This is a genomic window from Bradyrhizobium sp. USDA 4538 (assembly GCF_024171045.1).
Classification (GTDB): domain Bacteria; phylum Pseudomonadota; class Alphaproteobacteria; order Rhizobiales; family Xanthobacteraceae; genus Bradyrhizobium; species Bradyrhizobium australafricanum.
Genome location: NZ_JALJZE010000001.1, coordinates 571,137 through 801,822, shown reverse-complemented (window position 1 = coordinate 801,822; position 230,686 = coordinate 571,137). Strand labels below are relative to the sequence as shown.

The following is a 230,686-nucleotide window of genomic DNA, read 5'->3' as shown; positions in this document are numbered from 1 at the left end:
GTTCTTTGATAATGGCGGCATCGACAAGGGCCTGTTCTGGCATCTCTCCGCCAGCCTGCAGCGCGTCGCCTACGGCTATTCGCTCGCGGCCATCGCGGGCATCGCGCTCGGCACGCTGGTCGGACAGTCGGTCTGGGCGATGCGCGGGCTCGATCCGCTGTTCCAGGTGCTGCGCACCATCCCGCCGCTCGCCTGGCTGCCGCTGTCGCTGGCCGCATTCCGCGACGGCCAGCCCTCGGCGATCTTCGTGATCTTCATCACCTCGGTGTGGCCGATCATCATCAACACCGCGGTCGGCATCCGCAACATCCCGCAGGACTACCGCAACGTCGCGGCCGTCGTGCAGCTCAATCCGCTGGAGTTCTTCACCAAGATCATGATCCCGGCGGCCGCGCCCTACATGTTCACCGGCCTGCGCATCGGCATCGGCCTGTCCTGGCTCGCGATCGTCGCCGCGGAAATGCTGATCGGCGGCGTCGGCATCGGCTTCTTCATCTGGGATGCGTGGAATTCCTCGCACATCAGCGAAATCATCCTGGCGCTGTTCTATGTCGGCATCATCGGCTTCGTGCTCGACCGGCTCATTGCGGGCCTCGGCAAAGTGGTGACCCGCGGCACGGCGGCGAACTGAGGAGGAAGTCATGAAGGCCTATCTGAAGCTCGATCACATCGACAAGACCTTCACCCGCGGCAATGCCACCACGGAGGTGCTGAAGGATATCAACCTGACGATCGAGAAGGGTGAATACGTCTCGATCATCGGCCATTCCGGTTGCGGCAAGTCGACCCTGCTCAACATCGTCGCCGGCCTCACCGGCGCCACCAATGGCGGCGTGCTGCTGGAGAACCGCGAGGTCAATTCGCCGGGACCGGATCGGGCCGTGGTGTTCCAGAACCACAGCCTGCTGCCGTGGCTCACCGTCTACGAGAACGTCAAGCTCGGCGTCGACAAGGTGTTTGCAAGGACCAAGAGCAAGGCCGAGCGCGACGCCTGGGTGATGCACAATCTCAGCCTCGTGCAAATGGCGCATGCCAAGGACAAGCGGCCGAGCGAGATCTCGGGCGGCATGAAGCAGCGCGTCGGCATCGCGCGTGCGCTCGCGATGGAGCCGAAAGTGCTGCTGCTGGACGAGCCGTTCGGCGCGCTCGACGCGCTGACCCGCGCGCATCTGCAGGATTCGGTGATGGCGCTGCACCAGAAGCTCGGCAACACCATCCTGATGATCACCCACGACGTCGACGAGGCCGTGCTGCTGTCGGACCGCATCGTGATGATGACCAACGGCCCGAGCGCGCGGATCGGCGAGGTGCTCGAGGTGCCGTTGGCGCGGCCGCGCAAGCGGCTCGAGCTCGCGACCAACCAGGGCTATCTGAAGTGCCGGCAGCACGTGCTCGAATTCCTCTATGAGCGCCACAGCTTCGTCGAGGCGGCGTGATGATCACGTCGACGGCAAGCGTTTCCGCTTTGAACCGGAACGCCGGCTTCGGTTACCAATGCTCGCGTTTTGAAAAATCGTTTCAGAACTCATTTCATGACCGAGGAGAATTGAGATGAATCCGGCCCAAATCAAGCTGGTTCAGGACAGCTTTGGCAAGGTCGCGCCGATCTCGGAGCAGGCCGCGGTCATTTTCTACGACCGCTTGTTCGAAGTCGCGCCCGCCGTGAAGGCGATGTTTCCGGTCGACATGAAGGAGCAGCGCAAGAAATTGATGACGACGCTTGCCGTCGTCGTGAATGGGCTGAGCAATCTCGACACGATCCTGCCGGCCGCGAGTGCGCTGGCCAAGCGGCATGTCAGCTACGGCGCCAAGCCCGAGCATTATCCGGTGGTCGGCGGCGCGTTGTTGTGGACGCTGGAGAAGGGGCTCGGCGAAGCCTGGACACCTGACGTCGCCGCCGCGTGGACCGCGGCGTACGGCACGCTGTCCGGCTACATGATCTCGGAAGCCTATGGCCCGGCGCAGCCGGCTGAATAGGAAAACGTCGTAAGCACAGGACGGCTGTCCAACCGTCATTGCGAGGAACGAAGTGACGAAGCAATCCATCTTGCCACGCATGGAGGATGGATTGCTTCGCTTCGCTCGCAATGACGTGGTGGGCTTTGGGGTATTCGACGGCGCCAGCAATCTTCTCTATGGTTCGCCCCGTTCCGCCAACGGGTGAACCAACAATGATGTTCCTGGAAACGCCGCCGAAACTGATCGCGACTGAAATCTTCTCCGCCGTGCCGGCGGAATTCCGCCGCGGGATGGCGAGCGAATGGGCTGACGCCAACCGCCCGGGCGCGGTGACCGACTGCTTCATCGAGGGACCGTCGTTCGATGCCGACGGCAATCTCTACATCGTCGACATTCCGTTCGGCCGCATCTTCAGGATCGCGCCGGACAAGTCGTGGTCGCAGGTTGCCGAGTATGACGGCTGGCCGAACGGGCTGAAGATCGATGCGATGGGCCGCATCCTGATCGCCGACTATCGGCACGGGTTGATGGAACTCGACGCCAGGTCGGGCGAGGTCACGCCCCTGCTGCGCTCGCGCAATTCGGAATCGTTCCGCGGCTGCAACGACCTGCACATCGCATCGAACGGTGACATCTATTTTACCGATCAGGGCCAGACCGGGCTGCACGATCCGACCGGCCGCGTCTATCGGCTGCGGGTGAACGGAGCGCTCGACTGTCTGATCGACACCGGCATCAGCCCGAACGGCCTGGTGCTCGATCCGCACGAGGCGGTGCTGTTCGTCGCCATGACGCGCGACAATGCGGTCTGGCGCGCGCCGTTCATGAAGGACGGCAGCGTCTCCAAGGTCGGCCGCTTCTGCTCGCTGTTCGGCCCGAGCGGGCCCGACGGCATGACGATGGACGCCGCCGGTCGGCTGTTCGTCGCGCACGCCTCGCTCGGCCATGTCTTCGTGTTTGCGCCGAACGGCGAGTGTATCGCGCGGATCAAGTCCTGCGCCGGGCCGAGCTGCACCAATGTCGCCATCGGCGGCGCCGACCGCGACCGCCTCTACATCACGGAATCGGTGACTGGCTCGGTGCTGGTCGCCGACATCAGCGGGCTCGGCTAGATATCTTCCTGACTGTCGACCATCGTCATCGCACCTGGCGCAGGCCCGAAGGATCGACGGCCATCAGGTCGGCCGTTGCCGGGGTCTGCCTGATCAGCGGTCGGAATGCAGCTTCTCGAGAAACTCCTTCACCCCGCTGACGGCGCCGGTGTTGGAGGCGACATAACCGGGAAGGGCGCCCACCGCCTTGTGGAACTCGCTGCTCTTCATGATGTCGAGCACGCGCTGCATCGGCTCGGTCTCGAGGAAGGCGCGCTTGCAGACGAAGAAATAATCTTCCGTGAGCAGGCGGATGAAATCGAGCCCGAACTGCCGCGCCGCGGCCTCGACGCCGAAGCTCGCATCCGCCATGCCGCTCGCGACATAGGCGGCGACCGCCGCATGGGTGAATTCCATGTGCTGGGCGCCGTTGATCCGCCCTTCCGGGATCTTGTGCAGCGCCAGCAATTGATCGAACAGCAGCCGCGTGCCGGAATCGTGGTCGCGGTTGACGAAACGGGCCTTGCGCTCGACCAGGTCCTTCAGCGTCGTGATCTTCAGCGGGTTGCCGCGCTTGACCATCAGGCCCATCTCGCGCGTCACGAAATTGATGACGCGGTCCTCGCGCGGGTCGAGCCATTCGCGGCAGGCCTTGATGCCCTGCGCCCGCAATTCGCCGCGCGGCAGGTGCACGCCGGAGAGATCGCAGGCGCCCTGCGCCAGCGAGACCAGCGAGTTCTGGTTGCTGACATAGCGCAGATCGACGCCGACGCCGCCCGCGCGGTCAAGGAATTCGCGCAGCTTGGACACCGCAAAGCCGTGGCTGGCATGGACCCGGATCACCGACGGTCGCTGCTCGAGAAACGGCTTGATCTCGGTGACCAGTTCCTGCGCGAGGTTCTCGAGCTGCAGCCCGAGCCGCGCCTGCATGCGCTCGCCGGCCCACACCAGCTTCTCGCCGAATGGCGTCAGCTTCGAGCCCTTGCCGCGATGGGTCTCAACCAGCGGAACGCCGAAGAACTCGGTCCATTGCTCGATCAGGTTCCAGACATGACGATACGACAGCTGCGCGTCACTGGCGGCGCTGGTGATCTTTCCGGTCTTCCTGATCTCGTTGAGGATGCCGAGCATCACGACCGCGGTCTGCGGGCTGTCCTCTTTCCGAAAGCGCCAGACGGTCTCGATCTCGATCTGCAGCATCGTGGTTACCACTTATGAAATAGACTTCATATCTTGGCATGCCAATAGGCACAAGATATCATATTTACTGCTGATCAAAGCCTCCTAGGTTGAGTGACAACACCAGGAGGAAATATGATGTCCGTTGCATATGACTATGAGCGTGACGCCCGCCGCGCCCCGACCATCAGGGACGAATTGCTGCTGATCGACGGCGCCCGCGTCCGTTCGTTGTCCGGAAATACCTTCAAGTCGCTCAATCCCGCCACCGAGCAGGTGATCGCTGCCGTCGCCGAAGGCAATGAGGCCGATGTCGACCGTGCCGTGGCGGCTGCCCGCCGCGCCTTCGAGGGGCCGTGGCGCACCATGCGCGCGGCCGAACGTGGTCACATTCTGCTCCGATGGGCTGAACTGCTGAAGCAGCATGCCGACGAGATTGTCGCGCTCGAAAGCCTCGATGCCGGCAAGCCGATTGCGGGTGTGCTGCGCCAGGATTTTCCGGCCGCCATCGACACGCTGACCTATTACGCCGGCTGGGCCGACAAGATCAGCGGCGATGTGGTCTCGGCGCGCGACGACGCGTTGACCTATACGGTGCGCGAGCCGGTCGGCGTGGTCGCCGCGATCGTGCCGTGGAATTTCCCGCTGATGATCGGCATGTGGAAGCTCGCGCCGGCGCTCGCCTGCGGCTGCACGGTGGTGATGAAGCCGGCCGAGCTGACCTCGTTGTCGGCGCTGCGCATCGGCGAGCTCGCGCTCGAGGCCGGTTTGCCGAAGGGCGTGCTCAACATCGTGACCGGGCCCGGTCGCGTCGTCGGCGACGCGCTGGTCAATCATCCCGATGTCGACAAGGTGACGTTCACCGGCTCGCCCGGCGTCGGCCGCGGCATCATGAAGGGCGCCGCCGGCAACTTCAAACGGGTCTCGCTCGAGCTCGGCGGCAAGTCCGCCAATGTGATCTTCGACGATGCCAATCTCGAAGCCGCTGCCAAGGCCGCGGCTGCCGGCATCTTCTTCAATGCCGGGCAGGTCTGCTCGGCCGGCTCGCGCGTGCTGGTGCAGGAGAATGCCTATGACGAGGTGGTCGAGCGTCTGGTCGCCCGCGCCGAGGCGTTGCGGATCGGCGATCCGGCCGATCGCGCCACCGCGCTCGGGCCCGTCATCTCCGAGAAGCAGATGCGCTCGATCCTCGATTATGTCGAGATCGGCAAACATGAGGGCGCGCTGCTGGCCACCGGCGGCGCGCGGGTCGGTGACCGCGGCTATTTCATCAGTCCCGCGGTGTTCGCCAACGTCGCGCACGAGATGCGTATCTCGCAGGAGGAGATCTTTGGCCCCGTCGTCAGCGTGATCAAGTTCAAGGACGAGGCCGATGCGCTGCGCATCGCCAACGGCACCGCCTACAGCCTCGCTGCCGGCGTCTGGAGCGCGGATATGGGCCGCGTGCAGCGCTTCGCCAAAAAGGCCCGCGCCGGCACGGTGTGGATCAACACCTATGGCTACACCGATGTGCGGTTGCCGTGGGGCGGCGAGCGCGACTCCGGCCTTGGCCGCGAGCACGGCACCGCCGCGCTCGACAATTTTACCGAGCCTAAGGCGGTGTGGATGAACCTCAACGTTTGATGCGCGTCGAGAGACGCGAGAGCGCGCGTCACAATACAGCTGTCGTCCCGGCGAAGGCCGGGACCCATAACCACGAATATCTGTTGTTGCACAACGGGTGGAATGGCGAGTCCCGCCAACGACGACTGCTGCGGAGTATGGGTCCCGGCCTTCGCCGGGACGACGATGTGGAGATATCGCCGGGATGACGATGTGGAGACATGGTCGTCGGTATGCTTTATCGTCCTGCGCGGAGCCACAAGGGAACTACGCAGAACGAGGCGATCGTGCAGACAAAAAAATTCGGCGACAACGGCCCGCAGGTCTCGGTGATCGGGCAGGGCACCTGGTATCTCGATCGCGGTGATCGCAAGGCGGCCGTCGCTGCGCTGAAGCGCGGCATCGATGCCGGCATGACGCATATCGACACCGCCGAGATGTACGGCGACGCCGAGCTTGTGATCGCGGATGCGATGTCAGGCCGGCGCGACGAGCTGTTCCTGGTCTCGAAGGTCTTGCCGAGCAACGCCTCGCGGCGCGGCACCATCACCGCCTGCGAGCGCTCGCTGAAGCGGCTGAAGACCGATCGCCTCGATTGCTATCTGCTGCACTGGCGCGGAACCACTCCGCTTGCCGAGACGGTCGCGGCGTTCGACGAATTGATCGCCGCGGGCAAGATCCGGTCCTGGGGCGTCAGCAATTTCGACACCGAGGATCTCGACGAACTGCTCGATGTCGCGGGTGAAGGCAAGATCGCGTGCAACCAGGTGCTCTACCATCTGCAGGAGCGCGCCATCGAGCACGCCGTGATTACCTGGTGCGAGCAGCACGGCGTCGCCGTCGTCGCCTACTCGCCGTTCGGTCACAATGATTTTCCCTCGCCGTCGAGCAGGGCCGGCGCGGCGCTGCAATCGATCGCGCAGGCGCACAAGGCAACGCCGCGCCAGGTGGCGCTCAGCTTCCTCACGCGGCTGCCGTCGGTGCTCGCGATTCCGAAGGCATCGAACGCGGAACACGCGGCGGAGAATGCGGTGGCGGGAACTCTGAAGCTGAGCGGCGATGAACTCGCCGCGCTCGATGCCGCGTTCCCGCGCGGGCCGAAGCCACGCTCGCTGCCGATGCTCTGAACTGGAAAGTTTCGTGGCTTGGCCTCGCAATTCGCGGGATTTACGCTGCTCCGCTCCACACAGTTCTTAACAAACTGTTGCAGTCGCGGCCGCACACAGGCTGCGGCGGGCGGTCGCGCGCGCTGGTGCATATCGGAGTCCCGTTTTCGGGCATTGTTCTCGCCGCGGAATTGGCGTTTTGTACGAGCAGCAGATTCCCCTTATTTTGCCTTCGAGATTGCCGTGACACCGCCCCCCGCAGCCGTGGCCGCCAGGCTGGACAGCGTTCCCCTTTCATTGCCCGCAAAGACCGCGCCCGCAGCGACAAGCAAGGCGCCCGCCCGCACCGACCGGCCGTTCAAGGGCATCGCGCTGATCCTGCTGTCGACCGTGTTCCTGGGCACCTCCGACGTCACGGCAAAATATCTCTCCTCCACGCTGCCCTCGATCGAGATCGCCTGGATCCGCTTCCTGGTGTTTGCGATGATCATGACGCCGGCGATGCTGCCAGGCTCGCCGCTGTTCGCGCTGCGCAGCAGCCGTCCCGGCCTGCACGTGCTGCGCGGCGCCGCGCTGCTCGGCTCCTCGCTGATCTTCATCACGGGGCTCGGCTTCCTGCCGATCGCCGAAGCCTCCGCCACCAGCTTCGTCTCGCCGCTGTTCGTCACCGCGCTGTCGATCGCTTTCCTCGGTGAGAGGGTCGGCATGCGACGCTGGATCGCGACCGCGGTCGGCCTCGCCGGCGTGTTCATCATCCTGCGGCCGGGCACCAGTGCCTTCCATCCCGCCGCGATCTTTCCGATCGTCTCGGCGCTGGCGTGGGCGGCCACGTTGATCCTGACGCGCATGATGAGCGGCAGCGAGCGCCCGATCACCGTGATGACCTATTCGTCGATCGTCGGCGTCGCCATCGTCAGCGCGCTGGTGCCGTTCGTCTGGGTCACGCCGAGCTGGCACGACATCATGTTCGGCATCCTGATCGGCGTTGCGTCCACCGTCGGACAGTGGATCGTGGTGCTGGCGTTCCGCTATGGCGATGCCTCGGTGCTCGCGCCGTTCTCCTACACGCAGCTGCTGTGGGTCAGCATCCTCGGCTTCATGATCTTCGGCGAAGTGCCCGACCGTTGGACCATTCTCGGCGCCGGCTTCATCGTCGCCTCAGGCCTCTACACCGCGCATCGCGAGCGCGTCCGACGGTCGCAGCTGCTGACCGTGGCCAGCGAGCCGTCGCCGAACGCCTGAGCGTCCGGACGAAATCGTGCGTCGGTTGCGAAGCCGGCTTCAACTAGCGTTGCGCGGGTACAACAGTCGGGCCGAAATCTTTGATCTCGGATCGCTGAATCACCGGATTTCGGAAACGATCGGCAACCTCACGGTTCGCCGCGTGCTAACCCTAGCCCCAAGAGCGCCGCAGAGCGTTTGGGGGTCGGGTACGTGCATTTTGGTTCGTTCTTTTTCCTGTCAGGCGGTCGGTCGTCTCGCGCTGCGATGGCCTTGGCACTCTGCGCCCTGACCAGCGCAATCGCGTTGCCGACCGGCTCGGCACAAGCGCAAAGCTACACCTGGGGCGGCACGGGCAGCTCGACGAGCACCGATGTCTACGAACTCCCGACCAACTGGTCGACCACGTCGGCCGGCGCGCCACCGATCCTCCCGAACCAGTCAGCCATTTTCGATTCATCGGGATCGGCGACGGTCACCATCGGGCCCGGCTTGATGCTGCCGGGGTCCTGGACCTTCACCGCCAATTCGCAATCCTACACGATCAATGGCAACCCGGTTGGCTTCAGCCTGTCCGGGCCGACCGGCGGCCTGATCAACCAGGCCAACAACGGCCGGACCATCACGATCAACGCCAACCTCACCGACGGCATTGGCGGTCCGGCGATGGTGCAGCAGCTCGGCAACAGCACGCTGGTGCTCGCGGGCACCAATGCCTATTCCGGCGGCACGCTGATCTCCGCCGGAACCGTGCAGGTGACGAATGCGGATTCGGTCGGCACCGGCGCCATCACGCTCAATGGCGGCACGTTCCAGATGCAGTCGCCGACGGTCTCGAGCGTCGCCTTCGCCAACAACATCGCGGTCAATGCGGCCGGCGGCACGGTCGATGCGAACGGCGCCCAGGTCAATCTCCAGGGCGTGATCGCCGACGGCGTCGGCGCCGGGGTTCTGCGCCTGATCGACTCGTCCGCGTCCGGATTCTCCAATGTGCAGCTCTCCGGCGCCAACACCTATTCCGGCGGCACGCTGGTGGTCGATACGACCGTTGTCGTCAGCAACAACAGTTCGGTCGGGTCAGGCACCGTCACGCTCGACAATGCCTCGTTTCAGGCCGACGGCCTCAGCAACCTGACCTTCGCCAACAACTTCAAGATCAATACGTCGGCCATCGGCAGCGCGATCGATGCCAATGGCGTCACGCTCACGATCGCCGGCAACATCGCCGACGGCAACGGCCCCGGCAAGCTGACCGTGCTGGATAATTCAGGCGGCCTCGGCCGCGTGGTGCTGCTCGGCACCAACACCTACACCGGCGGCACCACGATCTGCGATTGCGCGACATTGCAACTCGGCGACGCCAGCCACACCGCTTCAATCGTCGGCGAGGTCGCCGTCGACGGCAAGTTCGACATCGTGAATGCCAACACCGCGGGCATCACCAAGATCGTCAACGACGGCTTCAACGGGATCGCCACCACGACGTTCTACAATTCCACCACGGCGTCGACGGCGACGATCGTCAACCAGAATTTCGGCATCACGGAGTTTCGCGACAGCAGCACCGCTGGCAATGCCACCGTGAGCAACACCAATGGTGCGCTCACAGTGTTCCGCGACACCAGTTCTGCCAGCAACGCCAGGTTCACCAACACCAACGGCGGCACTGTGGTGTTCGGCGACGCGTTTGGTCCTCCCGGCGGCTCCGACACCAGCACGGCCGCCAAGGCCGTGATCGACAACTCCAACGGCGGCGCCGCGGTGTTTCTGGGCCACACCAATGCAGGGCAGGCCACCATCACCAACGGCACCAATGGCGGCTCGACGCAGTTTTTCGAGTCCTCATCTGCGGCTTCGGCAACCATCGTTACGCTCGCGGGCGGTCAGGTCGCCTTTTTTCAGAACAGCACGGCGGCGAACGCCAGTTTCGACAACAGCGGCGTGCTCTATTTCGGATCTGTCGGTATCAACCCGGTGGAGGCGCCGACCGCGGCCAACGCGACGATCGTCAATCGGGCTGGCGGCGTTCTCCAGTTCGATGCCTATGCCACCGCGGGCAATGCGATTATCGACAACCAGGCCGGCAGCCAACACATCTTCACGGCGTTCGCTACCGCGGGCGACGCCACCATTACCACTGAAGCCGGCAGTACCATTAAGTTCTTCAACAACGCGACCGGCGGCAACGCACAGTTCATCACCAACGGCACCGGACTGGTCGATTTCTCGCTCAGCACGGGGCTGAACGGCGACGGGCGCATCACCGCGGGTTCGATCGCAGGCTCCGGCTTCTATTATATCGGCTCAGGCAACACCCTCGCCGTTGGCAGCAATAATCTCTCGACGACGCTCAGCGGCGTGCTTGCCGACTTCGATCCGTTGAACCCATTCCATATCTGTGGCTGTTTCGGCGGCGGTCGCACCGGTCCGGCGAATTTTGAAAAGACCGGCAGCGGCAGGCTGACCCTGTCGGGCACCAATACCTACACCGGCACCACCGTCGTCAATGGCGGCATTCTGCAGGTCGACGGCTCGATCGCCTCGTCGAGCCTCACCACGGTGAATGCCGGCGGCGCGCTCTCCGGCATCGGCACCGTCGGCAACACGACGATTGCAAGCGGCGGCATCCTGATGCCCGGCAACGCGACACCAGGCACATCCCTGAACGTGGCGGGCAACCTCGCCTTCCAGTCGGGGGCACTGTACCTCGTCGGGCTCAATTCGACGGCGTCCACCTTGGCCAAGGTGAGCGGCAGTGCGAAGCTGGCCGGATCGGTCGGCGTCAGCGTCGCCGCCGGCAGTACGATTGCCAAGCAATACACCATCCTGTCGGCGGCCGGCGGCCGCAACGGCACGTTCGCCGGTGTCGATTCAACCGGGCTGCCGTCGAACCTCGTCGCGACGCTCGGCTATGACGCGAGCAACACCTATCTGAACTTCACGCTCGATTACGGCGCGAAGTCGAAGCTGAACGTCAATCAGCAGAACGTCGCCGCCACACTGCAGAACTTCTTCAACGCCAATGGCGGTATCAACGCGGTGTTCGCCGGGCTGTCGCCGGCCGGCTTGACGCAGGCCTCGGGCGAGGGCGCGACCGGTTCGCAGCAGGCGACGTTCAACGCGATGGGCCTGTTCCTCGGTCTGCTGACCGATCCGTTCGTCGCCGGGCGCGATGGTGGGTTTGGCGGCGGCGCGGGGGCGACGCCGTTCGCCGAGAAGAGCATGCCGCTCGCCTATGCGGCGCGCCAGAGCGAGCCGCGCGATGCGCTGGCCGCGATCTACACCAAGGCGCCGCCGCGGCTGGTCGATTTCGAGCAGCGCTGGAGCGTATGGGCGGCGGGCTATGGCGGCTCGCAGACCACCAGCGGCAATGCGGTGCTGGGCTCGAACAACACCAGCAGCAGCCTCTATGGCACCGCGGTTGGCGCCGACTACCGCTTCTCGCCGAACACCATTGCCGGCTTTGCGCTCGCCGGCGGCGCCACCAGCTTCAGCGTCAACGGTCTCGGCTGGGGTCGCTCCGATCTGTTCCAGGCCGGCGCATTCGTTCGCCACAGCGTCGGCGCCGCGTACTTAAGCGCGGCGCTCGCCTATGGCTGGCAGGATGTCACCACCGATCGCATCGTCACCGCGGCCGGCGCCGATCACCTGCGCGCCAACTTCAATGCCAATGCCTGGTCTGGCCGGCTCGAGGGCGGCTATCGCACTGCCACGCCGTGGATCGGGCTGACGCCTTACGCCGCGGCGCAGTTCACGAGCTTCGAGCTGCCGGCCTATGCGGAAAGCGTGGCCTCCGGCGGCGGCGCCTTCGCGCTGAATTATGCAGCGAAGAGCGTCACCGACGTCAGGAGCGAACTCGGCCTGCGCGCCGACAAGTCGTTCGCGGTCGACGGCGGCATCGTGACGCTGCGCGGCCGCGTCGCCTGGGCGCATGACTTCAATCCGGACCGCACCGTTGGTGCGGTGTTCCAGACGCTGCCCGGCGCGGCCTTCGTGGTCAACGGCGCGGCGCAGGCCAGCGACTCGGCGCTGACCACGGCCTCCGCCGAGCTGAAGTGGCGCAACGGCTGGTCGGCGGCTGCGACCTTCGAGGGCGAATTCTCCAACGTGACACAGTCTTACGCCGGCAAGGGCGTTATGCGCTATACGTGGTGACCCTCCGTGCTATAGCCTCCTGCGGCGAAAGCTTGTCCCGGACTTGATCCGCGACAGCATTTCGCGAGACGAAATACGCATCAAAATGAGTGGGACAAAACCCACGCGGGAGGGAATATGCGCGCAGCGATCTTCAGGAACGGCGAGATGGTCGTCGACCGGGTGCCCGAGCCGAAGCCCGGCGCCGGCCAGGTGCTGGTCAAATCGCTCGCCTGCGGCATCTGCGGTTCCGATCTGCACGCACGCAAGCATGCCCACCGCATGGTGGAGCTGAGCAAGTTCCTGCCCGGTCGCACGCCGATGGATCTGTCGCGCGACGTCGTGTTCGGCCATGAGTTCTGCTGCGAGGTCCTCGACTACGGCCCGAACACGACGCGCAAGCTGAAGCCCGGGACGAAAGTGTGCTCGCTGCCGGCGCTGCTGACGCCGGAGGGCCCGAAGGGCATCGGCTATTCCAACGATTATCTCGGCGGCTATGCCGAGCAGATGCTGCTCAGCGAGCCGCTGCTGCTCGAAGTGCCGAACGGGCTTGCGGCCGAGCACGCCGCGCTCACCGAGCCGCTTGCGGTCGGCGTGCATGCGGTGGCGATGGCCAACATCCAGGGCGGCGAGGTGCCGCTGGTGATCGGCTGCGGACCGGTCGGGCTGGCGGTGATTGCGGCGCTGAAGATCAGGGGGCTTGGACCGATCGTTGCTGCCGATTATTCGCCGGCGCGGCGCCTGCTCGCCGAGAAGATGGGCGCCGATGTGGTGGTCGATCCCGCCAAGACGCAGCCCTATGCGAGCTGGGCCGAGCACGCCCAGATGACCGACGCGGAGAAGGCGGCGCGGCCGCCGATGCAGGCGCTGCTGCCGCCGCTGAAGCCCGCGCTGATTTTCGAATGCGTCGGCGTGCCCGGCGTGCTGCAGCAGGTGTTCGAGGGCGCCCCGCGCAGCGCCCGTGTCGTCGTGGTCGGCGTCTGCATGGAGACCGACAAGTCCGAGCCGATGCTCGGCATCATCAAGGAGCTCAACGTCCAATATGTGCTCGGCTACACGCCCGAGGAATTTGCCTATTCGCTGCGCCTGATCGCGGAAGGCAAGGTGGATGCCGCCTCGCTGGTCACTGGCCGCGTCGGCATCGACGGCGTCGCGCAGGCGTTTGCCGATCTCGCCAATCCCGAGGCGCACACCAAGATCCTGGTCGAACCGTGGCGCTGATTTGGCGTTGAACGCGGCGGTAAACTGACGGCGAGGGGCGCGGTTTGCATTTCGTGACGCCGAACCTATAGTTCGCTGTCTCGTATCGCACTGACAGCACGCACCTCATGCGAATTTCGATCATCACCGGAGGCGGCTCCGGCATCGGCGCCGCAGTCGCGCGCCGGCTCGCCGGCCCCGCTCAATCCCTGATGCTGCACGGACAGGGCACCACCGCCGTCGGCCTCGCGCGGCTGAATTCGGTTGCGGAGGAATGCCGCGGCAAGGGCGCAAGGGTCGAGGTCAGCACCGGCGATCTCGCCAAGGCCGGCGCCGGCACCGCGCTGGTCGCGGCAACGCGGGCCGCGTTCGGGCCGATCGACAGCATCGTGCACGCCGCGGGCTTTGCCGACCGGCGCGAGTTCGCCGGCCTGCCGCGCGAGGCGCTGGAGCGCGCCTTCGCGGTGATGGCGGCGGCCTTCCATGAAATCGCGGCGGCGGCGCTGTCCGACCTCACGCGCAGCGCGCAAGGCCGCGTCGTCGCGGTGTCGAGCTTCGGGCCGCATCGCTTCGTGCCCGGCGCCACCTATCCGGCATCGGCCGCCGCGAAGGCCGCGCTCGAGGTGCTGGTGAAGTCGCTCGCGATCGAGCTCGCCGCGTCAGGCGCCACCGCCAACGCCGTGATGCCGGGCTACACCCGCAAGGATCCCGGCCTGTTCGGCGCGCTTGATACCGCGACCTGGGAGAGCGTCGCAAAGGCCAATCCGATGCAGCGGCTGGCCGAGGCCGACGAGGTCGCGGCCGTCGTCGCCTTCCTGCTGTCGCCGGAAGCAAGCCACGTCACTGGCGCGACGCTGCCGGTCGATGGCGGCCTGACCTTGATGTGACGCCATGAGCGAGGGCGAACCAACAGAGCAGGTCGATGTTGCGGTGCTCGGTGCCGGCATGGTCGGCGTCTCGGCGGGCCTCGCCGCGCAACAGCGCGGGCTCTCCGTCGTCGTCGTCGATCGCCGCGAGCCCGGCAGCGAAACCTCCTACGGCAATGCCGGCATCATCTCCTCGGGCTCGATCCTGCCGCTCAATACGCCGTCGCTGCTGAAGAACCTGCCGAAATATCTGACCAACGCGCATCCGGCGCTGCGCTGGAACATTGCGTGGGCGCTCGCCAATACCGGCTGGGTGATCCGCTTCCTCGCGGCGGCAACGCCGTCGCAGACCAAACCGCGCGCCGCCGCGCTGCACGGCCTGATCAGGACCTCGCTGAAGCTGCATCGCGACTGGATCGTGCAGGCCGGCGCCGGCCATCGCATCCGCGAAACCGGCTGGCTCAAGGCCTGGCGCAGCGACGGGCTCGCCGCCGCCCAGGCTGAGCAGGCAGCGCTCGCCGAGTTCGGCATCCGGAGCGAGGTGCTTGATCGGCAGGCGATCTCCGCGCTCGAGCCCAACATCATTCCTGCCTATAGCGTCGGCCTGCTGCACACGCAGACGGCATCGGTCGATTCACCCGGCGCAGTGGTCAAGGCCTACGCGCAGATGTTCGCCGCTGGCGGGGGCACGATCAGGCAATCCGGAATCCGGCGGATCGAGCCGCACGGCGACGGCTGGCGCGTGCAGCTCGCCGACGGCGAGATCGCCGCGCGCCATGTCGTGGTCGCGCTCGGGCCGTGGTCGGCCGAGCTGCTGCAGCCGCTCGGCTATCGCGTGCCGCTGGCGTTCGAGCGCGGCTATCATCAGCATTTCGTGCCGAACCCGGCACGCAAATTGCTGCGGCCGATCCATGATGCGGAGGGCGGCTTTCTGATGACGCCGATGGAGCAGGGCGTTCGCGTCACCAGCGGCGTCGAGCTCACCGCGCGCGACGCGCCGTCGAATTTTTCGCAGCTCGAGGCGGTGGTGCCGATGGCGCGCAGCGTGGTCGAATTCGGCGATGCGGTCGGCGAGCGCTGGCGCGGCGCGCGGCCGACGCTGCCCGACAGCCTGCCGATGATCGGTAAGGCGCCGCGGCATCGCGGACTCTGGCTCGCCTTCGGCAACCAGCATATCGGCTTCACCACCGGCCCCGGAACGGGCGCCGCAATTGCGGCGATGATCGCGGGCGATGCGCCGCCGTTTGAGGTCAAGGCATTTTCGCCCGGCCGGTATATCGCGTGACTTGCGCGAGGCCGCCTGCAATGTTTGGCGATCAAGCGCGCGGCAACCGAGGGGCAGGATGAACTACGTCTGGGATTTCGGCATCCTTGCCAAGTACAGCCATCTGTTCTGGCTCGGGCTCGGCTGGACCATCGCCTACACCATCGGCACCATCATCCTCGGGACCTTGATCGGCCTGATCGTCGGCATGCTGCGGCTGCGGCGCATTCCGGTGATCGACTGGCTCCTGATCGCCTATATCGAGACATTCCGCTGCACGCCGCTGCTGGTGCAGATCATCTGGTTCTACTATGCGTTTCCGGTGGTGATCGGCGTCAACATCCCGGCGCATGTCGCCGCCGTCAGCGTGCTGTCGCTCTATGGCGGCGCGTTCTATGCCGAGATCGTGCGCGGCTCGATCGAGAGCGTGCCGGTCGGGCAGTGGGACGCGGCGAAGGCGCTCGGCTTCCGCGGCTGGCGCCTGATGCGGCTCGTGATCCTGCCGCAGGCGCTGAAGCCGATGATGGCGCCCTATGTCAACCAGTCGGTCACGCAGCTCAAGAACACCTCGCTGGTCTCGATCATCGCGGTACCCGATCTCGTCTACAACGCGACCTTGATCAACGCCGACACCTACCGGCCGCTCGAGGTCTACACCATCGTGGCGCTGATCTATTTCGCGATCCTGTTCCCGTCGACGCTGGTGGCCAGGCGGCTGGAGCGCGGGCTGACCTACGACAAGGTGTGAGTTGCTTGACCTCTCCCGCTTGCGGGGGAGGTCGGATCGCATCGTTAGATGCGATCCGGGTGGGGGCTCTCTCCATACATAGGGTGTCGCTTGTGGCGACACCCCCACCCCGGCCCTCCCCGCAAGCGGGAGAGGGAGATCACTGCCGTCTCGGCAATCGCCTCAGATACTCAACTCCACCGGTACATCCTCGGGCTTGACGCCGGCAAGGCCGAGGCCCTTGACGAACCATTCGCGCATCTGGCCGATGCCGCGGTTGTAGTCGATCCAAACCGAGAGAAAATCGCGCCAGCGCTTGTCGGCTTCGCGCCGTACCGCCGTGCCGCTCGCGATCGTCACCGACGGCGAGGCCAGGATCTTGTAGGTGCCGAGGTTCGGATTCTTGGCGATCGCGGTCAGCCCGAGCACCAGCGCGTTGACCACGCAGTCGACGCGACCCGACGACATTTCCAGCATCACCTCGTCGCGCGACTTCAGCGACTTGATGGTGGCGTTCGGCGCAAAGCGGCGCGCCACCGCCTCGTTGGCCGAGCCGACGTCGACAGCGATCTTGACCTCGGGCTTGTTGATGTCGGCCCAGGTCTTGGCTTCCAGCCCCTTCTTCAGCATCGCGCCGAACGGATGCGGGAACACCAGATTGGTGAAATCGACCACCAGCGCGCGCTGCGGCGTCGGGTTGAGCGCGAAGCCGAGGTCGATCTTGTTGGCCTGCAGATCGAGGATTGAATTGCCGTAGGTCGACTCGACATATTCCAGCTTGACGTCGAGCAGTTTGGCCAGATCGTTGGCCATCTCGATCGAGAAGCCGGACCAGGTGCCCGAGGCAAGGTCCTTGTTGAAATAGGGCAGCTCGCCCGGCAGCACCGCGATCCGCAGCACCTTGTTGGCCCGGATGCGATCCAGCGTGTTGTCGGCCGGCGTCTGCGCCGAGGCCGGCGTTGCCATCGCGGCCGCGAGCGCCGCGCCGCCGCCGATCCCGAGCGCATAGCGCAGCGCGTCGCGGCGATCTTCGGAGATTTTGATGTCGTCGGATTGAGTCAAGCGGGCCTCCCTGCACCAGATCGGGGGAAGCCTAGCGTCGGTACCCGGTGCCAGCAAGTGCGCGCGTCTGCACCATTGGTAGGCAAGGCGAGGGCGCGGTCGCCTACGTGCCGGACTTCACCTCTCCCGCTTGTGGGGGAGGTCGAATAAGCCGCGAACCGCGCCCTTAGGGGTTAGCAACGATAGGTCATGTTCGCCCCTGTGACCGAAGAAAAGAAAACGGCGGGGAAGCTCAGTTCGGCTACCCAATCGAGCACTTGGTTGTCTGTCTGGGTTTCTGGGCTTGAAAGGTGTGGAAATTGAAAAAGCACCGTCCCGTGAATGTCCAAAAGAACGAGACGATCGATAACCCAAACATCACCGTCGTCGGTCGAGAAAAATTTTGCCAGCAATTCTGCTGTTCCGTCAGAACGAAGCCTGAGAGTGGGGCCGTTGTTCAGGGTGCCGTTCAAGAAGCCGGACAGCTTGCAATCGCCGTAACGAATAGGCGCGCTCCAACTAAGGTCAAGGGTTTGGATAGCATGTGTCGCAACACCCTTATAGCTTTCTGGCTGGTCGGTCGCCGAGCTTTTGCTTTCAAGATGTTCTTTCAACATAGCGTACGCCTCCTTCTAGCCCGCGAATTGCGAGCAACCTCTGGTTTAAAGGGAGGGCGCAAAAGGACCAGTGAGCTGCCTCACAATCTGCAATCGCGATTTAGTGATCCTCCCCCGTAAGCGGGGGAGGACAGAGCGTGCTCGTGCCCAGAATCAATATCGTCCCGGCACGTACATCTCCTGCGGGATCGGGCCGCGGTGATAGTCCGGGTTGCGCACCCGCGGCGGCAGCACCACCGGCTGGTGGGTGACCGCCTGATAGGGGATCTGGCTCAAGAGATGCGAGATGCAGTTGAGCCGGGCGCGCTTCTTGTCGACTGCATCGACGATCCACCACGGCGAGTCCTGCAGGTGCGTGCGTTCCAGCATCGTTTCCTTGGCCTTGGTGTAGAGCTCCCAGCGGGTCCGCGCCTCGACGTCCATCGGGCTCAGCTTCCACTGCTTCAGCGGATCCTGGATCCGCATCGAGAAGCGGAACGCCTGTTCCTCGTCGGTGATCGAGAACCAGTATTTCAGGAGGACGGTGCCGGAGCGGATCAGCATGCGCTCGAATTCCGGCACCGAGTTGAAGAATTCCTCATACTGCTCGTCGCTGCAGAACCCCATCACCTTCTCGACGCCGGCGCGGTTGTACCAGCTGCGGTCGAACAGCACGATCTCGCCGCCGGCCGGCAGATGCGAGACATAGCGCTGGAAGTACCATTGCGTGCGCTCGCGCTCGTTCGGCGCCGGCAGCGCCGCGATCCGGCAGACCCGCGGGTTGAGCCGCTGGGTGATGCGCTTGATCACGCCGCCCTTGCCGGCGGAATCGCGGCCCTCGAACAGCACGACGACCTTCTTCTTCTCGTGCTGCACCCAATCCTGCAGCTTGACCAGTTCGCCCTGCAGCCGCAGCAATTCGCGGAAATAGAACTTGCGGTCGATCGACGGCCTGCCGGCGGCGCCGTCATGGTCGAGCTCGTCGAGCCTCATGTCGTCGAGCTCGAGCTCGAGTTCCTCGTCGAGGCTGTCGGCCATCTCCTGATGGATGCGGGCGCGCAAGGCTTCATCCCGCAAGGCTTCGTCCCGCAAGGCTTCATCCCGGGAGGCTTCGTCGGTGAGGGCTGAGGTCGTCATGAAGGTCCGTCTTTCAGTGTGTTAGATGGATCGGACGGCAGCATTGACGGGCGATGTTACCCCTCTATGACAATGCCGTGACCGCTGTTTCACGCCGCCGGGCGGACTGTGCTAACAAGCCGACAAAACCAAAAAGGGAGATGTGCCGATGATTTCGCTCACGCCAAAAGACGTCCTGCCGGAGGACGGCACCGCCGGCACGCTGGTCGGGCGGGTCTGGTTGCCGCAGGCCGGCGGGCCGGCCGTCGTCGCGGTGCGGGCAGACGGTGTGTTCGATGTCACGGCGCGGTTCCCGACGGTGAGCGCGCTCTGCGAGGAAAGCGATCCCGCGGCCGCGCTGCGCGCCACGGGCGGCGAGCGGATCGGCGATTTCGAGGCGATCCTCGCCAACACCCCGCCCGACGGCCGCGACAAGGCCAGGCCGCATCTGCTGGCGCCGGTCGATCTCCAGGTGCTGAAGGCCGCCGGCGTCACCTTCGCGATCTCGATGCTGGAGCGCGTGATCGAGGAGCGGGCGCGCGGCAATCCGTCCTCGGCGGACGCGATCCGCAAGGAAGTGGTGCGCCTGGTCGGCGACGATCTCTCCAAGCTGAAGCCCGGCTCCGAGCAGGCGATGAAACTGAAGCAGGTGCTGATCGATCAGAATGCCTGGAGCCAGTATCTCGAGGTCGGCATCGGTCCCGACGCCGAAGTGTTCACCAAGGCGCCGACGCTGTCCTCGGTCGGATCAGGCATGGATGCCGGGCTGCATCCGAAGTCGACCTGGAATAATCCGGAGCCGGAGGTCGTGCTTGTTGTCTCCGCCGCCGGCAAGATCGTCGGCGCCGCGCTGGGCAACGACGTCAATCTGCGCGACTTCGAGGGGCGCTCGGCGCTGTTGCTGTCGAAGGCCAAGGACAACAACGCTTCCTGCGCGATCGGCCCGCTGCTCCGGCTATTCGACCAGACCTTCTCGCTCGACGATGTCAGGAAGATGGATGTCGGCCTGACCGTGACTGGCGCAGACGGCTTCGTGCTCGAGGGCCATTCCTCGATCAGCAAGATCAGCCGCGACCCGACCGATCTGGTCGCCCAGACCATCGGCCCCGTGCATCAATATCCTGATGGATTTGCGCTGTTCCTCGGCACGATGTTCGCGCCGGTCAAGGATCGCGATGCCAAGGGCGAGGGCTTTACCCACAAGCGCGACGACATCGTGACCATCGCCGCACCGCAGCTCGGCAAGCTGGTCAACCGGATGCGCAATAGCGACGAATGCGAGCCCTGGACCTTCGGCGTCGGTGCGCTGATGAAGAACCTCGCACAGCGCAAGGTGCTGTGAGGATCAGGACGGGGCGGCGAGTCCACACCTCGGCCGCTTCGTCGGCCGTGTGCGGCCTGTCGCGTGGCGGCAGGTCGGCGCCGGGTTGCGCCGACAATCCGGTGACGTTCAGCCGCCTCTCGCAGCGCGTTGAACGACGACGATGGTGACTGTGCCGAAGCGGCGGCGTTGCCGAACATGTTCAGAAACCTGCGCGGCAGATCGACCGTGTGGCGCAACTTGCGCGCGCTAAAACACGCGGAATTTGCCGCTTTTTCCTAGCTTTATGTGAACCAGTTCATCCTCGTTCGCGCCGGTCCGCTCCAGCATATTGGCTCGACGCGAACAGAAGGAATCGCGGACATGAGCGAGCAGCCATCAAACGGAATGCCCGATTGGCTCACCACCGATATGCTGGTCATTGCCGTCTCACTGGCCATCATCGTGATTGGGATATGGATCGCGCCGTAGCCTGGTTGTCGCGGCGAGGCCGTCCAGCCGGGCAGGGCGCCAGCGGCAATCACTGAGTTGCCCGACGGCGCAAGCCTCTTTTGCAAAACGGAACGAGATGCAAAGCTCGGACGATTCACACACTCAGTGTCGTCCCTGCGAAAGCAGGGACCCATAACCCCAAATACAAATTGTTAAGCGATGCTGCAACGGCGAGTCCCTCTCACAACAACTGCTGCGGCGTATGGGTCCCGGCCTTCGCCGGGACGACACTGTGGGGTTGGCGTCATTCGAGTGACCAACCAACGCCCTCACACCGGCAACGCCGTCGAATACTTCACCTGGCTCAGCGCAAAGCTCGACTCGATGGAGGCGATGCCGTCGAGCCGGGTCAGCTTGTTCTTCAGGAATGCCTCGTAGGAGGAAAGGTCGGCGGCGACGACGCGCAGCAGATAGTCGCGGTTGCCGGTCATCAGGTAGCATTCGAGCACCTCGTCCCATTTCGAGATCGCGCGCGCGAAGCGGTTGAGGTCTTCCTCCTTCTGCCGCGCCAGCTTGATCGAGATGAAGACGGAGACGTGCAGCCCGATCGACTTCTGGTCGACGGTTGCGATGTAGCGAGAGATCACGCCGCGCTCCTCGAGCAGCTTGACCCGGCGGTGGCAAGGCGACACCGACAACCCGACCTTGTCGGCGAGTTCCTGCATGGTCATGCGGCTGTCGGTCTGGAGCAGACTCAGGATCTTGCGGTCGATGGCATCGAGGGCAGGCATTGGGATGAACTCGTCAGTTGAAGTTGGATCGTGGGAATTTATCCCAATTTTTCCTGTGCTGTCGCGTGGAATTGAGATTTTCGCCGACGCCTGCGGCAGTAACATTCCGGCGTATCGCCCGGAGCATTGCCATGGGAATCGCGCCTGAACGCCTCGACATGCTGTCCGCCCTGGCCCGCAAGGTGCTGTGGCTGTCCTCGTGGACCATCCATCACGCCAATCACGTGCGGCCCTCTACCGACGGGTTGAAGGTCGGCGGCCACCAGGCCTCGTCGGCCTCGCTCGCCAACATCATGTCGGCGCTTTATTTCTCGGTGTTGCGCCCGCAGGACCGCGTCGCGGTGAAGCCGCATGCGAGCCCGGTGTTCCACGCCATCCAGTATCTGTTCGGCCACCAGACCCGCGACAAGCTGGAGAATTTTCGCGGCTACAAGGGCGCGCAGTCCTACCCCTCGCGCACCAAGGACAGCGACGACGTCGACTTCTCGACCGGCTCGGTCGGCCTCGGCGTCGCGCAGACGCTGTTCGCCTCGCTGGTGCAGGATTACGTCAAGGCGCACGGCTGGCTGCAGGACCGGCCTGAGGGCCGCATGATCGCGCTGGTCGGCGACGCCGAGATGGACGAGGGCAACATCTTCGAGGCGTTGCTCGAAGGCTGGAAGCACGGCCTGCGCAACACCTGGTGGGTGGTCGACTACAACAGGCAGTCGCTCGACGCCGTGGTGCGCGAGGGGCTGTGGGCCAAGTTCGAGACCATGTTCCGCAACTTCGGCTGGGACGTGGTGATCGTGAAGTACGGCAAGCTGATGCTCGAGGCGTTCGCCGAGCCCGGCGGCGAGGCGCTGCGGCGCTGGATCGACAACTGCCCGAACCAGATGTACGCCGCGCTCTGCTTTCAGGGCGGCGCCGCGTTCCGCAAGCATCTGCGCGACGACATTGGCGACCAGGGTGAGGTGTCGGCGCTGATCGAGCGCCGCAGCGATGACGAGTTGCTGGCGCTGATGTCGAACCTCGGCGGCCACGATATGGCGAGCATGATCGAGGCCTTCGAGGCGATCGACCATGATCGGCCGGTCTGCTTCATCGCCTATACCATCAAGGGTGTCGGCCTGCCGATGCAGGGCCACAAGGACAACCACGCCGGCCTGATGACGGTCGCCCAGATGGAGAAGTGGCGCGCCGCGCAGAATATCCGCCCCGGCCACGAGTGGGACAAGTTCGAGGGCCTTTCGCAGGAGCCTGCGAAGCTCGAGGCCTTCCTGGCCGAGGCGCCGTTCAACCGCGAGGGGCGCCGCCGCCTGTCGGCGCCAGAAATCGACGTGCCGGAACGGCTGGCCTTCAAGGCCTCGGCGCAGATGTCGACGCAACAGGGTTTTGGTCTCGTGCTGCACGAACTGGCGCGCGGCGATAGCGAACTCGCCTCGCGCATCGTCACCGCATCGCCCGATGTCACCGTGTCGACCAATCTCGGCGCCTGGGTCAACCGCCGCGGCCTGTTCGCGAAGGCGGAGAACCACGACTTGTTCCGGCAGGAGAAGATCCCGTCCGCCTACACCTGGGAATATTCGCCGAAGGGACAGCACCTCGAGCTCGGCATCGCCGAGATGAATCTGTTCATCATGCTGTCGGCGCTCGGCCTGTCGCACCAGATCAACGGCGCGCGGCTGTTGCCGGTCGGCACGCTGTACGATCCCTTCATCGAACGCGGCCTCGATGCGCTGAACTATGCCTGCTACCAGGATGCCCGCTTCATGGTGGCGGCGACGCCGTCGGGCATCTCGCTGGCGCCGGAAGGCGGCGCGCATCAGTCGATCAAGACGCCCTTGATCGGGATCGGGCAGGACGGGCTCGCCTCGTTCGATCCGGCCTTCGTCGATGAACTTGCCGTGATCATGGGCTGGGGCTTTGGCCACATGCAGCGCGAGGGTGCCGAGGGTGGTTCGGTTTACTTGCGACTCTCGACCCGTACGCTGGAGCAGCCGCAACGGATCATGACCCCGGACCTGCAGCGCGACATCACCGACGGCGCCTATTGGATGCGCAAGCCGGGCCCGAACTGCGACATCGTCATTGCGTATACCGGCACCGTCGCGCCGGAGGCGATCGAGGCGGTCGGCCTGATCGGCGAGAGCCACCGCGACGTCGGTCTGCTGGCGGTCACCTCCGCCGACCGGCTCTACGCGGGTTGGTCCGCCGCGCGGAATTTGCGCCGCGACCGCCGCGGCGCGCAGCATTTGAGTCATATCGAGCGCATGCTGGCGCCGCTCGGCCGCGACTGCGGCATTGTGACCGTGATCGACGGCCATCCGGCAACGCTCGGCTGGCTCGGCAGCGTGCGCGGCCACCGTGTCGAGGCGCTCGGTGTCGAGCATTTCGGCCAGACCGGCACGATCAGCGACCTCTACCGCCACTACGGCATCGACGCCAACGCCATCATCGACGCGGCGGAAAGCGTCTCGGTCGGCGCCCCGGTGCGGCATCGCAAGATGGCGGTGTAGCATCACCGGAAGGGGAGTGCGAAGGAGCCTTGCCACACGTGCGGCTCGGCCCTTATATCTCGCGGACGCGCACGAGCCGCGTCCCGCATATGGCGGGTTCAATTCGCCGGGCTTTCGTGCAAGGATGCCTGCCGAACGCTTTCGTTCCCCATTCCATACGCCCCGTACAAGAGGTTTCCGATGGTCAATCGCATGCAATTCTACATCGACGGCGCCTGGGTCGATCCCGTCGTCAAAGGCAAGTCCACCCCGGTCGTCAATCCGGCAACCGAAGAAGCGATGTATGAGATTGCGCTCGGCTCCAAGGCCGATGTCGACAAGGCAGTCGCCGCCGCCAAGCGCGCCTTCGAGACCTTTTCCCGGACCAGCCGCGAGGAGCGCGTCGCGCTGCTCACCAAGATCGTCGAGGTCTACAAGGGCCGCATGAAGGAGATCGGCGCGGCCGTCTCCGACGAAATGGGCGCGCCGTTGCCGATGGCCGAGAAGCTGCAGGCCGGCGCCGGCCTTGGCCACCTCATGAACACCCTCGAAGTGCTGAAGAAGTACGAGTTCGAGGAGACCATGGGCACCGCCGTGATCGTGCGCGAGCCGGTCGGCGTCGTCGGCATGATCACCCCCTGGAACTGGCCGCTGAACCAGATCGCCTGCAAGGTCGCGCCCGCGCTCGCCGCCGGTTGCACCATGATCCTGAAGCCGTCGGAGTTCACCCCGACCTCGGCGCTGATCTTCGCGGAAATCCTCCATGAAGCCGGCGTGCCGAAGGGCGTGTTCAACCTGCTCAACGGCCTCGGCCCGGAGGTAGGTGCGGCGATGAGCGAGCACCCGGACATCGACATGATCTCGTTCACCGGTTCGACCCGCGCCGGCGTCGACGTCGCCAAGCGTGCGGCCCCGACCGTGAAGCGCGTCAGCCAGGAGCTCGGCGGCAAGTCGCCGAACGTGATCCTCGACGGTGCCGACCTGACCAAGGCGGTGACCGGCGGCGTGATGCACATGTTCAACAACTCGGGCCAGTCCTGCAACGCGCCGTCGCGCATGATCGTGCCGCTCTCCAAGATGAAGGAAGTGGCCGCCATCGCGAAGGGCGTCGCCGACAAGACCAAGGCGGGCGATCCGCGTGCCGACGGCACCACGATCGGTCCGGTGGTCAACCGCGGCCAGTGGGACAAGATCCAGGCGCTGATCCAGAAGGGCATCGACGAGGGCGCAACGCTCGTCGCCGGCGGCCCGGGCCTGCCCGAGGGCGTCAACAAGGGCTTCTATGTCCGTCCGACCATCTTCGCCGACGTCACCAACGACATGACGATCGCCCGCGAAGAGATCTTCGGACCGGTGCTGACCATCCTCGGCGCCAAGGACGAAGCCGACGCGGTGAAGATCGCCAACGACACGCCGTATGGTCTCGCCGGTTACGTCTCCGCCGACACCGTGGAAACCGCGCGCCGCGTCGGCCGCCAGATCCGCGCCGGCAACGTCAACCTGCAGGGCGTGCCGAACGAGCGCACCGCACCGTTCGGTGGCTACAAGCAGTCCGGCAACGGCCGCGAGTGGGGCCGCTACGGTCTGGAAGAATATCTCGAGGCCAAGGCGGTCGCCGGCTACAACGCCGCGTAAGCCGAGCCACGAGAGACAACATTCTGGCGCCGGGGCAGGCAACTGCTCCGGCGTCAGCCATTTTGGGGGCGCAAGGTCTTGCAGAGTGCGAATCTTGCGAAGATGAAGGTTGCAGTCTCGCCGTCATTGCGAGCGAAGCGAAGCAATCCATCTCTCCTCACGGGCGGACAGATGGATTGCTTCGTCGCTTCGCTCCTCGCAATGACGGCCGGGCTAGCCGCCGAGCGCGCCTTGGGTGTTGACGTAGAGCGCATAGATCGACTGGCTCGCCGCCATGAACAGGCGGTTGCGCTTGACGCCGCCGAAGCAGAGGTTGGCGCAGCGCTCCGGCAGCGCGATGCGGCCGATCATGACGCCGTCGGGCGCGAACACGACGACGCCGTCGAGTTCGGGATCACCCATGCCCCAGCCGCACCACAGATTGCCGTCGATGTCGCAGCGCATGCCGTCGGGCGTGCCCGGGCCGGCGTCGATGAAGACGCGCTTGTTGGAGATCGTCTTGCCGTCGGCTGCGACGTCATAGGCGAGGATCTTGCGGTTCGGTTCGCCGCGGGATTCCACGACGTAGAGGATCTTCTCGTCCGGCGAGAAGCACAGCCCGTTCGGTCCCAGCACGCCCTCGGCGACGATGGTGGCCTCGCGGGTTGCGGGATCGAGCCGGTAGACGTTGGGCTCGATCTCGGGATCGGCCTTGTAGCCTTCGTAGTTGCCGAGCAGGCCGAAGATCGGATCGGTGAACCAGATCGAGCCGTCGGATTTCACCACGACGTCGTTCGGCGAGTTCAGCCGCTTGCCGCCGTAGGAATCGATCAGCACCGTAATCGACCCGTCATATTCGGTGCGCACCACGCGGCGGCCGCCATGCTCGCAGGTGATCAGCCGGCCCTGGCGGTCGCGGGTGTTGCCGTTGGCGAAGTTCGACGGCTTGCGGAAGATGCTGACCGCGCCGGTCTCTTCCTCCCATTTGAGGATGCGCTGGTTCGGGATGTCGCTGCACAACAGATAGCGGCCGTCGCCGAACCACACCGGACCTTCGGCCCAGCGCAGGCCGGTCGCGATGCGCTCGACGGCGGAGAGTTTCAGCCAGTATTTCTCGAAGCGCGGATCGAGCGCGCGGATCGCGGGATCGGGATAGCAGGTCGCGGGACGCCAGCCGGCGGAATGAACATCGGACATTTGCTGTTCTCGTTGTTGTGTTTCGATGGTGTTTCCTTGAGCGCCTGGTTTGCTATCATTGTCGGCCTGCGACCGCAATTCGATCGCAGCAATCAGGAAAGAAGAGGGACGGCATGCCACGCATATTGATGACGGGCGCATCGGGGGGAATCGGAACGAGCCTGCGCAAGCTGCTGCCGCCGATCTATCCGGATCTCCTGCTGAGCGATATCAAGCAGCCCTCCGATCTCGGCAGCAACGAAAAGTTCAAGGCGGCCGATCTCGCCGACCTTGCGCAGGTCGAGGCGATCTGCGAGGGCGTCGACGGCATCCTGCATTTCGGCGGCTATTCGGTGGAAGGACCCTGGGACGCGATCCTGCAGTCCAACATCATCGGCTGCTACAATCTGTTCGAGGCGGCGCGCAAAAAGGGCGTCAAGCGCGTGATCTTCGCCTCGTCCAATCACGCGGTCGGGTTCTATCCGCGTCATCACCGCATCGGCACCGACGTCACCGCGCGGCCGGATAGTCGTTATGGTGTGAGCAAGGTGTTCGGCGAAGGCGTCGGCGCGCTCTATGCCGACAAGCACGGCATCAAGGTCACGTGCCTCCGGATCGGCAATTTCGGTGAGGCGCCGCTCGACCACCGCAGGCTCTCGATCTGGCTCAAGCCGGAAGACCTCGTCCAGCTCTGCCGCATCGGGCTCGAGCATCCCGACATCCATTTCGAGGTGCTGTACGGCGCGTCCTACAATGAGCGCTCGTGGTGGGACAATCACCGCGCCTACGATCTCGGCTATCGTCCGACCGGAAGGGCTGAAGATTTCCGCGAGCACGCGATGGCCGAGCAGGCCAAGCTGCCGCCGGATCCGGTCGGCGACTATTACCAGGGCGGCGCGTTCTGCAGCATGGAGTTCGACGGCGACAAGGAGAGGGTGATCGACTGGAAGAAGTGATCAATCCTCGCATTGCGGCAGTTGCTTCACGGATTCGGTGTGCTGCTGCGCCTCCTTCGAACCTTGCCCGGATGTCTTGGGCGGGCTGCCGGGCCCGTCAAAGGTCTCGGCGAAGTGCGTGAGGGGAAAGGCGAGGCTTATGGTCTGCCCGGTGAGGTTCTTGGCTTCGACAGCGATCGTCTGCGCGTGCTTCAGCCGCTCGATCATTTCGCCGTCGGCCTCGAGCGTGCCGCCGCAGCCGAGCGTGTAGCAATGCGGCCTCGCGATCTGGATCGGCTCGTCCTGATCGATGCGGAGGCTGATCGTGCCTTCCAGCATGGTCCGCGTTCCGACATTGGCGCTCACGATCGCGCGCTTGCTGCTCTGCGGCGAGACGCTGAGTGTGCCGCCCGATGGCGAGCACCGACCGCGCGCGGCTGCGCCGACGAAGCAGCTCGCCTCTGTCAGGCACGTCTTGGTCCAGGGCTCGTAGGTGAGCTGCGTCGCGCGCGGATCGGCCGCTTCGCCAACGCCGCCGAGCGCAAGCTGCACGGCCAGCGATCCAAGGAATATAGCCACATAGCGCATCGCGGTCTCCTTCACGAGGAGGCCGCGTATCGCGCTATTGCGGCTTTTTGTCGTTGGAGATGCGGACGAGATAATCCGCCTTGCTGTACTGCATGTGATCGACGCAAAGCTGCGCCAGCGCCCAGCTGTCGCGGCCCTTCAAGAGCTCGATCATCAATTCGTGCTGGCGGCGCGACAATGCGAGGCCCTCGCTGTCGGCGAGATTCTTGGCGCGCATCGGCAGTGTCAGGTTCATGTAGTCCTGCAATGAGCGGACGAGGTAAGGATTGCCACAGGCGGAGAACAGCGCGAGGTGGAATGCATCGTTGGTCTCGTGAATGCCGCGCATGTCCTGCGCCTCGGCCTTGATGCAGTAGTGCCGTTGCAGTTCGCTCAACTGGTCGATCAGGCTTTGCGGCGCGGGCAGGGCGATCATCAGCGCGGCCTGGCGCGTCAACATCTCGCGCACCTCATAGATCTGCCGCACTTCCTCGGCCGAATAGAACCGTACCGTAGCGCCGACATTCTTCTCGCGCAGCACGATGCCCTGGCGCTCGAGCTGGAACAGCGCCTGGCGGACGAAATGCCGGCTCGCGCCATAGCGCTGCATCAGGTTATCCTCGACCAGCCGCAAACCGGGTGCGAAGCGGCCGAAGATGATGTCCTCCTCCAGCCGGCGGATCACCTCCGCCTGTTCCTCCTCGCGCGAGGGGGCCTGGAGTTCGGGCAATGTGGGCTCGGCTGTCATGCGCTCTCGGCTTTGGATCGGTGCCTGAGGTCAGCATAGCGCCACGGTTATTGTCAATAATGGGGGCGATTTTGCCGCAGACCAGCCACCCGCCGCGACCGGATTATCTCATATTGACAATAATTCCTGCCGCTCCTTAAGTGCGGCCGAACAACCACGGGACGAGAAGAAAATGGCCGACGGACTTCGCAAGGGACTGACAAGCTATGGTGACGCCGGCTTCTCGCTGTTCCTGCGCAAGGCGTTCATCAAGGCGATGGGCTATTCTGACGATGCGCTCAATCGCCCGATCGTCGGCATCACCAACACCTACAGCGACTACAATCCCTGCCACGGCAACGTGCCGCAGATCATCGAGGCCGTGAAGCGCGGCGTGATGCTGTCGGGCGCGATGCCGTTCGTGTTCCCGACCATCTCGATCGCGGAGAGCTTTGCGCACCCGACCTCGATGTATCTGCGCAACCTGATGGCGATGGATACCGAGGAAATGATCCGCGCCCAGCCGATGGATGCGGTGATCGTGATCGGCGGTTGCGACAAGACCTTGCCGGCGCAGATCATGGCTGCGATCAGCGCCGATCTGCCGACGGTGGTGATTCCGGTCGGGCCCATGGTCGTCGGCCATCACAAGGGCGAGGTGCTCGGCGCCTGCACGGACTGCCGCCGGCTGTGGGGCAAGTATCGCGCCGGCGAGATCGACGACAACGAGATCGAGGCGGTGAACGGCCGCCTCGCGCCCTCGGTCGGCACCTGCATGGTGATGGGCACTGCCTCCACCATGGCCTGCATCACCGAGGCGCTCGGCCTGTCGCTGCCGATGAGCGCGACGATCCCGGCGCCCCATGCCGAACGCTTCCGTTCCGCCGAGGCCAGCGGCCGCGTCGCCGCCGAGATGGCGAAGACCAAGGGACCGAAGCCGAGCGAGATCCTGACGCCATCCTCGTTCCGCAACGCCCAGGTCGTCATGCAGGCGATCGGCGGTTCGACTAACGGGCTGATCCACCTCACGGCGATCGCCAACCGCTCGCCGCACAGGATCGACCTCGAGGCGTTCGACAAGCTCGGCCGCGAGGTCCCCGTGCTGGTCGACCTCAAGCCGTCGGGCGAACACTACATGGAGCATTTCCATCACGCCGGTGGCGTGCCGAAGCTGATGGCGCAGCTCGGCGACCTCATCGATCTCGATGCCAAAACCATCACCGGCCAGACCTTGCGCGAGGTCGTCGCCAATGCCGAGGATGTGCCGGGGCAGGACGCGATCCGCTCCAAGGCGAACCCGATCAAATCCGAAGGCGCGATGGCGATCCTGCACGGCAATCTCGCGCCGCGCGGCGCCGTTATCAAGCAGTCGGCGGCGAGCCCGAAACTATTGCAGCACACCGGCCGCGCCGTGGTGTTCGAATCGGTCGAGGACATGACGCTGCGGGTCGACGATCCCGCGCTCGATGTGACCGCCGACGACGTGTTGGTGCTGCGCAATGCCGGCCCGAAGGGCGCGCCGGGCATGCCGGAGGCAGGTTACCTGCCGATCCCGAAGAAACTGGCGCGCGCCGGCGTGAAGGACATGGTCCGCATCTCCGATGCGCGAATGAGCGGCACCGCGTTCGGCACCATCGTGCTGCACATCACGCCGGAATCCGCGGTCGGCGGTCCGCTCGGGCTGGTGCGGAACGGCGACATGATCCGGCTCGATGTCGCCAAGCGCAGCATCGATCTTTTGGTCGACGAGGCCGAATTGCAGAAGCGCCGCGACGCGCTCGCGCCGGCCGGTTCGCCCGATTGGGCCAAGCGCGGCTACGCGCATCTCTTCAACGACACCATCCTGCAGGCCGACGAAGGCTGCGATTTCGACTTCATGCGCGCCAAGGGCAAGTAGCAAGTCGCCGGTGTCGTTCGGCCCGGCGGTCGAATTGTCGATAATTTCTGCGTTGCGGCACTCAATGATACCCGCAGGCGGCTCGTTTCTCCTGTTTTATTGACAATCCCGCGCGACTGGTGGGATGATCCCCTCAATCAAGAACAGGGGGAACGTTGCGATGGGCTATTCAGCCAGGATCGTCGGGATTGCCATGGCCGCGGCAGCGCTGCTGCTGTCCGCGGGCGCCGGCGCGCAGGAGGTAAAGCACTTCCGCTTCGCGCACGATCAGCAGCTCAATACCGGTTATAGCGTCGCCTACGACATGTTCTCCGCCAAGCTCAAGGAATTGAGCAAGGGGACCATGATCGTCGACCAGTATCCCGGTGCGCAGCTCGGCCAGGAGCCGCAGCTGCTGCAGCTTGTGAAATCCGGAGACATTGAATTCGCCATCATCTCGTCGGCGAACACTGCAACCATCTCGCCGCAGGCCGGTGTGATGTCGCTGCACTTCCTGTTCCGCGACGCCAACCACGTGGTCAAGGCGCTTGCCGATCCGAAGGTGATCGATGCGATCAAGGCTATGATCGACGACACGTCGCAAGGCCTTCATGTCATCGCGACGGGCAGCCAAGGTGTGAGAAGCATCTATGCGAGGAAGGAAATCCACAACGTCGGCGACCTCAAGGGTGTAAAGATTCGCGTTCAGGCGACGGCTACGGAAGACACGATCTTCCCGGCTTACGCGGCGCAAACCGTCCATATGCCGTTCGGCAGCGTGTACACGTCATTGCAGACCGGCGTCGTCGATGCGGCGGAAAACAGCGTGAACGTTTACCTCGTCAATAAGCACTACGAAGTCGCGCCGGTGCTCTCGATGACCGAGCACGAGGCCAACAATGCGCTGCTGTTCGTCAGCGACAAGCTGTGGCAGAGCCTCTCAGCCGAGCAGAAGACCTGGGTGACGACGGCGGCCGCCGAGGTCAGCGCCAAGGAGCCGGCGAAGGCGTTCGAATTGGAGAAGAACGCGGCTGCGAAACTGAAATCGTTCGGCGTCAAGGTGGTCGAGGATGTGGACAAGAAGAGCTTTACCGCGATCGCCGATCCCTATCTCGACAAGCTCGCCAAGGATCTCGGGCCGCATGCGGAGAAGATCAAGAATTTGATCCGCGCGATCAACTAGCCCGGGTCGACGGGGAGCGCGAGCATGGCCATCGCCGACACACTGGTGCTGCAACGGCAGCGGCATCTGAAATGGCGGGCGCTCGACCGGCTCGAGCTGATCCTGATGATGCTGTGCGGCTTGCTGTGCTTCGGCTTCTCGCTGTCGGTGACCGCCGATATCGTCACCCGCACCATCGGTCATCCCTGGCTGTGGCTGCAGGAGGTGACCTCGACGCTGTTCATCTACGCGATCTTCATCGGGGCCGCGGTCGCGACACGGCGCAACGACCATCTCTATCTCACCGCGATCTCCGAAGCGCTGCATGGCAGGTCGCGGCTGTTCGTCGAGATCGTCATCCGTCTGGTGGTGCTGGGCGTCGCCTTCTGCCTGGTCTGGTACGGCTATCAAAATTACCTGCGAGGCTTCGGCAGCTTCCGCCTGCCGTCGGGTACGCCGATCGCCTCGCTCTATGCGGTGATTCCGCTGTCTGGCATCCTGATCGGCCTGTTCACGGTCGAGCAGCTCGTCAACGGGATCCGCAATGGCTTCGACCATCCGGAGCCGCCGGATGACGACCTTCCGATTCCTGCGATCGATACCCGCGCGACGACGGGAGTGCAGCCGTGAGCGCACCGGTCGTGCTTGCGCTGATGTCGTTCTGCTTCCTGTTCTTCGGCTATCTCGGCGTGCCGGTGCCGTTCTCACTGATGGCCGGCGTGTTCGTCGGCGCAGTGCTATCAGACGTCTCGCTGGCGGCGATCATCCAGAAGATCTTCGACGGCGTCGATTCCGAGGCGCTGCTTGCGATCCCGTTCTTCCTGCTGGTCGGCGAGCTCATGAGCTCGGCAAATGTCGTGGTCCGCATCGCCAATCTGTCGGTCTCTCTGGTCGGTCATATCAGGGGCGGGCTGTCGCAGGTCGTCGTCGTCTTCAGCATGTTCTTCTCGGAGATGTCGGGCTCGACCACCGCCGATGTCGCGGTCATGAGCCGGGCGCTCGGCGGGCCGATGCGGCGGGAAGGGTATGAGCCGGCCTTCATCGCCGCGATCATCGCCTCGGCGTCGACGATCGCAGCGCTGGTGCCGCCGAGCATCACGGCAGTGGTCTATGGCGCGGTCGGCAATGTCTCGATCGCCGGGCTGTTCATGGCCGGTGTGGTCCCCGGGCTGATGATCGGCTTCGGGCTGATGATTTATTGCTACTTCTTCGGTCCCTCGGGCCTGCGCAAGCCGCGCGCGCCGCTGCGCCAGGTTGCGTTCGCCGCCGGTGACGCGGCGCTGCCGATGATGATCCCGGTGATCCTGCTGGGCGGCATCCTGACCGGCTGGTTCACGCCGACCGAGGCCGGGGTGGTCGCGGTCGCCTACATCATCGTCGTGGTGATTCCGGCGCTGAACCGCGGGCACCTGAAGAAGATCCCGTACGATTTCTGTCTGGCGGGCCTGATCTTCTCGCTGCCGCTGATCACGATCGGCGCGGCGAACGCGTTCGGCTGGATGCTGGCCTATCTGCGCGGCGCGATCTACATCGCCGACTGGATCACCTCGATCGCCGGTAACGATCCGCACCTCATCATGCTCTTGATGGTGCTGTTGTTCACCGTGGTCGGCGACTTCATCGAGCCGGTGCCGACCATCATCATCTTCATGCCGCTGGTCAACGCCTTGACCCAGGCCGGCGACATCAACGGCGTGCATATGGGCGTGGTGCTGATCGCAACGCTGGCATTCGGCCTGATCACGCCGCCCTACGGGCTCGTGCTGCTGATGGCCTCGAAATTCGTCGGCATCAGTTTTGCAAAAGCGTTGCGGGCGGCGTTGCCGATCTATGTCGTGTTCCTGGTCACGATCTGCTTCACGATCTATTTTCCGAAGGTCGTGCTGTGGCTGCCCAAGCAGGTGATCCCGGAATCGGTCGGCTGCTTCAAGGCACCCGGCGGCACGGGGTACATTTGCCCGAACTAGCCAAACCTCTACTTCGACTTGCTGGTGAACTTCTTCACGGCGACGCGGAAATCGTCGGTATGCATCGCCGTGATGATCTTGTGTTCCTCGGCGTCGAGCTGCTGATTGGTCGGCGTGGTGGCGGCCTGATAGACCAGTGATTTGGTCCCCGCGATTGCGGCGGGCGGATTCTGCGCCAGGCGCTCGGCGAGCTGCCGCGTCGCTGCCTTCAGCTCGGCCGCGGGGACGGTCTTGACGACGAGACCCCATTCATAGGCTTGCTGCGCGGTGAAGCCATCCTCGGCGAGGAAAATCTGCAGCGCGCGACGGGTCCCGACCGTGCCGACGATGCCGACCGTGCTGCCGCCATCCGGCGACACGCCGATCTTGGCATAGGCGGGCGTGAAGCGGGCATCGTCCGCGGCGATACAAAGGTCGGTCACGAACGCGAGGCCCATGCCGGCGCCGGCCGCCGAACCATGCACGCTGGATAGAACGATCTTCGGCATCCGCCGGACCGTCTCGATGAAGGCATGGTAGTGGTGAAGCATCTCGCCGACCACGGGGGCGACATTGTTGGCTTCGGTCGCTGCGCCGATGGTCTGCAGATCGCCGCCGGCGCAGAAGGCGCGGCCTTCGCCCTCGATGACCAGCACGCGGACATTCTTGTTGGCTTCGACCTCGGCGCCGAGCTGCTCGAGCTTCTTGGCGATCGTCATGTCGATCGCGTTGAACGCGGCCGGCCGGTTCAGCGTGATGGTCGCGATGGCGCCGTCGATACGGAGCAAGGCGGGATCGTTGGCGGAGGGGGCGGGTGCTGGCATATTGAAGACCTTGGGCTAGTTGGTTCCGGACATTTAAGGCCTTGGCGGGAGCCGTGGCAATCCGGCCCGGCGCCCGGGGGCCGCGGGTGCGCCCGGAATCGCCTGGGACCCCCTTGCATCGGTGCGAGCCATGAGGCCAAATGGCACGCGCCTTCGGTACGCAGACACGAGCGCTGTGGGGACGGGGCAAGCAAGCTAACATCGACAAGAGGAAACGGCATGGGTCGCTCCTGCTCGCGCGTATTTGGGTTGTTCCGATGACAGGCTCGGTCATCATCGTCGGCGCCGGACACGCCGGCTTCCAGCTCGCGGCGTCGTTGCGCCAGGCCGGCTTTGCCGAGCGCATCGCCCTGATCAATGACGAAGGCCATTTGCCGTATCAGCGGCCGCCGCTGTCGAAGGCCTATCTGAAGGGGACCGGCGGGCCCGAGACCCTGATGTTCCGGCCCGACAAGTTCTACCAGGACAACAAGATCGAGCTGATCACCGATCGCGCCCATGCGATCGACCGCAATGCGCGGAAGGTGACGCTCGCCTCCGGCACATCGCTCGACTATGGCCATCTGGTGTTCGCGACCGGTGCGCGGAACCGGCTGCTCGATATCCCCAACGCCAAGCTCGACGCAGTCCGCTACCTGCGCATCCTGGATGAGAGCCAGGCGCTGCGCGACTTGATCGCGCCCGGCATGCGCGTCGTGGTGATCGGTGCGGGCTTCATCGGGCTCGAATTCGCCGCCACCGCGCGGGCCAAGGGCCTCGAGGTCGACGTGGTCGAGCTCGCCTCTCGCGTGATGGCGCGGGCGGTGACCGCGGAGATTTCCGAGTTCTCGCAATCCCGGCACAGCGCCGCCGGCATACGGATTCACCTCGGGGTGCAGGTCACGGCGATCGAGGCCGATGGCGGCAAGGTTACCGGTGTCAGCCTGAGCAACGGCACGCATATCCCGGCCGATCTCGTCGTGGTCGGCGTCGGCGTGCTGCCGAATGTCGAGCTTGCGGCGGAGGCCGGGCTGCCGGTGGCATCCGGCATCATCGTCGACGAGCATCTGTTGACCGCCGATCCGAATGTCTCCGCGATCGGCGATTGCGCGCTCTACACCAGCAAACGCTTCGGCGGCTCGCTGCGGCTCGAGTCGGTGCAGAATGCGACCGACCATGCGCGCTGCGTGGCGTCGCGGCTGACCGGCAAGACCGAGGTCTACGACGGCCTGCCGTGGTTCTGGAGCGACCAGGGCCCCGACAAGCTGCAGATGGCGGGTCTCACCACCGGCTACGACCGCGTCGTGGTGCGCGGCGACCGCGCGCAGGGGGCGTTCTCGGCGTTCTGCTATCGCGGCGACAAACTGCTCGGCATCGAGTCGGTCAACCGCGCCGGCGATCACATGTTCGGCCGCCGGCTGCTCGGCGCCGGCGGCTCGATCACGCCGGAGCAGGCGGTGGATGCGAGCTTCGACCTGAAGAGTGCGCTGGCGCAAATATAAGCAAGCGTCGTCCCGGCGAAAGCCCATAGGCGCTAAGATAGTTTGATCATAGTCTGATAGTGGCGCTTATGTCTGGGTGGCTCGCGTAGATGTCGCCGGAGAGCGTGACTGGCTCTGCAGAGTAGAGCGATTGCGGGCTGTGGAATGATCGCTTGCCGTAGCGAAGCTACGAGCTGGCGCAGCAGACGCCACGTCACTGGGTGGGTCAGGCGGCGTCGGCCAAGCGGGGAGAGTCTTCGAGTTCGTCGACGAGCGGCTCGAGCAATAGAATGATCAGCAGATGAGCGAGGATATGGGGTCTGGCGGACCGCTCGTCGGTTCCGGGAGGTCCCTTCAGGCCAATCAGGCTTTTCAGCCGCTTGAAGCCGAGCTCAATGCGCCATCGCAGCCGATAGAGGGCGAGGATATCTGCAGTCGTGAAGTCCTCTGGCCTGAGTGAGGTCACCAGGATCACCCAATCTGCGGCGTCAAGTGTTTGCCTGGAGAGCTGATGACCTCCCTTTTGTGCAGTCCGGCGCGCCTTGCGTCGCGCAGCCGCAGCAGCTTGCGCCGGCTTCTTCGCGGCAACCAGACGCACTGCGAGCGGCGGCGCACCTGACTTGCGCTTTATCCAAATCGGCCGATCGATCAGGCCACGCGCCGAGGCGTTGCGCAGTTCGGCAGTGAGGTCAACAAGATTACCTTCGGCATCGAGCCAGCGCGCGCTCTTCCAGCCGGCCCGGATCACGAAGTCCGCATCGGCATCGACGAGATGCGCCATGCGCTCCGGTTGCAGATAGGCGCGATCGGCAAGACGGATCTCACCGGCAACCGCCGGTATCCGATCCAGCGTCTCGCCCGCTCGCTGATCGGTCAGTTCGAAGTGACCAAAGCGCTCCTGCGGAAGATCGAACGCGCTATGGATACGCCACACTGCGTTCTTGTTCCTGCCGCTCGTCCCAGCCTTGGGGACCGTCGTGGCGTCAACAATACGGATCAGACGACCGCGGCTCGCCTTCGGCGCCGCGGCGGCAAGCGCCTGCTCGACCAAGATTGCCAGCCAATCTCCGCACTGACGTAAGCGATACAACAGAGCCACGTTGGAGATATCGACAAGCCCAACCGACGTGGCCCATGCCGCCGTCAACCGCAGCCCTTTCTCACCAAGGCAATAAGCCAAGATCAGGCGCAGCAAGTCGACCGCATTGCTGATCTCCCGCGGACGGACAAACGCCTTCGTCTTGCGCGCGCTAATGTTCAGAGCCTCGGCTCCGCCAAGTCGGGCGACAACGCGCGCCCAATCTTTGTTCACAAGCGATTCGTGTGCCATTCCATCTTGGAATCACAAGCGAATCCAAGGCGCAAATCCTATTTTAGCGCCTATGGGCGAAAGCCGGGACCCATACTCCGCGGCAGTCGTTGGCGGAGACGAACGCAGTTGCCACGCGTGTGCCCCCCAAACTGTGGCCGGTGGTTATGGGTCCCCTGAGTTCACAAACGAAGTGCAACACTTCCTTGAGGAGGTGTTGCCATGGGGCGGACTTACAAGCAGCTCTCTCTGGACGACCGATGCGAGATTGCCTGCCTATCGGCCAATGGCAGCTCGGTCCGGCAAATCGCGGCAGCTCTGGATCGCTCGCCATCAACGGTCTCGCGGGAACTGAGGCGCAATCGGGGGAGCCAGGTCGGCTACACGCCGAGCTATGCCCAGCACCAGATGCGAGCGCGGCGCTGGACGGGCGGACGCCTCGAACGGGAGCCCGGCCTGCGCCGCGCGGTGTTGCAACGCCTTCGCCGCGGCTGGTCGCCCGAGCAGGTCGCTGGCCGGCTGGCCCGCGAGCACGGGCGCAAGGTGATCTCCCACGAGACCATCTACCGCTTCATCTATGGCCAACTCAGGCGCACCACGGACTTCAACTGGCGGCGCTATCTGCCGCGCGCCAAGAGCAAGCGCGGCTGCCGCGGCAAGCGGGGCGGCAGCCCCGCAAGCTTCATCGAAGGCCGTGTATCCTTGGCAAATCGGCCGCTCGAAGCGGCCGACCGCAGCGTGCCCGGACACTGGGAGGCCGACCTGATGATGTTCTCGAAATACGGTCAGGCCGTGCTGACCGTGCACGAGCGCACCTCGCGGCTGCTGCTCGGCATCCGCCTTGCCAGCAAGGTCGCGCGCGGTGTCGCCCGCCATCTCGTGGGCTTCTTCGCGACCCTTCCACAAGAGCTGCGCCAGAGCGTTACCTTCGACAACGGCACCGAGTTCGCCGGTCACCTGGCGCTGCACCGCCTCTCGATCGCGACCTTCTTCTGCGATCCCCATGCCCCCTGGCAGAAGGGTGGCATCGAGAACGCCATCGGCAGGATGCGCCGCTTTATTCCCCGCAAGACGGATCTCGTAACCCTCTCGACCGCCAGGTTCCGCCAGTTCATCGCCGCCTACAACAACACCCCGCGCAAATGCCTTGACTACCGCACGCCTGCCGAGTCCTTTGCTCAAGTGTTGCACTTCGAATGTGAATCCACCTCCCGGCCTTCGCCGGGACGACGAGGGGAGAGAGCGTCCTCCACCTCATCCGCCGTCGGCATCGACGGCGCGGCTCCCATCCGCTGCACGCAAATCGAGGCGGCGGCGTTGGCGTAGGCCAGTGCGTCGCCGAGCGGCTTGCCGATGGCGAGCTGTGAGGCGAGGGCGCCGACGAAGCAATCGCCGGCTCCCGTGGTGTCGACGGCCTTGACCTCGCGTCCCGGCACGAGCAGCGGTTGGTGCTCGACCAGCGCCAGCACGCCGCGCTTTCCGAGCGTGACGCAGACGATCTTGCCTTGCCCCAACGCCCGGGCCGCCTCGGAGAAGCGCTCCGGCGTGTCGCTGTCGCGCAGCTCCGTGCCGGTCAGGTAGCCGAGTTCGGTCTCGTTCAGAACGAGGATGTCGACGAGATCGAGCAGAGCCTTGTCGGCCTGTTTTGCCGGTGCCGGATTGAGGATCGTGGTGGCGCCGACGGCGCGGGCGCGTCGGAAGAAGGCAGCGATCGCCGGCAGCGGGATCTCGAACTGGCTGACCGCGACGTCACCCCTCGCGAGGACGGGGGCCGCGACATCATCGGCCTCGACCAGCCCGTTGGCGCCCGGCACGACGACGATCGTGTTGTCGGCGTTGGCGAGCGTGATGATCGCCGTGCCTGAATGCGTGCCGTCGGTGTCCTTGACGAAGGTGAGATCGACGCCTTGCGCGGCAAGGAACGTTCGCAGCTCCTTGCCGAATGCATCGGTGCCGAGCCGGCCGATCAGCGTGGTCGGTACGCCGAGCTTGGCCGAAGCCACCGCCTGGTTGGCGCCCTTGCCGCCGGGAAAATAGAGCACGGCCTCGCCTGCCACGGTTTCGCCGATCCGCGGATGGCGCTCGGCGGTCGCCACCACGTCCATATTGATGCTGCCGGCGACGAAGACGCGCCCCATGGCCTAGCCCCATTCACCCCTATCAAGCCTCGGCGCGAAACTCCTGCTTGACCGCCGCGATATCCGCCAGCGTCGGCAGGCCGGCCTCGTTGCCGAGCTTCTGGATCTTGAAGGTCGAGGCTGCGCGCGCGAACTTGAAATGCTCATGCCAGCCTTTGCTCGGGTTTGAAAGGTAAGAGTAGATGTAGGCGCCGTGGAAGACGTCGCCGGCGCCGTTGGTATCGATCACACGCGCGCGCGGGATCGGGAAGGCCGGCAGCGTGCGCACTGTGCCGGCCTCGTCATACCAGAGCAGGCCGCGCTCGCCCATGGTGACGCCGCCGACCTTGCAGCCCCGGCTCTTGAGATAGTCGAGCATCTGTTCCGGCGTCTTGTCCATCTGCTCGCACAGGCGTTCGGCGACGATCGCAATGTCGATGAATGCGAGCAGCTCGTGGGTGTTGGTGCGCAGGCCGCCGCCGTCGAGCGAGGTCAGGATGCCATCCTCGCGGCACAGCTTCGCATAATGGATCGCGGCGTCCGGCTGGTGGCCGTCGATGTGCAGCGCGCGGCAGCCCTTGATGTTCAGCAGCGGAAAAGGATGGATGTGCTGGTCGTCGCGGCAGCGGACGATGGCGCGCTTGCCGTCGTTCGGCATGATGAAGGACAGCGAGGAGGAGTTGACCTTGCGGGGGTGGAACGAGATGCCGTACCTGTCGGCCATGTCCCAGAACATCCGTCCCAGCCAGTCATTGGCCATGGTGGCGATCAGGTCCGGCGGGACGCCGAGCTTGGCGCAGCAGAACGCCGCGGTCACGGCGTTGCCGCCGAACGACACCGCATAGGCGTCGGCGACGTGCTTTTCGTCGCCGACGGGCATGTGATCTGTGATGAAGGTGACGTCGATATAGGTCTGTCCGATGAAGAGAGCCTGCATTCGCTTTCCGTCGTGGCTTGGTGTGGTCCCGGCCGGCGGTTCCAGACTAGCATTGCTGGTCGGCCGAGATCGCTGAAAATATTCGCAACCCTGCCTGGTTTACAGGTAGAGATGATGGCTGCGCCGGGCCGTTCTGGCATGCGGCATAACGGCCGGCGGCAGTCCGTGGTTCCGGGTTGGGTTAAGGGAGAAACACAATGACGGCAGATTCGGGGAGGTTGCGGCCATGATCACCGGTCTCGATCACGTCGTCGTCCTGACCAGCGACATCGCTGCTGCCAGCGCCGCCTACGAGACGCTGTTCGCGCGGACGCCGTCCTGGCGCTACCGCGGCGGCGGCGCGGACCGCACGCTGTTCACGCTCGACAACACCACGCTGGAATTGGTGGCGCCGCACGGCGACGACGATGCAGCCCAGCGCGTCCGCAGCGCGCTTGCCACCCAGGGCGAGGGGCTTGCGAGCCTCTGCTTCCGCACCAGCGATATCGCCAGGACACACCGCCGGCTCGACCGGCTGACGCTGAAGCCCGAACCCGTCGCGGAGATGGAGAGCCGCGACGACACCAGTGGAGCCACGCTGTCGTGGAAGCGCACGCGGGCCGCGACCGATGCGACACGGGGCGTACGCATGTTCTTCCTGGAGCGCGAGCAGGAGCGGCCGTTGTCGGTCCGCACCACGCCGGCCTCGATCACCGCGATGGATCACGTGGTGGTTTCGACCGCCGATCCGGAACGCGCCGCCGCGCTCTATGGCGCGCGGCTCGGGCTCGACATGGCGCTCGACCGATCGCATCCGGAGTGGGGCCGGCTGATGTTCTTTCGCTGCGGCGACCTCGTCGTCGAGGTCACGCACCGGCCGGGCAAATCGGAGACGGACGCGCCGGACCGGCTGCGCGGCATCTGTTGGCGCGTCGCCGACATCGATGCCACACGTGCGCGGCTGATTGCCGCTGGCGTCGACGTCTCCGAGGTCCGTAACGGCCGCAGGCCCGGCACGCGCGTGATGACGGTGCGGAACGGCACGTGCGGTGTGCCGACGCTGCTGGTGCAGCCGTCGCAAGGAAAGCCAGACTAGGCTGGGCCGCGTTTCATCCGCGCATCGTCCCGGCAGCGTGCGTCGCGCGACCCGGTGGCACGCCCTCAGGTGCGCGTTTGCGCACCGGGGAATGACGAAGAGGGCGCCTGCGACAAATATTCCCGCGCGAGCATCACGACAACATTCGTTCTCAAACGTCGCGCGTCATGCTACATTCACCAACCCAGCATCACCGGGCGATCGATTTGGCCAAGGCAAAGCGAATACAGAGATGGCAGCGCGACCCCCAGGGGATGCGGCTGCGGATTCTCGAGGCCGCCAAGCAGGAATTCGCCGCCCATGGCCTCGCCGGCGCGCGGGTCGACCGCATCGCGGCCAACGCCGACGCCAACAAGCGCATGCTGTACTATCACGTCGGCAACAAGGAGGATCTTTATCTTGAGGTGCTGGAAGGCGCCTATGAGAAGATCCGCGCCGAGGAGCGCACCCTCGATCTCGAGCATCTCGATCCGCCCGAGGCGATCGGGCGCCTGATCGACTTCACGTGGAACTATTTTCTGCGTAACCCCGAGTTCCTGGCACTGCTGAACACGGAAAACCTCGCCAAGGCAAAACACCTGAAGCGTTCGACCAAGGTCAAGTCGATGCACTCGCCCTTTGTCGAGATGATCCGCACCGTGGTGACGCGCGGGGTCGAGAGCGGCGATTTCCGCGTCGCGGTCGATCCGGTGCAGCTCTACATCTCGATCGCCGGGCTCGCATTCTTCTATCTCTCCAACAGCGCCACGCTGAGCGTGATCTTCGGCCGCGACCTCTTGAAGAAGGACGCCCGCGACGAGCGCCTCGAGCACATGACCGCGCTGGTGCTGGCGGCGCTGACCGGCAAGTCCACCGCGGCATTCGGCGGGGCGATGCCGGTGCTGCGCACGGCGGAACACCGGGTTGTGTGAGGCGCACGTTCGCGCTCATTACTGATGCCCGTAGCCCGGATGGAGCGGAGCGCAATCCGGGACAGCTCAGTCCCGGATAGTCCGGTCCCGGATTTCGCTGCGCTTCATCCGGGCTACACAGCTACGAAGTCTCATCCGACAAAAATTCTCGCCTGACGAAAGTTGCGTATTTCGGCGCGATTTTGCCGCGCGCTTGGGGCTGGACAGTATTTATCCAACGGGTTAATTTCTGAACGAACAGAGAGACTGCAAAGGGAGCGTGACGTGGCGGAGGCAAAGAGCCCTTCGGGCCTGTCGAAGGTGCTGAATGCGGCGTGGGTACGTCCGTTCCTGTTTTTGGTCGTCATCGTGGCGGCCTGGGACCTCGCGATCCGCTTGTTCCATATTCCCGCCTACCAAATTCCCTCGCCCGGCGACGTCGTCGCGGTGCTGTGGAGCGACTGGCCGGAACTGCTGCGGCAGTCCTGGCCGACCACCTATGCCACGATCTGCGGCTTCCTGCTCTCGGCGCTGTTCGGCATTCCCGTTGCGATGCTGATCGCGGGCTCGAAGACGATCGAGAGCTACGTCTATCCGCTGCTGGTGTTCTCCCAATCCGTGCCGAAGATCGCGATCGCGCCGCTGTTCGTGGTGTGGTTCGGCTTCGGCATCATCCCCAAGGTGATCTCCGCGTTCCTGCTCGGCTTCTTCCCCGTGGTGGTCTCGGCGGTGCAGGGCTTCAAGTCGGTCGACCCTGATATGGTCGATCTGGCGCGCGCGATGCAGGGCAGCCGCTTCCAGGTGTTCCGCGCGGTCAACCTGCCGCACGCGATGCCCGCGATCTTTTCCGGCCTGAAAGTCTCGGTGACGCTCGCCGTGGTCGGCGCCGTCGTCGGCGAGTTCGTCGGCTCCAATTCCGGCATCGGCTATGTGATGCAGCGCTCGATCGGCACCTTCGATCTGCCGACAATGTTCGCGGCGCTGGTGATCCTCGCGCTGCTCGGCGTCATCCTGTTCTGGATCGTCGACCGCATCGAGCGGCTGGTGATCCCCTGGCACGTCAGCCAGCGCGACGACATCATTTTTGCTTCCTAAGATTTGTGTACAGGAACAACAGCAAACGTCATTGCGAGGAGCGACAGCGACGAAGCAATCCATTTCTCCACCTGCTTCACAATGGATTGCTTCACGGAGCCTGTCATCCGGCGGCGCTTCGCGCCGACCGGGTGGCTCGCAATGACGAAAGAGGACGACGGGAGGAATATCCGATGCGATTGATCACTGCTGTCATTGCCACGCTGGCCTGGACCGCGCTTGCGGTGGCCCCTGCATCCGCGGCCGACAAGGTCGTGCTGATGCTGAACTGGTATGTCTATGGCGAGCACGCGCCGTTCTATTACGGCAAGGCCAAGGGCATCTATGCCGCCGAAGGCATCGACCTTGAGATCCAGGAAGGCCGCGGCTCGGCCGCGACCACGCAGGCGGTGGCCGCCAAGACCGCCGATTTCGGCTATGTCGACGTGCCCACCATGATGCGCGCCGCGGTGAAGGGCGCGCCCGTGATCGCCACCGGCGTGCTGCTGCAGACCAGCCCGATGTCGGCGATGAGCCTTGCCGACAAGAACATCAGGAAGCCGGAGGACATCAAGGGCAAGACGGTCGCGATCACGCCGGCGGATTCGATGACGCAGATCTGGCCGCTGTTTCTGAAGAAGACCGGCCTGAAGGAAAGCGATTTCAACACCGTCGCTGGCGACGGCCAGACCAAGCTCAACGCCGTGATCAACGGCCAGGCCGACCTGCTGCTCGGCTACGTCATGGACCAGTCGATGAAGATCAAGGACGCCACCGGCAAGGACGTCTATCCGATCAAGTTCGCCGACTACGGCATCAACATGGTGTCGTCGGGCATCATCGCGAACTCCGACTATGTGAGGGCCAATGCGGACCTGGTCCGCCGCTTCATGTCGGCGACGACAAAGGCGGTGGAAGCCGCGGAGAAGGACCCCAAGGCCGCTGCGCAGTCGATCCTCGACGCCAACCCGAAGGGCGGCAAGATCGACACGTTGACGCAAGGCTTCGAGCTGACGATCCCGCTCTATCGCACGCCGGAGACCAGGACTAAGCGGCCGTTCCAGGTCACCGACCAGAACATGACCGAGTCGGTCAATTTGATGGTCGAGTATGGCGGCCTCGACGCCAAGGCCAAGGCCAATCCGAAGGCGTTCTACACCAACGACTATCTGCCGAAGGGCGACTCGTGAGCGCAACAAACACCGTCATTCCGGGGCGATGCAAAGCATCGACCCCGGAATCTCGAGATTCCGGGTCTGGTCCTTCGGACCATCCCGGAATGACAGCATTCTACATCCCAGTGGATTCGGCAGAATGAATCCCGCAACCAAACCAGCCAATGTTCTGCCCGCAGCGCATCTTCGCCTGGTGTCGGACCGCGCGGCGGGAGCCACGCCGGGTATCAAACTGTCCGGCGTGTCGAAGACCTACCGGTCGCGCGACGGCGATGTGCCGTCGCTGCGGCCGCTCGACTTCACCATCAACGACGGCGAGTTCTTTGTCGTGGTCGGGCCGTCCGGCTGCGGCAAGTCCACGCTGCTCAAGATGATCTCGGGCCTGCTGCCACCGACGACGGGCGAAGTGCTGGTCGACGGCGAGCCGGTGATCAGGCCGCACGGCAATGTCGGCATCGTGTTCCAGAACGCGCTGCTGCTGCCGTGGCGCAACATCCTCTCCAACGTGATGCTGCCGATCGACATGAAGCAGCTGCCGCGGGACAAGCATCTCACCCGCGCCAGGGACCTGCTGAAGCTGGTCGGGCTCGAAGGCTTCGAGAAGAAGCTGCCCTGGCAGCTTTCCGGCGGCATGCAGCAGCGCGCCTCGATCTGCCGCGCGCTGGTGCACGACCCCAAGATCATGCTGATGGACGAGCCGTTCGGCGCGCTCGACGCCATGACGCGCGAGCGGATGAATGTCGAATTGATGCGGATCCAGCGCGAGACCGGCAAGACGGTTCTATTGATCACGCATTCGATCCCGGAAGCCGTGTTCCTCGCCGACCGCGTGCTTGTGATGACCGAGCGGCCCGGCGCGATCGCCGCGATCTACGACGTGCCGATGCCGCGGCCGCGCTCGCTCGAGACGATGTCCGATCCCGTCTTCAACGAACTGGTGCAGCGGATCCGGAAGCATTTCTTCTCACAAGGGTCGCTGGACTAACACCCGAGCCTTCAATGCCGCTTCGCCTCAAAGTCAACGATATCGCGTTCTTCGAACGGCCGCTGGTATTCGCCCGGCCGTTCCGCTTCGGCGCGGTGACAATCACCGCGTCGACGCAGTTGTTCGTGCAGGTCGAGATCGAGGTGGAAGGCAAGGGCCGCGCCACCGGCGCCAGCGCCGAGATGCTGGCGCCGAAATGGTTCGACAAGCGGCCGCATCTGACCGAAGCGCAGTCGCTCGACGGACTTCGCCGCTCGCTTGCGATTGCACGTGAGCTCTATCTGGCGAACAAGGGGTTTGAGACCGCGTTTGGCCTCCATGCCGAACGTATCGGCCCGCAGGTTGCGGCCTGCGCTGCCGAAGACATTCCGCCGCTTGCAGCCGGCTTCGGTCCGGCCGAGATTGACAAGGCGATCCTGGATGCGCTGCTGCGCGCCGCCGGCGCGAATTTCTTCGACGGCATGGCCGGCAATATCGCCGGCATCGATGCGCGGCTGACGCCTGATATTGACGATGCCGCGATCGCGCGGTTCCTGTCGACGCGCAAGCGGCTCGAGCGTGTCGCCGTCAGGCACACGGTCGGAATGGACGACAAGGTTGAAGGGGAGGGCGGCGTCGCCGACCGCAACGAGAACGCCGGTGCGCGCTATTTCAAGCTCAAGCTGAACGGCGATCCGGCGCATGACGCGGCGCGGCTGGCACGGATCGGCTGCGAGCTCGCAAAGCTGCCTTACGCCACCAGGATCACGCTCGATGCCAACGAGCAATATGCCGACCTTGCCGCGGTGAACGCGCTGGTCGACCGGCTCGACCATGACGCGGCGCTGCAGCCGATCAGGGCAAACCTGCTCTATATCGAGCAGCCGATGCCGCGCGATATCACAAGAGCCTCGCCGCTCGGGAAACTGGCGGCGTACGGCTTCATCATCGACGAAGCCGACGATTCCTATGACGCATTCCCGCAGGCCCGCGTGCTCGGCTATCGCGGCATCTCCTCGAAATCCTGCAAGGGCATCTACAAGTCCATCATCAACGCCACCCGCGCGGCGGCGTGGAACGCTGAGAGCGGCGGGTATTTCATCAGCGGCGAGGACCTGACCTGCCAGGCCGGGCTCGGCGTGCAGCAGGACCTCGCGCTCGGGGCGCTGATCGGCGTCACCCACGCCGAGCGCAACGGACATCATTATGTCGATGGCTTTGCCGACACCCCGGCTGACGAGGCCGACGCCTTCTTCACCGCGCATCCCGATCTCTACACGCCCGCGGGCAGCAAGGTCCGCCTCGCGATCCATGACGGCGATCTGCTGACGGGATCGATCGCCGCCGCGCCGGGCTTTGCCAGTTCGATCCATCCGGACTGGTCCACCATGCAGCCGCTCAAACGGCCAACACCACGCGTTTCGCAGGAGCAAGCAGTATGACGACCAAACGCCTCGGCCTGATCATGAACGGCGTCACCGGCCGGATGGGGCTCAACCAGCATCTGATCCGCTCGATCGTCGCGATCCGCGAGCAGGGTGGCGTGCAGCTTGCGAACGGCGACCGCGTCATGCCCGATCCGATCCTGGTCGGCCGCGACGCCGAGAAGGTCGGCGCGTTGGCAAAACGCTACAGCATCGAACGACACACCACCGATCTCGATCGCGCGCTCGCGGACAAGGGCGACACCGTGTTCTTCGACGCCGCGACCACGCAGGCGCGGCCCTCGCTGCTGACCAAGGCGATCAATGCCGGCAAGCATGTCTATTGCGAGAAGCCGATCGCGATCAACCTCGAGGAGGCCGTTGCGGTCGTGAAGCTCGCCAATGCCAGGGGCCTCAAGCACGGCACGGTGCAGGACAAGCTGTTCCTGCCGGGCCTGAAGAAGCTCGCGTTCCTGCGCGATTCCGGCTTCTTCGGCCGCATGCTCTCGGTGCGCGGCGAGTTCGGCTATTGGGTGTTCGAGGGCGGCTGGCAGGAAGCGCAGCGGCCGTCGTGGAACTACCGCGCCGAGGACGGCGGCGGGATTATTTTGGACATGGTCTGCCACTGGCGCTACGTGCTCGACAATCTGTTCGGCGAAGTCGAGAGCGTGACCTGCCTCGGCACGACTGACATCCCCGAACGCTATGACGAGAAGGGCAAGAAATACCAGGCGACCGCCGATGATTCCGCCTACGCCACCTTCCGCCTGAAGGGCGGCGTCATTGCGCACATCAACATGAGCTGGGTGACGCGTGTCTACCGCGACGACCTCGTCACCTTCCAGGTCGACGGCACCCATGGCTCGGCGGTGGCGGGCCTGACCGACTGCGTGATCCAGGCACGCCAGGCGACGCCGCGGCCGGTGTGGAATCCGGACGAGAAGCGGATGCATGATTTCTATGCCGACTGGCAGAAGCTGCCTGAGAACGTCGTCTACGACAACGGCTTCAAGGAACAGTGGGAGATGTTCATCCGCCATGTCTGCGAGGACGCGCCCTACAAATACACCCTGCTCGAAGGCGCCAAGGGCGTGCAGCTCGCCGAATGCGCGCTGAAGAGCTGGAAGGAGCGGCGCTGGATCGACGTCGCCCCGATATCAGTCTGAGAAAGGACCTTGCCATGAACAAGCCAGTCCTGCCGCCATCATCGTTGTCGCTGAAACTGCCGATCGCTGGCGGCGGGCTCGAGACCTATCGCCTCGCGGCGTCGCGGACCTTTCCGGCGAAGCTCGAGGGTACGCTGAACCGCGTGGCATTCTCGGCCGCGCATGTGGTCGCCGATCCGCGCGCCGACGTCGATCCCTGGCTGGCCGCGGCGATCGACTGGGACAAGACGATCGCGTTCCGTGAGCATGTCTGGGACCTCGGCCTCGGCGTCGCCGAAGCCATGGACACCGCGCAGCGCGGCATGGGGCTGGACTGGGCGACCTCGCTCGAACTGATCCAGCGCTCGGTGAAGGCGGCGAAGGCCAAGGGCAACGCGCTGGTGTTCTCCGGCGCCGGCACCGACCATCTCACCGTCGAGGACGCCAGGTCGATCGACGATGTGATCCGTGCCTATGAGGAGCAGATCGCGGCAGTGGAGAAGGCCGGTGGCCGCATCATCCTGATGGCCTCGCGCGCATTGGCAAAGCTCGGCAAGAGCGCGGAGGACTACGCCAGGGTCTACGACCGTGTACTGTCGCAGGTTCGTGAGCCCGTGATCATCCATTGGCTCGGCGACATGTTCGATCCGGCGCTATCAGGTTACTGGGGCACGGCCGATCTCGACAAGGCGATGGATACGGCGGTTGCGATCATCAACGCCAATGCGGCCAATGTCGATGGCGTCAAGGTCTCGCTGCTCGACAAGCAGCGCGAGATCGACATGCGGCGCCGGCTCGATCCGCGGGTCAAAATGTACACCGGCGACGACTTCAACTATGCCGAATTGATCGCCGGCGACGACAAGGGGTTTTCCCACGCGCTGCTCGGCATTTTCGATGCCATCGCGCCGGCGGCGTCCTATGCGCTGTCGCGGCTCGCCGCGGACGATGAGGCCGGCTTCCACGACGTGCTCGGACCCACGGTGCCGCTGTCGCGCCACATCTTCAAGGCGCCAACCCGCTTCTACAAGACGGGCATCGTGTTCATGGCCTATCTCAACGGGCACCAGGATCACTTCACCATGGTCGGCGGGCAGGAGAGCGCGCGCTCGACCTTGCATCTTGCCGAGCTGTTCCGGCTCGCCGACAAGGCCGGTCTGCTCGCCAATCCGGAGCTCGCGACGCGCCGGATGACGACGATCCTGGCCACCCGTGGCATCGACGCCTGATGCGCGACTTCTCCAACGATCATCGCTGGCTGTCGCTGAACACGGCGACCGTCAGCAAGCAGGGCGATCTCCTCGCCATCGTCGAGGCCTGCGCGCGCCATGGCATCCGAGCCATCGATCCCTGGCGCGACCAGGTCGCAGCCGTCGGCCTCGACCGCGCCGTCCGTGCGGTCAGGGATGCCGGGCTCGATCTGTCGGGTTATTGCCGCGGCGGCATGTTCACGGCAGATGGCGCGCATCGCAGCGAGGCGCGCGACGACAACCGCCGTGCTGTCGACGAGGCGGCGGCACTAGGCGCCTCCTGCATCGTGCTGGTGGTCGGCGGCCTGCCGCAATATTCACGGCCAGGCAGCGCCGCGTCCAAGGATATCGCATTGGCGCGATCGCAGGTGCATGACGGCATCGCCGAGATGCTGGACTATGCGAAGCAGGCCAAGCTGCCGCTTGCGATCGAGCCGCTGCATCCGGCCTATGCCGCCGACCGCGCCTGCGTGAACACCACGAAGCATGCGCTCGATATCTGCGACGCGCTCGATCCCGACAGAACCGGCGCGATCGGCGTCGCGCTCGACGTCTATCACATCTGGTGGGATCCGGAGTTGATGAGCCAGATCGCACGCGCCGGCCAGGGTCGCCTGCTCGCGTTCCATGTCTGCGACTGGCTGGTGCCGACCAAGGACATCCTCAACGACCGCGGCATGATGGGCGACGGCGTCATCGACATCAGATCGGTGCGCGCCGCCGTCGAGGCGCAGGGCTTTGACGGCTATTCGGAGATCGAGATCTTCTCGAATGCCTGGTGGGGCCGTCCGCTGGACGAAGTGCTGCGAACCTGCATCGAGCGGCACCGGACGGTGGTCTAGGACACCGTCAGGTGGGCACGGCGCCGCATGCGCGCCTCGTGCCTCATTACGACTCTTCGTTGCGGTGCTCGATCTCCAGCGTGACGAGGCGCGCCAGCAGCGTTGCCGGATAGAGCTGGCCGAAGATCGCCTCGAGATTGCACAGGCTCCGCGCGATCGGATGCAACGGAGCGACGTCGCCATAACCTGTCGTCGTGAGCGTGGCGAAGCTGAAATAGAGGACGCGGCTTGCCAATGTCGGGCTGTCTTCCACCTTCATGCCGGGAAATGCATCGGGCCTCAGCGTACCGACAAAGGTGTAGAGCGCCGCGAAGATCACGGCGACCGTGAGATAGAGCAGGACCGCGCCGATCACACGGTGATAGGTGACGCGGCCTGGCGCGAACGTCGCGCGCGCCACCGTCACGGCCATGGTGAGGCCGACGAGCAGCCAGGATGCGGCGAACAGGTTGAGATCGAAAATTGAAGGTGAGCGTAGTCTCAGGATCCCGCCCGTGACGATCATGACGAGCGCGACCAGCATCGTGACGACCGCCAGCGTGCTGCCTGACATCAGGAAGACGCCGCCGACCAGGACCAGCGCGAGCAGGAGCTCAAAAATCTGGAACTCGAACAGCCCCAACGCCTGCAACGGCGCCACCACGAAAATCATGACCAGGAGCAGGACAGTGAGCACCGTCAACAAGGAATCGCCCCAGCGCTCGCGTAGCTCGCCAGTGCTCATCCAGCCGCGCTTCATTCCCGCCCCGTCATTCGGCATTGCATCGGGATGCCGGTACCAGACATTGCTGCGCGCCGGCCGCAAAGGCAAGATGGGGGACTGGCATTCTGTGGCGCGCCCGGCGATCCAGAGCGCTGTCCGGCCGTCTCAGGGGCTCGCGACCCGCTGCAGCGTGTTGAAGCGGGCTTTCTGCTCGCTGCTCAGCATCGTATAGAACTCGTCCAGTGCAGGCTCGATCAGCTTCGCGGCCTTCTGCATGGCCTCGAGGCGGTGCTGCATCGCCTCCAGCCGGCCGACCGGTGTCAGCGGCACGTCGTTCGGGCAGGCCGCCTGCAGGTCCGCGATGGCTTTTGTGGTCGCATCGCTCAGGCGGTCGAGCGCCTCCTTCTGCTTGCCCGCCGGATGAAGCGAGGCCGCGATCCGGTTGATCGGCAGGTGGGCCAGGTCGGATTTCGAATCGCCGCAATTGCCGGCTTGCGCGGTCGCCTCCTGTTGCTGCGGCGAACGCTCGCCGACGTGCGGACCAAGCGCATTGAAGCGGGCCTGTTGCTCGTCGCTGAGCGAGCTGTAGAAATTCTCCAGCGCAGGCCGCACGATCTTGATCGCCTCGAGTGTCGCGCTGATGCGGTTCTCCATCGACCGCAAGCGGCCGGTGGGCGTCATGGCATAGCTGTCCGTGCAGGAGTCCTTGAAGATATCGGCGGCCTTTGCCGCTGATGTCTTCAACTCGTCGAGCAGGGCGCGCTGCTGCTGGTCCGGCCGTACCGCCCGCGCGATGTCGGCAAGCGGCCAGGCCGTGACGCCCTTGTCCGGTTCGCCGCAGAGCTGCTTGACTGCCTGCGGGCTCGTGTCGGTGCGCTGACGGGACCGATCGCGGCCCGCGGTCGCCGGATAGTCGCCAGGATTGATGCTGGCATAGGCGGAGTAGGGACTGTTGGTGTCCCAGAACACGGTGTCGACGAAGTCGTCATAGGCGTAGGCCCAATAGCCGGGCTCGTAGGCATAGGACCAGAACGTGTAGTCAAAGATGTCCGAATAGGCGTAGGGCCAGAACACCGGCCCAAGCCACGCCACGAAGGCCGCGTGGCTGCCGCGTCGCCAGGCATGTCGGGGCGCCCAGCCGCCTTGGCGCGCCGCAAGCCCTGCCTGGCCTTGCGCGCCTGCCTGCTCGCGGAAGTGCGCGGCAAACCGCTCGCGCTGCGCCGCCTGCGTCGCGGCTGTGGTCGCGACCGCGGCTCCAACCGTTGCTGCCGGCGCCAATCTCTGCTGGCGGGCAACGTCGGCCTGCTGCGCACGCTGCTCGCGCTGCAACAGACGGCTCTGCGCCTGCAGGGCACGGTCATGGACGCGTTGCGCGCGTGCGCCTTGGACCTTTTGCGACTGCAGTTGCTGCACGCGTTGCTGCAGGCGATCGATCCGGGTTTGCCGCTCGGTGGTCTGGCGCGAGAGCGCGTCACGCTGCCGCTGCTGCGCCGCCTGCTGGCGTTGCTGGATCATTTGCTGCTGCTGCTGCGCGCGCTGTTGAACGCGCTCCGTCGGCGACGGCCGCTCGCTCAAGCGCGACGGTGGGCTCGGACGTGATGGCGCCGCGATATGCGGAGCCTGGCGCTGCGGTGCTCCTCGACGGAATTCGGGGCGTGGCGTTGCGACACGCGGCGCGGCGATATGGGGGGCCTGGCGCACAGACGGGGCGGCGAAATGCGGGGTCGGGCGCGGCGCCATCGCCGGTCGCTGCGGGGCGTGGAACGCGGGTGCTGCCGGCCGTGCCATCGCGGGTGGCCGCGCCATTGCAGGCGGTCTCGCCATTGCGGGCGGCCTGGCCATCGCGGGAGGGGCGGCGTGTACCATCGGGGCGGGACGCGCCATTGCGGCCGGTGCAGCCGGCCTTGCCGCCGGTGGACCCTTTCCGTGTGGCTGGGCGGACGCGCCGCCGTGCGCCACGAGCATCGAGCTGCCAATCAAAAAGACAACAAGCAAAGCGCTGCGGGAAAGCATGAGCTTAGCTCTCCGTTCAACAGTCGCCCGCAGTACTTTAACGCACCGACGTCGGATTCGTTCGTTGTGGCTACGGCCGGCGTTACGGTCTTCCGGCGAGGGGAACCGTCAGGAAACGTCCTGCGTGAGGGTCGCCGCGATCCGCTCCGTCGCCCAGTCGACCTGATCGCCCGTGATCACCAGCGGCGGAGCGATCCGGATGGTGTGCTCATGGGTGTCCTTGGCGAGGATGCCGCGCGCCTGCAGCGCCAGGCAATAGCGACGGGCGCCGCCGGCTTCGGGATGCAGCTCGATCGCCAACATCAGCCCGCGCCCGCGCACCTCGCGGATCACGTTGGCGCGGATGTCCTGCAATCCGGCGAGAAAGCGGGCGCCCTGTTGCGCGGCGTTCTCGATCATTCCCTCGTCGATCAGCACGCGCAGCGCCGCCCGCGCCACCGCGCAGGCCAGCGGATTGCCGCCGAAGGTCGAGCCGTGCTGGCCGGGCCGCAGCGTGCCGAGCACGGCGTTGTTGGAAAGCACCGCCGACACCGGATAGAAGCCGCCCGACAGCGCCTTGCCGAGCAGCGTCACGTCGGCCTCGATCCCTTCGTGCTGCTCGGCGAGCAGCTTGCCGGTGCGGCCGAGCCCGGTCTGAATCTCGTCGAGCACAAGCATCACATTATGCGTGGTGCACAGCTCGCGCACGCGGGCGAAATAGCCTGGCGGAGGAATCACGACGCCGGCTTCGCCTTGGATCGGCTCGACCAGAAAGGCCGCGGTGTTCGGCGTGATCGCCTGCGCGAGCGCGGCGGCATCGCCGAACGGGATGATCTTGAAGCCCGGCGCGAACGGGCCGAAATGATCGCGCGAGCCGGGGTCGGTCGAGAAGCCGACGATGCCGAGCGTGCGTCCGTGGAAATTATTGGCGCAGACGATGATCTCGGCCTGCCCGTCCGGCACGTCCTTGACCTCATAGGCCCATTTGCGCACCGACTTGATCGCGCTCTCCACCGCCTCGGCGCCGCTGTTCATCGGCAGCACCTTGTGCGAGCCAGTCAGCTCCGCGAGCTCGCGGTAGAAGGGAGCAAGCTGGTCGTTGTGGAAGGCGCGCGAGGTCAGCGTCAGCCGCTGCGCCTGCTCGATCATGGCTGCGAGGATCTTCGGATGACAGTGGCCCTGGCTCACCGCCGAATAGGCGGAGAGGCAGTCGAGATAGCGGTTGCCATCGGTATCCCAGACCCAGACGCCTTCGCCGCGCGACAGCACGACCCCGATCGGCTCATAGTTGTAGGTGCCGAACTGCGCTTCGGTTGCGAGGAAATCAGTGACCGATGCATTCATCATGCGTCACTCCCGCTGCAGCGTACGAGAGACTACATCAAATCGTGCCTGCAGTTGATTTGGGCATCAGTTCCTCCACAGGGAAGTGTGTCGCCAGCCAAATTCGCAGGCGACAATGTGTCGTCTTATGCGCTGATGCTGCAGGGCACGCTGAGGAAGCCGCGGAAGCGCACCCGCCCGCCGCGCACCGGCGCGCCGTCGAGCGCGTAGTTCGGCAAGCGTTTGAGGAACCGCGAGATCGCGATGGCGCCTTCGAGGCGCGCCAGCGCCATGCCGGCGCATTGATGCGCGCCGGTGCCGAAGGCGAGGTGGCGGTTCGGTGTGCGCGCGACGTCGAAAGCTTCGGGGTTGGGGAATTGCGCGGGGGTCGCGGTTGGCCGCGCCGATGCACAGCGTGACCAGCGTGCCCGCCGGCAGCTTGATGCCGCCGAGCTCGGTCTCTTCCACGATCATGCGGTTGCCGAGCTGGTTCGAGCTTTCGTAGCGCAGCATCTCCTCGACCGCGGTCTTGATGAGTTCGGGTTGCGCGATCAGCCGTTGCTTCTGATCCGGATTTTGGCTGAGCGTCACCAGCCCGTTGCCGATCAGATTGGTCGTGGTTTCGTGGCCGGCGTTGAGCAGGAAGATGCAGTTGTGCAGCAATTCCTTCGCGGTCAGCCGCTCGCCATTGTCCTCACCCTGGATCAGCCTTGTCAGCACGTCGCGTTCGGGATTGCCCGGCTTCTTGCGGCGGCGTTCAACCAGCGTTTCGAGATAGGCGAGGAAATCCTTCACCGCATTGTTGCCGCGGTCGAACGCCTCCTTGCCGATCACCGGCTCCAGCGCGCCCAGGATCGCCAGCGACCAGTCACGCAGCGGCTCGCGTTCGTCGTGCGGCACGTCGAGCAGATTGCCGATCACCTCGACCGGAATGGCCGAGGCGAAGTCGCCGATCAGCTCGAAGCGGTCGCGGGTCTCGATCCGGTCGAGCAGGCTGTCGACCAGCGCGATCAGGTCAGGCTCCATGCCGGCGATCGCCCGCGGCGACAATGCGCCCATGATCAGCCGCCGCACGCGGGTATGCGCCGGCGGATCGTTGAAGACGAGGCTGGTCGTGTGATGCTCGTAGAGCAGCGAGTTGCCGTATTTCGGCAAGAACTCCTTCTTCTTGTCGGAGGAGAATGCCTTGGTGTTCTTGTAGGCGGCGATGAGGTCGTCGTAGCGGGTGAGAAAATAGCAGCCGTTCGGCAGCCGCTTGACCGGCGCGCTCTCGCGCAACGCGCGATAGGTCGGGTAGGGGTCGGCATAGAACTCCGGCGTCAGCTTCTCGAGGTCGAAGCCGTCAGCCAGCTCGCGCGCGTGTCCGTTCATGGCGCATCCAACCCAATTAGTTTCATTTGCAACTATCGTAAGCCGCGGGCGGCGGCCGCGCAACACAATTTGCTGGGGCCGGGAACAGCGCGCCGGGGCGTCGCGTGGTGCGAGCAAATCGCAGAGCCATATGCGGTTTTGCGCTTTGATGAAGCGCGCGCGCCCCTCTACAGTCGCGACCAAACAACAAGACCGGAAACGCCAATGCATGCCCGTGCCGACACTGCGGCCTCCTGGCCCGAGGAGATCTTCTCGATATTGCAGCGCTTCGAGGTGCGTCAGGTGCCCTACGTGCCCGACGCCGGCCATTCAGAGCTGATCGAGCGGGTGCTGGGGTCGTCCTCGATGCGCGGCATTGCGCTGACCACCGAGGAGGAGGGCGTGGCGCTGCTCGCGGGCGCCTGGGCCGGCGGCCAGCGCGGTGTGCTGCTGATGCAGTCGAGCGGGGTCGGCAATTGCATCAACATGCTGTCGCTGGTTCAGATCTTCCGCTTGCCGTTCCTCACGCTGGTGACGATGCGCGGCGAATGGGGCGAGTTCAATCCCTGGCAGGTGCCGATGGGCTCGAACACGCAAGGGATTCTCGAATTGTCCGGGATCAAGGTGCTGCGCGCCTCGCACCCTGAAGAGGTCCGCGAAGTCGTCGAGGCCGGCGCAGCGCAGGCCTATAACGCCTGCACGCCAACCGCCGTCCTGCTGTCGCAGCGCCTGATCGGGGCAAAGGTCTTCACCAAATGAGCAAAGCCAATCTCCTCGACCGCCGTGCCGTCGTTTCCGAACTGCTGAAAGATCGCAAGGGCGCGTTCGCCGTCGGCGGCCTCGGCGCCTCGACCTATGACATCGCCGCTGCCGGCGACCACGACCGCAACTTTTATCTCTGGGGTGGCATGGGCGGCGCCGTGATGATCGGGCTCGGCCTCGCGCTGGCCCAGCCGACGCTGCCGGTCGTCGTGATCACCGGCGACGGCGAGATGCTGATGGGGATGGGAAGCCTCGCCACCGTCGGCCTGCAGCAGCCCAAAAATCTCTCGATCATTGTGCTGGACAATGAGGCTTACGGCGAGACCGGCGGCCAGGCCAGCCACACCGGCGGAACCGCCGACCTCGTGGGTGTTGCCAAAGCCTGCGGAATCGGGGAAAGCCGGGCGATCAGCACGATGGCTGAGGTCGAGGCTTTTGCCTCGTCTTTGCAAGACGTTACGGCGGGGCCACGGTTCGCCAGCGCGAAGATCGACGGGGCCAATCTGGAGCGCGTGCTGTCCAGCCGCGATGGCACCTACCTCGTGAACCGCATCAGAGGGTCGATCGGCCACACTCCTATTTAAAGTGGCTTTCGCGGTGCAATAGAACCTTGACTTTTGGTAAAGTGAGTGATTACTCACGACCCAAATGTCTACCTTACGCATGACGAGTGACTTGCGGCGTCAGTTGATCCTGAGCGCCGCAAAGCGGTGCTTCGCCCGCAACGGCTTTGCCGGCACCACGACAAAGAGCGTGGCGGCCGCGGCTGCCATTTCGGAAGGGCTGCTGTTCAAGCACTTCCCGTCCAAGGCGGCGCTCTATGCCGAGATCCTTGCCGAGGAGTGCGAGGCGGATCCCGATCTCGCGCATCTGCTCGGGCAGGAGCCCTCGACCGCGACGCTTGTGGAACTGGTGCAAGGCATGGTCGGTCACTTCATGCAGCTGCGTGATGCGCCGGACCAGGAAGAGGCGCAGCGCATGCGGCTGATGGTGACGAGCCATCTCGACGACGGCGAGTTTGCGCGCCTGCTCTACGACAAGGTCGGCAAGCTGATCGGCCCGACCTTCGCCGCCTCGCTCGAGCGGGCGATCGCCGCCGGCGAGGCCACGAAGATCGGCGACGAGCCGCTCAACCTATTCTGGTTTGCGCACCATACCGTGCTGATGGGTGCGCTGACCCAGCTGCCTGCGACACCATGTCTCCCCTACGGCGATGCCGCTGCGGCCGAGCGGCAGCTTTGCCAATTCATCCTTCGCGGCATCGGACTTACCGAAGCCGCAATTTCAACTCATTTGGGCCGCCAGCCGTCGCCGATCGCAGGACCGTCGGTAACTGCAGAAAGTGCATGACATGAATATTCAGACCGAAAGCCACATCTCGGGGCAACCGATCAAGGAGAAGCAAGCCAAGCGTCCCGTCCGCATGGTGCGCTGGTTCATCATCGTAGGCCTGTTGCTGGCCCTGCTCGTCGGTGCGCTGGTCGGCTTCAACGCCTTCCGCAGCCACATGATCGCGCAGTTCTTTGCCAACAATAAGCCGCCGCCGGCGAACGTGTCGGCCGTCGAGGCGAAGACGGAGGTGATTCCGAACCTGCTGACCGCTGTCGGCGATCTCGTCGCCGTGCACCAGGTCAACGTCACGACCGACGTGCCGGGCCGCATCACCGAGATCCAGTTCACCGCCGGCAGCCACGTAAAGGCCGGTACGCCGCTGGTGCAGTTGTTCGACGCACCGGAGCAGGGCGACCTCGCCAACTACAAGGCGCAGGCGACCGTGGGCGAGCTGCAGCTCGACCGCGCCAAGCAACTCGCGTCGCGCCAGTTCGGTCCGCAGTCGACCGTCGATACGGCGCAGGCGGCTTACGACCAGGCCAAGGCGGGCATTGCCAAGACCGAAGCGCTGATCTCGCAGAAGCTGGTGCGCGCACCGTTCGAAGGCGATCTCGGCGTGCGCCAGGTCGAAGTTGGCCAGTATCTGACGGCCGGCACGCAGATCGTGTCGCTGACCGATCTGTCGGTGCTGTACGCCAACCTGACCGTCACCGAGAAGCAGAGCTCGCAGATCAAGGTCGGCCAGGCCGTACGGGTCTCGGTCGACGCCTATCCGGGCCGCACCTTCGAGGGCAAGATCACGACCATCGAGCCGCAGATCGCGACCGACACCCGCAACATCCGGGTGCAGGCCACGATCCAGAATCCGGACAGCATCCTCAAGCCCGGCATGTTCGCGACCACCACGATCGTGCTGCCCGGGAAGCCGCCGGTCGTGACCATTCCCGAAACCGCGGTCGACTACACGCTGTACGGCGACTCGGTGTTCCTGATCACCGAGAAGAAGGGCGACGACGGCAAGACCACCCTGACCGCGGACCGCACCTTCGTGAAGACCGGCAACCGCGTCGAGGGCCGTGTCGAGATCCTCAAGGGTCTGAAGGCGGGGGACAAGGTCGTCGCAGTCGGCCAGATCAAGCTGCAGTCGGGCATGCCGGTTGCGATCTCGACCGATCCGCCGCCGCCGGTTCCGGCCGAACCGCCGCGCTACTGATCTTCATTCATCGAACTCGGAGGGCCATCGGCCCTCCGCCACATCTTGCCGCAAGCCGGCAGAACACGAATCGAGTTGGCGATGGCCTTCACTGATATTTTCATCAAGCGCCCGGTGCTGTCGGTCGTCGTCAGCCTGCTGATCCTGCTGATCGGCCTGCGCGCGGCGATGGTTTTGCCGATCCGGCAATATCCGAATCTTTCGAACACTGTCGTGACGATCACCACGTCATATCCCGGTGCGTCGCCCGAGCTGATCAACGGCTTCATCACCACGCCGATCGAGCAGGCCGTCGCGTCGGCCGAAGGCGTCGACTACATGACGTCGAACTCGGTGCTCGGCACCTCGACGATTCAGGTCTACGTCAAGCTCAATCACGATCCGAACCAGGCACTGACCGAGGTGCTCGCCAAGGTCAACTCGGTCAAATACCTGATCCCGAAGGAAGCCTTCGACCCCGTCGTGACCAAGGCGACCGGTGACACCATCGCCGTGATGTATCTCGGCTTCTCCAGCGAGGAGCTGACCGGATCGTCGATCTCCGACTACCTGACCCGCGTCGTGCAGCCGGTGCTCTCGACGGTCGATGGCGTCGCCTCGGCCGACATCCTCGGCGGCCAGACCTTCGCGATGCGCGTCTGGCTCGATCCGACCCGCATGGCCGGACGCGGCGTGTCGCCCAACGACGTCGCCGCCGCGATCGCCGCCAACAACTTCCAGGCCGCCGCCGGCCAGACCAAGGGCTTCTTCATCGTCTCCAACGTCTCGGCCAATACCGACCTTCAGAACATCGATCAGTTCAAGCGGATGATCGTGAAGGCGAAGGACGGCGGCTTCGTGCGCATCGAGGACATCGCGACGGTGGAGCTCGCCGCGCAGAGCACGGACGCCAGCGTCGCCTTCAACGGCGAGCATGCGATCTTCATCGGCATCAAGGCGACGCCGCAGGGCAACCCGCTGACCCTGGTGAAGGGCGTGCGCGCGCTGTTCCCCGACCTCGAGCGCAACCTGCCGCCGTCGATGAAGATGAAGGTGGCCTACGATTCCACGAAGTTCATTCAATCGTCGATCGATGAGGTCGAGAAGACGCTCACTGAAGCGGTCCTGATCGTCGTCGTCGTCATCTTCCTGTTCCTGGCCTCGCTGCGGTCGGTGATCATTCCCGTCGTCACCATCCCGCTGTCGCTGATCGGCGTCTGCATCCTGATGCTGGCCGCCGGCTTCAGCTTCAACCTGCTGACGCTGCTGGCGATGGTGCTGGCGATCGGCCTCGTGGTCGACGACGCGATCGTGGTCGTGGAGAACATCCATCGACATCTCGAGGAGGGCCTGCCACCGGTGCAGGCATCGCTAAAGGGTGCCCGGGAGATCGTCGGTCCCGTCATCTCCATGACGATCACGCTGGCGGCGGTGTACGCGCCGATCGGCTTCCTCGGCGGCGTGACCGGCACGCTGTTCCGCGAATTCGCCTTCACGCTGGCGGGCTCGGTGATCGTGTCGGGCGTGATCGCGCTGACGCTGTCGCCGATGATGTGCTCGGTGTTCCTCAAGAGCGCGGAGGAGGGGCGTTTCGCCAAGGTGGTCAATCGCGTGTTCGGCGCGTTGACGCGGGCCTATGGCCGTCAGCTCGACCGTTCGCTCGACTACCGCCCGATCACGGCGCTGTTCGCCGTGACCATCCTCGGTCTGGTCGGCTTCCTCTATATGCACATCCAGAAGGAGCTGGCGCCGCAGGAGGACCAGGGCATCGTGTTCGCGGTGACCAAGGCGCCGAAATACGCCAACATCGACTACATCGATTTCTACGGCGACAAGATGGACAAGGAGTTCCAGAAGTTTCCCGAGACCGACCTGCGGTTCATCCTGAACGGCATCACCGGTCCGCAGGGCGGCTTCGCGGGCATGCTGCTCAAGCCGTGGGATGAGCGCAAGCGCAGCGCGCAGGCGCTGCAGCCGCTGGTTCAGGCCGAGCTGTCCAAGATCGAGGGCATCAGCGCGTTCGCGTTCAGCCTGCCGCCGCTGCCCGGCGGCCCCGGCGGTCTGCCGGTACAGATGGTGATCTCTTCGACGGCCGGATTCCAGCAGGTGTTCGACCAGATGAGCAAGCTGAAGGATGCGGCGCGCAAGAGCGGCCTGTTCATCGTCACCGACAGCGACCTCGACTTCAACCAGCCGGTGGTCCGGGTGAAGGTCGATCGCTCCAAGGCGAGCGACCTCGGTATCACCATGCAGTCGATCGGTGGCGCCCTGGCGACGCTGCTCGGCGGCAACTATGTCAACCGCTTCAATCTGGAAGGACGCTCCTATCAGGTGATCCCGCAGGTGCCGCGCGCCAGCCGGCTTGCGCCCGAGGCATTCAACGATTACTACGTCCCGACGGCGACCGGGCAGCTGGTGCGGCTGTCGACCGTGGTTTCTGTCGAGACCGGCGTCGATCCGAATGCGCTGACCCACTACAACCAGCTCAACTCGTCGACCTTCCAGGCCGTGCCGATGCCCGGCGTCTCGATGGGCCAGGCGGTGGAGTTCCTGCAGGGTGAAGCCAAGAAGCTGCCGTCGGGCTTCAGCTACGACTTCCTGGCCGACTCCCGGCAATACGTCCACGAAGGCAACCAGCTGCTGGTCACCTTCGCGTTCGCCATCATCATCATCTTCCTGGTGCTGGCGGCGCAGTTCGAGAGCCTGCGCGATCCGTTCGTGATCATGATCTCGGTGCCGATGGCGATCGTCGGCGCCTTGATCCCGCTGTTCTTCGGCGTCGCCACCATGAACATCTACACCCAGGTGGGCCTGCTGACGCTGGTCGGACTGATCACCAAGCACGGCATCCTGATGGTGGAGTTCGCCAACGAGTTGCAGCTCAACGAGGGACTGGACCGCCGCGCGGCGATCGAGATGGCCGCCCGGATCCGCCTGCGTCCGATCCTGATGACGACGGCGGCCATGGTCACCGGCCTGCTGCCGCTGCTCACGGCCTCGGGCGCCGGCGCTGCCAGCCGCTTCTCGATCGGGCTCGTGGTCGTAGCCGGTATGACGATCGGCACGCTGTTCACGCTGTTCGTGCTGCCGATGGTCTACACGGTGATTGCGACCGACCACCAGGCCGCGGCCCATTCCGATCGCGCCAAGCAGATCGCCGACTACGAGCTCGACCGTCGCGGCGGCGCGCTGAAACCGACCTGAGCCCTCCAAGCTCATGCTCGCAGGGAAGGCGGCACTGGCGAAAGCCACTGCCGCCTTTTCTTTGTCTCGTGATAGCCTTTGCCGACGGCGGGCAGAAAATACTCGCCTCAAGGAAATCCGGAGGAAACAGGCATGGCGAGCGAGTTTGCGGCGGGCAATTACCGGTTCATTCCGGCCGTCTTCCAATATTCAAGCGGCGCGCAGGCGAACGCGGGCTATGAGATCGAGCGGGTGCGCTTCGATCGCCTGCTGCCGCTCGCGGAAGGTTTTGCGCGGATCGCGGCCTACATCCGCGATGCCGGCCGGCCGCTGACCGCGTTCTGCGCCTGCGAATTGCGTTCGCCGGCCGCCTTCACCGAGGACGGCTTCCGCGCCTTCAACCAGCACTACGTCAAGACGCTCGCCGAATGGGGCCTGTTCGACGGCACCATCAATCCGGTGGCGCGCAGCAACGTCTGTCCCGAGATCGATCCGCCGGCCGAGCCGTCGTTCCATGCGTTCTCGTTCACGCGGCCGAGCACGACGACGTCGCCGTCCTTCGTGATCGCCGGCGGCGCTGAGGCGCGCAGTGGCACCGCCAGCTATCCGGACCGCATCGTTTGCTATCGCGATCTCAGCCCCGGCGCGTGGCGGGAGAAGGTCCGCTTCACCGCCGGCGAGATGGAACGCCGTCTCGCCGAGTTCAGCTTCGGCTGGCAGGAGACGACGGCGGTGCAGGCCTACACCGTGCACGACATCCATCCCGTGCTCGTGGACGAGCTGGTCCGCCGCGGCGCCACCCGCTCCGGCCTGACCTGGCACTTCTGCCGCCCGCCGGTGGTCGATCTCGAATACGAGATGGATTGCCGCAGGGTGCTGCGGGAAGTGGTGATTTGACTGACGAGCTTTAGTGGGTGCGCATGCTACGAATCCCGTCATCCTGAGGAGCGCGTAGCGCGTCTCGAAGGATGAACGGCCCGGTCGGTGGCCGTCGACCCTTCGAGACGCGCGCAAGATGCGCGCTCCTCCAGCGACAAAGGCGAGCCTTTGCGCGGGGGTGACGGAGAGAGCATAGGCGCTCGCTGTGGCACGAATCCACTACCGCGCCTTCGGGTCGAGCGCGTCGCGCAGGCCGTCGCCGACCAGATTGAACGACAACACGACCAGGAAGATCGCAAGCCCTGGCCAGACCGCCATCCATGGCGCGCTGGTCAAAAAGCGTTGCGCGGCGTTGAGCATGCTGCCCCAGGACGGCGCCGGCGGCTGCTGGCCGAGGCCGAGGAACGACAGCGCGGCCTCGGCGATGATCGCGGCTGCGATCGACAGCGTGGCCTGCACCAGCAGCGCCGGCAGGATGTTGGGCAGGATGTGGACCAGCGCGATGCGCCAGCGCGGGTTGCCCATCGCGCGCGCCGCCTCGACATAGTCCTCGACCTTGACGCTCATCACCTGGCCGCGGGTCAGGCGGATGAAGATCGGGGTCGCCGAGACGCCGATCGCGATCATGGCATTGCTAAGACTCGGGCCGAGGAACGCCGCGAGTGCGATCGCCAGGATCAGGAACGGGCAGGCCAGCATCGCATCGGTGATGCGGCTGATCAGCGCGTCGATGAAGCCGCCGCGATAGCCGGCGACGAGGCCGAGCGGCACGCCGATCGCAAGCGCGATGCCGACCGAGATGACGCCGGCAAGCAGCGAGGCGCGAGCGCCGAACACGATTCGGGCGAACACGTCGCGGCCGAGTTCATCGGTGCCGAACCAGTGTTGCGCCGACGGCGCCTTGCGCACCAGCGACCAGCTCGTCGCGACCGGATCATAGGGCACGATCAGCGGCGCGAACACGGCGAGCAGGATGAAGAGCGCGATCACGGCGAGGCCGAGCACGGCACCCTTGCGCCGGATCAGCCGCCGCCAGGCGCGCCGCGCCGGGCTCTCGAGCGTTTCGGCGGCGGCAAGCGGAGCGAGGGGGCTGAGCGCAGCGTCGGTCATCCGATCAGCCCCTCAGCCGCGGGTTGACGAGGATGTAGGCGATGTCGGCAATCAGGTTGAGCGTGATGTAGATCGTCGCCGTGGTCAGCACCACGCCCTGCACGACCGCATAGTCGCGGTTGAACACGGCATCGACGATCAGCTTGCCGAAGCCCGGGATCGAGAAGATCTGCTCAGTGAGCACCGCGCCCGACAGCAGCGTGCCGAGCTCGAGCGCGCCGAGCGTGATGATCGGCGTCAGCGCGTTGCGCATCGCATGCTTGAGGATCACGGTGCGCTCGGACAGGCCCTTGGCGCGCGCGGTGCGGACATAGTCGCTCTCCAGCACCTGCAGCATCGCGCTTCGCGTATGCCGCATCAGGATCGCCGCGATCGCATTGCCGAGCACGAAGGCCGGCATGACCGATGCGGCGAGGCTCGCGCGCCAGTTTTCGCTGAGCGGCACGTAGCCGGAGGCCGGCAGCCAGCCAAGTTCGACGGAGAACAGGAAGATCAGCATGATGCCGAGCCAGAAATTCGGCGTCGAGATACCCCACAGCGCGAACAAATTGGCGCCATAGTCCCACGCCGTGCCGATTTTCACCGCCGAGATGATGCCGGCGGGAATGCCGATCAGGAAGGCGACCACGATCGCCATGCCGGCGATTTGCATCGTAACCGGCAGCTTCTGCGCGATCAGGCTCGACACCGGCATCTTGTTGCGCAGGGACTCGCCGAGGTCGCCCGTGAGCACGCCCTTGACCCAATAGGCATATTGCACCGGGATCGGTTGATCCAGGTGATATTGCTGGCGGATCTGTTCGATGACGGCCGGATCGCGCTCCTCGCCGGCCATGACGAGTGCCGGATCGCCGGGCAGCAAATGTTGCAGCGAGAAGATCAGGAGCGAGACGAAGAACAGCGTCGGGACCAGCTGAACCAGCCGCTTGGCGAGGAAGTTCAGCATTGTCGGCCCCGCGTGTCCTGCGCTGTGGCGATCATTTCAATTTCAGCCCGACCACGCGCACCAATCCGTCCGGCATCTGCCGGTAACCCTCGACCTTGGTGGAGTGGGCGATCAGGAGTGTGCGGTGATAGATGTAGATGATCGGCTCGTCATTGAGCACGATCCTGGTCATCTTCTCGTAGATTGCCTTGCGCTGGGCGGGATCGTTGATCAGCCGTGCATCTTCCATCAGCTTGTCGGCTTCCGCGTTAGAATAGCCGCCGTCGTTCTGCGGCGCCTTGGTGTGCAGGAAGACATAGGAATTGCCGTCGGGATCGATCCGGCCGCTCCAGTTGATCTGAAACACCTGAAATTCGCCGGCCTGGGCCTGCTTGAAAGTCGTCGCAAATTCGACCACGCGGATCTTGATGTCAAAGCCTGCTTCGGCCGCCATCGACTGCACGACCTGGGCTACGGCTTCGTTCTCGGCGCCTTTGGGGACCATGTAGTCGATGGCGACGGGCAGCGTGACACCGGCCTCCTTCAGCAGCGCCTTGGCCCTGGCAATGTCGCGGCCCCGAACCGGAAACGCTTTCTGATAGTAAGGGTGCGTCGGGCTGACCCACTGATTGCCCGGCGTGAACTCGCCGTTGAAGACGACCTGGTTGAGCGCCTCGCGGTCAATCGACAGATCGAGCGCCTGGCGCACCTTTTCCGACTGGCTGAGCGGCCCCTTGCTCTTGTCGTTGCCGATGTTGATGGTGAGGCCGAGATAGCCGAGTTCAGGTGCGGTCGACAGCACGAGCCGCTTGTCACTTCGGACGTCCTTGATATCGGTGGCAAGCACGCGCTCGATCAGATCGAGCCCGCCGGATTTCAGATTGGCGAGCCGCACCGTGGCATCGACGATAGGAAGGAACACGATGCGATCGATGAAGACGTTGTCCTTGTTCCAGTAATCCCCGAATTTCTCGAACACCATGCGGTCCTGCTGTACGCGTTCGACGAACTTGTAGGGTCCGGCGCAGACTGGATGCAGTCCGAATTTGTCACCCGCTTCCTTCACCGCCTTCGGCGAAACCATCATGCCGGCGCGGTCGGTCAACTGGGCGATCAGCGGCGAGTAGGGCGTCTTGAGCACCAGCTTGATGGTCAGGGGATCAACGACGTCGACGTGGTCGAGAGCAGCCAATTCCGGTTTGCGAAACGAGGTCGGCAGTGTCAGATGGCGCTCCAGCGAGAATTTGGCGGCTTCGGCGTCGAACGGCTCACCGTCGTGGAACTTGACGCCCGGCCGGAGCTTGATCGTCATCTCCTTGCCGTCGGCCGAGTTCTCGTAGGACAGCGCGAGTTGCGGAACGATGTTCAGCTTCTCGTCGATGTCGAACAGCTTGTCGCAGAAGGCTGAAAAGACGATGCGGCCGACATAGGTGCGTCCGATTGAAGGATCGAGGATGTCCGGGTCCTCGGCGAGCCCGATGCGGAGTGTCGTCTCGGCACGCGCGCTCGTTCCGCACCAGGTCACGAGGGCCGCCATCAGGACCGCCAAGCGCCAAAATCTCATCGCCAACCCCTTGTTCCCTACGCCTCTGTTCCCTGTGAAATAACCCCGGGCTGTCCCGAGGCTTCCGCCGCATTGAACGTCGCCACCAGCTTTTCCAGTGTCGGCGAGAACCCGCCATCGGAGGGCACGATCGCCTCCGCGTCGGGCAGCTCGCCCGTCCGGTGACAGGCCGATGCATAACCGGTGCCATCTTCGCGCAATTGCGGAACCTCGCTGCGGCAGCGCGCGATCACATAGGGACAGCGGGTATGGAAGCGGCAGCCGGAGGGCGGATTGAGCGCGCTCGGCAGTTCGCCCTCCAGCACGATGCGGCTGCGCTTCGCACGCGGCTTCGGCACCGGGATCGCCGACAGCAGCGCGCGGCTATAGGGATGGCGCGGCGCGGCGAACAGCGCTTGGGCATCCGCCGTCTCGACGATGGTGCCGAGATTCATCACCGCGACGCGGTCGGCGATGTGCTTCACCACGGCGAGATCGTGCGAGACGAAGATGTAGGCAAGCTTCAGGCGGTCCTGCAGGTCGCGGAGCAAGTTCAGGATCTGGGAGCGGATCGAGACGTCGAGCGCCGACACCGGCTCGTCGCAGATGATCAGCTTCGGCTCGACCGCGAGCGCGCGGGCAATCGCGATGCGCTGGCGCTGGCCGCCGGAGAATTCGTGCGGATAGCGCCGCGCAAAGCGCGGCTCGAGCCCGACCAGACGCAGCAGCTGCTCGACCCGCTCGCGGCGGGCTGGCGGCGGCACGAGATTGTGCAGTGCCAGCGGCTCGGTCAGGATCTGGCTCACCGTCATACGCGGGTTGAGCGAGGCGTAGGGGTCCTGAAAGATCAGCTGCGCGTCGCGGCGGAATGCGCGCAGCTGCTCGGCATTGAGCGTGCCGAGGTCGCGGCCCTCGAAGCGGATCCGGCCGGCATCCGGCTCGATCAGCCGCAGCACCAGCCGGCTGACGGTGGATTTGCCGCAGCCGGATTCGCCGACCAGCGCCAGCGTCTTGCCGGCCTCGACCGTGAAGCTGACGCCGTCGACCGCCTTCACATGGGCGGTCGGCCGGCCGAACAGCGAGCGTTCGGCGACGAAATGCTTCACCAGCCCTTCGACCTCGAGCAGCACGGTCATGACACCAGCCGCTCCAGCGGCGCTCGGATACAGCGCGAGGAGTGGGTCGCGCTCAGCATCGCGAGCGGCGGCGGCGATTGGGTGCAGGCATCCTCGACGAACGGACAGCGCGCGGCGAAGCGGCAGCCGGCGGGCGGGTTCGCCATGTTCGGCACCATGCCCTCGATGGTGGCGAGATGGCTGGTGCGGCGGTCGAGCCGCGGGATCGAGCCGAGCAGGCCGACCGTGTAGGGATGCTGCGGATTGGCGAACAGCTCGTCGACCGGCGCGCGCTCGACGATTTCGCCCGCATACATCACCGCGACCTCGTCGCAGACTTCGGCGACGACGCCGAGATCGTGGGTGATCAGGATGATCGCGGCGCCGCTCGCAGCCTTCAGCTCCCGCATCAGATCGAGGATCTGCGCCTGCAAGGTGACGTCGAGCGCGGTGGTCGGCTCGTCGGCGATCAGAAGCTGCGGATCGCAGGCCAGCGCCATCGCGATCATCACGCGCTGGCGCATGCCGCCGGACAGCTTGTGCGGAAACTCGTCGATGCGTTTCTCGGGCGAGGGAATATGCACGCGGCGCAGCAGCTCGATGGTGCGTTCGCGCGCCGCGCGGCGGGAGCCGCCGCGATGGCGCAGAATCGTCTCCGTAATCTGGTCGCCGATGGTAAAGCTCGGATTGAGCGAGGTCATTGGCTCCTGGAAGATCATCGCAAGGCGATCGCCGCGCAGGTCGCGCAACGTCTCGTCCGGCACCTCGAGCAGGTCGAAGCCGTCGAAGCGGATCGCGCCGGACACCGCGGCGGATTGCTTCGGCAACAGCCCCATGATCGCGAGCGAGGTCACGCTCTTGCCGCAGCCGGACTCGCCGACCAGGCCGAGCGTGGCGCCCTTGGCGACGGAGAGATCGACGCTGTCGACGGCATGCGTGGTGCGGCCGTCATCGCCCTGGAAGGTGACGCGCAGGCCTTCGATCTCGATCAGCGGGCCTGCTGTCATTTACGGCTCGTGGTTGCCGCCGCGATGCCGGCGTCGATGGTGGCGCGATCGCTGGTTCCGGCCGGGTTGTCGCGGGTCGGCATGAAGCTCCGGAATGGCGCCCAGTGCTCGCGGCTGACGGCCTCCAGCCGCTCGAGCTCGCGCAGGGGATCGGCGTGGTCGTCGACGCGCAGGTCGAGCAATGGCCATTCCTCCGCGCCGTGAATTAAGAGAGCCGCCGACTGCTTGCCGCGCTTGTCGCCGCCGGCCGCTTCGCCGGCGAACATCGCCTTGATCAGCCGCTCCGCGAACGGCAGCTTCTCGTTCGCGGCATAGACGCGCGCGGTCTCGTCGAGCACCGCGGGGCCGGCCAGCATGTTGCCGGCGATCGAGAACCCGTCGCCGGCGATATGGCCGAACCAGTCGACGCAGTCCTTGCCGGAATGCGCAGCGATGCGGCCCCTGGCGTCCATGACGTGGAGCTGCCGGCTCTCGCGGCCGCTGTCGGGCGCAATCAGCGCCGCGATCACCTCATGCGGGCTGTTGCCGCCGCGCAGCAGCGCGAGGCCGTCGATGCCGTAATAGGGATTGACCAGCGCCTGCGTCGCCACCGCGCCGATCCCGGGTGCGATGTGCGGCACCAGCGCGCCGACCGCGAAGAACCGCGTCGCGACGGCGATGCCGAGCTGGCCGGTGGCGCTGTCGCGGGCGATGATCGACCAGGTCATCTCAAACCTTCGTGTTTAGCGGCCTGCGGCGTAACCCTGCATGCCGCGCGGATTGGCGGCGGCGCGGCGGCGGGCGCCGACCTTCGAGGCCGCGGTGAGGCGGCCTTCCGACCAATCGGGACCAATCTCGACCACATGGCCGCGGCGCTTCAATTCGTCGATGGTCGATTTTGGCACGCGGTTTTCCAGCACCAGGACGCCGGGCCGCGAGGTGCGCGGCCAGAACGAGATCGGGAAATGCTCGGAGTGCCAGGCCGGCGCGTCGATCGCCTCCTGCAGATTGAGCCTGGCGTGCACATGACGCAGGAAGAACTGCGTGATCCACTGGTCCTGCTGATCGCCGCCCGGCGAGCCCCAGGAGAGATACGGCTCGCCGTCGCGCAGCGCCATGGTCGGCGAGAGTGTGGTGCGCGGCCGCTTGCCCGGCGCGAGCGAAGCAGGGTGGTTCTCTTCGAGCCAGAACATCTGGGCGCGGCTGCCGAGGCAGAAACCGATCTCGGGAATCACCGGCGAGGACTGCAGCCAGCCGCCGGACGGCGTCGCCGAGATCATGTTGCCGGCCTTGTCGATGATGTCGAAATGCACGGTGTCGCCGCGCACTTCGCCGAACCGGCCGACGGTCGGCTCGCCCGCGCCCATGGCGCCGACCGCTTCACGATGCCCTTCGGCGTGTCGCAACTTCACAACGCCGCCGAAGCCCTCGACCGCGCCGGGGCGGAAGTCGAGCGAAGCCTTGTCTTTCGAGATCAGCTTGCGCCGTTCGTTGTTATAGGCATCGGACAGCAGCGTTTCGATCGGGATGTCGGTGAATTTCGGATCGCCGTAGAACGTCTCGCGATCGGCATAGGCGAGCTTGGCTGCTTCGATCTGCAGATGGATGAAGTCGGGGCCTGCGGGATCGAGCCCGTCGAGCTCAAAACCCTTCAGCAGCGCGAGCTGCTGCAGCATCACCGGACCCTGGCTCCAGACCCCGGCCTTCTGCACGGTGTAGCGGCCGTAGTCGTAGGTGAGCGGCGCCTCGATGGTCGGCTGCCAGCGCGCCATGTCGTCGGCCGACAGGACGCCGCTATGCGGCGAGCCGGAAACGTCCATCACCTCCTGGGTGCGACAGAACTTGTCGATCGCCTCGGCGACGAAGCCCTTCGACCAGGCCTGCCGCGCGCGCTCGATCTGCGCGACGCGATCGCCGCCGGCACTCTCCGCCTCGGTGAGGATGCGTGCATAGGTCTCCGCGAGCTTCTTGTTGGTGAAGATGGTGCCAGGCTTCGGCACCTCGCCACCAGGCAAATAGACGTCGGCCGATGTGGTCCAGTATTTCCGGAACAGTTGTTCGACGGTCTTGATGGTGGCCGATGCACGCTCGACCAGCGGATAGCCGTCGCGTGCGTAGGCGATCGCGGGCTCCAGCACGTCGCGCAGCTTCATGGTACCGTAGTCGCGCAGCAGCAGCATCCAGGATTCGAATGTGCCGGGCACGCAGGCCGCGAGCAGGCCGGTGCCGGGCACCATCTCGAGGCCCTCGCTGCGATAATGCGCGATGGTTGCCTTCGCCGGCGCCGGGCCCTGGCCGCAGATCACTTCGCTTTTGCCGCGCTTGACGTCGTGCACGATGATCGGAACGTCGCCGCCGGGGCCGTTCAGATGCGGCTCGACCACCTGCAGCGTGAAGGCGGTGGCCACTCCGGCGTCGAAGGCGTTGCCGCCTTTCTCCAGCGTTGCCATGCCGACCGCGGTGGCGATCCAGTGCGTCGAGGTGACGACGCCGAAGGTGCCTTCGATCTCGGGCCGGGTTGTGAACGGATCGGGGTTGATGTTGCTCATGGCGATTGACCGTTCGTCGGTTTGTTGTTGGGCCTTCTCGGCGGGCGCACTTGATCACAGGCCGGCTGGTATGCCAACCGCTTGGTGCACATGGCCGCTCCCATCCGCGTGATCATGCCGGAACGACGGCGGGACTGTTGACGGCATGGCACGCGACGCCGTCGATCAGTTCCGGCGTCTTCTGGCGGCAGAGATCGAAGGCGAGGGGACAGCGCGGGTTGAACGAGCAGCCCGGCGGAGGATCGATCGGATTCGGAATTTCGCCCTTTACCGGGATACGCTGGCGACCGGACATCGCAAGGTCCGGAACCGCGCCGAGCAGCATCTTCGTGTAGGGCATCCGCGGGTTCTCGAACAATTCCCGACCCTCGGCGATCTCGACGATGCGGCCGAGATACATCACGCCGATCCGGCTCGCCATGTGGCGGACCACTGCGAGATTGTGGCTGATGAAGAGATAGGTGAGGCCGAACTTGTCCTGCAGGTCGCGCATCAGATTGAGGATCTGCGCCTGCACGGAAACGTCGAGCGCCGAGGTCGGCTCGTCGCAGACGATGAACTCGGCCTCGGATGCCAGCGCGCGGGCGATCGCGATGCGCTGGCGCTGGCCGCCGGAAAATTCGTGCGGGAATTTTTGGCCGTCGTCGGGGTGCAGGCCGACCAGCGAGAGCAATTCGCCGACCCGGGCCTTGATGTCGCGCTCGCCCTGGATCAGGTCGAAGGCGCGGATTGGCTCGGCGACGATGGCGGCGACCCGGTAGCGCGGATTGAGGCTCGCATAGGGATCCTGGAAAACCATCTGGATGCGCCGGCGCAGCCGGCGGCGTGCCTGGCCCTGCCGCGGATCGGTCATCGAGACGCCGTCGATGACGACCTCGCCTGAACTCGGCGGCAGCAGGCCGACCACCATGCGGGCGACGGTCGTCTTGCCGGAGCCGGATTCGCCGACCAGCGCGAAGGTCTCGCCGCGCTTGATGTCGAAGGAGACGCCGTCGACGGCTTTCAGGAATTCGAGATGGCCGCCCTCGATCACGCGGTTGAGCCACGGCTTGGAGACGTCGAAGACGCGGCGCAGGTTCCTGACCTCGATCAATGTTCCGCTCATGCCGCCGTCTCCTTCGCCGGCTCGAACAGATGACAGGCAACGAACTGCGTGCCCTGCCGGATCGGCTCGGGGCGATCGACGTGGCAGCGATCGAAGGCAAACGCGCAGCGCGGATTGAACGGGCAGCCCGGCGGGATCGCCGACAGCCGCGGCATCGAGCCGGGGATCTGCACCAGGCGTTTGTCCTCGCCGGCAAGCGTCGGGATCGCGCCCATCAGGCCCCTGGCATAGGGATGCAGCGGATTGCGCACCACCTCCTGCACCGGGCCGATCTCGGCGATGCGGCCGGAATACATCACCGCCACGCGGTCGCAGGTCTCGGCGATCACGCCCATGTCGTGGGTCACCAGCATCACGGCGGTGCCGTGGTCGCGGCCGAGCCGCTTGATCAGCGCGATGATCTGTGCCTGCACGGAGACGTCGAGCGCGGTGGTCGGCTCGTCCGCGATGATCAGCTCGGGCTCGGCGCAGATCGCAAGCGCGATCACGACGCGCTGGCGCATGCCGCCGGAGAATTCGTGCGGGTAGCCGTCGATGCGCTTTTCCGGCGCGGGAATGCCGACCTCGGCCAACAGATCGATGGCGCGCCTGCGCGCGGCGCTCTCGCTCAGATTGCTGTGGGTGCGAATGGTCTCGATGATCTGGTCGCCGATCCGGTACAGCGGATTGAGGCTGGTCAGCGGATCCTGGAAGATCATGCCGATCCGCTTGCCCCTGATGCGGCGGATCTCTTCCGGCGGAAGATGGTCGATCCGCGTGCCCGACAGTTCGATCTCGCCGCCGGAAATCCGGCCGGGCGGATCGATCAGGCCGATCACGGCAAGGCCGGTGACCGATTTGCCGGCGCCGGACTCGCCGACCACGCCGAGCACCTCGCCCTTGGCGATGTCGAACGATACGCCGTTGATGGCGCGCAAGGTCGCACGGCGGGTGACGAATTCCACCTCGAGATTGCGCACGGAAAGAACAGGCTTGGTCATCGGAGCTTCGGATTGAGGGCGTCGCGCAACCAGTCGCCGAGCAGGTTGATGGAGAGGATCAGGCCGGCCAGCGCAATGCCGGGGAAGGCGACGATCCACCATTCGCCGGCGAACAGATAGTTGTTGCCGATCCGGATCAGGGTGCCGAGCGAGGGCATGGTGTCGGGCATGCCGGCGCCGAGGAACGACAGCGTCGCCTCGGTGATGATCGCGAGCGCGAGGTTGATGGTGGCGATGACGAGGATCGGGCCCATCGTGTTCGGCAGCACGTGCCGCAGCATGATCTTCGGCGCCGGCAGGCCGATCAGCTGCGCCGCGGCGACGTAGTCCTTGTTCTTCTCGACCATCACCGAACCGCGCACGGTGCGGGCATATTGCACCCAGAAACTGAGTCCGATCGCGATGATGAGGACGCCGAGCGTGCTCATCTCGTCGAGCCGGTTGCCGAGCAGCGATTTGGCAACGCCGTTGACCAGCAGTGCGATCAGGATCGCGGGGAAGGTGAGCTGCACGTCGGCGATCCGCATGATCACGGTGTCGACCACGCCGCCGAAATAGCCTGCGATCAGCCCGAGGGCGATGCCGAGCGCGCCGGCAAAGACCACGCCGGCCAGGCCGACCGCAAGCGAGATGCGCAGGCCGTAAAGGATCGCCGAGAGCACGTCGCGGCCCTGCTCGTCGGTGCCGAGCAGGAACGGGCTTTGGCCGTCGGCGGTCCACAGCGGCGCGATCCGCGAGTTGATCAGCTGCAGCTGCGCCGGGTCGAACGGGTTCTGCACCGCGAGCCACGACGCGAAGATTGCGAGCAGAAAGAACAGCAAGGTGATCACGGCGGCGACCATCGTCAGCCTGGAGCGGCGGAACGAATAGAAGATGTCGCTGTCGAGCGCGCGCCTGAACCAGCCGGCAGGGGCCTGGTGGTCTTGGGAACGATGAGGGACGACGGCATCGGACATCGGTCAGCCCCTCACGCCGCGCGGCCGACGGTCGACCGCAAGCGCGGATCGACCACGGTGTAGAGGATGTCGACCACGAGATTAATGGTGACGAAGATCAGCGAGACCATCAACAGATATGCGGCCATGATCGGGATATCGACATTTTGCACGGCCTGCACGAAGAGAAGTCCCATACCCGGCCATTGGAACACGGTTTCGGTGATGATCGAGAAAGCAATAACCGAGCCAAACTGCAGACCGGCCACCGTGATGACCGGAACCAGGGTGTTCTTCAGCGCATGGCCGAAATGGATCGCGCGCGTGGTCAGCCCGCGGGCGCGGGCGAAACGGATATAGTCGGTCCGCAGCACTTCCAGCATTTCGGCGCGCACCAGCCGCATGATCAGGGTCATCTGGAACAGCCCGAGCGTGATCGCCGGCATGATCAGCGCCTTCAGGCCCGAGACGGTCAGCAGTCCGGTGGTCCACCAGCCGAGCTTCACCACCTCGCCGCGGCCGAAGGAGGGCAGCCAGCCCAGCGTCACCGCGAACAGATAGATCAGGAGGATGCCGATCAGGAAGGTCGGCAGCGAAATGCCGATCAGCGATACCGCCTGGAATAATTTGGCAAGCACTGTGTCGCGGCGCAGCGCCGAATAGACCCCCATCAGGATGCCGGCCACCATCGCGAACAGCGTGGCGCAGATCGAAAGCTCCAGCGTCGCCGGCAGCCGCTCCGCCAGCAGCGAGGAGACCGGCAGGCGGAACTGGTAGGAGACGCCGAACTTGAACTGCAGCGCATTGATGAAGTAGCGGCCGAACTGCACCAGCACCGGATCGTCAAGGCCGAGCGACTGCCGGATTTCGGCGCGCTGCGCGGCCGAGGTGTCGATCGAGACGATCTGGTTCACCGGGTCGCCGGCAAAGCGGAACATCGCGAACGCGATCACGCCCACGGCGAGCATCACGCCGATTGCCTGCAGGAAGCGGCGAAGAGTGAAAGCCAGCATCTCTACCTTTCACTGCTTTTGACATTGGCGCGCGGCCTTGCGCGGCCGGAAAACGAGCGGTCCCGGAAGCCTGCGCTTCCGGGACCCAATTCGCCAGAGCCACTATTCACCCTGCTTGGTCGCCCAGTAGAGCAGCACCTGGTTGTCCGCGCGCTGGGTCAATTTGACCTTTTTCGACACGCCCCACACCAGCGGTTGCTGATGTAGCGGAATGTAGCCGTAATCCTTGATGACGATGTCGTAGGCCTGCTTGATCAACTGGTCGCGCTTGGCGGTGTCGCCCTCGACCAGCACCTTGTCGGTGAGCGCGTCGACTTCCTTGTTGCAATAGCCACCGAGATTGGCCTCGCCCCGGGTGGCATCCTTCGGATCGTCGCGGCAGCCGAGGATGTCGTGCAGCACGTTGTGCGAGTCGGAGGTCGCGGGCGTCCAGCCCAGCATGAAGAACGAGGTCTGGTAGCCGCCGGGCTTCAGCACCTTGGCGAAATACTGCGCCTTCGGCTGCGCCAGCAGGTTCACCTTGACGCCGATGCGGGCCAGCATGCCGACCACCGCCTGGCAGATCGCGGCGTCGTTGACATAGCGGTCGTTCGGGCAGTCCATCGTGACTTCGAAGCCGTTCGGATAGCCGGCGTCGGCCAGCAGCTTCTTGGCACCATCAGGATCGAGCTTCGGCCGGGTGAATTCCTTCGACAGCGGATAGAGCTCGGGTGCGATCATCAACGTCGAGGGGGTCGACATGCCGCGCATGACGCGGGTCTTGATCAGATCGACGTCGATGGTCTTGTAGAAGGCTTCGCGGACGCGGATGTCCTTGAACGGATTCTTGCCCTTGATGTTGGAATACAGCAGCTCGTCGCGCGCCGTATCCATGCCGATGAAGATGGTGCGAATCTCCGGCGCGGTCATGACGGTGGCGACGCCGCTGGAATTGACGCGCTGGATGTCCTGGAGCGGAACCGGTTCGATCACGTCGACTTCGCCCGAGAGCAGTGCGGCAACGCGGGTGGCGTCGGAGCCGATCGGGGTGAAGATGATCTCCTTGAGATTATGCTCGGGCTTGCGCCAATAGCCTGGAAACGCCTTGAACACGGTCTTCACGCCGGGCTGGTGGCTCTCGATCGTGAAGGGGCCGGTGCCGTTCTCGTGCAGCGCCGCGTAGCTCGGCGTGGTTGCGGAGGCCGGCGTCGGCGCAACCGAATTGTTCTCCTCGCTCCACTTCTTGTCCATGATGTACCAGCTATCCCACTGCGAGATCAGGATGGGATTGGGCGAGTCCAGCGTCACGTCGACGGTGAAGTCGTCGACCTTGCTGAACTTGGCGTCGGCCGGGACGTTGCTGAGGAAGTTGGAGCCCTTGGCGCGGACGCGCTCGGCCGAGAACAGCACGTCGTCGGCGGTGAAGGGATCGCCATTGTGGAATTTCACGCCCTTGCGCAGATGGAAGCGCCATTTGGTCGGGCTCAGCGTCTCCCAGCTTTCCGCCAGGGCCGGAATGATCTTGAGGTCCTTGTCGCGCGCGGTGAGGCCTTCGTAGACGTGGGCGTGGTGCGCGATCGTCGTGGTTTCCTTCAGCGTGTAGGGATCCAGCGACTTCAGCTCGCCCTGGTTCGCATACTTCAACGTCTGGGCCGATGCCGGCAAAGCAAAGGCGGCGAGTGCGGCGACAGTCGCCGCAAACAAACTCCAACGTACCGACATGTAATCCCGCGTCCCCGTTCTTGTCCGCCGGCTGCTTTGTCCGGCTGGTATTATTGATCCATGTTGCCAGAGTTTACCGGCCGCGCAAGCGCGATTTGCCAAAGGGTTAACCCGTCCGCGCGGGTGCAGCGCAATGAACCGGATTGGAGAGTAGGCTGTCGGCGCGAACGCGTGACATTCGACTTTCGGAGTGCCGCTTGTCGGTCACGGGAATGATCACCGGCGCGCCTCGAGCAACCGCTCCAAACGGTTTGGTTGACCATAACGGATGATTGAGGCCGACTGCCCCCCGGGGCAGGTACGGCTCGCTTGCGCAACTCGCCCCGTCCCGGCGATACTGTGGCGGGCCAAGGCGCATTTGAGGAGGCGGATATGAAAGTCAACGTCGAGATAGATTGTACGCCCCTCGAAGCGCGGCAATTCTTCGGCCTGCCCGATGTGGGGCCGATGCAGGCGGCGGTGATGGACAAGCTGCAGCAGCAGATGACGTCGAACATCGAGAAGATTTCGCCGGAATCGCTGATGCAGAGCTGGTTCACCTTCGATCCCAAGCTCGCCGAGCGCTTCCAGGACATGTTCGTGGCGATGGCCGGCTTCGGCGGCACGAGCAAGAAGAAATAGTGACCGACATGGACAGGAGCGTTGATGGGACCGAACGCCGGTTGCGCCCGCCGAGCCTGTTCCTGATGCTGGCGGAGGCGCGCGGCGTGCTCGAACTCAATTCGAGCCTGCTGCTGTCGCCCCTCCTGATGCAGGCGCCGAAGGGCGATGGTCATCCGGTGCTGGCACTGCCGGGCTTCCTTGCCAGCGACCTGTCGATGGCGCCGATGCGGCGCTATCTGAAGGAGCTCGGCTACGACGCCTATGCCTGGAACATGGGCCGCAATTTCGGTGGGATTTCCAGCAGGCGGGCTGCGCTGCGCGACCTGCTGAAGCGGGTCCATGAGGCGTCGGGGCGCAAGGTCTCGATCATCGGCTGGAGCCTCGGCGGCGTCTATGCGCGCGACTTGGCGTCGCAGATGCCGGAGCTGGTGCGCTCCATCATCACGCTGGGCAGCCCGTTCGCCGACGACATCCGCGCCACCAATGCGACGCGGCTCTATGAGCTGTTGTCCGGCGAAGGTGTCGACGACATCCCTGAGATCCGCACCGCGATCGCCGGCGACATGCCGGTGCCGACGACCTCGATCTATTCCCGCACCGATGGCATCGTGAACTGGCGGACCTCGCGCGTGCGGCCGTCGGCCACCGCCGAGAACATCGAGGTGCATTTCGCCAGCCATATCGGCCTCGGCGTCAATCCCGCGGCGCTGTGGGCGATTGCGGACCGGCTGGCCCAGCCGGAAGGGGAATTCCGGCATTTTGACCGCTCGGGCCCCTTTGCCATTGCCTACGGGCCGGCAGAACAGGCACTATCCTGACCAAACGACGAGAAGCGCCGCCCAAGGCGCCCGCGTAAGTAGGCTCTCGGGAGGAGATCATGAGCGACGCCAAGAAGCTGTCCTCGCTGGACGCATCGTTTCTCTATCTGGAAACGCCGGAAATGCCGATGCATGTCGGCAGCATGGCGATCTTCCGCCTGCCCGACGGCTACAAGGGCGACTTCTTCGAGGAGTTCAAGGCGATGATCGCCTCGCGGCTGCACATCGCGCCGATCCTCAAGGCGCGGCTGCAGAAGGCGCCGCTCGACATCGATCACCCGTCCTGGGTCGAGGACGACCAGTTCGACATCGACCGTCACATCTTCCGCGCCAGCCTGCCGGCGCCGCGCGATCGCGCGACGCTGGAGCGTATCGTCGGCTGGATGCACGCCAAGCTGTTGAACCGCGCCCGCCCGCTCTGGGAGTTCTACGTCTTCGAGGGCATGAAGGACAACGAGATCGGGCTCTATTCCAAGATGCACCATGCCTGCATCGACGGCGGCGCCGGTGCGGCGCTGACCAGCATGATCTACGATCTGACGCCGGTGCCGCGCGAGATCGAGCCGCCGAGCGCGAAGAAGGTCGCGCAGGAACCGCGCGACATCGCGGCCAATCTGATCGATGCCTATCAGCAACTCTGGACCCAGCCGTTCGAGGCGGCCGCCGCCGCGCAGAAGAGCCTGGAGCTGCCGCGTTCCGGCAAGAGCGACCTCGGCTCGATCCTGTTCGACAACGCCATGTTCCAGATCGAAAGCGCGGTGAAGTTCGCCGGCTCCATGCCGACGGTCATGAAGAGCCTGTCCGACGTCGTCGCCAAGGTCGCCGATCCGAGATCGCGCGAAAGCCTGCAGGCGATGTCCTCGCCGCCGACCATCCTCAACAAGGCGATCTCGTCCGAACGCAGCTTTGCCGGCACCTCGATCTCGCTGTCGCGTGCCAAGGCTCTGGCGAAGGCGTCCGGCGGCAAGCTCAACGACGTCGTGCTGGCGCTCGCCTCCGGCGTGGTGCGGCGCTATCTGATCAGCCAGGGCGCGCTGCCGAACAAGTCGCTGACGGCAGGTGTTCCGATCTCGCTGCGCGAGGAGGGCAATGCCGAATCCAACAACCAGGTGTTCGGCATGATCTGCTCGATCGCAACCGACATCGAGGACCCAAGGAAGCGGCTGGAAACCATCATCGCGCAGTCGACCAAGTCCAAGGAGATGTCGCATCCGCTGCGCGCTCTGGTGCCGCAGGTCACCAACATCTCGCTGCTGGGCGCGCCGATCCTGGTGCAGATCCTGGCGCTGCTCTACAGCCGTTCCGACCTCTCCAACGTGCTGCCGCCGGCCACCAACATCACGGTCTCGAACGTGCCGGGGCCGCGGCAGACGCTGTATGCGGCGGGTGCCGAGCTGCTGCACATCTTCCCGGTTTCGATCTCGACCCACGGCGTGGCGCTCAACATCACCGTGCAGAGCTACCGCGATCAGCTCGATTTCGGCTTCATCGTGGGCGCCAACATCATTCCCCACGTGCAGGTGATGTGCGACATGCTGCCGCTCGAGTTCGATGTACTCGAGGCGGCGTTCGCTCCCCCGCCTGCGGACATCAAGGGCGCAGCTGAATAAGGATCCCGGTCGATGATTGAAATGCCACCGCTGCAGTTCGCCGAGACGAACGGCATCCGCATGAGGTTTTATGAAGCAGGCCCCAAGACCGACACGCCGCCGGTGGTGCTGTGCCACGGCTGGCCTGAACTGGCGTTCTCCTGGCGCCACCAGATCAAGGCGCTGGGCGAGGCCGGCATCCGGGTGATTGCGCCGGATCAGCGCGGCTATGGCGCGACCGACCGGCCGGAGCCGGTCGAGGCCTACGACATGGAGCACCTGACCGGCGACCTCGTCGGCCTGCTCGACCATCTCAAGATCGACAAGGCCATCTTCGTCGGGCACGACTGGGGCGGCTTTGTCGTCTGGCAGATGCCGCTCAGGCATCATCAGCGGGTCGCCGGCGTCGTCGGCGTCAACACGCCGCATTGGGACCGTGCGCCAATGGATCCGATCGCGCTGTTTCGCCAGCGCTTCGGCGATCACATGTACATCGTCCAGTTCCAGGATCCGGCGCGCGAGCCCGACCGCATCTTCGGCAGCCGCGTCGAGCAGACCTTCGACGCCTTCATGCGCAAGCCGGTGCCACGTCCGGCGGACGCGCCACCCGAACAGCCGATCGCCGGCGTTGGCGCCTCGGCGCGGCTCAACCTGGCGTTTCCGCAGATGATCGCGAACTACGACGCCAAGCATGACCCGCGCAAGCCGATCCTGTCCGCGGACGAGAAAAAGGTGTTCGTCGACACCTTCACCAAGACCGGCTTCACCGGCGGCATCAACTGGTATCGCAATTTCACCCGCAACTGGGAGCGCTCGGCCGGGCTGGACCATCACGTCCGGGTGCCGTCGCTGATGATCATGGCCGAGAACGACGCGGTGCTGCCGCCCTCGGCCGCCGACGGCATGGAGCGGCTGGTGCCGGACCTCGAGAAGTACCTGGTCAAGGACAGCGGCCATTGGACGCAGCAGGAAAAGCCTGACGAAGTCAGCGCGAAGCTGATCGAATGGCGCAGAAAGCGGTTTGGGTGACGATGACGTCGTCATTCCGGGGCGATGCGCAGCATCGAACCCGGAATCTCGAGATTCCGGGTCTGGTCCTTCGGACCATCCCGGAATGACTGAGGTTAGAGGGGGCACTTCGAAAATGGCGTCCGGCAACAGACTGAGTCCGATTCCGCATCCGCCGACGAAGCCGGTGGTCGGCAACATGCTGTCGCTGGACTCGACCGCGCCGGTGCAGCATCTCGTCAAGCTCTCCAAGGAGCTCGGACCGATCTTCTGGCTCGACATGATGGGCGCGCCGCTCGTGATCGTGTCCGGTCACGATCTCGTCGACGAGCTCTCCGACGAGAAGCGCTTCGACAAGGCCGTGCGCGGCTCGCTGCGCCGGGTCCGCGCGGTCGGCGGCGACGGCCTGTTCACCGCCGACACCAAGGAGCCGAACTGGAGCAAGGCGCACAACATCCTGATGCAGCCGTTCGGCAACCGCGCCATGCAGTCGTACCACCCGAGCATGGTCGACATCGCCGAGCAGCTGGTCAAGAAATGGGAGCGCCTCAACGCCGACGAGGAGATCGAGGTCGTCCACGACATGACGGCGCTCACCCTCGACACCATCGGCCTCTGCGGCTTCGACTACCGCTTCAACTCGTTCTACCGCCGCGACTACCACCCGTTCGTGGAATCGCTGGTGCGCTCGCTCGAAACCATCATGATGACCCGCGGCCTGCCGCTCGAGGGTCTGTGGATGCAGAAGCGGCGCAAGACGCTCGCCGACGACGTCGCCTTCATGAACAAGATGGTCGACGAGATCATCGCCGAGCGGCGCGGCAGCACCGCCGCGACCGACGACAAGAAGGACATGCTGGCGGCGATGATGACCGGCGTCGACCGCGCCACCGGCGAGCAGCTCGACGACGTCAACATCCGCTACCAGATCAACACCTTCCTGATCGCCGGCCACGAGACCACCAGCGGCCTGTTGTCGTGCACGATCTACGCGCTGCTGAAGCACCCGGAGGTGCTGAAGAAGGCCTATGAGGAGGTCGATCGCGTCCTCGGTCCCGACGTCAATGCGCGGCCAACCTATCAGCAGGTGACCCAACTCACCTACATCACGCAATGCCTGAAGGAGGCGCTGCGGCTGTGGCCGCCGGCGCCGGCCTACGGCATCGCGCCGCTCAACGATGAGATGATCGGCGGCAAGTACAAGCTGAAGAAGAACACCTTCATCACCATCCTGGTGATGGCGCTGCACCGCGATCCCAGCGTCTGGGGCCCGAACCCCGACGTGTTCGATCCCGAGAATTTCAGCCGCGAGGCGGAGGCCAAGCGCCCGATCAACGCCTGGAAGCCGTTCGGCAACGGCCAGCGCGCCTGCATCGGCCGCGGCTTTGCCATGCACGAGGCGGCGCTGGCGATCGGGATGATCCTGCAGCGCTTCAAGCTGATCGACGTGCATCGTTACCAGATGCATCTGAAGGAGACGCTGACGGTCAAGCCGGATGGCTTCAGGATCAAGGTACGGCCGCGCGACGACAAGGACCGCGGCGCGTTCGCCGGCAGCACGGGCGCGGTTGCGGCCGCGCCAAAGGCGCCGCGCGCGCCGACCACGCGCCCCGGCCACAACACGCCGATGCTGGTGCTGTACGGCTCCAATCTCGGCTCCGCCGAGGAGCTGGCGACCCGCATGGCCGATCTGTCCGAGATCAACGGCTTCGCGACGCGGCTGGGCCCGCTGGACGATTATGTCGGCAAGCTGCCGGAGGAGGGCGGCGTGCTGATCATCTGCGCCTCCTATAATGGCGCGGCGCCCGACAACGCGACGCAGTTCGTCAAATGGCTCGAGAGCGACCTGCCGAAGGATGCCTTCGCCAAGGTCCGCTACGCGGTGTTCGGCTGCGGCAACAGCGATTGGGCCGCGACCTACCAGTCGGTGCCGCGTTTCATCGACGAGCAGCTCACCAAGCATGGCGCACGCGCCGTCTATCCGCGCGGCGAGGGCGATGCGCGCAGCGATCTCGACGGCCAGTTCCAGAAATGGTTCCCGGAGGCGGCCAAGGTCGCGACCAAGGAATTCGGCATCGACTGGAATTTCACCCGCACCGCCGAGGACGAGCCGCTCTATGCGATCGAGCCGGTGGCGCAGGGTGCGGTCAACACCATCGTGACGCAAGGCGGCGCGGTGCCGATGAAGGTGCTCGCCAACAGCGAGCTGCAGACCAAGGCAGGCGCTCATCCGTCGGAGCGTTCGACCCGGCATATCGAGGTCGAGCTGCCGACCAGCCTGAAATATCGCGTCGGCGATCATCTCAGCGTGGTGCCGCGCAACGATCCGACCCTGGTCGATTCCGTTGCGCGCCGCTTCGGCTTCCTGCCGGCCGACCAGATCCGTCTGCAGGTCTCAGAAGGCCGCCGCGCGCAATTGCCGGTCGGCAACGCCGTGTCGGTCGGACGGCTGCTCACCGAGTTCGTCGAGCTGCAACAGGTCGCGACCCGCAAGCAGATCCAGATCATGGCCGAGCACACCCGCTGCCCGGTGACCAAACCGAAGCTGATGGCCTATGTCGGCGACGACGATGCCTCGGCCGCGCGCTATCGCGCCGAGGTGCTGGCCAAGCGCAAATCGGTGTTTGACCTGCTCGAGGAATATCCGGCTTGCGAGCTGCCGTTCCACCTCTATCTCGAAATGCTGTCACTGCTGGCGCCGCGCTATTATTCGATCTCGTCGTCTCCGGCCGGCGAGGCGCAGCGCTGCAGTGTCACCGTGGGCGTGGTGGAGGCGCCGGCAAGTTCCGGCCGCGGCATCTACAAGGGCGTGTGCTCGAACTATCTGGCGCGCCGCCGCGCCGGCGACACCGTCCACGCCACCATCAAGGAGACCAAGGCAGGCTTCCGCCTGCCCGATGATAATGCCGTGCCGATCATCATGATCGGGCCGGGCACCGGGCTCGCACCGTTCCGCGGCTTCCTGCAGGAGCGCGCCGCGCGCAGGGCGCAGGGCGCGACGCTGGGGCCGGCGATGCTGTTCTTCGGCTGCCGGCATCCTGAGCAGGATTTCATCTATGCGGATGAGCTGAAGGCGTTCGCAGCCGACGGCGTCAGTGAACTCCACACCGCCTTCTCGCGCGCCGACGGCCCGAAGACCTATGTGCAGCACCTCGTCGCCGCGCAGAAGGACCGGGTCTGGGAGCTGATCCAGAAGGGCGCGATCGTCTATGTCTGCGGCGACGGCGGCAGGATGGAGCCCGACGTCAAGGCGACCTTGATCTCGATCTATCGCGAGCGCACCGGTGTCGACACCGACGCCGCCGCGCGCTGGATCGAGGAAATGGGCACCAGGAACCGCTACGTGCTCGACGTCTGGACAGGCGGCTAGGCTCACGCCTTCGTAGCCCGGATGAAGCGAAGCGTAATCCGGGACAGCGTCTTATGCGGACGGGGCAGACCCCGGATTTCGCTTCGCTCCATCCGGGCTACGGCAGAGGTGCCGGCCATGTTACAAGCCGCCGCATGATTCCATGGGAAAAGATCGATACCGCGCGCATTCCCGGAACCGAGGGTGAATTGCGTCTGATGCGGCGAGGCCGCGAATTCTCGATCATGCTAGGCACCAACGAGCTGATGAACAGCCGCCTGTCGGGCTCGGAAGAGGCGTTGGCGACGCTTGCCGCGAAGAAGATCGAGAAGGTCGCACGGCCGCATTTTCTGATCGGCGGCCTCGGCATGGGCTTTACGCTGCGGGCCGCGCTCGCCGTGCTCGGACCCGAGGCGCGGATCACGGTGGCCGAGCTGGTGCCGGCGGTCGTTGCCTGGGCGCGAGGTCCGATGGCGGAGATTTTCGGCGACAGCCTGAACGATCCGCGCGTGAGCATCCGGGAGGAGGATGTTGCCAGCGTGATCGACCGCCAGCCGCTCGGCTTCGATGCCATCCTGCTCGACGTCGATAACGGGCCTGAAGGCCTGACCCGCAAGGCCAATGACGCGCTGTATGATGTCTCCGGGCTCAAGATCGCACACGCGGCATTGCGGCGCGGCGGCGTGCTTGCGGTCTGGTCGTCCGGTCCGAACGCCAAGTTCCCGAAATCGCTGACTCGTGCCGGGTTCGCGGTCAACGAAATTGCCCTCCGCGCCACCGGCCGGGGCCGCGGAGTCCGCCACGTGATCTGGATCGCGGTCAAGGACTAGCCGGCGTCCCGGCGCGCTCGCCAGCCTGATCATGTCAGTGGCTGAACACAAGCCATCACGATGCCTTAGAACATCGTGTTGCTGTTGGCGGGATTCTCCGGAACGGGCTGCGCCACGTCCCAGTGCTCGACGATCTTGCCGTCCTCGAGCTTGAAGATGTCGACGATCGCATTGCCGCGGGTGCCGGGCTCGCGCACGGCGTGGACGTGCAGGATCACGTAGTCGCCGTCGACGAATGAGCGCTTGATCTCGCTGTGCGAGTTCGGAAACTTCTCGCGCAGGAAGCCGATGAACTTGCGGAATCCTTCGGGGCCGTCGGCCGCGCCGGGATTGTGCTGCACATAGCGGTTGCCGACATAGGCGAGCGCTGCGTCGGCGTCCTTCTGGTTCAACCCCTTCTCGTAGAACGCCAGCACGGCCTTGCGGTTGGCTTCCTGCTGCGCGTCGCTGGCAGCCGCCATTGCCGATGAAGACGCGAGCGCGAGGAGGAGAGCGGCGACGGCTGTCTGTGGCCGGAGGATGGTCTTCATCTGGTTGCTCCCGGTGGCTGATGGCGCGCAACCCGCGCGATGCATCGCGCTGTCTACCGCCTTCGCGCGGGCGCCGGAAGAACGCACTCCCGGCTCACATGGTTACCGGAAGATACCGGAGCCCCGTTCCGATTGAAACGGGACGGGGCTCTCGATTTTGGCTTTGGGGCGTTTTCTTCACGCGAACCGGGATCCACTTCGCTCGAAAACGCTCTGGCCTCACGCCGCCTTCGCCGCCGCGCCATGCGCGTGCTTGTCGATGGCGTCGATGATCTGCGGCCACATCGGAATTGGCAGGGCGTGGCCCATGCCCTCGATCATCACAAGCTTCGCGCCCGGAATCGAGACCGCGGTGTCCTTGCCGCCTTCGGGATGCACCAGCGGATCGATGGTGCCGTGGATCACCAGCGTCGGCGCTTTGACGCCGCGCAGCCGCTCCTTGCGGCTGCCGGAGGCGAGAATGGCGCGGAGCTGGCGGCCGACGCCCTCCGGATTGAGGCCGCGCTCATAGGTGCGCCGCGCGCGTTCGGGATCGAGCGCCTCGTCCTCGGGAAACGAGCCGTTGCGCAGAACTTTCCAGGTCTGCCCGAAGCGGACGAAATACTCTTCCTTGCTCTTCGGCGGCGGCGCCATCAGCACCGCGGTCGCCTCGCGGGTCGGCCCCGGGATCTTTGGATTGCCCGTGGTCGACATGATCGAGGTCAGCGAGCGCACGCGCTCGGGAAAGGTGATCGCAACCTCCTGCGCGATCATGCCGCCCATCGATGCACCGACCAGATGCGCGGTGCGGATGCCGAGCGCATCCATCAGCCCGATCGTATCCCTCGCCATGTCGGCCAGCTTGTAGGGCGCTGCGACCGGGATCTTCAGGAAGCGGAGCTTGAGCAGTTCGAGCGCGGTCAGCCGCTTGCCGCCGCTCAGGCGGGAGGATTTTCCGATATCCCTGTTGTCGAATCGGATGACGTGAAAACCGCGCGCGGCGAGCTGGCGGCAGAACTCGTCGTCCCAATGGATCATCTGGGCGCCGAGGCCCATGATCAGGAGCAGCGGCTCGGCATTCGCATCGCCAAACATCTCGTAGCAGATGTCGATGCCATTGGCGCGGATGATCTGCGGCGGCTGATGGGCGAGCGTGGTCACGGGCGTCCCCTGCTGGTGTCGCGGTCAGGAACCTCTATGCCACGGATTGACGCAGCGCAGAAGAGCCTCGGCGTCGCTGGTCGCGCCGCGCAGTTGACCGATCAGCAGCAACAGTGTCGTATGGCAGAAACAAATGGAAGCGCGGCAAGCGCTCGAAATTGGTGTGGAGGAGCGCCGCATGGCCGACAAGGGCAACGACCCTGCCGTGATCTGGCAGACGATGATTGGCGAGATGGAGAAGGGGTTCAACTCCTTCGGCAACCAGCTCATGAGCTCGCCGGAATTTTCCAAGGCGATGAACCAGGCCGGCGGCGTTGCGGCCGGCGCGCAGAAGCAGCTCGGCGAGCTGATGGAGAAATATCTGCTGGCGATGAACCTGCCGAGCCGCGCCCAGCTCGTCGGCATGGCGGAGCGCCTGCAATCGATGGAGAACCAGCTCAACGAGATCAAGACGCTGCTGCAGCAGGTGCACCACAATTCGCTGGCGCCGGACGACGGCCACGGCGCAACGCCGCGGCCACCGCGCACCAAGCAGCCGCCAGCGGAGGGAGGCAGCAAATGAATGCTCCCACCCCCTTTGATTTCGCCTCGATCTCCGAGCGGGTCCAGTCCGAGGTGCAGCGCGCGATCCAGCGCAGCATCAAGGGCGTCGAGTATTTCTCGAGCTCCGGCCCGTCGCTCGGCTCGACGCCGAAGGACGTGCTGTATTCGCGCGGCACCATGAACCTCTATCACTACCGGCCGCTGGCCAGCGAAGTCTATCGCGTGCCGGTGCTGATCGTGATGGCGACCACCAACCGCGGCTACATCCTCGACCTGGTGCCGGGGCAGAGCTTCATCGAGTTCCTGCTCAAGCGTGGCTTCGACGTCTACATGCTGGACTGGAGTGCGCCGAAGCCCGAGGAAAAATCGCTTCGCATGGAGGATTACGTCCTCGACTTCATCCCGGAATCGGTCCGCCGCGTACAGCAGGATTCCGGCGAAAAGGAAGTCTCGGTGATCGGCTATTGCTTCGGCGGCGTGCTGTCGCTGCTGTATGGCTCGATCTTCAACGACGGGCCGATGAAGAATCTGATCTGCTTCACCACGCCGATCGATTTCCGCGAGATGAAGCTGTTCTCGAATTTCGCCGACCGCCGCTATTTCGACGTCGACCGGCTGATCGACAGCACCGGCAACATGCCGCCCGAACTGATCCTGCAATCGTTCGACATGTTGCGGCCGGCCGCGCGTGTCGTCGGCCAGATCCAGCTCTGGGACAACATCTGGAACGACGAGTTCGTCAAGTCGTACCGGATGTTCGATCGCTGGGCGACCGACACGCTGCCGCTCGCGGGCGAATATTTCCGCGCCATCACCAAGGACCTGATGTGGGACAACAAGCTCTACAACGACACCATGACGGTCGGCGGCCGCGAGGCGAAGCTTGCCGACATCAAGGTGCCGATCCTGCACGCGGTCGCCGAGCACGACCACATCGTGCCGTATGATGCGGCAAAGCATCTGATCACCAAGATCGGCTCCGAGGACAAGGAGGAGGTGATGCTGAAAGGCGGTCACGTCTCGCTGGTCGCCGGCGCCAATGCAATCAAGCGGCTGTGGCCGAAACTGGACTCCTGGTTGAGCAAGAGATCGACCTAAGAAGGGTCGACTTGAGAGAGATCGACATGACCGAACAACGTTCCTATCCGCGCCGCGTCAAGACCGAGGCGGGCGACATCGAGTTTCGCCTGATGATTCGGGACCACGAGGCCGCGGTGCTGGCCTTCGCGCAAAAGCTGCCGACGCATGATCTCTTGTTCCTGCCGCGCAATATCAGCCAGCCGAAGGTGCTGTCGGCCTGGATCAACGAGATCGAGCGCGGCGACATCACGAGCCTGCTCGCGATCAAGGACGGCAAGGTGGTCGGCTGCGGCACCCTGGTGCGCGATCCGCATTCCTGGTCGCCGCATGTCGGCGAGATCCGGATGGTGGTGTCGCTCGACGTGCGCGGGCAGGGCGTCGGCCGGGCATTGTCGCAGGAGACCTTCGCCATCGCGCTCGGTGCCGGGCTGGAGAAGTTCTCGGTGCAGATGACCGTCGACCAGCGGGCGGCGATCGCGCTGTTCGAGAGCCTCGGCTTCAAGGCGGAGGCCCTGCTGCGCGACCATGTCCGCGACGTCGAGGGCAAGACCCACGACATCGTCGTGTTGGGGCACAATGTGGCTCAGGTCCGGGCCCAAATGGAGGCTTACGGGGTGTCCGACGCGGTCGGAGGTAATTAGAAACCTCATTCTGCTGGTTCTCTAGGCAATCTGCCGGATCTTCGTGCTGTTCACAGGTTTGTGATATCGCGCCGCAACATCGATGTTGCGGTGCACCATGAGGTGTGTCATAACACCGTTGCCCCGGGCCAAACCGGACGGGGTGAGCCCATAGCTCAAACCTGAGGATGGAGAGACCCCAATGACCACCGAAACCAATTCCGTGCTGAACGGCGTCAAGGAAGCCTTCGCGCCCGTCACCGAGGCGTTCACCAAGCTTCAGAACCTGGAAGTTCCGGAAGCCGCCCGTGAGTTCGTGAAGAAGCAGGCCGAGGCGGCCAAGACCCGCGCTGCCGATGCCTATGCCGGCTCGGAGAAGGTGACCAACGTGATCGAGTCCGCTGTTGCCGGTTCGGTGACCGAAGCCGCCAAGATCAGCCGCAACATCCAGCAGGCGATCTACCAGGACGCCGAGGCGTTCTTCGCTGGTATCGACAAGCTCGCGTCCGCCAAGTCGCTGAGCGAAGCCGCCCAGATCCAGTCGGAGCTGGCCCGTGCGCGTGGCGAACTGTTCGTCTCGCGGGCGAAGGCCACCACCGAGTATCTCGGCAAGCTCGTCACCGACGGTGCGAAGACCGCGCAGGACAACTTCGCCAAGGTCTACGGCAAGACCGCCTGATCGCGGCCGCGCTGACCAACTGCCCTTTTCGAAGGCCCGCCATTTTGCGGGCCTTCTTTTTTGGCGGTGTCCTTCATAGCTCATGTGTCCACCGTCATTCCGGACGACGCGAAGCGGCGATCCGGAATCTCGAGATTCCCCGGTGCGCAATTGCGCACCTGAGGTTCGTGCTTCGCACGCCCCGGAATGACGGCGGTGAGCCATGCTATGCTTCGTTCGTCACCCCCGCGAAACCACATGACCCTTCCCGCCGCCCTCATCGCAACGCCAGTCGACGTCGAACGCGCCGCCGAGCTGCGGCGCGTCAAGTGGCTGGCGACCGGCGTGCTGGCGGCAACCTTCGTCATCTTCATCGCAGCGAAAGCGCTGCTGCCGGTGCATCCGGTGTTCGGTTTCATCGCTGCATTTGCCGAGGCCGCAACCATCGGCGGGCTCGCCGACTGGTATGCCGTCGTCGCCTTGTTCAAGCGGCCGCTCGGCCTGCCGATCCCGCACACCGCGATCATCCAGAGCAATCAGGCGCGCATCGCCGAGAAGCTCGGCGAGTTCATCGAGAACAACTTTTTGGAATCCGGGCCGGTCGAGGCCAAGCTGCGCGAGATCGATTTCGGTTCGTTCATCGCCGACTGGCTGCGCGACCGCAAACGTTCCGAGGATCTCGCCCGCTTCGTGCTGCGGATGCTGCCCGAGGCATTCGCGGCGACCGAGAGCTCGGGGTTGATGCAGTTCATCAGCCGCCGCGTCACGACGCAGGTGCTCTCGATCGACCTCGCGCCGCTTGCGGCCGGCGCGCTGCGCGGCTTCGTGCAGGAGGGCAAGCATGGCGGCCTGCTCGACGACATCCTGCGCGTGCTGCACCAGACGCTGACGCAGCAGGAGACCATGGCCGTGATCCGCGACAAGGTCCGCGCCGAGATGCCGACGCTGCTCAGGCTCTATCGTGCAGACAAGTTCGTGGTGAACCGGATCATCGCGTCCGCCACGAAATTCTTCGAGGAAGTGCGCAACGACCCGCAGCATCCGTTCCGCGGCGAATTCGACCGCATGCTGCTGTCCTTTGTCGACCGGCTCGGCAGCGACAAGGCGTTCGCCGATCGCATCGATGGTCTCAAGCGCGATTTGATGGCGCGGCCCGAGCTTGCCAATCTCGGGCGCACCATCTGGGCCAACGTCAAGGACTTCATCGAACGCAGCGCCTCGGGCGAGTCGCAGGTGCTGCAGCATCAGCTGGCGCGAATGTTGGTCGAGGCCGGCGACGCGCTCGACGGCGACGCCGATCTGCGCGGCGAGATCAATCAGGGCCTGGTGGCCATCCTGCGCACCGTCGTCGCCGAGCAGAAGAGCGGCGTCTCGGGCTTTATCGCCGACCAGATGAAGAGCTGGGACATGGAGCAGCTGATCTCCCTGATCGAGGTCAATGTCGGCAAGGACCTGCAATACATCCGCTTCAACGGCGCGCTGATCGGCGGGCTTGCCGGGCTTGCGCTTTACACCCTGGAGTACACGCTGCGGCTGCTGTGACCGATTGGGCACGAAAGTCACTTTAGTTGTGGCAAGTGTGACCTGGACCGCTTGCACGAAAGTGTCCGGTTCCCTAGCTTTTCAGGACAGATTGTTGCGTTGCGGAACGATTCCGCCGGGTTTGCGTCAATTCCGTTGACCATTCTCGTTGGTCCCATTGCCGGCGGTCCTGCCGGAAGAGGAGCTGAAATGTCCGTTGCTGCGCAGACGCTACGCCCGCCGTCCAGGACGCTGATGTTTCTGGAAGGCCGCGCCATTCATGAGCTCGGCGCCTTTCTTGGTGCATTGCCGCTGCTCAGCCTCGCGCCGCGCGGCGATGGGCATCCGGTGCTGGTGCTGCCGGGGCTGATCGCTTCCGACATGTCGACCCGGCCGCTGCGCGACTTTCTCAGGAGCAAGGGCTACGCCGTCAGCGGCTGGCGCCAGGGCCGCAATCTCGGGCTTCGCGCCGGCGTGCAGGACGGGATGATCGAGCTGCTGCAGCAGATGAATGAAACGACCGGCCGCAAGGTCTCGGTGGTGGGCTGGAGCCTCGGCGGCCTCTATGCGCGCCAGCTCGCCAAGATGATGCCGGAGCGCGTGCGCCAGGTGATCACGCTCGGCAGCCCGTTTGCCGCCGGCCCGAAGTCGACCAACGCCTGGCGCGTCTATGAGATGGCCAGCGGCCGGCGCGCCGATGAAGAGGATTCGCGTTTCGGCGGCTCGCTCGCCAGCGCGCCGCCGGTGCCGACCACCGCGATCTTCAGCCGCACCGACGGCGTCTGCGCCTGGCAGGGCTGCCGCGAGCAGGCCTCGTCGATGACCGACAGCATCGAGGTCGAGAGCAGCCATTGCGGCATGGGTCATCACCCGGCCGTGGTCTACGCGGTCGCCGATCGCCTCGCGCAGAAGGAAGGCGAGTGGGCGCCGTTCGATCGCAGCGGCTGGCGCAGCATCGTCTATCCGGATCCCAATCGCTGACTTGCTTGCCTCGCCCCGCTTGCGGGGAGAGGCCGGATCGCATGAAGCGCAGCGCAATGCGATCCGGGTGAGGGGGAGTCTCCACGAGCGCAACTCGCACCGTGATTGCGGAGAGCCCCCTCATCCCGACCTTCTCCCTGCACGCGGGGAGAAGGAGAAGAACCCGCATTGTCGTGAATCGACAAAACGCGCTATGCGTTGGGCATGCCACAGCCGCTTGCCCGCATCGTCGATCAGCTGAAGCGCGAGCCGTCACGCACCGGCTCGATCATCATCACCGTGTTCGGAGATTCCATCGTGCCGCGCGGCGGCTCGGTGTGGCTCGGCACGCTGCTCGAATTCTTCAAGTCGCTCGACATCGACGGCAATGTGGTGCGCACCGCGATGTCGCGGCTCGCCGCCGACGGCTGGCTCGAGCGCAACAAGGTCGGCCGCAACAGTTTTTATCGGCTGAACGCCAAGGGCCGGCAGACCTTCGACACCGCGACGCGGCACATCTACGATCCGCCGCCGTCGGACTGGACCGGCCGCTTCGAGCTGTTGTTGATCGGCAATGCCGAGGACCGCGACGCCGCGCGCGAGGCATTGAAGAATGCCGGCTTCGGCAGCCCGCTGCCCGGCGTGTGGGTCGCGCCGTCGGGCGTGCCGATCCCCGATGAAGCGTCGCGTGCGATCCGGCTCGAAGTCTCCGCGGAAGATGACAGCGGACGCCGGCTGCTCAGCGAAAGCTGGCCGCTCGACCGCACCGCGGACGCCTATCTGAAGTTCATGAAGACGTTCGAGCCGCTGCACGGCTCAATCATCCGCGGCGAGACGCTGAGCGACGCCGACGCCTTCACCGCGCGCATTCTCTTGATCCACCATTACCGCCGCGTCGTGCTGCGCGATCCGCTGCTGCCTTATCAGCTGCTGCCGAAGGATTGGCCGGGCAGGGCGGCGCGCAAACTCTGCGGCGAGATCTATCGCGGGCTGCTTTCGCCGTCGGAACAATGGCTTGACGACCACGCAACCAACGAGGACGGGCCGCTGCCGAAGTCCAACGGGGCGGTGGCGCGCCGTTTCGAGGGCGCCTGAATATATTACAAAAATATCTTGCATTTGGAAATTTATGTTATATATTCCTACCTAACAACACATTGGGAGGTCGGCCATGTACACGCAGGCGCTCAACTCATCCGACGGCGACGATCGCGGCGTCGAGGATGTCGCCCGTGCCAGTCAGTTCCAGGCCCGCATCGATGCCGACGAGCGCATCGAGCCGAACGACTGGATGCCCGCCGCCTACCGCAAGACGCTGACGCGGCAGATTTCCCAGCACGCCCATTCCGAAATCGTCGGCATGCTCCCCGAGGGCAACTGGATCACCCGCGCGCCGTCGCTGCGCCGCAAGGCCGCGCTGCTCGCCAAGGTGCAGGACGAATGCGGCCACGGCCTCTATCTCTACGCCGCCGCCGAGACGCTCGGCACCTCGCGCGAGGAGCTGGTCGACGCGATGCTATCGGGCAAGGCGAAATATTCCTCGATCTTCAATTATCCGACGCTGACCTGGGCCGACATCGGCACCATCGGCTGGCTGGTCGACGGCGCGGCGATCATGAACCAGATCCCGCTGTGCCGCTGCTCCTACGGCCCCTATGCGCGCGCGATGATCCGCGTCTGCAAGGAGGAATCGTTCCACCAGCGCCAGGGCTTTGAGATCATGGTGACGCTGTGCCGCGGCACCGCGGAGCAGAAGGCGATGGCGCAGAACGCGCTCGATCGCTGGTGGTGGCCGGTGCTGATGATGTTCGGTCCGCCGGACCAGGTCAGCCAGCACAGCGACACCTCGACCAAATGGAAGATCAAGCGCTTCTCCAATGATGAGCTGCGCCAGAAATTCATCGACGCCACCGTGCCGCAGGCCGAGTTCCTCGGATTGACGATCCCCGATCCCGGCATGAAGCAGAACGCAAACGGCAATTGGGAACACAGCCCGATCGACTGGGACGAATTCAAGCAGGTGCTGGCAGGCAACGGCCCCTGCAACCGCGATCGTCTCGCCGCGCGCCGCAAGGCACATGAGGAGGGCGCCTGGGTGCGCGAGGCCGCGATGGCCTATGCCGAGAAGCGCAAGCGCCGCCAGCTCGCGCAAGCCGCAGAATAAGGGAGCGCCGCCATGGCCACGCCGAACGTTCCGCTCTGGGAAGTCTTCATCCGCAGCCGCAATGGGCTGGCGCACAAGCATGTCGGCTCGCTGCACGCGGCCGATGCGACGCTGGCGCTGCAGGCCGCGCGCGACATCTACACCCGCCGCGGCGAGGGGTTGTCGATCTGGGTGGTGCCCTCGAACGCGATCACCGCGTCCGATCCGTCCGAGAAGGGCATGATGTTCGAGCCGGCGGAATCCAAGATCTACCGTCACCCGACCTTCTACGACGTCCCCGACGAAGTCGGGCACATGTGAATTTCACCCGTCATGGTGAGGAGGCGCGCAGCGCCGTCTCGAACCATGACGCCCGATCGTAACCGCGGCCATCCTTCGAGACGCCTGCTGCGCAGGCTCCTCAGGATGACGTCGAGCAAGTGGATGCAGGTGGAATAGAGAACATGGCAACCGCCAACATCGAAGTCTCCGAAACGCCGCTGGTGCTCTACGCGCTGCGCCGCGCCGACGATGCGCTGATCCTCGGCCATCGGCTGTCCGAATGGTGCGGCCATGCGCCCGCCATGGAAGAGGACATGGCGCTCGCCAATATGGGCCTCGACCTGCTCGGTCAGGCCCGTGAGCTCTACAGCTACGCGGCCAAGGTCGAAGGCCGAGGCAACGACGAAGACAAGTTCGCCTATCTGCGCGACGTCAGGCAGTACCGCAATCTGCTGCTGGTCGAGCAGCCGAACGGCGACTTTGCCCGCACCATGGTGCGGCAGTTCTTCTACGCGGCATTTGCCGATCTCTACTGGCGCGCCATGATGGCCTCGTCCGATCCGACGTTTGCCGCGATCGCGGCGAAGTCGGAGAAGGAGAGTGCCTATCATGTCAGGCATTCGTCGGAATGGATCGTTCGCCTCGGCGACGGCACCGAGGAGAGCCATCGCCGCGCGCAGGATGCGATCGACGACCTCTGGGCCTATACCGGCGAGATGTTCACGATCGATGACGGCGAGCGCGGCCTGATCGATGCCGGCATCGCGATCGATCCCGCGGCGCTGCAGCCGCGCTGGCGGAAGACGGTCACCGGCATCATCAAAGAGGCGACGCTGTCGTTGCCGAAGAGCGATTGGATGCAGCAGGGCGGCCGCAGTGGCAGCCACAGCGAACATCTCGGCCATCTCCTCAGCGAGCTGCAATCGATGCAGCGGACCTTTCCGGGGGCAACATGGTGACCGTTGCGCTCAGCGATGCCGATCTGCGCCGGCGCGCCTGGAGCGCGGCCGCGCAGGTGGTCGATCCCGAGATCCCGGTGCTGACCATCGCCGATCTCGGCGTGCTGCGCGATGTCGCGGTCCACGACGGGCATGTCGAGGTCGCGATCACGCCGACCTATTCCGGCTGTCCCGCCATGAACATGATCGCGCTCGAGATCGAGCTCGCGCTGGAGCGTGAAGGCATTCATAAGCCGAAGGTCCGCACCGTGCTGGCGCCGGCCTGGACCACCGACTGGATGAGCGAGGACGGCCGCCGCAAGCTCAGGGAATACGGCATCGCGCCGCCGCTGCCGGGCTCCTCGCGCCGCGCGCTGTTCGGCGAGCAGCATGTGATGTGCCCGCAATGCAGCTCCGTTGATACCGAGCTGCTTTCCGAATTCGGCTCGACCTCCTGCAAGGCGCTGTGGCGCTGCAGGAGCTGCCGTGAACCCTTCGACTACTTCAAGTGTCATTGACTATGATGTCGTTATTTGCCGCCAAGGCCGTCATTGCGAGCGAAGCGAAGCAATCCATGGTTCGGCGTACGCTGAGCGATGGATTGCTTCGTCGCTTCGCTCCTCGCAATGACGGGGAGAGATAAGCGATGTCCCTTACGCCACGATTCCACCGCCTATCCGTTAGCGACCTTCGCCGCGAGGCGTCGGACGCGATCTCGATGACTTTTGCGATTCCTGACGATCTGCAAGGCGACTACCGTTTCACGCCCGGCCAGTATCTGACGCTGCGCACCACGATGGACGGCGAGGAGGTTCGCCGGTCCTATTCGATCTGCTCCGGTCCCGACGACGGCGAATTGCGCATCGCGGTGAAGAAGGTCGACGGCGGCGCATTCTCGAACTGGGCGGCCGAGGAATTGAAGACCGGCGACGAGCTCGACGTGATGACGCCGACCGGGCGTTTCGGCGTCGCCCACGCGCCGGGCGAGGCGCGGACCTATGTCGGCTTTGCCGCCGGCAGCGGCATCACGCCGATCCTCTCGATCATCAAGGGCGTGCTGGCGCGCGAGCCGGACAGCCGCTTCTTCCTGTTCTACGGCAATCGCTCGACCGAGGGCGTCATGTTCCGCGAGGCGCTGGAGGAGCTGAAGGACCGCTTCATGCAGCGGCTCTCGGTATTCCACGTCATCTCGGGCGAGGAGCAGGACATTCCGATCCTGCACGGCCGGCTCGACGGCGAGAAGGTGCGGGTGCTGCTGCGCTCGCTGGTGCCGGCTGCGACCGTCGATCACGTCTTCGTCTGCGGACCGGCCGCGATGAGCGAGACGATCGAGGCGACCTGCCGCGAGATCGGCATCGCCGACGAGCGTATCCATGTCGAACGCTTCGTGTCGGAATTCGGCGGCAAGCCGCGTCCGAAGGTCGTCGTTCCGGCCGGCGCGCCGCCCAAGGCGATTGCCGGGCTGATCATCGACGGCAAGCGCCGCGAGGTCCCGGTGGCCGACGGCGAGTCGATCCTCGACGCCGCGCTGCGCGCCGGCATGGACCTGCCGTTCGCCTGCAAGGGCGGCATGTGCTCGACCTGCCGCGCCAAGCTGGTCGAAGGCGAGGCGCCGATGGACCTGAATTATTCGCTGGAGCCGTGGGAGCTGAAGGCGGGGTTCATCCTCACCTGCCAGGCCAAGCCGTGCTCTGAGAAGGTCGTGGTCGACTACGACCACGTCTAGTTGTTGATTGTCATTCCGGGGCGCGAAGCGAACCCGGAATCTCGAGATTCCGGGTTCGCTGCTGCGCATCGCCCCGGAATGACGGAAGTAGCGTTGACGCCTCGTGCGTCGCGCCCAACACTGACGCTTGACACCAAGAGGCCCTCCGCAACGGGCCCGGGCACAGGGAGTTCGATGTGAACGTGAAGGCCACGCTATCGCCCGAGGACGTTGCCCGCGCCTGCGCGGACGCGATGTGGAAGGAAGACGACGCCAGCAAGGGCCTCGGCATGGAGCTCGTCGAGATCAGGCCGGGGCAGGCGGTGATGGCGATGACGGTGCAGCCGCACATGGTCAACGGCCAGCGCATCTGTCATGGCGGCTACATCTTCACGCTGGCCGATTCAGCCTTCGCCTTTGCCTGCAACAGCCGCAACGATCGCGCGGTGGCGGCGCAGGGCAACGTCACTTTCATCCGGCCCGGCAAGCTTGGCGACCGCCTGGTGGCGACCGCGCGCGAGATCTCGCGCAATGGCCGCTCGGGAATCTACGACGTGAGCGTGACCTCCGGCGACAGCGTGATCGCCGAATTCCGCGGGCATTCGCGCGTGATAGCGGGCACCTGGCTGCCCGACACGGACATCAAGGCATAAAGGCTTCAGGGGAAACGTCGATGGCAACGGCAAAGCTCAAGGTCAAGGACAGCGGTTATCACGCCGAGCTCGATGCGGCCGAGCGCGCCTCGCGCGACGAGATCATGGCGCTGCAGACCAGGCGGCTGGCCTGGTCGCTCAAGCATGCCTATGACAATGTCGCGCATTACAGGAAGGCGTTCGATGCCGCCGGCGTGCATCCGTCCGATTTCAGGCAGCTTCCCGATCTCGCCAAATTTCCGTTCACGGTGAAGACCGATCTGCGCGACAATTATCCCTTCAACATGTTCGCGGTGCCGCGCGAGCAGCTGGTGCGGGTCCATGCCTCCTCGGGCACGACCGGCAAGCCGATCGTGGTCGGCTACACCAAAGCCGACATCGACACCTGGGCGGACGTGATGGCGCGATCGATCCGCGCCGCCGGCGGCCGCACCGGCATGCTGATGCACAACGCCTATGGCTACGGCCTGTTCACCGGCGGCCTCGGCGCGCATTACGGCGCCGAGCGGCTGGGTTGCACGGTGATCCCGATCTCGGGCGGCATGACCGAGCGGCAGGTGCAGCTCATCAATGATTTCCGGCCCGACATCATCACGGTGACGCCGAGCTACATGCTGGCGATCCTCGACGAGTTCAAGCGGCAGGGCCTCGACCCGCGCAAATCGTCGCTCAAGTTCGGCATCTTCGGCGCCGAGCCCTGGACCAATGCGATGCGCGTCGAGATCGAGCAGGCGTTCGATATGGACGCCACCGACATCTATGGCCTGTCCGAGGTGATCGGTCCCGGCGTCGCGCAGGAATGCGTGGAGACCAAGGACGGCCTGCATATCTGGGAGGACCACTTCTACCCCGAGGTGATCGATCCCATGACTGGCAAGGTGCTGCCCGACGGCGAGAAGGGCGAGCTGGTGTTCACCTCGCTGACCAAGGAGGCCTTCCCGATCATCCGCTACCGCACCCGCGATCTGACGCGGCTGTTGCCCGGCACGGCGCGGCCCGGCATGCGGCGGATGGAGAAGGTGACCGGCCGCTCCGACGACATGATCATCCTGCGCGGTGTCAATGTGTTCCCGACCCAGATCGAGGAAGCGCTGCTGGCGACCGACTGGTGCGGCGGTCACTTTGTCATCGAGCTGACCCGTGAGGGCCGTATGGACGAGATGACGGTGCTCGCCGAAGCCCGGCCCGAGAGCTGGGACGGCGAGGGGCTGACTGCACACGCCGAGAAGGTCTCCGCCTTCATCAAGAACACGATCGGCATCTCCACCCGCGTCCGCGTCGTTGCGCCCGAGACGCTGGAGCGTTCGCTCGGCAAGGCGAAACGTGTTTACGACAAGCGGCCGAAAGAATAGCCTAATCCCTGCAATTCAACAGGGCGCAGGGTATGGCCGACACCAATGAAACGACCGCTGCGGAGATCCTGGCTGATATCCGCGCCGGCAAGGTAACGGCGGTCAGTGTCGTCGAGGCCGCGCTCGATCGTGCGGAGCGGCTCAAGCACCTCAACGCCTTCATCGTGCTGAACCGCGACGGCGCGCTTGCTGCGGCGCGCGAGGTCGATGCCGGGACGCGGACCGGCGTGCTGGCCGGGCTTCCGATCGTCGTGAAGGATAATATCAACACATCAGATCTGCCGACATCGGGCGGCACGCCGGCGCTGCAACACGCGCGGCCTGCGCGCAATGCGCCGTCGCTGCAAAAGCTGCTCGATGCGGGTGCCGTCGTCATCGGCAAGACCAATCTGCACGAGCTTGCCTTCGGCATCACCAGTACCAATCTCGCACCGTTCGCAGGACCGGTGCGGAATCCGTACGACACGAGCCGGATCCCGGGCGGGTCGTCCGGCGGAACGTCGGCGGCGATCGCCGCGCGCATCGCCACCTGTGGCCTCGGATCGGACACTGGCGGCTCGACCCGCGTGCCCGCGGCGTTGACCGGGACCGTGGGCCTTCGGCCTTCAGTCGGCGATGGCGGCGCCGAGCGGCGTTATCACGATGACAACCAGGTGGTTCCGATCAGCCATACCCGCGACACCGTCGGCCCGATGGGACGCACCGTCGCCGATGTCGCGCTGCTCGATGCCGTGATGACAGGCACGCCGCTGGCAACGAGCATCCCGCTACGCGGCGTGCGTCTCGGCATTCCCGCCTGTTTCTGGAGTGGCCTCGATCGCGATGTCGAAGCCGTCGCCCGCGCAGCCTGTGCCCGGCTCTCGGCGGCCGGCGCGGTGTTGGTCGATGTCGATATGCCCGATCTGTTTGAGCAGAACGGCAAGGTGTCCTTCGTGGTCGCGCTGCACGAACCGATCGCCGATATCCCGGCCTGGCTTGCCGCTTCAGGGATCGAGGGGATCACGCTGTCCGACATCGCGGCCGGCGTCGCCAGTCCTGATGTCGTCGGCGCATTCGGTGCCATCACGGCGGATGCGTTCGGCGCCGCCTATGATGATGCAATCAACGTGCAGCGGCCGGCGCTGCAGGCGATCTATGCCGCGTATCTCAGGGACAACAGGCTGGATGCGATCCTGTTTCCGACCACGGTCGCGCCTGCACCGGTCATCGACGAGAAGAATGGATCCGGCGAGATGTCGGTCAATGGCGGCGCGCCGGTGCCGACCTTCGGCACCATGATCCGCAACACCGATCCCGGCAGCAATGCCGGCCTTCCCGGGCTGTCGCTCTATGCCGGCATGACGTCCGATGGCCTGCCGGTTGGGCTCGAGCTCGACGGTCCGGTCGGAAGCGATGCCAGGCTGCTCGGGCTCGGCCTGTCGATCGAGGCGACCCTGGGCACGGCCCCGCCGCCGAAGCTCCGACACCGCCGGCCGCAACAAGCCCCTTGAATTGATCGGTCAGTCGATTAGTCATGACCGGAGGCCACTTGGCCGCCACCATCCGCGCGCTTCAACGGCGCGCTTCATGACCAGGACTGGAACGCTGATGCCGCCGGCTCCGCAAGCAAATCGTCATCCTGTCGACTCGCGCTGCGTCCGCCTGCTGACAAAGGCGGAGAACGCTGCGGCGGTGGCGCCGGTGGTCGAGACCCATGTGTTGTCGCGCGGGGCGGACGATCTGCTCATCGAGGTGAAGGCCGCCGCGGTCAATCCGTCCGACGTCAAGGCCGCGACCGGGCTGATGCCCTATGCCGTATTCCCGCGTACCTCGGGTCGCGACTACGCCGGTGTCGTAATCGATGGTCCCGCTGAATTCATCGGGCGCGACGTGTTCGGCTCGTCCGGAGACCTCGGCATCCGCCGCGACGGCACCCATGCCACGCGTCTGGTGGTCGAGCGCGATGCCGTGGTGGAGAAACCCGCCGGCATTTCCTGGGACGAAGCCGCCGGGATCGGCGTGCCCTTCGTCACCGCGATGGAGGGCCTGCGCCGCGCCGGCCTGCCGAAGACGGGCGAGAGCGTGCTGGTGATGGGCGTCAACGGCAAGGTCGGGCAGGCCGCGGTGCAGATCGCGAGCTGGCATGGCGCGCGCGTGATCGGCGTGGTGCGCAAGAGCGAGCCTTATGAAGGCCACAGCAATTCGCCGGTCGAGGTGATCGACGCCTCGACCACCGACGTCGCCGCTCGCGTGCGCGAGCTGACCGGCGGCAGGGGCGCCGACATCGTCTACAACACGGTCGGCGATCCCTATTTCCAGGCCGCGCACAAGTCGCTGGCGTTGCGCGGCCGCCAGATCCTGATCGCGGCGGTCGACCGCATCGTGCAGTTCAACATCCTCGAATTCTACCGCGGCCAGCACACCTATGTCGGCATCGACACGCTTGCGCTGTCGTCGGTTGCGACCGGCGAGGTGTTGCGCGAGCTCGCGCCGGGCTTTGCCGGCGGACATCTGAAGCCATTCCCGATCAAGCCGAGCGCGATCTATCCGCTGGAACAGGCCAAGGCGGCGTTTGTTGCCGTGGCAGGATCGTCGCGCGACCGCGTGATCCTGCGACCCTAGTTCACCGTCATTGCGAGGAGCGAAGCGACGAAGCAATCCATTCTCTCCAGCGTGATAGTATGGATTGCTTCGCGTCGCTCGCAATGACGAACGTAATTGAAGGACTATTATGGACCCCGCCACGATCGTCATCCTCGCCGCCCTGATCATCGGCCTGATCTATGGCTCGGTCGGGCTGCTCAGCGGCTTCTGCATGATGAGCGGCCTGCGCGGCTGGTGGGCGGAGGGCGACGGCCGCCTGGCGCGCACCTATGCGCTGGCGATGGGCGTCGCGATCGCAGCCTCGCAGCTGTTGGCGGCGGCAGGCCTTGTCGATCTCGGCAAGTCGATCTATCTGCAGCCGTCCTTCTCGGCGCCGGTGATGTTCCTCGGCGGGCTGCTGTTCGGCTACGGCATGGTGCTGTCGAACGGCTGCGGCTCCCGAGCGCTGGTGCTGCTCGGGCGCGGCAATCTGCGCTCCTTCGTGGTCGTGATCGTGCTCGGCATCTTCGCCGAGATGACGCTGAAGGGCCTGATCGCACCGCTGCGGATCGCGATGGTACAGGCGTCGCAGGCCACGGTGTCAGCCAATTCGGTGCCGGCGCTGCTGGCAGGGATCGGCCTCGGCACGGTGCCGGCGCGGATGGTCGCGGCCTCAGTGCTCGCAGCCGTCCTGATCATCTTCGCCTTTGCCCATGCGCCGTTCCGAAAATCGCCCGGCCAGATCGCGGCCGGCCTGATCGTCGGCCTGCTGGTGGCGGGCGGTTGGTACGCGACAGGCTATCTCGGCGCCGATGATTTCAATCCGGTGCCGGTGACCTCGCTGACCTTCATCGCACCGATCGCCGACGCCCTGCAATACGTCATGCTGTCGACCGGCTCGACGCTCAATTTCGGCATCGTCACCGTGTTCGGCGTGTTCGCCGGCAGCCTGATCACGGCCATCGCCACCGGGCGCTTCCAGCTCGAAGGCTACCGGTCGCCGCAGCATATGCTGCGCTCGGCGAGCGGCGCCGCGTTGATGGGCGCGGGCGGCGTGATGGCGTTCGGCTGCTCGGTCGGGCAGGGGCTGACTGGGCTGTCGACGCTCTCGCTGTCGTCCCTCATCGCGATCGCCGGCATCATGCTCGGCACCGGCGCCGGCCTGCGCGGGAGCTTGCGGGTCAGGCCGCTTGCGACGGCCTAGGCGTGTACTCATAACCGTCGGCTTCCCGTCATAAAGCGGAAGTTGCCCGGTTCGGTAGTTATCGGCGGCTTATGACCCATCTGCGACATTACCCCTCCGGTACTCCTGCCAATCGCATGCCCTCATAAATGCGCTCACGTTTGGCGAGATAAGCTGGATTATCGGTCGACGGGCTGGCGCGGAAGCGGCGGATGCTGAAATTAGGTTGAAGCGCGAGCCCTGCTTGCGCGGCGGCCCGCGCGTCATCGAGTGCTCCAAGCAGTGCTAGGGCAGCGGCGAGCCCAAGATGCGCAAACGGATAATTTCGGTTGGCGTCGATGCTCCTGCGGAGCCAACAGACGGCTTCCTTGTCGGCACTAAGTTGCAACTTAGCGAAGCCGACATACTGCATCCACATGAAGGCATGAATGTCGCGGGGAGACAGGCGGAGTGCCTCTAGGACATGCGCCTCAGTCTCCCCGCCGCGACCGAGGAAAATCTTGGCTTGACCGATTAACCCGTGCGCATGGGCCAGATTTCGGTCCAGCCCCAAAGCGTGTTGTAGTTCATCAATGCCCTCGGACACGCGGTTCGTGAAAATTTTTGCTGTTCCCAAATGTAAGTGAGCCAAGGGGTGGCTCGGCGCGAGGGTCAGGACATGCATAACGGCCACTTCTGCCACGGTAAGGTACTTCATCCGATTGTCGGTCATGTAGCCGGCACCAACAGTGCCATCAACATGCGCTAAGCCCAGACGCGCTTCGATATTGCCGGGATCAAGCGTCAGGGCGCGCTCGAAAAAGTGGCGCGCCTGCAAGATATATTCGGAAGTCAAGCCCATATTGAGCTTAGCTCTGCCCTGGAAGTACAACTCCATTGAATTGGGATGCGCCGAACGTTGTGCTCTCATGGCCTCGGCTGCGACGAGCTGCGCGTCCAAGGAGTTAGCTAGCCTAGATATGATCTCGTCTTGCATATCGAACAGATCGGCGACGGGTTTGTCAAAGCGGTCCGCCCATAAATGCGTGCCGGTTTCAGCGTCTATCAGCTGCACGTTGACGCGAAGTCGGCTTTCGTGGCGCTGTACGGAGCCTTCTAGCACATACCGGATGTTCAACTCGCGACCGATTTGCTTGAGGTCAGCCGCTTTGCCCTTGTAGGTGAATGCGGTGTGTCGCCCGATCACCAAGGAGCCGCTGATCCGCGACAAATCCGTAGTGAGGCTTTCCGTCACACCATCGACGAAGTAGTCTTGGTCCGGGTCGTCGCTGAGGTTAGCAAATGGCAACACAACAATGGAAAGACGAGGCGGTGATGCCGGCCTTTGCACCGCGCCGTCGTTCTGCACCGCCGAACTGACCGACGCAGTTGAGAGCTTCCGCCCTTCGTGCACTGCGCCAACGAAGCGGAAGCCTTTGCGCGGCAATGTTTTGATTAGGCGCTGCTTATCACCGTCGTCACCGATCGCGGCCCGAGCGGCATTCAGGCGGGTTGTCAGCGCGGCATCAGAGACGATGCGTCCATTCCAAACGGCGCTGATGAGATCGTCCTTGCTAACGACGCGCTCTCTGTGCCGGATCAAATATTGGAGTAGATCGAAGACCTGTGGCGCGATGGGAACAGGGATCGTCCCGCGATGTAGCTCGCGACGGTCAGTATCGAATGCGTACTCCTCGAAGAAATAGCGCATCTCAGGATCCCTTAGGCGGCCCTCTATTTTCAGGCTTTAACGCTGTTCGGGGGCAAAGAATAAGCCGGAGGTAAGGAAAATGTAAGCCGGATGTCAGGCGCGGTGGCTCACCGTACGGCATGTTCATCCTGTGAAAAAGCAGACAGGACGTACCGCAATGAGCACGGTCCACGAGATCACCAAGTTTCAGCATCCAGCAACTACTAACCAGCCGGTCTATAGTCCGCTCGAAGCCTACTGGCAGGCATTTCAGATGTGGCGCAAACGCCGGAGGCTGCAGACGGAATTATGCCGCCTGACGGACCGCGAGCTAATGGATATTGGCACGACGCGAAGCGAGATTGACTACGTCGTGTCGAACAGAGATATCGACCCGAGAGGCATACTAGCCGAATGGGTCCAATACCTGCCAACAGCAGACGGCCAAATCCACCCACATTGGGACAAGCACCTCTCAGAAACACGCGTCAAACCTCGCTAGTGCAATGCGCGGAAACGATCGCGGTCTGCTACAAGCCGTTATGGCTGCTTCTGGCCCAAGGCCGACATGCAGCGCGTCGGTTTCGACGTCAGCTTCCGAGACCGAAGCGGACGTGACGAATCTATGAGCACAGGCCCTAATTACGCACGTAATGGCGCATCCGCGAGCGAGCTCAGCGCGATCCCACCGACGATCAGGGCCGCGGCAATCGCCAGCGAGAGATCGATCGGCTCGCCGAGCAAGAGGGCTGCGGTCACGATACCGACGATCGGCGTCGCCGTGGTGCCGAGCGAGGTGGTCAGTGCCGGCAGGCTCTTGTTGACCATGGACATCGCCCAATAGGCCAACGCCGTACCGATGAAGCCGGAATAGAGGAACAGCAGCAGCAGGTGTGGCGACCATTTCACCTCGGGCATGCCTTCGGTGACGAGCGCCGACATCGTCAGCACCAGCGTCGCGACCAGCACCTGCCACAGCAGCAATTGCAGCGGCGTCGCGATCCAGCGGTGCGAGCGGATATAGATGATGTTCGCGGCCCAGCAGATCGCGGCGATGATGATCATGCCGGCGCCGGCGAGGACATGCAGATTGCTCCAGTCCAGCGACGCCGGGTTGAGGATCACGCCGAGCCCGGCGAGTCCCAGCGCGACGCCGACAAGCTTGAGCGTCCCGAGCCGTTCGGTGCGCGCGGCGGCCGCGGCAAGCGCGACCCAGAGCGGCGTGGTGTAGCCGAGCACGACGCCCTTGCTGGCCGGGAGATAGCGCAGGCCGGCGGCGACCAGCGTCGAGAAAAACGTCATGTGCAGCAGCGCCACGCTGAGCACGACCGGGACATCGGCGATCCGCGGAATGATCAAATTGCCGCTGGCGCGCAGGATCACCAGCAGCGCGATCAGGGCGACCCAGCTGCGGATCGATGCGGTCCACAGCGGCGGCACCGCCTCGACCAGCGATTTCGTGACCGACCAGTTGATGCCCCAGGCCAGCACCACGACGATGAACAGGGCGGCGGCCTTGGCGGGGGAGAGTGACTGGTTCACGGCAGGATCCTTGCAGGCAATACCGCTTGTGAATAGGATCATGCTGGCTCTCTCGAAAGAGCCAAATTTGGTAGAATAGTGGAGCCAGATTGATCCTCGCCGAATTGCTCGCGCTGAAGCGATCGGACGATGCCGGGCTGGCCGCGCAGTTGACCCAGCAGCTGCGCGCGCTGATGGCGAGCGGCCGGATCAGGAGCGGCGCCATGCTGCCATCGAGCCGCAGCCTTGCGGCAGAGCTCGACGTGGCGCGCAACACCGTGACGCATGCCTATGAGCAGCTCGTCGCCGAGGGGTATCTGCGGGTCGCGGCGCGGCGGCGGCCGGTTGTGACCGACGATATCGAGGCGCGCTTCGCCAAGGCTCTGCCTGCGCCACGCCGTGATGCCGCCCGCAAACCGTTGCTGTCGCCCTGGGCCTTGCAGCTCTCCGATACGGATTGGCCGCTGTCCTACCAGGCCGATTTCCGGCCGCTGCGGCCCGGGCTTGCGGATGCGCGCGAGTTTCCACACGAGATCTGGGCGCGCTGCCTGCGCCGCAGCGCGTTGCGCCGCCGCTTCAACGACCAGACCGTGGTCAACCGGCCGAGCCTGCGCGAAGCCTTGCGCGATTATCTCGAAGTCAGCCGCGGCGTGCGCGCCGAGGCCGATCAGATCCTGGTGCTGCCGACGGCGCAGGCTGCGCTGACGCTGATCGCCGCGACCACCATCGTCGCCGGCGATGCGGTGTGGACCGAGGATCCCGGCTATCCCGGTGCGGCGGCGGCGTTTCGTGCCGCCGGTGCAAACGTCGTCGGTGTCAGGCTCGATCAATGGGGCATGATGCGGACGCGCGCGGCGCGCGCGCCGAAGCTCATCTTCGCGACGCCGTCACATCAGCACCCCACAGGGCGCGTGATGCCGGTCGCGCGCCGCACCGAGCTGTTGGCTTCTGCCGAGCCCGGCAAGACCTGGATCGTCGAGGACGATTACGACGGCGAGTTTCACTATGACAGCCGCCCGATGCCGGCGCTGCAGGGGCTCGATCGCGAGGGACGCGTGCTCTATCTCGGCACCTTCGCCAAGGCGATGACCGCCGATATCCGCATCGGCTATCTGGTGGTGCCGCCATCACTGGCGCGGACGATGGAGATCGCGCAGCGCCATCTCGGGCTGATCGCCTCCGTGCATGTCCAGGAGGCGCTGGCCGGTTTCATGGCCGACGGGCATTTCCCGGCGCATGTCAGGCGGATGCGGCGGATCTATCGCGCGCGCCGCGACCACCTCGCGGCGGCGCTGGCGCGGCAGCTCGGCGAGGTGCTCACCGCCGAGGTGCCGCCGGGCGGCATGCAGCTGATTGCCCGCTTCAAGGATGGCACCGCGGACCGGAACGCCGTGGCACGGCTGGTGGCCGCCGGCGTCGAGGTGCGCGCACTGTCGAGCCTCGCGCTGGAGCGGCCGCGCGACCACGGCCTGTTGCTCGGCTTCGCCGCCTGGCGCGAGAACGAGATCGGCGCCGCGGTGCGGATCATGGCGAACTGCCTGACCGGCAAGAGCGCGGCGCGTGGAGAGAGGGGCGTTCGCGCGATTTCGGAATAATGGAAGAATATCCCTGAGTTGCCCGACGTGTCAAGTTGCCGTCTCGACCGTGTCAGTAGCTCGTGATCTGTCGCCTGTTTGTAGCTCGTGAAGTGTCGTGTTTTCGGTGCTCCGGAACAAGGGGGGCACGATGGGCACGGCATCCATTCACGAGGGTGTACGACGGATGCGGTTTTCAGATTTGCTGGATCGGACGGAGGCGAAGGAACTGACGCAGGAGGCAGCTTCGGAGGTTCTTGGGATCAGTGTTCGGACGTTTCAACGCTGGGCGGAGCGCTATGAGGCGGAGGGCGACGACGGGCTTGTCGACCGCCGGCTGGGGCGTCGTTCGCCACGGCGGGCGCCGGAGGAGGAGCTGGAACGGATGCTTGCGCTGTACCGGGACAAGTACGCGGACTTCACGGTGAAGCACTTCCACGAGCAGATGCAAAAGCGGCACGACTATGTGCTGGGCTATACGGTGACGAAGCTGGCGCTGCACGCGGCAGGGCTGGTGCGGAAGGCTCCGAAGCGTTCGGCGCACCGCAAGAAGCGGCCGCGGCGGCCGCTTCGGGGCATGCTGCTGCACCAGGACGGATCGCGCCACGTTTGGATCGAAGGCCTGCCCGCGAGGGACCTGATCGTCACGATGGACGATGCGACGAGCGAGATCTACTCGATGGTGCTGGTCGAGGAAGAAGGAACGGCCTCGACCTTCCAGGCCTTGCGCGAAGTGATTGGCGAGCATGGCCTGTTCTGCGCGCTCTACACCGACCGCGGCAGCCATTATTTCCTGACCCCAAAAGCTGGCGAGAAGATCTCGAAGACGCAACAAACCCAGGTGGGACGGGCTTTGTCGCATCTTGGGATCGAGCATATCGCAGCCTATTCGCCGCAGGCGCGCGGGCGCTCCGAGCGGGTATTCGGCACCTTGCAGGATCGGCTGCCGAAGGAGCTGCGGCTTGCCGGGATCACGACGGTTGAGGCTGCCAACGCGTGGCTGAAGGCGCATTACATCCCCGGGCACAACGCCGCGTTTGCGATCAAGCCCGAACAGGAAGGCTCGGCATTCGTAGCCGACCGGCATGAGGCCTGGCGCGAGGCGCTGTGCGTGATCGAGGAGCGAACCGTCGCCAACGACAATACCGTTGCATGGAACGGTCGGCGGCTGCAGTTGCCGGAGAGCCGGCTAAGACCTCACTTCGTCAAGGCCTTGGTGCGGCTACATGAGTATCCCGATGGCACCGTCAGCGTGTTCCTTGGACCGCATCGATTGGCGAGGTTTGCGCCTGACGGACAGCAGATCAGCCCCGACGCGCTTCAGCCTGGCGGTGTGCTCGGAGCCGTCAAGGACAAGCCCTGGCGGGCGCGCAAGCGCGCGTCCTTGACCGCTCCTGCGCGCGCCGCCGTCGAGAAAGCGCGGGTCGGGACGGAGAAACGGGCTTCAAGTCGAACAAAGAAACTCACCCACAGGGCTAAAACCGCCACAACAGCCGTGGCATGATCAATCAGGGAAAGCCGTCCCCGCCTTCCGGCTCCCCTGCAAATCAGAAACGAAGGCGACAGATCACGAGCTACAAAAACACGACATCTTCACCCGCTACGGACAGTTGCCATTCGAGCGCCGGCGGCCGCCGGCTCCTTTGCATGGGGTTGTTTTCGATATTTTTCAGCACGCCCCTGCGACGGCTCCCGTGCGGGAGAGGGACGCCGCCCAGATGCTGCTACGGCACGGCCCGTCTCGCTGTGTCGCAGGCTTACTCCGCGGCCTTGGTGACGATCCGTACCTCCGACGTCAGCGTCTTGTGCACCGGGCACTTGTCGGCGATCTCCATCAGCCGCTTGCGCTGGTCGGCGTCGAGGTCGCCCTCGATCCTGATGACGCGGTCGATCTGGTCGAGCATGCCTTCGCGCGTCTCGCACTCCTCGCAATCCTTCGCGTAGATCTTGCTGTGCGTCAGCGTTACGGTGACGCGATCGAGCGGCAGCGATTTGCGGTCGGCATACATCCGCATCGTCATCGAGGTGCAGGCGCCTAGCCCGGCCAGCACGAAGTCGTACGGCCCGGGGCCGGAATCCTGACCGCCGACGGCGATCGGCTCGTCGGCCAGCATGCGATGCGGGCCTGCCGTGATGATCTGCTGAAACTTGCCGGCGCGGGTCTCCTGCACCACGACGTTGCGCGGCGCAGTGCCGGTATCTGCCGCCGGCTGCGGCGCGATATCGATGTAGCGTTCGGCCCAGGCGCCGATCACGTCGGCGACATAGGCGGCATCCTGTTTGCCGCTCAAGAGATGGTCGGCCTCGGCCAGCGAGACGAAGCTCTTGGGGTGCCTGGCGGCGCTGAAGATATGCGTGGCGTTGTCGATGCCGACGGTGTCGTCGGTCGGCGAATGCATGATCAGCAGCGCCTTGTGCAGCTGCTTCACCTGCGCCATCAACTTCTGCTCGGCGACGTCGTCGAGGAATTCGCGCTTGATGCGGAACGGGCGGCCCGCGAGCGAGACTTTGCCTTCGCCCTGGGTGCGGATGTCCTCGATCCGGTCCCTGAAGAAATGCGTGACATGGACGGGATCTGACGGCGCGGCGATGGTCGCGACCGCCTTGGCCTCGGGGATTTGACCCGCGGCGGCGAGGATCGCGGCGCCGCCGAGGCTGTGGCCGATCAGGATCGCGGGTGCTGTGCGCATCACGCGCAGATGGTCGGCGGCGCGGACCAGATCGGCGACGTTCGACGAGAAGGTCGAGTTGGCGAACTCGCCCTCGCTGGAGCCGAGGCCGGTGAAGTCGAAGCGCAGCGTGGCGATGCCCTTGGCCGCGAGCGCGACCGCGATGCGCTTTGCGGCCAGCACGTCCTTGCCGCAGGTGAAGCAGTGCGCGAACAGCGCATAGGCCTTGATCGGCCCGTCGGGCGTGTCAAGCGCGGCGGCAAGCTGATGGCCGCCAACACCGGTGAATTGAAAGCGTTCGTGCGGCACGGGCAGGCTCCATCATTCTGTTGGTGTGTCAGTCGCCAGAATAGCGCTGTTCGGCCCAGGGATCACCGCGATTGTGATAGCCACGGACCTCCCAGAAGCCGGGCGCGTCCTCGGTGAGGAATTCGATGCGCTGCAGCCACTTCGCGCTCTTCCAGAAATAGAGGTGGGGCACCACGAGCCGCACCGGGCCGCCATGCTCCTGCTCCAGCGGCTTGCCCGACCAGCTATGGGCGAGCAGCGCGTCCTCGGCGGCAAAGTCTTCGAGCGGCAGGTTGGTCGTATAGCCGTCATAGGAATGCAGCGCGACGAAGCGCGCGTCCTCGCGCGGCTGGCAGGCGGCGAGCAGGTCGCTTGTGGCGAGCCCTTCCCACTGGTTGTCGTAGCGCGACCAGGTCGTGACGCAGTGAATGTCGGAGACGAATTGCGTTTGCGGCTGCGCCATGAACTGCTGCCAGGTCCAGTAGATGGTCTGCTCGACCGCGCCGTAGACGTCGAGCCGCCAGCGCTCCTGGGAGATGTTCGGCATCAGCCCGAGATCGAGCACCGGCCAATCCGCCGTCAGATGCTGGCCCGGCGGCAGGCGCTGCTCCTCCGGCCGGGTGACCTTGCCGGTGAGGAATTTGCCTTCGCGTGCCCAGCGCTGCTTGCTGCGCGTCAGCTTGCTCTCGGGCGGTTCGTTATCGTCGGTCATCGCGTCAGGCCATCATTCGTGGCGGTGCATCGCGGAGTCGCGCTTGGTATCGCGCATCGTCGAGTAGATCAGCAGCGACAGGAAGATCATGCCGCTGAGATAGTAGTAGAACCAGTCCTCATGCCCGATGCTCTTGAAGTAGAGCGCGACCGCCGGCGCGGTGCCGCCGAAGATCGACACCGTGATGGCGTAGGGCAGGCCGACGCCGAGCGCGCGGACATTGGTCGGAAACAGCTCGGCCTTCACGATCGCGTTGATCGAGGTGTAGCCGGCGACGAAGATCCATGCGCCGCAGATCAGAAGGAAGGCCATGAACGGCGACTTGGTGTCCTTCAGCGCGGTCAGGATCGGGATGGTGCCGAGCGTGCCGGCGATGCCGAAGAAGATCAATAGCGGCTTGCGGCCGATCTTGTCGGAGAGCCCGCCATAGATCGGTTGCAGGATGGTCGCGAAGATCAGCGAGCCGAAGATCACGAAGGTGGTCTGGTCCTCGGTGAGGCCGACCGACAGCTTCACGAAGGTCTGCATGTAGGTGGTGAAGGTATAGAACGCCGCGGTGCCGCCGGCGGTGAGGCCGACCACCAGCAGCAATTCGCGCGGATAGTTCAACAGGCCGACGATCGAGCCGGTCGGCTTGGAAACCTTCTTGGCCTCCTCGAAGGCCTCGGTCTCATGCAGGCTGCGGCGCATCACCGCCGCGACGATCGCGAGCATGGCGCCGATCACGAACGGAATCCGCCAGCCCCAGGCCTTCAGCTCGTCCGGCGTCAAAAACACCTTTTGCAGCAACAGCAGCACGATGATCGCGGTGAGCTGACCGCCGATCAGCGTGACGTACTGGAAGCTGGAGTAGAAGCCGCGGTGCTTGGGATCGGCGACCTCGCTGAGATAGGTGGCGCTGGCGCCATATTCGCCGCCGAGGCTCAGGCCCTCGATCACGCGGGCCAGCGCCAGGATCGCCGGGGCCGCGATGCCGATCGAGGCATAGGTCGGCGTCACCGCGATGATCAGCGAGCCGAAGCACATGCAGACCACCGAGAGCGTTAATGACAGCCGCCGGCCATAGCGGTCGGCGATGAAGCCGAACAGCCAGCCGCCGAGCGGACGCATCAGGAAGGTCGCGGCAAACAGCACGGCCGCATTGAGCTGCTGCACCACCGGGTCGCTGTGCGGGAAGAATGCCGGCGCGAAATACAGCGCAAACGCCGTGTAGGCGTAGAAATCGTACCACTCGACGAGATTGCCGACCGAGCCGATGAAGATCGCCTTCACCCGCCGCTCGACGTCGTGGATGTCGAGATGATCGCTCGCGGGCTGAGCGGTTTGTTCGGACATGGCATTGCTCCCGGACTCGTCGGTTCGATTCCGGGGCAAGCTACCTCATTGGGTGACGTGATGTAACCGCTGTCCGGTTCCTCAGGCGTTGTTGCCGAACAGAACGGGCAGTTGACGCGGGCCGCGCACCGTGCCTTCCGACCAGGTGACCTTGCCGGCCGGATCGAGCCGGAAATCAGGGATTCGCTTCAGCCATTCCTCGATCGCGACCTGCATCTCCATCCGCGCAAGGTTGGAACCGACGCAGCGGTGGATGCCGAGGCCGAAGGCGGCGTGGCGGTTCTCCTTGCGGTCGATCACCACCTTGTCCGCATCGGGGAACATGGCGGGATCGCGATTGGCGGCGGGGAAGGACAGCAGCACCATGTTGCCCGCCTTTACCGGGCAGCCGGAGATCGTGGTCTCCTTCATCACCTCGCGCGCCATCGTCACCGGCGAATATGCGCGCAGGAATTCCTCGATCGCGGTCGGGATCAGCGCCGGCTCCGCGATCAGGCGCTCGCGATCGGTCGGCGTTTTGGCGAGGTGCCAGAGCGAGGAGCCGATCGCGCTCCAGGTGGTGTCGATGCCGGCGATCAGAAGCAGCCGCAGCGAGCCGAGCACATGCTCGTCGGTGAGCGGCTGGCCGCCGGGGCCCTTGGCCCGCAGCAGCTGCGAGATCAGATCGTCGCCCGGCTCAAGCTTGCGCTGCTCGAGATGGGCCACGAAGTAGCCGGTCATCTCGCGCACGCCGTTCATCAGTTCGTCTTCGTTCTTGATGCCGAGCTCGAGGATCTGGTGGATCCATTTGATGAAGAGATCGCCGTCCTTCTCGGGAATCCCCAGCATGTGGGCGATGGCGCGCACCGGGATGTGCTTGGTGTAGCGCGCGGCGGCGTCGCAATGGCCATCGGCGATGAATTCGTCGATCAGCTCGTTGCAGATCGCGCGCACCCGCGGCTCCAGCCGCTTCATCGCGTCCGGCGTGAACGGCGGCAGCAGCACCTGCTTGGCGGGCTTGTGCTCCGGCGGATCGGAGGTGATCGGCGGCGCGCGAGCGGTGATCTCGGGACGGATGTCGCGCACGATGACGCGGCGCGAGGAGAAGTGCTCGGTGTCGTAGGCGATCTCCTTCACCGCCTGATAGGTGGTCGGCATGTAGCAGCCGAGGAAGCGCTCGGTATGCACGACGGGCGAAGCCGCGCGCAGCGTCTCCCAGATCGGGAACGGGTCGTCGGTCCAGACCGGATCGGTGTGGTCGAAATCATGGACCCAGTCGGAGACCGGGGGATGTTCGGGCAGATAGCTTGCGGACGGGGAATCGGACATCAGCTCGTTTCCTTCTCGTTCGATCAAAACGCTGGTCGGCTCAACGGGCGGCGCGCGGCCGTCCCCGGCTGGCCGTCATTCCTCGGTGACTTCGATCGCGATTTCCGGGCAATTGGTCTGCGCGAGCCAGGCCTTGTCCTCGAGCCCGGCCGGGACCGTCCCGTCGCCGACCTCATGGGCGTTGCCGTATTCGTCGAGCTCGAACAGTTCGGGGGCGAGTGATTTGCAGCGGGCGTGACCCTGGCACTTGTCCTGGTCGACGCGGATTCTGAGCTTGGACATGCAAGCACCTCCCTCGGCTCTGGCGCATTGTGGGTTGCGCCGGGTTTCCTCATTCCGGTTTATGCAAGCCTTGTTTAGGCAAGTTCTTGTTTAGGCAAGCTCTTGGCTTGCTTGGGCGGCCGGCCCTCTTAACCGGATCGCCAAGTTATAGTATATTACATTATCGTCGCGCTTGCGCGTCAAGCGAAAATTCAGCGATCATTGCCGCAATGGGACAAATCGTTCGTAAGCCGTTCAAAACCTACCACCATGGCGACCTCCGCGAAGCCCTGATCCAGGCCGCGTTACGCGAGGTCGAGCTCGGTGGTCCCGAGGCGATCAGCATCAAGGCGCTGGCCAAGCAGCTCGGCGTCTCGCAGCCGGCGCCGTACCGGCATTTCGCCGACCGCGAGGCGCTGCTGGAGGCGGTGACCGCGGAAGCATTCCGGCAGTTCAACGTGATCATGCGCGAGGCGATCGAGCAGTCGAGCAAGGGCTCGAAGCTGTCGCGCTTTGCCCAGGCCGCGCTCGCCTTCGGGCTCGAGCGCCACGGCATCTACCGGCTGATGTTCGCGTCGCGCACCATGGCCTGCGCGCCGAAGGGCAGCGAGCTGCACACCGCGGCGATGGAAACGCTGGCACTGCTGATCGAGTCGTTCGAGGCGCCCGCGGTCGGGCTGCTGCGCGAGCGGCAGGCGCTGAAGATCTGGGCCGGGCTGCACGGCATCGTGATGCTCGCCGAGCAGGGACTGCTGACCGGCGAGTCCGCGCAGATCAGCCGCGAGGAGTTGCTGGACGAAATCGTCGAGCAGACCAAGGCGGCACTCGTGGCGCTGCAGGCGACGGAGGATAAGGCGTAGGGCAGATCGTCTGCAGCAATCCCTTCGTCCCATAGAGATAGATAGCCCCGTCATTGCGAGGAGCTCGCGACAACATTGCAGAGCAATTTTGCGCTGAAGCGACGAAGCAATCCATCGTTCTGCGCGCTCGGTGACAATGGATTGCTTCGCTTCGCTCGCAATGACGAAGTGGAGGGTCTCGCCCGCCTCTCCACCATGAGGGTCAGGATCGCGGCGGCCGCGGATCGATCGGGGTGGTGCCGCGCACGCCCAGAATGTCCTCCAGCACTTTCGCGCCGGCCAGCAGCTGCGCCTCGGCACGCGGCTTTGCGACCATTTGCAGGCCGACGGGCAGGCCCGAGGCGGTGAAGCCGCAGGGCAGCGACAGCGCCGGACAACAGGCCAGCGTGATCGCGTAGACGATGCCGAGCCATTCGACGTAGTTGTCGAACTTCTTGCCGTCGCACTCGGCGACATAGCGGTTCTCGACCGGGAATGGCGCAACGATGGTCGCGGGCGCCAGCAGCAGGTCGTACTTGTCGAAGAATTCGAGCGTACGCGCCGTCATCGCGACGCGCTGCGCCTCGGCGCGTTCGAGCTTCTCGACCGTGAGCTTCAACCCTTCCTCGATGTTCCAGATCACCTCGGGCTTCAGCAGATCGCGTTTGGTGCGCAGCAGTTCGGCCTTGCTGATTGCGAAATCGAACGCGCGCAGCACGTGGAAGCATTCATGGGCTTCGCGCAAATCGGGATGCGCTTCCTCGACGATCGCACCGGCTGCCGCGAACCGCTCCGCCGCCTTGCGGGTTACGGCCTTGACCTCGGGATCGACTGGCGTGATGCCGAGATCGGGCGAGTAGGCGATGCGCTTCGGCTTGCTACCGGAGCGGGCTGCCGACAGGAACGATGTCGGCAGCGTGGGCAGCGACAGCGGATCGGCGGCGTGCTCGCCGCTCATCGCGTCCAGCAGCAGCGCGAGGTCCTCGACATTGCGCGCCATCGGTCCCTGCTGGCCGAGCGTGCGGTCGACGCCGAATTTCGGCGTCTGCGCGACGCGGCCGATCGACGGCCGGAGGCCGACGATGCCGCAGAAGCTCGCCGGGTTGCGCAGGCTGCCGCCCATGTCGGAGCCGTGCGCCAGCCACGCGGTGCCGCTCGCAAGTGCCGCCGCGGCGCCGCCGGAGGAGCCGGCGGCCGAGCGCGATGTGTCCCAGGGATTGCGGGTCGGGCCGAACACCTCGTTGAAGGTGTTGGCGCCGGCGCCGAATTCCGGCGTGTTCGACTTGGCGTAGATCACGCCGCCATTCTCTTCGAGACGCTCGACCAGGATGTCGGATTTCGCCGGGATGTTGTCCTTGAAGATCGGCGAGCCCAGCGTGGTCAGCACGCCGGAGACGGCGGTGAGGTCCTTGATCGGAACGGGAAGGCCCGCGAGCAGGCCGCGCTCGCTGACCGGTTTCTGCATCAATGCCTTGGCGTGGGTGCGGGCGCGGTCGAAGCAGAGCGTCGGCAGTGCGTTGACCTTGCCGTCCACCTCGGCAATGCGCGTCTCCAGCACGTCGAGCAGGTCAAGCGGCGTGACATCACCGGCTTTCAGTTTCTCGACGACGGCACACGCCGTTTCCTTCACCAAGCCCTGATCAGCCATGCACCGTTGCTCCTATGCCTTCTGTTTGCTTGTGCTGTAGAACATTTCCTGCCGTCGTGGCAATGCGACGTGAACCGAAGGGGCAGGGATGGCAGCGTTGTTTTCCGCGCTGGACTGGCGCGCGATGAGCCAACAGGAGCGCGATCTCGGTCTGAACAACGGCGTTGCCGTCAAGGGCAGCGCCGAAATCGCTGCGGGCTGGGAGCAGCGCTCGGCGGCACTGCGGCAAAAGTACGCCGGCCATCTCGACCTCAGATACGGCCCGCGCGAGCGCAACCGGATCGATTTCCTGAAGGCACGCGACGGCGCGCCGACGCTGCTGTTCATCCACGGCGGCTATTGGCAGACCCGTGCCAAGGAAGTGTTCACGACCTTCGCCGAGGGGCCGATGGTCCACGGCATCAATGTCGCGCTGATCGGCTATACGCTGGCGCCGGATGCGACGCTCGACGACATCGTCGCCGAGATCCATGCCGGCATCGACTTTCTGGCCGGGCAGTTGCCCGCGCTCGGGGCCGCTGCCGAGGGCATCGTGGTGTCGGGCTGGTCGGCCGGCGGACATTTGACATCGCTGGCGCTGTCGAACGGCCATGTCCGGGCCGGCATGGCGATCTCGGGCATCTACGACCTCGAGCCGATCAGGCATTCCTACCTCAACGAAAAGCTCAAGCTCGACGAAGCGGCGTCGCGGCGCAACTCGCCGATGATGGCGGAAGGCGGCACGGCAAAGCCGCTGTCGCTGGTAGTCGGCAGCGCCGAATTGCCGCTGCTGCGCAAGCAGACCGCCGATTTCGCCGGCCATCGCGCCCGCTACGGCTTGCCGGTGACCTATGAGGAGATCGCCGGCGCCGATCATTTCTCTATCATGAACCAGATGCTGGCGCCGCAGGGCCGCATCACGACGCTGATCCGGCAGCTGTTCGAGCGGACGGCGTCATCCTGAGGTGCGAGCCTCTTCGGCGAGCCTCGAAGGATGACGCAGCCCGTGGCCCATCCTTCGAGACGCCGCGCTACGCACGGCTCCTCAGGATGACGGCGGTACAAGCGGAGGGACGATTTCTAACCCCATCCCGACGTCAGCCCGCCATCCACCGTGTAGATCACGCCCGACGTATAGCCGGCGCGGTCGGAGGCGAGGAACGCCATCAGGTCGCCGATCTCGCGTGCATGTGCGGGCCGGCCGAGCGGCAGGCCCTTCTGGAATTCCTTGTAGCGGTTCTCGTCGCCGAACTGGTTCTTGGCGCGGGTCTTGAGCAGCGTGACGTGGCGGTCGGTCCCGACCGGGCCGGGATTGATGCCGACGACGCGGATATTGTCGGCGAGGCTCTTGCCGCCGAGCGCGCGGGTGAACGCCATCAGCGCGGCATTGCCGGCGCTGCCGCAGATGTAATTGGCGTCGAACTTCTCGCCGGCCGCGCCGATGTCATTGACGATCACGCCTCCGCCGCGCGCCTTCATCTGGGCGTAGATCGCGCGCGTCAGATTGACGTAACCGAACACCTTGAGCTCCCACGCATGCCGCCAGGTCGCCTCGTCGATCTTGTCGATCGAGCCGCCGGGGATATCGCCGGCATTGTTGACAAGGATATCGATGTCCGCAGCCTCTCCGGCGAGGCGCGCGAGATCCTCGGGCTTGCGCAGATCCACCACGCTGGTCGCGGCAGATATCTGGTGCGCGGAGCGCAGCCGCTCGGCGAGCGCCTTGAGCTGGTCGCCGTTGCGGGCGGCGAGCAGGAGGTTGGCGCCTTCCTCGGCAAAGGCTTCGGCGGCGGCCGCGCCAATGCCCTTGGAGGCGCCGGTGATCAGGACACGCTTGCCGCGCAGATGCAGATCCATGGGATGTCTCGCTTGGTATGAGGAGTGGGTGTCGGCGAATTTGGTGGGGCAGGGTCGCGCCGCGGTCAACACTGCACTGCAGCGTTGCGCTCGCGCAAAGTTTGGTCCATTGCAGGACCATCAGAATAGGCGGCATTGCCGGCCGGGCAAATCACAAGGGTGTTCTCGATGAGCAGCGCAAAGAAGCAGTATCGGATTGCGGTCATTCCCGGCGACGGCATCGGCAAGGAAGTGATGCCGGAGGGCCTACGCGTCATCGAGGCGGCGGCCAAGAAGCACGGCGTCGACGTGAAGTTCGACCATTTCGACTTCGCCTCTTACGACTATTACGAGAAGCACGGCGAGATGATGCCGGCCGACTGGAAGAACCAGATCGGCAAGCATGATGCGATCTATTTCGGCGCGGTCGGCTGGCCGGCGAAAATACCTGACCATATCTCGTTGTGGGGATCGCTCATAAAATTCCGCCGCGAGTTCGACCAGTACGTCAATCTGCGCCCGGTGCGGCTGATGCCCGGCGTGCCGTCGCCGCTGGCGAACCGCAAGCCCGGCGACATCGATTTCTGGGTGGTGCGCGAGAACACCGAGGGCGAATACTCTTCCGTCGGCGGCCGCATGTTCCCGGACACTGACCGCGAATTCGTCACCCAGCAGACCGTGATGACCCGCACCGGCGTCGATCGCATCCTGAAATTCGCGTTCGACCTCGCGCAGTCGCGGCCGAAGAAGCATCTGACGTCGGCGACCAAGTCGAACGGCATCTCCATCACCATGCCCTACTGGGACGAGCGCGTGGAGGCGATGGCCAAGAAATATCCCGGCGTGAAGTGGGACAAGTACCACATCGATATCCTGACCGCGAACTTCGTGCTGCATCCGGACTGGTTCGACGTCGTGGTCGGCTCCAATTTGTTCGGGGACATCCTCTCCGATCTCGGCCCGGCCTGCACCGGCACGATCGGCATCGCGCCGTCGGGCAACATCAATCCGGAAGGCGACTTCCCCTCGGTGTTCGAGCCGGTCCATGGCTCGGCGCCTGACATCGCCGGGCAGGGCATTGCCAACCCGATCGGCATGATCTGGTCGGGCGCGATGATGCTGGAGCATCTCGGCGAGAAGCAGGCGGCGGCTGCGATCGTCGGCGCGATCGAGCGCACGCTCGGCGAACGCACGCTGCGCACGCGCGATCTCGGCGGCAATGCCGACACCACGGCGTGCGGCAAGGCCGTCGCGGAGATGGTGGATTAGGCTGCGCCGTCAAGCACGGGGTCGTCCTGGCGAAAGCCAGGACCCATTACCCCGAGTGCTTGTTGTGTTGCTGGGTCTGACCACCGCCCTGCGCGATGACGCAGGCCGGTGGTAATGGGTCCTGGATCGCGCTCGCTACGCTCGCTTGTCCAGGACGACGTCGTTATTGATTGCTTCGCAATCTGCGTAGGGCGGGTTAGCCACCCTACGGCCACTGTCGTCCATGCGAAAGCAGGGACCCATAACCACAGGGTCTCGTTGTTGGGGCTCGCTGTGCCCCCAGCCTTCGTGACAATGGGCAGTGATGGTTATGGGGCCCGGCTCGCGCGGAGCCTGTCATCGGGCGGCGCTTTGCGCCGACCCGTTGGCTTGGCCGGGACGACGGTGAAATTACCCCTTCACGATCCTTCGGCAGTGCTCCCACGCCGCGTGGATCAAATTCTCGCTCGCCTCGGGCGTGCGGAAGGCGGAGTGCGCCGACAGCGTCACGTTCGGGATCCTGGTCAGCGGGTGATCCTTCGGCAGCGGCTCGATGTTGTAGACGTCGAGGCCGGCGTGGCGGATGTGGCCCGAATTGAGCGCATCGATCATCGCCTGCTCGTCGACGATCGCGCCGCGCGCGGTGTTGATCAGCACCACGCCCTTTTTCATCTTCGCGATCTTGTCGCGCGTGATCAGGCCGCGGGTCTCGTCGTTCAGCAGCAGATGGATCGAGACCACGTCGCTGATCGCGAGCACGGTGTCGAGATCGACGAATTCGACGCCCGGATGGCTCTTGGGCGACCGGTTCCAGGCGATCACCTTCATGCCGCTGCCGAGCGCGATGCGGGCGACCTCGGCGGCGATGCCGCCGAAGCCGACCAGGCCGAGCGTCTTGCCGGTGAGCTGCATGCCGTCCTCGCGCAGCCAGTTGCCGGCGCGTATCTCGCGGTCCATCTGCGCGATCACGCGCGCCGACGACCACATCAGCGCGATCGCCGATTCCGCGACCGCGGTGTCGCCATAGCCCTTGATCAGGTGCACCGAAATGCCGAGCTCGGCGAGCTCTTCCGGGTTCATGTAGCTGCGCGCGCCGGTGCCGAGGAACACGACGTGCTTCAGGCCGGCGCACTTCTTCGCAACATCGGTCGGCAGCGCGGTGTGGTCGACCACCGCGATCTCGGCGCCGTCGAGCACCGCCGGATAGTCCTCGGACTTGATGTCGGGGTTGCGGTTGATCCGCATCCTGGGATCGCCGGGCTTTTCCAACCGCTCCGTGATGACAGCAAGCGATTCATTGGCGTCGACAAACACTGCGCGCACGAAAGCCTCCATCCGATGAGGAGAAATGATGATCAGGACGCGACGCCGGCGAGCGCCAGCACCGTATGCATCAGGACGTTGGCGCCGGCGGCGCAATCCGTCTGCTTGGCATCTTCCAGCTCGTTATGGCTGATGCCGTCCTTGCAGGGCACGAACACCATCGCTGCCGGCATCACCGTGTTGAGGTTGCAGGCGTCGTGGCCGGCGCCCGAGGTGATGCGGCGGTGCGAATAGCCGAGCTGCTTGGCGGCGTTCTCGACCGCGTCGACCAGCTTGGGGTCGAAATGCGTCGGCGCCTTGCGCCAGACGAGATCAAGCTGCACCTCGACCTTGCGCTTTGCTGCGATCTCGCTCACGGCGGCACGCAGGTCGCGATCCAGCGCATCCATGATCGTGGCGTCGGCGCTGCGGCAATCCACCGTGAAGGCGATCTCGCCGGGGATGACGTTGCGCGAGGGCGCGGCGATCACGGCCTCGCCGATGGTGCCGACCGCCTTCGGGCCGTGCTGCTTCGCGATGCTTTCCATCGCCAGCACGATCTCGGACAGCGTCGCCAGCGCATCGCGGCGCAGCGGCATCGGGGTCGAGCCGGCATGGCTCTCGAAGCCGGTGATCTTGCCGTCGTACCACAACACGCCCTGGCCGGAATCGACCACGCCGATGGTCTTGTTCTCGGCCTCCAGGATCGGGCCCTGCTCGATATGCAGCTCGACGAAGCTGGTGAACTTCTGGCGGCCGACCGGGGCGTCGCCGCGATAACCGATCGTGTCGAGCGCCTGCGCCACCGTGACGCCCTCGGCGTCCTTGCGCGACAGGATGTCGTTGGTGGTGAAGTCGCCGACATAGGCGGCCGAGGCCATCATCGCCGGCGCAAAGCGCGAGCCTTCCTCATTGGTCCAGTTGCAGATGCAGATCGGCAGCTCGGTCTCGATCCCGGCATCGTTCAGCGTGCGCACCATTTCGAGCGCCGCCAGCGTGCCGAGCACGCCGTCATATTTGCCGCCGGTCGGCTGGGTGTCGAGATGCGAGCCGACGCCGATCGGCGGCTTCGACATGTCCCGTCCTTTCCTCAACCCGAACATCGAGCCGAGCGCGTCGACCTGCACCTCGAGGCCGGCGTCCGCGCATGCCTTGCGGAACCAGTCGCGCACCTGCTTGTCTTCGGCGCTCAAGGTCAGCCGCCGCACACCGCCCTTGGGCGTTGCACCGAACTGCGCGGTTTCGTGGATGGTGCCCCAGAGGCGGGCGGAATCGATCTGCAGGTTGGTGGCGGCTCGGCTCATGTCGTCAGTCCATTTTTATTTTCGTCATTCCGGGGCGATGCGTCAGCATCGAACCCGGAATCTCGAGATTCCGGGTCTGGTCCTTCGGACCATCCCGGAATGACGTTCGATTATCCGGCAATCGTTCAATGACGCGCCACTCTCGCGCCGTCAACCGCCACGCTCGTTTGCGCGATCTGCCTGGCGAGATTGGCGACGCGCTCGATGGCGACCGCATCGGGCGAGGCGAGCCAGCTCGCGGTGAAGGTGAGGGGCGGCAGCTTGAGGTCGGTATCGAGCAGCAGCAAGCGCCCGTCGGCAAGCTCGTTCTCGACGATCGCCGCCGGGATCACCGCGATGCCAAGCCCTTCATTGGCCATGTGGATCACGGTCGCGAGCGAGGTCGAGGCGTGCAGCCGGATCGGCGGCAGATCGGGGGCGTTGAACAGCGCGCGCACGGTCTCGTAGGGCTGGGTCTTGCGCGGAAAGGTGATGATCGGAAACCGCGCCAGGTCCTGCCGCGCCACCGGGCCGTCGCCGAGGCCGAGCGCCGGGCTCGCCAGGAAACCGATCGGGTAATCGCACAGCACGTGGTTGTGCGCGCCGGACGCCGAGACCGGTCCAAGCACGAAGGCGAGCTCGATCTCCTGCGCCAGCAGCCGCTGCGTCAGATTGGGCGTGATGTCGACCTCGATCTCGAGCGACAGGTTTGGGTAGACCTCGTTGACGCTCTTGACGAGGCGCGGCAGCCAGGTGTGCACGATGGTCTCCGCGACACCGAGCCGCAGCGCGCCGCGCATCGCCGAACGGTCGCCGACCTCGGCCATCATCTCCGAACGCAGGCCGATCAGCTTCTCGGCATAGATCATCATCAGCCGTCCACTCGGGGTCGGCGAGGCCACCCGGTGGTCGCGGTTGAGCAGCTTGACGCCCATTTCGCGCTCGAGCTGGGCAATGCGCTGGGAGATCGCCGGCTGGGTGGTGTTGAGCCGCTGGGCGGCGCCGCGGAAGCTGCCGAGCTTGACGACCCAAAGAAATGTCTCGATCGAGCGGAAGTCCGTCATTGGAAGCATTTTCCCGATCGATAAATCTGTTTTATCGATTTTGATTAGAAAGGACGATTAGACATTATATCACGCTTGGTGTTGGTTTGTCCTTGTCGAGATTATGGGCAGGAGAATCCCATGACTGTTTTTGCGGCAGTGCAGCGATCTCAGGGGGAACCAGTGCCGGCGAGCGTCGAAGCGCGCCGCGCCTGCCGTGACGGCGTGGCCTCGGCCACCACAGCCGGCCTCGCCAACGGTTTCGTCCAGGGCAATCTCGCGATCCTGCCGGAAAAGCTCGCCGGCGCCTTCCACCGCTTCTGCCAGCTCAATCCGAAGCCGTGCCCGATCATCGGCATGTCCGACGTCGGCGATCCCCGCATTCCCTCGCTTGGCCTCGACCTCGACATCCGCACCGACGTGCCGCGCTACCGGGTCTGGCGCGACGGCGAGGTGGCGGACGAGCCGACCGACATCACCAAATACTGGCGCGACGATCTCGTCACCTTCGTGCTCGGCTGCTCCTACTCGTTCGAGGAGGCGCTGCTGGATGAGGGCCTGCCAATCCGTCACATTGAACGCAATCTGCGTGTGCCAATGTATCGCACCAATATCGCCTGCAGCCCGTCGGGGCCGTTCGCTGGACCCATGGTGGTGTCGATGCGCCCGTTCAAGCCGGCGGATGCGATCCGCGCGGTGCAGATCACCTCGCGCTTCCCGTCCGTGCATGGCGCGCCGGTCCATCTCGGCCATCCGCATGCGATCGGCATCAAGGATATCGCCAAGCCCGATTACGGCGATGCGGTACCGGTTGCCGATGACGAAATCCCGGTGTTCTGGGCCTGTGGCGTCACGCCGCAATCGGTGATCGCAAGTGCGAAGCTGCCGTTCGCGATCACGCATTCGCCGGGCCTGATGCTGGTGACAGATCTCAAGAACAAGCAGCTCGCTGTGTTCTGAATAGGCAATTCGTGCAATTCATTGAGGCTTTACTGCGCGCTACAAGCATCACATCGATAATAACAAGCTGACCAAGGGGAAATTTCGATGACGATCTCTCGCCGTAACGTGTTGCTGGGTGCCACTGCTGCTGCTGCGCTCGGTCCGATGGCCGCGCGCGCGCAGACCAGTGAAGTGGCAATCGGCGTGATCTATCCGCTCTCGGGCGCCAGCGCCCAGATCGGCGTCGATGCGCAGCGCGCGTTCGAGACCGCGGCAGACATCATCAACAAGAACTATGACTTCGCATTGCCGCTCGCCAAGGGCGAGGGCCTGTCCGGCCTCGGCGGCGCCAAGGTCAAGCTCGTATTCGCCGACCACCAGGCCGATCCGCAAAAGGGCCGCGCCGAAGCCGAGCGCCTGATCACGCAGGAGAAGGTCTGCGCCGTGATCGGCACCTATCAGAGCGCGGTCGCCGTCACCGTCAGCCAGATCTGCGAGCGCTACGGCGTTCCGTTCCTCTCCGCCGACAATTCCTCGCCGAGCCTGCATCGGCGCGGCCTGAAATACTATTTCCGCGCCTCGCCGCATGACGAGATGTTCTCGACCGCGATGTTCGACTTCTTCGATGCGATGAAGAAGAAGGGCCAGAAGATCGAAACGCTGGCGCTGTTCCACGAGGACACCATCTTCGGCACCGATTCGGCGAACGCGCAGACCAAGCTCGCCGGCGAGCGCGGCTACAAGATCGTGGCCGACATCAAGTACCGCGCCAACTCGCCGTCGCTGACCGCCGAGGTGCAGCAGCTCAAGGCGGCGAATGCCGACGTGCTGATGCCGTCGAGCTACACCACCGACGCGATCCTCCTGGTCAAGACCATGGCCGAGCTCGGCTACAAGCCGAAGAACATCATGGCGCAGGACGCCGGCTTCTCCGAGAAGGCGACCTATGACGCGGTCGGCGACAAGCTCGAGGGCGTGATCTCGCGCGGCAGCTTCTCGCTCGACCTGGCGCAGAAGCGTCCGATGGTCGGTCTCATCAACGAGATGTACCGCGCCAAGTCCGGCAAGGACTTCAACGACTATTCGTCGCGCCAGTTCATGGGCCTGATCGTGATGGCGGACGCCATCAACCGCGCCAAGTCGACCGACGGCGACAAGATCCGCGAGGCGCTGGTCGCCACCGACATGCCGGGCGATCAGACCATCATGCCGTGGCGGCGCGTCAAGTTCGACGAGATGGGGCAGAACAACTTCGCCGATCCGGTGCTGTTGCAGTACTCCGCGAAGAACTTCGTGACGATCTTCCCGGAACAGGCCGCCGTCTCCGAGGCGATCTGGCCGATGAACAGCTGATCGGTCGGGCGCCAGAGGGGGCAAACGGCGGTGACAGCCGAAGACATCATTCAGAGTCTCGCATGTTCCGTCATTGCGAGCGAAGCGAAGCAATCCACTTCTCCGCGAAAAGGAAGCATGGATTGCTTCGTCGCTTCGCTCCTCGCAATGACGGGGGCTAAAGACAATGGTCGGAACATGGAGCGTCGACCGTGACAGCCGAGACCATTATCCAGAGTTTGGCGAGCGGCCTGTTGATGGGGCTGCTCTACGGACTGATCGCGGCAGGCCTCGCATTGATCTTCGGATTGATGGACGTCGTGAATTTCGCGCACGGCGAGTTCCTGATGATCGCGATGTACGCGACCTTCTTCCTGTTCGCGTTCTTCGCGATCGATCCCTTGCTCGCGGCGCCGCTGGTCGCCGCGGCGCTGTTCGTGTTCGGTGCGGTGGTCTATTTATTGATCGTCCGCTTCGCGATGCGCGCCAAGGCCAATGCCGGCATGGTGCAGATCTTCTCGACCTTTGGCCTAGCGATCGTGATGCGGGGGCTTGCGCAGTTCTTCTTCACGCCCGACTACCGCAGCGTCACCAACTCCTGGGTCGGTGGCAAGACGGTGTCGATCGCCGGCATCTATCTGCCAGAGCCGCAGCTGATCGGCGCGATGCTATCGATCGCGGCCTTCGTCGCGCTCTACTTCTTCATCAATCGCACCGATTTCGGCCGCGCGCTCGAAGCGACGCGCGAGGACGCCGGCGCGGTGGCGCTGGTCGGCATCGACAAGAACCGGGTGTTCGCGCTCGGCTGGGGCCTTGGTGCGGCGCTGGTTGGCCTCGCCGGTGCCATCATGGCGATCTTCTTCTACGTCTATCCCGATGTCGGCGCGTCGTTTGCCCTGATCGCCTACGTCACCGTGGCGCTCGGCGGCTTCGGCAGCGTGTTCGGCGCCTTTGCCGGCGGCATCATCGTCGGCCTGGTGGAAGCGACCACCGCGCTGATCCTGCCGCCGTCGCTGAAATCGGTCGGCATCTATGCCGTTTACCTGCTGGTCGTCTTCATCCGCCCGCGTGGCCTGTTCGGATCGATGTGATGGACACCCAGTTCGCCCAACGCCGCAGGCGTGACCTGATCGTGGCGGCCTGCCTCGCGGTGATCGCCGCGCTGGTCCCGCTGTTCGTCAAGGACGTCTACGTCCAGAACATCATGGTGCTGACGCTGATGTATGCGGCGCTGTCGCAGAGCTGGAACATCCTGTCCGGCTATTGCGGGCAGATATCGCTCGGCCACGCGCTGTATTTCGGGCTCGGTGCCTATACCACCGCGCTGCTGTTCACCAAGTTCGGCGTGCTGCCGTGGTTCGGCATGCTGGCGGGCGGGGCGATCTCCGCCTTGATCGCGATGGCGCTCGGCTATCCCTGCTTCCGCCTCCGCGGCCATTACTTCGTGATCGCGACCATCGTGATCGCCGAGATCGCGCTGCTCTTGATCCAGAACTGGGATTGGGCCGGCGCGGCGCTCGGCATCGACATCCCGGTGCGCGGCGACAGTTGGCTGAAATTCCAGTTCACGCGCTCAAAACTGCCTTACTTCTATTTCGCGCTGGCGCTGGCCTGCATCGCCTGGTTCGTCACCTGGTGGCTGGAGGATTCCAAATGGGGCTACTGGTGGCGCGCGGTGAAGGACAATCCCGATGCGGCCGAAAGCCTCGGCGTGGTCGTGTTCAATTCCAAGATGGGCGCGGCGGCGGTCTCGGCCTTCCTCGTTGCGGTCGGCGGCAGCTTCTACGCCCAGTTCGTCTCCTACATCGATCCTGAGAGCGTGATGGGCTTCCAGTTCTCGCTGCTGATGGCGCTGCCCGCGGTGCTTGGCGGCATCGGCACCTTGTGGGGCCCGGTGCTGGGCGCGGTCATCCTGATCCCGCTCACCGAGCTGACGCGCTCGTTCATCGGCGGCTCCGGGCGCGGCGTCGACCTCATCGTCTACGGCACGCTGATCGTCGTGATCTCGCTGGCGCTGCCGCGCGGCCTAGTCAGCGTGTTCTCCCTGCGCAAGGGAGCTGCACGATGACGGCGCTGCTGGAAACGCGCGGAGTATGGCAGCGCTTCGGCGGCCTCGTCGCCAACAGCGATGTCTCGATCTCGGTCGGGCGCGGCGAGATCGTCGGCCTGATCGGCCCCAACGGCGCCGGCAAGTCGACGCTGTTCAACCTGATCGCGGGCGTGCTGCCGCCGACCCAGGGCTCGATCATCTTCGACGGCGAGGACGTGACCAAGCTGCCGGCGGCGGAACGCTGCCAGCGCGGCGTCGGGCGTACCTTCCAGGTCGTCAAGAGTTTTGAGACCATGACCGTGATCGACAACGTCATCGTCGGCGCGCTGATCCGCAACACCAAGATGCGCATCGCGCGGCAGAAGGCCTATGAGGTGCTGGAGTTCTGCGGCCTTGCGGCGCGCGCCGACAAGCTCGCAGCCGACCTCGTGCCGTCGGAGAAGCGCCGGCTCGAGGTGGCCCGCGCGCTCGCGACCGAGCCGAAGCTGCTGCTGCTCGACGAAGTCCTCACCGGGCTGACGCCGGTCGAGGCGCAGACCGGCGTCGAGCTGGTGCGGAAGGTCCGCGCCGCCGGCATCACCGTGCTGATGGTCGAGCATGTGATGGAGATCGTGATGCCGCTGGTCGATCGCGCCATCGTGCTCAATCTCGGCAAGGTGCTGGTCGAGGGCAAGCCGACTGAGGTCGTCCGCAATCCGGAAGTCATTTCTGCCTATCTCGGGGATCGTCATGCTGTCGGTGCGTGAAGTCACCACCGCCTATCAGGGCCTGGTCGCGATCTCCTCGGTGTCGATCGATGTCACCAAGGGCGAGATCGTCTGCGTTGCCGGCGCCAACGGCGCGGGCAAGTCGACGCTGTTGAAATCGATCGCCGGCGCCGAGCGGCCGCGCGCAGGCACCGTCACCTTCGACGGCAAGCGCATCGACGGCAAGCCGCAGCACGTCATCACGTCAAGCGGCATCGCTTACGTGCCGGAGAACCGCCGGCTGTTTCCGCGGCTGTCGGTGCGCGACAATTTGCGCCTCGGCAGCTATCTCTACCGCAGTCAGTCTGACCGCGACGCGCCGCTCGATCTGGTGTTCAAGCTGTTCCCGCGGCTTGGCGAACGGCTCGACCAGCGCGCCGAGACGCTGTCCGGCGGCGAGCAGCAGATGCTTGCGATCGGCCGCGCGCTGATGACGCGGCCGCGGCTTCTGATGCTCGACGAACCGTCGCAGGGCATCATGCCGAAACTGGTCGACGAGATCTTCCAGGCCGTGAAGCGCATCCGCGACGCCGGCATGACGGTCCTGATCGTCGAGCAGCGCATGGCCGAATGCCTCGAGATCGCCGACCGCGCCTACATCCTGCAGACCGGCCGCGTGCTGATGCAGGGCACCGCCGCCGAGATCAGCGGCAATCCCGACGTGCGCAAGGCGTATCTGGGGCTGTAGCGACGGAATATCTCCACGCTCGCACCTCCAGCGACAAAGGCTTTGCCTTTGCGCGGGGATGACGCCAGTGTATGCGGTGCGCGCAATCCAGCCCGTAGCCCGGATGAGCGCAGCGATATCCGGGGCGTCCCGCATATCGCTGCGCTCATGCGGGCTACTGATCCAGCCCACGCAGCCTACTTGCTCTCGTCGATCTTCTCGACCTTGGCGGCGAGGTCCGGCACGCGGCTGACGCGATAGGTCGCGTTGCTGCATGTCAGCGTCCAGGCCTCGTTGTCGGGCTTGGAGAGCTTGTCGTCCCGCTCGGCCTTGAGCGGCTTGTCGCAAGGATAGCCCTGCGCGCGCAACTGGGTTGCCAGCATGCCTTGTAAAGTCTCTTCGGTCCGTCCGTCCGACGCCGCAAGGCCGACGGCAAACGGTATCGCTAACGCCAAGCCTGTGAATCTCATCACGACTGTCTTCCGCATATCGATCCTCCGCTTGATCTAGTGAGGGTGATCCGGCAGCACGAGCCCGAACGTCCTGGTCAAATCCGCCACCTGGTCGGGCGACAAATAGCGCGGGTTCAGCCCGCGCAGCAGCAGATAGAGCTTTGCGGTTTCCTCCAGCTCCTCGGTCGCGAACACCGCCGCTTCCAGCGTATCGCCCGACACGACGGGCCCATGATTGGCGAGCAGCACCGATGAATATTTCCCGGCCAGCCCCCGGATCGCGTCGGCAACGGCGGGATCGCCGGGGCGATAATAGGGCACCAGCGCGGTCTGGCCGCACTTCATGACGTAATAGGCCGTCATCGGCGGCAGCGCGGCGCGCGGGTCGATCTCCGGCAGCATCGAGAGCGCGACCGAATGGGTCGAGTGCAGGTGCACCACGGCGCCGGCCGTCGTGCGGGTCTGGTAGAGCGCGGTGTGCAGCGGCACTTCCTTGGTCGGGGCGTCGCCGGAGACCAGCCGGCCGTTGTCGTCGAGCCGTGACATTTTCGCCGGATCGAGGAAGCCGAGCGAGGCGTTGGTCGGCGTCACCAGCCAGCCGCCGTCGTCGAGCCGGACGCTGATATTGCCCGAGGACCCCGGCGTCAGGCCGCGCTCGAACAGCGAGCGGCCGAAGCGGCAGATGTCCTCACGAAGCTTTGTTTCGCTCATCCGGTTTCGCTCGTGGCGCCATCCTTGGCGCTATCCGTTTTCCGCTTTGTCTCATGCTTTGGCAGCGCGGCCAAGCCGTGATAGGCAAGCAGCAACGAGCATGATCCGGACCCGGCCGGCCGCGCTGGCGCAAAGTGACAGCCGGTTTTCCGAAAAGGTCACGCTCAAACAACTAAAAATGTTCAGGGATCGCCACATGTCCAGTTCCGCAACATCACGTGTCGCCGTCATCGGGCTGGGCTCGATGGGATACGGCATGGCGACCTCGCTCAGGCGGGCCGGTTTCGAGGTGACCGGCTGCGACGTCACGGCCGATGCGGTGGCGCGCTTCGTCGCCGACGGCGGCAAGGGCGCCAAGTCGCCGGCCGAGGCAGCCCGGGATGCCGACATTGTCGTCAGCGTTGTCGTCAACGCAGCGCAGACTGAAGCGATCCTGTTCGGCAAGGACGGCGTCGCCGAGACCTTGGCGAAGGACGCGGTCTTCATCTCCTCGGCGACCATGGACCCTGATATCGCGCGGCGCCTCGCAAAGCAGCTCGAGGCGACCGGCCGGCACTATCTCGATGCCCCGATCTCCGGCGGCGCGCAGCGCGCGGCGCAGGGCGAATTGACGATTCTCGCCTCCGGCAGCGCCGCGGCATTTGCGAAGGCGCGGCCTGCACTCGATGCGATGGCGGCGAAACTCTACGAGCTTGGTGATGCCGCGGGGCAGGGCGCCGCGTTCAAGATGATCAACCAGCTGCTGGCCGGCGTGCATATCGCGGCCGCCTCAGAGGCGATCGCCTTTGCCGCCAGGCAGGGCCTCGACATCCGCAAGGTGTATGAGGTGATCACCGCCTCCGCCGGCAATTCCTGGATGTTCGAGAACCGCATGCCGCATGTGCTCGACGGCGACTATGCGCCGCGCAGCGCCGTGGAAATTTTTGTGAAGGACCTCGGCATCATCCAGGACATGGCGCGCAATGCACGCTTCCCGGTGCCGGTCTCGGCCGCGGCCTTGCAGATGTTCCTGATGACCGCGGCCGCCGGTATGGGCCGCGACGACGATGCGTCGGTGGCGCGGATGTATGCGCAGGTTACCGGCACCAAGCTTCCAGGCGAGAAATAAGAGGATCCTGCAATGCCCCGTTTTGCCGCCAACCTCACCATGATGTTCAACGAGGTCCCGTTCCTCGACCGCTTCGAGGCGGCGGCGAAGGCGGGCTTCACCGCGGTCGAGTTCCTGTTTCCTTACGACCATCCGGCCGAGGAGGTCGGCAAGCGGCTGAAAGGCAATGGGCTGACGCAGGCGCTGTTCAATTTGCCGCCGGGCGACTGGAACGCCGGCGAGAAGGGGTTTGCCGCGCTGCCGGACCGTTTCGCCGACCTCCAGCAAAGCCTGAAGACCGCGCTGCCCTATGTGCAGGCGACCGGCGTCAAGCGGGTGCATCTGATGGCGGGAATAGCCGAGCGCAGCGATGCCAGGGCGGTCGCCGCGTTTCGCAAATCGGTCGCCCATGCCGCGGAGTTCTTCGCGCCGCACGGCCTCGACGTCGTGATCGAGCCGATCAATCCGCGCAACGTGCCCGGCTATTTCCTCAACGACTTCATCTTCGCGCGCGATCTGATCAACGAGCTTGGTTTCGCGAACCTGAAGCTGCAGTTCGATATCTACCACTGCCAGATCATCCATGGCGACGTCACCATGCGGCTGCGTGAAATGATGCCGATCATCGGCCACATCCAGATCGCGTCGATCCCCTCGCGCAACGAGCCCGACGGCGAGGAGCTGAACTATCCGTTCCTGTTCGGCGAGCTCGACCGGCTCGGCTATGGCGGCTTCGTCGGCTGCGAGTACAATCCGCGCGGCAAGAGCACCGACGGTCTCGCCTGGTTCAAGCCCTATGCCGGAGTGAAGCCGTGACATCAGCCGGAAAGCTGTCTCTTGGTTGCATCGCCGACGACTATACCGGCGCCTCCGACCTCGCCAACACGCTGACCCGCGCGGGCCTGCGCACGGTGCAGACCATCGGCGTGCCCGCGGACGATCTCGCGCTGCCCGAGGTCGACGCCGTCGTGGTGTCGCTGAAGAGCCGTTCGATCGAGGCCGGCCTTGCCGTGACGCGTTCGCGTGCTGCGGAGGCCTGGCTGCGCGGCCGGGGCGCCGCGCATGTCCTGTTCAAGATCTGCTCGACCTTCGATTCCACCGACGCCGGTAATATCGGCCCGGTGATGGACGCGCTGCGCGCCGATTCCGGGGACAGCATCGTGCTGGTGACGCCGGCGTTCCCGGAGACCGGCCGCACCGTCTACCAGGGCAATCTGTTCGTCGGCTCGGTGCCGCTGAACGAGAGTCCGCTGAAGGACCACCCGCTCAACCCGATGCATGATTCCAATCTGGTTCGCGTGCTGGCGCGGCAAAGCACGACCAAGGTCGGCCTGGTCGATCTGGCGACGCTGAGCCGTGGCGCGGACGCGGTCCGGGCAAAGCTCGCCGAGCTCACGCAAAGCGGCATCGGCGCCGCCATCGTCGATGCGGTGTTCGACCGCGACCTCGAAACCATCGGACAGGTCGCGCTGGAACACCGTCTTTCAGTCGGCGCTTCCGGGATCGGGCTTGGCCTCGCGCGGGCGCTGGTCGCCGCGAGCAAGGCCAAACCGGACACCGCGGATGCAATGCTGGCGACGCCGGTCGGCGGCGCGGCGGCGTGCCTTGCCGGCAGTTGCTCGCAGGCGACCTTGCGCCAGATCGCCAACGCCGAGAAGGTGATGCCGGTCCTGCACCTCGATCCCGAGCGGGTGGTCGCCGGCAAGGAAGAGGCGCAGCGCGCGCTCGCCTGGGCCAGGGAGCGGCTCGGGGCGGGGCCGATCCTGATTGCGAGCAGCTCGACCCCGGATGAGGTGGCAGCTGTGCAATCCCGTCATGGTCGCGATGCAGCCGGGCATGCCATCGAACAGGCGATGGCCGACATCGCGGACGGTCTGGTGCAGTCGGGCGTGCACAGATTGGTGGTCGCCGGCGGTGAAACTTCGGGCGCCGTGGTCGATCGCCTGCGCATCCCGGGATTCCTGGTCGGTGCGGAAATCGCCGCCGGCGTGCCGGTTCTGCGAGCGGTCGGCGCCGGAAGAGACGAGATGGTGCTTGCCCTGAAATCAGGCAATTTCGGCGGGCCGGAGTTTTTCTCGGATGCGCTGGCATTGATGCCTTGATGCGGCTGGCGCGCATCATGCCACGCCGTAGATGAGCGCCTCCGTAGTTCAACGGGGAACCAAATTAACCCTACTTAAGGAGGGGGGCTGGCTTTGATGTCTGCGGCGTCCCGCCACGCCCCCAGCCATTCGATCGGGCATCGCGAGCCCGATATCAAGAGACCCCACGATGTTCGCCAAATTCTCGATCCGCGCCAAGATTATTGCCGTGGTTGCGTTCCTGCTTGTCGCGATGACGGGCATGGGCCTGCTCGCGGTCGTGAATTTACGGTCGATCAACGCCAACACCGTCGACATCACGACGAGCTGGCTGCCGAGCGTGCGTGCGCTCGGCGATCTGCGCGCCGGCGTCATCACCTATCGCAACGTGATCCGCGAACACATGCTGTCCGAGACGCTGGAGGAGAAGCTCGCGCAGGAAAAGACCCTGACCTCGGTGGTCGACGCCAACCTCAAGGTCCGCGCGACCTATGAGCCGCTGATCGCGACCCCCTCGGAGCGCGCGCTCTACGATCAATGGGTCGATGCCTGGACCCGCTACAAGAAGGGCACCGAGGAGGTGATGGCGTTGTCGCGCAGGGATGTCGGCAAGACCCCGCACGATGCGCATGAGCTGAACGCCAAGACCGTGAACAAGATCGGCCTCGAGGCCGACGAGATCCTGCGCAAGGACATCGAGCTCAACAATGCCGGCGCCGACAAGGCGGCGCAGGACGCGGCAAACAGCTACGCGTCGGCCGTCATGCTGCTTGCGATGATCCTTGGCGCCGCCATCATCGTCGGCGTCGGCGTCAGCTTCCTGATGATCCGCGACGTCTCGGCCGGCATCGCCTCGATCGTGAGCCCGATGCAGGCGCTGGGCCGCGGCGACCTGACCGCAAACGTCCCGCATCAGGGCGAGAAGACCGAGATCGGCGCGATGGCCGATACGCTGCAGGTGTTCAAGGAAGCCCTGGTCGCCAAGAAGGCGGCCGATGAAGCCGCCGCTGCCGACGCCGAAGCCAAGATCGAGCGCGGCCGCCGGGTCGATACCATCACCCGCAATTTCGAACAGATGATCGGCGAGATCGTGCAGACCGTGTCGTCGGCCTCGACCCAGCTCGAAGCCTCCGCCGGCACGCTGTCGTCGACCGCCCGGCGTTCGCAGGAGCTGACCACATCGGTTGCGGCCGCGTCCGAGGAGGCCTCGACCAATGTCCAGTCGGTGGCGTCGGCGACCGAGGAGCTGTCGTCGTCGGTGACCGAGATCAGCCGCCAGGTGCAGGAGTCGGCACGGATGGCCGGCGATGCCGTCGGCCAGGCGCGCACCACCAACGATCGCGTCAGCGAGCTGTCGAAGGCCGCCGCGCGGATCGGCGACGTCGTCGAGCTGATCAACACCATTGCCGGCCAGACCAATTTGCTGGCGCTGAACGCCACCATCGAGGCGGCACGCGCCGGCGACGCCGGCCGCGGCTTCGCCGTGGTGGCGTCCGAGGTGAAGGCGCTGGCCGAGCAGACCGCCAAGGCGACCGGCGAGATCGGCCAGCAGATCGCCGGCATCCAGACCGCGACCCAGGAGTCGGTCGGCGCGATCAAGGAAATCTCCTCGACCATCGAACGGCTGTCGGAAATCTCGTCCACCATTGCGGCCGCGGTCGAAGAGCAGGGCGCGGCGACGCAGGAAATCTCCCGCAACGTGCAGCAGGCGGCGCAGGGCACCCAGCAGGTCTCGGCCAACATCACCGACGTCCAGCATGGCGCCAACGAGACCGGCTCGGCGTCGAGCCAGGTGCTGTCGGCGGCCCAATCGCTCTCGGGCGACAGCAGCCGCCTCAAGCTCGAGGTCAGCAAGTTCCTCGACGCCGTCCGCGCCGCCTGATCCGGCGGCGCCGCTCGGGCGGCCGCCATCCTTCGCCTAACCGATGCCGACGTGGTGGGCTGACCCGGCCCACCACGTTTTACATTTTCGCAGAGCAGCGATGCGTTAACCTCGCGTCGGCCGAAATAGCATCCTCGGCCGGCTCGCATTCGCAGCAGAGCCGTCTCTTTTTGACGATGATCCGCACGCGATCGGCGGCACTGCGCCCGGCATGGTCGCTCGGAGCGCGCAGCCTCACGCACTATGCCGAGGAAGTGAAAGCCGCCGCGGCTCCGCGGGTTGGCGTTTTGCCCGGCATCGGGTAAATCGGCCGCTACGGAACGGCTTTTGCAATGTCGATTCCTCTGCCTGGGCGGGCTTCATTTCGGGAACGCTTGTTTTATGATCGCACTGGTCCGTATCGCGCTGAGCCGGCCATATACTTTCGTCGTGCTCGCGATCCTGCTGTTGATTATCGGACCGCTGGCGGCGTTGCGCACGCCGACCGACATCTTCCCGGACATCCGCATCCCCGTGATCGGCGTGGTCTGGCAGTACACCGGCCTGCCGCCGGACCAGATGTCCGGCCGCATCACCACGCCGTTCCAGCGCGCGCTGACCACGACCGTCAACGACATCGAGCACATCGTCGCCAATTCCTATAACGGCGTCGGCATCATCAAGATCTTCTTCCAGCCCAACGTCGACATCCGCACCGCCAATGCGCAGGTCACCGCGATCTCGCAAACCCTGCTCAAGCAGATGCCGCCGGGCGCGACGCCGCCGCTGATCCTGAACTACAGCGCCTCGACGGTTCCGATCATCCAGGTCGCGCTGTCGGGCGAGGGACTGACCGAGCAGAACCTCGCCGATATCGGCATCAACCAGCTGCGCACGCCGCTGGTCACGGTGCCTGGTGCGGCGATCCCGTATCCGTTCGGCGGCAAGCAGCGCCAGGTCCAGATCGATCTCAATTCGACCGCGCTGCAGGCGCGCGGCCTGTCGGGCCAGGACGTCGCCAACGCGCTCGCCGCGCAGAACCTGATCACGCCGGTCGGCACGCAGAAGATCGGCAATTTCGAATACACCATCAACCTCAACAACTCGCCGCTGCGGCTCGAGGAGCTCGGCGACCTGCCGATCAAGCAGGTCAACGGCGCGATGGTCTATGTGCGTGACGTCGCCTCGGTCCGCGACGGCAACCCGCCGCAAACCAACATCGTCCATGTCGACGGCAACCGCTCGGTCTTGATGATGGTGCTGAAGGCCGGCGCCACCTCGACGCTCGATATCATCTCCGGCATCAAGCAGAAGGTGATCGAGGTCAAGGACCAGATGCCGGATGCGCTCAAGATCGGCTTCATCGGCGACCAGTCGGTGTTCGTCCGCGGCGCGATCACCGGCGTCGCGTTCGAGGGCGTGATCGCCGCGCTGCTCACCAGCATCATGATCCTCCTGTTCCTCGGCAGCTGGCGCTCGACCGTCATCATCGCGGTGTCGATCCCGCTGTCGGTGCTCGGCGCCATCATCATGCTGTCCCTGATCGGCGAGACGCTGAACATCATGACGCTCGGCGGCCTCGCGCTCGCGGTCGGCATCCTGGTCGACGACGCCACGGTGACGATCGAGAACATCAATTATCACCTCGAGCAGGGCAAACCGGTCGAGCAGTCGATCCTCGACGGCGCCAACCAGATCGTGACGCCGGCCTTCGTCTCGCTGCTCTGTATCTGCATCGTGTTCGTGCCGATGTTCTTCCTCACCGGCGTGGCGCGCTTCCTGTTCGTGCCGATGGCCGAAGCGGTGATGTTCGCGATGATCTGGTCGTTCATCCTGTCGCGCACCCTGGTGCCGACCATGGCGAACTATCTGCTGCAGGCGCATGTGCATCATGAGGGCTCGCCGCCGAAATCGCGCAATCCTTTGGTCTGGTTCCAGCGCGGCTTCGAGGCGCGGTTCGAGCGCATCCGCGCCGGCTATCGCGGCCTGCTCGCGATGGCGCTCGGTCATCGCACGGTGTTCGTGAGCTGCTTCCTCGCGGTCGTCGCCGCGTCGTTCCTGCTGGTGCCGTTCCTCGGGCGCAACTTCTTCCCGTCGGTCGATGCCGGCAACATCCTGATGCATGTCCGCACCCAGGTCGGCACCCGCGTCGAGGAGACCGCCAACCAGCTCGCCGACATCCAGAAGGCGATCCGCAAGCTGGTGCCCGGCGAGATCGAGACCATGACCGACAACATCGGCATGCCGATCTCCGGCATCAACATGACCTACAACAACACCGGCGTGATCGGTCCGCAGGATGGCGACATCCAGATCCGCCTCAAGGAAGGCCACAAGCCGACCGAACAGCATGTCCGCGCACTGCGTGAGCAATTGCCGCGGCTGTTCCCGGGCACCAGCTTCGCGTTCCTGCCGGCCGACATCGTCAGCCAGATCCTGAACTTCGGCGCGCCGGCGCCGATCGACCTGCAGATCCGCGGCGCCAATCTCGAGGCCAACTTCGCCTATGCCAACAAGCTGCTGGCCGGGATCAAGCGCATCCCCGGCATCGCCGATGCGCGGATCCAGCAGTCGCCGAACAACCCGACCTTCAACATCGATGTCGACCGCACCCGCGCACAATATGTCGGCCTGACCGAGCGCGACGTCACCAACTCGCTGGTGGTCAACCTCGCCGGCTCCTCGCAGGTGGCGCCGACCTATTATCTCAATCCCGATAACGGCGTGTCGTATTCGATCGTGATGCAGACGCCGCAATACCAGATCGACTCGCTGAGCGCGCTGCAGACCCTGCCGATCACCGCGACCGGCAACACCCAGGCACCGATCCTCGGCGGCATCGCCGACATCAAGCGCGCGACCTCGAGTGCGGTGGTGTCGCAATATGACATCCAGTCGCTGGTGCAGATCTACGCCACGACGCAAGGCCGCGATCTTGGCGGCGTCGCGACCGACGTGCGCAAGCTGATCGCCGACACCGCCAAGGAGGTGCCGAAGGGCTCGTCCGTGGTGCTGCTCGGCCAGGTGCAGACCATGAACTCGGCCTTCACCGGCCTCCTGTTCGGCCTGCTCGGCGCCGTCGTGCTGATCTACTTCCTGATCGTCGTGAACTTCCAGTCCTGGTCGGACCCGTTCGTGATCATCACGGCGCTGCCCGCTGCGCTCGCCGGCATTGTCTGGATGCTGTTCACGACGGAGACCACGCTGTCGGTTCCGGCGCTCACCGGCGCCATCATGTGCATGGGTGTGGCGACGGCCAACAGCGTGCTCGTGATCAGCTTCGCCCGCGAGCGCTATGAGGAACTCGGCGATCCCGTCGCGGCGGCCCTGGAAGCCGGCTTCGTCCGGTTCCGCCCGGTGCTGATGACCGCGCTTGCCATGATCATCGGCATGGCGCCGATGGCGCTGGGGCTGGGCGAGGGCGGCGAGCAGAACGCGCCGTTGGGCCGGGCCGTGATCGGCGGCCTGATCTTCGCCACCTTCGCGACGCTGATGTTTGTTCCCGTGGTATTCAGTATGGTACACAAGAAGCAAGGCGCCAAAGCCGCCGCCTCATCGGAGATTCCGCATGCCGCCCACTGAAAAGCGCCCCCCGGTCTCACGCCGGAAGCTGGGCATCTTCGGCGTGGTGGCCTTGGTCGGGGCGGGCCTGATCGTCGGCACCGGGATCCGCGCCCGTGAGGAACAGGACACGCGGCTGAAGGAATGGACCGACGACCAGGCCATTCCGACCGTCGCGGTGGCGCTGCCCAATGCCAAGGCGCTGAGCCCCACGATCGACCTGCCGGGCCGGCTCGAGGCCTATTCCCGAGCGCCGATCTATGCCCGGGTATCCGGCTATCTCAAGAACTGGGACGCCGACATCGGCGCCCGCGTCAAGGCCGGCCAGGTGATCGCCGAGATCGAGGCGCCCGACCTCGACCAGCAATTGCTGCAGGCGCGCGCCGATCTCGCCAGCGCCCAGGCCTCGGCCAAGCTCTCCGAGGCCACGTTGAACCGGCGCAAGACGCTGGTGGCCTCGAACTTCGTCTCCGCCCAGGAGATCGACGAGCGCACCGCCGACCTTTCCAACAAGAACGGTGCGGTCAAGGCCGGCCAGGCCAACGTCGAGCGGCTGGAAGCGCTCGCCGGATACAAGAAGATCACGGCGCCGTTCGACGGCGTGGTGACCTCGCGCGACACCGACGTCGGCGCGCTGATCAACGCCGGCGGCAACTCGGGCCCGGCGATGTTCACGATCTCGGACATCACCAAGCTGCGCGTCTATGTCAACGTGCCGCAGAACTACGTCCCGGCGATCAAGATCGGCGCCAAGGCGACGCTGGCGCTACCGGATTACCCGAACCGCACCTTCCAGGCGACGGTGGAAGCCTCCTCGCAGGCGGTCGATGTCGCCTCCGGCACGACGCGGATGCAACTCGGGCTCGACAACTCCTCCGGCGAATTGATGCCGGGCAGCTATGCCAGCGTGAAGCTCAATCTGCAGCGCGAATCCACGCCGCTCAGCATTCCCGCCAGCGCGCTGATCTTCAACAGCAGTGGCCTGCGGGTCGCAACCGTCGGTCCTGACGACAAGGTGCTGTTCAAGACCGTGAAGATCGGCCGCGACCTCGGCAAGGAGATCGAGATCGCCACCGGCCTCGCGCCCGACGATCGCATCATCACCGCCCCGCCGGACGGCCTCGCCGACGGCGACCATGTCCGCGTCACCGGTGCCGGCGCCAAGGGCAAGCCGACCACGGCATCCGAAAAGCAGGACGTGAAGGGGTAGGGGAGGACAGGTAAGCTCGTTCCTGCCTCTCACCTCAAGCCGCTTGCTCTGCCGTCATCCTGAGGTGCGCGCCCTTGCGCGCCTCGAAGGATGGGATCACGATGGTGTTCGCAGCCCATCCTTCGAGGCTCGCTCCGCTCGCACCTCAGGATGACGGCGGATTTTGCGGCGTGGCAGGAATTGTCAGCCCACTCGCCATTCCAGCATGCCATCGCCGGCGGTGACGATATTGCCCGTGGTACCGACCGGCGTGCGGTCCATGTCCTGCAGATAGGCCAGCGTTGCCGTGTCGCTCGCCGGGATGCGGCCGAGCGTGCGGCGGCCGTCCTCGGTGCGCAGCATGGTGACGCCGTGCTCGACCTCGCCATTGGCGCGATAGATCACGGTGAAGGCCTCGACCTTGCCTTTGCCCGCAGCCTCGGCGGTGAAGTCGGGCACGTTGCGCCTGTTGCGGTCGGCCTCCGCCTGCACGCTGGTGTCCTGCTTGAGCGCGACGTTCGGCGCCGCGCGCGACAGCACGAGGCCATGATGCTTGGTGACGAAGCCGCCCTGGCCATAGAGCAGGCCGAGCGCGCCGCCGCTTCTCAATTTGCGCACCATCGCGCAGGCCGAGTGCGTCATGTAGGTATTGAGCGGCGCGCCGAAGAACGTCAGCCCACCCGTCACGGTCGGCTGCACGTCGGGCCCAAGGCCGAGCGTCCGGCGCGCCATCTTCGGTACGCAGGGGAAGCAGCTATAGAGCTCGATCGCGTCGAACTTCTTGCCGTCGCCGCCGACGAGATCCATCACCGCCTTCAGCACCGCGGTCTGCGCGTGGCTTTCGACGAACTGATCGCGGATCAGATAGTCGCGCGGCTCTTCCGCCGAGGCGCCGCCGAGCGGATAGATCAGCCTGTCCGCCGGCACGCCGGCCGCGCGCGCTTTCGCGAGGCTGGTCAGGATCAGCGCGCCGCCCATGTTCACCGTCGGGTTCGCCACCATCAGCTTTGTATACGGCCAGGCGATCATCCGGTTGTCGGGCGTGGCCGTGGTGATCTCGTCGCCGGTGAACGTCTTCTTCAGCCACGAGTTCGGATTGTCGGCCGCGACGCGCGCATAGGTCGACCATAGCTCGCCCGATTCCTTCAGCGCGTCGCGCGGCGTCTGGCCCCAATGCGCCGATGTTGCAGATTCATAGAGCGGATAGACCGTGATCGGCCTGAACACGCCGAGGCTCACGGCCATCGGCTTCTGGAACGCGGCGCCGCGCTTCGGCTCCTCCACGTCGTGCGCGAACGGCGTCCACGGCAGCTCCACGCCGGCACGCTGCGCCTTGGTCGCCGTCGACTGCGCCTCCGCGCCACAGACCGCGGCGACGCTGCATTCGCCGCGCGCAATGCGTTGCGCAGCCTCGTGCAGATAGCGGATCGGACTCTCGCCGCCGACCGGGCCGTAATAGAGATGCGCGGGCGCAATGCCGAGCCGCTGCGCCAGCTGCTTCTCGGGATCGCGGTAGCGCCAGCTCAGGAAGTTGACGACGTCGAGCGACTGCACGTCGGACAGCAGCCTGGCGCCGCTGTCCGCCTCGGCGCGCTTCAGCGCCTCCTCAAGCAGCGTGAGCGGCTCGAGGCCGGCGGCGATGTCCTTCGGACGATCGACAATCTCGCCGACGCCGACGATGACGGGAATGCGGTCTTCGGGGATGCTGTTCGACATTCTTGTTGGTTCACTCTGCGGTCTTGGACTCGATGGTTGTTATGGGCGTCATTGCGAGCGAAGCGAAGCAATCCATGTTCCGACACGGGGAAAGGCGGATTGCTTCGTCGCTTCGCTCCTCGCAATGACGGCGGGGAGGGATCGTCACTCCGCCACCAGCGCGTTCATGTGCTCGACAGCTTCGACGAACTCTTCCTTGAACTCCTGCACCACGGCGCCGGCGGATTTGACGCTGTCGATCAGGCCGACGCCTTGGCCGACGAAATAGCTGACGAGATCGCGGGCCTTCTCGTTACCACCAGCTGCGGCGCGGTCGATGGCGTTGAAGGCGTCGCGGCTGATGATGCTTTGCAGCGGCATCGGCAGCGCGCCGGGGCTTTCCGGCGAGCGGTCCCAGGCATCGGTCCAGACCGAGCGGAGCTGCCGCGCCGGCTTGCCGGTGCGGCCCTTGGAGCGCACCGCGTCGCGCGAGGAGGCCGCGATCATCTTCTCGCGGAAGATCTCCGAGGTCTCCGATTCCACCGTGGCCAGCCACACCGAGCCGGTCCAAGCGCCGGCCGCGCCCATCGCCATGCAGGCCGCCATCTGGCTGCCGGTCATGATGCCGCCGGCGGCGAGCACCGGCACGTCGCGGATCTTTTTGACCGCCTTGATCACCTCCGGCACCAGCACCATGGTCGAGACCTCGCCGCAATGGCCGCCGGCCTCGGTGCCCTGCGCGACCAGGATATCGACACCGGCCGCGACCTGGCGCAGCGCGTGCTCCTTGGAGCCGACCAACGCCGCCACCGGCACGCCGTGCTTGCGCCCCATCTCGATCATCGCCTTCGGCGGCACGCCGAGCGCATTCGCGATCAGCCGGATCGGATGCCGGAACGAGACCTCGAGCAGTTGCAGCGCAGTCTCGGCGTCGAACGGCTGCGGCTGGTTGTCGGCGACGTTCCGGCTGGTCAGCTCGATGTCGTATTTCTTCAAGAGATTGCGGGTGAAGTCGCGATGCTCCTGCGAGACCCGCGCCTCGAGGCTCTTCCAGGTGACGTTCTTCTCGCCCGCGGTCGAGATGTTTTCCGGGATCAGCACGTCGATGCCATAAGGCTTGCCGTCGACATGCGCGTCGATCCACGTCAACTCCTGCTCCAGCGTCTCCGGCGAATGCGCGGTCACGCCGAGCACGCCGAAGCCGCCGGCGCGGCTGACCGCCGCCACCACGTCGCGGCAATGGCTGAAAGCGAGCAGGGGGAAGTCTACCCCGAGCATGTCGCAGATCGGTGATTTCATGGACTGGTTCTCTCCCGGCGGCTGCTTCTTGTGCTTGTTGGCGTCAGCCGCTGCAACGCTAGCGCATCACGGTCCGCGAAGCCAAGCGGGTTTCGGCCACGGCGATCTTGCGTGCAGGCGCTGCTCCGGCTGCATCCCTCGCAGCGCATTCCGCTGGATAGAAAATGCGATCCGCGGGGTGGGCAAAGCGCAGCCCGCGCACCATCTAGTGCGGACATGGGGATGGGCACGGCGCCGCCGCGCCACCTGGCAAGAACATGAATCGGGAGCCAACGACGTGAATGACATTCCTGCCTACGAGCCGCCGAAAGTCTGGACCTGGAACAAGGAAAGCGGCGGGCGCTTCGCCAGCATCAACCGTCCGATCGCCGGTCCCACCCACGACAAGGAACTGCCGGTCGGCCGCCATCCGCTGCAACTCTATTCGCTGGCGACGCCGAACGGCATCAAGGTCACCGTGATGCTGGAAGAGCTGCTGGCGGCGGGTCACAAGGGCGCGGAATACGACGCCTGGCTGATCAAGATCGACGGCAACCAGTTCGGCAGCGGCTTCGTCGCGGTCAATCCGAACTCGAAGATTCCGGCGCTGATGGACCGCAGCGGGAAGGAGCCGGTCAGGGTGTTCGAGTCGGGCTCGATCCTGGTTTACCTCGCGGAAAAATTCGGCGCGTTCCTGCCGACCGACGTCAAGACCCGCGCCGAAACCTTCTCCTGGCTGTTCTGGCAGATGGGCGCCGCGCCCTATCTCGGCGGCGGCTTCGGGCATTTCTACGCCTATGCGCCGACCAAGATCGAATACGCCATCGACCGCTTCGCGATGGAAGTGAAGCGCCAGCTTGACGTGCTCGACCGCCGGCTCGCCGACAACGAATATCTCGCGGGCCATGTCTACACCATCGCCGACATGGCGGTGTGGCCGTGGTACGGCAGCCTTGCCAAGGGTCTGCTCTATGGCGGCGGCGAATTCCTCTCGGTCCAGGACTACAAGAACGTGCAGCGCTGGACCGATGCGATCGCGGCACGGCCCGCGGTGAAGCGCGGCCGCATGGTCAACCGCACCTGGGGCGAGCCGTCGAGCCAGCTCCATGAGCGCCACGACGCCAGCGATTTCGAAACGAAGACGCAGGACAAGATCGGCGAGCCGGTGGCGTCGTGACGAAACGCGTCATGGCCGGGACAAGCCCGGCCATGACGAAATGACAGCTTTGCCAACCCGCCCTGCGATCACCCCAACAGATCGTCATACTCCGGATGCTTCTTCATGAAGCCCTGGATGAATTCGCATTTCACGACGAGCTTGATGCCCTGCGCTCGGACGGCGTCGAGCGTGGCGCGTGCGAGCTTGGAGCCGATGCCGCGGCCGCCGAGCTCCGCCGGCACCTCGGTGTGAACCAGCGTGATCGTGTCTGGCGTCTTGCGGTAGACCACGAAAGCGGTTGAGCCGTCGACGGCGAGCTCGAACCGGCTCTGCGCTTCGTTGTCGCGGAATGTTTCGCTCATTGTCTGATCCTCTATTTCTTTGCGCCCTCGGCCGCGGGGAACACCACGCGGTCATCGGTGCGGCAGTAGCGGTCGGCGAACATGCGGCCGATCGGGTGGTAGCGCTCCATGTGGACGCGCATCGCCTCGCGGTCCCACAATTCGTCGCGGATGTGGAAATGGATGCCCTCGCCCATGATCAGCTGGCGGTCGCCATTGACGTCGATCAGCTTCCAGGTCTTGCACTCCATCGCGAACGGTGCATCCGCAAGCCGGGGCACCGCGATCTTGCTCGATGGCGAGAGCTTCAGGCCGAGATAATCAGGCTCGCCGACCTCGGGCGGGAAGTCGCCGGAGGTCTCATGCATCGCGCGCGCCAGCGGCTCGTCGGTCAGGTTGACCACGAATTCGCCGAGACGCTGGATGTTGACCAACGTGTCCTTCTCGCGGCCGTCGGGCCGGCGATTGACCGCAAACATGCAGAGCGGCGGATCTTCGCAGAACACGTTGAAGAACGAGAACGGTGCCGCATTGACCACGCCGTCCGCGCTCGTGCTCGTCACCCAGGCGATCGGCCGCGGCAGCACGAAGGAGGTCAGCACCTTGTAGCGTTCGCGCTGGGTGAGGTCGCTTGGGGAATATTCCATGGGAATGTCCGGAAGTTCGTAGGGCGGGTTAGGGGAGCGTAACCCGCCGCGAGCGGACCGCAAAGCAAAAGGCGGGTTACGCTCGCGCGAACCCGCCTTGCAGACTTGCTTGCTTGTTCCTTGGAGCGCTCTTCCCTTACCTCGCCCCGCCTGCGGGGAGAGGTCGGATCGCATCGTCAGATGCGATCCGGGTGAGGGGGATTCTCCGCGAGACTATCTCTCACCGTGCTTTCGGAGGCGGCCCCTCATCGCGGCTTTCTCCCCGCAAGAGCGGGGAGAAGGAGAAGAAGCGACTACGGCATGCTCAGCTCGTGGCGGCCGACCACCATCCAGTGCACCTCGTCCGGACCGTCGGCGAAGCGGAGATGGCGGACGTCCTGGTACATTTCGCCGAGCGGGGACCACTGCGAGATGCCGGTGGCGCCGTGCATCTGGATCGCCTGGTCGATCACCTTGCAGGCGCGCTCGGGCACCATGGCCTTGACCATCGAGACCCAAACGCGGGCTTCCTTGTTGCCGAGCACGTCCATCGCCTTGGCCGCCTTCAGCACCATCAGCCGCATCGCTTCGATCTCGCAACGCGCCTGGGCGATGATCTGCATGTTGCCGCCGAGATGGGCGATCTTCTTGCCGAAGGCCTCGCGGGTCAGGCCACGCTGCACCATCATGTCGAGCGCCTTCTCGGCCTTGCCGATGGTGCGCATGCAGTGATGGATGCGGCCCGGTCCGAGGCGAACCTGCGAGATCTCGAAGCCGCGGCCTTCGCCGAGCAGCATGTTCTCCTTCGGCACCTTGCAATTGTTGAAGCGCAGATGCATGTGGCCGCGCGGCGCATGGTCATGGCCGAACACGTGCATGGGCCCGAGGATCTCCACGCCGGGGGTGTCGATCGGCACCAGGATCTGCGACTGCTGCTTGCTCGGCGCCGCGTCGGGATTGGTCTTCACCATCACGATCATGATCTTGCAACGCGGATCGCCGGCGCCGGAGATGTAATACTTCTCGCCGTTGATCACCCACTCGTCGCCGACGAGCTTTGCGGTGGTCGAGATGTTCTTGGCGTCTGAGGAGGCGACGTTCGGCTCGGTCATCGCGTAGGCCGAGCGGATCTCGCCGTTGAGCAGCGGCTTCAGCCACTTCTCCTTCTGCGCCTTGGTGCCGACGCGCTCCAGCACCTCCATGTTGCCGGTGTCGGGCGCCGAGCAGTTCATGGTCTCGGAGGCCAGCGGGCTCTTCCCGAGCTCGGCGGCGATGTAGGCGTAGTCGAGGTTGTTGAGGCCTTCGCCGGTTTCTGCATCGGGCAGGAAGAAGTTCCAGAGGCCGACTTCCTTGGCCTTGTCCTTGGCCTTCTGTAGGATCGCGAGCTGCTCGTCCGTGAAGCTCCAGCGATTGGTCTTCTTCTCGCCGGCGCGATAGAACTCGACCGACATCGGGTCGACCGTGTCGCGGATGAACTGCTTCACATGGTCGTAGAGCGGGCGGACCTTGTCCGACATGCGCAGGTCATTGAGCTCGTCGCCTGGACTGAGCGTGTAGTTCGTGGTGCGCGGCACATAGGCATGTTTCACTGTCTTTTCTCCCTCGCGAAGGCGCGTTTCGCGGCGGACAATAGACGCGTGCGACGCCAAGCGCGAGTACCGATTTTCCGATCACCTCTACCGTATCGCGGAATTTCGCGACGGCGTTTCAAACGTTGTTTGAACGCCGCCGCGTACAGCGTGAAAGAGTCCGGCGGACGCCGGTTAGCTCATCCGATGCATCGCGCAGATCTTGTTGCCGTCGAGGTCGCGCAGATAGGCGAGATAGAGCTTCACGCCAGAACCTTCCCGTACGCCCGGCGGGTCCTCGCAAGGCTTGCCGCCATTGGCGACGCCGGCCGCGTGCCAGGCCTCGACCTGCTCCGGCGAAGAGCAGGCAAAGCCGATCGTGCCGCCATTGGCGTGCGTCGCCGGTTCGCCGTTGATCGGCTTGGACACCATGAAAATGCCGGCCTTGGTGAGGTACATGATGCGGTGACCGTCAACCCGGGCCGGCCGGACATCGAGCGTGCCAAGCAGCGCATCATAAAACGCCTTGGCCTTGTCCAGATCGTTGGTGCCAACCATCACGTGTGAAAACATCTGAAATATCCTCCCTGCTTGTTAAAAGCCGCCTTATTGCGTCCCTTGCGGCTCAAACGCTAGCAGCAGTTTTGCCACGACGGAAGCGACGCTGCGTCGCGCGTTGTTCTGTCCGTCACTCTGCGGCCGTCATTCCACGCCGCGCAACTGCGCACCCCGCGCGACGCTGCGATCGGCACCGGGCTTTCGCTGCGCCCTCTGCTTTGGAGGAGGCAAGTAAACGCAAGACTCGGACGCAGCGGTGCCGCGAGGATGCGGATGTATGACTCAAGCTCGCGCCACATTCTCGCTGTCGTCCCGGGCAAGCGCAGCGCGACCCGGGACCCATAACCACCGTTGCTCATTGGGTGACGACGCTGGGGCACCAGCTTGCTTCAACAACAGCATTCTGTGGTTATGGGTCCCTGCTTTCGCAGGGACGACAGCGGTAGACGTGGCGGTAGCGAAAACTCAAAACGCCGTGTACCCGCCGTCGATCACAAAGCAATCCGCCGTATGATAGGACGACGCCTTGCTCATGATGTAGACGGCGATGCCGCCGAAATCGCTCGGCTCGCCGAAGCGGCGCAGGGGGATGCGCGGCATCACATTGGCGACGAACTTGTCGTTGGCCATGATGCCGGCGGTCATGTCGCTCTTGATCCAGCCCGGCAGGATCGCGTTCGCGGTGACGCCGTGGCGCGCGAGCTCGACGCCGAGCGCACGGCACAGCGCATTCAGCGCCGCCTTGGTGCCGGCATAGTGCTCGTTGCGCGCGGTGCCGAACAGCGAGGCGAGGCTCGAGGTCGCGACCAGCCGGCCGAACTTGTCGCCGGCCTCGGCGCGGTCGGTCATGTGGCGTGCCGCAGCCTGGAATACGTGAAACACGCCGTCGAGATTGGTCGCGAACATCTTGCGCCATTCCTCCTCGGTGCGGTCGATGAAGGCTCTACGTCCGCCGCCGCCGATGCCGGCGTTGGCGAAGCAGCCGTCGACGCGGCCGAAGGTGTCCAGCGTCGCCTTCATCGCGGTCTTGACCGAGCCGGGATCGGTGACGTCGCAGAATTGCGTCGCGACCTTGCCGGGGCCGGCCTTCATCGAGGCCGCGGCGTTGGCGTTTTTTTCCGCGTTGCGGCCCCAGATCGAGACGTTGCAGCCGGCAGCGTTCAGCGCCTGCGCGATGCCGAGGCCGATGCCGCCGTTGCCGCCGGTGATGACAGCGACGCGGCCGGTGAGATCGAAGATGCCACTCATTGGGGTTTCCATTTGGTTGGGTGCGCGCTAATCACGCGTTCACGGATGGGCTTGCCGCCGACCATGGACAAGCCCGGCACAAAAATCAAATATGGGTCGAAGCATCGACCTACCGCGGTACCCACCGCCGAAACAAGGTGAAGAGGAAACCATGCAGTTCAAACACGTCACGCTCGACTTCGACGGATCGGTCGCGATCCTCAGGCTCGACCACCAGGAAGTCATGAACGCGGTCTCGATCGACATGCTGGGCGGGCTTGCCGAGGCACTCGATGCGATCGACGACAAGCGCGACGAGGTGCGCTGCCTGGTGATCACGGGCGCGGGCCGTGCCTTCTGCACCGGCGCCAATCTGCAGGGCCGCAACCAGCAGAAGCCCGGCAAGAGCAATGCCGGCGCGGCGCTGGAGACCGCGTTCCATCCGTTCCTGCGCCGATTGCGTAAGCTGCACTGTCCGATCGTGACGGCGGTGAACGGCCCGGCCGCCGGCGCCGGCATGAGCTTCGCCCTGATGGGCGACCTCATCCTGTGCGCGCGCTCGTCCTATTTCCTGCAGGCGTTCCGCCGCATCGGTCTGGTGCCGGATTGCGGCTCGACCTGGCTGTTGCCGCGGCTGATCGGCAAGGCGCGCTCGGTCGAGCTGTCGCTGCTCGGCGAGCGGCTGCCGGCCGAGAAGGCGCTGGAGTGGGGCCTTGTCAACCGCGTCTATGACGACGCCGCGCTGATGGAAGAAACCATGAAGCTCGCGCACGATCTCGCCAACGGCCCGACGGTGGCGTTGTCGCTGATCCGCAAGCTCTATTGGGACAGCCCGGAAAATACCCTCGAGGATCAGCTCAATCTGGAATTCGAGTCGCAGCGCCTTGCCGGCAGCGCCGAGGATTTCAAGGAAGGTGTCACCGCATTCCTCGAGAAGCGGCCGGCGAAGTTCAAGGGCAAATGATCGAGACCGAGCTCACCCGCTGCGTCGCCTCGTTTCATCCAGGCGCAACCGGCGTCACCGGCGCGGCAAAACTCTCCGGCGGCGCCAGCCAGGAGACCTGGTCGTTCGACATCGTGCACCCGAACGGCACTGTCGGCGCGATCCTGCGCCGCGCGCCGCCGGGCTACGGTGCCGCTCCGGGCCGCGCCGCCGGCCTCGATGCCGAGGCGACGCTGATGCAGCTCGCGCATGACGCGGGCCTGCCGTCGCCGAAGGTGATGCATGTCTTGAGGCCGGAGGACGGCCTTGGCCGCGGCTTCATCATGGCGCGGGTCGAAGGCGAGACCATCGCGCGGAAAATTTTGCGCGACGAGGAATTTTCCGGCGCGCGGCCGATTCTCGCCCGCCAGCTCGGCCGTGTCATTGCCGGCATCCATGGCCTGCCGCAGGCCAAACTGCCGAAGCTGCGCAGCCTGACCGCGACCAGGGAGATCGAGGATCTCTCCCGCGAGTATCACAGCTTCAACTGGCCGCGGCCGGTGTTCGAACTGGCGCTGCGCTGGCTGCGCGATCACGATCCCGGTCCGTCGTCGGAGACGACGCTGGTGCATGGCGATTTCCGCCACGGTAATCTGATCATCGGTCCCGACGGGGTGCGCGCGGTGCTCGACTGGGAGCTCGCGCATACCGGCGATCCGATGGAGGATCTCGGATGGATCTGCGTCAACTCATGGCGCTTCGGCGAGATCGACAAGCCGGTCGGCGGTTTCGGCACGCGCGAAGATCTGTTCGCGGGCTATGAGGAAGCCGGCCGCAAGGCCGACCCCGAGCGCGTGATGTTCTGGGAAGTGATGGGCACGCTGCGCTGGGGCGTGATGTGTTGCGGCATGATGCAGCGCTTCCGAAGCGGCCCGGATCACTCGATGGAGCGCGCGATGATCGGGCGGCGCGCGTCGGAGACCGAGATCGATCTGCTGCGGTTGCTGGCGCCGCGCGCATGATCCCGAAACGTGGAGACCGGTCTTCGGAATCGATCATGCGCAAGAAAGAGAGCAAGTGACATGCAGGACGAACCGACACCCACCGAACTGATCAAGGCCGTCGCCGACTTCCTGCGCAGCGAGATCGCGCCCGCGATCAAGGGGCACAACGGCTTCAAGCTGCGCGTCGGCATCAACGCGCTCGACCTGGTGACGCGGCAGCTCGCGCTCGCCGAGGCCGGCGATGCGACCGAGGCCGCGCGGCTGAAGCAATTGCTGGGCACCGACGGGACGCTGATGGAGCTGAACCGCGTGCTGTCGGGGAAGATCGCAGGTGGCGAGGTCGATCTGAAAACGCCGGGGCTATCGGAGCATCTCTGGCAGACCACGATGGACAAGCTCGCCGTCGACCAGCCGAACTACGCGTCCTACAAGCGGGAGCTCGGAAAGTAGGATGGGTAGAGCGAAGCGAAACCCATCAGGACCACGCGCCAAGCCTCGATGGGTTTCGCTACGCTCTACCCATCCTACGTCGTCATGACAGGATTGCCGTCATTCCGGGATGGTGCGTCAGCACCAGACCCGGAATCTCGAGATTCCGGCTTCGATGCTTCGCATCGCCCCGGAATGACAGAAGGGACGTGCTACCGCCCCAGCCACTTCGGCGGCCGCTTCTCCGAAAACGCCTTCGGTCCCTCGATGTAGTCCTGCGAGGCGGCCATCGCCTTCACCGCCGGATACTCGCGCTGCTCGGCCAGCGCTTGCTCCAGCGACACTTCAAGGCCCTTCTGGATCGCCTGCTTGGAGGCGCGGATCGACATCGGCGAGTTCTTGGTGATGGTCTCGGCCCAGTGCTCGGCGGCTGCCAGCGCCTCGCCCTGCGGCACCACCTCGTTGACGAAGCCGAGTTCGAGGCCTTCCTTGGCGCTGACATGGCGCGCGGTCAGGATCATGCCCATGGCGCGCTTCAGCCCGATCTGGCGCGGCAGCCGGTGCAGGCCGCCGGCCAGCGCCGCGAGGCCGACCCGCGGCTCGGGCAGGGCGAAGGTCGCATTCTCGGAAGCGATGATCAGGTCGCAGGCCAGTGCAATCTCGAAGCCGCCGCCCATCGCGACGCCGTTGACGGCGGCGATGATCGGCTTGTCGCAGTCGAAGCGGGTGGTGAGGCCGGCAAAGCCGCCCTTGTCCCAGCCGCGCTTGCCTCCGGCGGCCTGCCATTTCAGGTCGTTGCCGGCGCAGAACGCCTTGTCGCCGGCGCCGGTGACGATCGCGACCCACTGCTCGGGATCGGCGGAGAAGTCGTCGAACACCTTGTTGAGCTCGAAATGCGCGTCGATATGCAGCGCGTTGTAGACCTCGGGCCGCGACAGCGTCACGATGGTGATGGGACCCTTGCGCGTCACCTTGGAGAATTTCAGATCCATGTTTGCTCCCGTCGATTTTCTGCGGCGAAGAATATTGCTGATATCCTAGCGCCTGCGCGTCGTTCCGTGCCATCCAATTACGCAAGGCGACCGCGCGCGCAAGCCTCGCTCGCCTGCTTGACTTGGCGACAGGCTTCTCACCTTAATCAATCCGAACGCGGATGCGCGACAGCGTCTAGACGCAAAATCAGAATCAACAATATTTCCGGGAGAGACCGCCTTGGATTTCAATCTGCCGGCTGACCTGACAGCCTATCTCGCCGAGCTCGATCGCTTCATCGAACGCGAGATCAAGCCGCTGGAAGAGGCTGACGACAACATCCGCTTCTTCGACCATCGCCGTGAATGGGCGCGCACCGATTTCGACAAGGGCGGCCTGCCGCGCCATGAATGGGAGCTCCTGCTGCGCAAGGCCAAGAACCTGGCCGATGCCGCCGGCCATCTGCGCTTCGCGATCCCGAAGCGCTATGGCGGCAAGGACGGCTCCAACCTGTGGATGGCCGTGATCCGCGAACATTTTGCCTCAAAGGGTCTCGGTTTGCACAACGACCTGCAGAACGAACACTCGATCGTCGGCAATCTGCCGATCGTGACCATGCTCGACCGCTACGGAACCGACGAGCAGAAGGCGATGATCGACGGCTCGATCACCGGCAAGTACCGCATCACGTTCGGTCTGACCGAGCCCGAGCACGGCTCGGACGCCACCCATATGGAAACCAAAGCGGTTCAGGCCACGCGCGACAACGTCAAGGGCTGGATCATCAACGGCGAGAAGATGTGGACGACAGGCATGCATGTCGCCACGCACTGCGCGCTGTTTGCCCGCACCTCGGGCAATGACGGCGACGCGCGCGGCATCAGCTGCTTCCTGGTGCCGGCGAAATCGGCGGGGGTGAAGGTCGAAGAGTATATGTGGACCTTCAACATGCCGACCGACCATCCGCGGGTCAGCTTCACCGATGTGTTCGTGCCGGAGGATGCGCAGTTCGGCGAGGTCGGCCGCGGCCTGTCGCTGGCGCAATGCTTCGTGCACGAGAACCGCATCCGCCAGGCGGCGAGCTCGCTCGGCGCTGCGGTGTACTGCATCAATGAGAGCGTGAAGTATGCCCGCGAGCGCAAGCCGTTCGGCAAGGCGCTGGCGGAGAACCAGGCGATCCAGTGGCCGCTGGTCGAGCTCGCGACCCAGGCCGAGATGCTGCGGCTGTTGATCCGCAAGACCGCCTGGGAGATGGATCAACTGACCCAGGCGCAGGTCGAGCACACGCTGTCCGACCGGGTCTCGATGTGCAATTTCTGGGCAAACCGTCTGTGCTGCGAAGCCGCCGACCGCGCGATGCAGGTGCATGGCGGCATGGGCTATTCGCGCCACAAGCCGTTCGAGCACATCTACCGCCATCACCGCCGCTATCGCATCACGGAAGGCAGCGAGGAGATCCAGAAGCGCAAGGTGGCGGGCTTCCTGTTCGGCTACATGGGAGCCGGCAAGCACTAACGCAGAGGAGGCGGCATGAGCATGGAAGGTGGATGCACCTGCAGAAACGTCCGCTACCGCCTGACCGGCAGGCCGCTGATCGTGCACGCCTGCCACTGCACCTGGTGCCAGCGCGAGACCGGCACCGTGCACGCGCTCAACGCGTTGTACGAGGCCGAGCGGGTTGAGCACATCGCGGCCGAGCCCGAGATCGTCGACACGCCCTCGGCGAGCGGCAAGGGGCAGAAGATCGCGCGCTGCCCCATCTGCAAGGTCGCGGTGTGGAGCAACTATCCGGGCGCAGGACCGGCAGTTCGCTTCGTCCGCGTCGGCACGCTGGACGATCCGAGCCAGTGCCCGCCGGATGCGCACATCTTCACTTCGTCGAAGCAGCCCTGGGTGACGTTCCCGCCGGGCGCGAAAGTGTTCGCCGAGTATTACGATCGGAAAGAGGTCTGGCCGAAAGAGGCGCAGGAGCGGTGGCGCGTCTTGCGGGAGAGGACGGGGAAGAAGTGAAGTGCGACACTCCCTCCACCGTCGTCCCTGCGAAAGCAGGGACCCATAACCACAGTCGGCTATTGGTTGAACGAGATGTGGCCCCAGCGTCGACAGACAATGAACAACGATGGTTATGGGTCCCGGCCTTCGCCGGGACGACAGCGAGGGCTAATTCACCTGCCGGTCCTTGCCCGCCCAATACGGTTCACGCAGGCTCCGCCGCAAAATCTTGCCCGACGGGTTGCGCGGCAGCGCCGGGATGAAGTCGACCGATTTCGGTGTCTTGTAGCCGGCGATCCGCTCGCGTGTGAAGTTGATGATGTCGGCCGCGGTCGCAGTCTTTCCCGGCTTCATCACCACCACCGCCTTCACCGCCTCGCCCCATTTGTCGTCGGGGATGCCGATGACAGCGGCTTCCGCCACGTCCGGATGGTCGCACAGCGCGCTCTCGACCTCGGCCGGATAGATGTTCTCGCCGCCGGAGATGATCATGTCCTTGATGCGGTCGTGGATGTAGAGGTAGCCGTCACTGTCCATGTAGCCGGCATCGCCGGTGCGCAGCCAGCCGTCGTTGTCGATGGTGCGCGCGGTGGCCTCGGGCAGATTCCAGTAGCCGACCATGTTGGAGCCGGAACGGGTGGCGATCTCGCCGACTTCGCCCGGCGGCAGCGCCTTGCCGTCCGGATCGAGGATCGCAAGCTCGATACCGGGCAACGCCTTGCCGGCCGAGCGCATGCGGTCGAGCCCTTCGATATGGTCTTCCGGCGGCAGCGCGACGATGGTGCCGGTGGTCTCGGTCATGCCGTACATCTGCACGAAGCCGCATTTGAAGACCTCGATGCACTCCTTCAGCAGCGCCGCCGGAATCGGTGAGGCGCCATAGAGCATGTATTTCAGGCGGGAGAAGTCGACCTGCCGCGCGCGCGGCTGCCGCACCACGAACTGCATCGCCGCCGGCACCATGAACAGCTTTGTGATGCCGGACTGCTCGAAGAAGTCGAGCACCTTGGTCGGGTCGAACTCGCGCGCGATTACACCGCGGGCGCCGTGATAGAGGCCCATCACGCCCCAGCCGGAGCCGCCGATGTGGAAGATCGGCATCGCGACCAGCGAGACGTCGTCGGTGGTCCAGCGGTTCCACTCCGGCTTCTCGGCCTCGTTGCCGCTTTGCACGAGGTTGAGGAAATTGGCGTGTGACAGCATCGCGCCTTTCGGCTTGCCCGTCGTGCCCGAGGTGTAGAGCTGGATCGCGATGTCCTTCGGCTCGATCGCAACGCGCGGGTCATCGCCGCCCTGCGCATCGCGCCAGGCGACGAAGTCGGGCCATTCCGGCGCGCCGCCCTCGGTCGTGATGATGGTGCGGACGCTGGGCAGCTTGTCGCTGATGTTGCGCGCCTGCGTGATGAATTCGGGGCCGACGAACAGGACGGGGGCCTTGCAGTCGTCGACGATGAAGGCGACCTCGGGGCCTGCAAGGCGCCAGTTCACCGGCGCCATCACCACACCGGCCTTCATCGCGCCCATCAACAGCTCGAAATAGAAATCGCTGTTCTTGCCGAGATAGGCGATGCGCTCGCCCTTCTCGACGCCCATCGCGATCAGCGCGTTGGCGACGCGGTTGGTCTTGATGTCGAACTCGGCGAAGCTGGTTTGCCGTCCCTCGAATTCATAGGCCAGCGCATCGCCGCGGCTCTTGGCGCGCTCGCGCACCATGTCGGCAAGGTTGGTCAGTTTCGGCGCGTCGGACATGTTCCCCCGTGACGTCTTGTTTTGGTTGCACGGAGTGTGGCGGCATCGCGCGGGAAAAACAATACGGAGGAATTGGCCGCGCTGTTTCAACATCGTCGTCCCGGCGAAGGCCGGGACCCATAACCACGAATCTGTATGTGGCGCGACGCTGGGGCCACAGCGAGCTCAACAACGCGCAGCGGTGGTTTGGGTCCCTGCTTTCGTGTTTGGTCCCTGCTGATTGGTTTGATGGAATCGGTGTAGAACGAGGCGTGGCCTTTGTCAGGGAGCACCTCGGGTCATGGAACTGAGCCTGCACGCGAACGCCACGACGACGCCGAAGACGCGCGCCTATATCCAGCGCAGCAGGAAGTCGGTTGCCGAATTGGCGACGGAACTGGGGGTCAGCGAGACCACGATCTATCGTTGGCGCGACCGCACGACGGTCGAAGATCGCTCGCACCGGCCGAAGAACCTGGTGACCAGCCTGTCGGCTGTCGAAGAAAGGGCGGTTTGCGAGCTGCGGACGTCGCTGCAGTTGCCGCTGGATGACATCGTCGAGGTGATGCAGCGATGCATCAATGCCAAGCTGTCCCGCAGCGCCATTCACCGCTGCCTGCAGCGCAATGGCATCAGCCGGCTCGCCAAGCCTGACAAACCCAAGGTCGGCATCTTCGAGACCGCCAGCATCGGCTTCATCCATATCGACGTGAAGTATCTGCCGTCCCTGCAGCGCCGCACCAGCTATGCCTTCGTCGCCATCGACCGCGCCACCCGCTACGTCTTTGTCGAGATCCATTCCAGGCGGGACGGGGCCACCGCGACCGGCTTCCTCGAGCGCTTCCTGGCCGACTTCCCGCACCAGGTTCACACCATCCTGACCGACAATGGCGCGGAGTTCACCGACCGCTTCGCTGTCGACAAGAAGAACAAGCCGCCCGGGAAGCCTTCCGGCGACCACCCCTTTGATCGGCTCTGCAAGCAGCGCGGCATCCAGCATCGCCTGACCAAGCCTTACCACCCGCAGACCAACGGCCTCGTCGAACGCTTCAACCGGCGTATCGCCGAAGCCATTGGCCGCGAACAAAAGCGCGGCAGCGCCCGGCGGACCTTCATCGACCATGCCGATCGCGACGCCTTCATCGCCAAGTTCGTCCACGACTACAACCGGACTCGCCTCAAATGCCTCGGCTACCAGGCCCCGATCCAGGCCGTTGCTAAACTCACGGGACTGAACACTTTCGCAGGGACAACAGTAGTGATTGAGGAGCAAGCGCGGGCCTCAGCCCCGCGCCGCGCGGTCCTTCTCGTTCTGGGCCTTGATCGACTCGCGCGCCTTGGTCCAGTCGTCGTCGCTCCAGTCGCGCAGTTGGTAGAAATTGCCGCCCATGGCGAGCGCCTGCGCGCCGTCCATGGCGATGGTCTCGCCGTTGATCCAGTCGCAGCCGCCGGAAATCAGGAACACCGCGAGGTTCTGTAACTCCTCCATGGTGCCGACGCGGCCCATCGGGTTCATCGCCTTGGTGCGCGCGCCGGCCTCGTCGCCGGGCTTGATGCGCTTGCTCATGCCTTCGGTCGGGATCTCGCCGGGCGCGATGGTGTTCAGGCGGATGCCGTGACGGCCCCATTCGATCGCAAGCGACATGGTCATGGCGTGGATCGCCGACTTGCTCATGGCCGACGGCACCACGTAAGGCGAGCCATTGCGCACCCAGGTCACGGTGATCGACACCACGTTGCCGCGATGGCCGCCGGCGATCCAGCGCCGGCCCACCGCGTGCGTCACGTAGAAGGTGCCGTGCATTACGATGTTGGCGACCGCATCGAAGCCGCGCGGCGACAGTTCTTCCGAGCGCGAGATGAAATTGCCGGCGGCGTTGTTGATGAGATCGGTGAGCGGACCGCTGGTGGTCCAGATCGCCTCGATCATCTCGTCGACCGCCATGGCGTTGCGGATATCGACGCCGTGGCTGACCACGCGCCCGCCATGCTCGGCCATCAGCTCGGTGGCGGTTTCGTCGCAGACGCTCTTACGGCGGCCGCAGATATGCACCTCGGCCCCGAGCTGCAGGAACCGCGAGGCCATGGACTTGCCGAGGCCGGTGCCACCACCGGTTACCAGTATGCGCCGCCCGGCAAGAAGCTGATCAGAGAACATCGTTTCCTCCACGGGGGTTGTCAGTTAATTGGTCGATTGACTAAAAGCGGACAACGGCCTTTCTGTAAAGCGCCAACAAGGAACAGCGGAGGAGATTTCAATGGAAGATCGCGTTTCGATATCGATTTCGGACGGTATCGCCGATGTCCGCCTGGTGCGGGCGGACAAGATGAACGCGCTCGACGCCGCGATGTTCGAGGCATTGGTCGCCGCAACCGACCGGCTTTCCAGGGAAAAAGCCGTTCGGGTGGTGGTGCTGTCCGGCGAGGGCCGGGCGTTCTGCGCCGGGCTCGACATGGGCCGTTTCGCCGCCATGAAGGATGGCGGTAACGGAGTGCCGGGCGGCGAGAAGCGCGATCTCACCGTCCGCACCCACGGCAGGGCCAATTTCCCGCAGCAGGCGGTCTGGGGCTGGCGCCAGCTTCCGGTGCCGGTGATCGCAGCGGTTCACGGTGTCGCGTTCGGCGGCGGCTTCCAGCTCGCGCTCGGCGCCGACATGCGCTTCCTCTCGCAAGATGCACGGATGTCGATCATGGAAATCAAATGGGGTCTTGTGCCCGACATGGCGGGCACGCCGATTCTGGCGAGCCTCGTGCGCGACGACATCCTGCGCGAGCTCACCTATACCGGCCGCATCTTCTCGGCGCAGGAGGCCCAAAGTTACGGCCTTGCCACCCGCGTCTGCGACGACCCGCGCGCCGCGGCGCTCGAAGTCGCGCGCGAGATCGCCGGCAAGAGCCCGGATGCGATCCGTGCCGCCAAGCGCATGCTCAACAATCTGTCGGTCGACCCGGCGGCCGCGCTGCTCGCGGAATCGGTCGAGCAGCAGAAATTGCTCGGCAGCCCGAACCAGACCGAATCCGTGCGCGCCAATCTGGAGAAGCGCGCGCCAAGGTTTGCGGATGCGGGGTAACGACCGCAGTCATTCCGGGGGATGCGCAAGCATCGAACCATGGTGCGCAATTGCGCACCGGAGAATCTCGAGATTCCGGGTTCGCGCTCTGCGCGCCCCGGAATGACATTTAACCCGACGAAAGATCGGACAACGACAATGGAAACGTCCCAGCTCTTCCTCGGCATCGTCAGCGGCGGTCGCCGGCGCGATCACGCTGCAGTGGCCGAGCGCGCCGACCGTATTGCCAGCGGCCTCAACGAGCTCGGCGTCAAGCCGGGCGACAGCGTCTGCATGCTGATGCGCAACGACATCGCCTTCATCGAGGCTGCCTATGCCGCGATGCGGCTCGGCGCCTATGGCGTGCCGATCAACTGGCACTTCAAGCCGGAGGAGATCAACTACGTGCTGACGGATTCCGGCACGCGCGTCCTGATCGGTCATGCCGACATGCTGCATCCGCTGCGCGGCGCGATCCCGCCCGGCGTCATCGTGCTCAGCGTGCCGACGCCACCGGAAATCCTCGCCAACTACAAGATCAATCCCGATCATCTGGCGACACCGGATTTCGCGATCGATTTCGAAGCCTGGCTGGCGCAGTTCCCGCGCTATGACGGCCCGGTGGTGCCGCAGCCGCAGAACATGATCTACACCTCGGGCACCACAGGCCATCCCAAGGGCGTGCGCCGCTTCGCGCCGACGCCGGAGCAGACCGCCAATGCGGAAGCAATGCGCGCGATGATCTACGGCCTGAAGCCCGGTGCACGCGCGATCCTGCCCGGACCGCTCTACCATTCCGCGCCGAATTCCTTCGGCTTGCGCTCGGGCAAGCTCGGCGGCGCGCTGGTGCTGATGCCGCGCTTCGACGCGGAGGAGTTTCTGCAGCTGATCGCGCGCGAGCGGATCGACACCATCTTCATGGTGCCGACGATGTTCATCCGCCTGATGAAGCTGCCAGAGGAGGTGCGCCGGAAGTACGACAGGTCGTCGCTGCGCCATATCATCCATGCCGCCGCGCCCTGTCCGCCCGATGTCAAGCGCGCCATGATCGAATGGTGGGGGCCGGTGATCTACGAGTTCTACGGCTCGACCGAGTCAGGCGCGGTGACCTTCGCCAATTCCGAGGACGCGCTGAAGAAGCCCGGCACGGTCGGAAAGATCTCGCCCGGCGCCGAGCTTCGCTTCATCGGCGACGACGGCAAGGAGGTGCCGCAGGGCCAGATCGGCGAGATCTATTCGCGGATCAAGGGCAATCCCGATTTCACCTATCACAACAAGGCCGAGAAGCGCGCCGAGATCGACCGGCAGGGATTCATTACCTCGGGCGACGTCGGCTATATCGATGCCGACGGCTACGTCTTCATCTGCGATCGCAAGCGCGACATGGTGATCTCGGGTGGCGTCAACATCTATCCGGCCGAGATCGAGGCGGTGCTGCATGCCGTCCCCGGCGTGCACGACTGCGCGGTGTTCGGTATTCCCGATGCCGAATTCGGCGAGGCGCTGATGGCGGTGGTCGAGCCGCAGCCCGGCGTCGCGCTCGACATCGCCTCCGTCCGCGCCCAGCTGAAGACCGCGCTTGCCGATTACAAGGTGCCCAAGCACATCGAGATCCAGACCAGCCTGCCGCGCGAGGATTCCGGAAAAATCTTCAAGCGCCGGCTGCGCGATCCCTATTGGGAGCGGGCGGGGCGGAGGATCTAGCCCGTCGTCCCGGGCAAGCCAACGGGTCGGCGCGAAGCGCCGCCCGATGACAGGCTCCGCGCGACCCGGGATCATAACCACCAATCTCCGTATTGCGCGCTGCGGTAGCCCCAACTTGCTTCGACCGCAGCCGCCGGTGGTTATGGGTCCCGGGACGACATTGGTGTGTGTGCACCGCCACCAAGTTCATCTTGCGCTGCGGCAAAAAAAGCGCACACTCGGGAGGAGCCGGGCAGCCTCCGGAGTAGCCGAGCCATGTCTCCCCAGGTAATGCCTCCCCAGACCATGCCGCCCGAGACGGAAATCCGCGCCAAACGTGCCGCAGAGGCCAGCCTTCTGGAAGCGACTGCGCAGGAGGAGGATGCGCGGCTCCGGAACGACATCCGCCTGCTGGGGCGCGTTCTCGGCGACACCGTGCGCGACCAGGAAGGGGCCGATGCATTCGACCTGGTCGAGCGCATCCGCCAGACCTCGGTTCGCTTCCATCGCGACGAGGACAAGCTGGCGCGGCGGGAGCTGGAGAGCATCCTCGACGGCATGTCGATTGCCGAGACGCTGCGGATCGTCCGCGCCTTCAGCTATTTCTCCCACCTCGCCAACATCGCCGAGGACCAGAACAACATCCGCCAGATGCGCAGCCGCGGCCCGAGCGGGGCGCCGCGGCCGAGCACGCTGGAACAGACGCTGGTGCATGCCCGTCAGGCCGGCATCAGCCCGGCCGACCTGCGCAGCTTCTTCAAGAGTGCACTGGTCAGCCCGGTATTGACCGCGCATCCGACCGAGGTCCGCCGCAAGAGCACGATGGATCGCGAGATGGAGATCGCCGATCTGCTCGACCGCCGCGAGCGGCTGCAGATGACGCCCGACGAAAGCGAGGCCAGCGACGAGCAACTGCGCCGCGCCGTGGTGACGCTGTGGCAGACCAACCTGCTGCGCCGGACCAAATTGACCGTGCTCGACGAGGTCGCCAACGGCCTGTCGTTCTACGACTACACCTTCCTGCAGGAGGTGCCGCGGCTGCATTGCGCGCTGGAGGACCGCCTGAACAAGGAGGGCGGTGAGGCCGGCGAACTCGCTTCCTTCCTCAGGATGGGAAGCTGGATCGGCGGCGATCGTGACGGCAATCCCTTCGTCACCGCGGAGGTGATGCGCGGCACGCTGCGCCTGCAGTCGAGCCAGGCGCTCAACTTCTACCTCGAGGAGCTGCATGCGCTTGGCGCCGAATTGTCGCTGGCGGCGCATCTCGCCGATGTCTCGGACGAACTGCGGAGCCTCGCCGAGCGTTCGCCCGACACCTCACCGCATCGCAGCGGCGAGCCGTATCGTCTGGCCGTTTCGGGCATCTATGCACGACTTGCGGCGACGGCCTCTCGGCTCGAGGTCGAGACCACGCGGCCGCCGGTCGGCAAGGCCGAGCCCTATGCGCGCGCCAGGGAATTCCAGGCCGATCTCGACGTGCTCAACCGCTCGCTGATCGCGAACAATTCCAGCGTGATCGCGCGCGGCCGGCTGCGGCTGTTGCGGCGGGCGGTGGATTGCTTCGGCTTCCATCTGGCGCGGCTCGACATCCGCCAGAACTCGGCGGTGCACGAGCGCACCATCGCCGAACTGTTCGACACCGCCAATCCTGGGATGTCCTATCTGGCGCTCGGCGAGGACGCCCGCGTCAGCCTGCTGCTCGGCGAGCTGCGCAATGCGCGGCCGCTGGCCTCGCCCTTCGTGAAATATTCCGAGGAGACCCAGAGCGAGCTCGCCGTGTTCCGAGCCGCGGCCGAGGCGCACGCCAGGTTCGGCCCGGAGGTGATCTCTCAATGCATCATCTCGATGTGCCAGGGCATGTCCGACATGCTCGAGGTCGCGGTGTTGCTGAAGGAGGTCGGGCTCGTCAACCCGTCCGGCCGCAGCGCCGTCAACATCGTGCCGCTGTTCGAAACCATCGAGGATCTGCAGGCCTCCAGCGGCATCATGGACCGCATGCTGGTGCTGCACGACTATCGCAAGCTGGTCGACAGTCTCGGCAGCGTGCAGGAGGTGATGCTCGGCTATTCCGACAGCAACAAGGATGGCGGCTTCGTCACCTCGGGTTGGGAACTCTACAAGGCCGAGATCGGCCTCGTCGAGGTGTTCGAGCGCCACGGCGTGCGCTTGCGGCTGTTCCACGGCCGCGGCGGTTCGGTCGGCCGCGGCGGCGGCCCGAGCTATGACGCGATCATCGCGCAGCCCGGCGGCGCCGTGAACGGCCAGATCCGCATCACGGAGCAGGGCGAGATCATCTCGTCGAAATACTCCAATGCCGAGGTCGGCCGCAGCAATCTGGAGATCCTCGCGGCTGCAACGCTGGAAACCAGTCTGCTGCAGCCTCGGCAGAGCGCGCCGCGCCCCGAATATCTCAAGGCGATGGAGGAGATTTCCGCGCTCGCCTTCAAGGCCTATCGCGGCCTTGTCTATGAGACCGAAGGCTTCGCCGATTATTTCTGGGGCTCGACCGTCATCAACGAGATCGCGACGCTGAACATCGGCAGCCGCCCGGCCTCGCGCAAGAAGACCCGCGAGATCGAGGACCTGCGCGCCATTCCGTGGGTGTTCTCCTGGGCGCAATGCCGGCTGATGTTGCCGGGATGGTATGGTTTCGGCAGCGCGGTCGAGAGCTGGATATCAGAGCATCCGGAGCAGGGCATGGCGTTCCTGCAGGAGCTCTATCGGGAATGGCCGTTCTTCCGCACGCTGCTCTCCAACATGGATATGGTGCTGGCGAAGAGCTCGATCGCGATCGCCTCGCGCTATGCCGAGCTGGTGCCTGACGTCGCGTTGCGCGAGAAGATTTTCGGCCAGATCCGCCGCGAATGGCACCTGTCGATCGAGACGCTGCTCGACATCATGGGGCACGACCGGCTGCTGCAGGGCAATCCGCTGCTGGAGCGCGGCATCCGCAACCGCTTCCCTTACATGGATCCGCTCAATCACGTGCAGGTGGAATTGCTGAAGGAGTATCGCGCGCAGAACCCGGACGAGCAGGTGCTGCGCGGGATTCAGATCACGATCAACGGGATTTCGGCGGGGCTGAGGAATAGCGGCTAGCTACGCTGTCGTCCCGGCGAAGGCCGGGACCCATAACCACGACCGGGAGTGTCGTGAACGATGTGGGCCCCAGCTTTCTTCAACAACCAACTGCAGTGGTAATGGGTCCCGGCCTTCGCCGGGACGACGGTTAGATCAGCAGTTGTGCGCGCCCTTCGTCTCGACATAGACCGCGTAGAGCGACTGGCTTGCCGTCATGAACAGGCGGTTGCGCTTCTTGCCGCCGAAGGTGAGGTTGGCGCAGGTCTCCGGCAGCAGGATCTGGCCGATCCGCTGGCCGTCGGGCGCAAACACCTGCACGCCGTCATAGCCCGGTCCGACCCAGCCGGCGCCGACCCAGATATTGCCGTCGATGTCGACACGCAGGCCGTCCGGGAAGCCTGACTTGCCGTCCAGCGTCATGTCGATCAGCGTGCGCGGGTTGGAGAGCTTGTCGCCGTTGAGGTCGTACTGCCAGACGATGTTCTTGGCATTCGGATAGTGCGTGATGCCGGTGTCGCAGACATAGACCTTCTTGTAGTCGTGGCTGAAGGCGATGCCGTTCGGCTTGAACGGCTCGTCGGCAACCTTGGTGATCTGACCGGTCGCAGCATCGATGCGATACACGGCTTCCTTCTGGTAGGGCTGCTTCGATCCCGTGTTGGCCAGTTGGCCCTCATAGATCGAGATCGCGCCGTAGCCGGGATCGGTGAACCAGATCGACTTGTCGTTGGGATGCACGACCATGTCGTTCGGCCCGTTGAGCTGCTTGCCATTGGCCTGCTCCGCCAAGGGCGTGACGGTTCCGTCGTGCTCGTAGCGCACCAGCCGGGTGCGCTCGGCGGTGATCTGGCGGCCCTCGAAATCGAAGGTCGAGCCGTTGGCCTCGTTTGACGGCTTGTGGAATTGCTCGGAGATGTGGCCGTCATCGTCGAGATAGCGCAACTGCCGGTTGGCCGGGATATCGCTCCAGACCAGATACTGGCCCTGCGCGTTCCAGGCCGGGCCTTCCGCCCACAGGCAGCCGGTGTAGAGCCGCTTGATCGCGGTGTTGCCGACCTTGGCCTTGAAGCGCTTGTCGTCGATCACGACGATGTCTGGATCGGGATAGCGCTGCGGCTCCGCGTTGGGGCCGAAGTCGCGCGCTGCGGCATCGGATGCGGCCATCGCGGTTGCAGCAAGCGCGGTTGCACCGCGCAAGATTGTCCGACGGTCGAACGCCTTCGCACCGTCGCCCTCGTGTTTCTGAATGTTGCTTGGATTTGTCACGAAAGTCCTCCCAGGCTTTTTTGTTATCGGGAGGACGATCATACCCCCGCAATTCTGGCACAATGCGGGCACGCCATGATGAAACAACCAAAGAGTGTGTCGCCCCCGCTGTTTCGCGGAGGCGACTAGTTCATAAATCTGTCAGATCAGATCGGAGGATCAGATCAAGTTCAGATCGGATCCCAGGTGAAGACGTCGGCCGAGCGGTCGAGCTTGGCGAACGATCCCTTCAGCGCCGGCATGCCGTGTTCGGCAATGGTCTCGGGCGTCCAGCCTTCGCCGCGATGCACCGAGCGCACCGGACGATGCTGGCCGAACAGGAAGATCTCGTTCATGCGCACGCCGAAGATCTGTCCGGTGACGTCCTTGGCCGCGTCCGAGAGCAGATAGGCGCAGACCGGCGCGATCTTCTCCGGGCCCATCTGCTTGATCTTCTCGACGCGCGCCTTCTCGGCGTCGGTCTCGGTCGGGATGGTGCCGATCATGCGGGTCCAGGCGAACGGCGACACGCAGTTCGAGCGCACGTTGAAGCGGCCCATGTCGAGCGCAATCGATTTCGACAGGCCGACGATGCCGAGCTTGGCGGCGGCGTAGTTGGCCTGGCCGTAATTGCCGATCAGGCCGGAGGTCGAGGTGAAGTGCACGAACGAGCCCGACTCCTGCTCGCGATAGATCCGCGCCGCGGCGTGGCTGACATAGAACGAGCCCATCAGATGCACCTTGATGACGGCCTCGAACGCTTCCACGCTCATCTTGTGGAAGATCATGTCACGCAGGATGCCGGCATTGTTGACGACGCCGTCGAGCCGGCCGAAATGATCGGTCGCGGTCTTCACGATCTTGCTGGCGGGAATGGCTTCCGCCACCGACTCGAAATTGGCGACCGCGGTGCCGCCGCGCTTCTTGATCTCCTCGACCACCTCCTCGGCGGGCGCGGCACTCGTGCCGGCGCCATCGGCGGCGCCGCCGGGATCGTTGACCACGACCTTGGCGCCTTCCGCCGCGCAGAGCAGCGCGATTTCGCGGCCGATGCCGCGCCCCGCGCCGGTGACGATGATGACTTTATCCTGCAGTGATTTTGCCATGTCGGTTCTCCTGGTTTGCTCTCCGTCATTCCGGGATGGTGCGAAGCACCAGACCCGGAATCTCGAGGTTCCGGGTTCGCGCTTCGCGCGCCCCGGAACGACGGAGTTGTTACTTCTCGTTCGTAAAGATGATCGTGCCACTTGCGGCGAACATGCCGCCGACGCCGTGGCAGACCGAGATCTTTGCGTTCGGCACCTGCGCCGGCGCGATGCCGCGCATCTGCCGCACGCTCTCCTGCAGCGCGTACATGCCGTACATGCCGGAGTGCATGTAGCTGAGGCCGCCGCCATTGGTGTTGAGCGGCAGCTTGCCGCCGGGGCGGGTGTTGCCGTCGGCGATGAACTTGCCGGTCTCCTCGTACGGCATGAAGCCGAGGTCGCCGAGGCCGTAGAGCGGCAGATGCGCGAATGCGTCGTAGATCATCAGATGATCGACGTCCTTGTGGGTGATGCCGGCCTCCTTGAAGGCCAGCGGCCCTGCCACTTTGAAGGCGCGCGATGAGTCGAACGTCTTCATCTGGCTGACCATCGGCGTTTCCACGCTCTCGCCGGTGCCGAGGATGTAGACCGGCTTGTTCGGGAAATCCTTGGCGCGGTCGGCTGAGGTGAGGATCAGCGCGCCGCCGCCGTCGGTGACGAGGCAGCATTGCAGCAGCCGGAGCGGATAGGCGATCATCCGCGAGTTCAGGACGTCGGCGACGGTGATCGGATCCTTCATGGTCGCGCGCGGGTTCTTCGCCGCCCATTCGCGCTGCACGACGGCGACCATCGCAAGCTGCTCATGCGTAATGCCGTGCGTCTTCATGAAGCGCAGCACGGGAATCGGGAACATGCTCGGCGGCCCGTAGACGCCGAACGGTGCTTCGAACTGGCCGTTGAGGCTGTCGGCGGGCGTGAAGCGCGGCTGCTTGCCGATCATCGACTTGCCGCTTTCGGCATGCGTGATCAGAACGGTCTTGCACAGGCCGGCCTCGATCGCGGCGGCGGCGTGGCGGACGTGCAGCATGAAGGAGCAGCCGCCGACCGAGGTGCCGTCGACCCAGGTCGGCGTGATGCCGAGATAGTGCGCCATCTGCTGCGGGGTCTCCACCGCGGTAGCGAAGCCGTCGATGTCGGACAGCTTCAGGCCGGCGTCCGCGATCGCATTCAGCGCCGCGTCCGCGTGCAGCTGGATCTGCGACATGTTCGGGATGACGCCGAGTTCGGTGGTTTCGGCCGCACCGACGACGGCAACCTGGTTCCTGCGCATTGCGTTATCCCTTTGCCGGACGGAACAAAGGAAGCGTGATCTTGTCGTCGAGCGCCTCGAAGGCGACCTCGAGCCGCATGTCGAGCTCGAGCGCTTCCGGCGTCTGCGGACAATCGATGATGTTGCTCATCATGCGCGGGCCCTCGTCGAGCTCGACGACGGCGATCGCGTAAGGCGGCGTGAAGCCGGGCGCGGCGGGACGGTGGTTGATGACGTAGCTGTAGAGCTTGCCCTTGCCGCTAGCCTTGAAGATCGAAACCTTGCGCGAGGCGCAGGAGGGGCAGAACGGCCGCGGCGGAAAGTAGACATTGGCGCAGGCATCGCAGCGCTGCAGGCGCAGCTCGCCGGCCTTGGCGCCATCCCAGAAATGCTGGGTCTCCGGTGTCGGTTTTGGTTTCGCGCGCGCGGGCTCGGCCATGTCTGATGTCTCCTCCCGAAATCGTTACAGTCTTGATGCGACATTGAACCAAGGCCCGTCAACGGTCCATCCATGCTCCGCGCAGCGGCCTGTGTCCCGCGCATGCCGCATATTCCGCCCCTCGCACAATTGCTAAGGCCGCGATGCTTGTGTCGCTCCGATCCGGCGCGTAGAAGGGCCGCGGTTCAAGACACGTCCAAGATAGCCGGGAGGAACAATATCATGCTGAGGATCATCGGCGCGGCACTCGCTGCCAGCCTCGCATTCGCCACGCAGGCGATGGCCGCCGACGCACCGTCGGAGATCAAGATCGGCACGCTCTACGCATCCTCGGGGCGCTACGCCTCGATCTCGATGCCGGTCTACAGCTCGCTGAAATTGTGGGTCGAACAGAAGAACGCCGAGGGCGGCGTGTTCGTGAAGGCGTTCGACAAGAAGATCCCGATCAAGCTCGTCTCCTATGACGACCAGAGCAACACCGCGACCGCCTCGACGCTTTATAATCAGCTCGTCACCCAGGATAAGGTCGATCTCCTGGTCGCCGATTCCGGATCGGTGCTGACGGCGCCCGCGGTTGCGATCGCGCGCGATCACAAGATGTTCCTGTTCGACCAGACCGGCACCGGCGCGAGCTTCTTCTCCAAGGACAATCCCTACATCGCGCTGATGGCCGATCCGGTGTCGACGGTGTGGCCGAAGCCGGTCGCCGACTTCATCAGCCATGACGGCCCTGGCCTCGGCATCAAGAAGGTCGCGATCCTCTATTCGACCAACGAGTTCACCGGCACCCAGGCCAACGCGTTCCGCAAGTTCGTCAAGGAGTCCGGCGCGCCGATCGAGATCGTCTATGACCAGGGCGTTCCGACCGAGACCACCAACTACAACGTCATCATCAACAACATCAGCAACGCCAATCCGGACGCGGTGATCCATTTCGGCTATGCGCCGAACGACATCGCCTTCCTGCGCAACGTCCAGGACGTCGGCACCAAGTTCAAGATGCTGTTCGCGATCTATGCCGGTCTCGAGACCGAGTTGCTCGAGAAGAATGTCGGCGCCAAGGGCCTCGAGCACATCTGGACCTACGTGCCGCCGTCCGAATTGGACTATCCCGTCAATTTCGGGATGAACATGAAGGATTTCCGCGCCGCCTGGACCAAGAAGTACAACGACGGCAAGATGGAGTTCGGCTTCAACGCGGTGGCCGGCTACACCACGGCGCTGGTGATCGAGAAGACACTGTCGGTTGCGACCAGCCTCGACCAGATGGAGCTGCGCCGCGCGGTGTTCTCGCTCAGCGGCCAGCTCAAGACGCTGGACGGCACCTTCGCGCTGGATGAGACCGGCGGCCAGATCGGCGAACTGACGCCGCTCGGCCAGCTCACGGTCGACGAGCACGATCACATCAAGTTCGTCTCGATCTATCCGCACGACACCGCCAACGGCAAGCCGATCTATCCGGCGCCGTGATGCAGGTGAGTGCGGCAGGCGTAACCTTCGGCGGCGAGCGGTAGCATGACCTATGCGCTGGTTGCCGGCGTGCTGTTCGGGCTGTATTTCAGCCTGGTCGGCATCGGTCTCAATCTCGTGTTCGGCGTCATGCGCATCGTCAACCTTGCGCATGGCGACATCCTGATGCTCGGCGCCTTCATCGCGCTCGGCGTGGTCGGCCTCGCCGGCATCGACCCGCTGTTCGCGGTGCCGCTGGCCTTCGTGGTCTTCGTGCTGGTGGGCGTGCTGCTGTACTGGGTGCTGGTGCCGCGGCTGCAGGGCTCGGCCAATCCGGAAATGCTGTCGATCATCCTGTTCTTCGGCCTGTCGCAGGTGATCGAGGCCGTCACCACGATCTTCGCCGGCACCAGCGAGCGCTCGATCCAGAGCCGGCTGCTCGGCACCGTGTTCACGACCATCAAGGTGAAGTGGTTCGGCGGCAAGGCGGGCGGCGCAGGGCCGATCCAGATCTTCGGCCAGGGTTTTCCCGCGCCTTGGGTGATCGCGGCCATCACCAGCCTGATCGCGATCGCGCTGGTCTACCTCTATCTCTACCACACAAGGCTCGGCACCCTGACCCGCGCCGTGATGTCACGGCGCGACGAGGCGTTGGCGACCGGCATCGATGTCGATCGCGTCTCGGCGGCGGCGTTCGGTATCGGCCTCGGCATCGCGGCGGTCGCCGGCGTGTTCGCGCCTTTCATGTTCGGCTCGGTGACGCCGGCGTTCGGCGCCGACGCGACGGTGACGTCGTTTGCGATCGTCGTGCTGGGTTCGCTGGGCAATCCGCTCGGTACCGCGCTCGGCGGTGTCGTCTACGGTCTGTGCTACATGCTGGTGCAGACCTATCTCAGTTCCTGGGCCGACTTGCTGCCCTATGTGTTGTTGATCGTGATCCTGTTGTTGCGCCCGAGCGGTCTGCTCGGAAGGCGGGTGCGCGTTGCATAACGCCTCGAAGCACCTGCTGTTCATCCTGGCGCCGTTGGTGGTGGTGTTCGCACTGCTGCCCGGCGTCTATCAAAACCATCTGCTGCTGTTCAACTTCGTGATCTTCCTGATCCTCGCGCAAGGCGTGAACATCATCTATGGCTTCACCGGCTATCTGCCGTTCGGGTATGTCGGCTTCTTCGGCGCCGGCGCCTATGGCTTCGCCATCGTGGTGATGCATCTGCATACACCGGCGCCGCTCGCCGTGCTGGTCGGCGGCGTCGTGGCGGTTGCGCTCGGCCTGTTGCTGACGCCGCTGCTGCGGCTGTCGGGCGCGTATTTCGCGATCGCCAACCTCGCGGCCTCGCTCGCGGTGCTGCATTTCGTCGCCAACCCCGCGCTGGAGGGGATCACCAAGGGCCCCTACGGCGTGTCGCTCACCGGCACCTTCAACCCGACCCACGCCTACTATGCCGCGGTCGTCGTGATGGCGCTGACGGTCGGCGCCGTGGTCTATCTGAAGAACTCGCCGTTCGGGCTGGCGCTGCAGGCCGTGCGCGAGGATGCGGTGTCGGCCTCGATGGCCGGCGTCAATATCGTGAAGATGCGGGTGATTGCCTGGCTCGCCTCGGCGCTGGTCGCTGGCCTCGCCGGCGGCATCTACGCCTGGTACGTCTCGGTGTTCTATCCGGACAACGTGTTCTCCGGCGAGTTCTCGATCTTCGCGATCGTGTTCGCGCTGTTCGGCGGCGTTGCCACCATCACCGGCCCGATCGTCGGTGTGCTGATCCTTTACGGCATCTACAATCTGATCGGCTTCACCACGCCGCAATATTTCCAGCTGATCTATGGTCTTTTGATCATGGGCCTGGTGCTGTTCCTGCCCGCAGGACTGGTGTCGCTGGCAACCCGCAGGGGGTGGCATGTCCCCTGAGAAAAACCCGATCCTCAAGGTCTCGAAGCTGGTCAAGCGCTTCGGCGGTTTCCACGCTCTCGACGGCCTCAGCTTTCACGTCGTGCCGGGCGAGATCCTCGGTTTGGTCGGCCCGAACGGCTCCGGCAAGACCACGGCGATCAATGTGATCTCCGGTCTCTATGCGCCAGACGGCGGCGAGGTCGTGTTCGACGGCGCGTCCGCCGGCGGCGTCGCCTCGCACAAGCTCGTTCACCGCGGCATCAACCGCACCTTCCAGGTGCCGAAGCCGTTCCTGTCGCTCACGGTACGCGAGAACATCCAGGTGGCGCTGGCCTATGGCGGCGCGACCGGTGCGCCGTCGATTGCCGAACTGCTTGAGGATTTCAGGCTGAAGGAGGTCGCCGACCGTCCGGCCGCCGATCTCAACAGCGCGCAGCAGAAGATGCTCGATCTGACCCGTGCGCTCGCCACGCGGCCGCGGCTGCTGCTGCTCGACGAACTCGCGGCCGGCCTCAACCCGGCGGAGCTCGACTGGATCGCCGGCCGCATCAAGGCCTTGGCCGCGACCGGCATGGCGATCATCGTGGTCGAGCATCTGATGGGCTTCATCGAACAGATCACCGACCGCGTCATCGTGCTCAATGCGGGCAAGGAGATCTTCGAGGGCACGCTGGCGACCGCGGTACGCGAGCCGCAGGTGATCGAGGTATTTTTGGGAGGCGAGCATGCCCACTGATGCGGTGTCGCTTCTGGACACGAGGGGCGTCGATGCCGGCTACGGCACCATGCAGGTGCTGTGGGGCGTCGATCTCGACGTCCGCCCCGGCGAGACCGTGCTGCTGCTCGGCGCCAACGGCGCGGGCAAGACCACGTTCCTGAAGTCGCTGGTCGGCCTGATCGAGGCCCGCAGCGGCCACATCAAGCTCGGCGGTGAGGACATCACCAGGATGCGCTCGTCGGACCGCATGAAGCGCGGCATGACCTACATGTCGGAGCTTGCGGTGTTTCCCGACCTGTCGATCGAGGAAAATATCCGCGTCGGCGCGCAGGCGCTGGGCCATGCCAATCCGGGGGCGCGGGTCGACGAACTGTACGGCCTGTTCCCGGTGCTGCGCGACAAGCGCCGCGATCCCGCGTCCAGCCTGTCCGGCGGTCAGCGAAAGATGCTCGGCATCGCCAAGGCTCTGTCGGCCGAGCCGAAGCTGCTGGTGATGGACGAGCCCTCGGCCGGGCTGTCGCCGCTGTTCGTCAAGGAGGTGCTGCGCGCCTTGTCGAGCCTGCAGGGCCGCGGACTGGCACTCTTGATCGCGGAGCAAAATATCGGTTTTCTCGAGATTGCCACCCGCGTATTCGTGCTGGAAGGCGGGCGGATCCGCTTCTCCGGCACGGTTGCCGAGATGAGCGGCAATGAAGAGCTGCACCGCGCCTATTTCGGGCTGAAGTGATGCGAGGTGAGGCGCCGGCGGGCTGGAAATCGGCCTCGGTTCGCGCGACAATCAACTGCAAGCCATGAAGTGCAAGCCGTGAAGTGAAAGCCATGCCCAAGAATCCGACACTCGCCTCCCTGGCCGCCGATCTCGCCGGCGGCGCGACCTCTGCCCGCAAGCTCGTCGAGCAGTGCATCGCCAAAATCGCTGATCCCTCAGGCGAGGGCCAACGCACCTTCATCCATGTCGACCGCGACGCCGCGCTCGAGGCCGCCGACGCCATGGACCGGCTGCGCAAGGCCAATGCCGCGCCGTCGCCATTTGCCGGCATTCCGGTTTCGATCAAGGACCTGTTCGACATCAAGGGGCAGGTGACGCGGGCGGGCTCGCGCGCGCTGGAGGATTCCGCGCCGGCGGATGCCGATGCACCTGTCGTGGCGCGGCTCAAGCGCGCCGGCTTCATCGTGATCGGCCGCACCAACATGACCGAGTTCGCCTATTCCGGCATCGGCATCAATCCGCATTACGGCACGCCGAAGAGCGCCTGGAACCGGAGCGCCGGCCACGTGCCGGGCGGCTCGTCCTCGGGGGCGGCGGTCTCGATCGCGGACGGCATGGCGTTCGGCGCGCTCGGTACCGATACCGGCGGCTCCTGCCGGATTCCCGCCGCCTTCAACGGCATCGTCGGCTACAAGCCGACGCAACGCCGGATTCCGCTCGATGGCGGCGTGCCGCTGTCGTTCACGCTCGACAGCTACGGCCCGCTGGCCAATTCGGTGGCCTGCTGCGCCGCGCTCGACGCGGTGCTGGCGGATCAGCCGGTGACGCCGGTCTCGCCGCGCCCGGTGAAAGGCATGCGGCTCGCGGTGCCGACCACGGTCGCTCTCGACGACCTCGACGAGGCCGTCGCGAAAACCTTCGAGCGCGCGCTCGCGGCGTTGTCGCGCGCAGGCGCCTTGATCGAGCGGATCGAGGTGCCCGAATTGCTCGATGTCGGCGTCATGAACGCCAAGGGCGGCTTTGCCGCCGCCGAAAGCTATGCCTGGCATCGCTTCCTGCTGGCCAGCAAGGGCGACATCTACGATCCGCGCGTCGCCGTGCGTATCCAGCGCGGCGAGGGCTTTCCGGCCGCCGACTATATCGATCTGCTCAACGCACGCCGCTCCTTCATCGCCCGTACCGAGAAGCGGATCGCGCCCTATGATGCGATGGTGCTGCCGACCACGGCGAACCTGCCGCCTACGATCGCCAGCCTCGCCGACGACAAGGCGTTCGCCACCGAGAATTTGCGCGCGCTGCGCAATTGCACGCTGATCAATGTGCTCGACGGCTGCGCGATCTCGCTGCCCGCGCATCACGAGGGCGAGGCGCCGGTCGGCCTGATGCTCGCCGCCGCGGGCGGTTCGGATCGGCGCATTTTCGAGCTCGCTGCCGGAATGGAGACCGTGATCCGTGTTTGATCTCACCTTCAATGTCGACGACAAAGGCGTCGCCACTCCGCTCACACTGGAAATCAGGCAGGCCGTGATCGCCGGCTGGACCGGCCGCGATCCGGTGGCGCGCGACAAGCACATCGCCGAGCTCGAGGCGCTCGGCATCGCGCGGCCCGCGACCACGCCGATCTACTACCGCTGCTCGGCGCGCCGGCTCACCTTCGCCGATGCCATCGAAGTCTGCGGCGAGGACTCGAGCGGCGAGGTCGAGTTCGTGCTGATCGGCTGGCAGGGCCGCATCTTCGTCGGCTGCGGCTCCGACCACACCGACCGCAAGGTCGAGAGCTACAGCGTCACGGTGTCGAAGCAGATGTGCGACAAGCCGATGGCATCGGAGCTGTGGGAACTCGAGGACGTGATCGGCCACTGGGACCAGCTGGTGCTGCGTTCCTGGGCCGTGATCGGCGGCCAGCGCGTGCTCTACCAGGAAGGCACGCTCGATCACATGCTGCCGGTGAAGGACCTGATCGCGCGCGGCTTCGACCAGGGTGCGCTGCCCGACGGCTGCGCCATGTTCGGCGGCACCTTCGCGGCCAAGGGCGGCATCCGCCCGGCCAGCCGGTTCGAGTTCGAGCTGGAGGATCCGGTGCTGAAGCGGAAGATCAGCCACGGCTACGACGTGGTGACGCTGCCGGTGAGGGGCTGATTGCTCGCCGCGTTGTTGTTGTGAGGGAGATGACCGACGCTTTCTCCACGTGCGTCGTCCCGGCGCAAGCCAGGACGACACCGTAATTGTGGTGACGTTCTCTGCATCTTTTCGATCGGAAATCGGGTGGCGCTGGCCGCAATCAGGGGCCAGATTCCGTCCCATGACAGCAACAGCCAAAACCATTACCCGCCCATCCACCGGCATCCCGGCCCGCGTCGACGGGCTCGACTGGGACCAGATCAAGACCGACCTCGACGATCAGGGATGCGCCGTCCTCAACGGCCTGCTGACGCCTGAGGAATGCGATGCCATCGCCGCGCTGTATCCCGACGACAGCCAGTTCCGTAGTCGGATCGTGATGGGCCGTCACGGCTTCGGTCGCGGCGAGTACAAATACTTCTCCTATCCGCTGCCGGACCTGATCGCGGAGCTGCGGCCCGCGCTCTATGCGCGGCTGACCGCGACAGCCAATCGCTGGAACGAGACGATGGGGATCGAGATCAGCTACCCGCCGTCGCATGCGGCGTTCCTGAAGCGCTGCCATGACGCCGGACAGACGCGACCGACGCCGCTGCTGCTGCAATATGGCGAGGGCGACTACAACTGCCTGCATCAGGATCTCTATGGCGAGCATGTGTTCCCGATCCAGGTCGCGATCCTGCTGTCGCAGCCCGGGCGCGATTTTACGGGTGGCGAATTCGTGCTGACCGAGCAGCGGCCGCGGATGCAGTCGCGGCCCGAGGTGGTGCCGCTCACCAAGGGCGATGCGGTGGCCTTTGCCGTGCATCATCGACCGGTGCAGGGGACGCGCGGACCGTATCGTGTCAATCTGCGCCACGGCGTCAGCAGGATTCGCTCCGGCCATCGCCACACCGTTGGTGTGATCTTCCACGACGCGAAGTGAGTGCGAGAGAGGCGTGGCCACCGATCTGTTCGAGACCATTGGCGATGCCCGGCCATCGCGCGAGACGATCGCGGATGGCGCGGTGCTGTTGCGCGGCTTTGTCCGGCCGTTCGAGGCCGAGCTGATCCCGGCCTTGCGTGCCATCGTCAAGCAGGCGCCGTTCCGGCATCTGATCACGCCGGGCGGCCACCGCATGTCGGTCGCGATGACCAATTGCGGCAGCGTCGGCTGGGTCTCCGATCCCAGCGGCTATCGCTATGATCCGATCGATCCCGTCTCGGGACAACCCTGGCCTGAAATGCCGGAGGTGTTGCGCAGGCTCGCCGCCGACGCCGCTGATGAAGCCGGCTTCAACGGCTTCGCGCCTGAGGCCTGCCTGATCAATCGCTACGTCCCCGGCGCAAAACTGTCGCTGCATCAGGACAAGGACGAGCTCGACTACCGCGCACCGATCGTGTCGATCTCGCTCGGGCTGCCGGCGATCTTCCTGTTCGGCGGCCTGCAGCGCAGCGACACGCCGCGCCGCTATCGACTCGAACATGGCGACGTTGCGGTGTGGGGCGGCTCGTCACGGCTATTTTATCACGGCGTGGCACCGCTCGCAGATGGCGAGCACAGCGTGCTCGGCCGCCAGCGCATCAATTTGACCTTCCGCAAGGTGCGCTGAACCGCCGGGTGGTCTAGACTTGGCGGATGACCACCAAGGCCGACCGCGCCGTCAACCGTACCGGCGTCTATCTCGCCGTGCTGCAGCTCGTCTTCACGCTGGGCTGGACCACTTATCTGATCTATCTGCCGAAGCTGTGCGCCGATGTCGGCATCGCGCCGTCGACCGTGATCCTGATCCTGATGATGGATCAAGGCATCTTCACCGTCACCGACACGGCGATGGGCATGGCCGCCGACAGGATCTCGAGCCTGGTCGGCCGCCTTGGCTTGTTTGTCGGTATCCTTGCCGCGATCTCCTGCGCCGCCTTCGTCGCATTGCCTTACGTCGCCGGCACCGGGCCGGGCGCGAGGGTCTGGCTGATCGTGCTGATCGTGATCTGGGCCGTGACGTCGTCGGCCTTGCGGGCGCCGCCGCTGACGCTGCTCGGCAAGTATCGCGCGCAACCCTCGGTGCCGTTCCTCGCGGCGCTGGCGATGCTGGGTTATGGCATCGCGGGCGCGGTCTCGCCCTATCTTGGCGTCGTGCTGCGCAACCAGGATGCACGGCTGCCGTTCGTGCTGTCAGGCGCGGTGCTGCTGCTGACCGCGCTCGCCTTCTCAGGCGTCGAGCGCCGCATCGCGGCAGAGGCGCAGCCGGCGCGGCTGGCGCCCCCGGCGAAGCGGCTCGGGGCGGTGCCGATGTTCCTGATCGGATCGATGGTGCTGCTGTCGCTCGGCTACCAGCTGCACTTCAACATCAACAGCGCGCCGTTCTATTTGCGCTTTGCCAAGGCGGACGAGCTGCAATGGCTGATGCCGGTATTCTGGATCGGCTTCAACATCGCGATGTTTCCGGCAAGCATCGTCGTCAAGCATCGCGGCGGCCTGATCGTGATGGGCGCGGCGGGACTGCTCGGTGCCTTTGCGATCATCGCCGCCGAGATCGCCGGCAGTCTCAACGTCCTGATCGTGGCGCAATTCATGGCGGGGGCCGCTTGGGGCTGCATGCTGATGAGCGCGGTGTCCGCGGCGCTCGCGATCGGGGAGACCGGCGCGGAAGGCAAGGTCACCGGCCTCGTGTTCTCGGCGCTGGCGCTTGCGACCTTTGCGCGGATGGCGGCCGTCGCGGGTGGCCTGCAGAAGATGCCGGACTATGCGCCGCTGGTGCATTGGGCGCCGGTCGCCTGCTGGTCGGTCGCCGGCGCCGGCCTGCTCGTGATCGCCGCGTCACGGGTGCAACGCGGGGTGAAAAGCGCTTAGCGTTGTCATTCCGGGGGCGAAACGAACCCGGAATCTCGAGATTCCGGGTTCGATGCTGCGCATCGCCCCGGAATGACGAGCGTTTGGCTTAGTTATTCCGCGCCGGATGGATGAACGCCCAGGGCGAGACTTCCGAATCCGTCGGCACTTCCACCGAGATCACGTAAGGCCCGCCGTCGGCCAGCGCCTTCTCCAGCACGGGGCGGAAGTGATCCGGCGAGGTGACCCGCGCGGCGCCGACACCGAAGGATTCTGCAAGCTTCACGAAATCCGGATTCACCAGGTCGGAGGCGACGACGCGGCCGTCGAAGCGCTCGCGCTGGTCGCGGCGGACATTGCCATAGGCGTTGTTGTTGAACACCAGCGTCACCACGGCGATCTTGAACTGCACGGCGGTGGCAAGCTCCTGCACGCCGAACATGAAGCCGCCGTCGCCGGTGATCGCGACCACCGGCTTGTCCGGATTGGCGACCTTGGCGCCAAGCGCGGTCGGGAAACCCGAGCCGAGCGTGCCCTGATAGCCCGAGGTGACGAAGGTCCGCGGCTCGTAGATCGGAAAGCCGTACCAGGAGGCGAAACCGACCTGCGACAGCTCGTCGGTGACGATGGCGCTCGCCGGCAGCACCTCGCGCAGGATCTTCAGATAGGCCATCTGCGGCTGGATGCGCTGGATCTCCTGCTCGGTCGCGGCCGTCGCCTCGCGGATCGCGGCGCGGCGGCCGGAGGTCCTGCGGTAGCCCACCTTGCGCACAGCGGCGGCGAGATCGGCGGTGCCGGCCTTGGCGTCCGCGATCACGCCGGCATCGGCCGGCCAGCGCCGCAGCTCGACCGGATCGATGTCGATGCGCACGCATTTCAGTCCGGCGGGCTGGTAGGGCCAGCGCGACATCGTCGGCAGCTCGAGGCGCGTGCCGATGCCGATCATCAGGTCGGTCTTCGGCCAGAGCTTGTAGGCCGAAGCCATGGTGAGCCCGAGTTCATGCGCGTTGGAGACGATGCCGCGGCCGCTGCGGAATGCGACGACCGGTGCGTCGATCATCTCGGCCAATTCGAGGATTTCCTCGCGCGCCTCGATGGCGCCGCTGCCGACGAAGATCATCGGCGCCTTGCTGCCGGCGATCAGGTCGGCGGCCGCCTTGATGCGGTCCGCATCGGGCTGCGGCGCCGGCAACGGATCGAACGGCTTGACGGGCGCGACCTGGGTGCGCTGGGTGAACACGTCCCACGGCATCTCCAGCGAGGCCGGGCCACGCCGGCCCGACAGCATCTCCTGGAACGCGCGCGACACCAGCGCGGGCGCGTTGTCGGGGTATTCGATCCGGTCGGCCCATTTCACGAAGGTGTGCAGCGTCGCCAGCTGGTCCGGCATCTCGTGCAGATGGCCGCGGCCCTTGCCGAGGAACTGCGTCGGCACCTGGCCGGTCAGGCACAGCACCGGCTCGTTGCAGCCGAATGCGGTGAGCAGCGCCGCCGAGGCGTTGAGCACGCCGGGGCCGGGCACCACGCTGAACACGCCGGGCTTGCCGCTGGAGCGCGCATAGCCGAACGCCATGTAGCCGCAGGCCTGTTCATGCCGGGCGCCAATCACCTTGAGCTGGGCCTGGTGGAAGGCATCGAACAGGCCATAAATCTGCGCGCCGGGCAGGCCGAACACGGTGTCGACGCCGTGGGCGACGAGGCCGTTGACGATCGCTTCGCCGCCGGATGTTGAGGTCATGGCACTGTCCACTTGCTGGTGAGGTTAGTTGGCTTCGTCGACGACGCTGTTGCGCAGGACGCCGACGCCTTCGGCCTCGACCTCGACGACATCGCCGGGCTTCAGATAGCGCGGCGGATCGAACCGCGCACCTGCACCGGTCGGGGTGCCCGTGACGATGATGTCGCCGGGAACCAGCGTCGTGAAGGTCGAGATGTAGTTGATGAGGTAGCGGAAGCCGAAGATCAAGCGCGAGGTGCGGTCGTCCTGGCGGGTCTCGCCGTTTACCCGCGTGGTCAGGCGGATATCGGCGATCTGCTCTTCACCGGTGTAGGGCACGATCCACGGGCCGAGGCTGCCGGTGGAATCGAAGTTCTTGCCCTGGGTGACGTTGAACTTGGCGTGCCGCACCCAGTCGCGGATGGTGCCTTCGTTGCAGAGCGTGATCGCGGCGATGTGATCGAGCGCGGCGCTCTCCGCAATGTGCCGGCCGGCCTTGCCGATCACCAGCACCAGCTCGCCCTCATAGTCGAGCTGCGGCGAGATGCGCGGCCGCACCACCGGCGTGTTGTGGCCGACGAAGGAACGCGGCACCCGCAGGAACATGCTCGGGTATTTCGGCGCGTCCGAGCCGTCCTTGTATTCGGCATTGCGGTCCGGGTAGTTGACGCCGATGCAGATGATCTTTTCCGGCGCCGGGATCGGCGGTTGCCACGCGACTGCGTCGAGCGCATGGTCGGGCGCGCGCCTGGCGGCATCCTCCACGAGCCTGCTCAGCGCGCCGGCGGCGATCGCCTCGCGCAGCGTCGGATAGTCCTTGGCGAAGCGCGACGAGAGGTCGACGATGCCGGTGTCGGTGACGACGCCATAGCTGGTGGCGCCGTTGAAGGAATAGGTGGCGAGGCGAGGAGAGGGCATTAGTAGTCCCATAATTGGTGTCGTCCCTGCGAAAGCACTAGGGCATTTACACATCTCTTCGAGGCTAGAAAACCGACTCATCATCAAGGGGTTAGCTACTAGGCGAGAGCCGAAATCGGCGGGCGCAACCCTAGTGCAGATGAGTAAGTTCTCTGCGGTTTTCGGCCAACTCTTTGAGAAGACTCCGGAAAGACTGCGGAGGATATGTATATACGCTAGTGCGAAAGCAGGGACGACGTGAGGAGGAAGGCGCGCACTAGTCCGCGACCAGCACGTCGGCGACGAAGCGCGGCTCGCGCACCGCCTGGCCGGCGAAGGTCGAGCCTTCCTCGAACCAGGAGCGCGGCGCCGGCGCGCCCCACAGCGTCTGGCGGCGCGGATCGCGCAGCGACCAGCGCAGCGGCTCATGGTCGTGATCGCCGGTGAAGTAATCGCTGGTGTAGAGCTCGATGCGGTGACCATCGGGATCGCGGATGTACAGGAAGAAGGCGTTGGAGATGCCGTGCCGGCCAGGGCCGCGCTCGATGTTCTTGAGGTAGCCGGAGGAGGCCATCACGTCGCAGAGATGCACGATGTTCATCGCGGTCGGTACCCAATAGGCGATGTGGTGCAGGCGGGGGCCACGGCCGTTGGTGATGGCGAAGTCGTGGACGTTGCCCTTGCGGTGCATCCAGGCGGCTGCGATGCGGCCGTTGTCGCCGTCCTCCTCGGCATATTCGGTGAGGCGGAAGCCGAGCCGGGCGTAGAAATCGACTGTGTCCTGCACCTCGGCGGCGAACACGTTGAAATGGTCGAGCCGCTGCGGATGGCAGCCCTTGTAGAGATCGTAGCGGCGCAGCAGGTGCGGGCGCTTCTCCATCGTGGCGTAGAGCTCGATCTGGAAGCCGAACGGATCGGTGAATTGCAGCGTGCGGCCCTGGAACGGCTGGTCGACGAAAGCGTAGGCGATGCCGTTCTCGGAGAAGAAGGCGGCCGCCTTGTCGAGGTCGCCGTCATTGCCGACCTTGAAGCCAAGCCGGTTGCAGGCCGCCTTCGGCGCCTTGCGCAGCACCACCGAGTGATGCTGGTGCTCCTCGCTGGCGCGCAGATACACCGACTTGTCGTCGCGGTTCTCGATGTGGAGGCCGACCGTCTTCTCGTAGAAGGCGGCGCTCTTGTCGAGATCCGTGACGTCGAGCACGGCATGGCTGCAGCGGATGATGTTGAACGGCGGATCGAAAACGTGTGTCGGAACGGGCATCGGTGTTTCCCCTCAATTTTATTGTCATTCCGGGGCTCGCGAAGCGAGAACCCGGAATCTCGAGGTTCCGGGTTCGATGCTGCGCATCGCCCCGGAACGACGGCTGGCTAAATTCCCAGTTTCTGAATCTTGTGCGTCCCGCGGGCGAGCGAGACGTGCTTGGTTTCCATGTAGAAGTCGAACGAGTAGTCGCCGCCGTCGCGGCCGATGCCTGACGACTTCATGCCGCCGAACGGGGTCGGCAGATGGCGGACGTTCTCCGAATTGAGCCAGATCATGCCGGCTTCCAGCGCATCCGCCACGCGCAGCGCGCGGCCCATGTCTCCGGTCCAGACATAGCCGGTCAGGCCGTACTGCACGCCGTTGGCGATCTCGATCGCCTCTCGCTCGTCCTTGAACGGGATCACGGTCAGGAACGGGCCGAACACCTCCTCCTGCGCGACCCGCATCTTGGCGTTCGCGCCGGTTACCAGCGTCGGCTGCACATAGTGGCCGCCGCCGGGACCGTCATGCGGCTTGCCGCCGACCGCGATCGTGGCGCCGTCGTTCTTGGCGACGTCGAAATAGCTGCACACCTTGGCGAGATGCCGCTCATGGATCAGCGGCCCGATCTCGGTGGCCGGATCGAGGGGGTGGCCAACCTTGAGCGCCTTTACGCGTTGGGTCAGCTTCTCGATGAACTTGCCGGCGACGCTCTCCTGAACCAGCAGCCGGCTCGACGACGTGCAGCGCTCGCCATTGAGCGAGTAGATCATGAACACGACGGCGTCGAGCGCGCGGTCGAGATCGGCATCATCGAATACGATCACCGGGTTCTTGCCGCCGAGCTCGAAATGCACCCGCTTCAAGGTCGGCGCGCCCTGCGCCATGATCGCTGAGCCCGTCGCGCTCTCGCCGACGAAGCCGATCGCCTTGATGGCGAGGTGCTCGGTCAGCGCCTTGCCGGCCTCTTCGCCGAAACCATGCACGGTGTTGAGCACGCCGTCGGGGATGCCGGCCTGTTTTGCGAGTTTGACCAGCAGATCGGCGGTGACGGGCGACCATTCCGCCGGCTTGTGCACCACGGTGCAGCCGGCCGCGAGCGCCGGCGCGATCTTCCAGGTCGAGAGCATGAACGGCGTATTCCACGGCGTGATCACGCCGACCGGGCCGATCGGCACGCGGGTCGAGATGTTCCAGTGCTCGTCCGAAGGCGTGTTGAGACCGTCGCGGGCCTCGCCGCATTTGTCGGCGAAGAAGCGGAAATTCTCCGCGGCGCGGATCGCGGCCTTGGCCATGAAGCGGTGCGCCTGGCCGGTGTCGATGCATTCGAGCACGGCGATGTCGTCGGCGCGCGCCTCGATCGCATCGGCGACGCGATGCAGCAGCTTGCGGCGCTGCGCCGCCGGCATGTCGCGCCAGGCCTTGAAGGCCTTGGACGCCGCGGTTGCGGCACGGTCGATATCCTCGGCATGGCCGCGTGCGACCGTCGCCAGCACCGTGCCGTCAATCGGCGATCTCGTCTCGAAGGTCTGGCCGGAGGCCGCCGGCACGATCTTGCCGTCGATCACATGGCCGATGCCTTCGGCTTTCAAGCTTGCAAGCAGCGGGCCGGCGCGATCGCGGTTGGCCTGGAACACGTCGGCTGGCGATTTCGCTGTCGCTTTATCCATTGACCGTCTCCACCTTCAGTGCGTCGTGGATGTTGTTGCGTTTCCAGCTAGTTTCCTTGTCGTTGATCTGCATGTCGAACGACAACGCGAATTTGCTGTTGGCGAAGACCGGATCGAGATGAGCCGATAGCGCCTTGAAGATGTACTCGCCGGCCTTCTTGCGGGTGGCGAGATCGCGGCCTTCGCCGAGCCGCAGCACCATGTCGAGGAAACCGTAATTCTTGCGGCCGTCGGCGATCGCATAGTGCTCGCATCTGACGGCGCGGACGCGGATGCCGCCGAGCGGGAAGATGCCAGTCTCGACCGCGGCCTTGCGGACCAGTTCGACCGTCGCGCTCATGTCGACGAGATCGTCGAGATTGGCGGAGTATTCAAGCGTGAAATGCGGCATGCAGCGCTCCTGCTGAAGGCGTCAGGCGAAGTAGCAGCTTACGGAACCGTACGGTCCGTAGTCGGCCTGGATGGTGTCGCCCTTGCGGGTCTCGATCGGACGGATGAAGGAGCCCGCCAGCACGACCTGGCCGGCTTCCAACGCCAGCCCGTTCGGCGCGATCTTGTTGGCGAGCCACGCCACCGCGGTCGCCGGATGATTCAACACGCCGGCGGCCAGACCGGTTTCCTCGAGCTGGCCATTTCGGAAGCACAGCGCGCCGATCCAGCGCAGGTCGGCGTCCAGCGGGCGGATCGGCCGGCCGCCGAGCACGATGCCGGCATTGGCGGCGTTGTCGGCGATGGTGTCGAAGATCTTGCGGGTCGCCTTGGTCTCGGGATCGACGCGCTCGACCCTGGTATCCAGGATCTCCAGCGCCGGTACCACGAAATCGGTCGCGTTCAGCACATCGAACAGTGTGCAGTTCGGCCCGGTCAGGCGATGCTTCATCACGAAGGCAAGCTCGGCCTCGACGCGGGTGGCGATGAAGCGGTCGGTCGGGACCAGGCCGCCATCGGCGAAGAACATGTCGTCGAGCAGGATTCCGGAATCGGGCTCGTCGATATTGAGCGCGCTCTGCATCGCCTTCGAGGTCAGGCCGATCTTGTGGCCCTTGACGACGCGGCCCTGCGCCACCTTCATCTCGACCCAGGCCTTCTGAATCGCGTAGGCGTCTTCGAGGGTGATGCGGGGGTATTCCAGCGAGAGCTGGCGGATTTGCTTGCGGGTCTTTTCCGCGCCGTCGAGCCGTTCGGCGGCAGCGCGGATATCGTCCTTGGAGAGGGCCATGCGTGCTACACAAAAGTGGATGTCGGGAGATGATTAACATGTTAAGTGAATTCCCGCAAACTGAATCAAGGCATGTTGCAACGCAAAATTTCGTTGCGCAGGATTAGGTAATGGCGCGCAAAAATTCGAACGACATTCGGCCGGGGCAGGGCGAGGACGTGGCGGCGCGACGGACCCCGATGCGCGAGTTCTCGCGCTCGCTGCCGATGTCGCTGCTTCGCGCCCGCGAGGCGGTGATGCGGCAATTCCGTCCGTCGCTGCGCAATCACGGGCTGACCGAGCAGCAATGGCGGATCCTGCGCGCGCTCACCGCGGTCGACGAGATCGAGGTCACCGAACTCGCCCGCATGGCGTTTCTGCTCGGCCCGAGCCTGTCGCGAATCCTTCGCGATCTCGAGGGCCGCGCGTTGATCGAGCGCAAGGCAGCGGAGAACGACGCGCGGCGCGCGGTGGTTTCGATCTCCGCCAAGGGGTTGAAGCTGATCGAGGCGGTGGCGCCGACGTCGGAGACGATCTATGCCGAGATCACCCGGCGCTTCGGGGCGCGCAAGCTTGCCGAATTGCAGGAGATGCTGGGCGCGCTCGAAGCGAGCCTGGCCGGAATGGGCTCGTCCGATGACGCCGAGGTCGAGGCTGACGAGTAGCTTCGATCATGCGCGGCATTCGCGCTCAGGCCATGTAGGGCACGCGCGAAATCACGTTGATGGCGCGGAATTCGGCAATCCAGCCCGCGACCTTCGAGTGGGACCATTCGATATGGCGGCGCAAGATGGCTGCCGCCGCGTCGCCGTCACGCGTGCGCAAGGCCTCGATGATCACCAGATGCTCGTCCATGAAGGAATCGATCTGCGGCGCGGTCAGGGCGACCTGAATGTGCTTGCCGATCACGAAAGCGCAGTGGGTGCGCTTGAGGGCTTCGATCATCTCGCGATTGGCGCCGTAACCCAGGCAGCGGATATGGAGGTCGCCTTCGATCTCATCGAGTTCGCCGACGCCGACGCGGTCGCGGTGCTGGATCCCCTCGCGCAGCCGCTCCGCCATGCGGTCGAGCAGGGCGGCAGGAATTGTCGCCGTCGCGGATTTGAGGAGCAGCGGCTCGAGCGTTGCGCGCACCTCGAAGATGTCGCGGAGGCGGTCCTCGTCCAACGGCACCACGTACCAGTGCGCCTTGGCGCCCTTCTCGAGGATGCCGATCGCCTGCGCGCGCAGCAGCAGGTTGCGCGCCACCGTGCGCCCCACCCGGAAATGCCGCGCCAATGCGAGCTCGCTGACGCGGAAGCGTCCGAACAGCGACCGGTAAATGATCTCACGTTCGAGCTTGTAGTAGAGCGTATCCCAGGCGTCGCTGCGCACGGCATCGACGGGGCCGTCGGTCAGCCCGAACATTTCCGGTGTGATCGGGACGCGCCGAGGGTCGACCTTGCGCTTGCCGGCGATGACGCCGCGACCGTCGAACCGCCGCACCAGGCCGATATGCTCGAGCTGTTCGAAAGCCTGCCGCACCGGAGAGCGGCTGGAGCCGAACAAGGTCGCGATCGCCGATTCGGAAAGAACCGTGCCAGGTGGCACGTCACCAGCGCGGATGTGCTTTGCCAATGCGCTCTTGATCAGCGCGTAGGCCGGCTGTTTTCGTCTGGTTTGCGATTTCGCTCGTGGAATCGACATGGAATGGCTGCCCGCTGGCCACACTATCACGTGATCGCGTCATGGTCGCTCGTAGCAGGCATTTACGCACCTCTTCCAGCGAACTTTTGACTATTGCGTGCAATGTGCAATCATGTTTAGCTGGGTCAAACGCCAGATTGATGGTCGCCGTTGCACGGCTTGCGCGCTGCAGCGGTGCTCACGTTTGCTCGTCGCGCCGTTTGATGGCTGCGGACGGGCCAACAGATCGACGCGTCAGCTCGTCTCAACGCAGCCGACAGCAAGTTCGGCGCATCACAGGGAGGATGGAATGAAACTGACGAGACGTGAGTTTTCCGCCAGCTTGGCGGCAGGTCTCGCTGCACCCGCGCTGATGCGCAGCGCTTGGGCGCAGGGTGCGACGATCAAGATCGGCATGTGCGTGCCGGTGACCGGACCCGCGGCGGAGCAGGGGCTGTGGGCCCAGAACGGCGCCAAGCTGGCGCTGGCCGCGGTCAACAAGGCCGGCGGCGTGCTCGGCAAGCAGGTCGAACTCGTCATCGAGGACGATCAGACCACCAATCCGGGCATCGTGCTGGCATTCTCCAAGCTCGCCGCGCAATCCGACATCGTCGCCTTCCTCGGCTCGATCCGCTCGACCCAGGTGCAGGCGATGGCGCCCGACGTGATCAAGGTCGGCAAGCCGGTGATGATCGGCGGCACCAATCCCGACCTCACCCATTCCGGCAATCCCTGGCTGTTCCGCTTCCGTCCGAACGACAATTATTCCGGCCGCGTGATCGCCGACTTCGGCGTCAATACGCTCGGAAAGAAGAAATGGGCGATCGTGCATTCGACCGACGCCTTCGGCACGGCGGGCGGCAAGGCGCTCTCGGAAGCGCTGACCAAGCTCGGCGCGCCGCCGGTGCTCGACCAGGGCTATGCCAATCAGAGTCAGGACTTCACCCCGGTCGTACTGGCCGTGAAGCAGTCCGGCGCTGACGTGCTCGGCACCTACTTCACCTTCGAGAACGATCTCGGCATCTTTGCCCGGCAGCTGCGCCAGCTCGGCGTCAACATTCCCTGGGTCGGCTCGCCCTCGGTGGTGGCGGTCTCCTCGACCAAGCTCGCCGGCCCCGCGCTGTTCAACACCTACGGCGTCGCCGACTTCGCCGAGGATTCAAGCGATGCGGCGAAGGCGTTCGGCAAGGCCTATCGCGATGCCTACAAGACCGCGCCCGACAACCAGAGCGCTTGGCCCTACGATGCGATCACCATCCTGTCGGCGGCAATCAACAAGGCCGGCTCGACCGATCCGAACAAGATCCGCGACGCCATCCTCGCGACGCAGAAGTTCGCCGGCGCCGAGGGCGAGTACAATTTCGACAAGAACGGCGACGGTCTGCACGGCTACAATGTCGTGAAGAACGACAAGGGCAAGATCGTCTACGACAAGCATATCGACTTCAACGATTGATAGCGGTTCGGCCTCTCCGGGCCACCTCGGAGAGGCCGTTCGCCCGCGACACAATTTTCAGATCGAGCGCTCGTCATGGATCTCGTCCTCCAACTGCTCTTTACCGGCATCGGCATCGGCGCGGTCTACGCGCTGGTCGCGCTCGGTTTCGTGCTGATCTTCCGTGCCACCAACGTGGTGAACTTCGCGCAAGGCGAGTTCTCGATGGTCGCCGCCTATCTGATGGTGGTGTTCTCGGTCGATCTCGGCTGGCCTTACTGGCTGTCGTTCCTGATCGCGCTCGCCGGCATGGCGTTGTTCGGCGTCATCTTCAATCTCGGCGTCTATTATCCGCTGCGCAATCGCACCTATCTGCCCGTAATCATCGCCACCATCGGCGCCTCGATCCTGCTGTCGAACTCGGTGCTTGCGATCTACGGCCCGCAGCCGCAGGTGCTGCAGGGCTGGTTCGATACGCCCGGCATTCAGCTCGGCCCGGTCTATCTCGACAGCCAGTATCTTCTGATCATCGGCGTCACGATCCTCCTGGTGCTGTTCAATTTTTGGTTCTTCGAGAAGACGCTGCTCGGCAAGAAGTTGCAGGCGACCTCGCAGGATAAGGAAATGGCCTCGCTGCTCGGCATTTCCGTTTCCACCATGATCATGATCACCTTCATCTATTCGGCCGTGCTCGGCGGTCTCGCCGGCATCCTGGTGGCGCCGGTGCTGTTCGTCTCGATCCAGATGGGCTCGACGATTGCGCTGAAGGCGTTTGCCGCGACCATCATCGGCGGCTTCGGTGACGTTGCCGGCGCCATCGTCGGTGGCCTCGCGCTCGGTGTCATCGAGACGTTCGGCGCCGCCTATATTTCGGTGCCTTACAAGGACGGCTTTGCCTTCCTGGTGCTGATCGCTTTCCTGGTGTTCCGGCCGCAGGGCATCTTCGGCGAACGTGTCGCGGAGAAAGCATGAGCGTCAGCGACAACATGATCCCCGCGCCGGCCGTGCGCTCGAAGCCGCTGATCATCCGTCATCTGCCGTATTTCATCGGCGCCGCGGTGCTGGTGGCGCTCGCCGCCGGCATGCGGTTCGACGGGTACATCCTCAACATCCTGCTGCAGGCCACGACCTTCTCGATCGCGGTGTTCGGGCTGTCGGTCGTGCTCGGCCTGTGCGGCCAGATCAACCTGGCGCAGGCCGCGTTCTTCGGCTTCGGCGCCTATGTGGTCGGGCTCGGCACCGCGGACCTGCACCTGAACTTCTGGCTCTGCCTGGTTGGCGCCTGCGCGATCACGCTGATCGCCGGCGCGTTCCTCGGCATGTCGACGCTGCGGCTCGGCGGGCACTACCTTGCGATGGTGACGATCTCGTTCCAGCAGATCGTGACGCTGGTGATGATCAATGCCATCGGCGTGACCCACGGGCCGGACGGCGTCGCCAACATTCGCCGACCGGAGCTGTTCCAGTCCTCGCAGAGCTACCTGGCCTTCTGCGTCGCGATGCTCGCGATCGTCGGTTATCTAGTCTGGCATCTGCCTGATACCAAGCTCGGCCGCGCCATGCGCGCGGTGCGCGACAACGAGCTTGCGGCGGGCGTCAATGGCATCGACGTGTTCCGCACCAAGATCTACGCCTTCGGGCTGTGCGCGTTGCTCGGCGGTCTGGCCGGTGGCCTGTTCGCCGGCGGCTTCGCCTATGTCAGCCCGGACCAGTTCTCGTTCGCGGAATCGATCGTGTTCCTGACCATGTCGCTGCTCGGCGGCGTGGCCTCGCCGATCGGCTCGGTGATCGGTACGGGCCTCCTGATCCTGATCCCGGAATGGCTGCGCTTCCTGAAGAGCGTGCCAGGACTTTATCTGGCGATCTACGGCCTGTTCGTGATCCTGATCATCCGCTTCATGCCCGACGGCATCTGGGGTTTTGTGTCGGACGCATTCACGCGTTGGCGTGCGCACACCAAGGCGCCGCCGGCTGCGGCGGCCTTGCAGCTCAAGCCCGCGACGTCAGGCGGCGACATCGTGCTCGAGGTGACCGGACTCTCGAAGCATTTCGGCGGCCTCAAGGCGGTCGACGGCGTCGATATCGCGGTGAAGCGCGGCAGCGTGCATGCGCTGATCGGACCCAACGGCTCCGGCAAGACCACGACGCTGAACGTGCTGTCCGGTCTCTACAAGGCGACCGCGGGCAGGATCGTGCTCGACGGCACCGACATCACCAATATGGCGCCGCATCAGCGCACGGCGGCCGGCCTCGGACGCACCTTCCAGAACATCCGCCTGTTCCGCTCGATGACCGCGCTGGAGAATGTCGAGATCGGCGCCGAACGGCCCGGCAACACCATGATCGGGAAGGGCGAGGACGCGCTGACCGAGCGCGCGATGGAGGCGCTGACCTTCGTCGGGCTCGGTAACCGCGCCAACGAATTGATCTCGAGCTTCTCCTACGGCCACCAGCGCCTGATCGAGATCGCGCGGGCGCTGGCGTCGAACCCGACGCTGCTGCTGCTCGACGAGCCGGCGGCCGGTCTCAACTCGACCGAGAAGCTGGAGCTGCATGAGCTGCTGAAGCGCATCGCTGCCCAGGGCCTCACCATCCTGATCATCGATCACGACATGACGCTGGTGTCGGAAGCCGCCCAGCACATCACCGTGCTGAACTTCGGACGCCGCATCGCGGACGGCGAGTCCATGGCGGTGCTGCGCCATCCCGACGTCGTCTCCGCCTATCTCGGGAGCGAATGATGCCGCTGCTCGAAATCCGCAATCTCGTGGTCCGCTACGGCGAGATCGAAGCGCTGCGCGGCGTCACCATCGCCGTGGAGCAGGGCCAGGTGGTCACGCTGCTCGGCGCCAACGGCGCCGGCAAGTCGACCACGCTGCGCGCGATCTCAGGCCTCGCCAAGCCCGCCTCCGGCGACATTATGTTCGACGGCCACTCGATCGCGGGCCTCGGGCCGGAAGCGATCGTCCGGCTCGGCATCTCGCACGTGCCGGAAGGCCGCCGCGTGTTTCCGGGCCTCACCGTGAAAGAGAACATCATGCTCGGCGCGTCGAACCGGAAGGTGCCGGCGTCGCAGATCTCGCGCGAGGCCGACGCGATGTTCGACCTGTTCCCGGACATCCGCGCCTTTTCCAACGCGCTCGGCTGGACGCTGTCCGGCGGCCAGCTGCAGATGGTCGCGGTGGCGCGCGGCCTGATGGCCAAGCCGCGGCTGCTGCTGCTCGACGAACCGTCGCTCGGGCTGGCGCCTGTCATCGTGCAGGCGGTGTTCCGCATCATTTCGCAGATCAGGAAGGACACCACGGTCTTGCTCGTCGAGCAAAATGCGCGCATGGGACTTTCGGTCGCCGATCATGGCTTTGTCCTGGAAACGGGGCGGATCGTGCTGGGCGGCAAGCCCGACGAATTGTGGGGCAATGAGGCCATCGCCGCGGCCTATCTCGGCGGCCACGCCAAGACCCACGCCTGACAACGTCCCGTGCTTTACTGAGCGAGCTGGTTTTTCATGGTCACCATCAAGGTCGATAATCTCATCAACTTCGTGTCCGAGGTGTTTTCCCATTCGGAGTCCTCTCCGGAAGAGGCGAAGCGCATCGCGACCTATCTGACGACCGCGAACCTCACCGGGCATGACAGCCACGGCGTGATCCGTGTGCCCGTCTATGTCAGGTGGAAGAAGATGGGCTCGATCGTGCCGAACCAGACCCCCGAGGTGGTGGTCGACACGCCGTCGCTCGCGGTGGTCGACGGCAAGTTCGGCTATGGGCAGACCGTCACGCCGGTTGCGGTCAAGCTCGGCATCGAGAAGTGCAAGAAGGCGGGGCTTGCCGCGGTCGCGCTGCGCAACTCCGGTCATCTCGGCCGCGTCGGCGACTGGGCCGAGATGGCCGCGGCCGAAGGCCTTGTTTCAATTCATTTCGTGACCGCGGCCGGCTCGCTGCTGGTTGCGCCTTACGGCGGCGTCGAGAAGCGCCTGTCCACGGCGCCGTATTGCGTCGGCATTCCACGTCAGGGCCAGGATCCGATCGTGCTCGATTTTGCGACCTCGGTTGTGGCCGAGGGCAAGTGCCTGGTGGCAAGCCGCGGCGGCAAGAAGCTGCCGCCCGGCGCGCTCGTCGATGCCGACGGCACACTGAGCGAGGATCCGCACGTGCTGTATGGTCCGTACACGCCGGACGGACCGCGCGACCACACCAAGGGAACTGGCGCGATCCGCGCCTTCGGCGATCACAAGGGCTCGGGTCTCGCCTTCATCTGCGAACTGCTCGGCGGCGCGCTGACCGGCACCGGCGCGACGTCGTCGGACCGGCGCTTCGCCAACGGCATGATGGCGTTCTACATCGACCCCAAGGTGATCGACACCAGCAATTTCTTCGACGGCGAAATCACCCGCTACACTGATTTCATCCGCGCCACGAAGCCGATCGCGGGCACGGAGTCCGTGCTGATTCCGGGCGATCCCGAGCGGAAAACCCGTGCCGATCGCACCAGGAACGGCATCCCCTTGCCTGACGACACCTGGGCGGCGATAGTGAATACCGCGCGCGAAGTCGGCGTCAGCGAAGTTTCTATCCAGCGGGCGACCAGCTGAAAGCTCGTCCCCCCAATAAACCGCAAAGGGAAACGCGATCAATGGCAAACAAGGTCAAGCAAGTCTGGGCATCGGGCAAGGCGGTGGTGAACGCGTGGCTCGCGATCCCCTCGGGATTCTCCGCCGAAGTGATCGCGCAATGCGGCTTCGACAGCGTCACCGTCGACATGCAGCACGGTGTGCAGGATTATCAATCGATGGTGCAGTGCTTCCAGTCGATGCATGCCCATCCGGTGACGCCGATGGTCCGCGTGCCCTGGAATGAGCCCGGCATCATCGGCAAGGTGCTGGACGGCGGCGCCTACGGCGTGATCTGCCCGATGGTCAACACACCGCAGGAAGCCAAGAACCTCGTCTCCTACGCCAAATATCCGCCGAAGGGCGTGCGCTCCAACGGCCCGATCCGCGCCGGCATGTACGGCTCGGCCGGCACCTATCAGCAGACCGCCAACGACGAGATCGTGCTGCTGCCGATGATGGAGACCAAGACCGCGGTCGAGAACATGGAAGCGATCCTCGATGTCGAAGGCATCGACGGCGTCTATATCGGCCCGTCCGATCTCGGCTTCTCCTACGGTCTGGTGCCGAAGCTCGATCGCGATGAGCCGGAGATCCTCAAGATCTACGAGAAGATCATCAAGGAATGCGGCAAGCGCGGCCTCAATCCGGGCATCCACTGCTCGGGCGCCGAGGGCGCGGTGCGCGCGATCAACATGGGCTTCAAGCTCGTGACGCTGTCGAACGAGGTCGGCCTGATGCAGGTCTACGCCAAGATGCAGGTCAACGCGACCCGCGAGAAGTCCGGCGGCAAGGCGTAAGTTCTGTCCGCGATTTTAGCTCTGCTCCCTCGCCCCGCTCTCTTGTCCGCCGAAGCCCGGCTTCGGGCGAAGGCGGATGCGGGGAGAGGGTTGGGGTGAGGGGCCTCTATCCGGCGAGCACCATCGTTGTAAGTGACATCGTGCCTCGCCCCTCACCCGGATCGCTGACGCGATCCGACCTCTCCCCGTAAAGGACGGGGAGAGGTGAAGAAGACACCAAGGAGAACTCCCATGGCCTCGGCACAAGTGATCCGCCTGCACGCCGACGACAGCGTCCTGATCGCGCGCGCGAGCCTGCCGCCGGGGCTTGAGGTGACCGAGGGCGTCACCACGGTCGATCGCATTCCAGCGGGCCACAAGGTCGCGATCAAGCCGATCGCGCCAGGCGAGCCGATCCGGCGCTACGGCCAGATCATTGGCTTTGCGACCCAGGCGATCGCGCCCGGCCAGCATGTGCATACGCAGAACTGCGGCATGGGCGATTTCGCCAAGGATTATGCCTATGGCGCCGACGTCAAGCCGGTGCCGAACTTCGATCTGCCGGCGACATTCGAAGGCATCCGCCGCGCCGACGGCCGCGTCGCGACCCGCAACTATATCGGCATCCTCACCTCGGTGAATTGCAGCGCCCATGTCGCCGGCATCGTGGCCGACATGTTCAAGAAGAATCCGTTCACCAGCGACAATCCGCTCGCCGATTACCCGAATGTCGACGGCGTCGTCGCGCTGACCCACAAGACCGGCTGCGGCATGACCCAGGACGAGCCCTTGGCGCTGCTCCGCCGCACGCTCGGCGGCTATGCGCGCCACGTCAATTTCTCCAACGTCATTGTGCTCGGCCTCGGCTGCGAGGTGAACCAGATCGGCGGCCTGATGCAGGAGCAGAAGCTCGCCGGTCGCCTGCGCGCGATGGACATCCAGGAGGTCGGCGGCACCCGCAAGACAGTGGAAGCCGGCGTTGCCTTCGTCAAGGAGGCGCTCGCCGATGCCAACAAGGTCAAGCGCGAGGCGGTGCCGGCGAGCGAGCTCACCGTGGCGCTGCAATGCGGCGGCTCGGATGGTTACTCCGGCGTATCCGCCAATCCGGCGCTCGGCGCGGCGAGCGATCTGCTGGTCCGTCACGGCGGCACCGTGATCCTCTCGGAGACGCCCGAGACCTATGGCGCGGAGCATCTGCTGACTCGCCGCGCCGTCAGCCGCGAGGTCGGCGAGAAGCTGGTCGGCCTGATGCGCTGGTGGGAGGAGTACACCCAGCGTGAGGGCGCCGAAATGAACGCCAATCCGAGCCCGGGCAACAAGGCCGGCGGTCTCACCACCATCCTTGAGAAGTCGCTGGGCGCGATGGCCAAGGCCGGCAGCACCAACCTCGTCGACGTCCTCAACTACGCCGAGCCCGTCACCAAGAAGGGCTTTGTGTTCATGGACACGCCCGGCTACGACCCGGTCGCCGCGACCGGGCAGGTCGCGGGCGGCGCCAACCTCGTCTGCTTCACCACCGGCCGCGGCAGCGTGTTCGGCTGCAAGCCGGCGCCGTCGATCAAGCTCGCCACCAACACGCCGATGTACAAGCGGATGGAAGACGACATGGACGTCAATTGCGGCACCATCCTCGACGGCGAGGAGAGCGTGCAGGAATGCGGCCAGCGCATCTTCGACCTCATCCTCAAGACCGCCTCGGGCCAGCCGACCAAGAGCGAGAGCTTTGACTTCGGCGGCGCTGAATTCGCGCCGTGGGTGCTGGGCGCGACGATGTAGTTTAGAGCCACGATCTAGCCTTTCACTCCGCCGTCGTCGCTGCGAAAGCTGGGACCCATAACCACCGGCCGTAGTGATGTGCGAGGCGTCTGCCATCGTCTTTCATCATTAGGACCACGCGGTCTGGGTCCCTGCTTTCGCAGGGACGACAAGGAAGTACGTTGGCGAATGAAGCTTCCCGGACTACGCTGCGCTCCATCCGGGCTACGGATGGGACGGAGGAAGCATGCGCGCGCGTTGGTTGGGAATTGTTGGATGCATCACATTTCTCGCCGCTTTGAGCCTCGGCGCCGGTTCGGCTGACGCCGCAACCATAGTCGCGCTTGGCGCGAGCAATACCTACGGCAAGGGCGTGGCGCGCAACCAGGCCTATCCCGCGCAGCTCGAAGCGATCTTGCGGGCGAAGGGATTGAGCGTCCGCATCGTGAACGCCGGCATCAACGGCGACACCACGGAAGGGATGTTGCAACGCCTGGACCGCGCCGTCCCGAACGGGACCCGTGCGGTTATTTTGCAGCCAGGCGGCAATGACCGGCGCAAGGGCAGGCCTGACCGGACCGCGGATATCCAAAGTCGTCTCAGCGCCCGTGGCATCGCGGTGATCATGCTCCCTAACGGGATGCTGGGTGGACTCCCCCATCAGCCCGATGGTGTGCATTTGACCCCCGAGGGCTATCATATGCTCGCCGAGCAGCTTGCTTCGCAGGTATCCGGCGCAATCGGCCGCTAGCAATCGCGTAGCCCGGATGAAGCCAACGGGTCGCGCGAATGCGCGCCCGATGAAAGGCTCCGCGCAATCCGGGACTCTTCTTGCGGATGAAGACCCCGGATTTCGCTTTCGCTCCATCAGGGCTACGGATCGCGCCCTTACCTTGGGCACCCCGTGCCCGTTGTTAGTGCTTGATGTCGACCGGCAGCAGTGTTCTGCTCAAAAAAGCTGCTGGAGCCCTCGGTCCGTGTCGATATCAGTCGCACTGCATCACGTCACGCGCTACAAATACGACCGGCCGATCGATCTCGGGCCTCAGACCATGCGGCTTCGGCCCGCGCCGCATACGCGCATGCCGATCACGAGCTATTCGCTCAAGGTCACGCCCGCCAATCACTTCGTGAACTGGCAGCAGGACCCGCAGGGCAACTGGCTGGCGCGCTACGTCTTTCCAGAGAAGACCACCGAGCTCAAGGTCGAGGTCGATTTCACCGCTGACATGACGGTGGTCAATCCGTTCGACTTCTTCGTCGAGCCCTTTGCCAACAGCTTTCCGTTCGAATATCCCGGCGATCTCAAGACCGAGCTCGCGCCCTATCTCGAGACCGATGAGGCCGAGCCGCTGCTCGCGGCTTACCTGAAGGAGATTCCGCGCCAGGCTGACAGCACCGTCAACTTCCTGGTCGAGCTGAACGCGCAGCTGCAGAAGAAGATCAGCTACGTCATCCGCATGGAGGCCGGCATCCAGACGCCGGAGGAGACGCTTGCCGCGGGCTCCGGCTCCTGCCGCGACTCGGCGTGGCTCTTGATCCAGACGCTGCGCCACCTCGGGCTCGCCGCGCGTTTCGTCTCCGGATATCTCATTCAGCTGCGGCCGGACATCGATCCGCTCGAGGGGCCGCGCGAGGTCGAGAGCGATTTCACCGACCTGCACGCCTGGGCCGAGGTCTATCTGCCGGGGGCGGGCTGGATCGGTTTCGACGTCACCTCCGGCATGCTGACCGGCGAGGGCCACATCCCGGTCTGCGCCACGCCACACTATCGCTCGGCCGCGCCGGTGACCGGCACCGCGGGCGTTGCCAATGTCGAGTTCGGCTTCGAGATGAGCGTCAAGCGCATCGGCGAGGCGCCGCGCATCACCAAACCATTCTCCGATGAATCCTGGGCGCGGCTCGACCGGCTCGGCGAGCAGGTCGATGCCGACCTGAGGAAAGACGATGTGCGCCTGACCATGGGCGGCGAGCCGACCTTCGTTTCGGTCGACGATCTGGAATCGCCGGAGTGGAACGTCGCCGCGGTCGGTCCGACCAAGCGGACGCTTGCCGATGAACTGATCCGCAAGCTGCGCACGCGGTTCGCCCCCGGCGGCCTGCTGCATTACGGCCAGGGCAAATGGTATCCCGGCGAGAGCCTGCCGCGCTGGGCGTTCGGTCTCTACTGGCGCAAGGACGGCAAGCCGATCTGGAAGAATGCCGAGCTGATCGCCGGCATCGAGAATTCGCGCAGGGCCGAGATCGCGGAGGCCCAGCGTTTCGTCGAAGTGGCAGCAACCAAGCTTGGTCTCGGCGCCGACTATGCCATGCCGGCTTATGAAGACCCCGCCTTCTGGCTGCAGCGTGAAGCCGGCCTGCCGGCCAATGTCAGCCCAGCGAATTCCAAGCTGACCGATCCGGAAGAGCGCGCCCGGATGGCGCGGGTGTTCGATGAGGGGCTGACCACGCCGAAAGGTTACGTGCTGCCGATCCAGCGCTGGAGCCCGCTAGGCGATCGCGTGCCGGCACGCTGGCGCAGCGAGCGCTGGAAGATCCGGCGCAGCCATCTGTTCCTGTCGCCCGGCGACTCGCCGCTGGGCTTGCGGCTTCCGATCACCTCGCTCGAATATGTCACGCCGGACGATTATCCCTACGTCGTCGAGCGCGATCCGATGGCGCCGCGCGATGCGCTTTCCGACGAACTGCAGCAGGCATTGAAGGAGATTCCCGAGCCGCTGCCGGTGCGCACCGCGATGTCGATCGAGGTTCGCGACGGCGTACTGTGCGCTTTCATGCCGCCGGTCGAGAAGGTCGAGGATTATCTCGACCTGATCGCAGCGATCGAAGCCGCCGCCGAGGAGCTGCAGCTGCAAGTCCATGTCGAAGGTTACGCGCCGCCCTTCGATCCGCGCATCGAGGTAATCAAGGTGACGCCGGATCCCGGCGTGATCGAGATCAACGTGCAGCCGGCGCAGAGTTGGCGCGAGGCCGTCGACATCACGCTCGGCCTCTATGAGGACTCCGCCAAGACGCGGTTAGGGGCCAACCGTTTCCTGATCGACGGCCGCCACACCGGCACCGGCGGCGGCAACCACATCGTGGTCGGCGGCAGCAGGCCGGAGGATTCACCGTTCCTGCGCCGGCCCGATCTGTTGAAGAGCCTCGTGCTGTACTGGCAGCGGCATCCGTCGCTGTCCTACCTGTTTTCCGGCATGTTCATCGGCCCGACCAGCCAGGCGCCGCGCATCGACGAGGCGCGGCATGACGGGCTCTATGAGCTGGAGATTGCGCTGTCGCACGTGCCGCCGCCGGGCATGGATGGGCCGCTGTGGCTGGTCGATCGCCTGTTTCGGCATATCCTGGTCGACATCACCGGCAACACCCATCGCGCCGAGATCTGCATCGACAAGCTCTATTCGCCCGACGGCCCGACCGGCCGGCTTGGCCTCGTCGAATTCCGCGCGCTCGAAATGCCGCCCGACCCGCGGATGTCGCTGGCGCAGCAACTGTTGATCCGCGCGCTGATCGCAAAGCTGTGGCGTGAGCCGCAACAGGGCCGGTTCGTGCGCTGGGGCACCGCGCTGCATGACCGCTTCATGCTGCCGCATTTCCTCTGGGAGGATTTCCTCGGCGTGCTCGCCGAGCTCAAGCAATCCGGCTACGACGTCGAGCCGGAATGGTACCAGGCGCAACTTGAATTCCGTTTCCCCGCCTTCGGCCGCGTTCATCATGGTGGCGTGGGTCTCGAACTGCGGCAGGCGCTCGAACCCTGGCATGTGCTGGGCGAGGAGGGCACCTCCGGCGGCACCGTACGCTACGTCGATTCGTCGGTCGAGCGGCTGCAGGTAAAGGCGACCGGATTCGTCGATGGGCGCCATGTCATCACCTGCAACGGCAGACGGATGCCGATGACCGAGACCGGCCGTGCCGGCGAGGCGGTCGCCGGTGTCCGCTTCAAGGCCTGGCAGCCGGCCTCCGGCCTGCATCCGACCATTCCCGTGCATGCGCCGCTGACGTTTGACCTGATCGACACCTGGAACGGACGCTCGCTCGGCGGCTGCGTCTATCATGTCGCCCATCCCGGCGGCCGCAACTACGAGACCAAGCCGGTCAATTCCTACGAGGCCGAGGCGCGGCGGCTGGCGCGCTTCCAGGAGCACGGCCATACCCCCGGCAAGATCGAGACGCCGCCGGAGGAACGCACAATTGAGTTTCCCTTGACCCTCGACTTGCGGACGCCGCTCCTGCACTAATTGTGTCAAGGGGAAGTGGAATGTCCGCATCGGGTGGCCAAGGCAATAGTCAAGGCAGCAGTCAGGAGAGCAGGGCCCGTCCCGGTCAGCGCCGGATGGCGCAGTGGACCCGCGACTATGTCCGGCTGCCCGGCATTCCCGACGAGTATATTGCCGACAACGGCGCGCCGCGGCCGGTCTGGGCCCGCTTCTTCGACGCCTTTGCCGCGCTGTCGCCGGCCGATATCGAGCGCCGCTTCGCCTCCGCCGATCGCCATCTGCATGAGGCCGGCGTCACCTATCGCGCGCCGGGCGACACTTCCGACCGGATCTGGCCGCTCAGCCATCTGCCGCTGATCATTGACGCGGCGGACTGGCGCCAGCTCGCCGCCGGTGTCGCGCAACGCGCGCAGCTGCTGGAGATGGTGCTGGCCGATCTTTACGGCGAAGGCCGCCTCGTTGCGGACGGCGCCATCCCTGCCGCGGCGATCGCCGGCAGCAGCGAGTATCTGCGCGCGGTCAGCGGCATCAAGCCGCCGGGGGGCCGCTATCTGCATCTCTATGCCGCCGACATCGGCCGCGGGCCTGACGGCCGCTGGTGGGTGCTCGGCGATCGCACGCAGGCACCGTCGGGCGCGGGCTACGCGCTGGAAAACCGCCTGGTGCTGTCGCGCGCCTTTTCCAATCTCTACAAGTCGATGAATGTCGAGCGCGTCGCGCCGTTCTTCGAGGCGTTCCGCGATTCGCTGCGCGCCAGCGCCGATCGCGACGAGCCGCGGATCGGCCTGCTGACGCCCGGCGCGTTCAGTGAGACCTACTTCGAGCACGCCACGCTGGCGCGCTATCTCGGTTTCCTGCTGGTCGAGGGCGACGATCTCGCGGTCTCCGGCGACCGCGTCCACATCCGCACCGTCGCCGGGCTGAAGCGGCTCGACGTGCTGCTGCGCCGGGTCGATTCCAACATGCTCGATCCGCTCGAGCTCGACGCGTCCTCCTATCTCGGCGTGCCCGGGCTTGTCGAGGTTCTGCGCAAGGGCGGCGTCGTGGTCACCAACATGCCGGGCTCCGGCGTGATGGAGGCGAGGGCGCTGCTCGGTTTCCTGCCCAATCTGTGCCGGCGCCTGCTCTCTGAAGACCTGATGATGCCGCACATCGCGACCTGGTGGTGCGGCCAGAAATCCGCCCGCGAAGAGGTGCTGTCGCGGCTCGACGAGTTCGCGATCGAAGGCGCCTATGGCCGCGGCGTTGCGGATTTTCCCGGCAACGGACCGGTGCTCCCGGGCGAATTGTCGGCAGCGGACCGCGACCGCCTGAAGGATGCCATCAGCCATCGCGGCATCGATTATGTCGGTCAGGAGCTCGTGCGGCTGTCGACCACGCCGGTATGGGAGAACGGTCGCATCGCGCCGCGTCCGTTCGTGTTGCGGGTGTTCGCGGCGGCGACGCCGAGCGGCTGGACTGTGCTGCCCGGCGGCTTCTGCCGGATTGCCGATCGGGCCGACGCGCGCGCGGTGTCGATGGGCGATGGCGCGGTGTCCGCCGACGTCTGGGTGGTCTCCGACAAGGCGGTTGAGACCTCGACCCTGCTGCCGGCGGTCGACACCGTCCGCATCCGCCGCATCGCCGGCGTGCTGCCGAGCCGCGCCGCCGACAATCTGTTCTGGCTCGGCCGCTATCTGGAGCGCGCCGAGGCCACCATCCGGCTGATCCGCGCGCTATGCACGCCGCTGCGCGATCCTGCGCGCGCGAATTCGAACGGCTCGGCGCCGGCGATGCATTCGGCCGAGCGCATCCAGCGCATGCTGGTCGCCTGGGGTGCGGCCTCGCAGACCGCGCGCGCCAATCTCGCCAAGGTCGCGCTCGAAGCGTTGCAAAGCGAGGAGAAATTCGGCTCGGCGCTGTCGCTGGTGCGATCCGCGCAGCGCACCGCGACCTCGCTCCGCGAGCGGCTGTCGCCGGACGCCTGGCAGGTCATCACCGAGATGGCTGATCGGCTGGCCATCGAGGTTCATGACGATGACGGCGTCGTCAGCGCCGCCGAACTGACCTTGCAGGAGCTCGCGAGCTTCGCCGGCCTCGCGCAGGAAAACATGAACCGCGCCGCCGGCTGGCGTTTCCTCGAAATGGGCCGTCGCGCCGAGCGCGCCGTCAACACCACGCGCTTTGCCCGTCAGTTCGCATATGACGAAGCCGGTGATGAGGATCTCGACGTTCTGCTCACGCTGGTCGACTGCCAGATCACTTATCGCTCGCGCTATCTGGTGCAGCCGCTGCTCGCACCGGTGCGCGATCTGGCGGTGCTCGACCCCTATAATCCGCGCTCGGTCGCATTCCAGGTCGCGGCGCTGAACGAGCATGTTGCCGCGCTGCCGAGCCTGAAGGAGCATGGCCTGATCGAGCGGCCGCAGCGTCTTGCCGTCGCGGTCGAGGCAATGCTCACAACGGCTGAAGCCTCGAGCCTCGACGTCAAGACGCTGTTCGCGCTGGAGCAGGATCTGCTCAACCTCGCCGACGCGATCGGGCTGCATTATTTCCCGCACGGACCGAATGCCAGCCGGCCGGAGAAGCTCACGGGGCTGGCGTGATCTACGACATCCGTCACGTCACGACCTACAGCTACGAGACCCAGGTCAGCTTCGCGCGCTGCTCGCTGCGGCTGGAGCCGGTCACTGGCGACGGGCAGCAGTTGATCTCGCATTCGGTCGAGATCCGTCCGAGGCCCGCGGAACGCACCGCAAGGCGCGACTTCTTCGGCACGCTCACTGAAAGCGTCCTGATCGAGACCGCGCATCGCAGTCTGCGCATCGATGCCCGCTCGCGGGTCTCGGTGGCGCGGCAGCCGCCGGCGCGCGACGCCGCCAGTCCGCCCTGGGAAGACGTGCGTGACAACGCGTTCGAGGCGTTGAGCCTCGATGCGGCCTCGCCGGTCGGCTACGTCTTTGCCAGCGCGCTGGTGCCGGTGCTGCGGCCGGTGACGGCCTACGCTTCCGCGAGCTTTTTGCCCGGTGGCGGCATCCTCACCGGGGCGGCCGACCTGATGCGCCGCGTCCGTAACGACTTCAAATACGATCCCAAGGCGACCGTGATCTCGACGCCGCTTCGCGACGTGTTCGAAAAGCGACATGGCGTGTGCCAGGACTTTGCCCATGTGATGATCGCGGGGCTGCGCGGCCTCGGCCTGCCCGCGGCCTATGTCAGCGGCTATTTGCGCACCATTCCGCCGCCGGACCAGCCGCGGCTGCAGGGCGCGGACGCCACCCATGCTTGGGTCTCGGTCTGGTGCGGCAGCGCGCTCGGCTGGGTCGGGTTCGACCCGACCAACGATCTGATGGTCGGGAGCGACCACATCATTCTCGCCATCGGCCGCGACTTTGCCGACGTCTCGCCGGTCGATGGCGTCATCGTCGGCGCGCGCAAGCAGAAGGTCGCCGTTGCGGTCGACGTGCTGCCGGTGGGGTGAGCCGGGATGGGCGCGCGGCGCGCTCGACCGCGCCAATGCGGTCGCGATCAGGCGACGTGCCGCTTGCCCGATTTGTCCCACCCGATCGGGCTGACGATGACGCGGTCGCGGCCTTCACGCTTGGCTTGATAGAGCGCAAGGTCCGCGGCCTTGAGCAGATCGCGCGATGTGCGCTCGTGGTCCGGGACGAGGCAGGACAATCCGATGCTGACGGTCGGCAACTCAGGCTCGGATTCCCGCGCGGCCGCCAGCTTGGTGCGGATCCGTTCGGCAATTTCCAGGGCGCCCGCCTTGCCGATGCCCGGCAGCAACACCGAAAACTCCTCGCCGCCATAGCGGGCACCGAGATCAGTTGCACGCTTGGCGCTGCTTGCGATGCACCGTCCCACGGTGGTGAGCACGGCGTCGCCGGCCTGATGCCCGTAGGTGTCGTTGTAGATCTTGAAATGATCGACGTCGATCATCAGAAGCGAGACCGGCGCCTTTGCGCGCATGCCACGGCGCCATTCTACGTCAAGGGTATCGTCAAGGCGGCGGCGGTTGGCGAGGCCTGTCAGTGCATCCGTGTTCGCGAGGTGCGCGAGCCGGTCTTCCGCGGCGGCCCGCCGTTTGAGAGCGGCCACCAGGTAGAACATCAGCACGATCGAGAAGCCGCAGAGCGCTGCCACCACGCTGCCGATCAGCCAGAGCTGCTGCCACCAGTCGGCATAGATGCCGTCGAGCGCAAGACCCTCGGCGATGAGCAGGCGATTGTGTCCGACCGCCTGGAAAACATAGAGCCGGCTGACATGATCGACGATCGATTTCGTGATGTAGGAGCCGGATTGTCGTGCCGGAAATTGCTTGAAGACCAGAGAGTCCTTGATGCTTTGCCCGATCTTGCTGATGTCGAACGGGGCGCGCATCAGTATGACGCCATCGCTGTTGAACAGCGCCATGCTGTCGCCGAAGCCGAAGTTCAGCTTGCGAAACAGATTGTGGAAATAGCTGAGTCGCATGCTGCCCGCGACCACGCCGGCAAAGGAACCGTCGTCATTGTTGATGCGGCGGCTGAGGCTGATCAGATATTCGCCGTCAGAGGTAATCCACGGAGCGCTGATGAACAGCCCGCTGTCCGCTCGCGTCTGATGTGCCCGGAAGAAGTCTCGATCGGCGAGATTTGCGGCCCGCGGCGTCACTGACTTGGAATCGAGCGTGACGTCCCCCGCCGCATTCAGCACGAGGATCGAGCCGAGGTCCTTGGCCGTGGCGGCGCGGTCGAACAGCACGACCTGGCGAAGCTCCGGGCTGATCTTGCCGAGCTCCTGCAGCTTGACGCCGTCGGCGACCGCCTGGAGCGAGAGGTCGTAGAGGTCGATGTTGCGGTCGATCTCGCTGGCGATGGAGGCGACGAGGTTGGTCGCACCTTGCTTCGCATGCTGATAGTCCTTGCCCGCCATCTCCCAGAGGATGGATGCGCAGATCGCCGAAAAGCAGAGAACGAGGCCGATCCCGAGCGCAAGGAGCCGTTTGGTCGGCACTGCCTTCGGCTTTAGCAAAAGCCCGTTCATTGCTCGGTTCCACTTCCCCGCGCCCTCGCGCAGCGACGCTTTTCTATGGAGGCATCAAATTGAGAAATGCGACCCGAAGCGGAGGCAATTTGTGTCCGTGCGTTGGGAGAGTCTTAACCATCCGGATTGCCGGGGCCCTGTCGCAGGGCCCCGCCAGATCGCCGCTCAGGTTCCGGTCCGCTGCAGGCCGTCGGCCGCGTCGCTGCGCAGGTTGCGGAAGAACTGCTCGACCTCGCGCGACAGCGTCTCGGCAGTTGTGGTCAGATCGTTCGAGGCCGCGAGCACCGATTCCGCCGCCTTGCTGGTTTGGTCCATGTCATCGCGGAGCGAGCCGACATTAGTGACCAGGGTTTCGTTGCCCTGGGCGGCCATCTGGGCATTGGCGGAGATTTCGCGCGTCGCCGCGTCCTGCTGGCCGACCGCGCTCGCGATGTTCGCGGTGACGTTGCTGATCTCGCGCACCGCCTGACCGATCTCGCGCACGGCGGCCACCGAGTTGCGGGTCGAGGCCTGGATCAGGCCCACATTCTCGCTGATCTCGGCGGTTGCCTTCGCGGTCTGGCCGGCCAGCGCCTTGACCTCATGCGCGACGACGGCGAAGCCACGGCCGGCATCGCCGGCGCGGGCGGCTTCGATGGTGGCGTTGAGGGCGAGCAGGTTAGTCTGCTCGGCGATCGCCTGGATCAGGCTCAGCACCCCGTCGATGCGCTGGGTGGTGGCGGCAAGGCCCTCGATCTCGGTGATCGAGCGGTCGGTGCGCGCACCGGCCTGATCGACTGCGCCGGACGACTGCTTGACCTGGCGGCCGATCTCCTCGACCGAGGCGGAGAGTTCTTCGGCTGCGCCCGCCACCGCGGAGACGTTGCTCGAGGCCTGTTCGGTGGCGCCTGCCGCCGCCACCGCGCGGCCGCTGGCGTCCGACGCGACGGTTGCGATGGTCTGCGCGGTTTGACGCATCGTCGCGGCGTTGTCGTGCACCGCGCGGAGCACCTCGCCGATCGTGCCACGGAACGCTTCGACGAAGGTCTCGATATGCCGGCCGCGCGCGTCGCGCGCCTCGGAATCCTGTACGACCTGCGCGTTGAGGCTGCGATTGCGGTCCATCGCCTCCTGGAAGACCTTGATGGCGCGTGCCAGTGCGCCGATCTCGTCGCTGCGCCCGACATGCGGTACTTCGACATGGTCGGTGCCCTCGGCGACGCGCTTGATCGTCATGGTGATCTGCGACAGCGGCCGGGCCACCGAGCGGGCGATGATCAGCACGCCGAGTACCACCACAATCAAGGCCAGGGCGCCGAGGCCGGTCAGCACCAGCGCCATCGTGCGGTTGGTGTCGGTCTCGCGCGCCAGCTTCTTGCTGCGCTCGGCATAGACTTTGGAGAGCGCTTCGAGATCCTTGTTCAGCGCGGTGCGCACGTCGCGGTTGGCGTCGTTGTCGCCCCACTCCCGCCCGGCTGCGGCGCCGATCTCGATGCCGCGGCGTACCAACTCCTTGCGGAAATCGATGAACTGCTCGATGCGCTTCTTGAACACCGCGAACTGGGCGGCGTCGTCGGCCTGCACCAGGGTTTCCCAGTTCTTGACCACGCCGAGAATACGTTCGTTGAACGCCAGCAGTCCGGCGCCGTATTTCTTCACCGCCGCCGGATCGGTCGACATGTAGATGCCGCGGGATTCCATCACCACGGCATAGACCAGCGAATTGACCCGCTCGACATTGAGCGCGGCACGGCTTGCGAGGTCGACGGCCTCGGTCAGCTCGGCGTTGCGCCGCGCATTGTATTCGGAGAGGAAGGTGATGGCCGCGGTCAGCGCCGCAATCAGCGCAAACGTCGAGTACAGCCTGGCAGCAAGCGAGAATCGGGATGCCATTGGAGGCCGGGACATGGAGATGGAGAATGTGACGGGGGCGGGCATTGCGGGGCACTCCAAGAGGCCGGGGAGTACCTTCGGCCGATTAAAGCTTATGCAAAATTTTCATGGACAATTTCTTAACGGGTGAGTTTTGTGTCGCCGCAACCGTTAAAATCCGTAAATAATCTCAATACCTTATGGGCTGCATTGAGTCTGGCGGGTGCTCGTGGCTCGCTTCCGTGCCGGTGATGCGCCGCGATCACCGCCAACGGCGCCGGCACGCGGGGCGAAGCCGATGGCACGCCTTTCGCAAAGAGGTGCTAGATTGCGCTGCCCAGCCCGCGACGAACCCCCATGCTCTATCGTCACACCATCGACGCCACCAATTACGCATTCGACGATCTGCGCATCCTGCTTGCCAAGGCCTCGCCGCCGCGTTCAGGCGACCGCTTGGCCGGCATCGCCGCCGACAGCGCGGAGGAGATGATCGCAGCGCGGCTTGCGCTGGCCAATGTTCCGCTCAAGCAATTCCTCGATGAGCCTGTCATCCCGTATGAGGATGACGAAGTCACCCGTCTGATCCTCGACAGCCACGACGTTGCCGGCTTTCTGCCGGTGTCGTCGCTCACCGTCGGCGGATTCCGCGATTGGCTGCTGTCGGATGCCGCCAGCGGGGAAGCGATCAAGAAGATCTCGCGCGGCATCACGCCAGAGATGGTTGCGGCGGTGTCGAAGCTGATGCGCAACCAGGATCTGATCCTGGTCGCGAAGAAATGCGAGGTCACGACCCGCTTCCGCAACACCATCGGTTTGCGCGGGCGAATGAGCACGCGGCTGCAGCCGAACCATCCCTTCGACGATCCCAAGGGCATCACCGCCTCGATTCTCGACGGGTTGCTGCTGGGAGCGGGCGATGCCTGCATCGGCATCAATCCGGCGAGCGACGATCCGAAGGTCATCGGCACCCTGCTGCGGCTGTTGGACGACATCATCACGCGGCTCGAGATTCCGACGCAGGGCTGCGTGCTGACCCATGTCACGACCACGCTCGGACTGATCGGGCAGGGGCTGCCGGTCGATCTCGTGTTCCAGTCGATCGCCGGCACCGAGGCGGCCAATCGCAGTTTCGGCGTCGACCTCTCGCTGCTGCGGGAGGCCCGGGAAGCCGGGCTGTCGCTGCGCCGCGGCACGGTCGGTGACAATGTGATGTATTTCGAGACCGGGCAGGGCTCAGCGCTGTCCGCCAATGCTCATCACCAGGTCGACCAGCAGACCTGCGAGGCGCGGGCCTATGCGGTGGCGCGTGCGTTCGATCCGCTGCTCGTCAACAGCGTGGTCGGCTTCATCGGTCCTGAGTACCTCTATGACGGCAAGGAAATCATCCGCGCCGGGCTCGAGGATCACTTCTGCGGCAAGCTGCTCGGCCTGCCGCTCGGGATCGACGTCTGCTACACCAACCACGCCGAGGCGGATCAGGACGACATGGACAATCTCCTGACGCTGCTCGCGGCCGCCGGCGTGAACTTCATCATGGGCGTGCCGGGCGCGGATGACGTCATGCTGAACTATCAGTCGACATCGTTTCACGATGCGCTCTATGTCCGCGACCTTTTCGGCCTGAGGCGGGCCCCCGAATTCGACGACTGGCTCGCGCGCGTCGGCCTTGCCGGGCAGGACTTCCGCCTCGTGGCCGATGCGGAGCGGCTGCCCGACCTCGCTGCCAGGCTCCTGACCTGAGGGGGATAGCGAAATTCTGCAGAGCAACTATCTCGTCGTTATGACGTTAAGTAGTGCCACAATGTTGAAGAATTTCTGGCCCAGCGTTCCGCGCCGTGGTTAGATTTGCCGGTGCTTCGGGGTCGCTTGATGAGAGCTGAGGGCATAGAGACAGTACGACGTATCCTCTGCGTTTTTCCGCGCTATACGTCGTCGTTTGGGACCTTCGAGCACGCCTACCCCCTCACTGACGGCGTCAAGGCGTTCATGCCGCCGCAGGGCCTGCTGCTGATCGCCGCATACCTTCCCGAGAACTGGCCGGTCCGTTTCGTCGACGAGAATCTGCGTCCGGCGACGGCGGAGGATTTCGAGTGGGCGGATGCCGTGTTCGTCAGCGGTATGCATATCCAGCGCCAGCAGATGAACGACATCTGCCATCGCGCGCATGACCATGACCTGGTGGTCGCGATCGGCGGCCCGTCGGTCAGTGCTTGCCCGGACTACTATCCCTCATTCGACTACCTCCACGTCGGCGAGCTCGGCGATGCGACCAATGAGCTGATCAAGCGTCTGGCTGATGATACCAGCCGTCCCGACGAGCAGGTGGTGCTTAAAACCATCGACCGGCTGCCGATGACGGAATTCCCGCTGCCGGCCTATGAGCTCGCCGAAACCAAGAAGTATTTCCTCGGCAGCATCCAGTTCTCCTCGGGCTGCCCCTATCAGTGCGAGTTCTGCGACATCCCCGGGCTCTATGGCCGCAATCCGCGCCTGAAGTCGCCGCAGCAGATCATCGCCGAGCTCGACAAGCTGCGCGCCTGTGGTGCCACCGACACCGTGTATTTCGTCGACGACAATTTCATCGGTAACCGTAAGGCCGCGAGCGAGCTGTTGCCGCACCTGATCGAGTGGCAGAAGCGGACCGGATATGTCACGCGCCTCGCTTGCGAGGCGACGCTCAACATCGCCAAGCGTCCCGAGATCCTGGAGAAGATGCGCGAAGCCTACTTCGTGACGATCTTCGTCGGCATCGAGACGCCCGATCCCGACGCGCTGAAGGCCATGCACAAGGATCAGAACATGATGGTTCCGATCCTCGAGGGCGTGCGCACCATCAATTCGTTCGGCATGGAGGTCGTCTCCGGCATCATCATGGGGCTCGATACCGACAAGCCCCAGACCGGCGACGCGTTGCTCTCCTTTGTCGAGGAGTCGCGGATTCCGCTGCTCACCATCAACCTGCTGCAGGCGCTGCCGAAGACGCCATTGTGGGATCGGCTCGAAAAAGCCGGGCGGCTGATCGATGACGAGGGCCGCGACTCCAATGTCGAGTTCCTGCTGCCCTATGAGGACGTGGTCAGTTCCTGGCGCAAATGCATGGAAGTTGCCTACGAGCCGAAAAGGCTGTTCGCGCGCTATTTGCATCAATGCAACTACACCTATGCCAATCGCATCAAGGTGCCGGTCAGTCCGGAAATGAAGAGCTGGGCCAACATCCGGCGCGGCCTGATCATGCTCCGCAACATCTTCTGGAAGGTCGGCGTGCTCGGCGACTACAAGCGCGTGTTCTGGAAGTTTGCGCTTGGCCGGCTCAAGCGCGGCGACATCGAGGGATTGATCTCGGCGACGTTGGTTGCGCATCATTTGATCACCTTTGCGCGTGCAGCCTCCAGCGGCCGGCAGAACGCCTCGAACTACTCGATCCGGCTGCGCGAGGCTTCCGTCCCCGCCGAATAACAGCATGACGACACCGCCGGCGCCCTTGTCCCCTTCGCTTGCCGATCTGCGCGAGCTCACGCCGGCGCGCGTCGGCCTTGGCCGGTCCGGGGCCAGCCTGCCGACCGATGCGCTGCTGTCGTTCACGCTCGACCATGCCCGCGCCCGCGACGCCGTCCACGCCGCCTTCGATGTCAGAGGGATCGCGGCCGGTCTTGCCGGCCTCGGCATCACGCCGCTTGAGGTATCGAGCCAGGCGCACAGCCGGCGCGACTATCTGCGGCGGCCCGATCTCGGGCGCATGCTGGATTCTGCGTCGCGGCGGTCGCTCGAGACCTGCGGCATCACAACATGCCCCTGCGCCATCGTGATCGGTGACGGCCTGTCGCCCACGGCGGTCAATGTGCATGCCGTCGAATTGATTCGGCATCTCGTGCCGCGCTTGGCGGCCGACAAGATCGACGCCGGCGCGGTGATCGCAGCGTCCGGCGCGCGGGTCGCGCTCGGTGACGAGATCGGCGCCATCGTCGGCGCGCGCATGCTGGTGATGCTGATCGGCGAACGGCCGGGCCTGTCCGCTCCCGACAGCCTCGGCGCCTATCTCACCTTCGCGCCGCGAATCGGTCTCACCGACGCCGACCGCAACTGCATCTCCAACATCCACCATGCCGGGCTGAGCTATGCGGAGGCCGCATTCAGGATTTCGTGGCTTGTGCGCGAGGGCCTGGCACGCCAGATCACAGGGGTCGCGTTGAAAGATGAAAGCGGCGGTGGATCGTCGAGGAATGCGCTACCAGGGTGTGACAAATCAGATACTTAATGGCGGGGATCGGCGGTTCCGTGTCGATTTGGTCAGCCCCTCGCGCTTGCGAGCAAAGGGGCGGGCAGGTAAAACCGGCGCCGGTCAATATTCGCGTGTTTTCAAGGACTAGCGCCGATCAGTTGCGCTCACCCGCCTCATTCGCGCCCCTAGACCCAAGCTAGACAGATTGAGCCGTTTTCAGAACTGGACAGGGCATGCTCGAAAAGAATTCCGAAAGTCAGGTCCACGTCGAGAAGATCGAAGAGCCGCGGTCGGGCCTCAGCATCGCGTTCGGGATCGAGCGTCTCGGCCTGATCCCGATGCGGGCGCCGATCCTGTCCTGCATCGTCCTCGTTCTGTTGCTGATCGGCGCCGTGTTCGGCGTGCAACGGATCAAGATCGACGACTCGCTGTCGCAGCTGTTCCGCTCCGACTCCAAGGACTACAAGCAGTATGAGGCGGTGACCAAGCGCTTCCCGGCGACCGAGTTCGACGTGCTCGTCGTGGTCGAAGGCAAGACGCTGCTCGAGCGCGACAATCTCGGCAAGCTGCGTGACATGGTCACGGATCTGCAACTCGTCGAGGGCGTGCGCGGCCTGGTGTCGCTGTTCTCCGCGCGCCAGGCGCCGGAGCGAGGCAAGCTGCCGGCGGCGTTGTTCCCGAACGAGCTGCCCGAGGGCGCGGCCTACGACAAATTCGTCGAGACGGTCAAAAGCAACGAGATCATCCGCGGCAAGCTGCTGTCGGAGGACGGCACGCTCGCGCTGATCGTGCTGTCGCTCGAGCCCGAAGTGGTCGGCAGCAACAAGCTCAGCAAGGTGGTCGGCGACATCAGGAAGATCATGGCCGACGACCTCGGCGGCAGCGGGCTCAATGCGCAATTGTCCGGCGTGCCGGTCATGCAGCTCGAGATCCGCAACGCGGTCGAGCGCGACGGCCTGACCTACAACATCCTCGGCATCCTCGCCGGCTGCATCATCGCCATCATCTTCTTCCGCAAGATATCCTTCATGGTGGCGGCGGCGTTCCCGCCGATGATCGCGATCCTGCTCGCGCTCGGCGGCCTCGGCTGGGCCAATTTCAATCTCAACATGTTCCTCAACGTGATGACGCCGCTCATCATGGTGATCAGCTTCTCCGACTCGATGCAGCTGACATTCGCGGCGCGCGACCGGCTGATCGCCGGGCAGGACAAGTTCACCGCGTTCAAGAATGCGGTGCTGGTGGTCGGACCGGCCTGCGTGCTGACGCACGGCACGGCCGGAATTTCCTTCATCGCGCTGCAGTTCTCGGATTCCGACCTGATCCGCAAGTTCGGCGAGGCCGGGCTGGCGGCGACCATCATCGCTCTGATCGCGGTGCTGTCGCTGGTGCCGGTGTTCGGCGTCCTGTTCGTGCGCAACGAGAAGATCTTTGCGGTCAAGTTCCAGAGCGCGGATGCCGGCGTGCAGGCGCTGCGCAATTTCTGCTACTGGATCGCGGTGCGCATGGTCGGCCGTCCCGGGCTGTTCAGCCTGCTGGCGCTGATCGTGGTCGGCGGCCTCGGCATCATCTACGCCAATCTCGAGCCGCGCTACCGGCTCGCCGATCAGGTGCCGGACAAGCGGCAGGCGGTGGCGGCGTCGAGCCGGCTCGACGCCAAGCTGACCGGCGCCAATCCGGTCGATGTGCTGATCGAATTCCCCAAGGGGCAATCGCTGTACTCTCCGGAGACCTTGAAGACGATTGCCGATGTCCATGCAATGGTCGAGGACTCTGCCGGCGTCGGCAACGTCTGGTCGCTGGAGACCTTGCGGCGCTGGCTCGCCGAAAAGGCCGGCAGCAATGATGTCGCGACGCTGAAGGAATATGTCGACCTGATCCCCGAACACCTGGTGCGCCGGTTCATCGACAAGAATCAGGATGCTGTCGTGGTGTCGGGCCGCGTCCCGGATGTGGACTCGAGCCAGTTGCTTCCGGTGGTGAACAAGCTCGATCATTCGCTGGACAAGGTGCGCGCCGAGCATCCCGGCTACGAGATCGCGGTCACGGGTCTGTCGGTGATTGCCGCACGCAACAGCGCCAGCATGATCGAGAAGCTCAACCACGGCCTCACTATCGAATTCCTGCTAGTCGCGATCTTCATCGGGCTCGCATTCCGCTCGATCGTGGTGATGTTCTCCTGCATCCTGCCGGGCATCTTCCCGGTGGTGCTGTCGGGCACGGTGCTGTGGCTGCTCGGGGAGGGGCTGCAATTCGCCAGCGTGGTGGCTTTGACGGTGTCGTTCGGCCTCGGCCTCAGCGCCACCATCCACTTCCTCAATCGCCTGCGGCTCGAGACCAAGCCGGGTGTCACGCCGGAACTTGCGGTGGAGCGCGCCACCGTCCTGGTCGGCCCAGCGTTGATCCTGACCACGGTGGTGCTGGCCTGCGGTCTCGTCGTCACCGTGTTCTCCGACCTGCCGTCGCTGCGCCTGTTCGGCTGGCTCAGCGCCTTCTCGATGGTCGCAGCCCTGGTTGCGGACCTCTTCATCCTGCGGCCGACCTCGATGTTCCTGATCAACCTGTCGCAAAAGCTCCGCGGCAGGGGCGGCCAGCCCGCGCCGATCGAAAAGGCCTGATCGACGAGCAAGCAAAAAGCTGCAGCAAAAAGGCCCGGTTCCGAAGCGTTCGGAACCGGGCCTTTGTGTCTTGTGGGTGCAATCGGCCGGGAGCGTCAGCTCTTCGTCATCGTGATCGAGACGCCGCGGATCTCGCCCTTGGAGTCGATCTGCACGACCTGCTTGGAGCCGTTGGTCTGCAGGTTCAGGTTGGCGGCAAAGCCGGACGCCTCGACGAACACGTCGATCCGCCCGCCGCCCGCGGTGCCCTGCAGATTGCCGAAGATGTTGCGGCTCGCCTCGCTCCAGTTGCCGGAGATCCGGTCGCCCTGGCTGGTGACGTCGCTGGAGAGGTCGAACTTGTAGCTGTCGCTGGCGCAATGCAGGGACTGTTTCAGGCTCATGCCCGACGGCGCGACCTTGTAATCCGCCTTGCAACGAATCCGTTCAGTCGTGCCGTTGGACAGCGCCACCGTGCCCGTTCCGGTCCACGAGCCGGCAAAACCGGCAAACGGCCCGCTGGCCTGGGCGTGGACGGCGGAGGCAGAGAGCATCAGTGCGGCGCCGACGCCCACAGCCCTGAGAGCCTGACCATAAAGGCTGGAACCAAACCGTTTCATCGTGAATTTTCCCATCAAAATCAACGCTTCCTACGCAAGAAAGCGTCTCGCCGCATCGAAGGTTTAGTGTCACCGAAGAATGTTAGGTTCAAACGACAGAACGGCGCGCGGCGCCCATATTGTCATCGAACAGAATCAGAAACCGTCGGCTTCGTGATGGCATGTAGCTTTGCGCAACTGCTATCCGCAATAGCCGAACGCGACAAAGTGATGGCACGAATCGTCATTGCGAATCAATAACTTATGTAGGGGTTTACAGCGCCGCAAATTTAGCCGCATTTAACGGTGCTTGTCGTCAATCCATTGCCGCGTTACGTGGCGTCTGCAATCCCCAAAATCCGTCCCGGCCATGCCGAAGCGCTTTTCGGGAACAGATTTTCTGCTGTCGGAAATGAAGGAATACGATGCGTAAATTTCTCTTGGCTCTTGCCCTGTTGTCGATCCCGCTCTCGTCCAGCGCCTTCGCCCAGCAGCAGACGCGCGGGACACCCGATGAGCAGAAGGCCTGCACGCGCGACGTGCAGCGTCACTGCCGCGCCGTGATCGATCAGGGCGATTTCACCATTCTCGCCTGCCTGCAGCAGAACCGTAGCAAGATCAGCACCGCCTGCGACCAGGTGCTGAAGACCCACGGCCAGTAAGGCCGCTTCGGGCCCCATGGATCGCCGCAAGGCCCGTGCTCGGCATGTGTGCCGGCCACGGGCTTGGTATGCTGGCGGTCACGGACAGCATTGGTTTTGGTGGCGTATTCCCCTATATGGGGCTCGCAAATCCCCCGCATGCGCTGACCTTTCGCGCCTGCGTCGTGCCATGACCAGTGTAGCCCAAATCTCCCATGACCACCGCGAGCGACCTGCGATCCGGAAAGACCCACCGCGACGAGAATTTCCCGGTCGCGTCGTGGATCATTCATCCGCGGCATCGTGCCCTGATCCTGGCCTTCTATAATTTCGTCCGCACCGCCGACGATATCGCCGATCACGCCACGCTGCCCGCCGAGGAGAAGCTGCGCTACCTCGACCTCATGGAGGCCGAGCTGCTTGGCAATGGCGACACCCAGAAGGAAGCGGTCAATCTGCGCCGCGCCTTCGCCGAGCGCGGCATGCCGCCGCGGCACGCGCTCGATGTGCTGGTGGCGTTCCGCCTCGACGTCACCAAGCTGCGTTACGAGAACTGGGACGATGTGATCGATTATTGCCGGTACTCGGCGATGCCGGTCGGGCGGTTCATGCTCGACGTGCACGGCGAGGATACCTCGACCTGGGCGGCGTCGGACGCGCTCTGCGCCGGGCTGCAGATCAACAACCATCTGCAGGACTGCGGCAAGGACTACCGCAACCTGAACCGTGTCTACTTGCCGCGCGATGCCCTGGCCGCCGCGGGCGCGACCGTCGAGATGCTCGGCGAGGCGAAATCGCAGCCGGCGCTGCTCAAATGCCTGCAGGCGCTCGCGGTGCGCACTGAGACGCTGCTCGACCAGAGCAAGTCGCTCGCCGCCGAGGTGAAGGATTTCAGGCTGGGGCTCGAGATCTCCGTGATCCAGGCGTTCGCCGACAAGATCGTCAACATGCTGAAGGTGCGCGATCCGCTCAGCGAGCGCGTGCATCTGAGTCCGCTCGAACTGCTGCTGCAGAGCCTTGGCGGCGTGGCCGGCGAGACGGCGCGGCGTGCGACCGGACGGCGTGCGGTCTCCAAATCGACGGCTGGCGCATGAGCGTTGAGGCGGCGGCCAACGCAAATTACGGAAGCACCGCGTCGGGCAGCTCGTTCTACGCCGCGATGCGCATTCTGCCGCGCGCGCAGCGCGAGGCGATGTTCCAGATCTACAGCTTCTGCCGGCAGGTCGACGACATCGCCGATTCCGACGGCCCGCGGCCGGAGCGGCTGGCCGCGCTGCAGCAGTGGCGCGACGATATCGACGCGCTCTATGCGGGGCATCCGCCGGAGCGGCTGAAGGACTATGTCGCCTCGGTGAAGACCTTCGGCCTGAAGCGCGAGGATTTTGTCGCGATCGTCGACGGCATGGAGATGGACGTGCCGCAGGACATCCGCGCGCCGGATCTCGCGACGCTCGATTTGTATTGCGATCGCGTCGCGAGCGCGGTCGGCCGACTGTCGGTGCGCGTGTTCGGCCTGCCCGAGGACGATGGCATCCAGCTCGCGTACCACCTCGGCCGCGCGCTGCAGCTCACCAATATCCTGCGCGACATCGACGAGGATGCCGGCCTCGGCCGGCTCTATCTGCCGCGCGAATGGCTCTGGCATGCCGGCATCACCAATAACGACCCGGCCCGCGTCACCGCCGACCGCGCGCTGCCGAAGGTGTGCGCGCCGCTGGCCGAGCGGGCCAAGATGCATTTCCAGAAATCCGACGAGATCATGAAGCGCAATTCGCGCCGCGCCGTGCGCGCGCCGCGGATCATGTCGAAATACTACCGCGCGATTCTCGATCTTCTGATCGCGCGCGGCTTCACCGCGCCGCGCGCGCCGGTACGTGTGTCCAAGGCCGCCAAGATCGGCATCCTTCTTCGTTACGCGATCATCTGATGCAAAAGACCGTTCATATCATCGGTGCCGGCATTTCCGGCCTCTCCGCGGCCGTGCGCCTCGCCAATGGCGGCTACAAGGTGTTTGTCCATGAGGCGACGCAGCAGGCCGGCGGCCGCTGCCGCTCCTATTTCGACGCCGCCACCAATCTCACCATCGACAATGGCAACCATCTGTTGCTGTCGGGCAATCGCCATGCGCTGAGCTACGCGCGCTCGATCGGCACCGAGGCCGGCCTCGTCGGGCCCGCGCGCGCGCAGTTTCCGTTCGTCGATCTTGCCAGCGGCCGGCGCTGGCAACTCGACCTCGGCGATTCCCGCCTGCCGCTGTGGGTGTTCGACGAGGCGCGCCGCGTCCCGGATACGACCCTGCGCGACTATCTCGCCTTGGCACCGCTGGCCTGGGCCGGCACCGGCGCGCTGGTCGGCAACACCATTCCCTGCAAGGGCACGCTGTATGACCGCCTGGTGCAGCCGCTGCTGTTAGCCGCATTGAACGTCGATCCGCCGGAGGGCTCGGCCGGGCTCGCCGGCGCCATTGTGCGCGAGACGCTGCTCGCTGGCGGGCAGGCCTGCCGTCCGCTGATCGCGCGCGACGGCCTGAGCTCGGTCCTGATCGAGCCGGCCGTGAAGCTGCTGCAGGAGAGGGGCCACAGCGTTCAGTTCAGTCACGAATTGCGTGCGCTCGGCATGTCGGGTGATCGCATCAGTGAGCTCGATTTTGGCAATGGCGACAAGGTCGCGCTGGGAGCCGACGACGCCGTCGTGCTTGCGGTGCCGCCGCGCGCCGCGGCCGCGCTGCTGCCCGGCCTGAAAACCCCGACCAAATTCCGCGCCATCGTGAATGCGCATTTCCGCGTCGATCCGCCGCGCGACGCCGCGCCCATTCTCGGCGTGGTCGGCGGCCTCGTGGAGTGGCTGTTCGCGTTCCCGCAACGCCTGTCGGTGACGATCAGCAACGGCGACCGCTTGGTCGACCTGCCGCGCGAGGAGCTCGCGCTGGCGATCTGGCAGGACATCTGCGAGGCCTCGGGGGTTTCCGGCGACCTGCCGCCCTGGCAGATCGTGCGTGAGCGCCGTGCCACATTTGAGGCGACGCCGGAACAGAATGCCCTGCGTCCGGGGCCCGCGACGGCGCAAAAAAACCTGTTCCTTGCCGGCGACTGGACTGCTACCGGGTTGCCGGCAACCATCGAGGGATCGGTGCGATCCGGTGATCGCGCCGCAGATCTGGTTCTGGCCAGACGTTAGATTCGACCTGTTGGCGCGTTTTCGAGCGAAGTGGCTACCGGTTCGCGTTAAGCAAACGCGACTGAACAAAAGGACAAGAGCGTGATCCGATGCAATCGGATCATGCTCTGGAGCGGCCGCGGCTTTCGATCAGCCGGCCCGCGATGAAGAGGATATCGAGCGAAATGCTTGCGAGAGATCACAGCGTTGCAGTCGACCCGGTCGCGCTGGAGAAGAGTATCTCCAAGGCAACCGAAGCGCTGCTCGGCTATCGCCAGTCCGACGGACATTGGGTGTTCGAGCTCGAGGCCGACAGCACCATTCCGGCCGAATATGTCCTGCTGCGTCACTACCTGGCCGAGCCGATCGATGCCGGGCTCGAGGCCAAGATCGGCAACTATCTGCGCCGCGTCCAGGGCGCCCATGGCGGCTGGCCGCTGGTGCATGACGGCCCGTTTGACATGAGCGCCAGCGTGAAGTCGTATTTCGCGCTGAAGATGATCGGCGATTCCGTCGACGCGCCGCACATGGCGCGGGCGCGCGAGGCGATCCGTTCGCGCGGCGGCGCTTCGGGCAGCAACGTGTTCACGCGATTCCTGCTCGCGCTCTATGGCGTCGTGACCTGGCGCGCGACGCCGGTGCTGCCGATCGAGATCATGCTGCTGCCGATGTGGTCGCCATTCCACATCAACAAGATCTCCTACTGGGCGCGCACCACCATGGTGCCGCTGATGGTGCTTGCCGCGCTGAAGCCGCGTGCGAAGAATCCGAAAGGCGTCGGCATCGACGAACTGTTCCTGGAGGATCCGAAATCGGTCCGCATGGCGCCGAAGGCGCCGCATCAGAGCGCCAGCTGGTTCTATCTGTTCCGCTCGCTCGACGCCGTGCTGCGGGTGATCGAGCCGATGTTTCCGAAGAGCCTGCGCCAGCGCGCGATCGATGCCGCGCTCGCCTTCACCGAAGAGCGGCTGAATGGCGAAGACGGCATGGGCGCGATTTATCCGCCGATGGCCAACATCGTCATGATGTACGAGGCGCTCGGCAAGGACGAGAATTTCCCGCCGCGCGCCATCACCCGCCGCGGCATCGACAAGCTGCTTGTGATCGGCGAGCACGAGGCCTATTGCCAGCCCTGCGTCTCGCCGGTGTGGGACACCGCGCTGGCCTGTCATGCGCTGCAGGAAGCGGGCGGCGACGACACCCTGGCCAAGGCCAGGCAGGGCCTCGACTGGCTGAAGCCGCGCCAGGTGCTGGAGCTGAAGGGCGATTGGGCGGTCAAGGCGCCGGACGTCCGCCCGGGCGGCTGGGCGTTCCAGTACAACAACGACCATTATCCCGATCTCGACGACACCGCGGTGGTCGTGATGGCGATGGATCGCGTGCGGCGTCATACCGGAACCAGGGAATATGATGAGTCCATCGCGCGCGGCCGCGAGTGGATCGAGGGGCTGCAGAGCCGCGACGGCGGCTGGGCCGCGTTCGACGTCAACAACCTCGAATATTACCTCAACAACATCCCGTTCTCCGATCACGGCGCATTGCTCGATCCACCGACCGAGGATGTCACCGCGCGCTGCATCTCGATGCTGGGCCAGCTCGGCGAGACCGTCGAGAGCAACAAGGCGATGGCTGACGGCGTCGCTTATTTGCGCCGCACCCAGCTTGCCGAGGGCTCCTGGTACGGCCGCTGGGGCCTGAATTACATCTACGGCACCTGGTCGGTGCTCTCGGCGCTAAATGTCGCAGGGGTCGATCGCAACGACCCGATGATTCGGAAGGCGGTCGACTGGCTGGCGTCAGTCCAGAATCAGGACGGCGGCTGGGGCGAGGACGCCGTCAGTTACCGGCTGGATTACAAGGGTTATGAAGTTGCGCCTTCGACCTCCTCGCAAACGGCATGGGCTTTGCTTGGATTGATGGCGGCCGGAGAGGTCGAAAATCCCGCTGTTACGCGCGGGGTGGAGTACCTAAAGGCAACACAGACGGAAAAAGGGCTGTGGGACGAGCAGCGATACACAGCTACGGGGTTTCCGCGGGTATTTTACTTGCGATATCATGGCTACTCGAAGTTCTTTCCGCTCTGGGCGCTGGCGCGGTATCGAAATTTGAGAAGCACCAATAGCAGGGTGGTAGGGGTCGGGATGTGATTGTTGAGGCGGGGGCCGCCGAGACCGTGGGCAGTAGAATTGATCCTCGGCCGGTATTGATTGTGACTGGATTGGTGCAGGAGGCTCGCATCGCGGCAGGCCCCGGCATGATCGTAATCTGCAGTTCGAGCGATCCGCAGCAGCTGCGTGAGTTGCTCGCGACGCTGGATCCGACCACCTTCCGTGGCGTGATTTCGTTCGGCGTGGCCGGCGGGCTCGATCCGTCGCTCAAGTCGGGCGACGTCGTGGTTGCGACCGAGGTGATGTCGGGCGATACCCGTTTCCTGGCCGCATCCGCGCTGAACGAAGAGATGATCGCCAGCGCCGCGCTGAAGCGCCGCAGGATCGTCCGCGGCAGTCTCGCCGGCGTGGAAGAGGTGATCGCAGCAAAGGCCTGCAAGGCCGCTCTGCGCTCGATGACGGGCGCAGCCGCAGTCGATATGGAGAGCCATATCGCGGCGGCCTATGCCGCCAAGGCCCGCATTCCGTTTGCCGCATTGCGCGTAATCAGCGATCCCGCGCACCGGGCGCTACCGGAACTTGCGAAATCCGCGGTGAAGCCGAACGGCGACATCGACCTGCGCAAGGTGCTGCGCGGCATCGCCCGCAATCCACGGACGCTGCGCGCGCTGGTGTCGACCGGAATTGACTTCAACCGCGCGCTGCGCTCGCTGCGCAGCTGCCGGGGCTTCCTGCTCGGCAACGAGGTGTTGATGCCGGTGGAAGACGTTCTGATCACAGCGAAGGCGGCCTGATCCGCTGCGCCGGGCAGGGACCGGGTTTCTCACCGCATCAAGCTCAACTCACAGGCCCGGTCGCATCGCGATCGGGCCTTTTGCTTTGATGCCCAAAGGTTTTGCTCGATGCCACGCTGTTCCGGTTCCGCGCGGTCAGCGGGACTTGCGGGTCGGCTGTGCGGTGAGACCCCCGTATCCCTGTTCCTCGCGCCCGTGGGTCGCGCCTCCAGCCTATGACCGCCGGCAGCGCGGCGGCGCCCCGGGAACGGCCCCACGGCCGCAGGGCGCCGGGTCGATACTTGACAGCTACGCCTATTCGTTCGAAAATGAACCATGATCCTTTATTCATGAATCAAGGTTCACCATGGCAATCGCTGCCGTTCGCCTCAACCAACTGGTCGAAACCAAAGCGCGCATTCTCGATGCCGCCAGGGAGGCCGTGGCGCTGAGTGGCTGGAAGGACGCCCAGATCGCCCTGATCGCCTCACGGGCCGGCGTGGCCACGGGCAGCGTGTATCGCTACTTCGACTCCAAGGCGGACCTGTACGCGCAGGTGCTCGGCCTGGTGTCTGAGCGCGAGGTGGCCGTGGTCGCCGCGATCGTCGAGGCGGAAGGCTCGGCGTCCCAATGTCTGGTGGATGCGATCTACACCTTCTCGGTCCGGGCGATGCGCGGCCGCCGCCTGGCCTACGCGTTGATCGCCGAACCCTGTGAACCCGAGATCGACGCGGCGCGCCTGAAATACCGGGCGGCCCTGGCCGATCAGATCGCAAGGCTGGTCCGGCGCGGCATCGCCGGCGGTGAGTTCGTCGAGATCGACGCGAACGTCGCGGCATCCTGCGTGACCGGCGCCTTCATGGAAGCGCTGGTTGGTCCCCTCGCGCCCGAAGCGGCCCCTGATTCCGACGCGGCGAAGGCGATCGCACAGTCGATCGCGGGGCTTTCCGCGCGCATGCTGTTTCGCCACGCCACGCCTGAACTCACCCCCGTATCGCGAGTCTCCGCATGAACGCGCGTGTCCAGCTGGTTGCCGTCGCTGAAGCGAAAGCCGCTCCGTTCGCGACCCATGAAGTACGCAATCAGGCGCGGCCAGCGCTCGGCTTCAATGCGTTCGATGACGACCGCGCGTTGAGTGGCCTGATCGCAACGATCGCGCCTTGGGCGAAAGATAAGCTGTCAGCGCTCGGCGCCCATGCCGGCAGCGAATCCGTGCAGGAGGCGGCACGGCTGGCCAACGAGCATGAACCAAAGCTCCTGACCCATGACCGGTATGGCAACCGCAATGATTGGGTCGAATTTCATCCGGCCTGGCATCAATTGATGGCGCTGGCGTTCCGGAGCGAGGTGCATAGCCTCGCCTGGTCGACGCGCGAACCACACGGCCATCTGGCGCGTGCGGCGCTGAGCTATCTCTGGAATCAGATCGAGAACGGCGTCGGCTGCCCCACCGGGATGGCGTACGCAGCGATCGCCGGGTTCTCCGGCAAGCCGCAATTCAATTTGTGGCGGGAGCGAACGCTGGCGGCGGACTACGATCCGCGGCGGCTTCCGATCGAGGCCAAGCGCGCCGCGGTCATCGGTTACGCCATGACCGAAAAGCAGGGCGGTTCCGATCTGCGTGAGACCCAGACCACCGCGCGCTTCGTCGAGCGCGGCGCGTATGGCGAGATCTATGCGATCACCGGCCACAAATGGTTCTTCTCGGTGCCGGTGGCCGACGGATTCTACACGCTGGCGCGCACCCAGTCCGGCGTCAGTTGCCTGTTCGTGCCGCGCCTGCTGCCGGACGGCAGCGCCAACCGCGTCCACATTCAACGCCTGAAGGACAAGTGCGGCAACCGCTCGAACGCGTCGAGCGAGATCGAGTACCACGATACGTGGTCGATCCTGGTTGGCGAAGAGGGCCGCGGCATCGCGGAAATCCTTTCGCATGCGCATCTGACGCGGCTGGATTTCGCGGTCGGCTCCGCCGGGCTGATGCGCCAGGCGCTGAGCCTCGCCCTCAACCACGCGCAAACGCGAACGGCGTTCGGCAAGCCGATGTCCGAGCTTCCGATGCAGCGCAACGTGCTCGCCGACCTCGCGCTCGAGAGCGAGGCGGCGATGCTCGGCGCGTTTCGGGTCGCGCGCGCGACCGACGGCCTGCAGACAAGCGAACACGAGCGATTGCTGGCGCGGGTCGCGACCCCCGTGATGAAGTTCTGGAACTGCCAGCGCGCGCCGGCCTTCACCTATGAATGCCTGCAGGTGCATGGCGGCAACGGCTTCATCATGGAGAATCCGATGGCCCGGCTCTATCGCGAGGCGCCATTGAATTCGATCTGGGAAGGCACCTCGAACATGATGTGCATGGACGTTTTGCGCGCCATGCAACGCGATGCGAATTGCCGGGACGCATTCGTCGACGAGTTGCGTGCGAGCAGGGGCCTCAATCCGATCTATGACCGAAGCACGGACGATCTCGCCGATAGCTTGCGTGCTCGATACCCGGACGACGGGCACGCGAGAGCGCTCGTCACCCGCATGGCCCATGCGCTGCAGGCCGCCGAGATGCTGAGGCATGGCGACGCCGCTGCCGCCGATCTGTTCGTGAAATCCAGGCTTGGCGCGGACGGGATGCAGGTATTCGGCGGGCTTCCATCGTCGGAAGACCTCAGCCGTATCGTCGAGCGCGCCTCCGTCATCCGACACCAAGGGCCCGAGTAACATGCGTCAGACCGAAGTTTGTGCCGTCAACGATATCAGGGCCGTCGTGGGAGAACAGGAGTGGGCAACCCGCGTCGATCTTGCGGCGTGCTACCGCCTGGTCGCGCTCTACGGAATGACCGACCTGATCTACAACCACATCAGTGCACAGGTCCCGGGGCATCACGATCAGTATCTGATCAATCCCTATGGCATGCTGTACGAGGAAATCACCGCGTCGAGCCTCGTCAAGATCGACATCGAGGGCCGGACCCTGCTGCAGCCCGACCACGGCTACAACGTCAACGTGGCCGGCTTCTATCTGCATGCCCCGATCCATCGCGCGCGACCCGACGTGAAGTGCGTCCTGCATACCCACACCAGGGCAGGCACCGCCGTCAGCACGCTTGCCGAAGGGCTGTTGCCGCTGTCGCAGACGGCGATGCGGTTTCACGGTCGGATTGGCTATCACGATTTCGAGGGGCCGGCGATCGATCGGGAGGAATGCGACCGGGTCGTCGCCGATCTCGGCCGCAACAATGTGCTGGTGTTGCGCAATCATGGCCTGCTGGTTTGTGGCAACACGATTCCGCAGGCGTTTAATGCGATCTATTGGCTGGAGCAGGCCTGCCGGATCCAGGTCGACGCGCTCGGCTGTGGCCGGCCGCTGCATGCGCCGACCGAGATGGCGATCGGCAACACGGTGACCTGTTTTGCCGGCACCGAGATCACGCTGGATAATGAGCGCGACACCAATCCGGTGCTGAATGAAGCGGCGCAAAATCAGCAGGCCGGCTACGGCCTGCTGGAATGGCCGGCGCTGCGGCGCAGACTCGACCGCATCGACGGGAGCTACGCGCAATGAGCACGGCGCTGGCGGCGTTGCGGATCGGCGTCATCGGCGCCGGCCGCGTGGCGCAGACGCTCGCGCCGGCGTTCGCCCGCGCGGGGCTGAACGTCGCGGCGTTCTACAACCGCGGTGCCGATGCCGCGCAGCGGCTCGGATCCCGCATCCCGTCGGCGCGGCCGATGACGGATGCGCAGCAGGTCGTCGACCGCTGCGACATGGTTTTCCTGACCGTGAGCGACGACGCGATCCTGCCGGTCTGCCGCGACTTGCGCTGGGAGCCGCGTCACCGCGTGGTTCATTGCAGCGGCGCGACCGAACTGGCCGCGCTCGATCATGCGAAATCCGCAGGCGCCGCGACCGGCGGATTTCATCCGATGCAGATGTTCGCCAATCCCGACGTCGCGCTCGAGGGGTTGCGCGGATGCACCGTCGGCATCGAGGCAGAGGGCGACTTCAGGCGTAACCTGGAATTGCTTGCGACCCGCATCGGTTGTGAACCGCTGGCGCTGCCGGCCGGTGCGCGGGCGCTCTATCATGCGTCGGCATATTATGTCGGTCCGTTCCTGATCGCGCTGCTCAAGGAGGGCGTCGAGCTCTGGAAGAGCTTCGGCGCCAGCGAGGCCGACGCGTTGCGCGCGATGATGCCGCTGCTACGGGGGACGGTCGCGGCTGTTCTCGACGGTGGATTGGCCAATGGCATGGGCGGCTGCGTGGCGCGCGGCGACGTCGGAACAATCCTCAAGCATCTCCGGGCGCTGGATGAGCGCTTTCCTCCATCCGGCGCGCTGTATCGTGAGCTCGCTTTGCGCAATGTCCCGCTCGGGATCGAGCGCGGCACACTCAGTGCGCCGCGCGCGGCGGAGATCGAGAAATTGCTTCTGCGCACGAGACCGGAAGAGCAGGCGGCATCCTGATCCAGGAAAAAAGCCCCGGTTCGCTGAACCGGGGCTTTCATGTTTCTGCTTTCGCTCACATCGCGCGTCAGGCGGCGGTCGAGGCCTTCGCCTGCTGCTTGGCGGCGGCGGCCGCAGCCTCGTCGCGGCGGATCTCCGAGAGCCTCTTCTGCACCTGCTCGGCGAAGATGTACTGCGCCGGACGCTGCTTCGACATGTCGATCTCGGGCGCCATCGGGCCTGATGTCCTGATGCCGCGCAGCGCGACCCACATCGCCTTCAGCGGATTGTTGATCGCAGCGGTCGCCGCGGTCGGCTCGTAGCCGCAATGGGCCATACAGTCGGCGCACTTCTCGTACTTGCCGGTGCCGTAGGTGTCCCAGTCGGTGGTGTCCATCAGCTCCTTGAAGGTCTTGGCGTAGCCTTCACCGAGCAGATAGCAGGGCTTCTGCCAGCCGAAGATGTTGCGCGCCGGCATGCCCCAGGGCGTGCACTCGTATTCCTGGTTGCCGGCGAGGAAGTCGAGGAACAGGCCGGAATGCATGAAATTCCACTTCTTGCCCTTGCCGAGCGCAAAGACGTCGCGGAACAGCTTCTTGGTCTTGGTGCGGTTGAGGAAGTGCTCCTGGTCGGGCGCACGCTCATAGGCGTAGCCCGGCGACATCGAGACGCCGACGCCGAGCTCGGTGGTGAAATCGAGGAACTTGGCGATCTCCTCGGCCGGGTGACCGTCGAAGATGGTGGCATTGACGTTGACCGTGAAGCCGCGCGCCTTCGCCGCCTTGATCGCCGAGACGGCGCGATCGAACACGCCCTTCTGCGACACCGCCTTGTCGTGATGATCCTTCAGGCCGTCGAGATGCACCGAGAAGAACAGATAGGGCGACGGCTCGAACAGGTCGAGCTTCTTCTCGAGCAGCAGCGCATTGGTGCACAGCGAGACGAACTTCTTGCGCGCCACGAGGCCGCGCACGATCTCGCCGATCTCCTTGTGGATCAGTGGCTCGCCGCCGGGAATCGCCACCATCGGCGCGCCGCACTCATCGGCGGCATCCCAGCATTCCTGCGCCGTCATACGGCGATTGAGGATCGCATCGGGATAGTCGATCTTGCCGCAGCCGACGCAGGCGAGGTTGCAACGGAACAAGGGTTCCAGCATCAGCACGAGCGGATAGCGTTTGCGGCCAAGCAGTTTCTGCTTGATCAGATAACCGCCGATACGCATTTCCTTGAAGAACGGTATAGCCATTAGACGATTTCTTTCTGCACTTATCAAAGGGATGTGGGTTCAGATCAGCCCGTAGTCAGTTCGGCCGGCAGCCGGAATTCGATATTCTCTTCTCGGCCCGGAACGACCGAGACCGACACCGGTCCGATCCGCCGCAGAGCCTCGATCACATCGTCGACCAAAACTTCGGGCGCAGAAGCGCCCGCGGTAATGCCGACGGCCTTCGCATCCTTGAGCCAATCCGGATTGAGTTCGCTCCCATCGGCAATGAGATAACTCGCGACGCCGACCTCGGTGCCGATTTCACGAAGCCTGTTCGAGTTGGAACTGTTGGCGGCCCCAACCACCAAAATGACGTCAACCCGTTTGCTCAGGTCCCTTACCGCAGATTGGCGGTTCTGTGTCGCATAGCAGATATCCCTGATATCCGGGCCTTGAATATCTGTAAATTTTGCCTGAAGGGCCGCGATAATGTCCCTGGTGTCGTCCACGGACAGGGTGGTCTGGGTGATGTAGGCGACCGGCGTATCGCTCGGCAGCCTCAGTTCCGCCACGTCCTGGACACTCTGGACCAGCAGGACCGGCCCCGGAACCTGGCCCATGGTTCCCTCGACCTCGGGATGGCCGGCGTGCCCGATCAGGATCAGGGCGCGGCCCTTCGAGATATAGCGCTTGCCCTGGTTGTGGACCTTGGTGACGAGCGGGCAGGTGGCATTGAGCACCGGCAGGTCGCGGGCTTCCGCCTCCGCCTCGACGCTCCTAGCAACGCCATGGGCACTGAAGACGGTCACCGCCTTGGCCGGCACTTCCGAGAGGTCCTCGACGAAGATCGCGCCCTTCTTCTTCAGGCTCTCGACGACGTGTTTGTTATGCACGATCTCGTGGCGGACATAGACCGGCGGCCCATACTTCTCGATCGCGCGTTCGACGATCTCGATCGCGCGCACAACGCCCGCGCAAAAGCCGCGCGGCTGAGCAAGAAACACTTCCATCTGACGTTCGTTACGCAAATTGCACCAATCTCGTTCAATGCCCTGCGGCCTTTTCGGCAACGCACTCCACAGGTCGGACGTCGCAACGTCAGTTGCAATGTCCGAGCCATCACAGTTCCTGGACGGGATCTGCGCCCCAAGCGCATGGAAATACAGCGATTTGTGGCAAAAAGGTAGCGGTTCGATGGGGCGTGGTCACGGACGAGGGGCGTTAGAGGTAATGTGGTGTGGGTTTCGACCCCTGCGACCGTCCGTCTCCCTCACTTGTTCGTCACTTTATCGCCCACTGATGCGGTTTATACCGGCCATTCGTGGCCGTTCCTGTGGTTTGGAACCTCCTCGCCGTCCCGTCGAGGAAGATAACCAAAACAACATTAGATCGGTCCCGGGAACTCCGCTACAGAGCGGGCGTTTTCGGCCATGCTTCCCCGAGATAGAAAGAAACGAAGTGCTGACAAATATTGTCGTCTCCGTTGTTAGAACCTGTACGCGTTTTGCCCTTCCGGTTGTGATTATCTCTGTCCTGTTGTCGATCGGCGCCGGCTTCTACACGGCCCGCAACTTCTCGATCAACACCGACATCAACAAGCTGATCTCGCCGGATCTCGATTGGCGCAAGCGCGACAACCAGTTCGAGGAAGCATTTGATCGCGAGCGGCTGATCCTGGCGGTGGTCGAGGCAGCGACGCCGGAGCTGACCAGCTCGGCCGCGAAGGCGCTCACCGCGAAGCTGCAGGCCGACAAGAAGAACTTCGAGGCGATCACCGCGCTGGGCTCCGGCGAATTCTTCGAGAAGAACGGCCTCTTGTTCCTGCCGACCGAAGAAGTCGGCAAGGTCGCGGGCCAGCTCGAATCGGCCGCGCCTCTGATCGAGATCATGGCCGGCGATCCCTCGATACGCGGCCTGACCGGCGCGCTCGAGACCGGCCTTGCCGGCGTCAAGCGCGGGCAGGTCAAGCTCGACAATGCCGCGCCGCCCTTCAACCTGATCTCCGAGACGGTCGAGACCGTCCTCGCCAAGGGCAACGCGACCTTCTCGTGGCGCGAGCTCACCAGCGACAAGCCGCTGACCGATTCGGACAAGCGCGCCTTCATCGAGATCAAGCCGATCATCGACTATTCGGCGCTGGAGCCGGGCAAGGCCGCGACCGATGCGATCCGCCAGGCGGCGGCCGATCTGAAATTCCCGACTGAATATCACGCGCGCGTTCGCCTGACCGGACCGGTGCCGATCGCCAACGAGGAATACGCCACCGTGCAGGACGGCGCGATCACCAACGGCATCGGCACCGTGGTGATCGTGCTGGTCATCCTCTGGATGGCGCTGCATTCCGGCAAGATCATCTTCGCCGTGTTCGTGAACCTGTTCATCGGGCTTGCCATCACCACGGCGGTCGGCCTGATGATGGTCGGCTCGCTGAACCTGCTCTCGATTGCCTTCGCCGTGCTGTTCATCGGCCTCGGGGTCGACTTCGGCATCCAGTTCAGCGTCCGCTACCGCTCCGAGCGCTTCAAGAACGACAATCTGACGCTGGCGCTGGAAAACGCGGCGCGCCGCTCGGCGGTGCCGTTGTCGCTCGCCGCGATGGCGACCGCTGCCGGTTTCCTCTGCTTCCTGCCGACCGACTACAAGGGCATCTCGGAGCTCGGCAAGATCGCCGGCGCCGGCATGCTGGTGGCGTTCGTCACCAGCATCACGGTGCTGCCGGCGCTGCTCGATCTGCTCAATCCGCCCGGCGAGAAGGAGCCGGTCGGCTACGCCTTCCTGGCGCCGCTCGATAACTTCCTGGAGAAGCATCGCGTTCCGATCATCGTCGGCACGCTGCTGGTCACGGTCGCGGGCTTGCCGCTGCTCCATTACATGAAGTTCGACTTCAACCCGATCAATCTGCGCAATTCCAAGGTGGAATCGATCGCGACCTTCCTCGACCTGAGGAAGGATCCGAACACCGGCGCCAATGCCATCAATGTGATGACGCGCTCGGAAGCCGACGCCAAGAAGATCGAGGCCAAGCTCGAGAAGCTGCCGGAAGTGTCGCGCGTGATGTCGCTCGACAGCTTCGTGCCCGACGACCAGCCGGCCAAGCTGAAGCTGATCGCGCAGGCGGCCAAGACGCTCGGCCCCGCGCTCAACCCGGATTCGGTCGATCCGGCGCCGTCGGATCAGGAGAATGTCGAGTCGCTGAAGAGCTCGGTCGACGGCCTGCGCAAGACCGCGGGCGACGGCAAGGGGCCGGGTGCGCTGGCCGCGCGCCGGCTCGCCGACGCGCTGCAGAAGCTCGCCGATGCGAATGAGGCGACCCGCGACAAGGCGCAGGACGTATTCGTCGCGCCGATGAAGATCGTGTTCGATCAGCTCCGCAATACGCTGCAGGCCCAGACCGTCACGCTGCAGAACCTGCCGCCGGAACTCGTCGCCAGCTGGAAGACCAAGGACGGCCTGATGCGTGTCGAGGTGGAGCCGAAGGGCGATCCGAACGACAACGACAATCTGCGCCGCTTTGCCGACGCCGTGCTCGCCGCCGAGCCGACCGCGATCGGCGGACCGGTCTCGATCCTGAAGTCGGGCGACGTCATCGTGAAGGCGTTCATCCACGCCGGCATTCTGGCGCTGGTCACGATCGGCCTGCTGCTGTGGCTCACGCTGCGCCGCGTTGTCGACGTGCTGATGACGCTGGTGCCGCTCCTCGTCGCCGGCATCGTCACGCTGGAGATCTGCGTCTTGATCGGGCTGCCGCTCAACTTCGCCAACATCGTCGCGTTGCCGCTGCTGCTCGGCGTCGGCGTGGCGTTCAAGATCTACTATGTCACGGCGTGGCGGCAGGGCAGGACGAATCTGCTGCAGTCGAGCCTGACACGCGCGATCTTTTTCAGCGCGCTGACCACGGCGACCGCGTTCGGCAGCCTGTGGCTGTCGAGCCATCCCGGCACCGCCAGCATGGGCAAGCTGCTGGCGCTCTCTCTCGTCACCACGCTCGCGGCGGTGTTGCTGTTCCAGCCGGCGCTGATGGGCAAGCCGCGCGAGGTCAAGGAGGAGGACATCGCCAACGACGTCACCTGACGCGCTGGCGATTCACTGTCGAACCGGCTTGGCGGCAGGCGCCGCCGAGCCGCGATGTCAGCGGATGGTGTTCCCGCAGGTTCCGCTAATGCGTCGGTCGCGCGATGTCGGGGAGCAGGCAGATATCGCCCACGGCGTCAGCCTGCGCATTGGCGTTGCCCGGGGCCTGCTTTTGAGCCGGCTTGGTGGCCGGCGCTACGGCGCCGGTGGTTTTCTGCGGTGCTGTTGACTTGGGCTGGGTGCCCTTCGCCGCCGGGTTGCCGGCGGCGCTCGCCGGAATCGGCGGACCGACGCGGGTCCAGGTCTCGCCGCCGCACAGGAAGCCGAGCACGCAGCCCTGGATCTCGAGCTGATCGGTGCCGACGGGCTTGATGGTCGAGCTGTAGAGCTGGCCGTCCTTGGCGTTGTAGACCTGACCTTCCCACGCATCGGCGCCGGCCTTCTTCTTCATGTCGATCAGGATCGGCATGCCGAGCGTCGGCCTGCTCTGCTTCGCAGGATCAGGATTGTTCCTATCCTTGCCGCCCGGGGTTTTTTCCCAGGATACCGCACCCCACATGTTGCCATTACACTGGGCGACGCGGATGGTGGCGACACCGTCAGCGACCTTCCAGTCGCCGGTCGGGTCCGCTGCAAGTGCCGGTGATAATACGGTGGCCAAAAATAAACCTGAAAAGGCTATTGTACGCGCGAAAGTTCTTGGGCAGTGCAACATGGTCCAAACCTGTGCTTAACTGGACGATCCGAGCGGGGGCAAAACGCCGCTAGCGAGCGTTTTAAGTTGACGAGATGGCCATCAACCGACGTATGTGACGAATGGTAAGTTCCAATTTAGACGTTTCCGAGATTTTTGTGGAGCGCGAGGGGCAGCGCGGTGCCATGCACACGCGTCACCTCAACGAGCAGCTCGTTCGCGTTCTCAAGACCATCGGCTACGACGTCGGCTTCCAGAAGGGGCAAGGCCAATACCTCTTCGATCGTCAGGGGGCTCGTTACCTTGATCTATTGAGCGGATTTGGCGTTTTTGCGATTGGCCGCAATCATCCGGCCCTGCGCCAGGCGCTGAAGAGCGTGCTCGACGCCGATCTGCCCAATCTCGTGCAGCTCGATGTCTCGACGCTCGCCGGCGTGCTCGCGGAACGTCTTCTGGAACATGTTCCATATCTGGACAAGGTCTTTTTCGCCAATTCCGGCGCCGAAACCGTCGAAGCCGCGATCAAGTTCGCGCGCGGCGCGACCGGCCGCCCCGGTATCGTCTATTG

At 64.9% G+C, this 230,686-nt stretch carries 195 protein-coding genes and 3 pseudogenes (2 of these 198 only partly in view); 127 read left to right on the top strand and 71 right to left on the bottom strand.

Going from position 1 to position 230,686, the window contains the following annotated elements:
- The 4 genes from ntrB to J2R78_RS03455 all read left to right on the top strand — a co-directional run.
- Positions 1-631, top strand: partial view of a nitrate ABC transporter permease gene (ntrB, locus tag J2R78_RS03470; protein ID WP_076827017.1) — the 3' portion only. 272 nt of this gene lie to the left of the window's left edge; 631 of the gene's 903 nt are visible here — the last part of the coding sequence; the start codon falls outside the window, past its left edge; its stop codon occupies positions 629-631.
- 10 nt (positions 632-641) lie between these two features.
- A complete protein-coding gene (locus J2R78_RS03465) occupies positions 642-1,436 on the top strand; it encodes an ABC transporter ATP-binding protein (RefSeq protein ID WP_253609701.1) in 795 nt (264 codons plus the stop codon).
- Positions 1,437-1,551: 115 nt separating this feature from the next.
- Entirely contained in the window at positions 1,552-1,977 is a 426-nt protein-coding gene (locus J2R78_RS03460; protein ID WP_076827212.1) for a globin family protein, read from the top strand.
- Positions 1,978-2,171: 194 nt separating this feature from the next.
- Complete coding sequence (locus tag J2R78_RS03455) at positions 2,172-3,071, top strand: SMP-30/gluconolactonase/LRE family protein (RefSeq protein ID WP_253609700.1); 900 nt, start codon at positions 2,172-2,174, stop codon at positions 3,069-3,071.
- Between the two features lie 93 nt (positions 3,072-3,164).
- On the opposite strand, the gene J2R78_RS03450 is transcribed toward J2R78_RS03455, so the two are convergent.
- On the bottom strand, positions 3,165-4,250 hold the full coding sequence (locus tag J2R78_RS03450) for a substrate-binding domain-containing protein (RefSeq protein ID WP_225163543.1): 1,086 nt from the start codon (positions 4,248-4,250) through the stop codon (positions 3,165-3,167).
- A gap of 117 nt (positions 4,251-4,367) precedes the next feature.
- Here J2R78_RS03450 and J2R78_RS03445 point away from each other — a divergent pair, with 117 nt between their 5' ends.
- From J2R78_RS03445 to J2R78_RS03410, 8 genes are all read left to right on the top strand, one after another.
- Complete coding sequence (locus J2R78_RS03445) at positions 4,368-5,852, top strand: aldehyde dehydrogenase family protein (RefSeq protein WP_253610071.1); 1,485 nt, start codon at positions 4,368-4,370, stop codon at positions 5,850-5,852.
- Positions 5,853-6,118: 266 nt separating this feature from the next.
- Positions 6,119-6,958 carry an aldo/keto reductase gene (locus tag J2R78_RS03440; RefSeq protein WP_253609699.1) on the top strand — a complete coding sequence of 280 codons (840 nt, stop codon included), beginning with the start codon at positions 6,119-6,121 and terminating at the stop codon, positions 6,956-6,958.
- 276 nt (positions 6,959-7,234) lie between these two features.
- Positions 7,235-8,179 carry a DMT family transporter gene (locus tag J2R78_RS03435; protein WP_253590479.1) on the top strand — a complete coding sequence of 315 codons (945 nt, stop codon included), beginning with the start codon at positions 7,235-7,237 and terminating at the stop codon, positions 8,177-8,179.
- A gap of 246 nt (positions 8,180-8,425) precedes the next feature.
- Entirely contained in the window at positions 8,426-12,313 is a 3,888-nt protein-coding gene (locus J2R78_RS03430) for an autotransporter domain-containing protein (RefSeq protein ID WP_253609698.1), read from the top strand.
- Between the two features lie 117 nt (positions 12,314-12,430).
- Entirely contained in the window at positions 12,431-13,513 is a 1,083-nt protein-coding gene (locus tag J2R78_RS03425; protein WP_253609697.1) for a zinc-binding dehydrogenase, read from the top strand.
- 107 nt (positions 13,514-13,620) lie between these two features.
- On the top strand, positions 13,621-14,379 hold the full coding sequence (locus tag J2R78_RS03420; RefSeq protein WP_253609696.1) for an SDR family NAD(P)-dependent oxidoreductase: 759 nt from the start codon (positions 13,621-13,623) through the stop codon (positions 14,377-14,379).
- Positions 14,380-14,383: 4 nt separating this feature from the next.
- Positions 14,384-15,643: an FAD-binding oxidoreductase gene (locus J2R78_RS03415; protein WP_253609695.1), complete on the top strand. Its 1,260-nt coding sequence runs from the start codon at positions 14,384-14,386 to the stop codon at positions 15,641-15,643.
- A gap of 58 nt (positions 15,644-15,701) precedes the next feature.
- Positions 15,702-16,370 (top strand): amino acid ABC transporter permease, encoded by a 669-nt coding sequence (locus J2R78_RS03410; RefSeq protein ID WP_074128493.1) that lies wholly within the window; start codon positions 15,702-15,704, stop codon positions 16,368-16,370.
- Between the two features lie 162 nt (positions 16,371-16,532).
- Here J2R78_RS03410 and J2R78_RS03405 read toward each other — a convergent pair whose 3' ends face one another.
- From J2R78_RS03405 to ppk2, 3 genes are all read right to left on the bottom strand, one after another.
- The gene (locus J2R78_RS03405) at positions 16,533-17,411 is read right to left on the bottom strand and encodes a transporter substrate-binding domain-containing protein (protein WP_253609694.1); all 879 of its coding nucleotides are present in this window, start codon (positions 17,409-17,411) and stop codon (positions 16,533-16,535) included.
- Positions 17,412-17,584: 173 nt separating this feature from the next.
- A complete protein-coding gene (locus tag J2R78_RS03400) occupies positions 17,585-18,007 on the bottom strand; it encodes a DUF6294 family protein (RefSeq protein WP_028331873.1) in 423 nt (140 codons plus the stop codon).
- A gap of 153 nt (positions 18,008-18,160) precedes the next feature.
- Positions 18,161-19,024: a polyphosphate kinase 2 gene (gene ppk2, locus J2R78_RS03395; RefSeq protein WP_253610070.1), complete on the bottom strand. Its 864-nt coding sequence runs from the start codon at positions 19,022-19,024 to the stop codon at positions 18,161-18,163.
- A gap of 247 nt (positions 19,025-19,271) precedes the next feature.
- Between ppk2 and J2R78_RS03390 the strand changes: the two genes are divergently transcribed.
- Positions 19,272-20,444, top strand: coding sequence for a fumarylacetoacetate hydrolase family protein (locus J2R78_RS03390; RefSeq protein WP_229190791.1), 1,173 nt, complete (start codon positions 19,272-19,274; stop codon positions 20,442-20,444).
- Between the two features lie 740 nt (positions 20,445-21,184).
- On the opposite strand, the gene J2R78_RS03385 is transcribed toward J2R78_RS03390, so the two are convergent.
- Positions 21,185-21,646: an Lrp/AsnC family transcriptional regulator gene (locus tag J2R78_RS03385; RefSeq protein ID WP_016841346.1), complete on the bottom strand. Its 462-nt coding sequence runs from the start codon at positions 21,644-21,646 to the stop codon at positions 21,185-21,187.
- Between the two features lie 131 nt (positions 21,647-21,777).
- Here J2R78_RS03385 and J2R78_RS03380 point away from each other — a divergent pair, with 131 nt between their 5' ends.
- Positions 21,778-24,144 carry a transketolase gene (locus J2R78_RS03380; RefSeq protein WP_253609693.1) on the top strand — a complete coding sequence of 789 codons (2,367 nt, stop codon included), beginning with the start codon at positions 21,778-21,780 and terminating at the stop codon, positions 24,142-24,144.
- A gap of 180 nt (positions 24,145-24,324) precedes the next feature.
- The gene (locus J2R78_RS03375; RefSeq protein WP_076827004.1) at positions 24,325-25,758 is read left to right on the top strand and encodes an aldehyde dehydrogenase family protein; all 1,434 of its coding nucleotides are present in this window, start codon (positions 24,325-24,327) and stop codon (positions 25,756-25,758) included.
- 213 nt (positions 25,759-25,971) lie between these two features.
- Here J2R78_RS03375 and J2R78_RS03370 read toward each other — a convergent pair whose 3' ends face one another.
- Positions 25,972-26,934: an SMP-30/gluconolactonase/LRE family protein gene (locus J2R78_RS03370; RefSeq protein WP_253609692.1), complete on the bottom strand. Its 963-nt coding sequence runs from the start codon at positions 26,932-26,934 to the stop codon at positions 25,972-25,974.
- 113 nt (positions 26,935-27,047) lie between these two features.
- Here J2R78_RS03370 and J2R78_RS03365 point away from each other — a divergent pair, with 113 nt between their 5' ends.
- The gene (locus J2R78_RS03365) at positions 27,048-27,869 is read left to right on the top strand and encodes an NAD(P)-dependent oxidoreductase (protein WP_050384739.1); all 822 of its coding nucleotides are present in this window, start codon (positions 27,048-27,050) and stop codon (positions 27,867-27,869) included.
- On the opposite strand, the gene J2R78_RS03360 is transcribed toward J2R78_RS03365, so the two are convergent.
- Complete coding sequence (locus J2R78_RS03360) at positions 27,870-28,436, bottom strand: invasion associated locus B family protein (protein ID WP_253609691.1); 567 nt, start codon at positions 28,434-28,436, stop codon at positions 27,870-27,872.
- 34 nt (positions 28,437-28,470) lie between these two features.
- Positions 28,471-29,163 carry a GntR family transcriptional regulator gene (locus J2R78_RS03355; RefSeq protein ID WP_057017495.1) on the bottom strand — a complete coding sequence of 231 codons (693 nt, stop codon included), beginning with the start codon at positions 29,161-29,163 and terminating at the stop codon, positions 28,471-28,473.
- Positions 29,164-29,335: 172 nt separating this feature from the next.
- Between J2R78_RS03355 and J2R78_RS03350 the strand changes: the two genes are divergently transcribed.
- The 4 genes from J2R78_RS03350 (at position 29,336) to J2R78_RS03335 (ending at position 34,147) form a co-directional block, all read left to right on the top strand.
- On the top strand, positions 29,336-31,039 hold the full coding sequence (locus J2R78_RS03350) for an IlvD/Edd family dehydratase (protein ID WP_253609690.1): 1,704 nt from the start codon (positions 29,336-29,338) through the stop codon (positions 31,037-31,039).
- A 160-nt stretch (positions 31,040-31,199) separates the two neighbouring features.
- A complete protein-coding gene (locus J2R78_RS03345; protein ID WP_225649176.1) occupies positions 31,200-32,201 on the top strand; it encodes a TRAP transporter substrate-binding protein in 1,002 nt (333 codons plus the stop codon).
- Between the two features lie 24 nt (positions 32,202-32,225).
- On the top strand, positions 32,226-32,810 hold the full coding sequence (locus J2R78_RS03340; protein WP_225160774.1) for a TRAP transporter small permease: 585 nt from the start codon (positions 32,226-32,228) through the stop codon (positions 32,808-32,810).
- Positions 32,807-34,147 (top strand): TRAP transporter large permease, encoded by a 1,341-nt coding sequence (locus J2R78_RS03335; protein WP_028331861.1) that lies wholly within the window; start codon positions 32,807-32,809, stop codon positions 34,145-34,147. Before J2R78_RS03340 ends, J2R78_RS03335 begins: the two co-directional genes overlap by 4 nt.
- 8 nt (positions 34,148-34,155) lie before the next feature.
- Here J2R78_RS03335 and J2R78_RS03330 read toward each other — a convergent pair whose 3' ends face one another.
- Positions 34,156-34,950, bottom strand: a complete 795-nt coding sequence (locus J2R78_RS03330) for an enoyl-CoA hydratase/isomerase family protein (RefSeq protein WP_253609689.1) — start codon at positions 34,948-34,950, stop codon at positions 34,156-34,158.
- Between the two features lie 257 nt (positions 34,951-35,207).
- Between J2R78_RS03330 and J2R78_RS03325 the strand changes: the two genes are divergently transcribed.
- A complete protein-coding gene (locus J2R78_RS03325; RefSeq protein ID WP_253609688.1) occupies positions 35,208-36,431 on the top strand; it encodes an NAD(P)/FAD-dependent oxidoreductase in 1,224 nt (407 codons plus the stop codon).
- A 205-nt stretch (positions 36,432-36,636) separates the two neighbouring features.
- On the opposite strand, the gene J2R78_RS03320 is transcribed toward J2R78_RS03325, so the two are convergent.
- Positions 36,637-37,722 (bottom strand): IS4 family transposase, encoded by a 1,086-nt coding sequence (locus tag J2R78_RS03320; RefSeq protein ID WP_253604643.1) that lies wholly within the window; start codon positions 37,720-37,722, stop codon positions 36,637-36,639.
- 219 nt (positions 37,723-37,941) lie between these two features.
- Here J2R78_RS03320 and J2R78_RS03315 point away from each other — a divergent pair.
- Positions 37,942-38,850: pseudogene (locus J2R78_RS03315) on the top strand (IS30 family transposase); the annotation flags it as partial.
- A gap of 47 nt (positions 38,851-38,897) precedes the next feature.
- Here J2R78_RS03315 and rbsK read toward each other — a convergent pair.
- Complete coding sequence (rbsK, locus tag J2R78_RS03310) at positions 38,898-39,857, bottom strand: ribokinase (protein ID WP_253609687.1); 960 nt, start codon at positions 39,855-39,857, stop codon at positions 38,898-38,900.
- Positions 39,858-39,879: 22 nt separating this feature from the next.
- Positions 39,880-40,773 (bottom strand): sugar kinase, encoded by an 894-nt coding sequence (locus J2R78_RS03305; RefSeq protein ID WP_018270479.1) that lies wholly within the window; start codon positions 40,771-40,773, stop codon positions 39,880-39,882.
- A 226-nt stretch (positions 40,774-40,999) separates the two neighbouring features.
- On the opposite strand from J2R78_RS03305, the gene J2R78_RS03300 reads away from it, so the two are divergent.
- The 9 genes from J2R78_RS03300 (at position 41,000) to J2R78_RS03260 (ending at position 50,612) form a co-directional block, all read left to right on the top strand.
- Positions 41,000-41,848, top strand: a complete 849-nt coding sequence (locus J2R78_RS03300) for a VOC family protein (RefSeq protein WP_253609686.1) — start codon at positions 41,000-41,002, stop codon at positions 41,846-41,848.
- Positions 41,849-42,102: 254 nt separating this feature from the next.
- Positions 42,103-42,759, top strand: coding sequence for a TetR/AcrR family transcriptional regulator (locus tag J2R78_RS03295; RefSeq protein WP_253609685.1), 657 nt, complete (start codon positions 42,103-42,105; stop codon positions 42,757-42,759).
- A gap of 264 nt (positions 42,760-43,023) precedes the next feature.
- Complete coding sequence (locus tag J2R78_RS03290) at positions 43,024-43,833, top strand: ABC transporter permease (protein ID WP_057017593.1); 810 nt, start codon at positions 43,024-43,026, stop codon at positions 43,831-43,833.
- 173 nt (positions 43,834-44,006) lie between these two features.
- Positions 44,007-45,002 (top strand): ABC transporter substrate-binding protein, encoded by a 996-nt coding sequence (locus J2R78_RS03285; protein ID WP_253609684.1) that lies wholly within the window; start codon positions 44,007-44,009, stop codon positions 45,000-45,002.
- A 124-nt stretch (positions 45,003-45,126) separates the two neighbouring features.
- A complete protein-coding gene (locus J2R78_RS03280; protein ID WP_253609683.1) occupies positions 45,127-45,972 on the top strand; it encodes an ABC transporter ATP-binding protein in 846 nt (281 codons plus the stop codon).
- Between the two features lie 14 nt (positions 45,973-45,986).
- Positions 45,987-47,393: a hypothetical protein gene (locus J2R78_RS03275; RefSeq protein WP_253609682.1), complete on the top strand. Its 1,407-nt coding sequence runs from the start codon at positions 45,987-45,989 to the stop codon at positions 47,391-47,393.
- Entirely contained in the window at positions 47,390-48,541 is a 1,152-nt protein-coding gene (locus J2R78_RS03270; protein WP_253609681.1) for a Gfo/Idh/MocA family protein, read from the top strand. Before J2R78_RS03275 ends, J2R78_RS03270 begins: the two co-directional genes overlap by 4 nt.
- 14 nt (positions 48,542-48,555) lie before the next feature.
- Positions 48,556-49,749, top strand: coding sequence for a dihydrodipicolinate synthase family protein (locus J2R78_RS03265; RefSeq protein ID WP_253609680.1), 1,194 nt, complete (start codon positions 48,556-48,558; stop codon positions 49,747-49,749).
- On the top strand, positions 49,749-50,612 hold the full coding sequence (locus J2R78_RS03260; RefSeq protein WP_253609679.1) for a sugar phosphate isomerase/epimerase: 864 nt from the start codon (positions 49,749-49,751) through the stop codon (positions 50,610-50,612). Before J2R78_RS03265 ends, J2R78_RS03260 begins: the two co-directional genes overlap by 1 nt.
- Positions 50,613-50,658: 46 nt before the next feature.
- On the opposite strand, the gene J2R78_RS03255 is transcribed toward J2R78_RS03260, so the two are convergent.
- Both J2R78_RS03255 and J2R78_RS44925 read right to left on the bottom strand, forming a co-directional pair.
- Positions 50,659-51,351, bottom strand: coding sequence for a potassium channel family protein (locus tag J2R78_RS03255; protein ID WP_028331847.1), 693 nt, complete (start codon positions 51,349-51,351; stop codon positions 50,659-50,661).
- Positions 51,352-51,480: 129 nt separating this feature from the next.
- Positions 51,481-52,407, bottom strand: coding sequence for a Spy/CpxP family protein refolding chaperone (locus J2R78_RS44925; RefSeq protein WP_253609678.1), 927 nt, complete (start codon positions 52,405-52,407; stop codon positions 51,481-51,483).
- A 51-nt stretch (positions 52,408-52,458) separates the two neighbouring features.
- Between J2R78_RS44925 and J2R78_RS03245 the strand changes: the two genes are divergently transcribed.
- On the top strand, positions 52,459-52,914 hold the full coding sequence (locus J2R78_RS03245; RefSeq protein ID WP_253609677.1) for a hypothetical protein: 456 nt from the start codon (positions 52,459-52,461) through the stop codon (positions 52,912-52,914).
- A gap of 522 nt (positions 52,915-53,436) precedes the next feature.
- Here the strand turns inward: J2R78_RS03245 and rocD are convergent.
- Together rocD and J2R78_RS03235 are read right to left on the bottom strand one after the other, a co-directional pair.
- Positions 53,437-54,651: an ornithine--oxo-acid transaminase gene (gene rocD, locus J2R78_RS03240; protein WP_253610069.1), complete on the bottom strand. Its 1,215-nt coding sequence runs from the start codon at positions 54,649-54,651 to the stop codon at positions 53,437-53,439.
- Between the two features lie 125 nt (positions 54,652-54,776).
- A pseudogene (locus J2R78_RS03235) lies at positions 54,777-56,001 on the bottom strand (cytochrome P450).
- 204 nt (positions 56,002-56,205) lie between these two features.
- Between J2R78_RS03235 and J2R78_RS03230 the strand changes: the two are divergent.
- The 6 genes from J2R78_RS03230 to J2R78_RS03205 all read left to right on the top strand — a co-directional run bounded on the left by J2R78_RS03230 (position 56,206) and on the right by J2R78_RS03205 (position 63,346).
- Positions 56,206-56,739, top strand: a complete 534-nt coding sequence (locus J2R78_RS03230; RefSeq protein ID WP_018270486.1) for a thiamine pyrophosphate-binding protein — start codon at positions 56,206-56,208, stop codon at positions 56,737-56,739.
- On the top strand, positions 56,736-57,326 hold the full coding sequence (locus J2R78_RS03225; protein WP_253609675.1) for a thiamine pyrophosphate-dependent enzyme: 591 nt from the start codon (positions 56,736-56,738) through the stop codon (positions 57,324-57,326). The genes J2R78_RS03230 and J2R78_RS03225 overlap by 4 nt, the downstream gene beginning before the upstream one ends.
- Before the next feature lie 64 nt (positions 57,327-57,390).
- Positions 57,391-58,092: a TetR/AcrR family transcriptional regulator gene (locus J2R78_RS03220; RefSeq protein ID WP_026192475.1), complete on the top strand. Its 702-nt coding sequence runs from the start codon at positions 57,391-57,393 to the stop codon at positions 58,090-58,092.
- A gap of 1 nt (position 58,093) precedes the next feature.
- Entirely contained in the window at positions 58,094-59,287 is a 1,194-nt protein-coding gene (locus J2R78_RS03215) for an efflux RND transporter periplasmic adaptor subunit (RefSeq protein WP_076827115.1), read from the top strand.
- Between the two features lie 81 nt (positions 59,288-59,368).
- The gene (locus J2R78_RS03210) at positions 59,369-62,470 is read left to right on the top strand and encodes a multidrug efflux RND transporter permease subunit (protein WP_253609674.1); all 3,102 of its coding nucleotides are present in this window, start codon (positions 59,369-59,371) and stop codon (positions 62,468-62,470) included.
- Positions 62,471-62,602: 132 nt separating this feature from the next.
- Positions 62,603-63,346: a hypothetical protein gene (locus tag J2R78_RS03205; protein WP_253609673.1), complete on the top strand. Its 744-nt coding sequence runs from the start codon at positions 62,603-62,605 to the stop codon at positions 63,344-63,346.
- A gap of 201 nt (positions 63,347-63,547) precedes the next feature.
- On the opposite strand, the gene J2R78_RS03200 is transcribed toward J2R78_RS03205, so the two are convergent.
- The 12 genes from J2R78_RS03200 to J2R78_RS03145 form a co-directional block, all read right to left on the bottom strand.
- Complete coding sequence (locus tag J2R78_RS03200; RefSeq protein ID WP_253609672.1) at positions 63,548-64,438, bottom strand: ABC transporter permease; 891 nt, start codon at positions 64,436-64,438, stop codon at positions 63,548-63,550.
- Positions 64,439-64,442: 4 nt separating this feature from the next.
- A complete protein-coding gene (locus J2R78_RS03195; protein ID WP_016842919.1) occupies positions 64,443-65,384 on the bottom strand; it encodes an ABC transporter permease in 942 nt (313 codons plus the stop codon).
- 31 nt (positions 65,385-65,415) lie between these two features.
- Positions 65,416-66,927 carry an ABC transporter substrate-binding protein gene (locus J2R78_RS03190; RefSeq protein ID WP_253609671.1) on the bottom strand — a complete coding sequence of 504 codons (1,512 nt, stop codon included), beginning with the start codon at positions 66,925-66,927 and terminating at the stop codon, positions 65,416-65,418.
- A 17-nt stretch (positions 66,928-66,944) separates the two neighbouring features.
- Complete coding sequence (locus J2R78_RS03185) at positions 66,945-68,042, bottom strand: ABC transporter ATP-binding protein (RefSeq protein WP_253609670.1); 1,098 nt, start codon at positions 68,040-68,042, stop codon at positions 66,945-66,947.
- Positions 68,039-69,028: an ABC transporter ATP-binding protein gene (locus tag J2R78_RS03180; RefSeq protein WP_253609669.1), complete on the bottom strand. Its 990-nt coding sequence runs from the start codon at positions 69,026-69,028 to the stop codon at positions 68,039-68,041. The genes J2R78_RS03185 and J2R78_RS03180 overlap by 4 nt, the downstream gene beginning before the upstream one ends.
- Entirely contained in the window at positions 69,025-69,735 is a 711-nt protein-coding gene (locus tag J2R78_RS03175; protein ID WP_092083247.1) for a DUF1028 domain-containing protein, read from the bottom strand. The genes J2R78_RS03180 and J2R78_RS03175 overlap by 4 nt, the downstream gene beginning before the upstream one ends.
- A 15-nt stretch (positions 69,736-69,750) precedes the next feature.
- Positions 69,751-71,556, bottom strand: coding sequence for a gamma-glutamyltransferase family protein (locus J2R78_RS03170; protein ID WP_253609668.1), 1,806 nt, complete (start codon positions 71,554-71,556; stop codon positions 69,751-69,753).
- 112 nt (positions 71,557-71,668) lie between these two features.
- Positions 71,669-72,661, bottom strand: coding sequence for an ABC transporter ATP-binding protein (locus tag J2R78_RS03165; protein WP_253609667.1), 993 nt, complete (start codon positions 72,659-72,661; stop codon positions 71,669-71,671).
- Positions 72,658-73,641: an ABC transporter ATP-binding protein gene (locus tag J2R78_RS03160; protein WP_253609666.1), complete on the bottom strand. Its 984-nt coding sequence runs from the start codon at positions 73,639-73,641 to the stop codon at positions 72,658-72,660. The genes J2R78_RS03165 and J2R78_RS03160 overlap by 4 nt, the downstream gene beginning before the upstream one ends.
- Entirely contained in the window at positions 73,638-74,597 is a 960-nt protein-coding gene (locus J2R78_RS03155) for an ABC transporter permease (RefSeq protein ID WP_225160751.1), read from the bottom strand. Before J2R78_RS03155 ends, J2R78_RS03160 begins: the two co-directional genes overlap by 4 nt.
- An 11-nt stretch (positions 74,598-74,608) precedes the next feature.
- The gene (locus tag J2R78_RS03150; RefSeq protein ID WP_038383837.1) at positions 74,609-75,589 is read right to left on the bottom strand and encodes an ABC transporter permease; all 981 of its coding nucleotides are present in this window, start codon (positions 75,587-75,589) and stop codon (positions 74,609-74,611) included.
- 102 nt (positions 75,590-75,691) lie between these two features.
- Positions 75,692-77,290: an ABC transporter substrate-binding protein gene (locus J2R78_RS03145; RefSeq protein ID WP_253609665.1), complete on the bottom strand. Its 1,599-nt coding sequence runs from the start codon at positions 77,288-77,290 to the stop codon at positions 75,692-75,694.
- 372 nt (positions 77,291-77,662) lie between these two features.
- Here J2R78_RS03145 and J2R78_RS03140 point away from each other — a divergent pair, with 372 nt between their 5' ends.
- The 6 genes from J2R78_RS03140 to J2R78_RS03115 all read left to right on the top strand — a co-directional run bounded on the left by J2R78_RS03140 (position 77,663) and on the right by J2R78_RS03115 (position 85,487).
- The gene (locus J2R78_RS03140) at positions 77,663-77,911 is read left to right on the top strand and encodes a DUF6489 family protein (protein ID WP_253609664.1); all 249 of its coding nucleotides are present in this window, start codon (positions 77,663-77,665) and stop codon (positions 77,909-77,911) included.
- Positions 77,912-77,919: 8 nt separating this feature from the next.
- On the top strand, positions 77,920-78,711 hold the full coding sequence (locus J2R78_RS03135; RefSeq protein ID WP_253609663.1) for an alpha/beta hydrolase: 792 nt from the start codon (positions 77,920-77,922) through the stop codon (positions 78,709-78,711).
- Positions 78,712-78,770: 59 nt separating this feature from the next.
- Positions 78,771-80,321, top strand: a complete 1,551-nt coding sequence (locus tag J2R78_RS03130; RefSeq protein ID WP_253609662.1) for a wax ester/triacylglycerol synthase family O-acyltransferase — start codon at positions 78,771-78,773, stop codon at positions 80,319-80,321.
- Between the two features lie 12 nt (positions 80,322-80,333).
- Positions 80,334-81,329 carry an alpha/beta fold hydrolase gene (locus J2R78_RS03125; protein WP_253609661.1) on the top strand — a complete coding sequence of 332 codons (996 nt, stop codon included), beginning with the start codon at positions 80,334-80,336 and terminating at the stop codon, positions 81,327-81,329.
- A gap of 115 nt (positions 81,330-81,444) precedes the next feature.
- Positions 81,445-84,678: a bifunctional cytochrome P450/NADPH--P450 reductase gene (locus tag J2R78_RS03120; RefSeq protein ID WP_253609660.1), complete on the top strand. Its 3,234-nt coding sequence runs from the start codon at positions 81,445-81,447 to the stop codon at positions 84,676-84,678.
- 134 nt (positions 84,679-84,812) lie between these two features.
- Positions 84,813-85,487: a spermidine synthase gene (locus J2R78_RS03115; RefSeq protein ID WP_253609659.1), complete on the top strand. Its 675-nt coding sequence runs from the start codon at positions 84,813-84,815 to the stop codon at positions 85,485-85,487.
- A 65-nt stretch (positions 85,488-85,552) separates the two neighbouring features.
- On the opposite strand, the gene J2R78_RS03110 is transcribed toward J2R78_RS03115, so the two are convergent.
- Together J2R78_RS03110 and J2R78_RS03105 are read right to left on the bottom strand one after the other, a co-directional pair.
- Positions 85,553-86,017, bottom strand: coding sequence for a nuclear transport factor 2 family protein (locus J2R78_RS03110; RefSeq protein WP_253609658.1), 465 nt, complete (start codon positions 86,015-86,017; stop codon positions 85,553-85,555).
- A gap of 219 nt (positions 86,018-86,236) precedes the next feature.
- Positions 86,237-87,157 (bottom strand): alpha/beta fold hydrolase, encoded by a 921-nt coding sequence (locus J2R78_RS03105; protein ID WP_253609657.1) that lies wholly within the window; start codon positions 87,155-87,157, stop codon positions 86,237-86,239.
- A gap of 178 nt (positions 87,158-87,335) precedes the next feature.
- Between J2R78_RS03105 and J2R78_RS03100 the strand changes: the two genes are divergently transcribed.
- The 17 genes from J2R78_RS03100 to J2R78_RS03020 all read left to right on the top strand — a co-directional run bounded on the left by J2R78_RS03100 (position 87,336) and on the right by J2R78_RS03020 (position 103,378).
- Positions 87,336-87,719 (top strand): hypothetical protein, encoded by a 384-nt coding sequence (locus J2R78_RS03100; RefSeq protein ID WP_057017659.1) that lies wholly within the window; start codon positions 87,336-87,338, stop codon positions 87,717-87,719.
- Positions 87,716-88,798, top strand: a complete 1,083-nt coding sequence (locus J2R78_RS03095; RefSeq protein ID WP_253609656.1) for an alpha/beta hydrolase — start codon at positions 87,716-87,718, stop codon at positions 88,796-88,798. The genes J2R78_RS03100 and J2R78_RS03095 overlap by 4 nt, the downstream gene beginning before the upstream one ends.
- Positions 88,799-88,824: 26 nt before the next feature.
- Positions 88,825-89,421, top strand: a complete 597-nt coding sequence (locus J2R78_RS03090) for a GNAT family N-acetyltransferase (protein WP_225647966.1) — start codon at positions 88,825-88,827, stop codon at positions 89,419-89,421.
- 181 nt (positions 89,422-89,602) lie between these two features.
- Positions 89,603-90,079 carry a phasin gene (locus J2R78_RS03085; RefSeq protein ID WP_253609655.1) on the top strand — a complete coding sequence of 159 codons (477 nt, stop codon included), beginning with the start codon at positions 89,603-89,605 and terminating at the stop codon, positions 90,077-90,079.
- 237 nt (positions 90,080-90,316) lie between these two features.
- On the top strand, positions 90,317-91,600 hold the full coding sequence (locus tag J2R78_RS03080) for a DUF445 domain-containing protein (RefSeq protein ID WP_253609654.1): 1,284 nt from the start codon (positions 90,317-90,319) through the stop codon (positions 91,598-91,600).
- Between the two features lie 189 nt (positions 91,601-91,789).
- Entirely contained in the window at positions 91,790-92,560 is a 771-nt protein-coding gene (locus J2R78_RS03075; RefSeq protein WP_253609653.1) for a triacylglycerol lipase, read from the top strand.
- Between the two features lie 204 nt (positions 92,561-92,764).
- A complete protein-coding gene (gene paaX / locus J2R78_RS03070; protein WP_253609652.1) occupies positions 92,765-93,634 on the top strand; it encodes a phenylacetic acid degradation operon negative regulatory protein PaaX in 870 nt (289 codons plus the stop codon).
- 76 nt (positions 93,635-93,710) lie between these two features.
- Positions 93,711-94,703 (top strand): 1,2-phenylacetyl-CoA epoxidase subunit PaaA, encoded by a 993-nt coding sequence (paaA, locus tag J2R78_RS03065; RefSeq protein ID WP_092083264.1) that lies wholly within the window; start codon positions 93,711-93,713, stop codon positions 94,701-94,703.
- 12 nt (positions 94,704-94,715) lie between these two features.
- Entirely contained in the window at positions 94,716-95,003 is a 288-nt protein-coding gene (gene paaB, locus J2R78_RS03060; protein WP_016842890.1) for a 1,2-phenylacetyl-CoA epoxidase subunit PaaB, read from the top strand.
- A 143-nt stretch (positions 95,004-95,146) separates the two neighbouring features.
- On the top strand, positions 95,147-95,923 hold the full coding sequence (paaC, locus tag J2R78_RS03055) for a 1,2-phenylacetyl-CoA epoxidase subunit PaaC (RefSeq protein ID WP_253609651.1): 777 nt from the start codon (positions 95,147-95,149) through the stop codon (positions 95,921-95,923).
- Positions 95,917-96,420, top strand: coding sequence for a 1,2-phenylacetyl-CoA epoxidase subunit PaaD (paaD, locus tag J2R78_RS03050; protein ID WP_253609650.1), 504 nt, complete (start codon positions 95,917-95,919; stop codon positions 96,418-96,420). Before paaC ends, paaD begins: the two co-directional genes overlap by 7 nt.
- Positions 96,421-96,548: 128 nt before the next feature.
- Positions 96,549-97,628: a 1,2-phenylacetyl-CoA epoxidase subunit PaaE gene (gene paaE / locus J2R78_RS03045; protein ID WP_253609649.1), complete on the top strand. Its 1,080-nt coding sequence runs from the start codon at positions 96,549-96,551 to the stop codon at positions 97,626-97,628.
- A gap of 176 nt (positions 97,629-97,804) precedes the next feature.
- Positions 97,805-98,260, top strand: coding sequence for a hydroxyphenylacetyl-CoA thioesterase PaaI (gene paaI / locus J2R78_RS03040; RefSeq protein ID WP_057017660.1), 456 nt, complete (start codon positions 97,805-97,807; stop codon positions 98,258-98,260).
- 20 nt (positions 98,261-98,280) lie between these two features.
- Positions 98,281-99,612 (top strand): phenylacetate--CoA ligase PaaK, encoded by a 1,332-nt coding sequence (gene paaK, locus J2R78_RS03035; RefSeq protein WP_253609648.1) that lies wholly within the window; start codon positions 98,281-98,283, stop codon positions 99,610-99,612.
- Between the two features lie 32 nt (positions 99,613-99,644).
- Entirely contained in the window at positions 99,645-101,102 is a 1,458-nt protein-coding gene (gene iaaH / locus J2R78_RS03030) for an indoleacetamide hydrolase (protein WP_253609647.1), read from the top strand.
- A gap of 76 nt (positions 101,103-101,178) precedes the next feature.
- A complete protein-coding gene (locus tag J2R78_RS03025; RefSeq protein WP_375166972.1) occupies positions 101,179-102,213 on the top strand; it encodes a zinc-binding alcohol dehydrogenase family protein in 1,035 nt (344 codons plus the stop codon).
- 109 nt (positions 102,214-102,322) lie between these two features.
- Positions 102,323-103,378: a YeeE/YedE family protein gene (locus J2R78_RS03020; RefSeq protein ID WP_253609646.1), complete on the top strand. Its 1,056-nt coding sequence runs from the start codon at positions 102,323-102,325 to the stop codon at positions 103,376-103,378.
- An 88-nt stretch (positions 103,379-103,466) separates the two neighbouring features.
- Here the strand turns inward: J2R78_RS03020 and J2R78_RS03015 are convergent, their stop codons facing one another.
- Complete coding sequence (locus J2R78_RS03015) at positions 103,467-105,047, bottom strand: winged helix-turn-helix domain-containing protein (protein ID WP_253609645.1); 1,581 nt, start codon at positions 105,045-105,047, stop codon at positions 103,467-103,469.
- A 157-nt stretch (positions 105,048-105,204) separates the two neighbouring features.
- Between J2R78_RS03015 and J2R78_RS44650 the strand changes: the two genes are divergently transcribed.
- Positions 105,205-105,528 carry a DUF1127 domain-containing protein gene (locus J2R78_RS44650; RefSeq protein WP_256558770.1) on the top strand — a complete coding sequence of 108 codons (324 nt, stop codon included), beginning with the start codon at positions 105,205-105,207 and terminating at the stop codon, positions 105,526-105,528.
- A 140-nt stretch (positions 105,529-105,668) separates the two neighbouring features.
- Here J2R78_RS44650 and J2R78_RS03010 read toward each other — a convergent pair whose 3' ends face one another.
- The gene (locus tag J2R78_RS03010) at positions 105,669-106,610 is read right to left on the bottom strand and encodes a DMT family transporter (protein WP_253609644.1); all 942 of its coding nucleotides are present in this window, start codon (positions 106,608-106,610) and stop codon (positions 105,669-105,671) included.
- A gap of 47 nt (positions 106,611-106,657) precedes the next feature.
- Between J2R78_RS03010 and J2R78_RS03005 the strand changes: the two genes are divergently transcribed.
- Positions 106,658-108,142: a PLP-dependent aminotransferase family protein gene (locus J2R78_RS03005; protein WP_253609643.1), complete on the top strand. Its 1,485-nt coding sequence runs from the start codon at positions 106,658-106,660 to the stop codon at positions 108,140-108,142.
- A 166-nt stretch (positions 108,143-108,308) separates the two neighbouring features.
- The gene (locus J2R78_RS03000) at positions 108,309-109,625 is read left to right on the top strand and encodes an ISNCY family transposase (protein WP_253606732.1); all 1,317 of its coding nucleotides are present in this window, start codon (positions 108,309-108,311) and stop codon (positions 109,623-109,625) included.
- A gap of 253 nt (positions 109,626-109,878) precedes the next feature.
- On the opposite strand, the gene J2R78_RS02995 is transcribed toward J2R78_RS03000, so the two are convergent.
- The 5 genes from J2R78_RS02995 to J2R78_RS02975 all read right to left on the bottom strand — a co-directional run bounded on the left by J2R78_RS02995 (position 109,879) and on the right by J2R78_RS02975 (position 114,715).
- Complete coding sequence (locus J2R78_RS02995) at positions 109,879-111,099, bottom strand: alpha/beta fold hydrolase (protein WP_253609642.1); 1,221 nt, start codon at positions 111,097-111,099, stop codon at positions 109,879-109,881.
- A 28-nt stretch (positions 111,100-111,127) separates the two neighbouring features.
- Entirely contained in the window at positions 111,128-111,790 is a 663-nt protein-coding gene (locus tag J2R78_RS02990) for a sulfite oxidase-like oxidoreductase (protein WP_253609641.1), read from the bottom strand.
- 12 nt (positions 111,791-111,802) lie between these two features.
- Positions 111,803-113,125: an MFS transporter gene (locus J2R78_RS02985; protein ID WP_253609640.1), complete on the bottom strand. Its 1,323-nt coding sequence runs from the start codon at positions 113,123-113,125 to the stop codon at positions 111,803-111,805.
- Between the two features lie 81 nt (positions 113,126-113,206).
- A complete protein-coding gene (locus J2R78_RS02980) occupies positions 113,207-114,433 on the bottom strand; it encodes a cytochrome P450 (protein ID WP_253609639.1) in 1,227 nt (408 codons plus the stop codon).
- A gap of 75 nt (positions 114,434-114,508) precedes the next feature.
- Positions 114,509-114,715 (bottom strand): ferredoxin, encoded by a 207-nt coding sequence (locus J2R78_RS02975; protein ID WP_016842874.1) that lies wholly within the window; start codon positions 114,713-114,715, stop codon positions 114,509-114,511.
- A gap of 209 nt (positions 114,716-114,924) precedes the next feature.
- Between J2R78_RS02975 and J2R78_RS02970 the strand changes: the two genes are divergently transcribed.
- On the top strand, positions 114,925-115,554 hold the full coding sequence (locus tag J2R78_RS02970) for a TetR/AcrR family transcriptional regulator (RefSeq protein WP_253609638.1): 630 nt from the start codon (positions 114,925-114,927) through the stop codon (positions 115,552-115,554).
- A gap of 202 nt (positions 115,555-115,756) precedes the next feature.
- Here J2R78_RS02970 and J2R78_RS02965 read toward each other — a convergent pair whose 3' ends face one another.
- Positions 115,757-117,181 (bottom strand): amidase, encoded by a 1,425-nt coding sequence (locus tag J2R78_RS02965; protein WP_253609637.1) that lies wholly within the window; start codon positions 117,179-117,181, stop codon positions 115,757-115,759.
- An 88-nt stretch (positions 117,182-117,269) separates the two neighbouring features.
- Between J2R78_RS02965 and J2R78_RS02960 the strand changes: the two genes are divergently transcribed.
- Positions 117,270-118,124, top strand: coding sequence for an alpha/beta hydrolase (locus J2R78_RS02960; RefSeq protein WP_253609636.1), 855 nt, complete (start codon positions 117,270-117,272; stop codon positions 118,122-118,124).
- 116 nt (positions 118,125-118,240) lie between these two features.
- On the opposite strand, the gene J2R78_RS02955 is transcribed toward J2R78_RS02960, so the two are convergent.
- Positions 118,241-119,017: an SDR family oxidoreductase gene (locus J2R78_RS02955; RefSeq protein ID WP_253609635.1), complete on the bottom strand. Its 777-nt coding sequence runs from the start codon at positions 119,015-119,017 to the stop codon at positions 118,241-118,243.
- A 168-nt stretch (positions 119,018-119,185) separates the two neighbouring features.
- On the opposite strand from J2R78_RS02955, the gene J2R78_RS02950 reads away from it, so the two are divergent.
- Positions 119,186-120,265, top strand: a complete 1,080-nt coding sequence (locus tag J2R78_RS02950) for a tartrate dehydrogenase (RefSeq protein ID WP_057017663.1) — start codon at positions 119,186-119,188, stop codon at positions 120,263-120,265.
- 390 nt (positions 120,266-120,655) lie between these two features.
- Here J2R78_RS02950 and J2R78_RS02945 read toward each other — a convergent pair whose 3' ends face one another.
- The 3 genes from J2R78_RS02945 to J2R78_RS02935 form a co-directional block, all read right to left on the bottom strand.
- Complete coding sequence (locus J2R78_RS02945; RefSeq protein WP_253609634.1) at positions 120,656-121,567, bottom strand: NAD(P)-dependent oxidoreductase; 912 nt, start codon at positions 121,565-121,567, stop codon at positions 120,656-120,658.
- A gap of 32 nt (positions 121,568-121,599) precedes the next feature.
- Positions 121,600-122,850: a Zn-dependent hydrolase gene (locus J2R78_RS02940; RefSeq protein WP_253609633.1), complete on the bottom strand. Its 1,251-nt coding sequence runs from the start codon at positions 122,848-122,850 to the stop codon at positions 121,600-121,602.
- A gap of 125 nt (positions 122,851-122,975) precedes the next feature.
- A complete protein-coding gene (locus J2R78_RS02935; RefSeq protein WP_057017643.1) occupies positions 122,976-123,893 on the bottom strand; it encodes a LysR family transcriptional regulator in 918 nt (305 codons plus the stop codon).
- Positions 123,894-124,013: 120 nt separating this feature from the next.
- On the opposite strand from J2R78_RS02935, the gene J2R78_RS02930 reads away from it, so the two are divergent.
- The 6 genes from J2R78_RS02930 to J2R78_RS02905 all read left to right on the top strand — a co-directional run bounded on the left by J2R78_RS02930 (position 124,014) and on the right by J2R78_RS02905 (position 129,630).
- On the top strand, positions 124,014-124,832 hold the full coding sequence (locus J2R78_RS02930; RefSeq protein ID WP_253609632.1) for a putative hydro-lyase: 819 nt from the start codon (positions 124,014-124,016) through the stop codon (positions 124,830-124,832).
- 87 nt (positions 124,833-124,919) lie between these two features.
- The gene (locus tag J2R78_RS02925; RefSeq protein WP_076827180.1) at positions 124,920-126,167 is read left to right on the top strand and encodes an ABC transporter substrate-binding protein; all 1,248 of its coding nucleotides are present in this window, start codon (positions 124,920-124,922) and stop codon (positions 126,165-126,167) included.
- A gap of 191 nt (positions 126,168-126,358) precedes the next feature.
- Positions 126,359-127,237, top strand: a complete 879-nt coding sequence (locus J2R78_RS02920; protein WP_076827182.1) for a branched-chain amino acid ABC transporter permease — start codon at positions 126,359-126,361, stop codon at positions 127,235-127,237.
- The gene (locus J2R78_RS02915) at positions 127,237-128,214 is read left to right on the top strand and encodes a branched-chain amino acid ABC transporter permease (protein WP_016842863.1); all 978 of its coding nucleotides are present in this window, start codon (positions 127,237-127,239) and stop codon (positions 128,212-128,214) included. Before J2R78_RS02920 ends, J2R78_RS02915 begins: the two co-directional genes overlap by 1 nt.
- A complete protein-coding gene (locus J2R78_RS02910; protein WP_016842862.1) occupies positions 128,211-128,942 on the top strand; it encodes an ABC transporter ATP-binding protein in 732 nt (243 codons plus the stop codon). Before J2R78_RS02915 ends, J2R78_RS02910 begins: the two co-directional genes overlap by 4 nt.
- A complete protein-coding gene (locus J2R78_RS02905; RefSeq protein WP_253609631.1) occupies positions 128,926-129,630 on the top strand; it encodes an ABC transporter ATP-binding protein in 705 nt (234 codons plus the stop codon). The genes J2R78_RS02910 and J2R78_RS02905 overlap by 17 nt, the downstream gene beginning before the upstream one ends.
- A gap of 176 nt (positions 129,631-129,806) precedes the next feature.
- On the opposite strand, the gene J2R78_RS02900 is transcribed toward J2R78_RS02905, so the two are convergent.
- Entirely contained in the window at positions 129,807-130,064 is a 258-nt protein-coding gene (locus J2R78_RS02900) for a hypothetical protein (protein WP_253635992.1), read from the bottom strand.
- A 51-nt stretch (positions 130,065-130,115) separates the two neighbouring features.
- Positions 130,116-130,772 (bottom strand): aldolase, encoded by a 657-nt coding sequence (locus J2R78_RS02895; RefSeq protein WP_253609630.1) that lies wholly within the window; start codon positions 130,770-130,772, stop codon positions 130,116-130,118.
- A 178-nt stretch (positions 130,773-130,950) separates the two neighbouring features.
- Here J2R78_RS02895 and ltnD point away from each other — a divergent pair, with 178 nt between their 5' ends.
- The 6 genes from ltnD (at position 130,951) to J2R78_RS02865 (ending at position 140,572) form a co-directional block, all read left to right on the top strand.
- Entirely contained in the window at positions 130,951-131,880 is a 930-nt protein-coding gene (gene ltnD, locus J2R78_RS02890) for an L-threonate dehydrogenase (RefSeq protein WP_375167102.1), read from the top strand.
- Positions 131,881-131,892: 12 nt separating this feature from the next.
- A complete protein-coding gene (gene otnI / locus J2R78_RS02885) occupies positions 131,893-132,675 on the top strand; it encodes a 2-oxo-tetronate isomerase (protein ID WP_253609628.1) in 783 nt (260 codons plus the stop codon).
- Positions 132,672-133,961 carry a 3-oxo-tetronate kinase gene (otnK, locus tag J2R78_RS02880; RefSeq protein ID WP_253609627.1) on the top strand — a complete coding sequence of 430 codons (1,290 nt, stop codon included), beginning with the start codon at positions 132,672-132,674 and terminating at the stop codon, positions 133,959-133,961. Before otnI ends, otnK begins: the two co-directional genes overlap by 4 nt.
- 169 nt (positions 133,962-134,130) lie before the next feature.
- On the top strand, positions 134,131-135,822 hold the full coding sequence (locus J2R78_RS02875) for a methyl-accepting chemotaxis protein (protein ID WP_253609626.1): 1,692 nt from the start codon (positions 134,131-134,133) through the stop codon (positions 135,820-135,822).
- A gap of 381 nt (positions 135,823-136,203) precedes the next feature.
- Complete coding sequence (locus J2R78_RS02870) at positions 136,204-139,383, top strand: efflux RND transporter permease subunit (RefSeq protein WP_253609625.1); 3,180 nt, start codon at positions 136,204-136,206, stop codon at positions 139,381-139,383.
- The gene (locus J2R78_RS02865) at positions 139,370-140,572 is read left to right on the top strand and encodes an efflux RND transporter periplasmic adaptor subunit (RefSeq protein WP_057017653.1); all 1,203 of its coding nucleotides are present in this window, start codon (positions 139,370-139,372) and stop codon (positions 140,570-140,572) included. Before J2R78_RS02870 ends, J2R78_RS02865 begins: the two co-directional genes overlap by 14 nt.
- Positions 140,573-140,755: 183 nt before the next feature.
- Here the strand turns inward: J2R78_RS02865 and J2R78_RS02860 are convergent, their stop codons facing one another.
- Positions 140,756-142,267 carry an acetyl-CoA acetyltransferase gene (locus J2R78_RS02860; protein ID WP_253609624.1) on the bottom strand — a complete coding sequence of 504 codons (1,512 nt, stop codon included), beginning with the start codon at positions 142,265-142,267 and terminating at the stop codon, positions 140,756-140,758.
- 144 nt (positions 142,268-142,411) lie between these two features.
- A complete protein-coding gene (locus J2R78_RS02855) occupies positions 142,412-143,545 on the bottom strand; it encodes a nitronate monooxygenase (protein WP_253609623.1) in 1,134 nt (377 codons plus the stop codon).
- A gap of 277 nt (positions 143,546-143,822) precedes the next feature.
- On the opposite strand from J2R78_RS02855, the gene yghU reads away from it, so the two are divergent.
- Positions 143,823-144,701, top strand: coding sequence for a glutathione-dependent disulfide-bond oxidoreductase (gene yghU / locus J2R78_RS02850; protein WP_253609622.1), 879 nt, complete (start codon positions 143,823-143,825; stop codon positions 144,699-144,701).
- Positions 144,702-144,769: 68 nt separating this feature from the next.
- Here yghU and J2R78_RS02845 read toward each other — a convergent pair whose 3' ends face one another.
- The 5 genes from J2R78_RS02845 to J2R78_RS02825 form a co-directional block, all read right to left on the bottom strand.
- Positions 144,770-145,045 carry a GNAT family N-acetyltransferase gene (locus J2R78_RS02845; RefSeq protein WP_069276199.1) on the bottom strand — a complete coding sequence of 92 codons (276 nt, stop codon included), beginning with the start codon at positions 145,043-145,045 and terminating at the stop codon, positions 144,770-144,772.
- Between the two features lie 11 nt (positions 145,046-145,056).
- A complete protein-coding gene (locus J2R78_RS02840; RefSeq protein ID WP_253609621.1) occupies positions 145,057-145,671 on the bottom strand; it encodes a flavin reductase family protein in 615 nt (204 codons plus the stop codon).
- 293 nt (positions 145,672-145,964) lie between these two features.
- Entirely contained in the window at positions 145,965-147,239 is a 1,275-nt protein-coding gene (locus J2R78_RS02835) for an acyl-CoA dehydrogenase family protein (protein WP_076827195.1), read from the bottom strand.
- A gap of 174 nt (positions 147,240-147,413) precedes the next feature.
- Positions 147,414-147,791, bottom strand: a complete 378-nt coding sequence (locus tag J2R78_RS02830; protein ID WP_253609620.1) for a VOC family protein — start codon at positions 147,789-147,791, stop codon at positions 147,414-147,416.
- A gap of 450 nt (positions 147,792-148,241) precedes the next feature.
- On the bottom strand, positions 148,242-149,024 hold the full coding sequence (locus J2R78_RS02825) for an SDR family NAD(P)-dependent oxidoreductase (RefSeq protein ID WP_253609619.1): 783 nt from the start codon (positions 149,022-149,024) through the stop codon (positions 148,242-148,244).
- A gap of 151 nt (positions 149,025-149,175) precedes the next feature.
- Between J2R78_RS02825 and J2R78_RS02820 the strand changes: the two genes are divergently transcribed.
- The 3 genes from J2R78_RS02820 to J2R78_RS02810 are packed head-to-tail and all read left to right on the top strand — an operon-like array spanning position 149,176 to position 151,379.
- Positions 149,176-149,967 (top strand): enoyl-CoA hydratase/isomerase, encoded by a 792-nt coding sequence (locus J2R78_RS02820; protein WP_018270541.1) that lies wholly within the window; start codon positions 149,176-149,178, stop codon positions 149,965-149,967.
- Positions 149,964-150,947 carry a phosphotransferase family protein gene (locus tag J2R78_RS02815; protein WP_253609618.1) on the top strand — a complete coding sequence of 328 codons (984 nt, stop codon included), beginning with the start codon at positions 149,964-149,966 and terminating at the stop codon, positions 150,945-150,947. The genes J2R78_RS02820 and J2R78_RS02815 overlap by 4 nt, the downstream gene beginning before the upstream one ends.
- A 60-nt stretch (positions 150,948-151,007) precedes the next feature.
- Positions 151,008-151,379 carry a DUF6285 domain-containing protein gene (locus tag J2R78_RS02810; protein ID WP_229189420.1) on the top strand — a complete coding sequence of 124 codons (372 nt, stop codon included), beginning with the start codon at positions 151,008-151,010 and terminating at the stop codon, positions 151,377-151,379.
- A 191-nt stretch (positions 151,380-151,570) separates the two neighbouring features.
- Here J2R78_RS02810 and J2R78_RS02805 read toward each other — a convergent pair whose 3' ends face one another.
- Entirely contained in the window at positions 151,571-152,350 is a 780-nt protein-coding gene (locus tag J2R78_RS02805) for an enoyl-CoA hydratase-related protein (protein WP_253609617.1), read from the bottom strand.
- A 220-nt stretch (positions 152,351-152,570) separates the two neighbouring features.
- On the opposite strand from J2R78_RS02805, the gene J2R78_RS02800 reads away from it, so the two are divergent.
- Both J2R78_RS02800 and J2R78_RS02795 read left to right on the top strand, forming a co-directional pair.
- Positions 152,571-153,845 (top strand): acyl-CoA dehydrogenase family protein, encoded by a 1,275-nt coding sequence (locus J2R78_RS02800; RefSeq protein ID WP_038388013.1) that lies wholly within the window; start codon positions 152,571-152,573, stop codon positions 153,843-153,845.
- Positions 153,846-153,860: 15 nt separating this feature from the next.
- Positions 153,861-154,340: a GFA family protein gene (locus J2R78_RS02795; protein ID WP_057015736.1), complete on the top strand. Its 480-nt coding sequence runs from the start codon at positions 153,861-153,863 to the stop codon at positions 154,338-154,340.
- Between the two features lie 150 nt (positions 154,341-154,490).
- Here J2R78_RS02795 and J2R78_RS02790 read toward each other — a convergent pair whose 3' ends face one another.
- Positions 154,491-156,071: a fatty acid--CoA ligase gene (locus tag J2R78_RS02790; protein WP_253609616.1), complete on the bottom strand. Its 1,581-nt coding sequence runs from the start codon at positions 156,069-156,071 to the stop codon at positions 154,491-154,493.
- A gap of 280 nt (positions 156,072-156,351) precedes the next feature.
- Between J2R78_RS02790 and J2R78_RS02785 the strand changes: the two are divergent.
- A pseudogene (locus J2R78_RS02785) lies at positions 156,352-157,251 on the top strand (IS481 family transposase); the annotation flags it as partial.
- Positions 157,252-157,332: 81 nt separating this feature from the next.
- On the opposite strand, the gene J2R78_RS02780 reads toward J2R78_RS02785, so the two are convergent.
- Positions 157,333-158,208 carry an SDR family oxidoreductase gene (locus J2R78_RS02780; protein ID WP_018270548.1) on the bottom strand — a complete coding sequence of 292 codons (876 nt, stop codon included), beginning with the start codon at positions 158,206-158,208 and terminating at the stop codon, positions 157,333-157,335.
- A gap of 100 nt (positions 158,209-158,308) precedes the next feature.
- Here J2R78_RS02780 and J2R78_RS02775 point away from each other — a divergent pair, with 100 nt between their 5' ends.
- The 3 genes from J2R78_RS02775 to ppc all read left to right on the top strand — a co-directional run bounded on the left by J2R78_RS02775 (position 158,309) and on the right by ppc (position 163,882).
- The gene (locus tag J2R78_RS02775; RefSeq protein WP_253609615.1) at positions 158,309-159,121 is read left to right on the top strand and encodes a crotonase/enoyl-CoA hydratase family protein; all 813 of its coding nucleotides are present in this window, start codon (positions 158,309-158,311) and stop codon (positions 159,119-159,121) included.
- Between the two features lie 138 nt (positions 159,122-159,259).
- The gene (locus tag J2R78_RS02770) at positions 159,260-160,804 is read left to right on the top strand and encodes an acyl-CoA synthetase (RefSeq protein WP_253609614.1); all 1,545 of its coding nucleotides are present in this window, start codon (positions 159,260-159,262) and stop codon (positions 160,802-160,804) included.
- A 270-nt stretch (positions 160,805-161,074) separates the two neighbouring features.
- Complete coding sequence (gene ppc, locus J2R78_RS02765) at positions 161,075-163,882, top strand: phosphoenolpyruvate carboxylase (protein WP_253610066.1); 2,808 nt, start codon at positions 161,075-161,077, stop codon at positions 163,880-163,882.
- 135 nt (positions 163,883-164,017) lie between these two features.
- On the opposite strand, the gene J2R78_RS02760 is transcribed toward ppc, so the two are convergent.
- The 4 genes from J2R78_RS02760 to J2R78_RS02745 all read right to left on the bottom strand — a co-directional run bounded on the left by J2R78_RS02760 (position 164,018) and on the right by J2R78_RS02745 (position 167,882).
- Entirely contained in the window at positions 164,018-165,130 is a 1,113-nt protein-coding gene (locus tag J2R78_RS02760; protein ID WP_253609613.1) for an SMP-30/gluconolactonase/LRE family protein, read from the bottom strand.
- Between the two features lie 170 nt (positions 165,131-165,300).
- Positions 165,301-166,215 (bottom strand): SDR family oxidoreductase, encoded by a 915-nt coding sequence (locus tag J2R78_RS02755; RefSeq protein ID WP_018270553.1) that lies wholly within the window; start codon positions 166,213-166,215, stop codon positions 165,301-165,303.
- A gap of 109 nt (positions 166,216-166,324) precedes the next feature.
- Positions 166,325-167,464 carry a thiolase gene (locus J2R78_RS02750; protein ID WP_253609612.1) on the bottom strand — a complete coding sequence of 380 codons (1,140 nt, stop codon included), beginning with the start codon at positions 167,462-167,464 and terminating at the stop codon, positions 166,325-166,327.
- Between the two features lie 4 nt (positions 167,465-167,468).
- Positions 167,469-167,882 carry a Zn-ribbon domain-containing OB-fold protein gene (locus tag J2R78_RS02745; protein WP_253609611.1) on the bottom strand — a complete coding sequence of 138 codons (414 nt, stop codon included), beginning with the start codon at positions 167,880-167,882 and terminating at the stop codon, positions 167,469-167,471.
- Between the two features lie 222 nt (positions 167,883-168,104).
- On the opposite strand from J2R78_RS02745, the gene J2R78_RS02740 reads away from it, so the two are divergent.
- The 10 genes from J2R78_RS02740 to J2R78_RS02695 all read left to right on the top strand — a co-directional run bounded on the left by J2R78_RS02740 (position 168,105) and on the right by J2R78_RS02695 (position 177,597).
- Positions 168,105-169,352 (top strand): amino acid ABC transporter substrate-binding protein, encoded by a 1,248-nt coding sequence (locus J2R78_RS02740; RefSeq protein ID WP_225163931.1) that lies wholly within the window; start codon positions 168,105-168,107, stop codon positions 169,350-169,352.
- A 45-nt stretch (positions 169,353-169,397) separates the two neighbouring features.
- Positions 169,398-170,321: a branched-chain amino acid ABC transporter permease gene (locus J2R78_RS02735; RefSeq protein ID WP_050386056.1), complete on the top strand. Its 924-nt coding sequence runs from the start codon at positions 169,398-169,400 to the stop codon at positions 170,319-170,321.
- The gene (locus tag J2R78_RS02730; protein ID WP_253609610.1) at positions 170,314-171,234 is read left to right on the top strand and encodes a branched-chain amino acid ABC transporter permease; all 921 of its coding nucleotides are present in this window, start codon (positions 170,314-170,316) and stop codon (positions 171,232-171,234) included. The genes J2R78_RS02735 and J2R78_RS02730 overlap by 8 nt, the downstream gene beginning before the upstream one ends.
- Positions 171,224-171,952: an ABC transporter ATP-binding protein gene (locus tag J2R78_RS02725; RefSeq protein ID WP_092083309.1), complete on the top strand. Its 729-nt coding sequence runs from the start codon at positions 171,224-171,226 to the stop codon at positions 171,950-171,952. The genes J2R78_RS02730 and J2R78_RS02725 overlap by 11 nt, the downstream gene beginning before the upstream one ends.
- A complete protein-coding gene (locus tag J2R78_RS02720; protein WP_057015727.1) occupies positions 171,942-172,661 on the top strand; it encodes an ABC transporter ATP-binding protein in 720 nt (239 codons plus the stop codon). Before J2R78_RS02725 ends, J2R78_RS02720 begins: the two co-directional genes overlap by 11 nt.
- A 92-nt stretch (positions 172,662-172,753) precedes the next feature.
- Entirely contained in the window at positions 172,754-174,103 is a 1,350-nt protein-coding gene (locus J2R78_RS02715) for an amidase (protein ID WP_253609609.1), read from the top strand.
- On the top strand, positions 174,096-174,782 hold the full coding sequence (locus J2R78_RS02710) for a DUF2848 domain-containing protein (RefSeq protein ID WP_028331749.1): 687 nt from the start codon (positions 174,096-174,098) through the stop codon (positions 174,780-174,782). The genes J2R78_RS02715 and J2R78_RS02710 overlap by 8 nt, the downstream gene beginning before the upstream one ends.
- 163 nt (positions 174,783-174,945) lie before the next feature.
- Positions 174,946-175,689, top strand: a complete 744-nt coding sequence (locus J2R78_RS02705) for a 2OG-Fe(II) oxygenase (RefSeq protein WP_253609608.1) — start codon at positions 174,946-174,948, stop codon at positions 175,687-175,689.
- Positions 175,690-175,702: 13 nt separating this feature from the next.
- On the top strand, positions 175,703-176,356 hold the full coding sequence (gene alkB, locus J2R78_RS02700; protein ID WP_057015725.1) for a DNA oxidative demethylase AlkB: 654 nt from the start codon (positions 175,703-175,705) through the stop codon (positions 176,354-176,356).
- Positions 176,357-176,382: 26 nt separating this feature from the next.
- Entirely contained in the window at positions 176,383-177,597 is a 1,215-nt protein-coding gene (locus J2R78_RS02695; protein ID WP_253609607.1) for an MFS transporter, read from the top strand.
- Positions 177,598-177,685: 88 nt separating this feature from the next.
- On the opposite strand, the gene J2R78_RS02690 is transcribed toward J2R78_RS02695, so the two are convergent.
- From J2R78_RS02690 to hpaH, 6 genes are all read right to left on the bottom strand, one after another.
- Positions 177,686-179,314, bottom strand: a complete 1,629-nt coding sequence (locus J2R78_RS02690) for a thiamine pyrophosphate-dependent enzyme (RefSeq protein WP_253609606.1) — start codon at positions 179,312-179,314, stop codon at positions 177,686-177,688.
- Positions 179,315-179,338: 24 nt separating this feature from the next.
- The gene (locus J2R78_RS02685) at positions 179,339-180,211 is read right to left on the bottom strand and encodes a fumarylacetoacetate hydrolase family protein (protein ID WP_253609605.1); all 873 of its coding nucleotides are present in this window, start codon (positions 180,209-180,211) and stop codon (positions 179,339-179,341) included.
- A gap of 256 nt (positions 180,212-180,467) precedes the next feature.
- On the bottom strand, positions 180,468-181,451 hold the full coding sequence (hpaD, locus tag J2R78_RS02680) for a 3,4-dihydroxyphenylacetate 2,3-dioxygenase (protein ID WP_253609604.1): 984 nt from the start codon (positions 181,449-181,451) through the stop codon (positions 180,468-180,470).
- Positions 181,452-181,558: 107 nt separating this feature from the next.
- The gene (hpaE, locus tag J2R78_RS02675) at positions 181,559-183,103 is read right to left on the bottom strand and encodes a 5-carboxymethyl-2-hydroxymuconate semialdehyde dehydrogenase (protein WP_253609603.1); all 1,545 of its coding nucleotides are present in this window, start codon (positions 183,101-183,103) and stop codon (positions 181,559-181,561) included.
- Positions 183,096-183,494 carry a 5-carboxymethyl-2-hydroxymuconate Delta-isomerase gene (locus J2R78_RS02670; RefSeq protein ID WP_253609602.1) on the bottom strand — a complete coding sequence of 133 codons (399 nt, stop codon included), beginning with the start codon at positions 183,492-183,494 and terminating at the stop codon, positions 183,096-183,098. Before J2R78_RS02670 ends, hpaE begins: the two co-directional genes overlap by 8 nt.
- A 21-nt stretch (positions 183,495-183,515) precedes the next feature.
- The gene (gene hpaH / locus J2R78_RS02665; RefSeq protein ID WP_141339477.1) at positions 183,516-184,322 is read right to left on the bottom strand and encodes a 2-oxo-hept-4-ene-1,7-dioate hydratase; all 807 of its coding nucleotides are present in this window, start codon (positions 184,320-184,322) and stop codon (positions 183,516-183,518) included.
- Between the two features lie 110 nt (positions 184,323-184,432).
- On the opposite strand from hpaH, the gene hpaR reads away from it, so the two are divergent.
- Complete coding sequence (gene hpaR / locus J2R78_RS02660; RefSeq protein ID WP_057015717.1) at positions 184,433-184,966, top strand: homoprotocatechuate degradation operon regulator HpaR; 534 nt, start codon at positions 184,433-184,435, stop codon at positions 184,964-184,966.
- A 25-nt stretch (positions 184,967-184,991) separates the two neighbouring features.
- Here the strand turns inward: hpaR and J2R78_RS02655 are convergent, their stop codons facing one another.
- Complete coding sequence (locus J2R78_RS02655) at positions 184,992-185,987, bottom strand: GntR family transcriptional regulator (protein ID WP_092083321.1); 996 nt, start codon at positions 185,985-185,987, stop codon at positions 184,992-184,994.
- Positions 185,988-186,276: 289 nt separating this feature from the next.
- Between J2R78_RS02655 and J2R78_RS02650 the strand changes: the two genes are divergently transcribed.
- The 11 genes from J2R78_RS02650 (at position 186,277) to J2R78_RS02600 (ending at position 202,218) form a co-directional block, all read left to right on the top strand.
- On the top strand, positions 186,277-187,422 hold the full coding sequence (locus J2R78_RS02650; protein ID WP_092083322.1) for an ABC transporter substrate-binding protein: 1,146 nt from the start codon (positions 186,277-186,279) through the stop codon (positions 187,420-187,422).
- 75 nt (positions 187,423-187,497) lie between these two features.
- Positions 187,498-188,373, top strand: a complete 876-nt coding sequence (locus tag J2R78_RS02645) for a branched-chain amino acid ABC transporter permease (RefSeq protein WP_016841141.1) — start codon at positions 187,498-187,500, stop codon at positions 188,371-188,373.
- Positions 188,370-190,142 carry an ATP-binding cassette domain-containing protein gene (locus J2R78_RS02640; protein ID WP_253609601.1) on the top strand — a complete coding sequence of 591 codons (1,773 nt, stop codon included), beginning with the start codon at positions 188,370-188,372 and terminating at the stop codon, positions 190,140-190,142. Before J2R78_RS02645 ends, J2R78_RS02640 begins: the two co-directional genes overlap by 4 nt.
- Positions 190,142-190,870: an ABC transporter ATP-binding protein gene (locus J2R78_RS02635; RefSeq protein WP_057015754.1), complete on the top strand. Its 729-nt coding sequence runs from the start codon at positions 190,142-190,144 to the stop codon at positions 190,868-190,870. The genes J2R78_RS02640 and J2R78_RS02635 overlap by 1 nt, the downstream gene beginning before the upstream one ends.
- Before the next feature lie 36 nt (positions 190,871-190,906).
- Positions 190,907-191,992 (top strand): malate/lactate/ureidoglycolate dehydrogenase, encoded by a 1,086-nt coding sequence (locus J2R78_RS02630; protein WP_253609600.1) that lies wholly within the window; start codon positions 190,907-190,909, stop codon positions 191,990-191,992.
- 41 nt (positions 191,993-192,033) lie between these two features.
- Complete coding sequence (locus tag J2R78_RS02625) at positions 192,034-192,810, top strand: HpcH/HpaI aldolase/citrate lyase family protein (RefSeq protein ID WP_018270573.1); 777 nt, start codon at positions 192,034-192,036, stop codon at positions 192,808-192,810.
- A 231-nt stretch (positions 192,811-193,041) separates the two neighbouring features.
- On the top strand, positions 193,042-194,565 hold the full coding sequence (locus J2R78_RS02620) for a UxaA family hydrolase (RefSeq protein ID WP_253609599.1): 1,524 nt from the start codon (positions 193,042-193,044) through the stop codon (positions 194,563-194,565).
- Between the two features lie 226 nt (positions 194,566-194,791).
- Positions 194,792-195,295 (top strand): GDSL-type esterase/lipase family protein, encoded by a 504-nt coding sequence (locus tag J2R78_RS02615; protein ID WP_253609598.1) that lies wholly within the window; start codon positions 194,792-194,794, stop codon positions 195,293-195,295.
- 226 nt (positions 195,296-195,521) lie between these two features.
- Entirely contained in the window at positions 195,522-198,779 is a 3,258-nt protein-coding gene (locus tag J2R78_RS02610; RefSeq protein ID WP_253609597.1) for a DUF2126 domain-containing protein, read from the top strand.
- A 20-nt stretch (positions 198,780-198,799) separates the two neighbouring features.
- Positions 198,800-201,343, top strand: a complete 2,544-nt coding sequence (locus J2R78_RS02605; RefSeq protein ID WP_253609596.1) for a circularly permuted type 2 ATP-grasp protein — start codon at positions 198,800-198,802, stop codon at positions 201,341-201,343.
- On the top strand, positions 201,340-202,218 hold the full coding sequence (locus J2R78_RS02600) for a transglutaminase family protein (RefSeq protein WP_253609595.1): 879 nt from the start codon (positions 201,340-201,342) through the stop codon (positions 202,216-202,218). Before J2R78_RS02605 ends, J2R78_RS02600 begins: the two co-directional genes overlap by 4 nt.
- 47 nt (positions 202,219-202,265) lie before the next feature.
- On the opposite strand, the gene J2R78_RS02595 is transcribed toward J2R78_RS02600, so the two are convergent.
- Both J2R78_RS02595 and J2R78_RS02590 read right to left on the bottom strand, forming a co-directional pair.
- Positions 202,266-203,768, bottom strand: coding sequence for a sensor domain-containing diguanylate cyclase (locus J2R78_RS02595; RefSeq protein ID WP_253609594.1), 1,503 nt, complete (start codon positions 203,766-203,768; stop codon positions 202,266-202,268).
- A 165-nt stretch (positions 203,769-203,933) separates the two neighbouring features.
- The gene (locus J2R78_RS02590; RefSeq protein WP_253609593.1) at positions 203,934-205,640 is read right to left on the bottom strand and encodes a methyl-accepting chemotaxis protein; all 1,707 of its coding nucleotides are present in this window, start codon (positions 205,638-205,640) and stop codon (positions 203,934-203,936) included.
- 336 nt (positions 205,641-205,976) lie between these two features.
- On the opposite strand from J2R78_RS02590, the gene J2R78_RS02585 reads away from it, so the two are divergent.
- From J2R78_RS02585 to J2R78_RS02570, 4 genes are all read left to right on the top strand, one after another.
- A complete protein-coding gene (locus J2R78_RS02585; RefSeq protein ID WP_253609592.1) occupies positions 205,977-207,359 on the top strand; it encodes an ethanolamine ammonia-lyase subunit EutB in 1,383 nt (460 codons plus the stop codon).
- A gap of 129 nt (positions 207,360-207,488) precedes the next feature.
- Positions 207,489-209,075 carry a B12-binding domain-containing radical SAM protein gene (locus J2R78_RS02580; protein ID WP_057015704.1) on the top strand — a complete coding sequence of 529 codons (1,587 nt, stop codon included), beginning with the start codon at positions 207,489-207,491 and terminating at the stop codon, positions 209,073-209,075.
- 4 nt (positions 209,076-209,079) lie between these two features.
- The gene (eutC, locus tag J2R78_RS02575) at positions 209,080-209,874 is read left to right on the top strand and encodes an ethanolamine ammonia-lyase subunit EutC (protein ID WP_253609591.1); all 795 of its coding nucleotides are present in this window, start codon (positions 209,080-209,082) and stop codon (positions 209,872-209,874) included.
- A 197-nt stretch (positions 209,875-210,071) separates the two neighbouring features.
- Entirely contained in the window at positions 210,072-212,456 is a 2,385-nt protein-coding gene (locus J2R78_RS02570) for an RND family transporter (RefSeq protein WP_225641687.1), read from the top strand.
- Between the two features lie 95 nt (positions 212,457-212,551).
- Here J2R78_RS02570 and J2R78_RS02565 read toward each other — a convergent pair whose 3' ends face one another.
- Entirely contained in the window at positions 212,552-213,055 is a 504-nt protein-coding gene (locus J2R78_RS02565; protein WP_028331723.1) for a hypothetical protein, read from the bottom strand.
- Positions 213,056-213,459: 404 nt separating this feature from the next.
- Between J2R78_RS02565 and J2R78_RS02560 the strand changes: the two genes are divergently transcribed.
- The 10 genes from J2R78_RS02560 (at position 213,460) to J2R78_RS02515 (ending at position 224,164) form a co-directional block, all read left to right on the top strand.
- Positions 213,460-213,696, top strand: a complete 237-nt coding sequence (locus J2R78_RS02560) for a hypothetical protein (RefSeq protein WP_092083335.1) — start codon at positions 213,460-213,462, stop codon at positions 213,694-213,696.
- Between the two features lie 194 nt (positions 213,697-213,890).
- The gene (hpnC, locus tag J2R78_RS02555; protein WP_253609590.1) at positions 213,891-214,769 is read left to right on the top strand and encodes a squalene synthase HpnC; all 879 of its coding nucleotides are present in this window, start codon (positions 213,891-213,893) and stop codon (positions 214,767-214,769) included.
- Complete coding sequence (hpnD, locus tag J2R78_RS02550; RefSeq protein ID WP_076833035.1) at positions 214,766-215,602, top strand: presqualene diphosphate synthase HpnD; 837 nt, start codon at positions 214,766-214,768, stop codon at positions 215,600-215,602. The genes hpnC and hpnD overlap by 4 nt, the downstream gene beginning before the upstream one ends.
- Positions 215,602-216,852 (top strand): hydroxysqualene dehydroxylase HpnE, encoded by a 1,251-nt coding sequence (gene hpnE / locus J2R78_RS02545; protein ID WP_253609589.1) that lies wholly within the window; start codon positions 215,602-215,604, stop codon positions 216,850-216,852. Before hpnD ends, hpnE begins: the two co-directional genes overlap by 1 nt.
- Positions 216,853-217,016: 164 nt before the next feature.
- Complete coding sequence (gene shc, locus J2R78_RS02540) at positions 217,017-218,978, top strand: squalene--hopene cyclase (protein ID WP_253609588.1); 1,962 nt, start codon at positions 217,017-217,019, stop codon at positions 218,976-218,978.
- A complete protein-coding gene (locus J2R78_RS02535) occupies positions 218,975-219,733 on the top strand; it encodes a phosphorylase (RefSeq protein ID WP_375166704.1) in 759 nt (252 codons plus the stop codon). Before shc ends, J2R78_RS02535 begins: the two co-directional genes overlap by 4 nt.
- A 346-nt stretch (positions 219,734-220,079) precedes the next feature.
- Positions 220,080-220,724 carry a TetR/AcrR family transcriptional regulator gene (locus J2R78_RS02530; protein WP_028338692.1) on the top strand — a complete coding sequence of 215 codons (645 nt, stop codon included), beginning with the start codon at positions 220,080-220,082 and terminating at the stop codon, positions 220,722-220,724.
- On the top strand, positions 220,721-222,421 hold the full coding sequence (locus J2R78_RS02525) for an acyl-CoA dehydrogenase family protein (protein WP_253609587.1): 1,701 nt from the start codon (positions 220,721-220,723) through the stop codon (positions 222,419-222,421). Before J2R78_RS02530 ends, J2R78_RS02525 begins: the two co-directional genes overlap by 4 nt.
- Position 222,422: 1 nt before the next feature.
- Complete coding sequence (locus J2R78_RS02520) at positions 222,423-223,265, top strand: class II aldolase/adducin family protein (protein WP_253609586.1); 843 nt, start codon at positions 222,423-222,425, stop codon at positions 223,263-223,265.
- Positions 223,262-224,164: a Rossmann-like and DUF2520 domain-containing protein gene (locus J2R78_RS02515; RefSeq protein ID WP_253609585.1), complete on the top strand. Its 903-nt coding sequence runs from the start codon at positions 223,262-223,264 to the stop codon at positions 224,162-224,164. Before J2R78_RS02520 ends, J2R78_RS02515 begins: the two co-directional genes overlap by 4 nt.
- 67 nt (positions 224,165-224,231) lie before the next feature.
- On the opposite strand, the gene hpnH is transcribed toward J2R78_RS02515, so the two are convergent.
- Together hpnH and ispH are read right to left on the bottom strand one after the other, a co-directional pair.
- Positions 224,232-225,392: an adenosyl-hopene transferase HpnH gene (hpnH, locus tag J2R78_RS02510; RefSeq protein ID WP_253609584.1), complete on the bottom strand. Its 1,161-nt coding sequence runs from the start codon at positions 225,390-225,392 to the stop codon at positions 224,232-224,234.
- 44 nt (positions 225,393-225,436) lie between these two features.
- On the bottom strand, positions 225,437-226,363 hold the full coding sequence (gene ispH, locus J2R78_RS02505) for a 4-hydroxy-3-methylbut-2-enyl diphosphate reductase (protein ID WP_253609583.1): 927 nt from the start codon (positions 226,361-226,363) through the stop codon (positions 225,437-225,439).
- Between the two features lie 448 nt (positions 226,364-226,811).
- Between ispH and J2R78_RS02500 the strand changes: the two genes are divergently transcribed.
- Positions 226,812-229,424: an MMPL family transporter gene (locus tag J2R78_RS02500; protein WP_253609582.1), complete on the top strand. Its 2,613-nt coding sequence runs from the start codon at positions 226,812-226,814 to the stop codon at positions 229,422-229,424.
- Between the two features lie 85 nt (positions 229,425-229,509).
- Here the strand turns inward: J2R78_RS02500 and J2R78_RS02495 are convergent, their stop codons facing one another.
- Positions 229,510-230,139 carry a DUF2147 domain-containing protein gene (locus J2R78_RS02495; RefSeq protein WP_253609581.1) on the bottom strand — a complete coding sequence of 210 codons (630 nt, stop codon included), beginning with the start codon at positions 230,137-230,139 and terminating at the stop codon, positions 229,510-229,512.
- 101 nt (positions 230,140-230,240) lie between these two features.
- Here J2R78_RS02495 and hpnO point away from each other — a divergent pair, with 101 nt between their 5' ends.
- Positions 230,241-230,686: the start of an aminobacteriohopanetriol synthase HpnO gene (gene hpnO, locus J2R78_RS02490; protein ID WP_050387129.1), read on the top strand. 946 nt of this gene lie beyond the right edge of the window; 446 of the gene's 1,392 nt are visible here — the first part of the coding sequence; its start codon is at positions 230,241-230,243; its stop codon lies off the right edge, out of view.

What these genes read in the sequence shown, in the direction of transcription:
- J2R78_RS02670 (WP_253609602.1), bottom strand. Translation starts at nt 183,494, where the DNA reads ATGCCGCATTTCACGCTTGAATACTCCGCCAATCTCGACGATCTCGTC.
- J2R78_RS03015 (WP_253609645.1), bottom strand. Translation starts at nt 105,047, where the DNA reads ATGCGCTATTTCTTCGAGGAGTACGCATTCGATACTGACCGTCGCGAG.
- J2R78_RS02615 (WP_253609598.1), top strand. Translation starts at nt 194,792, where the DNA reads ATGCGCGCGCGTTGGTTGGGAATTGTTGGATGCATCACATTTCTCGCC.
- paaX (WP_253609652.1), top strand. Translation starts at nt 92,765, where the DNA reads ATGCCACAGCCGCTTGCCCGCATCGTCGATCAGCTGAAGCGCGAGCCG.
- J2R78_RS03450 (WP_225163543.1), bottom strand. Translation starts at nt 4,250, where the DNA reads ATGCTGCAGATCGAGATCGAGACCGTCTGGCGCTTTCGGAAAGAGGAC.
- hpnD (WP_076833035.1), top strand. Translation starts at nt 214,766, where the DNA reads ATGAGCGTTGAGGCGGCGGCCAACGCAAATTACGGAAGCACCGCGTCG.
- J2R78_RS02935 (WP_057017643.1), bottom strand. Translation starts at nt 123,893, where the DNA reads ATGACGGACTTCCGCTCGATCGAGACATTTCTTTGGGTCGTCAAGCTC.
- rbsK (WP_253609687.1), bottom strand. Translation starts at nt 39,857, where the DNA reads ATGGGGCGCGTCTTCGTCGCCGGCAGCATCAATATGGACGTGGTGGCG.
- J2R78_RS02525 (WP_253609587.1), top strand. Translation starts at nt 220,721, where the DNA reads ATGAACGCGCGTGTCCAGCTGGTTGCCGTCGCTGAAGCGAAAGCCGCT.
- J2R78_RS02950 (WP_057017663.1), top strand. Translation starts at nt 119,186, where the DNA reads ATGAGCAGCGCAAAGAAGCAGTATCGGATTGCGGTCATTCCCGGCGAC.
- J2R78_RS02975 (WP_016842874.1), bottom strand. Translation starts at nt 114,715, where the DNA reads ATGTCCAAGCTCAGAATCCGCGTCGACCAGGACAAGTGCCAGGGTCAC.
- paaD (WP_253609650.1), top strand. Translation starts at nt 95,917, where the DNA reads ATGGTGACCGTTGCGCTCAGCGATGCCGATCTGCGCCGGCGCGCCTGG.
- J2R78_RS03300 (WP_253609686.1), top strand. Translation starts at nt 41,000, where the DNA reads ATGATCACCGGTCTCGATCACGTCGTCGTCCTGACCAGCGACATCGCT.
- J2R78_RS02605 (WP_253609596.1), top strand. Translation starts at nt 198,800, where the DNA reads ATGTCCGCATCGGGTGGCCAAGGCAATAGTCAAGGCAGCAGTCAGGAG.
- J2R78_RS03125 (WP_253609661.1), top strand. Translation starts at nt 80,334, where the DNA reads ATGATTGAAATGCCACCGCTGCAGTTCGCCGAGACGAACGGCATCCGC.
- J2R78_RS03120 (WP_253609660.1), top strand. Translation starts at nt 81,445, where the DNA reads ATGGCGTCCGGCAACAGACTGAGTCCGATTCCGCATCCGCCGACGAAG.
- J2R78_RS02595 (WP_253609594.1), bottom strand. Translation starts at nt 203,768, where the DNA reads ATGAACGGGCTTTTGCTAAAGCCGAAGGCAGTGCCGACCAAACGGCTC.
- J2R78_RS02875 (WP_253609626.1), top strand. Translation starts at nt 134,131, where the DNA reads ATGTTCGCCAAATTCTCGATCCGCGCCAAGATTATTGCCGTGGTTGCG.
- J2R78_RS02895 (WP_253609630.1), bottom strand. Translation starts at nt 130,772, where the DNA reads ATGAGCGAAACAAAGCTTCGTGAGGACATCTGCCGCTTCGGCCGCTCG.
- J2R78_RS02645 (WP_016841141.1), top strand. Translation starts at nt 187,498, where the DNA reads ATGGATCTCGTCCTCCAACTGCTCTTTACCGGCATCGGCATCGGCGCG.
- hpaE (WP_253609603.1), bottom strand. Translation starts at nt 183,103, where the DNA reads ATGGATAAAGCGACAGCGAAATCGCCAGCCGACGTGTTCCAGGCCAAC.
- J2R78_RS03220 (WP_026192475.1), top strand. Translation starts at nt 57,391, where the DNA reads ATGTCTACCTTACGCATGACGAGTGACTTGCGGCGTCAGTTGATCCTG.
- J2R78_RS03420 (WP_253609696.1), top strand. Translation starts at nt 13,621, where the DNA reads ATGCGAATTTCGATCATCACCGGAGGCGGCTCCGGCATCGGCGCCGCA.
- J2R78_RS03200 (WP_253609672.1), bottom strand. Translation starts at nt 64,438, where the DNA reads ATGACCGACGCTGCGCTCAGCCCCCTCGCTCCGCTTGCCGCCGCCGAA.
- iaaH (WP_253609647.1), top strand. Translation starts at nt 99,645, where the DNA reads ATGGCCGACACCAATGAAACGACCGCTGCGGAGATCCTGGCTGATATC.
- J2R78_RS03110 (WP_253609658.1), bottom strand. Translation starts at nt 86,017, where the DNA reads ATGAAGACCATCCTCCGGCCACAGACAGCCGTCGCCGCTCTCCTCCTC.
- J2R78_RS03280 (WP_253609683.1), top strand. Translation starts at nt 45,127, where the DNA reads ATGAATCCCGCAACCAAACCAGCCAATGTTCTGCCCGCAGCGCATCTT.
- J2R78_RS02690 (WP_253609606.1), bottom strand. Translation starts at nt 179,314, where the DNA reads ATGACCTCAACATCCGGCGGCGAAGCGATCGTCAACGGCCTCGTCGCC.
- otnI (WP_253609628.1), top strand. Translation starts at nt 131,893, where the DNA reads ATGCCCCGTTTTGCCGCCAACCTCACCATGATGTTCAACGAGGTCCCG.
- J2R78_RS02565 (WP_028331723.1), bottom strand. Translation starts at nt 213,055, where the DNA reads ATGAAACGGTTTGGTTCCAGCCTTTATGGTCAGGCTCTCAGGGCTGTG.
- J2R78_RS03285 (WP_253609684.1), top strand. Translation starts at nt 44,007, where the DNA reads ATGCGATTGATCACTGCTGTCATTGCCACGCTGGCCTGGACCGCGCTT.
- J2R78_RS03360 (WP_253609691.1), bottom strand. Translation starts at nt 28,436, where the DNA reads ATGCGCTATGTGGCTATATTCCTTGGATCGCTGGCCGTGCAGCTTGCG.
- J2R78_RS03410 (WP_074128493.1), top strand. Translation starts at nt 15,702, where the DNA reads ATGAACTACGTCTGGGATTTCGGCATCCTTGCCAAGTACAGCCATCTG.
- J2R78_RS02695 (WP_253609607.1), top strand. Translation starts at nt 176,383, where the DNA reads ATGACCACCAAGGCCGACCGCGCCGTCAACCGTACCGGCGTCTATCTC.
- J2R78_RS03295 (WP_253609685.1), top strand. Translation starts at nt 42,103, where the DNA reads ATGCGGCTGCGGATTCTCGAGGCCGCCAAGCAGGAATTCGCCGCCCAT.
- J2R78_RS03010 (WP_253609644.1), bottom strand. Translation starts at nt 106,610, where the DNA reads ATGATCCTATTCACAAGCGGTATTGCCTGCAAGGATCCTGCCGTGAAC.
- J2R78_RS02790 (WP_253609616.1), bottom strand. Translation starts at nt 156,071, where the DNA reads ATGTCCGACGCGCCGAAACTGACCAACCTTGCCGACATGGTGCGCGAG.
- J2R78_RS02735 (WP_050386056.1), top strand. Translation starts at nt 169,398, where the DNA reads ATGACCTATGCGCTGGTTGCCGGCGTGCTGTTCGGGCTGTATTTCAGC.
- J2R78_RS03305 (WP_018270479.1), bottom strand. Translation starts at nt 40,773, where the DNA reads ATGCAGGCTCTCTTCATCGGACAGACCTATATCGACGTCACCTTCATC.
- J2R78_RS03230 (WP_018270486.1), top strand. Translation starts at nt 56,206, where the DNA reads ATGCATGCCCGTGCCGACACTGCGGCCTCCTGGCCCGAGGAGATCTTC.
- J2R78_RS02905 (WP_253609631.1), top strand. Translation starts at nt 128,926, where the DNA reads ATGCTGTCGGTGCGTGAAGTCACCACCGCCTATCAGGGCCTGGTCGCG.
- J2R78_RS03100 (WP_057017659.1), top strand. Translation starts at nt 87,336, where the DNA reads ATGGCCGACAAGGGCAACGACCCTGCCGTGATCTGGCAGACGATGATT.
- J2R78_RS03215 (WP_076827115.1), top strand. Translation starts at nt 58,094, where the DNA reads ATGAATATTCAGACCGAAAGCCACATCTCGGGGCAACCGATCAAGGAG.
- J2R78_RS03365 (WP_050384739.1), top strand. Translation starts at nt 27,048, where the DNA reads ATGCCACGCATATTGATGACGGGCGCATCGGGGGGAATCGGAACGAGC.
- J2R78_RS02530 (WP_028338692.1), top strand. Translation starts at nt 220,080, where the DNA reads ATGGCAATCGCTGCCGTTCGCCTCAACCAACTGGTCGAAACCAAAGCG.
- J2R78_RS02570 (WP_225641687.1), top strand. Translation starts at nt 210,072, where the DNA reads ATGCTCGAAAAGAATTCCGAAAGTCAGGTCCACGTCGAGAAGATCGAA.
- J2R78_RS02630 (WP_253609600.1), top strand. Translation starts at nt 190,907, where the DNA reads ATGGTCACCATCAAGGTCGATAATCTCATCAACTTCGTGTCCGAGGTG.
- J2R78_RS02805 (WP_253609617.1), bottom strand. Translation starts at nt 152,350, where the DNA reads ATGGATCTGAAATTCTCCAAGGTGACGCGCAAGGGTCCCATCACCATC.
- J2R78_RS03155 (WP_225160751.1), bottom strand. Translation starts at nt 74,597, where the DNA reads ATGTCCGATGCCGTCGTCCCTCATCGTTCCCAAGACCACCAGGCCCCT.
- J2R78_RS03210 (WP_253609674.1), top strand. Translation starts at nt 59,369, where the DNA reads ATGGCCTTCACTGATATTTTCATCAAGCGCCCGGTGCTGTCGGTCGTC.
- J2R78_RS03025 (WP_375166972.1), top strand. Translation starts at nt 101,179, where the DNA reads ATGACCAGGACTGGAACGCTGATGCCGCCGGCTCCGCAAGCAAATCGT.
- J2R78_RS03255 (WP_028331847.1), bottom strand. Translation starts at nt 51,351, where the DNA reads ATGAAGCGCGGCTGGATGAGCACTGGCGAGCTACGCGAGCGCTGGGGC.
- ltnD (WP_375167102.1), top strand. Translation starts at nt 130,951, where the DNA reads ATGTTCAGGGATCGCCACATGTCCAGTTCCGCAACATCACGTGTCGCC.
- J2R78_RS03185 (WP_253609670.1), bottom strand. Translation starts at nt 68,042, where the DNA reads ATGACCGTGCTGCTCGAGGTCGAAGGGCTGGTGAAGCATTTCGTCGCC.
- J2R78_RS02865 (WP_057017653.1), top strand. Translation starts at nt 139,370, where the DNA reads ATGCCGCCCACTGAAAAGCGCCCCCCGGTCTCACGCCGGAAGCTGGGC.
- J2R78_RS02740 (WP_225163931.1), top strand. Translation starts at nt 168,105, where the DNA reads ATGCTGAGGATCATCGGCGCGGCACTCGCTGCCAGCCTCGCATTCGCC.
- J2R78_RS03385 (WP_016841346.1), bottom strand. Translation starts at nt 21,646, where the DNA reads ATGCCTGCCCTCGATGCCATCGACCGCAAGATCCTGAGTCTGCTCCAG.
- J2R78_RS02560 (WP_092083335.1), top strand. Translation starts at nt 213,460, where the DNA reads ATGCGTAAATTTCTCTTGGCTCTTGCCCTGTTGTCGATCCCGCTCTCG.
- J2R78_RS02495 (WP_253609581.1), bottom strand. Translation starts at nt 230,139, where the DNA reads ATGTTGCACTGCCCAAGAACTTTCGCGCGTACAATAGCCTTTTCAGGT.
- J2R78_RS02755 (WP_018270553.1), bottom strand. Translation starts at nt 166,215, where the DNA reads ATGGCAAAATCACTGCAGGATAAAGTCATCATCGTCACCGGCGCGGGG.
- J2R78_RS02990 (WP_253609641.1), bottom strand. Translation starts at nt 111,790, where the DNA reads ATGACCGACGATAACGAACCGCCCGAGAGCAAGCTGACGCGCAGCAAG.
- J2R78_RS02625 (WP_018270573.1), top strand. Translation starts at nt 192,034, where the DNA reads ATGGCAAACAAGGTCAAGCAAGTCTGGGCATCGGGCAAGGCGGTGGTG.
- J2R78_RS02960 (WP_253609636.1), top strand. Translation starts at nt 117,270, where the DNA reads ATGGCAGCGTTGTTTTCCGCGCTGGACTGGCGCGCGATGAGCCAACAG.
- J2R78_RS03150 (WP_038383837.1), bottom strand. Translation starts at nt 75,589, where the DNA reads ATGCTGGCTTTCACTCTTCGCCGCTTCCTGCAGGCAATCGGCGTGATG.
- J2R78_RS03380 (WP_253609693.1), top strand. Translation starts at nt 21,778, where the DNA reads ATGGGAATCGCGCCTGAACGCCTCGACATGCTGTCCGCCCTGGCCCGC.
- J2R78_RS02795 (WP_057015736.1), top strand. Translation starts at nt 153,861, where the DNA reads ATGAGCATGGAAGGTGGATGCACCTGCAGAAACGTCCGCTACCGCCTG.
- J2R78_RS03460 (WP_076827212.1), top strand. Translation starts at nt 1,552, where the DNA reads ATGAATCCGGCCCAAATCAAGCTGGTTCAGGACAGCTTTGGCAAGGTC.
- J2R78_RS02855 (WP_253609623.1), bottom strand. Translation starts at nt 143,545, where the DNA reads ATGAAATCACCGATCTGCGACATGCTCGGGGTAGACTTCCCCCTGCTC.
- J2R78_RS03095 (WP_253609656.1), top strand. Translation starts at nt 87,716, where the DNA reads ATGAATGCTCCCACCCCCTTTGATTTCGCCTCGATCTCCGAGCGGGTC.
- J2R78_RS02815 (WP_253609618.1), top strand. Translation starts at nt 149,964, where the DNA reads ATGATCGAGACCGAGCTCACCCGCTGCGTCGCCTCGTTTCATCCAGGC.
- J2R78_RS02655 (WP_092083321.1), bottom strand. Translation starts at nt 185,987, where the DNA reads ATGTCGATTCCACGAGCGAAATCGCAAACCAGACGAAAACAGCCGGCC.
- J2R78_RS03455 (WP_253609700.1), top strand. Translation starts at nt 2,172, where the DNA reads ATGATGTTCCTGGAAACGCCGCCGAAACTGATCGCGACTGAAATCTTC.
- J2R78_RS02870 (WP_253609625.1), top strand. Translation starts at nt 136,204, where the DNA reads ATGATCGCACTGGTCCGTATCGCGCTGAGCCGGCCATATACTTTCGTC.
- J2R78_RS02515 (WP_253609585.1), top strand. Translation starts at nt 223,262, where the DNA reads ATGAGCACGGCGCTGGCGGCGTTGCGGATCGGCGTCATCGGCGCCGGC.
- eutC (WP_253609591.1), top strand. Translation starts at nt 209,080, where the DNA reads ATGACGACACCGCCGGCGCCCTTGTCCCCTTCGCTTGCCGATCTGCGC.
- J2R78_RS03080 (WP_253609654.1), top strand. Translation starts at nt 90,317, where the DNA reads ATGACCCTTCCCGCCGCCCTCATCGCAACGCCAGTCGACGTCGAACGC.
- J2R78_RS02845 (WP_069276199.1), bottom strand. Translation starts at nt 145,045, where the DNA reads ATGAGCGAAACATTCCGCGACAACGAAGCGCAGAGCCGGTTCGAGCTC.
- hpnC (WP_253609590.1), top strand. Translation starts at nt 213,891, where the DNA reads ATGACCACCGCGAGCGACCTGCGATCCGGAAAGACCCACCGCGACGAG.
- hpaH (WP_141339477.1), bottom strand. Translation starts at nt 184,322, where the DNA reads ATGGCCCTCTCCAAGGACGATATCCGCGCTGCCGCCGAACGGCTCGAC.
- ppk2 (WP_253610070.1), bottom strand. Translation starts at nt 19,024, where the DNA reads ATGGCCGACAGCCTCGACGAGGAACTCGAGCTCGAGCTCGACGACATG.
- J2R78_RS03345 (WP_225649176.1), top strand. Translation starts at nt 31,200, where the DNA reads ATGGGCTATTCAGCCAGGATCGTCGGGATTGCCATGGCCGCGGCAGCG.
- J2R78_RS02915 (WP_016842863.1), top strand. Translation starts at nt 127,237, where the DNA reads ATGGACACCCAGTTCGCCCAACGCCGCAGGCGTGACCTGATCGTGGCG.
- J2R78_RS03370 (WP_253609692.1), bottom strand. Translation starts at nt 26,934, where the DNA reads ATGTCCGATGTTCATTCCGCCGGCTGGCGTCCCGCGACCTGCTATCCC.
- J2R78_RS02715 (WP_253609609.1), top strand. Translation starts at nt 172,754, where the DNA reads ATGCCCAAGAATCCGACACTCGCCTCCCTGGCCGCCGATCTCGCCGGC.
- hpaR (WP_057015717.1), top strand. Translation starts at nt 184,433, where the DNA reads ATGGCGCGCAAAAATTCGAACGACATTCGGCCGGGGCAGGGCGAGGAC.
- J2R78_RS03415 (WP_253609695.1), top strand. Translation starts at nt 14,384, where the DNA reads ATGAGCGAGGGCGAACCAACAGAGCAGGTCGATGTTGCGGTGCTCGGT.
- J2R78_RS03075 (WP_253609653.1), top strand. Translation starts at nt 91,790, where the DNA reads ATGTCCGTTGCTGCGCAGACGCTACGCCCGCCGTCCAGGACGCTGATG.
- J2R78_RS02820 (WP_018270541.1), top strand. Translation starts at nt 149,176, where the DNA reads ATGCAGTTCAAACACGTCACGCTCGACTTCGACGGATCGGTCGCGATC.
- J2R78_RS02910 (WP_016842862.1), top strand. Translation starts at nt 128,211, where the DNA reads ATGACGGCGCTGCTGGAAACGCGCGGAGTATGGCAGCGCTTCGGCGGC.
- J2R78_RS03445 (WP_253610071.1), top strand. Translation starts at nt 4,368, where the DNA reads ATGTCCGTTGCATATGACTATGAGCGTGACGCCCGCCGCGCCCCGACC.
- J2R78_RS44650 (WP_256558770.1), top strand. Translation starts at nt 105,205, where the DNA reads ATGAGCACGGTCCACGAGATCACCAAGTTTCAGCATCCAGCAACTACT.
- J2R78_RS02940 (WP_253609633.1), bottom strand. Translation starts at nt 122,850, where the DNA reads ATGAGCCGAGCCGCCACCAACCTGCAGATCGATTCCGCCCGCCTCTGG.
- J2R78_RS03000 (WP_253606732.1), top strand. Translation starts at nt 108,309, where the DNA reads ATGCGGTTTTCAGATTTGCTGGATCGGACGGAGGCGAAGGAACTGACG.
- J2R78_RS03275 (WP_253609682.1), top strand. Translation starts at nt 45,987, where the DNA reads ATGCCGCTTCGCCTCAAAGTCAACGATATCGCGTTCTTCGAACGGCCG.
- J2R78_RS03350 (WP_253609690.1), top strand. Translation starts at nt 29,336, where the DNA reads ATGGCCGACGGACTTCGCAAGGGACTGACAAGCTATGGTGACGCCGGC.
- J2R78_RS03085 (WP_253609655.1), top strand. Translation starts at nt 89,603, where the DNA reads ATGACCACCGAAACCAATTCCGTGCTGAACGGCGTCAAGGAAGCCTTC.
- hpnE (WP_253609589.1), top strand. Translation starts at nt 215,602, where the DNA reads ATGCAAAAGACCGTTCATATCATCGGTGCCGGCATTTCCGGCCTCTCC.
- J2R78_RS02640 (WP_253609601.1), top strand. Translation starts at nt 188,370, where the DNA reads ATGAGCGTCAGCGACAACATGATCCCCGCGCCGGCCGTGCGCTCGAAG.
- J2R78_RS02650 (WP_092083322.1), top strand. Translation starts at nt 186,277, where the DNA reads ATGAAACTGACGAGACGTGAGTTTTCCGCCAGCTTGGCGGCAGGTCTC.
- J2R78_RS02685 (WP_253609605.1), bottom strand. Translation starts at nt 180,211, where the DNA reads ATGCCCTCTCCTCGCCTCGCCACCTATTCCTTCAACGGCGCCACCAGC.
- J2R78_RS03160 (WP_253609666.1), bottom strand. Translation starts at nt 73,641, where the DNA reads ATGACCAAGCCTGTTCTTTCCGTGCGCAATCTCGAGGTGGAATTCGTC.
- J2R78_RS03260 (WP_253609679.1), top strand. Translation starts at nt 49,749, where the DNA reads ATGCGCGACTTCTCCAACGATCATCGCTGGCTGTCGCTGAACACGGCG.
- J2R78_RS02590 (WP_253609593.1), bottom strand. Translation starts at nt 205,640, where the DNA reads ATGGCATCCCGATTCTCGCTTGCTGCCAGGCTGTACTCGACGTTTGCG.
- hpaD (WP_253609604.1), bottom strand. Translation starts at nt 181,451, where the DNA reads ATGCCCGTTCCGACACACGTTTTCGATCCGCCGTTCAACATCATCCGC.
- J2R78_RS02585 (WP_253609592.1), top strand. Translation starts at nt 205,977, where the DNA reads ATGCTCTATCGTCACACCATCGACGCCACCAATTACGCATTCGACGAT.
- paaA (WP_092083264.1), top strand. Translation starts at nt 93,711, where the DNA reads ATGTACACGCAGGCGCTCAACTCATCCGACGGCGACGATCGCGGCGTC.
- J2R78_RS02580 (WP_057015704.1), top strand. Translation starts at nt 207,489, where the DNA reads ATGAGAGCTGAGGGCATAGAGACAGTACGACGTATCCTCTGCGTTTTT.
- J2R78_RS03225 (WP_253609675.1), top strand. Translation starts at nt 56,736, where the DNA reads ATGAGCAAAGCCAATCTCCTCGACCGCCGTGCCGTCGTTTCCGAACTG.
- J2R78_RS03115 (WP_253609659.1), top strand. Translation starts at nt 84,813, where the DNA reads ATGATTCCATGGGAAAAGATCGATACCGCGCGCATTCCCGGAACCGAG.
- J2R78_RS03390 (WP_229190791.1), top strand. Translation starts at nt 19,272, where the DNA reads ATGATTTCGCTCACGCCAAAAGACGTCCTGCCGGAGGACGGCACCGCC.
- J2R78_RS03135 (WP_253609663.1), top strand. Translation starts at nt 77,920, where the DNA reads ATGGACAGGAGCGTTGATGGGACCGAACGCCGGTTGCGCCCGCCGAGC.
- J2R78_RS02955 (WP_253609635.1), bottom strand. Translation starts at nt 119,017, where the DNA reads ATGGATCTGCATCTGCGCGGCAAGCGTGTCCTGATCACCGGCGCCTCC.
- J2R78_RS02770 (WP_253609614.1), top strand. Translation starts at nt 159,260, where the DNA reads ATGGAAACGTCCCAGCTCTTCCTCGGCATCGTCAGCGGCGGTCGCCGG.
- rocD (WP_253610069.1), bottom strand. Translation starts at nt 54,651, where the DNA reads ATGAATGCATCGGTCACTGATTTCCTCGCAACCGAAGCGCAGTTCGGC.
- J2R78_RS03430 (WP_253609698.1), top strand. Translation starts at nt 8,426, where the DNA reads ATGGCCTTGGCACTCTGCGCCCTGACCAGCGCAATCGCGTTGCCGACC.
- J2R78_RS02825 (WP_253609619.1), bottom strand. Translation starts at nt 149,024, where the DNA reads ATGAGTGGCATCTTCGATCTCACCGGCCGCGTCGCTGTCATCACCGGC.
- J2R78_RS02635 (WP_057015754.1), top strand. Translation starts at nt 190,142, where the DNA reads ATGCCGCTGCTCGAAATCCGCAATCTCGTGGTCCGCTACGGCGAGATC.
- J2R78_RS03145 (WP_253609665.1), bottom strand. Translation starts at nt 77,290, where the DNA reads ATGTCGGTACGTTGGAGTTTGTTTGCGGCGACTGTCGCCGCACTCGCC.
- J2R78_RS03175 (WP_092083247.1), bottom strand. Translation starts at nt 69,735, where the DNA reads ATGACCTGGTCGATCATCGCCCGCGACAGCGCCACCGGCCAGCTCGGC.
- J2R78_RS03400 (WP_028331873.1), bottom strand. Translation starts at nt 18,007, where the DNA reads ATGTTGAAAGAACATCTTGAAAGCAAAAGCTCGGCGACCGACCAGCCA.
- J2R78_RS03020 (WP_253609646.1), top strand. Translation starts at nt 102,323, where the DNA reads ATGGACCCCGCCACGATCGTCATCCTCGCCGCCCTGATCATCGGCCTG.
- J2R78_RS02780 (WP_018270548.1), bottom strand. Translation starts at nt 158,208, where the DNA reads ATGTTCTCTGATCAGCTTCTTGCCGGGCGGCGCATACTGGTAACCGGT.
- shc (WP_253609588.1), top strand. Translation starts at nt 217,017, where the DNA reads ATGCTTGCGAGAGATCACAGCGTTGCAGTCGACCCGGTCGCGCTGGAG.
- ppc (WP_253610066.1), top strand. Translation starts at nt 161,075, where the DNA reads ATGCCTCCCCAGACCATGCCGCCCGAGACGGAAATCCGCGCCAAACGT.
- J2R78_RS03180 (WP_253609669.1), bottom strand. Translation starts at nt 69,028, where the DNA reads ATGACAGCAGGCCCGCTGATCGAGATCGAAGGCCTGCGCGTCACCTTC.
- J2R78_RS02810 (WP_229189420.1), top strand. Translation starts at nt 151,008, where the DNA reads ATGCAGGACGAACCGACACCCACCGAACTGATCAAGGCCGTCGCCGAC.
- J2R78_RS02775 (WP_253609615.1), top strand. Translation starts at nt 158,309, where the DNA reads ATGGAAGATCGCGTTTCGATATCGATTTCGGACGGTATCGCCGATGTC.
- J2R78_RS02985 (WP_253609640.1), bottom strand. Translation starts at nt 113,125, where the DNA reads ATGTCCGAACAAACCGCTCAGCCCGCGAGCGATCATCTCGACATCCAC.
- J2R78_RS02750 (WP_253609612.1), bottom strand. Translation starts at nt 167,464, where the DNA reads ATGCGCAGGAACCAGGTTGCCGTCGTCGGTGCGGCCGAAACCACCGAA.
- J2R78_RS03190 (WP_253609671.1), bottom strand. Translation starts at nt 66,927, where the DNA reads ATGAGATTTTGGCGCTTGGCGGTCCTGATGGCGGCCCTCGTGACCTGG.
- J2R78_RS03265 (WP_253609680.1), top strand. Translation starts at nt 48,556, where the DNA reads ATGAACAAGCCAGTCCTGCCGCCATCATCGTTGTCGCTGAAACTGCCG.
- J2R78_RS03465 (WP_253609701.1), top strand. Translation starts at nt 642, where the DNA reads ATGAAGGCCTATCTGAAGCTCGATCACATCGACAAGACCTTCACCCGC.
- J2R78_RS02860 (WP_253609624.1), bottom strand. Translation starts at nt 142,267, where the DNA reads ATGTCGAACAGCATCCCCGAAGACCGCATTCCCGTCATCGTCGGCGTC.
- J2R78_RS03205 (WP_253609673.1), top strand. Translation starts at nt 62,603, where the DNA reads ATGGCGAGCGAGTTTGCGGCGGGCAATTACCGGTTCATTCCGGCCGTC.
- J2R78_RS03355 (WP_057017495.1), bottom strand. Translation starts at nt 29,163, where the DNA reads ATGACAGCCGAGCCCACATTGCCCGAACTCCAGGCCCCCTCGCGCGAG.
- J2R78_RS03195 (WP_016842919.1), bottom strand. Translation starts at nt 65,384, where the DNA reads ATGCTGAACTTCCTCGCCAAGCGGCTGGTTCAGCTGGTCCCGACGCTG.
- J2R78_RS03375 (WP_076827004.1), top strand. Translation starts at nt 24,325, where the DNA reads ATGGTCAATCGCATGCAATTCTACATCGACGGCGCCTGGGTCGATCCC.
- hpnH (WP_253609584.1), bottom strand. Translation starts at nt 225,392, where the DNA reads ATGGCTATACCGTTCTTCAAGGAAATGCGTATCGGCGGTTATCTGATC.
- J2R78_RS03340 (WP_225160774.1), top strand. Translation starts at nt 32,226, where the DNA reads ATGGCCATCGCCGACACACTGGTGCTGCAACGGCAGCGGCATCTGAAA.
- paaE (WP_253609649.1), top strand. Translation starts at nt 96,549, where the DNA reads ATGTCCCTTACGCCACGATTCCACCGCCTATCCGTTAGCGACCTTCGC.
- J2R78_RS03170 (WP_253609668.1), bottom strand. Translation starts at nt 71,556, where the DNA reads ATGAGCAACATCAACCCCGATCCGTTCACAACCCGGCCCGAGATCGAA.
- J2R78_RS02930 (WP_253609632.1), top strand. Translation starts at nt 124,014, where the DNA reads ATGACTGTTTTTGCGGCAGTGCAGCGATCTCAGGGGGAACCAGTGCCG.
- J2R78_RS02620 (WP_253609599.1), top strand. Translation starts at nt 193,042, where the DNA reads ATGGCCTCGGCACAAGTGATCCGCCTGCACGCCGACGACAGCGTCCTG.
- paaC (WP_253609651.1), top strand. Translation starts at nt 95,147, where the DNA reads ATGGCAACCGCCAACATCGAAGTCTCCGAAACGCCGCTGGTGCTCTAC.
- ispH (WP_253609583.1), bottom strand. Translation starts at nt 226,363, where the DNA reads ATGGAAGTGTTTCTTGCTCAGCCGCGCGGCTTTTGCGCGGGCGTTGTG.
- J2R78_RS02840 (WP_253609621.1), bottom strand. Translation starts at nt 145,671, where the DNA reads ATGGAATATTCCCCAAGCGACCTCACCCAGCGCGAACGCTACAAGGTG.
- J2R78_RS02980 (WP_253609639.1), bottom strand. Translation starts at nt 114,433, where the DNA reads ATGTCCGATTCCCCGTCCGCAAGCTATCTGCCCGAACATCCCCCGGTC.
- J2R78_RS03140 (WP_253609664.1), top strand. Translation starts at nt 77,663, where the DNA reads ATGAAAGTCAACGTCGAGATAGATTGTACGCCCCTCGAAGCGCGGCAA.
- J2R78_RS03130 (WP_253609662.1), top strand. Translation starts at nt 78,771, where the DNA reads ATGAGCGACGCCAAGAAGCTGTCCTCGCTGGACGCATCGTTTCTCTAT.
- J2R78_RS02970 (WP_253609638.1), top strand. Translation starts at nt 114,925, where the DNA reads ATGGGACAAATCGTTCGTAAGCCGTTCAAAACCTACCACCATGGCGAC.
- J2R78_RS02965 (WP_253609637.1), bottom strand. Translation starts at nt 117,181, where the DNA reads ATGGCTGATCAGGGCTTGGTGAAGGAAACGGCGTGTGCCGTCGTCGAG.
- J2R78_RS02745 (WP_253609611.1), bottom strand. Translation starts at nt 167,882, where the DNA reads ATGGCCGAGCCCGCGCGCGCGAAACCAAAACCGACACCGGAGACCCAG.
- J2R78_RS02705 (WP_253609608.1), top strand. Translation starts at nt 174,946, where the DNA reads ATGACAGCAACAGCCAAAACCATTACCCGCCCATCCACCGGCATCCCG.
- J2R78_RS03165 (WP_253609667.1), bottom strand. Translation starts at nt 72,661, where the DNA reads ATGAGCGGAACATTGATCGAGGTCAGGAACCTGCGCCGCGTCTTCGAC.
- J2R78_RS03325 (WP_253609688.1), top strand. Translation starts at nt 35,208, where the DNA reads ATGACAGGCTCGGTCATCATCGTCGGCGCCGGACACGCCGGCTTCCAG.
- J2R78_RS03090 (WP_225647966.1), top strand. Translation starts at nt 88,825, where the DNA reads ATGACCGAACAACGTTCCTATCCGCGCCGCGTCAAGACCGAGGCGGGC.
- J2R78_RS02725 (WP_092083309.1), top strand. Translation starts at nt 171,224, where the DNA reads ATGTCCCCTGAGAAAAACCCGATCCTCAAGGTCTCGAAGCTGGTCAAG.
- paaK (WP_253609648.1), top strand. Translation starts at nt 98,281, where the DNA reads ATGGCAACGGCAAAGCTCAAGGTCAAGGACAGCGGTTATCACGCCGAG.
- J2R78_RS02925 (WP_076827180.1), top strand. Translation starts at nt 124,920, where the DNA reads ATGACGATCTCTCGCCGTAACGTGTTGCTGGGTGCCACTGCTGCTGCT.
- J2R78_RS03330 (WP_253609689.1), bottom strand. Translation starts at nt 34,950, where the DNA reads ATGCCAGCACCCGCCCCCTCCGCCAACGATCCCGCCTTGCTCCGTATC.
- J2R78_RS02830 (WP_253609620.1), bottom strand. Translation starts at nt 147,791, where the DNA reads ATGTTTTCACACGTGATGGTTGGCACCAACGATCTGGACAAGGCCAAG.
- J2R78_RS02720 (WP_057015727.1), top strand. Translation starts at nt 171,942, where the DNA reads ATGCCCACTGATGCGGTGTCGCTTCTGGACACGAGGGGCGTCGATGCC.
- J2R78_RS03425 (WP_253609697.1), top strand. Translation starts at nt 12,431, where the DNA reads ATGCGCGCAGCGATCTTCAGGAACGGCGAGATGGTCGTCGACCGGGTG.
- J2R78_RS03270 (WP_253609681.1), top strand. Translation starts at nt 47,390, where the DNA reads ATGACGACCAAACGCCTCGGCCTGATCATGAACGGCGTCACCGGCCGG.
- J2R78_RS02520 (WP_253609586.1), top strand. Translation starts at nt 222,423, where the DNA reads ATGCGTCAGACCGAAGTTTGTGCCGTCAACGATATCAGGGCCGTCGTG.
- paaB (WP_016842890.1), top strand. Translation starts at nt 94,716, where the DNA reads ATGGCCACGCCGAACGTTCCGCTCTGGGAAGTCTTCATCCGCAGCCGC.